This is a genomic window from Cryobacterium sp. TMB3-10, assembly GCF_004402305.1.
Classification (GTDB): Bacteria; Actinomycetota; Actinomycetes; order Actinomycetales; family Microbacteriaceae; genus Cryobacterium; species Cryobacterium zongtaii.
Map to the genome: position 1 here is coordinate 285,363 of NZ_SOGH01000020.1, position 227,674 is coordinate 513,036.

A 227,674-nucleotide genomic window follows, 5' to 3' on the forward strand; every position below is an offset into this window, starting at 1 on the left:
GCTGACCCGCGTGTTCTCGACGTCGCCCGACGAACTGGACGCCCTCAAGAACGAGTCGCTGAAGCTGATCGAGGCACACGACATCAAGCGCACCCTGACGACATTCGAACGCCTCTACCGCGGCGTATCCACGGCGGACACGAACTCCAGCGTCCAGCCGGATCCGGCCGCGGCCCACCCTCCGGTCCTGGACGTCACGCCTCGGCGCGACTGAAGGGCGGGGCCTGGCCGATACTATGGTCAGGCACGGGGTGGTAGCTCAGCTGGTTAGAGCACGCGGCTCATAACCGCACGGTCACGGGTTCAAGTCCCGTCCACCCTACGAGAAAGCACGGTTTGTGTACATCCTGGTGACCCGATCGATTTCGGAACGGCTCCGGGTCAGGGAGCTCGACGCCGCCGGCGTTCCCGAGGGTGCCGACACAACGCTCACGACCGACGAGTTCCGTGCGGTGGTGCGGGAACGCGATCAAGACGCGGTGCGCTGGGTCTGGGAGGACACCGCGCGGAGCTATCCCGTCCTGCTGCGGGGGAGTGTCACTGTCCAGCGCTGCCACGATCTACGGCTGTGTCACGCCATCCTGCGCAACTCGGCGCTGACCGGCGGAAGCGCGCTGGCGAACGCCCCGGCAAGCCGGTGGGATGCGCCTGCTGCGACCGTCCCCGTCGAATCCCCGGGGACGACCCTGTTCGAGATGGATCTGGGTCTGGCCGACGACGCCGGACCGGAGCCGGCCGACGACGACGTCCTGGCGGAGTTCCAGGCCCAGCTTCAGGCGGTCCACGCCTCGGCCGACCCCGGCCGGTTGCGTCTGCTCCTGGCGGCAGAATCCGTTGGCGCCCTCATCGCGGCCGAAATGCAGTTCGCCGGACTGCCGTGGCGGAGCGCGATCCATGACAGCCTGCTCACCGCAGAACTGGGCCCGCGGGCAGCCTCGGGCATCCGGCCGGCACGGTTGGAAGAACTCGCGGGGCGTATCCGCACCGAACTCGGCGACCTGGAGGTCAACCCGGATTCCCCGCCAGACCTGCTCCGGGCGCTCAACCGGGCTGGGCTGGCCGTGGCGACCACGCGGGCATGGGAGTTGGAGAAGCTCGAACACCCCGTCATCGAGCCCCTCCTGCGCTACAAGAAGCTGTCCAGGCTGCTCGCCGCCAACGGATGGTTCTGGATGGAGAGTTGGATCATCAACGACCGCTTCCACCCTGAGTACCTGCCGGGCGGGGTGGTGACCGGTCGATGGGCGACCCGCGGCGGCGGTGCCCTGCAGCTGCCCAAGCAGATTCGCGGCGCGGTCGTGGCCGACCCCGGCTGGAGCTTCGTGGTGGCGGACGCAGCCCAATTGGAGCCTCGCATCCTGGCCGCATTGTCCACCGACACCGCCATGGCCGCCGCCGGACGGGGCACTGACCTCTATGCCGGAATCGTCGCGAGCGGAGTGGTGGACACCCGCGCTCACGCCAAGGTCGCCATGCTCGGCGCCATGTACGGCGCCACATCCGGGGAAAGCGGGCGCCTGCTGCCTCGACTGGCGCGCGCATATCCGCGGGCGATCGCCCTGACCGAGGCGGCGGCGAGGGCGGGGGAGCGCGGCGACGTGGTCAGCACCCGGCTGGGCCGGTCCTCGCCGCGGCCAGGGGGCGGCTGGCAGGACGACCAGGCCCGCGGGTCAGAGGCCGGGGCGACACCGGCCGACGAACGCCGGGCCAGGAGCCAGGCCAGGGACTGGGGCCGGTTCACCCGCAATTTCATCGTGCAGGGAAGCGCCGCGGAGTGGGCGCTGTGCTGGATGGCCGAGATCAGGAAAGGGCTTCGGGCCCTGCCGGTCCCGCCACAGCCGCCCACCGTGTTCGCGCGCGGTCAGGTGCCGGCCCGGACGCCCCCCAGCCCGTTCGCGGACATCCCTCATCTGGTCTTCTTCCTGCACGATGAGGTCATCGTGCACACCCCTGCGGCACTGGCCGGCGAGGTGTCGCGAATCGTCACCGAGGCGGCCTCGACGGCGGGCCGACTGCTGTTCGGCGATTTCCCGGTGGACTTCCCGTTGACCTGCGTTGTAGTGGACAGTTACGCGGACGCAAAATAGGTCACGACGATGTGCCGGGCCGACGGCCCCGTTTGGGTCGCTGCAGGCTCAGCTCGCGGTGCAGTCGAGGTTCCTCCTCCGCTGGAGGACGATCGGCGACAGCGGCCACGGTATCGAGCCAGGCAAGCGCGGCCCGGGCCTGGACGAGCTGGGCCTCGGTGGCCAACCGTTCCTGACCGGACTCCCAGGGACGCCCGCTCCCGTCTCCGCCGCGGTTCAGCCTCAGCTGCCAGGCGGATCGGTAGCCGGCCAGCAGCGGCGCAAGATCGACGTGCGGCAGGGACGAGGCGATCAGCACCCTGTCCAGCATGTCGGTCCAGTCGGCTCCGGAGTCGCTGTCGGTCTCCCGCAGCCAGGCCAAAGCCTCGGCGTGGCCGCCCCCGGTCAGCCTGTACAGCGGGAGACCGTCCTCGGTGCTGCCCGCCGCCTCGACGGAGCCCTGGCGGACCAGTCGCTCCAGGGTGCTGTAGATCTGTCCGACGTTCACCGTGCGCCGGCCGGCGGTGCGGGTCGCCAACTCGCCGTGCAGCTGGAAGCCGTATGCCGGGCCCATGGTGAGGATGGCGAGAAGCGAATTGCGTACCGACACGATGTCTCCAGCCTGCGGCTGCGACGGTCGCGGTCGACCTCTAAAGCCATACCGAATATACATTAGAGAACGACCGGCTGTTGGGATTTCCCGGCCGGGTGGGGCATAATTCAGCTAGCCGCCGAAATGTGTTCCGCGGGTCCTGGTTGAAAGTCGTTTGAGATCGTTGGGGAAGACGCACCTCGAACACCATCCAGGGAACGGAGAACACTATGACGGCACCCCGCACTCGTCAGTCACCGGCTGCACGGGGAGTTTTGTATGTGCACTCGTCGCCGCGCGCCCTGTGCCCCCACGTGGAGTGGGCCGCCGGCAGCGCGCTAGATGAGGCGGTCAGCTTCGACTGGAGCGAACAGCCTGCCCTCCCGGGCGCCCAGCGTGCGGAGTTCTTCTGGGAGGGCGCTGCGGGCGGCGGCGCGGCCATAGCGTCCGCCCTGCTCGGCTGGGATCAGCTGCGCTTCGAGGTGACCGAGGACCCGGGGCCCGGCCGCGATGGTGGCCGCTGGCTGCACACGCCGGCTCTGGGCATCCACTTCGCCCAGACCGACACGGCCGGGAACGTCGTCCTGCCGGAGGACCGTCTGCGTGCGGCCATCCACGCGGCGGGTACCGACTCCGTGCACCTGCACCGTGAGCTGCGGCGCGCCTTGGGCCAGGCCTGGGATGACGAACTGGAGCCGTACCGGCACGCCAGCGACTTCTCCAGCGTGGTCTGGCTGCACAATGTCGGCTGAGTGCGGGCGAGGCCGGGGCCCCGCCCGCGACGGCTAGACCGAGCGGAACGCGACGACGGCGTTGTGGCCGCCGAAACCGAACGAGTTGCTGATGGCCAGGAGATCGCCGGTGCCCAGGGCACGCGGCGAGGTGACCACGTCGAGCGGGATGGCGGGGTCCTGCTGGGTCAGGTTGATGGTCGGCGGAAGGATCCGTTCGGCCAGGGCCTTCACCGTGAACAGCGCCTCGATCGCGCCGGCTCCGCCGAGCAGGTGCCCGGTGGACGCCTTGGTTGCCGAGACCGGGATTCCGTCGAGGAGGTCCCCGAACACGCGGCGGAGCGCGTTGTACTCAGCGATGTCGCCCACCGGGGTACTCGTGGCGTGGGCATTGATGTGCATCACGTCGGACAGGTCGGCCCCGGCGTTGTGGATCGTCGCGATCATGGCCCGCGCGGCGGCCGATCCCTCGGGATCCGGCGCGGTGATGTGGTAGGCGTCGCTCGTGATGGAGCCGCCGAGCAGTTCGGCGTAGATGTGCGCACCACGGGCGAGGGCGTGCTCTTCGGTTTCGATCACGAGGGCCGCAGCGCCTTCGCCGAGCACGAAGCCGTCGCGGCTGACGTCATACGGGCGGGACGCGGTGGCGGGGGAGTCGTTCCGCTTGGAGAGCGCCTGCATCGCCGCGAAGGATGCGATCGGCAGCGGGTGGATGGCCGCCTCCGAGCCACCGGCGATGACGACGTCGGCCAGTCCGGCCTGCAGACGGTTGTACGCGTTGACGAGAGATTCGGTGCTGGACGCACACGCCGACACGACCGTCGTGATGCCGGCGCGGGCGTGCAGGTCCATGCCGATCGCTGCTCCGGGACCGTTGGGCATCAGCATGGGCACGGTCATCGGCAGGACCCGACGGGGTCCACGCTCGCGCAGGGTGTCCCAGGCGTCGAGCAGGGTCCACACTCCGCCGATGCCGGTGGCCCAGTCGACGGCGAGACGTTCGGGGTCGACCTCAGGCATCCCGGCATCGGCCCAGGCCTCGCGGCCGGCGATCAGGGCGAACTGGCTGGACGGGTCGAGGCGTTTGGTTTCCTGACGGGCCAGAACGTCGACGGGGCGCACCCTGGCCTGGGCGGCGAAGGTGATGGGGAGCGCGGTGCGCTCAACCCACTCGTAGTCCAGAGTGGATGCGCCGGACTCGCCGGCGAGGAGGGCGTTCCAGGTGTCGGTGGCGTTCCCGCCGAGGGGCGAGGTGGCACCGAGGCCGGTGACAACGATTTTTTTGGTCATAACAACGACTCTCCGTCAGAACGTGCTCGAGTGAGAACGTGTGCGAAACGAGGTGGAAACCCCGGTTGGAGCGTCCCTGGAGAACGGACCGGCTGGCAGAGCCAACCGGCCCGTTCGGGCGTGGACCTAGTCCTGGGCCTTGACGATGAACTCGACGGCGTCGCCGACGGTCTTGAGGTTCTTGACCTCTTCGTCGGGGATCTTGACGTCGAACTTTTCTTCAGCGTTGACGACGATGGTCATCATCGAGATGGAATCGATGTCCAGGTCGTCGGTGAACGACTTGTCCAGCTCAACCGTGTCGGTTGCGATGCCCGTCTCGTCGTTGATGAGCTCGGCCAGGCCGGCAAGAACTTCTTCGGTGGACAATGCCATGTTGTTTCTCCTTGGGGGTGTCTCGTTTGACCGAGATTCAGTTTAGTTGGACAGAGGGGAGCTACGGCAGCACAACCACCTGCGCGCCGTAAACCAGGCCGGCTCCGAAGCCGATCTGGAGGGCAAGACCTCCGCTGAGTTCGGGGTGTTCCTCGAGCAAGCGGTGGGTGGCTAGGGGGATCGACGCGGCCGAGGTGTTCCCGGTCGTGGCGATGTCGCGGGCGATGACGACGGACTCCGGCAGCTTGAGCTGCTTGGCGAACTCGTCGACGATGCGCATGTTCGCCTGGTGCGGGATGAAGGCGGCGAGTTGGTCGGCGGTGATGCCGGCGGCGGCCAGGGTCTGCTTGGCGATCTTCGCCATGTCCCAGACGGCCCAGCGGAAGACGGTCTGGCCCTCCTGGCGCAGGGTCGGCCATTCCTTCTCGCCCCGTCGGTATTCCTGCAGGGTGCCGTTCATCCCCACGGCGTCAGCGCGCCCGTCCGAGCCCCACACTGAGGCGGAGATGCCGGGGTAGTCGCTCGGGCCGATGACAACGGCGCCTGCACCGTCACCGAGCAGGAACGAGATGCTCCGGTCGGTGGGGTCGACCATGTCGGAGAGTTTCTCCGCACCGATGACCAGGGCATAGTGGGCGGCGCCGGACCGGATGAGGGCATCCGCCTGGGCGACACCGTAGGCGTAGCCGGCGCAGGCGGCGTTGAGGTCGAAGGCGGCGGCGGGAACCGCACCGATACGCTCGGCGACGACGGCGGCCATCGACGGCGTCTGGCGGCCGTTGCTGATGGTGGCGATGATGATGGCGTCGATGAGCTCAGGGGCGATGCCGGAGCGTTCGATGGCCTCGAGTGCGGCGGTCGTTGCGAGGTCGACGGCCAGCACATCCTGGCTGGCCCTGGTGCGGGTGATGATTCCGGTGCGCTGCTGAATCCACTCGTCGGACGAGTCGATCGGGCCGACGATGTCGTCGTTGGGAACAATGAGGTCGCCGCGGGCGGCGCCGACGGCGAGGATGCGGGTGTACTGGGCGCCCTGCGACTGCAGGAGTTGTGGCTGGGTCATTCGTCTCTTCCGGTGGCGACTCTGGCTGATTCAGGCCTGGCGGTCGATCAGGTCGTACGCAGCGGGCAGGTCGTCGGGGGTCTTGATGGCCACGCTCGGGATGCCCCGCAGGGCGCGCTTGGCCAGTCCGACGAGTGCGCCGGCCGGTGCGACCTCGATGATTCCGGTCACTCCAGCGTCGGCAAACGACTGCATACACAGGTCCCACCGTACCGGCGACGACACCTGACCGACGAGCAGGTCGACGAAACGCGACCCGTCGGCCACGGTGCTGCCGTCATGATTCGTCCACAGCGGCAGGGTCGGGGTCTGCGGGTTCAGGCCTGTCGCCACGTCGGCGAGGTGCGCGACGGCGGGACGCATGTGGCGGGTGTGGAAGGCGCCGGCGACCTGGAGCGGGATGACGCGGCTCTTGGCGGGCGGATCAGCGGCGAGGGCGGCGAGGGCGTCGAGGTCACCGGCGACCACGATCTGGCCGCCGCCGTTGAAATTGGCCGGTTCCAGGCCGAGGTCTGCGAGTCGGGCCAGGAGTTCGGCCTCGTCCCCGCCGAGGACGGCGCTCATGCCGGTGGGCGTGACGGCGGCTGCGGCCTTCATGGCACGCCCGCGCTCCCCGACGAAGGTGAGAGCGTCCGAGGAGCTGAGGACTCCGGCGCCGGCCGCGGCGGTGATCTCCCCGACGGAGTGCCCGGCGATACCGCCGATGGCGTCGCGCCGGCCGTCGGCGAACAGGGCGGTGAGGGCGAGGAGCCCGGCGGCCACGATGAGCGGCTGGGCGATCGCGGTGTCGCGGATCGTGTCGGCATCAGCGACAGTTCCCGCCGTCACGAGGTCGGTCGAGGACTGCTCCGACATGGCGCGGAGCTGTTCGGCATAGGCCGGATCCTGCAGCCAGGGTTCGAGGAATCCGGGCGTTTGCGAGCCCTGACCGGGACAGACGACAACAATCATTTCCTTAGTCTCCCAATTCGAAACGGACGGAGGGTGTGGGCAATCTACCGACTATCCGCGGAACGTTTGTCAGATACCGCAAACGGGGGTTCAGCGGCGCCGAGTCGAGCCGTCGTGGTCACTGATCGAACCGATGATCAGCGCCGACTGCAGGATGAGCGCCTCTCTGGCCCCCGTCGCGTCATAGCCGATCACGTCGGACACCCGCTTGAGGCGGTAACGCACGGTGTTGGGATGCACGAACAGTTCACGCGCCGTCGCCTCGAGCGAGCGGCCGTTGTCCAGGTAGCACCACAGCGTGGTGAGGAGTTCGGTGGAGTGCGCCTGCAACGGGCGATAGATCCGGTGGATGAGCGTGGCGCGCGCGAGCGGATCACCGGCCAGGGCCCGCTCGGGAAGCAGGTCGTCGGCCTGCACCGGCCTGGGAGCGTTCCGCCAGGAGCGGGCGACGGCGAACCCGGCCAGGGCCGCCTTGGCGCTTTTGGAGGCATCGACGAGGTTGGGCACCTCGTGACCGAGGACGAGGTGGCCGGGGCCGAAGCTGGGCTCGAGCTGCATGGCGATCTCCATGAAACTGAGTGAGGACGGTCCTCCGGCGGCTTCGTCGGCCTCGGGGTTGGCCGGGTGGGCCCGGCCGATGACCAGCACCAGCCGGTTGCCCTGCACGCCGATCAGCACGTCGGCGGTCATGTGCCGCGCCGCCCGGCGTAGCTGGTCGACGTCGAGCATCTTCGGTGTGGTGCCCACGAGCACACAGACCTCGCCGTGGCCGTGCCAGCCGAGGGCCGCGATCCTGCTGGGCAGTTCGTCGTCGTACTCGCCGCTGAGGATGGAGTCGACGACCAAGGCCTCGAGCCTGGCGTCCCAGAGCCCACGGGCCTCCGCGGCGCGGGCGTAGACATCCGCGGCACCGAAGGCGATTTCGCGGGAGTACAGCAGGATCGCCTCGCGGAGGGTCTCCGAGCCGTCCTTGACCCGCTCTTCGACGACCTCGACGGTCACCCTGATCAGCTGCAGGGTCTGCTGCAGGCTCACCGAGCGGAGCAGTTCCCGGGGAGCGGCGCCGAAGACATCCGCCGCGATCCACGGTGTGGACCGTGGGTCGTCGTACCAGGAGATGAAGGAGGTGATGCCGGCCTGGGCCACCAGGCCGACGGCGGACCGCCGCCCTGGTGGCATGTCGCCATACCAGGGCAGCGTGTCCTCGAGTCGTTTCAGAGTCGCCGTAGACAACTCACCCGAAATTGTGCGCAACCAGGTGAGGGTCTGTTCCTTTGTCTTCGGCGCCGGTGACACGGTCCGGGTTAGCTCTCGCCACCGGCCGAGCCGGTGTTGCCGGCCAGGACATCGTGAAGGCGGTACTTGTCGATCGCCTGCTGGATGAGGCTGCGGTCGATTTCACCGCTGTTGGCGAGCTGCTGCAGCGTGCGGACCACCATGGACGGGCCGTCGATCTTGAAGAACCGGCGAGCCGCGGGGCGGGTGTCGGAGAACCCGAAGTCGTCGGCACCCAGGGTGGCGAAGTCGCCGGGGATGAACTGGCGGATCTGATCCGGAACGGCGTGCATGAAGTCGGACACCGCCACGAACGGACCGGCCGTGTTGGCGAGCTTGTCCGTCACATACGCGGTACGCGGCTCCTCGTTCGGGAAGAGGAAGTTGTGCTCCTCCGCCGCGAGGCCGTCCCGGCGCAGTTCCGACCAGGACGTGACCGACCAGACATCGGCGGACACCCCCCAGTCCTCGGCGAGCAGGGTCTGCGCTTCGAGTGCCCACGGCACCGCAACGCCGGAGGCCAGCAGCTGGGCCTTCGGGCCGGCCACGGTGGACTCCGACACGCGGTGGATGCCGCGGATGATGCCGTCGACGTCGACATCGGCCGGCTCGACGGGCTGCACCTGCGGCTCGTTGTACACGGTGATGTAGTACATGACGTTCGGGTCGGTGTGGGTGCCGCCGTACATCCGCTCGAGGCCGGACCGGACGATGTGCCCGATCTCGTACCCGAAGGCGGGGTCGTACGACACGACGGCCGGGTTGGTCGACGCGAGCAACGGCGAGTGGCCGTCGGCGTGCTGCAGGCCTTCACCGGTGAGGGTGGTCCGGCCGGCGGTGGCGCCGATCATGAAGCCGCGGGCCATCTGGTCGCCGGCGGCCCACATGGCGTCGCCGGTGCGCTGGAAGCCGAACATCGAGTAGAACACGTACACCGGGATGAGCGGCTCACCCTGGGTGGCGTACGACGTTCCGACGTTCGTGAAGGCGGCGAGGGCGCCGGCCTCGTTGATGCCGACGTGGATGATCTGGCCCTGCGGGCTTTCCTTGTAGGCCAGCAGCTGCGCGTGGTCCACCGACGTGTAGTGCTGACCGTTGGGGTTGTAGATCTTCGCGTTCGGGAAGAACGCGTCGATGCCGAAGGTGCGAGCCTCGTCGGGGATGATCGGCACGATGCGGTGGCCGAAGTCCTTCGAGCGCAGCAGCTCCTTGAGCAGCCGGACGAACGCCATGGTGGTGGCGATCTCCTGGGTGCCGGAGCCCTTCTTGGTCACGGCGTAGGTCGAGTCGTCCGGCAGGTTCACCTGGGTGTACTTGCTGCGACGCTCGGGCAGGTAGCCGCCGAGCGCGCGGCGGCGCTCGTGCATGTACTGGATCGCCTCGTCGTTCTCACCGGGGGTGTAGTACGGCGGCTGGTACGGGTTGGCCTCGAGCTGCGCATCCGTGATCGGCACGTGCATGCTGTCGCGGAAGGTCTTGAGGTTGTCCAGCGTCATTTTCTTCATCTGGTGGGTCGCGTTGCGCCCCTCGAAGCTCGGGCCCAGGCCGTAGCCCTTGACCGTCTTCGCCAGGATGACCGTCGGTTGGCCCTTGTGCTCCGATGCGGCCTTGAACGCGGCGTAGACCTTGCGGTAGTCGTGGCCACCACGCTTGAGGTTCCAGACCTCGTCGTCGGTGTAACCCTCGACGAGCTTGAGCGCGCGCGGGTCGCGACCGAAGAAGTTCTCGCGCACGTAGGCGCCACTCTCGGCCTTGTAGGTCTGGTAGTCACCGTCGGTGGTGACGTTCATCAGGTTCAGCAGGGCACCGTCGGTGTCACGGGAGAGCAGGTCGTCCCACTCGCGGCCCCACACCACCTTGATGACGTTCCAGCCGGCGCCGCGGAAGAAGCTCTCCAGCTCCTGGATGATCTTGCCGTTACCGCGCACCGGACCGTCGAGTCGCTGCAGGTTGCAGTTGACGATGAAGTTGAGGTTGTCGAGACCCTCATTGGCGGCGACCTGGAGCTGTCCGCGGCTTTCGACCTCGTCCATCTCGCCGTCGCCGAGGAAGGCCCAGACCTGCTGGTCGCTGGCGTCCTTGATGCCCCGGTTGGTCAGGTACCGGTTCAACTGCGCCTGGTAGATCGCGTTGATCGGGCCCAGGCCCATCGAGACCGTCGGGAACTGCCAGAAGTCCGGCATCAACCGGGGGTGCGGGTACGACGAGATGCCGTCGGGCGCGTGCGACTTCTCCTGACGGAAACCGTCGAGCTGGTTGGCACTCAGACGGCCCTCCAGGAAGGCGCGGGCGTAGGTGCCGGGGGAGGCGTGGCCCTGGATGAAGATCTGGTCTCCACCGCCCGGGTGGTCCTGGCCGCGGAAGAAGTGGTTGAAGCCGGTCTCGTAGAGAGCAGCTGAGGAGGCGTACGTCGAGATGTGGCCGCCGACCGCGATGCCGGGGCGCTGGGCGCGGTGCACGAGCACGGCGGCGTTCCAACGGATCCAGGCGCGGTAGCGGCGCTCGATGTCTTCATCGCCGGGGAAGTCAGGCTCGTTCGACGAGGCGATGGTGTTGATGTAGTCCGTGGTGGGCACCATCGGAACGTTCAGGTGCAATTCCTTGGACCGCTTGAGCAGGCTGAGCATGATCTCGCGGGCCCGGCCGGGGCCGTTGGCCGCGACCAGCGCGTCGAGGGATTGCGACCATTCGGACGTCTCATCCGGATCGGCGTCCGAGTTGTCCATTGAATACGGGTCTTGGTCGTTGACAGTCACACTCGACCTCTTTCTGTAGGGCAGATCGTGTGGGGGAAGATCATGCCTGGTTAGGCGTGCCGGACAGAACTAGGTCGGGTCACGACCGAAAGGCACCCCGTCAGCCTAGTGATTCTTACTGGGAAGCGCGTACGGCGGCGCCGCAGTATGCCGGGTCAGTGTTGGTGAAGCCTCCTGGGGCGGCTAGGCTTGCCCCCCGTATTCAGCCATCGTCCCCCGATGGCCGGAAAGGACACGCACCATGGCGCTGGAGAATGACACCCAGGCACCCGACTTCGAGCTCGTCAGCCAGTACGGCGAGCGAATCCAGCTCAGCCGGTACCGGGGTGAGAAGTCCGTGGCGCTGGTGTTCTTCCCCCTGGCCTTCTCCGGAATCTGCAGCGGCGAACTCTGCGAGCTGCGCGACAACCTCGCGCTCTTCGCCGACAACAGTGTCGAGCTGATCGGTATCTCCGTGGACTCCCGGCACACCCTGCGGGCCTGGGGAGACCAGGAGGGCTACGGGTTCACCCTGCTCGCCGACTTCTGGCCGCACGGCGCCGTCGCCAAGGAGTACGGGGTCTTCCTCGAAGACAAGGGCTTCGCCAACCGGGCGACCTTCCTGATCGATCCGGACGGCATCATCCGGGCGAGTTTCATCACCGCTCCGGGGGAGGCCCGCTCGCTCGCGGCGTATCGGGCAGCCCTCGACGAGCTGCAGCCGGCCTAGTTTTCCTCCCGGCCGGAATGTCGCTAAGCTCGTGCCATCCTGTTATCCGAAAATCTTCGGTCGGGGCCTTTAGCTCAGTTGGTAGAGCGCCACGTTTACACCGTGGATGTCATCGGTTCGAGCCCGGTAGGGCCCACACACTTCTGATCGTCGGTAGCCACGCGTGATTTATGATGGGGTGATGGCGACACAGACACGCGAGGGCCAACTCGTCGAGGCCTTCGTGACTCTCGCCGACACTCTGGTGGTCGGCTACGATCTCGTCGATCTCTTGCACACCCTCGTCACCCAGTGCGTGCCGCTCTTCGACGCCTCGGCCGCGGGCATCATCCTCACCGACGATGAGGAGTTCGAGGTCGTCGCTTCCACCAACGAGCGCAGCCGCCTCATCGAGATCCTCCAGCTGCGCAGCGGTTCCGGTCCGTGCGTGGAAAGTGTCATCACCGGGCACGCCGTCTCCGTTCCCGACATCGAGGGCTCCGGTCCGAAGTGGCCCCGATTCCGTGCCGGCGCCGTCGAGCAAGGCTTCAGGTCGATGTTCTCGGTGCCGATGCGCCTGCGGACGACCACGATCGGGTCGCTGAACCTGTTCTGGGACCGCACCGGTGGGCTGCCGGGTTCCGACGCGCCGACGGTGCAGGCCCTCGCCGACGTGGCCACGATCGGGATCCTCCAGGAACGGGCGTTGCGGGAAAGTGACGTCGCCCGGCAGCAGTTGCAGTACGCGTTGAGCAGCCGAGTCGTGATCGAACAGGCCAAGGGCGTCGTGGCCTACACCCGGAGCGCCACCATGGACGAGGCCTTCGCTCTGATGCGCCAGCACGCGCGGTCGAACGGGCTGCCGCTGGCCGAGGTGGCCGCGCAGATTGTCAGCGGAGACCTCGCGCTTTAGTCCGCACGGACGTAGTATTTGCCTATAGCCCCAGACCCTGGCTGCACGTGTCTTTTTCCGTGACAAGCAGGGAAGCATCATGAAACGCATTTTTCATCCGGGTGGCTCGATAGTCACCGGTACCGCACTGGCTGACGCTGTGATGCTCTATGCCGAAGCGCTGAGCAACCGTCGGGAAACCGATGTCGTCGACATCCCGGTGATAACCGCTGACGGCAGTCACGGTCGGGCGCAGTTCCTGATCGGGTCGTCCAGCCAACTGGTCTGCGTGACCAGCACCGAAAGCGACTGGGAACTGACCGAGATCGCGACGACCCAAGCGCTGCAGGACAAGGTGCGGGTGGGTACGATGGCCGCGTCGCTGGCGTGGGCGGGTGCGCCGCAGGGGTCGCCACAGTTCGACGAATTCGACTACTGACCGCGCCCGGCAGCATCACCGTGCGGGAAAGCAGCGGGTTCGGATGCCCTCAGGCGCTGGCCGACGATGCGAGCGACGTCGTGTCGCTCGTGGTGGGGAGCCCGCGTGCGATGAGAACGGGGACGTTGATGTTCATTAGGACGTCGTGGGTGACCGAACCGATCAGCGTGTTCTCGCCGTGCCGGGTCGATACTCCCAGGATCAACAGGGCGGCGTCGAAACTGGCGTCGAGGAGGGCCTCGGCCGGGTCCCGGTGCGCGACACGGCGTCGCACCGTGATCCGGGACGCCATGGTGGCGGCCTCGGTGGCGGCGTCCTGCAGCATACGCGCGGCCTGCGGGCTACGGTCCTCAACAGGGTCCGAGCGCGACGACTCGGATCGAGGCGAGCCCGGAGGAGCGTAAACCAGGAGCAGATCCTGGTCGAGTCTGGCCGCCTCCTGCGCGCCCAGCCGCACCGCGGACAGGGCGCCGTCGGTGCCGTCAACGCCGACGACGACGTCGTGGCGGGAATCGAGAGTCGTGTCTGGCACGATGGCCACCGAGCAGCGCGCCGCAGAGGCGATCTGCACGCTCCGCGAGCCGAGCACCCGGCCGCGCAGGAAGCCGGTCTTGTGGGTGCCGACGATCAGAAGGTCCTCGGGGCTGGGCAGTGTGGCGAGCGCCCACGCCGTGCCGCCGTGCACGATCCGCGTTGTCAGGGTCACCCCGGAGTGCAGCGCTGTGACCCGGGCGGACTCCTCGATCAGAAGTTCTTTGGCCTGACGTTCCGCATCGGCGGCAGCGTCCCGGCCGACCAGACCCCATTCGTCGTCGACCGTGTTGACGAGTACCACGTCGGCGTTCCGCTCTGCGGCGCGGCGGACCCCCCAGCGCAACGCGGCTCGGCTCGGGCCGGAACCGTCGACACCGATGTAGTAGGTGGCGCTCATTCTGACGCCCCCGATCGCTGCGGCTCGGCGGCGGGCCGGCTGCGCGGCACGACGACGACCGGGCAGGGCATGTTCAGGAGCACGTCGTGACTGACGGAGCCGAGAATCAGTCCGGCCACGGCACCGCGGCCGTGTGTTCCCACGACGAGAAGCGCCGCGTGCCCGGCTGCTTCGACCAGGGCAGGCGCCGCGGCGCCCTGTACCAGGGTCCCGGATGCGTCGACCGCCGGGTGTTGGGCCCTGACCCGTTCGAGGGCACGGGCCAGGATGTCCTCGTGCGCCTCGATCAGGGCGTCGAACGGCACAGCGGCGCCGTAGTCCACACCGAGAGTCGCCGGGATCGACCAGGCATGCACGAGTACGAGCGGTACGGCGCGGCGGGCGGCCTCGGCCGCCGCGACGTCGAGGGGGGCATCCATGGTGCCGTCATCCTCGATGCCGACCACGACCCTGTCGCCGCCGGCGACCCAGCCGGCCGGAACGACCACGACGGCCGAGTGCGCGTGAGCGGCGAGCCGAAGCGGCAACGTGCCGTGCACGGCGCCGGCCAGCGCGCTGGTCTTGTTGGTCCCGATCACGAGCAGGTCGGCCGCGGACGAAGCCCGCACCAACTCGTCGACGGGAACACCACGGCGCACGACACCTGTCGCCTTGACCGCGGGGACGTTCTGCGCCACAAAACGGGTGGCCTCGGCCAGGGCACGTTCGTAGACGGGCTGAAAATCATCCTCGGGGCCGCCGACCGGCGACCAGCCGAGTTCAACGACGGTGGTCAGCTCCAGACTCAGCGGCACGTCCTCGGCCCTGGCCAACGCCCAGTCCAGGGCGGCCCGGCTCGCCGGCCCCCCGTCAACGGCTACGATCACTCTCTCAACCATGAGCTGATCTCCAGTTCTTCCCGGGGTGCTTCGGGAGATGACACATCTCCAGAATGGGCCGGAGTGCGAATCCGGGGAAGGGCCGAAGGTCCCAGTCAGGTACACTTTGGGCTAGCTCCGACCGAAAGGGGACGCATTCCGTGACCGTTCCTGAGACCAGGCTTTCGTTTCCCGACGGACCGCGGTCCGCTCTTGACCAGGCGCTGTCCGAACTCGTCCTGAACGCCCAGAAGGTGCTCGCCACCCAGGGGCGGCTGCGCAGCCTGCTTCAGGCGAGCCAGGCCGTCGTCGAAGAACTCGACCTCGCGGCCGTGCTCCGCCGCATCGTGGACGTCGCCGTCGACCTCGTCGGAGCCCGGTACGGCGCGCTGGGTGTCATCGCACCCAACGGCAATCTGGAGCAATTCATCCACGTCGGCATCCCGGACGAGCTGGCCACGTCGATCGGCCACTTACCGGCCGGGCACGGTCTACTGGGCGCCCTCATCGACGACCCGCACGCCATCCGCCTGACGCACCTGGGCGAGGATCCCCGATCTTCGGGCTTTCCGGCGCACCACCCGCCGATGGACAGCTTCCTCGGCGTGCCCGTGCGGGTGCGCGGCGAGGTGTACGGCAACCTCTACCTGTCCAATCAGGTGTCCGGCGCGTTCAGCGAAGAAGACGAGGAACTGCTGACCGCCCTGGCCGCCACGGCGGGCATCGCGATCGACAACGCCCGTCTCTTCGACGAGACCCGCCGCCGGCAGCGCTGGTCGGCGGCATCGGCCGAGATCAGCGCCGCGCTGCTCTCCGACCGGGCGGATGCCTCCCTCGAACTCCTCGCCGATCGTTTCGCGTCACTGGCCGACGCCGATCTGGTCTGTGTGGTCCTCGCCGCAGGCGAAAGCACGCTCATCGTCGACACCGCCAGGGGAAAACTCGCCAAGCAAGTGAAGGGACTCGTCATCCCGTCCGCCGGAACCACCGTCGGGCGGGCCTTCGAAAGCGGTCAGCCGATCCTCACGGCCGACGGCGGTGCCAGCCTCGACCAGCCGGACGCCCAGCTGGTGCTCGGCCCGACAATGGTGATCCCGCTTCTGGCCTCCGGCCGCACCCACGGTGTCATGACGGTGTCCCGCTCCTCCGGCCGACCCCGTTTCACCACCTCCGACCTCGAGATGGCAGCGGACTTCGCCGGCCAGGCCAGTGTTGCGCTCGAACTTGCCCGCGGTCGGTCCGCCGGCCAGAAACTGGCGCTGCTGGAAGACCGAAGCCGGATCGCCCGCGATCTGCACGACAACGTCATCCAGCGGGTGTTCGCGGCCGGCATCGGGCTGCAGGCCATCAGCGGGTCGGTTGACGACCCCAACGTCCGGGAGCGCATCATCGAGGAGGTCGTGGCGCTCGACGTGGCGATCGTCGAGATCCGCACGGCCATCTTCGCCCTGACCGCCGAGACCAGCCGCGACCGCGGCTCGATCCGTCACCGTGTGATCGACCTGCTCAGTGAGCTCGCGTCGCTCTTCGACCAGACCCCCCGCCTGGTCTTCACCGGCCCGATCGACCTGCTGACCCCGCCGGAGATGTCCGATGACATCGCCGCGGTCATCCGGGAGGGGCTGATGAACGTGATCCGTCATGCCGACGCCACCGAAACCGTCGTCAACCTCAGTGTCGCGGACGACCTGGTGGTGATCGAGGTGGTCGACAACGGCATCGGCGTCGTGGAATCCGACCGGCGCAGCGGACTGGCCAACCTCTCCGCCAGGGCGCAGCAGTGGGGCGGCGACCTCGTCCTCGAGAACCGTGCCAGGGGCGGCAGCCGACTGCGCTGGACCGCCCTCATCGAACCTGAACCTGTACGAAAGGAATCGTGATGATCCGAGTCTTCCTGGTGGATGACCACGAAGTGGTGCGCCGCGGAATCGCGGACATGATCAACGCAGAGCCCGACCTCGAGGTCGTCGGTGAAGCGTCGACGGCTCGGCAGGCGGTCGCCAGGGTCGCGGCAACGGTACCCGACGTGGCGGTCCTCGACGTGCGGCTGCCCGACGGCAGCGGTATCGACGTGTGCCGCACCATCCGCTCGGCCAACCCCGGGGTGCAGTGCCTCATGCTCACCGCATACGACGACGACGAGGCCAGCTACTCGGCTGTCCTCGCCGGCGCATCCGGCTACGTCCTCAAGGACATCCGCGGGCAGCACCTGGTCGAGTCCATCCGTCGGGTCGCCCGCGGCGAGTCCCTCGTGCAGAAGGCCGTGACCCGCAAGGTGGTCACCGAGCTCACCGGCACCGCCGCGGATTCGCCGGCCTCCAATCTCACGACGAGGGAGCGCCAGGTGCTCGAGCTGATCGCGGAGGGACTGACGAACCGGCAGATCGGTGACCAGCTCGACCTGGCCGAGAAGACCGTGAAGAACTATGTGTCGGGCCTGCTCGCCAAGCTCGGCATGGCCAGGCGCACCCAGGCAGCCGTGTACGGCGCCGGGTTGCGCCCGCGGTAGTCAGCCGATGAGCGCCACGAACCGGCACCCGGCGATACCGGGTCCCGGCCAGGAGTCGGTCTGGGACTACCCGCGCCCGCCGCGGGTGGAACCGAGTCTGGAGCATGTTGTGCTCCGGTTCAACGGCACAGTGATCGCCGATACCAGGGACAGCGTTCGCGTGCTGGAGACCAGCCATCCGCCCACCTACTACCTGCCGAGGGACGCGTTCTCGGCCGGTGTGCTCGCCCCGGTCAACGGGCACAGTTTCTGCGAGTACAAAGGGCTGGCGTCCTACCTCAGCATCGTCGTCGGCGACCGACGGGCCGATGCGGTTGCCTGGCACTATCCCCATCCGGAGGCCGGCTTCGAATCGCTGGCCGGCCGGGTGGCCGTCTACCCCGGCCGGCTCGACGAGTGCACGGTGGACGGCGAACTCGTGCGCGCTCAGCCGGGCGACTTCTACGGCGGGTGGATCACCGACCGGATCGTCGGCCCGTTCAAGGGTGCGCCGGGCACACTGGGCTGGTGAGCGTCGGCACGTCGCCGGTTGTGGCGGCCGCCGGATAGTAGGCTGACAGGGTGTCATTCTCGCTCGCTGAAGTCGCCCGGGTCTCCCATGAACTGTGGCCCCTGTCCGGCGCCGAGGAATGGGATGCGCCGGGTCTGATCAGTGGCGACCCCGCGCGTCGGGTCGATTCCATTCTGCTGGCCGTCGATGTCGTCTCCGAGACCGTCGCGGAAGCGATCACCTCCGGGGCCGACCTGTTGCTGGCCCATCACCCGCTGCTGCTGCGCGGGGTCACCAGCGTCGCCGAAGACCGCTACAAGGGTGCCCTGCTCGCTCGGCTGATCCGTGCCGATTGCGGCCTGCTGGCCGCCCACACCAATGCCGACGTCGTCGAAGACGGGGTCTCCGATGTCATCGCCTCCAGTCTGGGCCTGGTCGACACGCGCCCGATCACGGGTGGACTGGTCCCTGGCACGGGTATCGGTCGGGTCGGCCGGCTCCCGGAGCCCACGACGCTCGGTCTTCTCGCCCGCCGCCTGGCGGCGCTGATCCCCCCGACGGCGACGGGTGTGCGTGTGGCCGGCGGCTATGCCGACACGATCCAGACCGTCGCCCTGTGCGGGGGAGCCGGTGACTCGCTGCTGCGCGAACCTGCCGTGCGCTCCGCCGACGTGTTCATCACCTCCGACCTCCGGCATCACCCGGCGTCGGAGTCCAGGGAACAGTCGATCCTGGCGGGGGTTGGCCCCGCCCTCATCGACGTGTCACACTGGGCCAGCGAATGGCTCTGGCTGGACGTCGCCGCCTCGGCGCTGCGGCAGAGGCTGCCCGGCATCCGCATCGAGGTCAGCGACGTGCGGACCGACCCCTGGGACTTCGCCGTCACCCAGTGAGCCTGGCTCACCCCCGTTCATTTCAACTCCATAATCATGAAGGTCAGGACATTGTGAAGGCATCTCCCACCGAGCAGAAGGAGCTTCTGCGGCTCCAGGCCCTCGATATCAAATTGCAGCAGGTCGAGTATCAGGCCAAGGCGTTGCCGCAACACGCCGAGCTTGCAGAGCTGGGCCGCGGACTCGATGCGTCCAAGACGGTCCTGACCGGTCAGGTCGGCGAGGTCGAGGACGCCCAGATCGAATTGCGCCGCATCGAGTCTGATGTCGAGGTGGTCGAGAAGCGCATCGCCCGCGATACCGAGCGCGCCCAGCACACCTCCTCGATGAAGGATGTTCACGCACTGGAGAGCGAACTCACCGCCCTGGGCGCGCGTCTGGCCGCGCTCGAGGAGATCGAACTCGCGGTGATGGAACGTCTCGAGGACAAGGAAGCGGCCGTCGCTGAGACCGAATCCGAACGCGCCGACGTCGCGGGCCGGGTCGCCGGAATTGAAGCCGACCGCGACGCGCTTCTGGTCGATCTGAACCGCCAGCTGGGCGAGTTGGCCCGGGACCGGGTCGCGATCGTCTCCGCCATCGGCGAGGACCTGTCGGGGCTGTACGAGAAGCGGCGCGTGGCCGGGCGGGGCAACGCGGCGTCCCTGCTCCGCGCCCGCACCTGCAGCGGATGCACCATGACCCTGACGGGCAACGACCTCGAAGAGGTGCGGGCAGCGCCCGCCGACGACATCGTCTTCTGCCCGGACTGCGGCGCCATCCTCGTCCGCACCGAGGAATCCGGCATCTAGAGCAGGCCGCCGCCAGGGCCCGGTTCGGCAACAGGGCCGGGGCGCTGTAGGCTCGACGACGGAATGGGTCGACAAGACGGTCGCGTCATCCGGGCTTTTCACAGCTCGTGATGCCGAGGAACGTCCGGGCTCCACAGAGCAGGACGGTGGGTAACACCCACCCGGGGCAACCCGCGAGACAGTGCCACAGAAAGTAGACCGCCACCGGCGCAAGCCGGGGGTAAGGGTGAAACGGTGGTGTAAGAGACCACCAGGGGCCAGGGTGACCTGGCCGGCTAGGTAAACCTCGTCCGGAGCAAGGTCGAACAGGAAACGCCAAGGCGGCTCGCCGAGTTTCCGGGTAGACCGCTAGAGGGCTGCGGCAACGTAGTCCCGAGATAGATGGCCGTCCATGGTGAAAACCGGGACAAAACCCGGCGTAATAGTCGGCCCATTCCCCTCTCGAACCTGTGAGTTGCGCGGGACCGTGCCGCGGGGGTGGTGCATTCCCAGCCGGTGCTCCTACGCTGGGGCCATGAGCACCCCCGGGTCCACGTCCGATGCCGTCACCACGCACCGCCCGGCCACGGCCTCGTCCGGGGTCTGGTTGCGGTTCAGGGCGCTGCTCGGCCGGTCCCGGACCTGGATCCACGCTCACCCGCGCCTGCGGGCGCCGTATCGGCTGCTCGTCGCCCTCGCCGGGCTGACGGTCATGGTCGTCGGTCTCATCCTGGTTCCCCTGCCGGGACCGGGCTGGCTGATCGTCTTCGTGGGCGTCGCCGTGCTCGGCACGGAGTTCCCCGCTGCCCACCGGGTCACCACGGTCGTCCGACGGCTCGCGCACCGGGTGCGACTCTGGTGGCGGGCGCGTCAGCAGCGCCAGAGCACCCGGGCGTACAGCTAAGCGGAGTCGGCGAGGCCGGAGTCCGCTATGCGGAAACTGGCGCGTGCTTGACGGCCAGGGCGGCTGCGCCCAGGATGCCGGCATTGTTGCGGTGGACGGCCGGGATGATCCGGGTGTTCAGGTCCAGCAGGGGAAGGAAGTTCTCGTGGTGTTTCGATACGCCGCCGCCGACGATGAACAGGTCGGGAGTAAACAGGGACTCCAGCTTGGAGTAATACTTCTGCAGGCGTGACGCCCACTTCTCCCAGCTGAGGTTGTCCCGTTCCTTGGCCGAGAAGGCCGCGCGGGTCTCGTAGTCCACGCCGTCGATCTCCAGATGACCGAACTCGGTGTTGGGCACCAGGGCCCCGTCGTTGATCAGGGCCGTGCCGATGCCGGTGCCCAGCGTGGTGAGCAGCACGACACCGTCGACGCCCCTGGCCGCGCCGAACGTCGACTCCGCGTATCCGGCCGCGTCAGCGTCGTTGACGAAGTGGATGGGCACGCCCAGGCCCTTCTCGAAAAGTTTTTCCGCGGCGAGGCCGATCCACTTGTCGGACACATTGGCCGCCGACATCGTGTGACCGTGCTTGACGACGGCGGGGAAACACACGCCGATGGGCATCTCGCCCGTTCCGGCGGACACCGTTGCCAGGAGCTGGCGGGTGGTCTCGATGATGTCCTGGGGCCGGCCGCCCTTGGGAGTGGGCAGCTTGACGCGGTCGGAGAGCAGGGCCCCGGTGGACAGGTCCACCACAGCCCCCTTGATGCCGGTTCCGCCGATATCGATGCCGATGGCAGTGGTTGAACTCATGATGTCAATCTACCGGCTGCGGCAGCGTCAGGATTTCGGCGCCACGTTCGGTGACCACCAGGGTGTGCTCGAACTGCGCGGTGATGCTGCGATCACGGGTCAGAACCGTCCAGTCATCCGCCCACATGTCCCAGTCACTGGTGCCGAGGGTCAGCATGGGCTCGATGGTGAACACCATGCCTACCTCCATGACGGTGTCGTATTGCGGTGCGGAGTCATAGTGCGGAATGATCAGGCCCGAGTGGAACGCGTCCCCCACCCCGTGACCGGTGAAGTCGCGAACGACCCCGTAGCCGAACCGCTTGGCGTACGACTCGATGGTGCGGCCGATCACGTTCACCTGCCGTCCGGGTGCCACGGCCTTGATTCCGCGCGCCAGGGCCTCCCGGGTGCGGTCGACGAGCAGGGTGACCTCCTCGGTGGCCTCGCCGACGATGAAGGTGACGTTGGAATCACCGTGCACCCCGTTCTTGTACGCGGTGATGTCGATATTGACGATGTCACCGTTTTCGAGCACGGTGTCGTCAGGAATTCCGTGGCAGATGACCTCGTTGACCGAGGAGCACAGCGACTTCGGGTAGCCGCGGTAGCCGAGCGTGGACGGGTAGGCGTCGTTCCGGATCAGGAACTCGTGGCCGACCCTGTCCAGTTCCTCGGTCGTGACCCCGGGGCGCACCGCACGCCCGACCGCCTGGATCGCGTTCGCGGCGATGCGGCCGGACTCCCGGATCAGTGCGATGCGTTCGGGGGAGTAGACATCGGATCCGGTGAACCGGGCCGGCGCGGTGTGCCCGACATACTCGGGCCGAACGATGTGGGAGGGAACGGAGCGGTGGCTGGACACGGCTCCCGGAACGAGGTGACCGATTGAATCCTTAGGCATAGGATCAACCTTATGGCCGAAGATGCTGATCACCAGTTCTGGTACAACATGCGCACTGGCGCCGTCGAGAAGGGCATGCTGTCGCCGTCCGTCGACAGGGTAGGCCCGTTCTCGACATTCGACGAGGCGACGAACGCCCTCGACAAGCTCCGCGCCAACAGCGCCAAATGGGCCGAAGACGACGAGGCCGAGGACCGCTGAGGCGCACCCGCTCCGGCAGTGTTTACTCGTAGCTGTGCTCGGGGCCCGGATAGGCGCCGGAATCGACGTCGTTCTTGAACGAGTGCACCGCATCGGTGAGGACCGAACGCAGGTTCGCGTACTGCCGCACGAACCGGGGCACGCGTCCCCCGGTCAGGCCGGCGAAATCTGTCCAGACCATCAGCTGACCGTCGACGCCGGGCCCGGCCCCGACGCCGATGGTGGGGATCTCCAGGCGTTCGGTGACCTCTGCGGCGACGCCTGACGGCACCATCTCCAGAACGACCGCGAAAGCGCCGGCGTCCTGCACGGCGAGAGCATCCGTGATCAGCTGTTCGGCGCCCGCGCCGCGTCCCTGTATCATGTGCCCGCCCAAACCGTGTTCGCTCTGGGGGGTGAAGCCGATGTGCCCCATGACCGGGATGCCGGCAGACACGATCCGCGAGATCTGCTTGCGACTGCGCACCCCGCCCTCCAGCTTCACGGCGTGAGCCTGGGCTTCCTTCATGAAACGCACCGCGGTGTGCAGGGCCTCAGACGGGCCGGTCTCGTAGCTGCCGAACGGCATGTCGGCAACGACCAGCGCCCGGGTCACGGCCCTGGCCACGGCGCGGGTCAGTGGGATCAACTCGTCGACGGTGACGGGGAGGGTGGTCTCGTAACCGAAGACGTTGTTCCCGGCGGAATCTCCCACCAGTAGGAAGTCGATGCCGGCCTGGTCGAAAATCTGGGCGGTGAGCATGTCGTAGCTGGTCAGGCCCGTGATCGGGATACCCTGCTGCTTCGCGTTCTGAAAATGCCTGGTGCGCACGCGCTTGGGCCCTGCGGTGGCACTGACGTATGGATTCTGCACCTCGACGGCGTTGGCGGCGTCTGGCGTGGGGATCTCTGGCATGTGCCCAAGTGTACTCAGCGGTCGATTCTGAGAGTCATTCGCAGGTGCGATCAGCCGGTTTTCGCCCGCGCGCCGTCGGCAGCCGGTAGCCTAGGGGCAACAAGAAAGGGCGTGGATGGACAAGCAGCGCGACTTCGTTCTTCGGACCATCGAGGAACGGGGCATCAAGTTCATTCGACTATGGTTCACCGATGTGGTCGGCACCCTCAAGTCGGTTGCCATCGCGCCGGCCGAGGTGGAGGGTGCGTTCGCCGAGGGACTGGGCTTCGACGGGTCAGCGATCGAGGGCCTGACGCGCTCGTTCGAGGCGGACGTGCTGGCCCACCCGGACCCCACCACGTTCCAGATCCTGCCCTGGCGGGGCGAGGTCGACCCCACCGCCCGCATGTTCTGCGACATCACCACTCCGGATGGACAGCCCGCCGTCGCCGACCCCCGGAACGTGCTCAAGCGCACCCTGGCGAAGGCCGCCGAGCGAGGCTTCACGTTCTACACGCACCCGGAGATCGAGTTCTATCTCCTGAAATCGTCCAAGTTCGGCAAGAACGGACCGGTCCCGGTCGATTCTGCCGGGTACTTCGACAACGTTCCCGGCGGCACGGCGCACGACTTCCGGCGCCGGTCGGTGCGGATGCTCGAGGATCTCGGCATCTCGGTGGAGTTCAGTCACCACGAGGCCGGCCCCGGCCAGAACGAGATCGACCTGCGTTACGCGGATGCTCTCACCACCGCCGACAACATCATGACCTTCCGCACCGTCATCAAGGAGGTGGCGATCGAGCAGGGCGTCTACGCGACGTTCATGCCCAAGCCGCTCTCCGACCAGCCCGGCTCCGGAATGCACACCCACCTCTCCCTCTTCGAGGGCGACACCAACGCGTTCTACGAAGCCGGCGCGCAGTACCAGCTGTCGACGACCGGGCGTCAGTTCATTGCCGGTCTGCTGCGGCACGCGCCGGAGATCACGGCGGTGACCAACCAGTTCGTGAACTCGTACAAGCGCCTGTGGGGTGGCGACGAGGCCCCCAGCTTCGTGTGCTGGGGTCACAACAACCGGTCCGCGCTGATTCGCGTTCCGCTCTACAAGCCCAACAAGGGCCAGAGCTCGCGCATCGAGTACCGGGCGATCGACTCGGCAGCCAACCCGTACCTCGCGTACTCGCTGATGCTCGCCGCCGGGCTCAAGGGCATCGAGGAGGGCTACGAGCTTCCGCCGGAGGCCGAGGACAACGTGTGGGGACTCAGCGACACCGAGCGTCGCGCGCTGGGCTACCACCAGCTGCCCGCCAGCCTCGACCATGCCATCCAGTACATGGAGGAGTCCGAGCTGGTCGCCGAGACGCTGGGGGAGCACGTGTTCAACTATGTGCTGCTGAACAAGCGTCAGGAATGGCGAGAGTACCGCTCGCAGGTCACCCCATTCGAACTCAATAAGAACCTCGAGATGCTCTAGGGACTCACCTCAGACAGGTACAGGACATGGCGAGAGAACAGTTGACTCTGACGGACCTCGCTCGGGTGGGCTTCGCCGATCTCGGCGAGGCCCGCGCGCGTCTCGACGAGGTCGGTGAACTCGGCGGGCCTGACCCGTCGGATCTGTTCCCGCTGCTCACCCGGGCTGCGAATCCCGATGCGGCCCTCTTCGCCGTGCTGTCGTTGGTGCGCCAGGCCCCGACCGAGTTCGTGGCGCTCCGGCGGCATCCCGGCGCCCTGCAGCGCCTGGTGCTCGTGTCCGGGGCTTCGACCGGGTTGACCGATTTTTTCCTCCGGCATCCGGCAGAACTCGCGGTGTTGCACGAGAAGACCACCGCCGTGGCCGGGCTCCGTGAGCTGACAGACGACCTGCTCGACGCCGTCCAGTCGAAGGATGGCTTCGCCGAACTCATCGACGACGACGGGTGGGTGGCCCTGCGGGTGCGGTACCGCCGCCGGCTCGCCGAACTGGCAGCCTTCGACCTCGAACAGGCCGACCCCGTGGCCGGACTCGACCGGATCGCCAGGACCCTGGCGCACCTGGCCGCGGCGGCGCTGGAAGCCTCCCTCGCGGTCGCGAGGGGGATGTGCAGCGGCACCGTGGCCGCGCACGGCGTCTATCCCGTTGACGAGGTGCGGCTGACCAAGCTCGCCGTGATCGGAATGGGTAAGGCGGGGGCGGGGGAGCTGAACTACGTCAGTGACGTTGACGTCATCTTCGTCGCAGAGGGCAACGACGACGCCGGGCTCAGCGCCGCCAGGGCGGTGGACATCGCCACCCGGCTCGCGGTCCTGATGATGCGTGGGCTCAACCAGCCCAGCATGGAGCCCGAGCTGTGGGAGGTCGATCCCAACCTGCGCCCCGAGGGCAAGTCCGGCGCCCTGGTGCGTTCCCTCGACTCCCACATCGCGTACTACGACCGCTGGGCCAAGAGCTGGGAGTTCCAGGCGCTGCTGAAGGCACACCCCCTGGCCGGCGACCTGGAGCTCGGCTCCCGCTACGTCGCCGCGGTGGCCCCCAAGGTATGGACCAGCGCCAGCCGGGAGAACTTCGTCGACTCCGTGCAGCGGATGCGCGAACGGGTGACCAGTAACATCCCCGCCGACGAGGTCGCCGTGCAACTCAAGCTGGGCCCCGGCGGTCTGCGGGACATTGAATTCACCGTGCAACTGCTTCAGCTCGTGCACGGCCAGACCGATCCCGACATCCGTCAGCCCGGCACCCTGCCGGCCCTGGCCGCCCTGGCCGATGCCGGCTACGTCGGTCGCGCCGAGGCCGCCGAGTTCGCCCAGGACTACCGGATGCTGCGCCTGATGGAACACCGGCTGCAACTGGACCGGCTGCGCCGAACACACCTGCTGCCCCGGGACGAGTCCGGGCTGCGGGTCCTGGCACGGGCGACGGGCCTGGCCACGAGCGCGGCGGCGCTGACAACCCGGTGGGAGGCCACCAAACACCGGGTGCGCGGCCTGCACGAACGGCTGTTCTATCGGCCGTTGCTCTCCGCGGTCGCCGCCCTGCCCGCTGAGGGCCTGAACCTCACCAGCGCGCAGGCCGAGGCCCGGCTGGCGGCGATCGGCTTCCGCAACACCACGGGCGCCCTGGCCCACATCGCCGCGCTGACCAGCGGTGTGTCCCGGCGGGCGACCATTCAGCAACACCTGTTGCCGGTGCTGCTGCAGTGGCTGTCCGATGGCGCCGACCCCGACTACGGGCTGCTGGCCTTCCGGCGGCTGAGCGACAGCCTCGGTTCCACCTACTGGTTCCTGCGGATGCTCCGGGACTCGTCGGGGGCCGCCGAACGTCTCACCCGGGTGCTCTCGGCGTCGCGGTACGTCGGCGAACTCCTGGAGACCATTCCCGAGGCCGTCGCCTGGCTGGAACACGACAATGACCTGCGCCCCCGCCCGCTCAGCGTGTTGCAGGACGAGGCGCGTGCCGTGCTGGCCAGGCACGGCAGTCCCGACGCCGCCGCGTCCGTGCTCCGCACCAGCCGGCGACGCGAGATGCTTCGCCTGGCGCTGTCGGCCATCCTCGGTCGCATCAGCATTGACGAGCTCGCCGCGGGCCTGACGGATATCTCCACCGTCATCATCCAGGGAATCCTCGGCGCCATCCGTGGTGCCGGTCTCACCGGGGACGACGGTCCGTTCGCTCCGGATGGCATCGAGTTCGCTGTGATCGCCATGGGCCGGTTCGGGGGAGCCGAACTCGGTTTCGGTTCCGACGCTGACGTCATGTACGTCTTCAGGCCCGCTGCCCTCGAGGGCGGTGCGGCCCACGACCGGGCCACCTTCATCGTCCGGGAGCTGAACCGACTCACCGAGGACAACCGGCTGCCGTTCGACCTGGATATCGGCCTGCGCCCCGAGGGCAAGAACGGTGCGGTGGTGCGGTCCATCGATTCCTACCAGGCCTACTACCGCCGGTGGTCGCTCACCTGGGAGGCCCAGGCGCTGTTGCGCGCCCGCGGTGTCGCGGGCGATCCCGCGCTCCTGGAGTCCTTCCACGCCGTGATGGACACTGTGCGGTACCCGGAACAGATCAGTGACCAGGACGTCCGTGAGATCAAGCGCATCAAGGCCCGCGTCGAGAACGAACGTCTCCCGCAGGGAGCCGACCCGAACCGGCACCTCAAGCTGGGCCGCGGCTCGCTGAGCGATGTGGAGTGGTTCGTCCAGTTGCTGCAGCTCCAGCACGCCGCGAGCGTCCCCGCCCTGCGCACGACGTCAACCCTCGAAGCACTCGAGGAGGCCACTCGCGCCGGTTTGGTCACCGAACCGGATGCCGCCGTCCTCCGCGCCGCGTGGCTGTTCGCGTCACGGTGCCGCTCGGCGATCACCCTGTGGACGAACAAGACCGCGGATGTGCTGCCCACTGACAGGATGCAGCTCGACGGCGTCGCCCGCATGATGGAGTACCCGCCGGGTTCGGCGAATCAGCTCGAGGAAGACTACCTCGCGGTGACCCGGCGCGCCCGTGCGGTCTTCGAACGCCGGTTCTATGGACCGGTCGAACGGCCGGGGCCGTTCTCCGGCTGACCTCGACACCGTCGACGACGAAGGGGCCGCAACCTGACGGTTGCGGCCCCTTCGTCGTGCGTTGGGGAGATTAGACCCCGTAGTACAGTTCGAACTCGAACGGGTGCGGGCGCTGCGCGAGGGGCTTGATTTCCTTCTCGCGCTTGTAGTCGATCCAGGTCTCGATCAGCTCGGGGGTGAAGACGTTGCCGGCGAGCAGGAAGTCATGGTCGGCCTCCAGCGCCTGCAGGGCCTCTTCCAGCGATGCGGGAACCTGCGGGATGTTCTTCGCTTCTTCCGGCGGCAGCTCGTAGAGGTCCTTGTCGACGGGCTCGTGCGGCTCGATGCGGTTCTTGATCCCGTCGAGGCCGGCCATCAGCTGGGCGGCGAAGGCGAGGTACGGGTTGCCGGAGGCATCGGGGGCGCGGAACTCGAGGCGCTTGGCCTTGGGGTTGGTGCCGGTGATCGGGATACGGATCGAGGCCGAGCGGTTACCGGCCGAGTAGACCAGGTTGACCGGAGCTTCGAAGCCCGGAACCAGGCGGTGGTACGAGTTGACCGTCGGGTTGGTGAAGGCGAGCACAGCCGGGGCGTGCTTGAGCAGGCCACCGATGTACCAGCGTGCAACGTCGGACAGGCCGCCGTAGCCGGCCTCGTCGTAGAACAGCGGCTTGCCGTCGGCCCAGAGGGACTGGTGGGTGTGCATGCCGGAGCCGTTGTCGCCGAACAGCGGCTTGGGCATGAACGTGGCGGTCTTGCCCCACTCGTGCGCGGTGTTCTTGACGATGTACTTGAACTTCAGCAGGTCGTCGGCCGCGTGCACCATGGTGTCGAACTTGTAGTTGATCTCGCCCTGGCCGCCGGTGCCCACCTCGTGGTGGCTGCGCTCGAGGATGAGGCCGGCGTCCATCAGCTTGAGGCAGATGTCGTCGCGCATGTCGGCGTGCTGGTCGACCGGGCTGACCGGGAAGTAGCCGCCCTTGAACGGGGTCTTGTTGGCGAGGTTGCCGCCCTCTTCCTTGCGGCCGGAGTTCCAGGCACCCTCGCTGGAGTCGACGGAGTAGAAGCTGGTGTGCTGGTTGACCTCGTAGCGCACGTCGTCGAAGATGTAGAACTCGGCCTCTGAGCCGAAGTACGCGGTGTCGCCGATGCCGGTGGAGGCGAGGTACTTCTCGGCCTTCTTGGCCACCTGGCGGGGGTCCTTGGAGTAGATCTCGCCGTTGCGGGGGTTGTAGATGTCGAAGAGCATGATCAGGGTGCGTTCGGCGCGGAACGCGTCGATGTACGCGCTGGTGACGTCGGGGATGAGCTGCATGTCGGATTCGTGGATCGACGCGAAACCGCGGATCGACGAGCCGTCGAACATCTGGCCGACGGTGAAGAAGTCCTCGTCAACGGTCGACGCGGGGATGTTGAAGTGCTGCTGCACACCCGGCAGGTCGGTAAAACGGAGGTCAAGGAACTTGACATCGGTGTCCTTGATGAACGAGAGGACTTCGGACGAATCGCGGAACATGCGGGTTGACTCCAAACGACGTAGGCGTGGGTGACTAGAAATGTCGCACACTGCGGCTTCCCCGACACTATTACGGACGGGTTACTTAAGAATGACGCTTATGTTTCCTCCATGTTACAGAGGGCTCGGTCGGTACACTGATCGGGTGAATTCGACGCCGTCAAGACCCACCACCTTCGGGCAGTTACCGCCCAGCACCTGGCCGGGGGAGCGACTCGGCCTGCCTCGGACCGGACCGCATTCCGTGGGGCGGGTCGGCAGGCGCATCGCGGCGCTGGCCATCGACTGGGCCGTCGCCGTGGCCCTGACCTGCCTGATCTGGGGGTACACCTGGCTCAACTATGACGGCTTCGTGGTCCTGATGGTCTTCGTGGGCCTCCAAGCCCTGCAAGTCGCCGTGTTCGGGGGGAGCGTCGGCCACCGCCTGCTCGGCCTGCGTGTGATCGCCCTCACCGGAGGCCGTGCGGGCCTGTGGCGCCCGATCGTCCGGTCGGTGCTGCTGGGTCTGGCCGTTCCCGCCCTGGTCTGGGACTCGGACCAGCGGGGCTTCCACGACAAGATCGCCGGCACCGTCCTGATCAGGCGCTAGTCTCCGGCACGCAGAGAAGGGCACGGGGTTGACCCCGTGCCCTTCGGTGTTCTGGTGGATGCGTGTGGCTAGTTGCCGCGCTGCGGACGGGCCTTGGTGGGGTCGACACCCTTGGGAATCGGCAGTTTCTTGGTCATGGAGTTGAGGCGGTTGTTGACCGCCAGCACTTCGGCCTTGGTCAGGGTCGGCTTGATCTTGGTCAGCCGCCGGGCGAGCTTGTGCAGCGGAACGGCGTCGGCGTCTGGGCCCACGGTGATGACGGTGACCGCGACGTTGCCGCCGACCTTGGCCACCGAACGCTTTTCCTCGTCCAACATGCGGGCGGTGCGGGTGCGCGGTCCCTCGCTGATGAGCACAACTCCACCGCGGCCGACGGCGCGATAGATGGCGTCCTGGGTCTTACCGTTGACGGCGACGGGCATTTCGCTCCCCACCCAGCCGCGCTTCAACGAACTGCGCAGAACCGCGCCGACGGCGCCGGGCTGGCCCTCGATCTGCGAGTACGCGGCCTTCTCTGCACGCCGACCCAGGATGATCAGCATCGCCAGGACGCCGGCGAGCACGCCGGCGACGATCCAGAGGGCGATGGTGAAACCGTTGTCGGGGGTCAGCAGCAGCGCAAGGGCCAAGCCGACAACAACAGGGATCAGGAAACCCAAGATCATGAACAGAACGATGTTCGAGTCGTAGCGCCGGGTCATCTGGAAGACCTGCCACATTTGCTTCAAGCGGCCAGGTTCTTTGGGGGTGCGGGGACTCTTGTCCTTGCTTCGTGCCATGGTTCTAAGACTACCCAGTCGGTCGATATCCGCGGAACGGATTTAGGGTCAAACGGCCTGGCTGAAGGCCACGGTCGCGTCGGCGAGGTGCTGCAGGTGGGCGGGCACCGGGCGTCCGGTGGCCGTCATCGACTGTGCCCAGAGCCGACCGGCCCGGTAGGAGGAACGCACCAACGGTCCGGCGAGCACGCCGAGGAAACCGATCTGCTCCGCTTCGGCCTTGAGGTCAACGAACTCCTCCGGTCGCACCCACCTGGCCACCGGCAGGTGCCGGGGGCTCGGCCGCAGGTACTGCGTGATGGTGATGATGTCGGTCCCGGCATCGTGCAGGTCCTGCAGCGCTTGGGACACCTCGGCGCGTTCCTCGCCCATGCCGAGAATCAGGTTCGACTTGGTGATCAGTCCCGCGGCCCGCCCCTGGCTGAGCACGTCGAGGGACCTGTCATAACGGAAGGCGGGACGAATGCGTTTGAAGATCCGCGGGACCGTCTCGACGTTGTGCGCGAAGACCTCAGGGCTGGCAGAGAACACCTCGGCCAGGTGGATTGGGTTGCCCGTGAAATCGGGGACGAGGATCTCGACCCCGGTCCCCGGGCTTTGGAGGTGGATCTGCCGGATCGTCTCGGCGTAGAGCCAGGCGCCCTCATCGGGCAGGTCGTCGCGGGCGACCCCGGTCACCGTCGCGTAACGCAGGTTCATCGCCACCACCGACTCGGCGACTCGGCGCGGCTCGTCGGTGTCGTAGTCTGCGGGCTTGCCCGTGTCGATCTGACAGAAGTCGCAGCGCCTGGTGCACTGGGAGCCGCCGATCAGGAAGGTGGCCTCGCGGTCTTCCCAGCACTCGTAGATGTTCGGGCAGGCGGCCTCCTGGCACACCGTGTGCAGGTTCTCGCTCTTCACCAGATCCTGCAGGTGGCGGTATTCGGGGCCCATCCTGGCGCGAGTCTTGATCCAGTCGGGCTTCCGCTCGATGGGCGTCTCGGCGTTGCGGATTTCCAGTCGCAGCATCCGGCGTCCGTCGGGCGCGGCGGTCATACGGACACCGCCAGCCGGCTGCGGAAACGGGTTGTGATGGAGTCGACGACGTCCTCGGTGCTGACGTCTCGGCCGAGTACCTTAGACATGGTGGTGACGCCCGCATCGACGATGCCGCAGGCGACAATACGGTCGTACGGTTCGAGCGAGTTGTTGCAGTTGAGGGCGAACCCGTGCATGGTCACACCGTCGGCGACCCGGATGCCGATGGCGGCGATCTTGTCCTCGGCCCCGGCGGGCCCGACCCAGACACCGCTGCGTCCGGGAACCCGTCTGCCGTCGATCCCGAAATCGGCCAGCGCGTCGATGAGGATGTCCTCGAGCAGACGCACGTAGCCGACCACGTCGAGAGGTTCGGGCAGGCGCAGGATCGGGTAGCCGATCAGCTGACCGGGCCCGTGCCAGGTGATCCGGCCGCCGCGGTCGACGTCCACGACCGGCGTGCCGTCGGTGGGACGGTCCTCCGGCTGGGTGCGTTTGCCGGCCGTGTACACGGCGGGGTGTTCGAGGAGCAGGACGGTGTTCGGTCGTTGACCGGATACCACCGTGCGATGGACGGCGCGCTGGAGCTCAAGGCCCTCGAAATACGGCACGGAGTTGGCGCTTAGCCCCGCGACGACAAAGTCGAGCATGCGGTAAGTCTAGGGGGTCTCCTCCCCAGCCTGAGCACCGCTCGAGTTTCCGCCAGATTCCCACCGAGGGGAGGGGGCCGCCGGTCCGAACGGCACGGTGGAGTGATGGAGCACAGGCAGATTCCCGCCCGAGAGGAGACCCTGGCCGGGTTCCGGCTGATACGCCGGATCGGCACGGGGAGCCGTTCGATCATCTACCTCGGCCGGGCGCCCGGAGAGCAGGGCCAGGCCCTGAATGTGGCACTGAAGGTGTTCGGGCCGGAGGCTGACAGGCCGGCGCTCGACCGGCAGGTGCGAGCCATGCTCACAGTGCCGCCGGCGATGCTCGCGCCGTTGCGGGACGTGGCGACGGCACCCGACGGCCGGCTCTGCCTCGTGCTGGACCGCCTGACCGGTTCGTCGTTGGACCGGCTGCTGGCCGAGCGGGGCACCCTCGGTGCCGGTGAGGTCGTGACCATTGCCGCGACGATCACGGCAGCACTGCAGGCGCTGCACGACGCCGGATTCAGCCACTCCATGATCGGACCTGCCTGCGTACGGTTCGACGGCTGTGGCCGACCGGTGCTTCTCGGGCTGGGCGCGCTGGAGGATCTGCCCGCCGGGGGAGCCGGTGTCGCGCGGCGGCGGGACGACCTCGTGCGCCTGGCGGGCTGTGTGAGATCCATCCGGGACCACCTGGACCCTCAGGCTCCGGAGGCGGCGACGGCGGAGTCGGTCGTGGCCGAGTTCGAAGCCGCGGCCACGGCGCGACCCGTCCCGCCGGATTTGTCCGGCGTGGAATCCGTTCTGTTCGACTGGGCGGCAGCGACAGCCGTCCGGGGTGCGGTACCGGGCACCGTGCCGGCAGATCCCGAGGGACCGGAGGATACCCACGGCCTGGCCGCACCGTCGAGCCGACTGACCAGACCGGCCCGCCCGGCCGGGGCGCGTGAGCCGGCCATCCGAGCCGGCGGGCGACTGGCGGGTGCAGAGCGTGGAAGCGCGGCGAAGCCGACAGGACGGTTGGAGCGGCAGGTGCGGCGTGGGCTGGCCGGATGCCGGTCAGGGCTGCGAATCGTGAATGCTCGGTCGCGGGTGGGCGCTCGGTGGCTGCAGGCGCTGCGGCGGAACCGGAGTCGAGCACGGCCGGTCATCGTCGGTGTCTGCCTCGCGGTGGCGCTGGCCGCCGGAGGCCTTGCGGCGCTGTCCCCAGCCGAGTCCCCGGTGGTCGCCGGGGACGCCGGCGACCTGTCGGCGCCCGCGACGCGGTCCTCGTCACCGGGTGCCGAAGCGACCGCGGGGCCGGGAGACGACGGGCCGGCAGGCGCCGACGGATCCGCAGCGACTCTCGTGTCCGACGATCCGGCGGCGGCGACCCTGGTCCTGCTCGAGCTGCGCGAGGGGTGTTTGGCGGAGGCGTCGGTGCTGTGTCTGGAAAGTGTCGACCAGGCCGGTTCCGTGGCCATGGCCGCCGACTCGTATCGGGCACTTCAGATGGAACCGAGCGCCGACCGCACTGCTGCGGGTTTCACGGCCACCGTGCAGGAGCGCCGCGGCAACGCCGCGCTGATTGTTCTGACGCCGGCGGCCGGCGGTCCCGCGAACACACAACCGGCCTCAGCCCTGGTGATCAAGGGCGAGGCCGGCTGGCGGTTACGCGAACTCTTCGACTACTGACCCGTCTGGCGGGTCTGTGACACTAGATTCCGAGGTTGGCCTCGAATGCGCCGGCTTCCAGACGTGCCTTCATGGTGGTGAGGAAGCGCGAGGCGTCCGCTCCATCGATGATGCGGTGGTCGTAGGACAGCGCCAGGAACACCGTCGAACGAATCGCAATGGAGTCCAGACCCTTGTCGGTCACGACGACGGGCTTCTTGTAGACAACGCCGGTGCCGAGAATGGCGCTCTGCGGGAGGAAGACCACCGGGGTGTCGAACAAAGCGCCGCGTGAACCCGTGTTGGTGAGGGTGAACGTGCCACCGGACAGCTCGTCGGGCTTGAGCTTGTTGTCGCGGGTGCGGGCAGCCAGGTCAGCGATCTGGGCGGCGAAACCGGCCAGATCGAGGTCACCGGCGTCGCGGATGACGGGAGTCAGCAGTCCGCGTTCGGTGTCCACGGCGATGCTCATGTTCTCCTGGCCCGGGTACACGATCGACGTGCCGTCGACGGTCGCGTTGATGATCGGGTTCGCCTTCAGTGCCTCGGCCGCGGCCAGGGCGAAGAACGGCAGGAAGGACAGCTTGTTGCCGGTCTTCTCGTGGAAGGAGACCTTGACCTTGTCGCGGAGCATGGCGACACGGGTGACGTCAACCTCCACGACAGTGGTGAGCTGGGCCGTCTGCTGCATCGACGCTACAGCGCGCTCGGCGACGACCTTGCGCAGGCGCGACATCGGCACGGTGGTTCCGCGCAGCGGAGACACCTCGACCTCGGCGGCGGCCGGAGTCGCGGGCGCAGCCGTGGCGGAGGCGGAGACGATGTCCTGCTTGCGGATGCGTCCGCCGACACCGGTGCCGGTGATGGTGGACAGGTCGACGCCGGCCTCGTTCGCGAGCTTGCGGACGATGGGCGTGACGTAACCGCTGGTGCCGGCGTGGGCGCCACGGGTCGGCTCGGCAGCGGATGCTGCCGGGGCGGCGGCGGGTGCTGCTGCTACCGGTGCCGGGGCCGCCGGTGCGGGGGCGGGTGCTGCCGCCACGGGTGCCGGGGCTGCGGGTGCAGCAGCGACCGGTGCGGGTGCGGCGGGCGGTGGCTCCACGGCGGCCGGGGCCGGCGGTGCAACGGCGGCAGGCGCCTCGGCGGGCGCCGGTGCCTCGGTCGAGGGAACCTCGGCGACGGGCGCCTCAGCGGCGGGCGCCTCTGCGGCGGGCGTCTCTGCGACCGGTGCTTCGGCCGCAGCAGAGCCGTCGCCGATGGTCACCAGCGGGGTGCCGACCTCGACGGTCTCGTCCTCCTGGACAAGGATGGCTTCGATGATGCCGGCAACGGGGGATGGGATCTCCGTGTCGACCTTGTCGGTCGATACTTCGAGCAGCGGTTCGTCGACTTCGACGCGGTCTCCCACGTTCTTGAGCCAGCGGGTGACCGTACCCTCTGTGACACTCTCACCGAGTGCCGGGAGGTTGACGGATTCGCTCATGCGTTTGTCTCCTTTGAAACCATTAATGTCTGACCAATGTTAGTGAGAATCTGTGTGCCGAAACGGGCTACATCGCGTGCAAAGGCTTGCCGGCCAGGGCCAGGAAGGCCTCGCCGAGTGCTTCGTTCTGGGTGGGGTGCGCGTGCAGCAGCGGCGCGAGGTCCTCAGGGTAGGCCTCCCAGTTGACGATGAGCTGACCTTCGCCGATCAGCTCGCCCACGCGGGCGCCGATCATGTGGATGCCGATGATGGGGCCATCAGCCTCACGGACGACCTTGATCGACCCGGTGGTGCCCAGGATCGAGCTCTTGCCGTTGCCGCCGAGGCTGTACTCGTAGCTGGTGACCTTGTCGGCGCCGAACTTGGCGACGGCCTTGGCCTCGGTGTAACCGACCGATGCGATCTCGGGGTCGCAGTAGGTGACCTTGGGGATGTTCAGGTCGTCGACGACGATCGGGGACAGGCCCGCGATCTCTTCGGCGACGAAGATGCCCTGCTGGAAACCGCGGTGCGCGAGCTGCAGGCCGGGGACGATGTCGCCGACCGCGTAGACGCCGGGGATGTTGGTGGCGAGGCGTTCGTCGGTGATGACGAAGCCGCGGTCCATGGTGATGCCGGCCTCTTCGAATCCGAGACCAGCGGTCGACGGGCCGCGACCGACGGCGACGAGCAGCAGCTCGGCCTCAATCGTGGTGCCGTTCTCCAGCGTGACGACGACGCCGGAGTCATCCTGCGTGACCGACTGGAAACGCACGCCGAGGGAGAATTCGATGCCGCGCTTGCGGAACGCCCGCTCGAGCTGCTTCGACACCGACTCCTCTTCGTTGGGAGCGAGGTGCGGAAGGGCCTCGATGATCGTGACGTCGGCGCCGAAGGACTTCCAGACGCTGGCGAACTCGACGCCGATCACGCCGCCGCCGAGCACGGCGACCTTCTTGGGAACGTAGTTGAGCTCGAGGGCCTGCTCGCTGGTGATGACGCGACCTTCGATGGCCAGGCCGGGCAGCGACCGGGAGTACGAGCCGGTGGCCAGCACAACGTTCTTGCCGACGATGGTGTCTTCGCCGACCTGAACGGTCGTGGGGGAGATGAGCTTGCCCTCGCCGGCGATGACGGTGATGCCGCGGGCCTTGATCAGTCCCTGCAGACCACGGAACTTGCTGGCGACGATGCCCTCGCGGAACTTGGTCACGGCGTCGATGTCGATGCCCTCGAAGGAGGTGTTCACCCCGTACTTGGCCGACTCGCGGCTCACGTCGGCAACCTCGGCCGAGTGCAGCAGTGCCTTGGTCGGGATACAACCGACGTGCAGGCAGGTGCCACCGAGCTTGTCCTTCTCAATCAGGCCGACGGTCAGGCCCAGCTGAACGGCACGCAAGGCGGCCGCGTAGCCGCCGCTGCCGCCACCGAGAACTACAAGGTCAAAATTCTGTTCAGACACCCAGATACTCCCTCGTGCATCACATACACTTTCACGGCCCGCCCGACGCACGTGTTGTGCGTGGGTAGGCGTTGAACGGCAAGGATTTTCCTGCCTATAAGACCTTACTACTTGCGCGAAAACTCCTCGGCCAGTCGCAACAGGGTCCGCACCGTCACACCGGTCGGACCGGGGGCGGTGAAGCCGAGCCCGCCGCCGACAAGCTGGGCGCTGCCAGCGATGTCCAGGTGCGCCCACGGAATGGTGGTGGTCTCGGCGCCCTCGCCTGTGCTGCCGATGAACTCGTTCAGGAAAACCGCGGCCAGGAGCATCCCGCCGCCGGTGTTGCCGATCTTGGCGTTCGCGATGTCTGCGACGTCGGAGTTGAGCAGGGCGCGCAGTTCTTCGGGCATCGGCATCGGCCAGGCGAGTTCACCCTCGGCCTTGCTCGCGGCGAGAACCTGGGCCACGAGGTCGTCGTTGCCCAGCACCGCGGAGTAGCGGGTGCCGAGGGCCACGATGGCGGCGCCGGTCAGGGTTGCGACGTCGATGATCGCGTCGGGGCGCTCTTCACCCGCAGCGACGAGTCCGTCCGCGAGGACCAGCCGGCCTTCAGCGTCGGTGTTGAGCACTTCGACGGTGCGGCCGCCGCGCATGGTCAGCACGTCGTTGGGGCGGATCGCGGACCCGGACGGCATGTTCTCGGCGATACACAGCCACGCCGTGAGTCGCACGGGCAAGCGCAGGCGGGCCGCGGCCAGCGTCACGGCCAGCACGGTGGCGGCGCCGGTCATGTCGTACTTCATGCCCACCATGGATGCCGGCGGCTTCAAGGACAGTCCGCCGGTGTCGAAGGTGATCCCCTTACCCACCAGCGCGAGGTGCTGGGTCGCCTCGATCGGGTCGTAACTGACCTTGACCAGTCGCGGAGGCCGGGTCGACCCCTGGCCCACTCCGGCGATACCGCCGAAGCCGTCGGCGACGAGCTGGTCTTCGTCCCACACCGTCAACGTCACGGGAAGGCCCTCAGCGGCCGCAGCGGCGAGGTCTGCGAGCGATTCGGGATAGAGGTCGAGCGGCGGCATGTTCACGAGGTCCTTCACCAGGCTCACGGCATCGGCCACGATTCCGGCACGGTCGGATGCGTCCTCATCGGCCTGATCCGTGTGCACGGTGATGTCGGTGGCCGGAAGCTTGGTGGCGGCCAAAGACGCCTTGCGATAGGTCGTGAAGGAGTAACCGCCGAGCGCTGCACCCTCCAGAACGGCTGCGGCCTGGTCAGCGTCGGCCAGCGGGAGGGCGAACGCCACCGTGGCGGCGCCGGTGAGCTGGCGCACCGCCGAGCCGGCCGCGTAACGCAGCGACTCCGGTGTGACAACGGAGCCGAGCCCGATCACGGCGATGGTCTTCGCGGCCCCGACGACTGGCGCGAGACGAATCAACTGATCCTTTGTTCCGGACACGGCGACAGCGGCGAATTGCGCGGCGATCTCCTCGAAGCCCGGGTCGGCGAACAGGGTAGGCCCGTCCTTTCCCTGCACGGCACCGATGACGATCACGTCGGCTGTGGATTCGATGGAGGGCTGTGCGGACACGGAAACGCGGGAAACGGTCATGCCTCGATGCTACGGGGCGGAGTGTTCGCTCTGGGCACCACGGTGTGAGGAGCGATTCTCCGACAGTGGGCGAATCGTCCGCTTAGAGTTAATGGATGCGCGATCCTGATGAAATCTATACGCTCACTTCGGACGCCGCAGGCGTTCCAGAAGGGTTGCATCTCGTCGCGGGCCTGACCGGATTCGCGGACGCCGGCGGCGCGGTCTCCCAGTTCACCGAATATCTGCTCGCGACCCTCGAGCATGAGGTCATCGCCGAGTTCGACGCGGACCTGCTGCTCGACTACCGGGCGCGGCGACCGATCATCTACTTCGATCAGGATCACCTGACCGACTACCAACCACCCCGGCTCCGGCTCTACCTGGCCCGGGATGAGATCGGCCAGCCGTTCCTGCTCCTGGCCGGCTTCGAACCTGACTTTCGGTGGGAGCAGTTCACGGCCGCGGTGCTCGATCTCGTGAGCCGCTTCAGGGTGTCCTCCACCACGTGGGTGCACGCCATCCCGATGCCGGTCCCGCACACTCGACCCATCGGTGTGACGGTCAGCGGCAATCGCACCGACCTGATCGAGAGCATGTCGGTGTGGCGTCCGCACACCCAGGTGCCGGCCAACGCGCTGCACCTGGTGGAATTCAGATTGCAGGAAATCGGGGCCTGGACCATCGGATACGTCCTGCTGATCCCGCACTACCTTGCCGACACCGAATACCCGTCCGCCGCCCTCTCTGCCCTGGAGAGCACGAGCGCGTCCACCGGGCTGATCTTCCCCACCGATCGGCTGCGGGAAAAGAACCGCGAGTTCATCGGCCGGATCGACGAGCAGGTGGGGGAGAACCCCGAACTCGCCAAGCTCGTCGGCACCCTCGAAGAGCGCTACGACGCCTACATGGAGGGCAACACTCTGCGGTCGCCGTTGACAGACGAGGACGGCGCGCTGCCGTCCGCGGATGAAATCGCGGCGGAGCTGGAGAAATTCCTCGCGACCCGGCGTGGGCGGGACGACGGCCAGCAGCCCTGACCCGATGCCCACCCGGTGGACGGCGATGGTCGGGAGGACCGGCTCGCCCGGCTAGATTGAGGCGAGTGAACTCTCGTCGATCCTGGTTGATCTTTTCCTTCGGATCGTTCGTCTACCTGTCCGCCGTGATGCAGCGCACCTCGCTCGGCATCGCGGGAGTGTCGGCAACCGAACGATTCGGCGGCTCGGCCGCCGTCCTGTCCAGCCTCGCCGTGGTGCAGCTGATCGTCTACGCCGCCGCGCAGATCCCGGTCGGCGTGCTGATCGATAGGTTCGGCCCCCGCGTCCTCATGCTCGCCGGGACCGTCCTGATGGTGGCGGGGCAGCTGACGCTTGCTTTCGCCCCGTCGATCACTCTCGCGGTGGCGGGGCGGATGCTGGTGGGGGCCGGCGACGCCGCAATCTTCATCTCGGTGATCAGGCTGATCACCTCCTGGTTCTCCGGGCGTATCGTGCCCCAATTGTCGCAATGGTTCGGCAACATCGGCCAGCTCGGCCAGGTGCTCTCCGCAGTGCCGCTGGCCTGGGTCTTGCACGAGTTCGGTTGGACGCCGGCGTTCCTGGGCGCCACCCTGGTCGCGTTCGTTGCCTTCGTGGTCGTCGTCGTGGGTGTCCGCGACCGGCCGGCCGGGTCGCCGGACCAACCGCGACCGCAGAGCTGGGGGAGCGCCCTGACCCAATTGCGGCACAGTCTCGGCCGACCGGGAACCCAACTCGGCTTCTGGTCCCATTTCGTCACCCAGTCCTCCGGGACGGTCTTCACCCTCCTGTGGGGCTTCCCGTTCATGGTCTACGGTCTCGGCTACGAGTCGAGCATGGCCGCCGCGATGCTCACCATCCCGGTCGCCGCCGGGATGATCTGCGGACCGATTCTCGGCGTGCTGACGGCCCGGCATCCGCTGCGTCGCAGCAATATAGTGCTGGGCATCGTGACCGTCATGGCAGCGACCTGGGCGGTCGTCCTGCTGTGGCCGGTGGCGCCGCCGTTCTGGCTCATCGTCCTCCTGCTGATCGTGTTGGGCGGCGGCGGCCCCGGCTCGCTGATCGGCTTCGACTTCGCGCGCACGTTCAATCCGCAACGCAGCCTCGGCTCCGCCAACGGGGTCGTCAACGTCGGCGGGTTCCTGGCCAGTTTCGTGATGATGTTCCTGATCGGGGTGCTGTTGGACCTGCAGGACGGGTGGCGTCAGGCCCAGGGTGGCGTCAGCGATCTCTACTCGCTGGACTCGTTCCGTTTCGCGTTCACCGTGCAGTTCCTGATCGTCGGCATCGGTGTGGTCATGCTCGTGAGGACCCGGAAACGCACCAGGCGACTGCTGTCCCGCGATGAGGGAATAGAAGTGGCGCCGCTCTGGGTTGAACTCTCTAGAAGAATGAGACGCCGCGGGCGCGGAGAGTGAGAGCGCGTGGCTCGGTTTATACACAATCCGTGCAATAATTGTCAATAGGACCCGTTCTGGTTCCTGGACGCGCCGATCAGTTGTCGGCTGCAATCCCGGGGACTTGACATGGGTCCTAGTACTGCCCAAAAACGTACGGCCCACAAACGTACTGCCCATAACCCCGCTCTCAGATGAACCCGGCCCGCGCCGAGTACCGCAACGAGCGAGGCCGCGCCGCACGCGCACGAATCACGGCATGAGAGGTGTTCGAATGGCAACCCCAACGAAGACAGAGCCCGAATTGAAGACCACCGAGACCCAGCCGGCCGACGACGCAACCGTCACCGCGGCCAAGACGCCCGCACAGAAGGCCGCTGCGACGCGCGCAGCCACGGCCGCCGCCAAGGCCGCCGCCGCCGCCGCGGCCGGTGCCGACGCCCCCGAGAAGGCCGCACCACGCAAGCGCGCCGCGAGCACGAAGACCAAGGCGCCAGTGGGGAAGAAGAAGGCCGGCGATGCCGAAGCCGGCGACGACGAGGCCGTCGCTCCCGGTGACGAGCACGACACCGATGATGACGACACCACCGACGGCGCTGCCAAGCGCGTCGCCCCTGCCGAGCCGCTGCCCAGCGGTGCGCTCGTGCTGTCCCTCGTCGACGACGAGGATGAGGTACCGGTCTACTCGAGCGCCATCACCGGCGCGACGGCGGACCCGGTCAAGGACTACCTGAAGCAGATCGGCAAGGTCGCGCTGCTCAACGCCGCCGAAGAAGTCGAACTGGCCATGCGCATCGAGGCGGGCCTGTTCGCCGAAGACAAACTTTCCCAGATGACCGACGCCGAGAAGAAGAGCGCGCTCGGACGCGAATTGCAGTGGGTCGCCAAGGACGGCGCCCGCGCGAAGAGTCACCTGCTCGGCGCCAACCTGCGTCTGGTCGTCTCCCTGGCCAAGCGGTACACCGGTCGTGGAATGCAGTTCCTGGACCTGATCCAGGAGGGCAACCTGGGCCTCATCCGTGCGGTCGAGAAGTTCGACTACACCAAGGGCTTCAAGTTCTCCACCTATGCGACCTGGTGGATCCGCCAGGCCATCACGCGCGCCATGGCCGACCAGGCCCGCACCATCCGTATCCCGGTGCACATGGTCGAGGTCATCAACAAGCTCGCCCGTGTGCAGCGCCAGATGCTGCAGGACCTCGGTCGCGAACCCACGCCGGAGGAACTGAGCCGCGAGCTCGACATGACCCCGGAAAAGGTCGTCGAGGTGCAGAAGTACGGCCGCGAGCCGATCTCCCTGCACACCCCGCTCGGCGAGGACGGCGACAGCGAGTTCGGCGACCTGATCGAGGACACTGAAGCGGTGGTTCCCGCCGATGCCGTGGGCTTCACGATGCTGCAGAAGCAGCTGGAAAGCCTGCTCGACTCCCTCTCCGAACGCGAAGCCGGCGTCATCCGGATGCGCTTCGGCCTGGGCGACGGCATGCCGAAGACCCTCGACCAGATCGGCGACACCTTCGGCGTCACGCGTGAGCGGATTCGTCAGATCGAGTCCAAGACCATGGCCAAGCTGCGCCACCCGTCCCGGTCGCAGTCGCTGCGCGACTACCTCGAGTAAAGAGTTGGCTGTACGGTACGCGCCGGCGATCCTGCTCGGCAGAGTCGCGCGCACCCTCGCGCGCTGGCGCAAGCCCGGTGGCGGCTCTGCCGTCCCCGGCCTGGTCGTCAACACCATCGCGCCCGGGTTCCTGCCGCGCACCCTGAACGGTTTTCCGGGCGGGCTCGTCATCGTGACGGGCTCGGCCGGCAAGTCCACGACCACCAAGATGCTTGTTGCGGCGCTGCGCGCCCACGGCCTCTCTGTCTTCACCAACCAGTCGACGGCGAACATCAGCCAGGGTCTCACCTCGGCACTGTTGGAACGGGTCAGCCTGACCGGCCGCATTGAGGGCGACATCGCGGTCCTCGAAATGGACGAGGGCCACGGCGCCCTGATCTCGGGCTCCCTGAACCCCCGCGTCGTCGTGCTGACCAACGTGATGGTCGATCAGATCGACCGTTTCCACGACTCCGACATGGTCGCCGCGATGCTGGCCAAGATCGCCGCACGGGCCACCGGCTCCGTCGTGCTGAACGCCGACGACCTCCACCTGTCCCGGCTGGGCGATGGTATTGCCCCCGGCGTCGCCGTGGCCCGCTACGGCGTGGCCGACGAGGTGCTTGCGGCGAACCCGCGGGGTTTGGGCTATACCCTCACCGCACCGACCCGGCTTGACGCCGCCGACGGCATGGTTCTGACCGCGGTCTCCGGACTCGACGCGACGGTGCTGGTCGACGGACGGGTGCACACGCTGCGGTTGCCGGCCAGAGGCACCCACTACGCGGTGGACGCGCTCACGGCCCTTGCCGCCGCCCGGTCGGCCCTGCTCGACAGGTTCGATGCCGCTGTGGCGGTCGCCGCGATTTCCAGCATCCCCCCGGTGTTCGGCCGCGGCGAGATCGTATCGGTGCGCGGCACCACTGTGGAATTCGTGCTGGTGCAGAACCCCGCCAGCCTGCAGCTCAACGTGGACAGCCTGGACCCCGACACCGAACAGATCCTCGTCGCCGTCGGCTCCGACGTGCGCGACCCGTCCTACCTCTGGCCGGCCGACACCTCCGCCCTCGGCCACGTGCTTATCGCCTCGGGGTCGAAGGCCTACGACATCGGCCTGCAATTGGCCTATGACGGCGTGCTCGTCGACCGCATCGAACCCGACCTCGGCCGGGCCCTCGACGACTTCCTGGCGCTACCGGAACCCGCCCACGGTGTCAAGACGATCATCTTCTCGGCCGATTCGATGCGGCGCACCCGGGCGCACCTCGGCCTGGAAACCAACGAAGCGGACCCGTCATGACAGTTGACCACCCGGCCGATCTCACCATCGTGAGCCTGCTCCCGCGGCTTCTGGACACCAACGGCGACGCCGCGAACGCGCGGGTTCTCGCGCAGCGCGCCCGCTGGGCCGGACTGTCGGCCCGGATAGTGCCCGTGCACGCCGTCGCCGACCTTCCCGAGACCGTCGACCTCGTCGTCATCGGATCGGGAACCGACACCGACCTCGTCGCCGCTCGCGACGCCCTCAGTACCCTGGCAGAGCCACTGCGTGCCTGGCTGACCGGGGGAGTGCCCGTGCTGGCCGTCGGTACCGGCTGGGAGCTGCTCAGCGCCGGGCTCAACCTGGCGGACGGCTCGTCGGTCGACGGTCTCGGCCTGGTGCCGGGGCGCGCGGGCGCCCTGCCGGCCCGCGTCACCGACGACCTCGTCGTCGACGCCGACGGTCTGCGCCTCCTCGGCTTCGAAAACCATCTGCGCGGGTACGCCGGAGCCGCGGCCCCGCTGGGCACCTTGGACTACGGCACCGGCAACGGCGACGGCACGGAGGGCGCCGTCGACGGCAGCTTCATCGGCACTCACCTGCACGGCCCGGTCCTGGCCCGCAATCCGCAGCTCGCCGACCGGATGCTCGGAACTGCCGCCGCTGCCAGAGGCCTCACCCTGACCCCGACCGCTCAGACCGAATCGGTCGACGGCATAGCAAAAGCCGCACGCAACCAGGTTGCAGTGCGGCTCAGCCTCACCTCGGAGTAACTCCGGTCAAGCGCCGTCGGCGCCGCAGTTGCCTGCGGCGCCGACCGGTGATTAGGACTTCTGGTCCTCGAAGAGTCGGCTCGACTCGTCGTGCCAGCTTTCGGCGATTGCGGCGAGCTTCTCCTGGTGCTTGCGTCCGTGGTGGGCGCAGAAGAGCAACTCGCTGTTATTCACGACTACACGGATGTAGGCCTGAGCGCCACAAGCGTCGCAGCGGTCGGCCGCGGTGAGCTGGTGGGGGGCGCCCTGTTGGTCGACGGCACCATTTTCGGTGGCGATCTGGGACATATTCTCCTCCTCCAGACTGATACCAGGTGATACCAATTGAATCCTTACTCACCATGTAAACACGGCCGGGCGTGGATTGGGCCACAGTTGGGTGACATTTCGCTCACCGCGTAGCCTTCCGCGCGGTGGACCCGGCTCGGGGGAGCCCCGCTCGAGTGTCGAACGAGGCTGCACGCATCCGGGTCGCTATTCTTAACAGTTGTGAGTTCTGACTATTCCGCCCGCCACCTCTCGGTCCTCGAAGGCCTGGACGCGGTGCGCAAACGCCCCGGCATGTACATCGGATCGACCGACTCCCGTGGGCTCATGCACTGCCTCTGGGAAATCATCGACAACTCGGTCGACGAGGCGCTCAGCGGGCACGGGTCATCGATCGGCATCGTGCTGCATCCCGATGAAAGCGTCGAGGTCAGCGACACGGCGCGCGGAATCCCGGTCGACATCGAACCGAAGACCGGACTCTCCGGGGTTGAGGTCGTCTTCACCAAGCTGCACGCCGGCGGCAAGTTCGGCAGCGGTTCCTACGCGGCGTCCGGCGGCCTGCACGGTGTCGGCGCATCGGTCGTGAACGCCCTGTCCGAGCGCCTCGACGTCGAGGTTGACCGCGACGGCAAGACCTGGGCGATGTCCTTTCACCGCGGCGAGCCCGGTGTCTTCGCCGACACCGGTGAGAAGAGCCCGGATGCGCCGTTCACGCCGTTCGAGAACAAGAGCGAACTGCGCGTGGTCGGCAAGGTTCGCAAGGGTGTCACCGGCACCCGCATTCGCTATTGGGCCGACCGGCAGATCTTCACCAAGGGCGCCACCTTCCAGACCGAGGACCTGATGGGCCGGGCCCGCCAGACGGCGTTCCTGATCCCGGGCCTGACCATCAACATCGACGACCGGCGGAGCGCCGTGCCCATCGCGGAGTCGTTCACCTTCGCCGGCGGTATCTCCGAGTTCGTGGACCACCTCGCCGTCGACACGCCGATCACCGACACCTGGCGGCTGACCGGCGCCGGGAGCTTCACCGAAACCGTGCCGGTCCTCACCGACACGGGCGCGATGATCCCCACTGAGCTCGTCCGGGAGTGCCAGGTCGACATTGCCCTGCGTTGGGGCACGGGTTACGACACCGTCATCAAGAGCTTCGTCAACATCATCTCCACGCCCAAGGGCGGCACCCACCAGGCGGGTTTCGACGCGGGCATGCTCAAGTTCCTGCGGGCGCAGGTCGAGCAGAACGCCCGGCGGCTCAAGGTCGGCTCCGACAAGCTCGAGAAGGACGACATCCTCGCCGGGCTCACCGCGGTGCTCACCGTACGGCTGCCAGAGCCGCAGTTCGAGGGCCAGACCAAGGAGGTGCTCGGCACCCCCGCGGTGCGCGCCATCGTGGCCGCGGTGATCAACAAGACCATGACCGAACGGTTCACCTCGACCAAGCGCGACGACAAGACCCAATCGGCAGTGGTGCTCGACAAGATCGTGGCCGAGATGAAATCCCGCATCTCCGCCCGCGCCCACAAGGAGACCCAGCGGCGCAAGAACGCCCTGGAAAGCTCCTCGTTGCCGGCGAAGCTGGTGGACTGCCGCAGTAACGATGTGGCCCTGAGTGAGCTGTTCATCGTCGAGGGTGACTCGGCACTCGGCACCGCGAAGTTGGCCAGAGACAGCGAACATCAGGCGCTGCTGCCTATCAGGGGCAAGATCCTCAATGTGCAGAAGGCGTCGGTCTCCGACATGCTCTCCAACCTGGAGTGCGCCTCGATCATCCAGGTCATCGGCGCCGGGTCCGGCCGCAGCTTCGACCTGTCCGCCGCCCGCTACGGCAAGGTCATCATCATGGCGGATGCCGACGTCGACGGTGCGCACATCCGTACGTTGCTGCTCACCCTGTTCTTCAGGTACATGCGCCCGATGATCGAAGCCGGCCGGATCTTCGCGGCGGTGCCCCCGTTGCACAGGGTCGTGGTGATGAACCCGGGTAGCAAACCCAACGAGACCATCTACACCTATTCCGAAGCAGAGCTGCAGGGTGTCCTCGCCGCGCTCAAGAAGAGCGGCAAACGCTTTCAGGATCCCATCCAGCGGTACAAGGGGCTGGGCGAAATGGATGCCGACCAGTTGGCCACCACCACGATGGAACGGGCCCACCGCACTCTGCGCCGGGTCAGGGTCGCCGACGCCGAAATGGCCGGAAAGGTGTTCGAACTGCTGATGGGCAACGACGTCGCCCCGCGCAAGGAGTTCATCATCGAAAGCTCCGACAAGCTCAGCCGCGACCGCATCGACGTCTGACCGGGCCCGACTGTTCCCGAAGCGGACTTCTGCGTCCGGTGTGCCGGACGCAGAAGTCCGAATGGGCAACAGTTGCGGGCGTGAGACTGGTCGCGTCGCGGGCGGCGGTCAGCGTGGCGCGGCGGCGGCGAAGACGGTGCTGGGCAGATCCCGGTCGCCGTCCGCGAGGCCCCGAACGATTCGGGCGCACACGGCCACGGGGTCAAGGCCGACGGGCAAGGGCGGCGCCGTGCCGCTGATCGGGTGGCTGGACAGCGCCGTCTCGGTGTGCCCGGGCCGCGCGTCGATGACCCGGATGCCCGCCCCCCGCAGTTCCCGGCCGGCCGCGGTGCCGAAGGCGGCCAGGGCGGCCTTGGACGCCGAGTATGCCGCGAGATTGGCGGTCGGGCTCTCACTGACCACCCCGCTGAGGGTGAGGAAGAACGGTGTGCGGCCGGCGGCGGCCGAGGCCGAGAGCGGCCCGTGGGCGGCCTGCAGCAGCAGCATGGGCGCGGTGGTGTTCACGGCGAAGAGCCGGGCGATGGTGTCTCCGGTCAACTCAGCAGCGGGGCCGAAGGCGACGACACCCGCGGCGACCACGATCCCGTCGAGGTGGCCGGTCACCGAGACCGCCACGTCGACGAGGCGCCGGACGGCGGCGGGATCGGTGAGGTCTGCGGGGATGACAGTGCCGGGCAGTCCGAGTTCGGCGATGGCGGCGGGGTCACGGGCGCTGAGCACAAGGTTTGCTCCGGCGTCGGACAGTTGCCGGGCGATCTCCCGGCCGAGTCCGCCCGTGGCGCCGACGACGAGGATTGTGGAACCGTGGAGTTCGGGCATGTTTCACCCTACTGCGGGCGCCCCGACCGTGGCTGAAACGCGGTCAGGAAACGAACGGCGGTCGGACAGCCCGTCAGCCGATACCCGAACCGATCGAGCCGACGACGGCATCCAACATGGTTCCGGAAGCATCGCGTCGCGCCCCGGTGTCCGGCAGGGTCCGGGGAGAGCCCTCGACGCCCAGCGCGCGGGCGGGTGCCGCGCCCACCCAGGCCACAGCCAGGGCGTCTTCGCCCTTGAGGAAGCGGTGCGAGCGCACCCCACCGGTGGCTCGGCCCTTGGCGGGGAATTCGGTGAAGGCCGACACCTTGGCGCTACCTGGATCCGTTCCCGGCAAGGTCTGGCTTCCGGAGGCGATCGTCGCCACCACGGCGTCCTCGGCGGCGTCGCCCGCCAGGCTCGTGAAGAACACCACCCGGGCGTCCGGGCCCAGCTTGATGCCCGCCATCCCGCCGGCCGTCCGGCCCTGCGGGCGCACCGTCGATGCGGGGAACCGCAACAGCTGGGCATCGGAGGCGACGAAGACCAGCTCGTCGTCCTCCGCACCCTGGACGGCGCCGACGACCTCGTCTCCGGGCTTGAGCGCGATGATCTCGAAGTCGGGCTTGTTCGCCCAGTCGTTCGGGGTGACCCGCTTGACGATGCCCTGCCGGGTGCCGAGCGCGATGGCACGTTCGCTGTCCAGAGAGACCAGGGCACGGACCACCTCACCGCCGCTGCCCAGCGAGAGGTAGTCGCGCACCCGCACACCGGCCGCCAACTGGATCGAGGTGGGTGGCAGAACGGGCAGGTCGACGGGGGAGAAGCGGATGAGTCGGCCGCGATTGGTCACGGCACCGATCTCCGAACGGCTGGTGGTGTCCAGCGCCGAGAGGACAGCGTCGTGCTTGCTGCGGCGGTGCGCCGGAGTGATGCGTTCGATCTGGTCGTCGCCGGGCTGCGGCAGGTCCACCCTGGCGATGCGGCCCGTGCTGCTCAGATAGACGCGGGTGGGGGAGTCTGAAACCTCGAGCACGGCCGTCTTCCGCGCTGAGGCTCCGGCGATGCTCGGACGCGCCTCGGTGAGGAGCGTGCGTCGCGGGGTGCCGAACCTGTCGGAGATGGTGGCCAGCTCGTCGGAGACCAGCGTGCGGATGGCCTGCTTGCTGGCGAGCAGGGCTTCCAACTCCTTGATCTCGGCGAGCAGCTGGTCTCGCTCTGTTTCCAGTTCGATGCGGGAGAACCTGGTGAGCCGGCGCAGCCGCAACTCGAGGATGTACTCCGCCTGCAGCTGGCTGAGGTCGAACACGTCGATGAGCCGGGTACGGGCCTGCTCGGTGTCGTCGCTGGCGCGAATCACCTGGATGACCTCGTCGATGTCGAGGATCGCGATGAGCAGTCCCTCGACCAGGTGCAGGCGTTCGCGGCGTCGGGCCAGCCTGTACGCGGAACGCCGGGTGACGACCTCGACGCGGTGGTTGACGTACACCTGCAGCAGTTCGACCAGGCCCAGCGTCTGCGGACCGCCGTCGACGAGAGCGACGGCGTTGATGTTGAAGGAGTCCTCCAGCGGGGTCACCCTGTACAACTGCTCGAGCACGGCCTCCGGGCTGAAACCGGTCTTGATCCCGATCACCAGGCGCAGACCCTTGGTGCGGTCGGTGAGGTCGGTGACGTCGGAGATGCCGCTGAGCTTCTTGGAGTTGACGCCGTCCTTGATCTTCTCGATCACCCGTTCGGGTCCGACCAGGTAGGGCAGCTCACTGACGACGAGCCCGGCCTTGCGGGCGGTGATCGCCTCAACCGACACCTTGGCCCTGGTCTTGAAGCTGCCACGCCCGGTCAGGTAGGCATCCCTGATGCCGGCCAGGCCAACGATGGTGCCGCCGGTGGGCAGGTCAGGGCCCGGCACGAACTCCATGAGCTCGTCGAGGGTCGCACGCGGGTGGGCGAGCAGGTGCCGGGCGGCACCGATGACCTCGACGAGGTTGTGCGGGGCCATATTGGTGGCCATGCCCACCGCGATGCCGCTGGCCCCGTTCACGAGCAGGTTGGGGTACGCCGCCGGCAGCACGTCGGGCTGGGTGAGCTGATTGTCGTAGTTGGGCACAAAGTCGACGACATCTTCATCGAGGTGTTCGGTCATGGCCAGTGCCGGTGCCGCCAGGCGCGCCTCGGTGTACCGGGGCGCAGCGGGCCCGTCGTCGAGCGAACCGAAGTTGCCGTGCCCGTCGATGAGCGGCACCCGCAGGGTGAAGGCCTGGGCCATCCGCACCATGGCGTCGTAAATGGCGGTGTCGCCGTGCGGGTGCAGCTTGCCCATCACCTCGCCGACGACGCGCGCCGACTTCACGTGCCCGCGGTCGGGCCGCAGGCCCATCTCGCTCATCTGGTACAGGATGCGGCGCTGCACAGGCTTGAGGCCGTCCCTGGCGTCCGGGAGAGCTCGGGAGTAGATCACCGAATAGGCGTACTCGAGGAACGACCCCTGCATCTCCGTCGACACATCGACGTCTTCGATGCGCTCGGTGGATGCGGCGGGCCCCTGGTGGGCTGACACTGTCTTGTCTGAGCGGCTCATTCGTAGATTCTGCTGTGTGGTGCATGTCGGCGGAACCGGGAGCACCAGGCTGATGCGCACGGACCTGCGCTGAGGAAACCTGCGGCCGGGTCTATGTCAGACTGGGCCAGATGCCCCCTATGTTACCGGTCCGGCCCTTCAGCGCCGTTCGCCTTGCCGACGTTTTGACAAGTTCGCTGGCCTCGCTCCGGTCCCAGCCGAACCCGCTCGGGCTCCCGCCCGCTGGCAAGGCCCTCGTGCTCCTCGCGGACGGTCTCGGGATGAGCAACCTGCGAGCTCGCGCCGGGCATGCCCGGTTCCTCACCTCGCATCTGGCCAAGACCGACGTCGTCGACGGGGTGTTCCCGGCCACGACCGCCGCGGGCATCGCCTCACTGACCACCGGGGTCGCGCCAGGCACCCACGGGCTGGTCGGCTACAAGGTGCTCGACGCGGCCAACGATAGGGTCGTCAACCAGCTCACGGGCTGGGACGAGCGGATGGAGCCGCACAGCTGGCAGAACCAGCCGACGGTCTTCGACACGGCCGCGGAGACCGGGATCCCCAGCTTCGCCGTCGGCCCCAAGAGGTTCACGGATTCCGGCTTCAGCCGGGCCGTGCTTCGCGGTGCCGGCTACGTGCCGGCCGAGACCATCGGCGCGCGGTTCGACGCGGCGCGGGCGATTCTCGACGCCGAGCCCACGGCCCTGATCTACCTGTACGTGCCCGAATTGGACATCAACGCGCACGCCCACGGCTGGGAATCCGCCAGGTGGTTGGCGCAGCTGGAAAACCTCGACGCCGAAACGGCCAGGTTCGCCGCCACCCTGCGCCCGGACGAGGGCATGATCGTCACGGCAGACCACGGGGTCGTGGATGTTCCGGCGGCCAAGCAGGTGCTTTTCGACACCGTGCCGGCCCTCGTCGCCGGGGTGCGCCACATCGGCGGTGACCCGCGCTGCCTGCAGCTCTACACCGAGGCCGGTGTCGACGCCGACGTGCTGGCCGAAACCTGGCGTGCGGTCGAGGGCGAGCGCGCCTGGATCTTCACCCGGAGCGAGGCCGTGGCCGCGGGACTGTTCGGTGCTGTGCGAGACGACGCCGCGGCACGGATCGGCGACGTCATCGTGGCCGCCCGGAAGCTGATCGCGTACTACGACTCCCGGGAACCCAACCAGTCGGCGCGCAGCATGGTCGGCCAGCACGGCTCCTTGACCGATGAGGAACTGCGTGTTCCGGTCATCAGGTTGGGCGCATACCGGCGTTGACCCGATGCACGCAAGAACCCCTCGGAGCCGGCTCCGAGGGGTTCTTCGTGTTTTCGTGGATCAGGCCGGGTACTGGCCCCGCTTCACCTGGGGCTTCGGCAGGCGCATGACCCGCAACTGCAGGGCTCGCATGGCCGCATACCAACGGACCTTCTCGGCCCGGTCGGCGCCGAACTTGGCCTCGATTTTCTTGGTGAGGATGAAACCGAGCACTACGCAGTCCGCGATCGCGACCAGGAAGAAGGCCCAGAGAGCGAGGATGCCATACGTCTGGACGGACGGATCCGGGAAGAAGGTGAGCAGGATGACCAGGAACATCACCGGGATCATGAACTCGCCCACGTTGAATCTGGCGTCGATGTAGTCACGGGCGAAACGCTTCTGCGGTCCACGCTCGCGCACCGGGAGGTACTTGTCGTCACCGGCGGCCATGCCGAGACGCGCCCTCTCACGGGCCTCGGCCGACTTCGCCCGCGCCTGCTTGGCGGCCAGTTTGCGGTCGTCCGGAACCAGTGGGCGTTTGTTCGCGGCCTCCTGTACACGGCGGCTCGGCGTGGGCTGGCCCTTGCGCGTCGACTGACCGGCCAGACGGGACTTCGTCTCATCGGCGGATTCGATCGACGGTTCTGCGCCGGGATTTACAGGTTGCTTAGCCACATCAGTTCCTTGCAGTTAGGTTGCCTTAAGATTACTCGCATGACGGATACCGCGGACACAGCAGCAGCAACCACCCAGCAAGTCGCAGCACACCCCCGTGAATCGGCGCTGCGGAACGCCGTCGAACGGGAGCTCCCGCGGACGGTCGCCGACCTGTGCGCCCTCGTGCGGATCCCCTCGGTGTCCTGGGCCGCATTCGATCGCGATCACGTGCGCGCCAGCGCCGACGCCGTCGCCGATCTGGTGCGGGAGATCGGGATCTTCGACACCGTCACGGTCACGCAGGCGGGCATCCCCGGTACCGACGAACTCGGACAGCCCGCCATCCTCGCGACCCGCCCGGCCAAGAACGGCCGCCCCACGGTTCTGCTTTACGCCCACCACGACGTGCAGCCTCCCGGGCTCGACCACGCGTGGGACTCGCCGCCCTTCGAACCGACCCTGCGCGGGGACCGCCTGTACGGTCGCGGCGCCGCGGACGACAAGGCCGGCGTCATGGCGCACGTCGCCGCATTGCGCGCGCTCCTCGCGGCCACCGACGGGGACCTCGACCTCGGCCTGGCCCTCTTCATCGAGGGCGAGGAAGAATTCGGCAGCCGCTCCTTCGCCACCTTCCTCACCGAGAACCGGGAGGCGCTCCGCGCCGACGCGATCGTCGTCGCCGACTCGAACAACTGGGACGTCGACACTCCGGCCATCACTATCGGGCTGCGCGGCAACGTCACCTTCAGGCTCACCGTGAGCACGTTGGCGCACGCCTCGCACTCCGGAATGTTCGGCGGCGCCGTCCCGGACGCCATGATGGCGACCATCAAGCTGCTGGGCACCCTGTACGCCGCAGACGGGTCCGTCGCGATCAGCGGTCTGACCAGTCACGACGCGCCGACACCGCCGTACGATGAGTCCGCGCTGCGAGCGGAGACCGGCCTGCTCGACGGAGTCTCCCCGATCGGGCACGGATCCATCCTCAGCCGCATCTGGTCCCAGCCCGCGCTGACGGTGACCGGAATCGATGCTCCCACCGTCGCCAACGCGTCCAACACCCTGACGCCCGCGGTCAGCGTGCAGATCAGCGTGCGCATCGCGCCCGGCCAGTCCGCCAAGGAAGCTGCCGGCGTGATCGAGGCCCACCTGCGTGCACACGCACCGTTCGGCGCCCACCTCGCCATCGACGACCTGGACACCGGAGAACCGTTCCTGGTCGACACCGGCGGGTGGGCCGTTGCGGAGACCCGCCTGGCCATGACGGCAGGCTGGGGCGTGGAGCCCGTCGACATCGGTGTGGGCGGGTCGATCCCGTTCATCGCGGACCTGGTCCGGGAGTTTCCCGAAGCGCAGATCCTGGTGACCGGGGTCGAAGACCCGGATTCCCGGGCGCACAGCCCCAACGAGTCGCTGCACCTGGGCGTCTTCAAGCGAGCCGTGCTCAGTGAGGCCTTCCTTCTGGGCCGCCTCAACGACCGCACCGGCCACTGACCCCACCGCAGGGCCTGAGAAGGCGTCCGCGTCATCCAGCCCGCTCACGGCCCGGGCGGATACACTAGGAACAGATTCGCCGGCGGACCCCATGCGCGTGGGATGCTCACCGACGCGAAACCGGATAATACCGAGGAGCACCATGACCGACACGATCGAAACCAGCACCATCGCCCACGGCGTCGGTCTCACCGACGTCGCCGCCGCGAAGGTGCGCAGCCTGCTCGCCCAGGAAGGCCGCGAAGACCTGCGACTGCGCGTCGCCGTGCAGCCCGGCGGCTGTTCAGGCCTGATCTACCAGTTGTACTTTGACGAGCGCACCCTCGAGGGTGACGCCGTCATGGACTATGACGGTGTCGAGGTCGTCGTCGACAAGATGAGCGTCCCGTACCTCGAGGGTGCGTCCATCGACTTCGAGGACACCATCCAGAAGCAGGGCTTCACCATCGACAACCCGAACGCCGGCGGCAGCTGCGCCTGTGGGGACTCCTTCAACTAGCGTGTGATCATAAAAAAAAGGAGACCGTCCACTGGACGGTCTCCTTTTTGCACATCCGGTTCGGGTCCCGTCGTCGTCGGCGCTTCTGGCTCAAAACGGCTCAGGACGGGCCCTTCGACCCTGTTGTCACTCCCCAATCGGAGCGGAGAATTGCGACGGGTCCGTCGCTCGTGCACTCGGGTGCGACCGGCGCGGAGTAAGCTAAAGATGATAAATGCACTTCCTGTGTAGTGCCTTCACGTCTTTCCGAAAGGTCACCGGTGCTCAAAAACCGCCGTCTCCGATGGGCCGTCATACCGGTCGCAGCAACGCTAGCCATTGTCCTCGCCGGATGCACCCAGGCTCAGCTCAACGGGTACCTGCCCGGTTTCGAGGAGGGCGAGTCCCCGGTAACCAACAACACCGAGCGCGTGTCCGGTCTGTGGACCACCTCGTGGATCGTGCTGCTCATTGTCGGCCTGATCACCTGGGGCCTCACGATCTGGTCCGTCGTCGTCTACCGTCGGCGCAAGGGCCAGACCGGACTCCCGGTGCAGCTGCGGTACAACATGCCGATCGAGATCTTCTACACGATCGTCCCGCTCATCCTGGTGCTGGGCTTCTTCGCCTTCACCGCGCGGGACCAGAACGCCATCGAGGCTCGGTTCGACGAGCCTGACCTGCAGATCGAAGCGATCGGCAAGCAGTGGGCCTGGGACTTCAACTACGTCACCGACGATGTCTTCACTCAGGGTATTCAGGGCCAGCCTGACCTCGAGGGTGAGAAGGGCGCGCTGGTCGAGTCCGAGATCCCCACGCTCGTCCTGCCCGTCGGCAAGAAGATCGAGATCGCGCTGGAAGCGCGCGACGTCATTCACTCCTTCTGGGTCATCGACTTCCTCTACAAGAAGGACATGATCCCGGGCAAGACCAACTACATGTCGGTCATCCCCGAACGCGTAGGCACCTACGCCGGCAAATGCGCCGAGCTCTGCGGCGAGTACCACTCGTTGATGCTCTTCAACGTGGAGGTCGTCTCTGAGGCCGACTACGAAGCCTATGTCGACTCCCTGCGCGCCGCCGGCAACGACGGCCAGGTCGACAGCGAATACGACCGCAACTTGAACCAACCAGGCACCGACGCCCCGACGGCTGAGGAAGGCAACTAGACCATGAGCACCACAACAGCTCCCGCCGGCGCTCCGGCAGCGTCCTCGGCCGCCCGGCCGACCGGCGTTGACCGCAAGGGCAACATCGTCGTTCGGTGGATCACCTCCACCGACCACAAGGTCATCGGGTACATGTACCTGATCACCTCGTTCATCTACTTCTGCCTCGGCGGGGTGATGGCGCTCGTGATGCGCGCCCAGCTCTTCGAACCCGGACTGCAGATCGTGCAGACCAAGGAGCAGTACAACCAGCTCTTCACGATGCACGGCACCATCATGCTGCTGATGTTCGCGACACCACTGTTCTTCGGCTTCGCGAACGCGCTGATGCCGCTCCAGATCGGTGCACCCGACGTCGCGTTCCCGCGACTCAACGCGTTCTCCTTCTGGCTGTTCTTCTTCGGCAGCCTGATAGCGGTCGGCGGCTTCCTCACCCCGCAGGGAGCGGCGTCGTTCGGCTGGTTCGCCTACCAACCGCTGGCGAGCACGACCTTCTCGCCAGGGGTCGGCGGTAATCTGTGGATGGTCGGCCTGGGGCTCTCGGGCTTCGGCACGATCCTCGGTGGCGTGAACTTCATCACCACCATCATCACCATGCGTGCCCCCGGCATGACGATGTTCCGGATGCCGATCTTCACCTGGAACACTCTCGTCACCTCGCTGCTGATCCTGATGGCGTTCCCGGTGCTCGCCGCCGCCATGCTCGCCGCCGCCAGCGACCGGATCTTCCTCTCGCACATCTACGACCCGGCCAATGGCGGTGCCATCCTCTGGCAGCACCTGTTCTGGTTCTTCGGTCACCCCGAGGTGTACATCATCGCCCTGCCGTTCTTCGGCATCGTGTCCGAGGTGTTCCCGGTCTTCAGCCGCAAGCCGATCTTCGGGTACAAGACCCTGATCTACGCGACCATCTCCATCGCGGCGCTGTCCGTGACGGTGTGGGCGCACCACATGTACGTGACCGGCTCGGTCCTGTTGCCGTTCTTCTCCCTGATGACGATGCTCATCGCGGTTCCGACCGGCGTGAAGATCTTCAACTGGATCGGAACGATGTGGCGGGGTTCGCTGACCTTCGAGACCCCCATGCTCTGGGCCATCGGCTTCCTGATCACCTTCACCTTCGGTGGGCTGACCGGCGTCATCCTGGCCTCACCGCCGCTGGACTTCCACGTGTCAGACACCTACTTCGTGGTTGCCCACTTCCACTACGTGGTCTTCGGCACGGTCGTCTTCGCCATGTTCAGCGGGTTCTACTTCTGGTGGCCCAAGTGGACCGGCAAGATGCTCAACGAACGCCTGGGCAAGTGGCACTTCTGGCTCCTGTTCATCGGCTTCCACACAACCTTCCTCGTGCAGCACTGGCTCGGTGTGGTGGGCATGCCCCGCCGTTACGCGTCCTACCTGCCCGACGACGGGTTCACCTGGATGAACCAGCTCTCGACCGTCGGCTCGATGATCCTCGCGATCTCGATGATCCCGTTCTTCCTGAACGTGTACGTCACCGCCCGAACGGCTCCGAGGGTCACGGTGAACGACCCGTGGGGCTACGGCGCCTCCCTGGAGTGGGCTACATCCTGCCCGCCGCCGCGCCACAACTTCACGTCGATCCCGCGTATCCGCTCCGAGCGTCCCGCATTCGACCTGAATCACCCGGAGGTCGGTATGCCCGTCGGCATCGGTCCGGCAAAAGACGCCCCGGATGCTCCCACCTATGACGCAGGATCGGAAAAGGTTAAGTAGATGAAAGCCAATGTCAACCTCTACTGGATCCTGACCGGATTCCTCGCGCTGGTAGCAGTCGCGTACGTCGTGTGGGGCCTCGTCGACCCGAGCCAGGGTCGCATCGAGTGGGTCGGAGCCTTCGCGATCTCCCTCTGCGCACTGCTCGTGGCGTTCATCGCGTTCTACCTGTCTCGCGTCTACAAGGCGCAGGGCGGCGAACTTCCCGAGGACATGCTCGACGCCAACATCGATGACGGCGACCCCGAGCTGGGCTTCTTCAGCCCGTGGAGCTGGTGGCCGATCATGCTCGCGGCCAGCGCGGCACTGTTGTTCCTGGGACTGGCCGTCGGCTTCTGGATCTCCTTCATCGCCGTCGGCATCGGCGTGATCAGCCTCGTCGGCTGGGTCTACGAGTACTACCGCGGACTCTTCGCCCGCTAGGCCCCACCACCGCACGACAAAGCGCCAGTGACCTTCGGGTCACTGGCGCTTTGTCGTGCACCGATGCTCAGTGCAGGGAGCGGCGGAAGCCGAGGAGTCGGAACGCCACGGTCACCTCGGTCGACCCTGGCGGCCCGGTAGGGTCTGCGGGGTCTGTGGAGGATGTGTGGTGCGAGGAGGGGCCCATGCCGATGAGGGCGGCAACGTCGTCGGGGGAGAGTACCAGGACCCTGGAGAGGTCCGCCGTGGACTCCAGGTGAAAGCCCGGCGCCAGGCTGGCGACCAGGTCGTCGGTCTTGTTCCCGTGCACCTCCAGGGCCAGGCCGGCGGCGCGCAGTTCCTGGAGATGGCTGGCGTGCGGCACCACGACGGCGAGAAGTGCTCCGGGAGCCAGGATGCGATGGAACTCGGCCGGATTCCGGGGAGCGAACACGTTGATGGCGACGTCAGCGGCCCCGTCCCGGATCGGCAGCGGCGACCAGACATCCGCGACGAGCCCGTCCGTGGTCGAGTGAGGTTCGGTGAGACCGGCCCGGACCGTTCGTGCGACCGCGGCCGCTGACAGGTCCATGGCCAGTGCCGCGACGCCAGGGGTACGGGACAGCGGGGAACCGGGGGAATGGCCGCCGGAGGCGGCGTGCAGGGCCCCCCGCAGGTAATAGCCGGTGCCGCAGCCGATGTCGATGATTCGGTGCGGGGATTCGGCGGCCACGAGAGCGCTGAGGGCCTCGCGGAGTTCGGTATACCACCCGCGTTCCAAGAAGATGTCGCGGGCGTCCAGCATGGCGGCGGAATCGCCGATGAGTTTGCGTGAACCGACCATGAGGGACGCGAAGCCCCGCCGGTTCGTGTCGAAACGGTGGCCGGTGCTGCAGGCGAGAACTCGGTCGCCGGCCGGGACCAGGTCGCCCAAACAGTTCGGGCACCGCAGCCACTCAGACAGAGTCTGGAGTGGGTGGGGTGCCCGAACCGATTCGGCTGAGGAACTAGTGGTGATCGCCGTGGCTTTCTTCGAGTTCCTTGGTCCCGACCGGGGCAATCCGATCTTCGAAGAACCAGCGGGACAGGCCGGCACGAACCCGCTGAACCGGGGACACCTTGCCCTGGGCGTTCGGAGTCAACTCGAGCGGCTTGTAGTTGGTGTAGCTGACCAACTTCCAACGCTCGTACTCGTCGACGGGCTGGTGCACCTCGATGTACTCGCCGCCGGGCAGACGGACGATGCGACCGGACTCGTAGCCGTGCAGGACAATCTCCCGGTCCTTCTTCTGCAGCGCCAGGCACACTCGCTTGGTGATGAAGTAGGCGACGAACGGGCCGAGGATCACGACGGCCTGAAGGGTGTGGATGACACCCTCCATGGTCACCGAGAAGTGCGTGGCGATGATGTCCGAGGACGCCGCCGCCCACAGGCCGGCGTAGAACGTGACACCCGCGGCGCCGATGGCCGTGCGGGTCGGCGCGTTGCGCGGACGGTCCAGGATGTGGTGCTCGCGCTTGTCACCGGTGATCCACGCTTCGAGGAACGGGTACAGCAGGACAACGCCGATGAACACGCCGAGGCCCACGAGGGGGATCAGGATGTTGAACGACCAGGTGCCGCCCAGACCAACCCACTCCAGTCCCGGCGGAATCAACCGGAGGGCGCCGTCGGCAAAGCCGATGTACCAGTCCGGCTGGGTCCCGGCGGAGACCGGTGAGGGGTCGTACGGTCCGTAGTTCCAGATCGGGTTGATCGTGAAGAACGAGGCCATCAGCATCACGACGCCGAAGACGATGAAGAAGAATCCACCGGCCTTGGCGGCGTAGACCGGGAGCACCGGGTAGCCGACGACGTTCGTGTCCGTGCGGCCCGCTCCGGGGTACTGGGTGTGCTTGTGCACCACGACGAAGAGCAGGTGCAGCGCGATCAAGGCGACGATGATCGCCGGAAGCAGCAGGATGTGAAGCGAATACAGACGACCGACGATGTCGGTGCCCGGGAACTCGCCGCCGAAGAGCAGGAACGAGATCCAGGTTCCGACGACGGGGATGCCCTTGACCATGCCGTCGATGATCCGCAGGCCGTTTCCGGAGAGCAGGTCGTCGGGCAGCGAGTAGCCGGTGAAGCCCTCAGCCATGGCCAGGATGAACAGGACGAAGCCGATCACCCAGTTCAGCTCGCGAGGCTTGCGGAAGGCTCCGGTGAAGTAGATGCGCAGCATGTGCAGTCCGATGGATGCCACGAACAGCAGCGCAGCCCAGTGGTGTACCTGACGCATCAGCAGTCCGCCGCGCACGTCGAAGGAGATGTCCAGCGAGGATGCCATGGCCACCGACATCTCCACGCCCTTGAGAGGCACGTAGGAGCCTTCGTAGTGCACTTCGGCCATCGAGGCCTGGAAGAAGAAGGTCAGGAACGATCCGGACAGCAGGATGATGACGAAGCTGTAGAGCGCCACCTCACCGAGCAGGAAAGACCAGTGGTCGGGGAAGATCTTGCGACCCAGTTCCTTGACCGCGGTGGAGATGCTGGTGCGCTCGTCGATGTAGTTCGCCGCGGCGCCGGTGAAGCCACCGGACTTCTTCGACTCGGCGGGTTTCATATCGGTTGTGGTACTCACTGTCGCTCCCAAAAGCTCGGTCCGACCGGTTCAAGGAAATCGCTCTGCGCGATGAGGTACCCCTCGGAGTCCACGGCGATGGGCAGCTGCGGAAGGGCGCGTTTGGCGGGTCCGAAGATGACTTTCGCCTGGTCGGCCACATTGAACTGTGACTGGTGGCAGGGGCAGAGGAGGTGGTGCGTCTGCTGTTCGTACAGGCCGACGGGGCAGCCTACGTGTGTGCAGATCTTGGAGTACGCGACGATCCCGTCGTAGGACCAGCTAGCCCGCTCGGGCGTTTCGATGAGGTCCTCGGGCTTCATGCGCACGAGGATCACCACAGCCTTGGCCTTCTCTTCAAGCCGGCCGTGCTCAAGATCCATCAGGCCCTCCGGGATCACCGCGAAGGACGAACCCAGGGTGACGTCCGAGGCCTTGATCGGCGCACCGGACGGGTCCAGGGCCAGCCTGGTGCCCTTCTCCCACATGGTCTGCTTCAGGAGGGCGACGGGATCCTGGTCCATCGGGGCGAGCCCGCGGAACAGGACGACGGCGGGGAGCGGGAAGACCACGAGGGCCCCGATGAGGCTGTTGCGGATCACGGCGCGTCGGCCGATGCCGGACTCCGTGTTGGCTTCCTGGAAGATTTCGACCGCGCGGGCGCGGGTCTCGTCGCTGCCCCGGACCGGGTGACGCTCGTCCACGCCCTCCTCGTCGTGCATCAGCGCCTTGCCCCAGTGCACCGCACCGATGCCCAGCGCCAGCAGCGCCAACGCGAGCCCGATCCCGATGAACAGGTTGTTCAGCCGCACGGAGCCCGGGTCTTCGGGGACGATCGGGAAGATGATGTACGCCGCGATGGCGAAAATGCTGCCGACGATCGACAGGTAGAACAGGGTGTACACCGTGCGCTCGGCGCGCTTCTCGGCGCGCGGGTCGAGGTCGGTGATCCGGGGGCGGTGCGGAGGGAAGCCGGGATTGGCCACGGCGTCGCGGGCGACGACGGCGGTGCCGACGGCGGCCGTGACGTGCTCGACACTCGAGGAGTCGGCAGCGGTCAGATCCTTTCCGCTGGTCTCATCGCTGGCCATTGTTCTCCTTCGTGGGCGCTGTCTGTGCTGGGTGTGTCATTGCCGGGTGCCGATCAATTCGATTTCGCCGTGATCCACACGGTCAGGGCCACGATGGCACCCAGACCGAAGATCCAGAGGAAGAGGCCTTCGGACACCGGTCCGAGGGATCCGAGGGCGAATCCACCCGGCGACGGGTTGTTCTCGATGTACTTGAGGTAAGTGATGATGTCGCGCTTGTCTTCCGGCGAGACGTTCATGTCGTTGAACACCGGCATGTTCTGCGGGCCGGTGATCATGGCCTCGTAGATGTGCTGCGGGGTGACGCCGTCCAGCGCGGGAGCGTACTTGCCCTCGGTGAGCGCGCCGCCTGCTCCGGCGACGTTGTGGCACATGGCGCAGTTGATCCGGAACAGCTCGGCGCCGGCGGCGGCGTCGCCCTCGGCATCCAGGTATTCGGCTTCGGGGATGGCAGGGCCGGGCGCGAGGGATGCGACATAGGCGACGAGAGCCGCGGTCTGCTCCTCGGTGAACTGCACAGGCTTGACGATGGCCTGCGGGCCGTTGGCCTGCATGGGCATGCGCCCGGTGCCGACCTGGAAGTCAACGGACGCGGCGCCCACGCCGATCAGGCTGGGACCGGTGCCGGTTCCGTCGGCGCTGAGGCCGTGGCAGGTCGCGCAGTTCGCGGCGAAAAGCTTCTCGCCCTCGCTGACGGTCTGCTGCGATGCCGTTTCGGTCTGTGCGGTTGCCGTGCTGGTGCTGATCATCGCGTACGCGCCGCCGGTGAAGAGCAGGCCGATCGCGATCAGGGCGACGCTGGCCAGCGGGCTGCGCCGACCGCTGCGACGTGTGCGGCCGTTGGTAGGTTTCTGAGTCCTGGGCATACTGAGTGTGTCCGCTCCTGCTTGTTATTTAAGAACGTAGATGACCAGGAAGAGCCCGATCCACACGACGTCGACGAAATGCCAGTAGTACGAGACCACGATGGCGCTGGTGGCTTCCTTGTGACCGAAGTTCTTGACCGCGAAACCGCGACCGATCACGAGGAGGAAGGCAATGAGTCCGGCGGTCACGTGGATGCCGTGGAATCCGGTGGTGAGGTAGAACGCTGAGCCGTAGGCGTTGGAGGCGAGGGTGACGCCCTCCGACACGAGGGTCGCGTACTCGAGGACCTGGCCGGAGACGAAGACGGCGCCGAGGGCATAGGTGAGGAAGAACCACTCGACCATGCCCCACTGGCTGGGCTTCCACCCGGTGGACCTGGCCTGCAGGCGCTCGGCAGCGAAGACGCCGAACTGGCAGGTGATCGAGGAGGAGACCAGGATCAGGGTGTTCACCAGGGCGAAGACGAAGTTGTGCTTTTCCGTCTCGAACTGCCACAGCTCCGGGGAGGTGGACCGCAACGTGAAGTAGATGGCGAAGAGGCCAGCGAAGAACATGACCTCACTGCCCAGCCAGACAATGGTGCCAACCGCCACGCTGTTGGGCCTGTTAACTACGGGAATGGTCGCCCGGGGAGTAATTGAGGTCGTCGTCACTATTCCATTATGACCGATTCCTCCACAGGTTTTTCTCAAGGTGAAGTGCCATAAGACCCTAATGTGAAAATTGGTATCCCCAACCGAGGCCTGACGGCGCCGAAATACCGGTCGGGGGAGCGCCGGCGCTTAAGATTGGGCCATGCTCGAATCCCAGTCATGGCCCGCCGTTCTTGATGCCCTCCTGCGTAGAGAGGACCTGAGCGTCGCCGATGCGGCGTGGAGTATGGAACGCATCATGCTCGGCGAGGCCACCCCGGCTCAGTTGGCCGGATTCCTGGTGGCTCTGCGCGCCAAGGGTGAGACCGTCGATGAAATCGTCGGTTTCCGCGACGCGATCCTGGACCACGCCGTTCCGCTGAACGTCAACTCGATGGGGCTGGACATCGTCGGCACCGGGGGAGACCGGTTCGGGACCGTGAACGTCTCGACCATGGCGTCGATAGTGTGTGCGGCAACCGGTGTGCCGGTGATCAAACACGGCAATCGGGCGGCCAGTTCGGCATCCGGTTCGTCGGACGTGCTTGCCGCGCTGGGCATCGACCTGACCCTGTCGGCCGACGCAGTGGCCTCGATCCTGGCTGCCACGGGCATCACCTTCGCCTATGCTGCCGCGTTCCACCCCGGTTTTCGGCATGCCGCTGCCGTTCGGTCCGAGCTGGGTATCCCCACGGTGTTCAACTTCCTCGGCCCCCTCGTCAACCCGGCCCGGCCGGAAGCTTCCGCCGTCGGTGTGGCCAACCTCGACAGGGTCCCTCTGTTCGTCGGGGTGTTCCAGACCCGCGGAGCATCGGCGTTGGTGTTCCGTGGCGACGATGGCCTCGACGAACTCACCACGACGGGGCACAGCCACGTGTGGGAGGTCTCCAGGGGTCTGGTCACCGAGCACGACATCGACCCACGCGATCTCGGCATCCCGCGGGCGACCATGAGCCAGCTGATCGGCGGTTCGCCGGAACACAACGCGGCAGTGGTGCACTCGGTCCTCGCCGGAGAGCAGGGACCGGTGCGGGACATCGTGCTGCTGAACGCGGCAGCGGGCCTGGTCGCCTACGACCTCGCCCACGATCCCGCTCAGTCCCAGGTCAGCATCCTGGACCGGTTCCGGGCGAAACTCGCCGTGGCCGCGCAGGCCATCGACTCCGGCGCCGGAACCGCGAAACTCGCCGACTGGGTGCAGGCCAGCCGCGCCTGACCTGCACCACACGGCGGTTTGACGGTTAGAGCACGTCCTCGTCGACCCAGTCGAAGGTCTTGGTGACGGCCTTCTTCCAGTTCCGCAACTGCCGGGCGCTCTCGTCTGCGCTCAACTTCGGTGTCCAGCGGCTGTCTTCCTGCCAGTTCGACCGCAGCTCGTCCAGGGTGCTCCAGAAGCCCACCGCCAGGCCTGCCGCGTACGCGGCGCCGAGCGCGGTGGTCTCCGCCACAACCGGGCGGATCACCGGCACACCGATGATGTCGGCCTGGAACTGCATCAGCAGGTTGTTCTTGATCATTCCGCCGTCGACCTTGAGCTCGGTCAGCGGCACCCCGGAGTCCGCGTTGACCGCGTCGAGGACCTCGCGGGTCTGGAAGGCAGTGGCCTCCAGCGCCGCCCGGGCGATGTGGCCCTTGTTCACGAACCGGGTCAGTCCCACCAGGGCGCCGCGGGCATCCGCGCGCCAGTACGGCGCGAACAGGCCGCTGAACGCCGGCACGAAGTAGGCGCCGCCGTTGTCATCGACCGTGGCGGCCAGCGTCTCGATCTCCTCAGACGACGTGATCATGCCCAGGTTGTCGCGCAGCCACTGCACCAGGGCGCCGGTGACGGCTATCGACCCCTCCAGCGCGTAGTGCGGTTCGGCGTCGCCGAGCTTGTAGCCCAGGGTGGTGAGCAGGCCGTTCTTGGAGTGGATGATGTCGGTGCCGGTGTTGAAGATCAGGAAGTTACCGGTGCCGTAGGTGTTCTTCGCCTCACCCTGGTCGAAGGCGGCCTGGCCGAACGTGGCGGCCTGCTGGTCACCGAGGATGCCCGCGATGGGCACCTCGCGCAGCAGGCTGTGCTCGTTGACGGTGCCGTAGACCTCGCTGGAGGACTTGATTTCCGGCATCATCGACTTCGGTACGTTGAAGATGCTCAGGATCTCGTCATCCCACTGCAGCGTCTCCAAGTCCATGAACAGGGTGCGACTGGCGTTGGTGACGTCGGTGGCGTGCACGCCGCCCTCCAGGCCGCCGGTGAGGTTCCAGAGCACCCAGGAGTCGGTGGTGCCGAACATCAGGTCGCCGGCGTCCGCCTTCGCCCGCGCTCCCTCGACGTTTTCGAGGATCCAGACGATCTTGGTGCCGGAGAAGTAGGTCGCCAGTGGCAGGCCCACCTTCTGCTTGAACCGTTCCACGCCGCCGTCGGCGGCGAGACGGTCGACGATGGGCTGAGTGCGGGTGTCCTGCCAGACGATGGCGTTGTAGACGGGCTTGCCGGTGGTGCGGTCCCAGACCACGGCGGTTTCCCGCTGGTTGGTGATGCCGACAGCGGAGATGTCGTGCCGGGTGAGGTTGGCCTTGGAGAGCGCCTGGCCGATCACCTCACGGGTGTTGTCCCAGATTTCCATCGGGTTGTGCTCGACCCAGCCGGCGCGGGGGAAGATCTGCTCGTGTTCGAGTTGTCCGGTCGAGACGATGGACCCCGAGTGGTCGAAGATGATGGCGCGTGAACTCGTGGTGCCTTGGTCGATGGCGAGTACGTACTTAGCCATGGTGTACCTCCTTGTACGTTGCATGATGGCTTGAACAGACTATAAAACCGTGTGGCGGTTTTCAGGTGGACTGATGCACAGCGAAGCAGGCCAGTCCGGGGAGGGACCGGCCTGCCACGGTCATACCATGGGCAGCCAGACCAGCGATGCCCAGCCCGCGAGGACTCCGCCGATGACGGGACCGACCACGGGGACCCAGGAATAGGCCCAGTCCGAGGACCCCTTGCCCTTGATCGGCAGGATGAAGTGCGCGATCCGGGGGCCCAGGTCACGGGCGGGGTTGATGGCGTATCCGGTCGGGCCACCGAGTGAGACGCCGATGACCAGAACGAGGAGGGCGACGGGTAAGGCGGCTACGGCCCCCACGTCACCGGACTGGCCCCAACCACCGAAGGCGAACACGACGAAGACCAGGACGAAGGTGCCGATGATCTCGGTGACGAGGTTCCAGCCGTAGGAACGGATGGCCGGCCCGGTCGAGAAGGTACCGAGCTTGTTCGCCGGTTCCGGTTCCTCGTCGTAGTGCTGCTTGTACACCAGCCAGACCACCACGGCGCCGAGGAAGGCGCCGAGGAACTCGCCGGCCAGATACACGAGCGTCGAAAGGAAGTTCACCGGGACGTCCGCAGCACCGCCGAAGGTGTCGGAGCCCGATGCGACGATGCCGAGGGTGACGGCCGGGTTGAGGTGGCCACCGGAGTTGTACGCGACGACCACACCGACGAAGACCGCGAAGGCCCAGCCGATGGTCACCATCAGGAAGCCGCCGCCGAAGCCCTTGTTCTTCGTCAGGGCCACGTTCGCCACGACACCACAACCGAGGAGGGTGAGCATCCCTGTGCCCAGCACCTCCGACAAAAACACTAGACCGATATTGTCCACGATGACCTTTCTCGTAGTAGCGAGATGCCGGCAGTACCGGAGCAATCCCTTCGCGGTGAGCGATTTCGCAGTCACCATAGCGCGGGCGGGGCGTGAGCGAAATAGTCCCGATGGGCTGCATCATCTGCCTCTTACCGAGACCGTTGGCAGCGCGTAGGTTGGGCACGGAGCACAGTTGCGTGCCCGGCGCTCTAGCGTGCGCCGATCGATCCCGACGAAATGAAGGAATGGTCATGAAAAAGCTTGTCAACGACCCGAAGAACGTTGTCGACGAAGCCGTCGCAGGTTTCGGTGCCGCGCACGCGGATATCGTGCGAGTCTCGCTGGATCCGGTGTTCATCGTGCGGGCCGACGCGCCGGTGGCCGGCAAGGTCGGTATCGTCAGCGGCGGCGGCAGCGGGCACGAGCCTCTGCACGGCGGATTCGTCGGGTCGGGCATGCTGGACGCCGCCGTGCCCGGCGCCGTGTTCACCTCGCCGACACCCGACCCGATCCTGGCCGCGACGAAGGCCGTCGACGGGGGAGCCGGGGTGCTGCATATCGTGAAGAACTACACGGGCGACGTGCTGAACTTCGAGACCGCGGCGGATCTGGCCGAGGCCGATGAGATCGAGGTGCGCACGGTGATCGTCAACGATGATGTCGCCGTGAAGGACTCGCTGTACACCGCGGGGCGAAGGGGAGTGGCGGGCACCGTGCTCGTGGAGAAGATCGCCGGTGCGGCCGCCGAACGCGGTGATGACCTGACGAACGTGGCGACCGTCGCCGAAAAGGTGATCGGCCAGGTGCGCTCTATGGGCGTGGCCCTGACCCCCTGCGTCGTGCCGCACGCCGGCGAGCCGAGTTTCACCCTGGCCGACGACGAGATCGAGATCGGCATCGGCATCCACGGCGAGCCCGGGCGCGAGCGGATCAAGCTCGAACCGGCCGACGCCATCGTCGACCGGATCCTCGGTCCGATCCTGGACGACATCCCCTACGCATCCGGAGACAAGGTTCTGCTCTTCGTCAACGGAATGGGCGGGACGCCGCAGGTTGAGCTGTACATTGTATTTCGACGGGCCGCCGAAGTTCTCGCCGAACGAGGCATCGAGGTGACTCGCACGCTCGTCGGCAATTTCACAACATCACTGGAGATGCAGGGCATGTCGATCACGATTCTCAAGCTCGACGATGAGTTGACCGCCCTGTGGGATGCTCCGGTGCACACAGCCGCACTGCGGTGGGGAAAGTAGGGAAGACCGAATGAGCGTAGACGTCGCATGGGCCCAGGCCTGGATCAGGAGCAGCGCGAAGGTTCTCTCCGAGCACCGCGCCGAGCTGAACACACTCGACCGCGAGATCGGCGACGGTGATCACGGCGAGAACATGGACAGGGGCTTCCAGGCCGTGCTGCCCAAGCTCGATGCGCTGGCCGACGCTGCCACGCCCGGCGAACTGCTCAAGACTCTCGCGGCGACGCTCATTTCCACCGTCGGCGGTGCGGCCGGTCCGCTCTACGGCACGGCGTACCTCAAGGCCGCCGGCGCCGTGAGCGGGGCCGCCGAACTGGACGGCCCGGCCGTCGTCGCCCTGCTCACGGCCGGACGGGACGGCATCGTGCTGCGCGGCAAGGCCGAATCCGGTGACAAGACGATGGTGGATGCCTGGACCCCGGCAGTGGAGGCGGCCGTCGAGGCCGAAGCCGCCGGGGCCAGCCCCAGCCTGATCCTGGCCGCCGCCGCTGACGCCGCCGAGGCCGGCGCCGTCGCGACCGAACCCTGGGTCGCCCGCAAGGGGCGGGCGAGTTACCTGGGGGAGCGGGCCATCGGCCATCGCGACCCCGGCGCCCAGTCGACGGCGCTCATCCTGCGCTGCGGCGCCGATGCGGCCGCACAGTCCTGATCGTGGCTGACCTCAACGACGCTGACCAGAGCGTGGCAGCGTCCCGCGTCGGCGTGGTGTTCGTCTCACACAGCGTCGAGATAGCATCCGGTCTGGTGACACTGGCCCGTCAGATGGCCCCTAACGTCGCCCTGGTGGCCGCGGGCGGAATGGACGACGGCGGCATCGGCACCAGCTTCGACATAATCGTGGCAGGCATCGAGGAAGCCGACCACGGCAGCGGCGTCGTGCTGCTCTGCGACCTGGGCTCGGCCATCCTGACCGCGGAAACCGCGGTGGACTTCCTCGACGACGAGGTGCGGGCACGGGTGCGCATCGCCGACGCACCGCTCGTGGAGGGCGGCGTGTCTGCCGCCGTGGCCGCCGAGATCGGGGGAGACGTCGCGGCGGTGCTGGCGGCGGCCGAGTCGGCCAGTGGCGCCGGGTCGGCACCGGCAGACGCCGCGCCGCCCGCACCGGGCACAGCCGGTACCGAGGAGCTGCCGCAACCGGTCAGCCGCACGGTGACCTTGCGGAACCGGGACGGGCTGCACGCCAGGCCGGCGGCCGACTTCGTGAAGCTCGCCAGCCAATTCGACGCTGAAGTGTCCGTGAACGGCAAGGACGCGCACAGCCTGCTGGGCATCATGTCGCTCGGACTGACCCGGGGGATGAGCGTGGAGATCTCCGGACCCGACGAACGATCGCGGGCGGCGGTAGACGCCCTGGCCGAGTTGATCGAGACCGGCTTCGGCGAAGAATAGTTCCCGCGCAGCCGCTGGTTGGCTGGGCGCGCTTCAGGGGCGTACGCTGTGGCCATGGTCCAGAATGATAAATCCTCGGCCCAGGCTCACCGCAAGGGCGCGAACCGCTTGTTCGACTGGGTAGAAGACCGACTCCGGCCCGCCTTCGACTCGCCGCCCGTCGGCACCTACGACGCGGCCGAGACGACCGGGCTGGCCCAGTGCCCGGTGTGCGGCCGGCCGATGACCGAGCACACCATCGAGCACTCGGCACATGACACCGTGTTGAACTGCCCGGTCCCGCACCCCGGGGCCTGGGACCGGGATGCTTTCGAGCCGGTGAATGAATACGGCATGGTGATCCGTCGTCGCCCGGACGAGGGCTTGCCGGAGTGAGTCTGCGCGGAGTGCGACCGCAGGTGGCGGTCGTCACGCGGATCGCCGACGAGCTGTGAAACCCTCAACCCGAGATTGATTCTCGGTCCAATCTCCGCTTGTTGACATAATGTGCATTATCGGTCATATTTCCATCCCGGGAAAACAGGGTCGGTCCTCGTCCGTCCGGCGTTGGAAACTCTCCGGCTAGATCCCCATCACTGCCCGCCTGGGTCGGCTCGGCAGGGTTTTCGATCGCACTCCGGTCACGGAACGAGAGCGTGCGGAAACCCGAAGGCGCCGCAGGAACGACTCCGGTTGCACCAGTCGTCGCACCCCTTCCGGCTGAAACGGTGCGGCCCGAGCTCAACGCATATTATGTCAAGAAACTCGGCTCAGGCGCCGACGTACGCCGCCAGATGCTGGCCGGTGAGGGTGGACCGTGCGGCGACGAGGTCGGCCGGAGTTCCCTCGAAAACGATCCGGCCGCCGTCGCGACCGGCGCCGGGACCCAGGTCGATGATCCAGTCAGCGTGGGCCATCACCGCCTGGTGGTGTTCAACGACGATGACCGTTTTGCCGGCATCGACCAGCCGGTCCAGCAGGCCGAGAAGCTGTTCGACGTCAGCGAGGTGCAGGCCCGTCGTCGGCTCGTCGAGAACGTACACGCCGCCCTTTTCCGACAGGTGCATGGCCAGCTTCAGCCGCTGCCGCTCTCCCCCGGACAGCGTCGAGAGCGTCTGGCCCAGGCTGAGGTAGCCGAGCCCCACGTCGGCCAAGCCGACGACAATGGCGTGCGCGGCCGGGATCCGGGCCTCACCGGCGCCGAAGAACGCCACGGCCTCGGTGACCGACATTGCGAGAACCTCGCTGATATCGCGGCCACCGAGCCGGTATTCCAGCACGGATGCGTCGAACCGCTTGCCCTCACACACCTCGCAGGTGGTTGAGACCGTCGCCATCGGGCCCAGGTCGGTGAAGATCACGCCGGCGCCGTTGCAATTCGGGCAGGCGCCCTCGGAGTTGGAGCTGAACAGGGCCGGTTTGACACCGTTGGCCTTTGCGAAGGCCTTGCGAATCGGCTCGAGCATTCCCGTGTAGGTGGCCGGGTTGCTCCGGCGTGAGCCGCGGATCGCGCCCTGGTCGATCGATACCACGCCGGCGCCGGCGGGGATCGATCCGTGCACCAGCGAGCTCTTGCCCGAGCCGGCCACGCCGGTGATGACTACGAGCACCCCGAGTGGGATGTCGACGTCGACGTCCTCAAGGTTGTGCTCCGTCGCGCCACGGATCTCCAGGGCACCGGTGGGCGTGCGCACGGCCTTCTTCACTCTCGCGCGGTAGTCGAGGTGGCGGCCGGTGAGGGTGTCGCTGGCCCGGAGGCCCTCGAGGGTGCCCTCGAAGCAGACCGATCCGCCCGCCGTGCCGGCGCCGGGGCCGAGGTCGATGATGTGGTCGGCGATGGCGATCATCTCCGGCTTGTGCTCCACCACGAGCACGGTGTTGCCCTTGTCCCGCAGGCGCAGCAGCAGCTCGTTCATCCGCTGGATGTCATGCGGGTGCAGGCCGATGGTGGGTTCGTCGAAGACATAGGTGACGTCCGTGAGCGACGAGCCGAGGTGCCGGATCAGCTTGGTACGCTGCGCCTCTCCCCCGGACAGGGTGCCGGCCGGCCGGTCGAGCGACAGATAGCCCAGGCCGATCTCGGTGAAGGAATCGAACAGGTGCTGCAAAGCCGCCAGCAGCGGGGCCACCGACGGGTCGTGAATGGTGCGCACCCACGCGGCGAGGTCACTGATCTGCATGGCGCAGGCATCCGCGATGTTGACGCCGTCGATGCGGGACGACCTGGCGCCCTCGCTGAGACGGGTGCCACCGCAGTCCGGGCAGGTCGCGAAGGTGACGGCGCGGTCCACGAAGGCGCGAATGTGCGGCTGCATGGCCTCACGGTCCTTGGCCAGGAACGATTTCTGCACCTTGGGGATCAGGCCCTCGTAGGTCATGTTGATGTCACCGACCTTCACCTTGACCGGCTCCTTGTAGAGGAAGTCGTGCCGTTCCTTCGTGGTGTAGTCACGGATCGGCTTGTCGGCGTTGAGGAAGCCGGAGCCCGTGAAGATCTTGACGCCCCAGCCTTCGGCGGTGTAACCGGGGATGGTGAGCGCACCCTCGTTCAGCGACTTGGAGTCGTCGTACAGCTGAGTCAGGTCGATGTCGTTCACGGTGCCCATACCCTCGCAGCGCGGGCACATTCCGCCAGTGATGCTGAAGCTGCGCCGTTCCTTGGTCGTGGTGCCGCCTCGCTCGATGGTGACGGCGCCGGCGCCGGAGATGGAGGCGACGTTGAAGGAGAACGCCTGCGGCGAGCCGAGGTGCGGCTGGCCGAGCCGGCTGAACAGGATGCGCAGCAGCGCGTTGGCGTCGGTGGCTGTGCCGACCGTCGACCGGGCGTTGGCGCCCATCCGTTCCTGGTCGACGATGATCGCGGTGGTCAATCCGCTGAGCAGGTCGACATCCGGCCGGGCCAGCGATGGCATGAAGCCCTGCAGGAAGGTGCTGTAGGTCTCGTTGATCATCCGCTGGGACTCCGCGGCGATGGTGCTGAACACCAGTGAGCTCTTGCCGGAGCCGGACACGCCGGTGAACACGGTCAGGCGGCGTTTGGGGATCTCGACGCTGATGTCCTTGAGGTTGTTCTCCCGGGCGCCCTGCACCCGGATCAGGTCGTGGCTGTCGGCAACCTGGTTGGACGACGGCGGGGCCGTGGGGGCTGAAGCGTTCATCGTGTCTCCAAGAATGGGTGCCGGGGCTCTGCAGTCGACCAGCTTCGAGCATACGTGAGGATCGCCATGGTCACCGGGCAGTTTGATTGTCGGGTCGACGGCGCGTAGCCGTGGGAGCGGCATCGGATTAGGTTGGCGCCATGCCCAACACCGTCGGACCCACCAGCGCAGTCTTCGCCATCGCCATCGACCCTCGGCAGCTGAGCGCCAGAGAGATAAGCGGCATCCGGGTGGCCTTCGCGGTCAGCGCCGTGGTGGCCATCGCCATCGGGGCGATCCTGCTGGTCTGGACCGAGGCCACCCTCACGGTCATCGCGGTGTTGTTCGGGCTCTATTTCGTGATCAGCGGGGTCGTCAGGATCGCGCGCGGGGTTGCCAGCACCGGGTCGGCCGCCGGCGGCCGGGTGCTCAATATAGTTCTCGGCGTGCTGGTGCTGATCCTGGGCATCCTGGCGCTCCGGAACCCCGAGGGGTCGTTGGCCGTTCTCGGACTGGTCGTCGGCATCGTCTGGATCGTCGAGGGCGTGGCGGCGCTGGTGGAGTACACCACGGACTCCAGCCGCTGGCCCGGAATCCTGCTCGGCGTTGTCGGCGTCCTGGCGGGCCTGATCGTGCTGTTCGCGCCGGTGCAGACCATCGGCGTCCTCGTCACGATCGGCGGCATCATGCTGATCATCTCGGGACTCGTCCAGCTGGTGCGCGCGTTCACCTTCGGGCGGGGCGTCAGTGCCGGGTGACTGACGGTACTAGCTGGTGAAGTCGGAGGTGTCGCCGACGTAGCGGGTGTTGTTCGCCGGGACCGGCTCGACGGCGGCCAGTACGATCTCCGCGGCGAACTCGCTGACGTTGTACAGCTTGCCGGCAGAATCCTGGCGGGCGCTGATGGCACCGGGATTCGCACGCTCGAGCAGGACCGCCGTGATGGTGCCCTGGATCATGTCACCGGAGACGACGACAAAACCGATGCCGGCCTCGGCAAGTTCGGGGATGACGGCGCGGAGCGCGTCCTCGCCGGCCCGCTTGCTGCGGGCCACCGGCTCGTAGACGGCCACGTTCGACGCGGTGTCGACGAAATGCGCCTGGTGGCTCGTGATGAAGACCACGCGGGCGCCGTCGCTGAGCAGCGGCACGGCCGCGGTGAGCAGGTTGACCTGGGCGTCGCGGTTCAACTGCATGGCATAGTCCTCGGCCATGCCGGACTCCATGCCGCCGGAGGCATTCATCACGAGGATGTCGAGTCCGCCGTACTCGGCGCGGATGGTGTCGAACATGGCCGAGACGGATTCCGCGTCGGTGAGGTCGGCGGCCACGGTGATCGCGGTTCCGCCGGCGGCGCGGATGGCGTCGGCCAGCTTGGTGGCGCGCGCTTCCTTGTTGCGGTAGTTGATGACGACCTTCGCGCCGGCTTCGGCGAAGTAGGCGACGGTGTCGGCTCCGATCCCCCGGGACGAGCCCGTGACGAGGATGCGCTTTCCCGAGAGACTGCCGGGCTGGAGGGGATTCATCGTAGGTGTGCTCACGGTGATAAACACTACCAACATGCCCAACACCTCCAAGTGCTAGCGTCATCTGCAAGCGACGCTAAGAGGGGCGACGACATGGTGGATGTGACGGACTACCTGTGGATCGTATGGCTGGTCTTCATCCTGGTCTGCGTCATCATCGAGCTGCTGACCCTGGATTTCACCTTCCTGATGATCGCCGTCGGCAGTCTCGCCGGGCTGGGAGCGAACCTGCTCGGCTGGGAATGGTGGGTGCAGATCCTCGTCGCCGGCGCCGTCTCGGTGCTGCTGTTGCTGCTCATCCGCCCGGTGCTCTTACGCCTGATGGCCAAGAGCGCGGCGGCAGTGCCACCGAGCAACGTGGCCGCGCTGATCGGCATGGGAGGGCGGGTGTCCTCCACCATCGCCGAACTGGGCGGCCTGGTCAGGCTCGACAACGGCGAGACCTGGACGGCCCGCCTCTCCCCCGACCGGACCCCGACCCGCATCGATCCCGGCGAGCGGGTCCTGGTGTCGGCCATCGAAGGCTCCACAGCTGTTGTCGTCCCCGAGGAAAGGACCGATTAACGTGCCAAATCTCGATCAACTCCTGCTCCAGATCTTCATTGTGGTCCTCATCATCGTCGTTCTGGTCTTTGTCGTGGTGGTGCTTGTGCGCACCATCCGCATCATTCCGCAAGCCAGTGCCGGTGTCGTCGAACGCCTCGGCAAGTACCACAAGACCCTGATGCCCGGCCTCAACATCCTGGTGCCGTTCATCGACCGGGTGCGGCCGCTCATCGACATGCGCGAACAGGTGGTGTCTTTTCCCCCGCAGCCGGTGATCACCGAGGACAATCTGGTGGTGTCGATCGACACCGTCGTCTACTTCCAGGTGACGGATGCCCGCGCCGCGACCTATGAGATCGCCAACTACCTCGGCGCGGTCGAGCAGCTGACCACGACCACCCTGCGCAACGTGGTCGGCGGGCTCAACCTTGAAGAGGCTCTGACCAGCCGCGACAACATCAACGGGCAACTGCGGATCGTGCTGGACGAGGCCACCGGGAAGTGGGGCATCAGGGTCGGCCGGGTGGAGCTGAAGGCCATCGACCCGCCGCACTCGATCCAGGACTCGATGGAGAAGCAGATGCGCGCCGAACGAGACCGCCGAGCTCTGATCCTCACGGCCGAGGGCACCAAGCAGTCCGCCATCCTCACTGCGGAGGGCGCGCGTCAGGCCTCGATCCTGCAGGCGGAAGGCCAGGCAAAGGCTGCCGTGCTGCGGGCCCAGGGAGAGGCGGAGGCCATCACCACGGTCTTCAAGGCCATCCACGACGGCGACCCCGACCCGAAGCTCCTCGCCTACCAGTATCTGCAGACCCTGCCCAAGCTGGCGGACGGCACGGCGAACAAGCTCTGGATCGTGCCCAGCGAGCTGACCGAGGCGATGAAGGGGATCGGTCGGGCCTTCGGCCCGACTCCGGTTGCCGGCTCCCACCCGGCTCCCGCCGACGCAGCCGGGATCGGCCCAGAGGCCCCGGGACCCGATCGTGAACGCTGACCTGACGACCTTCCTGTCCCCGCCAGTGCCGCGGATCCTCGCGCACCGGGGCCTGAGCACGCAGGCGCCGGAAAACACCCTGCTCGCCTTTCTACAGGCCATCGTCGGCGGGGCTACGCACCTCGAAACCGATGTGCACGCCAGCAGCGACGGCGTCGCCGTGATCAGCCACGACCCGGTCCTGCCGAATGACGGCCCGGCCGTGAACGCTCTCACGATGGCCCAGCTCAGCCGGGTCGACCTCGGCGCGGGCCAGACCTATTGCTCGCTCGCGGAGGCCTTGGCCGCCTTCCCGGACGCCAGGTTCAACATCGACGTCAAGTCCGCCGACGCCGTGCTGCCCGCCGCGCGCGCCATCCGGGCCGCCGCCGCATCCCGCCGGGTGCTCCTCACCTCGTTTTCTGAGAGCCGGCGACGTCGGGTGCTCCGGGCCGTCCCCGGAGCGGCGACGTCGGCGTCTGCCCAGGGAATCGCCCTGATGCTGGCCGCGGTCGGCCTCCGGCAGCACTGGGCGCTCCCCCGCATCCTGCGCGGGGTCCACGCCATCCAGGTTCCGGTTCGGGCCGGACGGCTGCGTATCGTCACCCCGCGGGTGATCAACCGGATGCATGCCATCGGCGTGGAGGTGCACGTGTGGACCGTCAACGACCCGGCCGTGATGGCCCGGCTGTTGGCGCTCGGCGTGGATGGTCTCGTCACCGACCGATGCGACCTCGCTGCCCATGTGGTCGCCCGGCGGTGAAACCGTCTGCGACAGGCGGCGGTTTCTGAGAGATCCCCGCGAGATCGGCGGTAACGGAAAGATAACGCACAGCTTGATGGTTTAGAACTGAGAATGCATCGCGAGAGGAGACCACACGATGGCAGATCGTAGTTTGCGTGGCATGAGGTTGGGTTCACAGAGCCTGCAGAGCGAAGAGGGCGTGACCTTTTCCCCACGCGTGAGTCACACGTACTTGTGTGCAACGTGCGAACGCGAGACGGTGATGATTTTCTCCGCCGAAGCCGAGGCACCAGATGAGTGGGAGTGCCGTTTCTGCTCCCAGACCGCAACCCGGTTGGTTGATTCGAAGCCCGTGGTCGTCGACCACTCCGACGAAAAGATCGCCCGCACCCACTGGGACATGCTCCTGGAGCGTCGCACCCGGGCCGAGCTCGAAGAGCTGCTGGAGGAACGCCTCGCGGTCCTGCGTCAGCGTCGGGGCCAAAAAGTCGGCGCGTAACCGGCTCAGCGGGCAGCCTGGCTCCCGCGCACACACCTGACGGCGTCGGCTAACCCCGGCGCCGTTTGCGTATCTTCGCGCGGTCGGCGACAACCGGCGCCGGCGCCAACCGGGGGCCGGCGTCGGAGAGCCGTAGGGCTCTGGCCGACACGACGCAGAACAGCAGCCCCGCCAGGCCGAGGCCGGACACGAACCATTCCAGGGGCCGGCCGGCCGTCATCGCCGGTGTGGTCGACACGCTCAGCGGAACGGTCTGGATCATGGCACCGGGCACCCAGGTGGGCAGGCTGTCGAGCGTCTCACCGTCCGGCGTGATGATAGCGCTCGTTCCGACGGTCGAGATGTTCACCACCGTGCGTCCGGCCTCGATGGCTCGGAGCCTCGCGATCGCCAGCTGCTGCACCGACTCATCCGTGCGACCGAAGTCTGCGTTGTTGGTCTGGGCCAGGATGATCTCGGCGTCGTCGTCGATCATCTCGTGCACGAGCTGGTCGTCGGCGATGTCGAAGCAGATGGCGATGCCCGCGATGATGCCATCGATGTCGAAGACATTGTCCCGGGTGCCGATCTCGTAGTCCCGGGAAACCAGGTCGATCAGATCGGGCGCGAACGGTCGCCAGAAGGCCCGGTCCGGCATGTACTCCGCGAACGGGACCGGGTGCACCTTGTCGTAGAGGTCGACGGCGCCGTCGTCGGCCGTCCAGAGCAACGAGGTGTTGTAGAACTTGCCGTCCCGCTCGGTGATGGTTCCGGCGATCAGCGGAGCATCCATGGCCCGGCTGATGTAATCCGCAACGCGGGCCGATTCCGTCGAGCGGAGCGGGTCGACGTCGATGCCGTTCTCCGGCCAGACGACGAAGTCGACAGGGTCACCCACCAGTGGCAGGGTCGCCGAGACGTGGTCGTTCAGGATCTGGCCGGGCTCATTCTGCGCGAACAGGCCGGCGTCGGAGGCGCCCTGCACGGCCGCGATACGGGCGGTCCCGCTTTGCAGGGTCGGCCAGGCGGGGAACGCCAACAGCACCGCCACCGCGGCCACCGCGATCGCAGACCTGGCGCCGACGCGCACCCCGGGCTCGCGGCACAGTTGCACAGCCAGGGCGCTGAGCCAGACCATCACAAAACTGAGACCGGACATGCCCACCCAGGCGATGAGCCCGTTGAACGGGCTCTCGGATTGGGAGATGGCGATGCGGCCCCAGGCGAAACCACCGTATGGCCACACCGCGGAAATCGCTTCCCGAGCCGTCCACAACCCGGCGACGACGACCGGCAGGACACCGATCCGGCCGGCGACGGACGGCCAGAGGCGTGGGCCGACGTTCAGCACCACTGCGGTGAGCGCCAGGCCGACCGCGAAGAAGAGCGCCTCGAGCCCGGCCAGGGCCAGCCAGGGCACCGGGCCGAGGTACAGGGTGAGCCAGCTGATGTGGATGAGCCAGAACGACAGGCCGGCCACCAGGCCGACCAGCAGGCCCGTCCAGGGCCCGCGTCCGAGTAGGGCCAGGAACATCAGCGCCGCACCGACGGGGGCCAGGATCCACCAGGACCGATCCGGGAACCCGGCGTCCATGATCGCGCCGGCGCCGGCGGCCAGCAGAATCGCCGCCCACAGGGGCAGGCCGGTGCGTCGGAGTATGCCGGTGTTCACTTCAATAGCCTAAGCGACCGAGGAATACGCCACGATGCCGCGCCGAATGGAGTCCATCGCCACCCGCGCCGTCCGACCGACGGGGCCGTCCGCGACGAGCGAGAGCTGGTCGAGGAGGTCGATGGTCTGCTTGGTCCAACGCACGAAGTCACCCGCAGCCATCTCGGCCTCCTCCAGCACCAGGCCGAGCGAGTCGCCACGCGCCCATTTCCACATCGCCAGGCTCAGACCACCCGCGAGGGGGTTGCTGCCGGGCAGCTTGTGGTCCCGTTCGAGGTCGTCGAGCTGGCTCCACAGGATCGAGGTGGCGTCCAGCGCGGGCCGGAACGGGCCTTTGGGCAGGAACCTCTCGTCGGTCTCGCCCTCGTCCCGGCGCGGTTCGAAGACCAGGGCGCACGCCATAGCGGCGAGGCTGGGCGCATCGAGGGAGTTCCAGAGGCCACGGCGCAGCGATTCGGCGACGAGCAGGTCGCGGTCGGCGTAGATGCGGCGCAAGATGCGGCCGCTCTCGCTCAGCGTTACGGCGCGGCCCTCGCCGGGCACAAGGTAGCCGAAGCCGAGCAAGACATCGGTGACCCTGTCGAACACCCGGGCGACGGCCCCGGTGCGGGCCGTGATCTGGCTGGTCAGCGCCTCGGTCTCCCGGGTCAGTTTCCACCACCTCTGTGCCCAGCGGGCGTGGGCTTCGCGGTCCGGGCAGCTGTGGCAGGGGTGCGCGCGCATGCGCTTCCGCAGAGCGGCCAATTCCTTCTGGCGCCGGTCCCGGCCCCGCGCATTCGAATCGGCGGCGGCATTCTCACGTTCGAGGTCGGACAGACGTCGCCGGATGCCCGAATACTCGGTGAAGTCGCCCAGGTGGCAGGCCATCGAGGTGGCGTACCCGTCCAGCGAACTCTGCTGCTGCCGCACCCGGCGGGCCAGGTCGACCACGGCGCGGTCGGCCTGGAACTGTGCGAACGAGGACTCCAGAACCTCCCGGGTGTGTTCCCGGCCGAACTGGTCGATGAGGTTGACGGCCATGTTGTAGGTGGGTTTGAAGCTGGAGTTCAGCGGGTAGGTGCGCCGGGACGCCAGCGAGGCGACGGCCTGCGGGTCCAGGCCCTGCTGCCACTGGATGACGGCGTGCCCCTCAACGTCGATGCCGCGGCGGCCGGCGCGACCGGTGAGCTGGGTGTACTCCCCCGGCGTGATCGGAACCCGCGCTTCACCGTTGAACTTCTCGAGCTTGTCGAGCACCACGGTGCGGGCCGGCATGTTGATACCCAACGCCAGCGTCTCCGTGGCAAAAACGGCTTTGACCAGTTTCTTCTGGAAGAGCTCTTCGACGACTTCCTTAAAGGCGGGCAGCATGCCGGCGTGGTGGGCTGCCACGCCCCGTTCAAGACCGTCGAGCCACTCCCAGTAGCCCAGAACGGCAAGGTCCTCGTCGAGCAGGGTGCGGCAGCGTTCGTCGACGATCTGCCGGATCTGATCGCGCTCGGCGGTGTCGGTGAGGCGCACGCCGGCGCGGAGGACCTGGCGCACGGCCTGATCGCAGCCGACCCGGCTGAAGATGAAGAAGATGGCGGGCAGCAGGTGCTTGCCCTCGAGCATCCGCACGATCTCGGCTCGGTCCATGCGACCGGACTCCGCTTGCGCGCGCTGCTGGTGGTACCTGCTCTGGTTCGAGCCGCGGCGGCCACGGCCTGACCTGTCGGAGAGCGGCCGACCTCCGGCCTGATTCAGTCGCACCAGCTCCGGGTTCACCCGGTGGGTGGCGGCCAGCCCCGACGAATCGAACAGGTCCAGCATCTTGCTCTTGACCAGCACGTGCTGGTCCAGTGGGACCGGCCGTTCCTCCGAAACAATGACGTCGGTGTCGCCGCGGACGGCCTGCAGCCAGTCACCGAATTCCTCAGCGTTGGACACCGTCGCGCTCAGCGACACCATCCGCACCGACTGGGGCAGGTGGATGATGACCTCTTCCCAGACCGCCCCGCGGAAGCGGTCGGCCAGGTAATGAACCTCGTCCATGATGACGAACGCGAGATTGCCGAGCAGGTCGGAATCGGCGTAGAGCATGTTGCGGAGCACTTCGGTCGTCATCACGACGATCCGGGCGCCGGCGTTGACGTTGGTGTCCCCCGTGAGCAGGCCCACCTGGTCTGCGCCGTATTCGGCGACGAGCTCCTGGAATTTCTGGTTGCTCAGCGCCTTCATCGGCGCGGTGTAGAAGACCTTGGCGGTCTTCTGCTGCATGGCCAGGAAAATGGCGAACTCGGCGACGACGGTCTTGCCGGCGCCGGTGGGCGCGGCGACGAGCACGCTGTTCCCGGCCTCGAGCGACGCCCCCGCGGCGAGCTGGAAGGAATCCAGGTCGAAGCGCAAGCCCCGACGGAATGTCTCGAGTTTGGGGGTCTGCGCCCGCAGGCGTGCTGCTGTGTACCGGTCCGCCGGTGACTGGAGGTCTGTCATCTGGTGCGCTAGAGCGCCAACTCCCGTTCGAGGGCACGGGCGCGCCGGGCGGCGCGCTTGTCGTGCAGGTACGCGATTCCGTATGCGGCGAAGTACAGCAGGATCATCGGGACCGCGAGCATGAACATCGAGATCACGTCGGCGGCCGGGGTGGCGATGGCGGTGAAGAGGATGATCACCAGAACGGCGATGCGCCAGGACTTGATGATCGAGGCGGCGCTGATCACCCCGGCAAAATTGAGCAGGACCACAAAGACGGGCAACACAAAGGCGATGCCGATGGCGACGAGTAGTTTGAGGGTGAAATCCAGGTAGTTCTGGGCGTTGATGAAGGCCGCGTCCTCCGGCGGCGCGAAGCTCGTCATGAGGCCGACGACCTGCGGCAGCACATACCAGCCGGCCGCACAGCCGGCGAGGAACAGGGGCACCGCCGTCAGCACGAAGCCGTAGACGTACTTCTTCTCGCCGCGGGTGAGGCCCGGCATCAGGAACGCGAAGATCTGGTACAGCCAGATCGGGCTGGACACCACCAGGCCCACGTAGAACGCGATCTTCAGCTTGAGGTCGAAGGCAGAGGTGATGTCGGGGTAATTGATCTGTGCGTTCCGGTCCTGCGCCTCGATGATGGCGTAGATCGGTTCGCGCAGCGCGGACCAGACTCCCTCGGAGAGCATCCAACCTATGATGGCTCCGACGAGGATACCCGCGGCGGCACGGAACAGGCGCTTGCGCAGCTCGACCAGATGCTGGCCCAGCGACATCGTGCCCGCACGGTTCGCACGCTTGGTGGTGCGCACGGCCACGGGAGTTAGGACTTCGTCTGGTCGCCCGGGCCGACGGTCCGCGTCGTACCGTCAGCGGCGTCCGGGTGCGCCGGCGTGCCGGTCTTGTCTGCAGGCTCGTCAACGGTGTCGCTCTTGATCTCGTTCTTGAAGATCTTCATTGACTGGCCGAGGCTGCGGGCCAGGCCGGGCAGCTTGGGCGCACCGAACAACAGCAGGATGACGACGAGGATGATCAGAAAGTGCCATCCGGTCAGATTGCTCAACATGAGGGTCGATCCTCTGGCTTGTAGGGAGTGTGTTGGATTAGTTTACCCCGGTTGATCCTGAGATCCCGCCGGTGCGCTCGTCGGTGCGCACGCTCGATGCGAGCCTGGTCGATCGCGGCGGCCAGGTCCCGTCGCTTCTGGAACACCGCCGGTGAGAATGGTTTCCTCGGCAGCGCGGTGTCGAGGTCGAGTTCGGCCAGCTGGTCGCCAAGGTCTTCGAGGGCGCCGAAGGTGACCATCAGCTTGCGAAACAGGCGCACCGCGAACCAGGCCAGCATCGCGAGGAGCCCGGCGACCAGCAGCGCCCAGATCAGGATCCAGGACCAGACCGGCATCAGGTCGTCGCCCCGGCGGTGGGCTCGCTCTGCGCGGTAGCCGGCGACTCGTACCGGGCGGCGCCGGCGGCCGCCCACTCGGCGACGGTCTGTCTGGCCAGGCCCGGATCCACCACGGTGACGACGCCGGACAGGCCGGCAACGAGCCGTTTGAGACCGTGGAAGTGCGACACCCGCACCTGCGCCCTGGAGCGTCCCTCGTCGTCGGCCGGTCCGTGCGGAACCGGCCCATAGTCGGCGAGGAGTTCCAGGGCCGCAGCCGGCAGTTCGATCGTGACGGTGAGGTCGTCGGCCGTGCCCTGGAACAGGGTGTCCGGCAGGAGGACGCCGTCATCGTGGGCGTCAGCGGGCACATCCGTCGAACGCAGGTTGCTCATCCGGTCGAGTCGGAATGTGCGCATGGCCTCGCGCAGATGGCACCAGCCGCGCAGGTACCAATCGCTGTCGACCGATTCGATCCGCAACGGGTCGACACAGCGATGCTCATCGGTCCCCCGGGCATTGAGGTAGTCGAATTCCACCTGGGTACCCGCCCGCACGGCGGCTTGGATGACCGAAATGGCCACGTCGGCGTCGGTGCGGGACACCGCGAGCTGGCTGGGAGCGCCCGTGGAGCTGCGGGTGAGCTTGGCCATCAGCGTGGCGATGGCGTCCCGGTCGCCGTTCTCGGGGAGGGCGGAGAGATACTGCAGCCCGGCGATGAGCGCGGCTGCCTCTCGGGCCGAGAACCGCGGCGAATCGTCGATGGCTACCAGGTGGGTGAGGACGATGTTGTCGTTGGTTTCGAATTCGTCCCACTGGATGTCGAAGAGGTCGCCGTGCAGGTACTGCCGGGTCTCCCCAGGCACCCCCGACATGGCGATGAGGTTCACCGCATCCCGCACCCGCTCGGGAGTGACCCCGAAGTGGTCGGCCACCGCGGTGACGCTCACTTTGTCGTGGTCCATCAGATACGGCACGAGGGACAGCAGGAAGGTGAGCTTGTCCGATGCTCCGAACGCGACGGGCTTGGCGGCGGTCATCGTGCGGCCTCCGGCCGGGGCAGTGGCGTCTCGATCAGTGGGGCGTGGCTGTCCCGCACCCGGCGGAGCCGTTCCAGGACGGCGTCGATCAGGGTGGGCGGGGACAGCACGTAGACCTCCGGTCCGTAGCCGGCCAGCTCGTCGGCGAGGATGTTGACGTCGGTGTAGTGCAGTTCGACGCTGTCCGCGGCGCTTCCGGGCTCGCCGCGCTTGCTCAGCCGCACCGCGGCATCCGAGCCGGGTTCGACGGTGATCAGTGCGACCTGGGCCTGCCATAACGCGTCGAGTTCGGCGAGGGCCCGTTCGCCCTGACCGTCCTCGGCCGGCGCGATGGTGCGACCGGGCACGGTCACCACGGGGCCGACGATCCTGGCGAGCAGGAAGGTGCGGGTGGCTCCGGCATCCTGATCGGCGGCGTACAGGTGCCACCGGCCCTCGTGCAGCACCACGGCCAGCGGGGCGATGACCCGGCGGCGCGGCGCGCTCTCGCCCGGTTTGAGGTAGAGGAATGCGACGACCTGGCCGCGGTCCATGGCCTTGCCGAGGGGTTCGAAGGACGCCTCGCGGGCGCGCAGCGACGGTGCGTAACCGATCACAGGGTCGCTCGAGTCGATGCCGAGAGAGTTGAGCTTGGTGAGTGCGCGGCGGGATTCGGCGGAGAGGGACCCCTCCCGCCACACCGCGGCGGCGAGTTTGAGCAGCATGATCTCGTCGGGCGAGAAGACGATGTCTGCCGGCAGGTCGTAGAGTCCCTTGGGGATGCGGTAGCGCAGATGGTGGTTGCTGCCCGGGTCGTCGGGCGACTCGATGGTCTCGAGCGGGATGCCCAGTTCCCGGATGTCGTCCTTGTCGCGTTCGAACTGCCGCTCGAGGCTGGCGTTGTCACCGCCGACCCGGAACCGTTGCCGGTAGCCCTGGACGGTCGAGAGGATGTCGGCCTTGGTCAGGCCGATCTGGGTGGCAATGAGCGCAAGGACCAGGCTGAAGAGGCGTTCTTCGACAGTGACCGGGTGCGGCTGTTCTGGGGTGGGCGACACGTACGCGATTCTATCGGTGGTGCACTCAATGGTCGGCCCATCCCGTTGGGGACCGCGGGATGGGCCGGGAAGCCGGTTAGTCGACGCCGAGGATGTCTACGACGAAGACCAGCGTGGAGCCGGCCGGGATGGTGTCGGTCGCCTGGTCGCCGTAAGCCTGGTCGGGCGGGAGGACGGCAACGATCTGGGATCCGACGGTCTGGCCGATGAGAGCGTTGGCGAAGCCGGGGATCACGCCGCCCTCGGTGGTGGAACCGTCCGCGGCCACGAAAGCGGCCGGGGTTCCGGCGGCCCAGCTGGAGTCGAAGACCTCTTTGGAGTCCCAGACGACACCGGTGTAGTGCACGGTGACCGTGGACCCGTCGGTGACGGTCTCGCCGTCGCCCTTCTTGAGCACGCCGACCTTCAGCTCGGTGGGCGGCTCGGCCGAGGGAATCGTGATGCCGGGGGTGCCGTCATCCGCGAGGACCACGGCGGGCAGTCCGGCCACGGGCAGCTGGTCGGCGCCGTCGGCGCGGGTGAGGTACGCCTTGACGACGTCGAGCACGAACACGAGCGAATCGTCCGCGGCGACGCCGATGTCTTCGTTGCCGCCGGCCGGACCGAAGGTGTCGGCCGCCGACGCGACAACGGCGACCCTGGAGCCCACCTGGGCACAGAGCAGACCGTCGGTCAGGCCGGTGAGGGTCTGGTCGTTGAGGACAAAGCTGGCCATGGTGGTGCCGTCGTACGAGCTCTGCTCAATGGCCTCACCCGTGGTGGCGTTGAAGACGCTGAGGTCGACCTGCACCTTTTGGCCTTCGGTGAGGCCGGGGCCGGTGCCGTCGATGATCTCGCTGCGCTGAGTGGTCTCGGTCTTCAGCGGGGTCGGGAAGTCGACGGTGGGGGACGAACCGAACTTGCCGGTCACCTCCACCAGCTTGGACGCGTCGCCGGAGGACACCGGAGCCGTGCAGCCGGCATTGTCGGGGCCGGCGCTGCAGGCGGTCAGGGTCGCGAGCACCAGGCCGGCGGTTGCGATAAGTGCGGGAACTTTACGCACGGGTCCTCATTTCGATACGGGGAGGCGGCAGCGTGATGCCGTCGAGTGACTTTCGGGGTGAATGCTGGCCGAAACCGCTGGTGCGGGCGGCAGGCCGAAGCCCATCCTATCCGGCGTCGAGGTCCCGAGCCTTGGAGAGCGCCGCGCCGTTCTCGGCGGTGCGGTTGCGCTTGCGCATCACCTTGGCGCTGACGGACCTCTCGCCCAGGGCGCCCGGGGTCCACAGCTCGACGTCGGCGTCGCTGAAGTCAGTTTTTGAAGGGCGACGCTTGAGCTCGGGCAGGATCGTGTCCGGTGCGAGACGGCGGGCGGTGATGAGGAAACCGGTGTGACCGATCATCCGGTGGTCGGGGCGAACCGCGAGGCCTTCCACGTGCCAGCCACGCACCATCGTCTCGTGTGAATCGGGGTTGGTGTAGTTGCCGGTGGCGCGGATGGCCTCCGCGACGCGGGACAGCTGGGTGACGGTGGCCACGTAGCAGAGCAGCACTCCCCCGGGCTTGAGCGCGTCGGAGACGACAGCGATGCACTCCCACGGGGCGAGCATGTCGAGCACGACCCTGTCGACCGACTGGGCCGGCATGGTCTCCGGCAGCGTGTCGGCGAGGTCGCCGAGCGTGATGGACCAGTTCTGCGGGTCGCTGCCGAGGAAGGTGGCGACGTTGGCGCGGGCCACGTCGGAGAATTCCTCCCGGCGTTCGAAGGAGGCCAGGGTGCCGGCCGGGCCGATGGCGCGGAGCAGCCAGAGGGACAGCGCCCCGGAGCCGACGCCGGCCTCGACCACCGTGGCGCCGGGGAAGATGTCGGCCTGGGCGAGGATCTGGGCGGCATCCTTGGGGTAGATGATGGCCGCGCCGCGGGGCATGCTCATGACGAAATCGATGAGCAGCGGACGCAACGCGAGGTGTTCGACGCCCACGTTGTTGGTGACGACGGACGCGTCGGGCAGGCCGATGATGTCGTTGTGCTCGAGGATGCCCCGGTGGGTGTGGAAAGTCTTGCCCGGTTCGAGGGTGATGGTGTTCAGCTTGCCCTTGGGGCCGGTGAGCTGCACTCTGTCGCCGGCGCGGAACGGACCGCTGTTCTGGATGACCTGGTTGTCGCTCATGCGCGTGTTGCGTCCTCGGTGTGGGTAACGGTGCGGGTGGATGGGGAAGGTCGTCGGGTCAGGTAGAGCTCCGTCAGGGTGGCCAGCGAGCTGCCGGTCAGGCTCTGCACCAGCGTGTAGTGCTCACTCTCCTCGAGGGGAACCATGTGCGGAACCGCGACGACGACGGCGCCGGAGGCGACGGCCGCTGCGACGCCGGGCAGGGAGTCCTCGATCGCGACGGAGTGCCTGGGGTCGACGCCGAGGATGCCCGCAGCGGTGAGGTAGGCCTCGGGGTGCGGCTTGCTCTGCTGCACCATGTCGCCGGAGACGATGGTGGCGAAGGCGTCGAAGCCAACGAGGTCGGCGATCTGGCGGGCCATCCTGTGTTCGGACATCGTCACCAGGGCCATCGGCATCCCGGCGCCGTGCAGTTCGGTGAGCAACTCGTGGGCCCCGGGGCGCCACGGGATGCCGGCCGAACCGAGCTGCTCCTGAACCCGGGTGGTCAGCACCTCGACGATGGCCTCAGCGGCGAGGTTCACCCCGCGGTTCTGCAGGATGGCGGCGGAGCCGAGCAGGCCGGAGCCCACCAAGAGCATGGCGTCTGCGTGCGTCCAGACGCCGCCGAAGGACTCCACGAGCTCGTGTTCGGCTCGCATCCAGTACGGTTCGGTGTCGACCAGGGTGCCGTCCATGTCCCAGAGAACGGCGGCGGGTGGGGACGAGAATGCGGGGATCAGTGTCACGGGGTTCAAGTTTAGGGGGCACGGCCTATCCTTGAAGGAGGCAACCCAGTCGTGGTGGCCGGAATACACGAGGTTTCACTCAAGTGACAGACGGCAATGGGTTCCTCAGCGGACGTCTCCTGGTGGTCGCCTTCGAAGGATGGAACGATGCGGGTGAAGCCGCAACGGGCGCCGTCAGCACGCTGAAAGAGCTCCTCGATGTCGAAGAGGTCAAGCGGATCGACCCCGAACTCTACTTCGACTACCAGTTCAACCGCCCCAGCATCTCCACCGATGAGGACGGCCACCGGGTCATCGAGTGGCCGAGCGCGGTCATGTACGGTCCCGTCGTTCCCGGGGCCAGCGGGGTTCCGTTGGCCGAAGACGCCCAGCTCAAGGTCAGCGGCACCAACGCCGGAAACATCTACCTGCTGGTCGGAACGGAGCCCTCGCGCAGCTGGAAGAGCTTCACTGCCGAGATCCTGGACTCCGTGCTCGCCGCGGATGTGAGCGGGATCGTCTTCCTCGGCGCGATGCTGGCGGACGTGCCGCACACCCGGCCGATCTCGATCTTCGTCTCGAGCGACAATCCCGAGGTGCGTGCCGAGTTGCAGATCGAGCGCAGCAGCTACGAGGGGCCCGTGGGCATCCTCAGCGTGCTGGCCTCGGCGGCCGAGACCGTGGGTATCCCGAGCCTGTCGATCTGGGCATCCGTGCCGCACTACGTGCACAACGCTCCGTCGCCCAAGGCCATGCTCGCCCTGATCGACAAGCTCGAGGAGATCATCGACGTTGTGATCCCCCGCGGCGACCTGGTTACCGACGCCTCCGAGTGGGAGACGGGCATCGACGCCCTCGCCGCCGAGGACGAGGAGATGGCAGCGTACATCGGTCAGCTCGAGCAGGCCAGGGACACCGTCGACTCACCGGAGGCCAGCGGAGAGGCGATCGCCCAGGAGTTCGAGAAGTACCTGCGGAAACGCGGCGACGGCGGCCGGGACGGCTGGGCCGACGGCCGTCAGGGCCCGGAGCCCCGCCAGCCCTAAGGCGGACCAGCCAGGGTGGGCTAGAGCTTGACGCCCAGGAGCGCGTCGATCGCCGCGGCGACGAGGGCACGGTCGTCCACGCCGGCCGCCACAGCAGCGTCCACAGCGTCCAGGGCACCCCGGGTGTCGAGATCGTCGACCAGCGCGGCGCGCATCCGCTCGACAACCGCCGCAGCGCTCTCGAACGCCGAGACTGCAGCGCCGGCCGCGGAGTCAACGGGGTCGACGGGGCCGAAGGCCGACGTCCACGCCGCCAGGCGAGCCTCGGCATCAACCAACTGCTGCGCGGTCCACTCCCAGTCGGTGCGGTAGTGCTGAGCGAGCAGGGCCAGGCGGATGGCGCGTGGGTCGGTGCCGCCGGCCCGAAGGCGGGAGACGAGAACCAGGTTGCCCAGCGACTTGCTCATCTTCTCGCCCTGGTAGGCGACCATGCCGGTGTGGCTGTACACCTGGGCCAGCGGATGCCCGGACAGCGCGGCGGCGTGGCCGGCGCTCATGTCGTGGTGCGGGAAAATCAGGTCGCTCCCGCCGCCCTGCACGGTGAAGTCGGTGCCGAGCTCGGCGAGGGCGATGACCGAACACTCGATGTGCCAGCCGGGGCGGCCGGCCCCCACGGGTGACTCCCAGGAGGGCTCTCCCGCGCGGGCGGCACGCCAGAGCAGCGGGTCGAGCCTGTCGCGCTTTCCGGCCCGGTCGGGGTCTCCCCCGCGCTCGGCGAACAGGGTGAGCATGGTGCTCTGATCGAGGTTGCTCTCCTCGCCGAGGGCCCACGGCGCCTGGCGCTCGGCCGCCCGGATGTCGAAGTACAGGTCGGCGCCGGGTCCGTCGGGCGTGGGCAGCGCATCCGGTGTCGGCACCTTGTAGGCCAGCGCGGACTGGCGCAGTGCCAGCACCGCGGCGCTGATGTCGTCGATGACGTCGGTCACGGCCACAAAATCGTCGGGCGGGATGATGCCCAGGGACTCCATATCGGCCCGGAACAGGTCGGTCTGCTCCACGGCGAGGTCACGCCAGTCGACGCCGGTCGCGGTGGCACGTTCCAGCAGCGGGTCGTCGACGTCGGTCACGTTCTGGGCGTAGTGCACCCGGTAACCGCCGTCACGCCACACGCGCTGCAGCGTGTCGAAGGCGAGGTAGGTGGCCGCGTGGCCGAGGTGGGTGGCGTCGTACGGCGTGATGCCGCAGACGTACAGCCTGGCCACGTCGGTCGGTTTGGCTTCGACGATCGAGTCCGTCGCGGTGTCGTGCAGGCGCGGGGCCTGTGAGAGTCCCGGAATCGACGGGATGACGGGGTGTGACCAGGCGCGCATACTTCCAGCCTAACTACGCCGTGATGGTGCTCGTGCCCAGCAGGATCATCACGACGATGCCCAGCGCAATGCGGTAGACCACGAACGGCATGAAACTGCGCTTGGAGATGTAGTTCATGAAGAAGCCGATGACGAACAGCGCCACGACGAACGCCACGACGGTGGCGACGAGGGTTTCCAGCGGGCCGAACAGTTCGGGCGTGCAGTTCGCGGCGGCCACGACGCAGGGTTCCTTGATGGACTTGTAGACCTGGTAGAAGCCACTGCCGAGAACGGCGGGGATCGCGAGCAGGAACGCGTATCGGGCGGCGGCGGCCCGCTCGTAGCCGAGGAACAGGCCGGCCGTGATGGTGCCGCCGGAACGCGAGACCCCGGGGATGAGCGCCAGCGCCTGGGCGAAACCGAAGATGACGCCGTGCCCGACGGTGAGGTCGTCCAGTTTGCGGCGCTTGGCACCGACATAGTCGGCGACACCCAGGAGCACGCCGAACGCGATGAGCATGATCGCGGTGACCCATAGGTTGCGCAGGCTGGTTTCGATCTGGTCCTGGAAGAGCAGGCCCAGGATGACGATGGGCAGGGTGCCGAGGATGATCAGCCATCCCATCCGGGCATCCGCGTCGCTGCGCGGTACCTTGCCGACCAGGGACTTCGCCCATTGGCCGATGATGCGCACGATGTCGCGCCAGAAGAAGATCACCACGGCCGCCTCGGTGCCGATCTGGGTGATCGCCGTGAACCGGGCGCCGGGGTCCTCACCGGTGCCGAGGAACTGACCCACGATGCTGATGTGGGCGCTGGAGGAGACCGGCAGGAATTCGGTCAAGCCCTGGACCAGGCCCAGGATGACCGCGTTGAGGAAGTCCACGTGATACTCGTTTCGCTTGTGCGGTGTGCTGGCCGTTAGCGCTTCAGTGGGCTAGTACGTCGTCAGCAGATCGGTCAAAACCGTCCTGCCAAACACTAATGCGTCCAGTGGCACACGCTCATCAACGCCGTGGAACAGCGCCGGAAAATCCAAATCGGCTGGGAGTTTCAGCGGGGCGAAGCCGTATCCTTTGATGCCCAGTTTGCTCAACGCCTTGTTGTCGGTGCCGGCAGGCATGAGGTACGGGAGCACCGGAGCGCCCGGGTCGTGGGTGCCGAGGGTCTGGACGATCCGGTCGATCAGCGGGCCGGCGAACTCGGTCTCCAGCCCCACGTCCTGGTGCATCACCACGATTTCGATATCCGGGCCGACCAGCTCGGCCAGTTCGGCCAGCACGGCGTCTTCCTCGCCGGGCAGGGAACGCACGTCGATGAGGGCCTCGGCGCGATCGGGGATGACATTGTGCTTGTAGCCGGCTTGCAACACCGTCGGGTTCATGGTGGTGCGCAGGCTCGCCTGGATGAATCCGGATGCTGTGCCCGTCGCCAGGGCCAGCTCGTCCGGACCCATGGACTGCGGCTCCACACCGAGGATCCGGGCGATCTCCGAAAGCAACTGCCGGGTGGTGTTCGTCAGGCGGATCGGCCACTGCCGCCGACCCACCTTGGCGACGGCCTCGGCGAGCCGGGTGATGGCGTTGTCCGTGACCAGCCGGGAACCGTGGCCGGCCGGGCCGTGCGCCACGAGCTTGAGCCAGATGAGAGCCTTCTCACCGGTTTGGAGCAGGTAGGCCCGCTGGCCGCCGATGCTGATCGAGTAGCCGCCGACCTCGCTGATGGCCTCGGTCGCTCCCGCGAACAGGTCCGGGCGGGTGTCGACGAGGTGGTGCGAGCCGTACACTCCCCCGGCCTCCTCATCGGCGAAGAACGCGATGACGAGGTCCCGCTCTGGCTGGCCACCCTGGTCGAGCACATCCGTGAGGGACGCCAGGATCATCGCGTCCATGTTCTTCATGTCGACGGCGCCGCGCCCCCACAGCATGCCGTCCTTGATCTCGCCGCCGAACGGATCCACCGACCAGTTCGCCGGGTCGGCGGGCACCACATCGAGGTGGCCGTGCACGACCAGTGCGCCCTTGCTGCGGTCGCGGCCGGGTACCCGGGCGACCACGCTGGTGCGACCCGGCTCCGAATCGAACAGCTCCGGCGCCAGGCCCAGGGCGCGCAGCTTCTCGGCGACGTACTCCGCCGCATCCGTCTCGCCGTTGGAGCGCCCCTCGCCATAGTTCGTCGTGTCGAACCTGATGAGGTCGCGGGCGATCTCGGTGGTGAGGTCGAGAGCATTGGCCGAAACGGGGCCGGTGGCGGGGGCTGTCATGCAGTTCACGCTACCGGGCATGGAACCCACCGGTGTCCGGAAGTGGTTTGGATCCGTGCTAAGTTATTCCCCGGCAGCAAAACATAACTGCGGCCAAAACATCCAGTCCGGGTGGCGGAAATGGCAGACGCGCTAGCTTGAGGTGCTAGTGCCCGTATAGGGCGTGGGGGTTCAAGTCCCCCCTCGGACACGGAGATTGTTGGTAAGACAACGATCAACGAGAACTGGTTGAGACAGTTCACGGGCCGGATCTCAGGATCCGGCCCTGTCTCGTTTAACGAGACTTCTGGCGACTCGGTATTGCTCGTCGTCAGCGCGCACCGACGGTGCGCCGCGCTCTGCGCCCGGTGAAGATTCCCGGAACGCGACAGGTCACGTGCCGTCGCCACAATCCTGATGCTAGAGTCATCCCAGGCGCTCGTGAGAGCGCTCTCACAGAGACCAGGCCCGGCTGCGCCGGCGGATTCAGAACAATGGATCCCCGCGACACCCGGTCCCTTGAAACCGAAAAGGTGCACGCATGAAGTTCGGCCACTTCGACGATGAAGCCAGGGAATATGTCATCGAGACCCCGTTGACTCCCTACCCGTGGATCAACTATCTCGGCAGCGAGGACTTCTTCTCGCTGGTCTCGCACACGGCGGGCGGGTACACCTTCTACAAGGACGCCAAGATGCGCCGCCTGACTCGCTACCGCTACAACGACGTCCCCACAGACTCCGGTGGACGCTACTTCTTCATCAAGGACGGCGACGACGTCTGGACGTCCAGCTGGCTGCCGATGAAGAAGGACCTCGATTTCTTCGAAACCCGGCACGGCATGGGTTACACCCGCATCACCGGCGAACGCGGCGGCCTGCGGGTCTCCACGCTGTACTTCGTTCCACTCGGTGAGACGGCGGAGGTGCAGAAGGTCACGATCACCAACACGTCGGATGCGGTCAAGACCTTCTCCCTGTTCTCCTACCTGGAGTTCTGCCTGTGGAACGCCCAGGACGACCAGACCAACTACCAGCGCAACCTTTCCATCGGCGAGGTCGAGGTCGACGGCAGCGCGATCTACCACAAGACCGAATACCGGGAGCGCCGCGACCACTACGCCGTGTACGGCGTGAACGCCGAGATCGCCGGCTTCGACACCGACCGCGAAACCTTCGTCGGACTCTACGAAACCCTCGCGGAGGCCAAGGTCCCGCACGCCGGCGCCGCGGCGAATTCGATGGCCTCCGGCTGGTACCCGATCGGCTCCCACCAGGTCGACTCGACCCTGCAGCCCGGGGAAAGCCGTGACCTGGTCTTCGTTCTCGGCTACGTCGAGAACAACGCCGAGACCGGCGAGGAGAAGTGGGCCGACGACGCCAAGCAGGTCATCAATAAGACCCGGGCCCAGGCCCTCCTCGCGCGTCTGTCCACCACCGAGGCCGCGGATGCCGCCTTCGACGCCCTCGGGGTCTACTGGACGGACCTGCTTTCCGCGTACACGGTGACCTCGCCCGACGACAAGCTCAACCGGATGGTAAACATCTGGAACCAGTACCAGTGCATGGTGACCTTCAACATGAGCCGCTCGGCGTCGTACTTCGAGACCGGCATCGGTCGCGGCATGGGCTTCCGGGACTCGACCCAGGACCTGCTCGGTTTTGTGCACCTGATCCCGGACCGCGCTCGCGAACGCATCCTGGACATCGCCGCGACCCAGCTGCCGGACGGGTCGGCGTACCACCAGTACCAGCCCCTCACCAAGCGGGGCAACAACGAACTCGGGTCCGGCTTCAACGACGACCCGGCCTGGCTGATCATCGGGGTGGATGGTTACCTCAAGGAGACCGGCGACTACACGATCCTCGACGAGGTGGTGCCGTTCGACAACAACGACGCACTCGCCGAGACCCTGTACACCCACCTGACCCGGTCGTTTGAGTTCACCCTGAACAACCTCGGTCCGCACGGGCTGCCGCTGATCGGGCGCGCCGACTGGAACGACTGCCTGAACCTGAACTGCTTCTCGACAACGCCGGGCGAGTCGTTCCAGACCACCGAGAACCAGGCCGGCGGGGTCGCGGAGTCCACCTTCATCGCCGCGCAGTTCGTGCTCGCCGCGGGCCAGTACGCCACCATCGCCGAACGCGGTGGGGACACCGTGCAGGCGAACAAGGCCCGCAAGGCCGCCGCCGACATGAGCCAGGCGCTGTTGACGCACGGCTGGGACGGCGACTGGTTCCTGCGTGCCTACGACTTCTACGGCAACAAGGTCGGCACGGCCGAGGATACCGAGGGTCAGATCTGGATCGAGCCGCAGGGCTTCGCGGTCCTCGCCGGCGTCGGCGTCGAGCACAACAGCGACGGCACCCCGGTCAAGACCAGTCCCGCGTTCCGTGCCCTCGATTCCGTGGACCGGCTGCTCGGCTCCGAGCACGGCCTGGTGCTGCAGTACCCGGCGTACAAGAGCTACCGCATCGAATTGGGCGAGGTCTCGACGTATCCCCCGGGCTACAAGGAGAACGGTGGCATCTTCTGCCACAACAACCCGTGGGTGATCATCGGCGAGACCGTGATCGGCCGCGGCGCGAAGGCGTTCGACCACTACCGGAAGATCACCCCCGCGTACCGGGAAGACATCTCCGAGGTGCACCGCACCGAGCCCTACGTGTACGCCCAGATGATCGCCGGCAAGGAGGCCTCCAGGCACGGCGAGGCCAAGAACTCCTGGCTGACCGGCACGGCGGCGTGGAACTTCGTGACCGTATCCCAGTACCTCCTGGGCGTGCGCACCGACTACGACGGTCTCGTGGTCGACCCGCAGATCGGACCGGACGTCGCGGAGTTCACCGTGACCCGGCAGGCCCGCGGTGCGACGTACGTCATCACCGTGGCCAACTCGGGCCGTGAAGGCTCCCGCGCCAGCCTCGAGGTCGACGGTGTTGCCATCGAGGGGCGCACGGTTCCGTACGCGCCCGCCGGCGCGACAGTGCAGGTGCGCGCGACCCTGTAGGGGAACCAGTTGCGGCCGGCCGGATACTAGTGAGTATGGACGTCTACCGAACAGCCCGCGCACGGGCCTGGCCGCTGTGCGTCGCCGTTGCGTGCGTCGGTGTGCTGATCACCGGATGCGGCCACGGCGACGCCACGGCTCCGTCCGCCGCCGGCCCGACCATGGGGTCGGCGCCGGCCGGGCCCAGCGCTGACGAGGTCTTCACCGCGTGCGGCTCACCGGGGATCGTGGACTACGACCCGATCGAGTCACTGGCGGTGCTGGCCCGGGACAGCACCGTGGTGATCATGGGCGAGATCGCTCGGATCCAGGCGGGCCGCGACAGCACCTACACCGCATCGAACAAGACGTCGACGACGCGAAGCGCGGTGATCGTCGTGTCGAACGTCACGGTTGTGCACGGGAAACTGGACCCGGCCGTCAACGGCAGCGTGTACATCGAATTCGCTTCGGGCGGCCCGGACGAGTGCTCGCGGATTGTGCCGGCCGGAACGGCCATCGTCGCTTATCTGGAGCCGGCCTGGGATGGCGCCCGCAGCTACGTCGACGAGGACCCGACCTCCGAGTACGCGGAAATCCAGGAGCCCGGCGCCGGGCGGCCCGCCGGCCAGCCGCTGTACCAGGCATCCGCGCTCGAGGGTCTGGTCTGGCAACTACCGGGCAGCGCCGAGGTGATCTGGCCGCTCTACCTGGGCACCGGTCCCGGGTCGATACGTGAGGCCCTCCCGGACGGCACCCTCGCCGGCCCCTAGCGATCCTGAGGGGTCGCAAGAGCAGCCCCACACCCGCGGGCCGCGCCGGCAGGCGGTCAGGCGGTCAGGCGACGGCGACCTCGACCTCGCCGGGGTCGGCACCGAGCTGTCCGAAGATCAGCCGACGGTTGGCGATCTTGTCGGTGAAGAACCTGTCGTGGCTGACCACGACCACGGCGCCGGGGAAGTGCAACAGGGCCCGCTCCATCACCTGGGTGCTGGACATATCCAGGTGGTTGGTTGGCTCGTCCAGGAGCAGCACCGACGCACCGGAGAGCAGGCACTGGGCCATGGCCACCCGGGCTTTCTGGCCGCCGGAGAGGTTGCCGATCTTCTGCTTGAGGTCGGCCTCGGAGAACTGGAACATGGTCAGGAACCGGTTCACCGACTTGCGGGTCGCCGTGAACGCCAGGCTGCCTTCGAGCGCGTTGACCGCGTGGCTGACGGTGTCGGTGTCGTCCAGTTCGGCGAGTACCTGGTTGTACGACACCATCCCGGCGCCCTTCGCCCAGTCGACCTCGCCGTGATCCGCGGATTCCTCACCCGTGAGCACCCGGAGCAGGGTGGTCTTGCCGCTGCCGTTGGCACCGAGCACCACGATGCGGTTGCCGCGGCGGATTTCGAAGCTCAGGTCGTTGAAGAGCACCTTCTCGCCGTAGGCCTTGCTGAGCATCTCCACCCGGCAGAGCACATCCTTCACGTGCAGACCGCCGTAGATTTCGGTGATGATCTTGTCGACCGGCCGCGGCGTGCGGGACTTCTTGATGGTGGCCAGCTGGCTGCCGAGCTTGCGGCTGGCGTTCTTCTGGGCCTCGCGCCGGTCGGCGATGCCTTCGGATTCGAAAGCGAGCAGTTCGGACTCGTGCACAAACTGCTGCTCGAGGGTCTTCAGCCGGAACTGCTTCTGAACCACGTACTCGCCGAAGTTGCCCGGGTACTCGTGTAGGTGGAAGTTCTCCAACTCGATGATGCGGGTGACGACGGCGTCGAGGAAGGTGCGGTCGTGCGACACGATCACGGCGGCGCCCTTGAAGTCGCGGAACCAGCCCTCCAGCCACTCCACACCGGCCACGTCGAGGTAATTGGTGGGCTCGTCGAGCAGAAGCACGTCCGGTGCCTCGAGCAGGATCTTCGCCAGGGCCGCGCGGTTGCGCCAGCCGCCGGAGAGTTCGTCGATCGCACAGCTGCGGTGCGCTTCGTCGAAGCCGAGGATGGTCAGGGCAGCGTCGATCCGGCGCGGGTAGTCCCAGCCGTCCAGCCGGTCCATGTCCTCGAACAGTTCGGACTGGCGGTGGATCAGCCTGTCGAGCTCGGCGCTGGCCGAGGAGTCGGCGGCGATGGCAACGTCGATGGAGGCGAGTTCGGCCTCGACGGCCTTGATCTCCACGAACAGGGCGTCGAGGACCTCGGTGATGGTGGACTCGCCGTTCAGCTCGGAGAACTGGGAGAAGTAGCCGATCCTCACGCCGTCGTCGACGGTGACGGTACCGGTGTCCGGCGTCACCTGACCGAGGATCAGCTTGATGAGGGTGGTCTTGCCCGACCCGTTCCTGCCGATCATGCCGACCCTGTCGCCCGGCTCAAGCCTGAAGAAGGTCTCGCGGAGCACCTGGGTGTTTTCGAAACGCACGGTGACGTCGTTCAGCCGGATCAGGCTCATGAGTCCTGCTCCCCCTGCTCGGATGCGTCGACGATGCCGATGAACCGGCTGCCGATGCCGTCGACTTCGCGGCGGCTGAGGCCGGCCGCGGCGGCCGGGAGCTCGTCGTAACCGTGGTGGTCGCAGCTGAGGTAGGTGAACGTCGGCCACCATTTCTTCGGCCGCGCCGCCTCGGTGAACCCGCACACGCTGCAGGTGAGTTCGATCCAGACGGGCTTCTTGCCGGTGCGGTTCGCACGGGACTGCACGAGCCAGGCCGGCGGGTTGTTCTCGATCTCGGCGAGCTGGGCTTCGGTCATGCGGCTGGGAAGGTCGTGGCGCTGCGCCATCTCGAGGGGAATGTCGAGGCGGAGCGCTGCTTCTCGTCTGGTAATCATCAGGTTCAACGATAGGTGCTGCGACGGGCGCCAACGCCCCGGGGCGGGAACTGGTTCAATGAAGCATGCCTGAAACTGTTTCCCCGCTCGGCCTGCTGCTCGATGTCGATGGTCCGATCGCCAGCCCGGACACCCGCACCATCGCCACACCGAGCATCATCACCGACCTCATCACCCTGGCCGGCGCGAACGTACCCATCGGTTTCATCACCGGTCGGTCGGCGCAGTTCATCAGTGAGCAGGTGGTGGCCCCGCTGGTCGCCGCGGGCCTGCCGCGCGAGATGCGCATGTACGGGGTCTGCGAGAAGGGCGCCGTGTGGTTCCCGATCACCCAGACCGGCATGGGCGAGGTCGTCGTCGACGCCAGCGTCGCCCTGCCTGACCCCGTCGTGAGCCGCATCCGCGAGCTGGTCGCCACCGACTACGCCGACACCATGTTCTTCGACGAGACCAAGCTCGCCATGGTCTCCGTTGAACAACGCACGGATGTCGACCGGGCTGCCTACCACGCCGCTCAAGCGTCGTTCGAGGACGCCGCGTACACGATCATGATCGACCACGGACTGGGCGTGCGCTTCGGCGACAGGGTTTCCCCCGACGCCGAGGGAACAGTCCCGTTCCGTATCGACACCACCATCATTTCCACCGACATCGAATCGGTCGACCTTGACAAGGACCACGCCGCCAAGCGAGCCCTGGCCTTCTTCGCCGAGGGCGGACCGCTCCCCAGGCTGTGGCGCTCGGTGGGCGATTCCCGCAGCGACTACCTCATGGCCGACCACCTGCACGCCGCCGGCTACGAGGTGGCACACGTGGACGTGCGCCCGGCCGACGGCATCCTGGAGCGGCCGTACCCGGTGATCGTGGAGGGCGACCTCATCCACGATGAGGCCGGCGCCGCATTTCTGGGCTACTGGGTGCAGAAGCTCGGTCTCGGCGCGGCCGCGCCCGCCTAGTCTTCGACGAAGCGGATGCCGTTCTGCAGGGTGCTGCGCAGCTCGAACACCTTCTCGAAGCTGCCCCGTTCCATCCCGGCGATGCCGTCACGCAGCACCCCGACCAGGCGGGACCGTGGGATCACGACCACCATTGGCCGCCTGCCTCGGCTCGGCAGCGACACGGGTTCTGCCACGAGCTGATCAGGCACCACCACGACGAGCGCGGTGAAGCGCACCCGCAGGGACTTGGCGAGGATGCGTGCCGCGGACGCGAACTCGTCCAGCGGCTCCTCGCCTGGCGCAAGGCCATCGCCGACGAGTTCGCCGCGCTTGAGTTGAACGGGCGACCCCCAGTCCTCCGAGAGGATAGCGAACAGTCCGGCCGGGCCGAGAACGACGTGGTCGATCTTCTCGAGGTCCTCGCGGGTGGCGATGTCGTGCCAGGCGGTGTAGCCGATGCCCAGGCCCGAGATCAGCTGGGCTGTGCTTTCCTCGGCGAGGGCCTTGGCCAGCCGGTGTCGGATCTCCCGTGGCGCGGACCGCACCAGATCGGGGGCGTACGGGTCAGCGATGACGGTGCCGCGACCGGCCCATTCCCGCAGCATCGCGAGATAACGCTGGCGGGAGTGGCCGCCGGGATGCCCGTGCATCCTGGCCTTCATCCCGGTCGAGGTGGGCCTGCTTGTCGGGCGTGACGCGGTGCTGGCGCCAGAGTATGCGGTCTCCGGGTAGCGGGCCCCGTCGTAGGCGGCCCGGGACTCCGGGCTTCCGATGCGTTCCCAGGCGATCTGCACGGCGTGGAAGGAGGCCGCACTGCCGCCGACATCTGGGTGGGATTGCCGCAGCTTGAGGCGGTAGGCGCGTCGCAGCTCCTCGTCGGTCACCGACGGGCTCACGCCCAGCACCTCGTAGGGGCTGGCTGCGGCCGGACTCTCTGACATTCGTGCGGTCTCTTTCGGCCTGAAACGGGTTGGGTCGTACGTCTCCCAGCCTAGCCAGCGTTGCTGGTATCTCCCCGACACCGGGTGGCGCCCGCGCAGCGATTGATTTGTGCAACGATCAGCGAGTGAAGACCTCAACTCCGGTTCCCCGGGTGCACCGATCGAGCACCCGGTTCATCGTCATGGTGACCGTCGGCATCCTCGCGGGTCTGGCGTCTGGCCTGCTGGGCAACTGGTTGCTGGCGCCGGCGATCGGCTGGGCGGTCGCGGCTGTGCTTTACATCGGCTGGGTCTGGGTCAGCGTCGCTCCGCTGGACGCCGCCACCACGGCCGCGCACGCCACCAGGGAAGACCCGTCACGGGGCATCACCGACCTGTTGCTGATCCTGGCGAGCCTGGCCAGCCTCGGCAGCATCCTCATCGTGCTGGTGCAGGCACGCGCCGCTGAGGGGGCGGGCCAGGGCCTGCTCGCCGCGCTGGCGCTGGTCGTCGTCGCGCTGTCCTGGGTGCTCGTGCACACCCTGTTCGCCTTGCGGTACGCCTCGCTCTACTACGCGGATGATGACGGTGGCGTCGATTTCAACCAGCTGGAGCCGCCCAGGTACGCGGACTTTGCGTACCTGTCCTTCACAGTGGGGATGACCTTCCAGGTGTCGGACACATCACTGACGTCGTCGACCATTCGTGCGGTGGCCCTGCGGCACGCGCTGATGTCATTCCTGTTCGGCTCGATCATCCTGGCAACACTGATCAACCTCGTGGCCGGCCTCTGAGCCGTGGCCGCGGCGCCGTGCCGGGCCGCTAACCGGCGAAGGGCGCTTCCGCCAGTCCGGCCACCCCGGGGGTCACCGTGAAGACCGAGCCGGCCAGCGGGTCCTCGCCGGGGGCGAGACCTTCGCGGGACGTGGTGATGTACAGCCGGCGAAGGTCGTCGCCGCCGAAGGTGCACGCCGTGACCCGCTGCGCGGCCACCTCGATGACCTCGTCCAGGGTGCCCTCCGGCGAGTAGCGGCGCACCGCCCCACCGGCGTACAGCGCGACCCAGACGCCGCCCTCGCTGTCCACGGTGAGGCCGTCGGGGTAGCCGTCGGCGGAGGGGATGTCGACGAAGGGGCGCAACCCGGTCAGTCCGGTCTCCGGGGCCCAATCGAAGACCCCGATCCGGCCGGTCGGGGTGTCGTTGTAGTAGGCCAACGAGCCGTCCGGGCTCCAGGCGAGACCATTCGAGATGGTCACGCCCGCCAGGGCCAGCTCCACGGATCCGTCCGGTGCGAGCCTGTAGAGCGATCCGGCGCCGGTGCGCTGGTCATACGCCATCGAACCGCAGAAGAACGAGCCGTCCGGAGCGCCGCCCCCGTCGTTCATCCGCACGCTCGGATCCGCCCAGACCTCCGGCAGTCGGGTCAGGGTGCCGTCGGCGTCCTCGAGGGCGAAACCGCGTTCGAGGGCGATGACCGCACCGCCGCCCACGCGCGGTCGCAGGGCCGCGGCGATGCTGTCCACGTGCCGCCGGGTGACCGTGCCGTCGGCGGCCAGGGACAGAACGTCACCGGCGAACAGGTCGACGAGGCGCAGACCGCCCCAGGACTGTGCGAAGACCGGACCCTCACCGTGAAAGGTGATCGGGTCGGTGAGCTGTTCGGCGCGCATGGGTTCCTCGTGGCTGGGCTGGTCGGGCTGGGTGCCGGCCCGGCATCATCGGGCGGGCTAGTTGCGCAGTGCCCGCATCGGGATGGCGACGGCCGCGCTGACGGCCAGGATGCCGGCGAAGAAGATCGCGCCCTGCCAGGCGGTCACGGTGAAGGCCAAGCCGAACAGCCACAGGCCCAGGACGAAGATGGCCATCGCGACGACGAAGGTAAGAATGGGCATGGAATGTTCCTCTCAACGGTGCCGCGAAAGCTTATCCGGGCTCGTTTCGAGAGTACTAGTTCGCCGGGCACGGCGTGGAGCTGCGCGCCGGTCAGGCGCTGTACCCGACCTCACGCTCCGGGCCGAGCGGGTCGATGAGGTCCGGCGCATCACCGGAGACCGGCGCCACCTGATAAAAGGCCAACCCGGCCGCCGCCTCCGAGGAGGCCTCGACCGCCGCGTCGACGAGGGCCTGATCGCCATCGGCGTGCGGGTCCAACCAGCGGTCCCAGCACTCTTCAGGCAGCACAACGGGCATCCGGTCGTGGATCTCGGCGAGGGCGCCCTGGGCGGCTGTCGTGAGGATGGTGGCCGTCAGCACCCATCGGGCCGGGTCGTCGGGACCGAGAGTGGGATTGCGCCACCACGAGTAGAGTCCGGCCAGTGCCAGCGGCAGGCCGTCTTCGGAGTGTACGAAGTACGGCGTTTTCGTGGTTCCCACGGTGTGCCATTCGTAGTAGCCGGTGACCGGCACGATGGCCCGGGTTTTGGCCAGGGCGGTGCGGAATGTCGGCTTCTCGGCGACGGTCTCGGCCCGTGCGTTGAAGGTGGCGAAGGCGGCGGTCAGCTCCGGAGAGAAGGTCGGCACCAGCGACCAGCGCGCCGGTTCCAGCCGGCGAACGACCGGATCTGATTTCATCGATTCGAGCACAATGGCGATCTGCTCGGTCGGTTTCACGTTCCAGGACGCCGCCGGCAGCTCTCCGGCCTCGTGCTCGATGTCGAACATGGCGGCGAGGTCAGGCGCCGAATCGGTAATGATGAATCGCCCACACATAGGCTCAGGTTACCGTGCCTCCGAGGAGGACCCGGTTATCCACACGGGTTGACGAAATCGAATCTGTGTTCGAAAATTAGAGGGTGTCCATTCCGCTGACCTCCGTAGCGCACGCAGCCGGCTCTCCCGCCGGCTCCGCGGCCGAGCGGGTCAGCGAGCTCCAGGCGCGCATCCACGGAATGCAGCGCGACCGCTGGGATGCCGGTGGGCGGCCCGTCTCCGGGGTCCTCGCCGGGCTCCTTCCCGACGGGATCCTGCGCACGGGTGTGGTCTACACGGTCAACAACTCGACGTCGCTGATCATGGCCGTGCTCGCCGCGGCGACAGTGGACGGCGGATGGGGCGCCGTGGTGGGTCTACCCGATTTCGGCGCGGAGGCGGCGATCGGGTTCGGAATCGACCTCGAGCGAATAGTGCTTGTTCCCTCCCCCGCCGATCAGTGGTTGGCCGTGACGGCGGCGCTGGTGGATGTGCTGCCCATCGTTGTAGTGCATCCCGAGCGTGCGGTCGGCGACGCGGAGGCGGCCAGGCTCGCCGCGCGGCTGCGGCAGAGCGGCTGCACCCTGATCGTCGCCGGGACCTGGCCCCAGGGTGAGGCCGCACTTCGGGTCACCGACACCCGCTGGGACGGCCTGGGCGCCGGACACGGCTACCTGGCAGGTCGAGATGTGACCGTCCACGTCTCCGGGCGGAACGGCTCCGGACGACGGCGCTCCACGCTTGTGCACCTTCCGGAGGTCGCCACCCCGGGCGAAGCCGAACCTGCCCCGCGTCTGGACAGCGGCCGAGGCGGCCGAGCGCGGGCCGGCAGCCGGCAGCGGGCTGAGTCATGAACCGCGAACGCACCATCGTCTTGTGGTGCCCGGACTGGCCGGTGCTCGCCGCTCGGTCGGCCACCGGCCTGCCCGCGGATGCGCCGCTGGCTCTCATCGACCACGGGCTGGTGTTCGCCTGTTCGCCCGAGGCGCGCCGTCTGGGCGTCCGGCGCGGACTGACCGTGCGGGAGGCCCAGTTCCGGTGCACAGACCTCGTCGTGCTGCCCTATGACCCCGCGCTGGACCGGCGGGCCTTCGACCCGATTCTCGATGGCCTCGAGGACATCACGCCCGGTGTGGCCGTGCTCCGGCCCGGCACCTGCGCGATCCGCGCCCGCGGCCCGGTGCGGTACTACGGCAGTGAGGCCGCCGCGGCGCGAGCCATGCTCGGCTACCTGCACGGCGCCGGACTTCCCGAGGCCAGGGTCGGAATCGCCGACGGCCCCTTTGCCGCCGAGCAGGCGGCGCGGGCGGTCGGTCCCGCTGGTGTCGGGCCTGAACCTCGGGTTCACGTCGTCCCGCCCGGCGAATCCGCCGCGTTCCTGGCACCGCTGCCCGTGTCGGCAGTGGCTGAGGCGGGGCTCGGCACCCTGCTGGCCCGGCTCGGGGTGCACACCCTCGGCCAGCTCGCCGCCCTGCCCGCCCTGGACGTGCATCGTCGTTTCGGTGCTGCTGCGGCGCAGGCGCACGCCAGGGCGGCCGGGCGCGAGCACGAGGAGGTCGTGCCCCGCACCCCCACCCCGGTGTTCGACCGCGGCCAGGAATTCGAACCGGCGCTGGATCGCATCGACCAACTCGCCTTCGCGCTGCGCAGCACCGCGGACGCCTTCGTGCAGGGTCTGCGGGAGCAGACCCTGGTCTGCACGGCCGTCTCGATCCTGGTCAGCACCGAAGACGGTCTGTTGACCGAACGGACCTGGCGGCATCCCCGGTGGTTCTCGGCCTCCGAGCTGATCGACAGGGTGCGCTGGCAGTTACAGGGCGAGGGGCGGGCCGACTCCGGCCTGGCCGCCGGCGTCGTCCGGGTGGTCTTCTCCCCCGATCGGGTCGACGCCGTCGCGAACCACGAGGACGGCCTGTGGGGAACGGGGCCCGACGAGCGGATCCACCATGCCCTCACCCGGGTGCAGGGCCTGGTCGGCCACGCGGGCGTCGTCACGGCGGCCATCGGCGGTGGGCGGATGCTTGCCGACCGACAACTTTCCGTGCCCTGGGGCGATGACGGTGCCGCTTCGTCGGGCCGTGGTCTGAGCAGCAGTCCAGGCGGGGGTCCGGCCGGTGCCGCCAGGCCCTGGTCGGGGAGCCTCGACGGGCTGCTCCCCGCCACGGTGTACCGGGAACGCCATCCGGTCGCTCTCGTCGCCGACGACGGCCGGTCCCTGCGCGTCGATGACCGCGGCGCGTTCGATGGTGAGCCGGCACGGTTCTCGGCACCTCGGTTCCTCGAGGGCGCCGGCGGGGCCCAGCCGAGTCGGGTGCTGGCCTGGGCCGGTCCGTGGCCGGTGCGAGAACGATGGTGGGACTCGGCGGCCGCGCGCACCGTGCACCGGGCGCAGATCGTCGACGAGCGCGACGGCGCGTGGCTGCTGGCACTGGACGACGACGGCTGGCGCGCCGAGGCCCGGTATGACTAGGCCCGGTATGACGAGGCCCGGCATGACCGGGCCGGGGCCGACCAGCAGAGCAGAGAGGACGGGCCACCCCGATGGGATTCAATAACCCGCCCATTCCCTGGTCGGAACTGGAGCGCCGGCTCTCCGACCGGCGCCCCGGCGGCCCGCCCCCCGAGGCCGACGGCGGCGACAGCCCGGCCTGGTCCAGACACCGCCAGCCCTACGCGGCCCCGACCCCGCAGCGTCCGCCGGCCGAGACTGTCGTCGGCTACGCGGAGCTGCACGCCCACTCCAACTTCAGCTTCCTCGACGGCGGCAGTTCTCCGGAAGACCTCCTCGAGGAAGCCGGTGCGTTGGGCCTGCACGGCCTGGCCCTCACGGACCACGACGGGTTGTACGGGGCGGTCCGGCTGGCCGAAACCGCGGAGAGCTACCCGGACGTCCGCACCGTCTTCGGGGCAGAACTGTCCCTCGGGCTGACCCGTCGGCAAAACGGGGTGCCAGACCCAGAGGGAAGCCACCTCGTGGTCCTGGCCAGGGGCCAGGACGGCTATCACCGGCTGGCGGCGGCGCTCACCCACGGTCAGCTCGCCGGCGGCGAGAAGGGGCGACCCGTCTACGACCTCGAGGAGCTCGCCGAGGCATCCGGCGGGCACTGGAGCATCCTGACCGGGTCTCGGTCCGGCGCGGTGCGCCAAGCCATGCAGCAGGATGGTGACCTGGCGGCGGCCCGGGAGCTCGACCGCCTGATCGCCCTGTTCGGCCGTGACAGTGTGAACGTCGAACTGGTCGACCACGGCCGACCGCAGGACTCTGTGACCAACGACAGGCTGGCCGCACTGGCCGAACGGGCAGGCCTGCCCGTGCTCGCCACCAACAACGTGCACTACGCCCAGCCGGCCGACTTCAGGCTGTTCTCCGCGCTGGCCGCCGTGCGCGCCCAACGCAGCCTGGACGACATGGACGGCTGGCTGCCCGCGGCGCCCACCCAGCACCTGCGGAGCGGCGCCGAGATGGCCGCCCGATTCAGCCGGTATCCGGGGGCTGTCGCCCGAACGGTGCCCCTCGCTGACGAGCTCGCCTTCTCGTTGCGCCGGGCCAGGCCCCGGCTCCCCCGTCAGCACGTTCCGGACGGGCACACGCCCATGAGCTGGCTGCGTCAGTTGGTCTGGGACGGTGCGGAACGCGCGTACCCCGGCTACAACGCGAATGTGCGTGAGCGCCTCGAGAAGGAGCTCGCCGTAATCGAGGCAAAGGACTTCCCGGGCTATTTCCTGATCGTGCACGACATCGTGCAGTTCGCCCGGCGTTCGGGCATCCTCTGCCAGGGCCGGGGGTCCGCAGCGAATTCGGCGGTCTGCTTCGTGATCGGCATCACCGCTGTGGACTCGATCTTCTATCGCCTGCCCTTCGAGAGGTTCCTCTCCAGCCTGCGGGAAGAAGAACCCGACATCGACGTGGACTTCGACTCGGACCGGCGGGAGGAGGTGATCCAGTATGTCTACGAACGCTACGGTCGCCTCAACGCAGCCCAGGTGGCCAACGTGATCACCTATCGGCCGAAGTTCGCGGTTCGGGACATGGCCAAGGCCCTCGGCTACAGCACCGGACAGCAGGATGCCTGGTCCAAACAGGTGGAACGCTGGGGTTCAGCGGTGTCGAGCCCCGATCACGACATCCCCGACCAGGTCGCCGACCTCGCGTCTCAGGTACTCGGATTCCCTCGCCACCTCGGCATCCACTCCGGCGGCATGGTGCTCACCGACCGACCCGTCGGCGAGGTCTGCCCCATCGAACACGCCCGCAAGGAGAACCGGACGGTTCTGCAGTGGGACAAAGACGACTGCGCCTGGATGGGCCTGGTCAAGTTCGACCTGCTCGGCCTCGGCATGCTCGCCGCCCTGCAGTACACCTTCGACCTGGTCAAGGACGCTCTCGGCGAGGAGTGGAGCCTGGGGAGCATCCCTCGGGAGGAAGCCGGGGTGTACGACATGCTCTGCCGCGCCGATTCCATCGGTGTCTTCCAGGTGGAGAGCCGCGCCCAGATGGGGACCCTGCCGCGCCTGCAACCGCGCCGCTTCTACGACCTTGTGGTCGAGATCGCGCTCATCCGTCCCGGCCCGATCCAGGGCGGTGCCGTGCACCCGTACATCCGACGCAAGCTCGGCCAGGAACCGGTCAGCTACCTGCACCCCAAGCTCGAGCCGGTGCTCGAACGCACCCTGGGTATCCCCCTGTTCCAGGAGCAACTCATGCAGATGGCCATGGCCGTGGGCGGCTGCAGCGGCGAGGACGCCGATCTGCTCCGCCGGGCGATGGGCTCCAAGCGCGGGGTCGAGAAGATCTCCTCCCTGCGCGCCACCCTGTACGAGGGCATGGCCGGAAACGGCATCACCGGCGACCTGGCCGACGAGATCTACGAAAAGATCGAGGCCTTCGCCAACTTCGGCTTCGCCGAGAGCCACTCGATCAGCTTCGCCCTGCTCGTCTACGCCAGCGCCTGGCTGAAGCTGCACTACCCCGGCGCCTTCCTCGCCGCGTTGTTGCGCGCCCAGCCGATGGGCTTCTACTCGCCGCAATCCCTGGTCGCGGACGCCCGCAGGCACGGCGTGCAGGTTTTGCGCCCCGATGTGCAGCTCTCCGGCACCGCCGCGTTGCTCGAGGCGCTGGCCGACGGGTCGGGCGAGCCTGGGGGCCGCCCGGACTGTCTGGATCACGAGCAACCCGCGGTGCCGGACTACGACAGGACCCTGCCCGTGGATGATCGGGGCCACCGCAGGGACGGCGCCCTCGCCGTGCGGCTCGGTCTCGCCGATGTGCGCTCCATCGGCCAGGCGGTGGCTGAGCGGATCGTCGCCGACCGGGACAGATTCGGGCCGTTCCGGTCCATGAACGACCTGGCCCGGCGGGCTCGGCTGAACACCGAACAGCTCGAATCCCTGGCCACCGCCGGAGCCTTCGACGGGCTGGGCCTCGAACGCCGACAGGCCCTGTGGTCGGCCGGGGAAGCCGCCCAGGAGACCGACGCCCACCTGCGCGGCTCCTTCGAGACCGTGCAACCACCCCTCCTGGCCTTGATGACGCCTGTCGAGCAGGTGGCCTACGACCTCTGGGCCACCGGGGTTTCCACCGACGACCATCCGATCCGACACGCCAGGCCGGTCCTCGCCGCCAGGGGCGCACTGGCCGCGAACCAGCTGGCCACCAGCGAGAACGGTCGCCGGATCGAGGTCGGTGGTGTTGTCACCCACCGCCAGCGACCGGCCACGGCGAACGGTGTCACCTTCATCAACCTGGAGGACGAGACCGGCAACGTCAACGTCGTGGTGAGCGTCGGGGTCTGGACCCACTTCCGCCGGATCGCCCGGGAATCCCCCGCCCTGATGATCCGCGGCATCCTCGAACGTTCGCCGGAAGGCGTCGTCAACCTCATCGCCGACCGATTCGAACCCCTCACCGTGGCGGCCCACACGTCGTCGCGGGACTTCCGCTAGCGTCGATCCAGTGAATGAAGACCGATACTCCAATGACGTGCTCGCCGCCGGATGGCGGGAGGCCGGCCGCCGTGTCGTCCCCCAGCAGGAAGCCGTGCGGGACCTGGTTGTCGAGGAGGTCGCCACCGGGTTCTGCGGTGCGGTGATCAGGGTCGAGAAGAAGGTCGTCACCCTGGAGGACCGGCACGGGAAGCTCCGGCTATTCCCGCTCGGCGGTGGATTCCTGGTCGACGGCGAGCCCGTCGTCCTGGTGCCGCCCCGGGCAGCCGCCCCGGCCAGCCGGGGACGCACGGCGTCCGGGTCTCTGGCGGTGGCGGATGCGCCGGCGCGGGTGGCCAGGGCCAGCCGTATCTTCGTGGAAGGCCGCCACGACGCCGAGCTCGTCGAAAAGGTCTGGGGCGCCGACCTCCGCATCGAGGGCGTCGTCGTGGAGTACATCGAGGGTGTGGACAACCTCGCCGAACTGCTGGCGGAGTTCAAGCCGGGTCCGACACGCCGCGTCGGTGTTCTCGTCGACCACCTGGTACCCGGATCCAAGGAGAGCCGCATCGCCGAGGCCGTCGCCCGCGGTCCGAACGGCCGGCACGTCCTGGTGGTCGGGCATCCCTACGTGGATGTCTGGCAGTCGGTGAAGCCGGCCCGACTGAATCTGCCGGTCTGGCCTCAGATTCCGCGCAACATCGAGTGGAAGCACGGCATCTGCGCTGCCCTCGGCTGGCCGCACGACGACCAGGCCGACATCGCCAGGGCCTGGCAGCGGATCCTGGGCCAGGTCCGCACCTACGCCGATCTTGAGCCGGCATTGCTGGGCCGGGTCGAACAGCTGATTGATTTCGTCACCGTCGATTAGCGCCGTCACCGGCACACTTTGAGCATTTCTGTCAGAATTCGTAACACTTTGATCGTTTTTTCGCACAGATCTTCACGCAGACCGAGCGATGTGGGCTAGTGTTGTCGAAGTAGTTGTAGTGCTTGCACGTCTAAAAAACGTATCGACCCCGGTCGGTGCGGGCTTATTCCTTTCGGAAGCGGACGACGAATACCGCGACGAACGGCCTCGAAAGTCGGGGCCTTTCTAACACTCCTGGAGGAGTTTCATAATGGCAACAGGTACCGTGAAATGGTTCAACGCTGAAAAGGGCTTCGGATTCATCGCTCCCGACGACGGAAGCGCCGATGTCTTCGCGCACTACTCCGCGATCGCTTCGAACGGCTACAAGTCGCTCGACGAGAACCAGAAGGTCGAGTTCGAGGTAACCCAGGGCCCCAAGGGTCCCCAGGCCGAGAACATCCGCGCCCTCTAAATAGAGCTGCGGCAGCTCTCTAAAGCTGCTAACAACGCCCCCGCTTCGGCGGGGGCGTTGTGTTTTTAAGCCGCACACCCAACACAACTGTTCCCCATCCGGACACGTGCGCCCGGCGTGCCGGGTGCAGTTGTCCGCACGGGGAACAGTTGGTGCGGTTGGGCGGCGAAGCGGGCCGTCGTGCTACTTGACCAGGTCCTGCCAGCCGTCACCGTCGACGTACTCGAAGATCAGGTTGGTCTCGGTGTGCGCCACCGCCGGATGCTCCGCCAGGTGCTCGAGGACGAAGTCGCGCAGGTCGGAAGCATCCGCCGCGGCCACGTGCAACAGGTAGTCGTCGGCGCCGGCGGTGTGGAACAAACCGATCACGCCCGGCCAGTGTGGCGCTGCGCTGCGGAAGTCATCGATCTGCTCCCGAGCGTGCTTCGCCAGCCGCACCGAAATCAGGGCCTGCAGCGAAGCCCCCAGGGCGGCGAGGTCGATATTGGCCCGGTAGCCGCGGATGTGGCCGAGCTGCTGGAGCCGGCGCAGCCGGAGGGACACCGTGGACTCGGCAACGCCGATCTCGGCGGCCAACGCGGCGCCGGACGCGCGAGCGTTGACCGAGAGCGCGCGGAGCAGCGCCCGGTCGACGCGGTCCAGGTCGGCTTTCTTGGAATCCATACACGCTCTCTTTCGTTTGAGCGCAAGTTTATCGACCGATCTTCGACGGCGACACCCGCCCCTGCATCAACTGCGTCACAGTGGGGTTTCCGGCGGATGACGCCGGTGAAGCTGCGGCCGGGTCAGCTGCGGCCGGGTCAGCTGCGGCCGAGGCGGCGGCGGAGCAGGTCGATGCGCTTCTGGATCTGGGTGACGCTGGCCTGAGCGACCGCGGGCCCCCCGCACAGGCGGCGCAGCTCGGCGTGCACCATCGCGTGCGGCTCCCCCGCCAGCTTCGACCACATGCCCACGAGGCTGCCCAGCAGCGCCCGCTGCTCCTTGAGCGTGCGATACAGGGGCATCGGCTCCTCCGGTGCACCCTCGACCGCGGCGGCCGCTGTGCGCCGCTCAGAGCCGCGCTTGGCCTGGCGTTGCTGCCGCTGGCGCAGCAGTTCGGAGACCTGCTCGGGCTCGAGCAGCCCGGGGATGCCGATGAAGTCGAACTCCTCGTCCGTTCCGGGTTCGGCCAGTTCACCGAACTCGTCACCGTTGAACATCACCATGTCGAAGGTGGCCTGGGAGTCCAGCGCCTGCCAGGTGAATTCCTCTTGGCCGAGGTCGTCCGAGGCCTTGTCGGACTTATTGGCGGCCGCCACCATGGCGTCCTCGGGGTTGTACATACCGTCGTCGCCGTCGTCACGGTTGCTGCGATCCAGCGCGTGGTCGCGTTCGAGTTCCATCGCATTGGCGAGGCTCAGCAGTCCGGGAACGTTGGGCAGGAAGATCGAGGCGGTCTCACCGCGACGTCGGGCGCGCACGAACCGGCCGATGGCCTGCGCGAAGAACAGCGGCGTTGAGGCGCTGGTCGCATAGACGCCGACGGCCAGGCGGGGAACGTCGACGCCCTCAGACACCATCCGCACCGCAACCATCCAGCGCCGGGTGTTGTGCGAGAACTCGTCGATCCGGTCGCTGGATTCCTTCTCGTCGGAGAGCACCACGGTGGCCGGTTCGCCGGAAATCTCCTCGAGGATCGCTGCGTAGGCCCGTGCCGTGGTCTGGTCCGTGGCGATGACCAGGCCGCCGGCATCCGGGATGCCGTGCCGCACCTCGGTGAGGCGAGCGTCAGCGGCCCGCAGGACCGCGGGAATCCACTGACCGCTGGGTTCCAGCGCGGTCCGCCAGGCCTGTGAGGTGATGTCCTTGGTATTGCCCTCGCCGAGCTTGGCTTCCATCTCGTCGCCGGTGCGGGTGCGCCACTTCATGTGCCCGGCGTAGACCATGAACATCACCGGGCGCACGACGCCGTCTTCCAGCGCCCTGCCGTAGCCGTAGTTGTAGTCGCTCTGGGACAGCCGGATGCCCTGCTTGTCAGGCAGGTAGGTCACGAACGGGATGGGTGAGGTGTCCGAGCGGAACGGGGTGCCGGTGAGCGAGAGCCGCCGGGTGGCCGGGTCGAAGGCCTCGCGGATGGCGTCGCCCCAACTCAGCGCGTCACCGCCGTGGTGCACCTCGTCGAGGATCACCAGGGTGCGGCTGGCCTGGGTGAGTTCACGGTGCAGCGCCGCGCGGGTGGCCACCTGTGCGTAGGTCACGGCGATGCCGTGGAAATGGCTGCCGTAACGGCCGTGGGCGTTCTTGAAACCGGGGTCCAGGCGGATACCGGCGCGGGCGGCCGCGTCCGCCCACTGGCGTTTGAGGTGCTCGGTCGGCGCGACCACGGTGATGCGGTCGATCACCCGACGGGCCCGAAGCTCGGCGGCCAGGCGCAGCGCGAAGGTGGTCTTGCCGGCGCCCGGGGTGGCCGCGGCGAGGAAGTCGCGGGGCTGGTGCTGGAAGTACGCCTCGAGGGCCTCGGCCTGCCAGGCGCGGAGCTTGCTCGCGGTGCCCCAGGCGGCCCGTTCGGGGAAAGCCGGGGAGAGGTGCTCCGCGGCGCTGGTGCCTGCAGGCCCTCGAGCCGGCCCGAACACGGGCGGGGTATCGACGGTGTCGGCGAGAACGCTGTCACGGTCAGGCAGGGCGAACAATCCGGGTTCAGTGGTCTCCCGGTGCGAGGGTTCCCGGAAAGCGGATCCGAAGTCAGGTGGAGTAGTCACTTCATAAGAGATTACCAACTCGCGCCGACATCTGCCCGACGGTGCAGACTGACAGCATGTCGAAACAGCAGCATCCGTGGTCTCGCTACGTCGCTCTCGGCGACTCCTTCACCGAGGGTGTCGGTGACCCGGAACCGGCCAGCCCGGGCGGAAACCGCGGCTGGGCGGATCGTGTCGCCGAGATGCTCAGTCTGGGCTCAGACGAATTCGCGTATGGCAATCTTGCGGTCCGCGGCAAGCTGATGAACCAGGTCCTGGCCGAGCAGGTGGGTCCCGCGTTGTCCCTGCACCCTGATCTGGTCACGATCTCTGCCGGCGGCAACGACGTGCTGCGGCCGGGCAGCGACCCGGATGCCATCGCGGCGCGGCTCGACGACGCGGTCAGCGTGCTCGGGTCCGAGGGCGCCACGGTGGTGGTCTTCACCGGAACCGATGTGCGCTTCTCCCCCGTGCTGCGGGGTCTGCGAGGCAAGGTGGCCATCTACAACGAGAACATCCGCGCCATCGCCACCGCCCGAGACGCCATCGTGGCGGACATGTGGTCCCTGACCGAGATCCAGGACGCCCGGATGTGGGCCCCCGACCGTCTGCACCTCAACCCGCTCGGCCATCACACGGTGGCCAGGATGGTGCTGGACGCGCTCAACGTGGTCAATCCGCTCGAGCCGCAGCTGCCGGAGCCGATGCCCGGTATCACCTGGCGCCAGGCGCGCACCGAAGACCTCGCCTGGGCGAGGGAGTTTCTGGTGCCCTGGGTGCTGCGCCGGGTGCGTCACCAGTCCTCGGGAGACAACATCCTGCCCAAACGTCCGGACGCGGACCCGGTGACCAGACTCGACCAGGCGGCGGAAACCGAACCCGTACCCGTACCCGTACCCGAACGCGGAATCGGTTAGATCTCGCCGGGGTTCGTCCAACGCCAGAACGGCCCCGGATCGGTGATGGTCTGATCGAGGACGAGCGGAACCGAGACGGTGTTCGTCCCGACGGTCACGTCGACGCTGCCGACGGAATCGCCCTTCTCACCCAGGGTCACCGGTGCGACATCGACGGTGCTCTCGATCGGGGTGTCCGACCACACCACGGCGGACTCGGACGTCTCGGCCACAGCCTGCGCCGACTGGCCCCAGGGGGTCGTGTAGGTACCGAAGGGGGTGCCGGCCTCGACCAGCGTCACCGTGCGAAATCCGGGGCTCACGCTCTCGATGAGGCTCAGGATGCTCTCGTTGAGTTCGCTGTGAGTGTCCCCGCCGAGCACGACGCCCACGAGGGTGACCGAGGTGTCGCCGACCGGCACGTCGACCGCGAAGAGCAGGCAGGCTCCGGCCTCGTCCGTGGTGCCGGTCTTGATGCCGTCGACGCCGTCGACGCCGAGCAGCTTGTTCGTATTGGTCACGGTGCCCACGGTCGGGATCACGGCGCTGGGCATGGCCACGATGCTCGCCAGAGCGGGATCGGCCATCACGAGCTTGCCGATGGCCACCAGATCGGCCGGACTGCTCACGCTCTGGGCGGAGATCCCGCTGGTGTCTGCGACGACGGTGCCGGTCAGGCCGTTCGCGGCCAGATAGTCCGCCGCGGCGACCAGGTACGCGTCAACGGAACCGAACGCCCACACGGCCAGGGAGACGCTGTAGTTGTTCGCGGATGGGATCAGCATCGTTTCGAAGGCTTCGCGCTGGCTGAGCACCTGACCGGCTGAGACGGGCGCCACCGAGCCGTTCTCCGCGATGGCGTCGTAGTAGATGTCGACGTCATCGTCGGTGAAGGTGATGTCGGGACCTGGCTCGTCGCCGGTCAGCGGCTTGGCCTGGAGGATCACCAGTGCGGTGACCATCTTGGTGATGCTGGCGATGGGCATCGAGGCCTGGTCACCGGTGGAGCCCAGAACCCCGTCAAAGCCGACGGCGCCGATGGCGCCGGCCCCCTGGCCGGGCCAGGTGGGCTCGACGGCCGCCTGGCTGAGCGCGGGCGGCTCGGTGAGGGTCGCGGCCGTACTGGAGACGGGGGCGAGGCCCGTGCTGGTGAGGTAGGCGCCGAATGCGAGGATGACGGCGAGCACGCCGAAGAAGGCGAAACGCCGACGGCGGTAGACCTGGCGACGGGAGTTAGACATTCGATGATTCTAACCACGGCTGCCGTGCCGGGTTGGCAGGGTCGCCGCGCGCCAGTGAAACGTCTAGGCGCGGAGCGCCCACAGGGCCACGGCGCTGGCCGAGGCCACGTTCAGCGAATCCACTCCGTGCAGCATCGGGATCGTGACCACGGTGTCTGCCGCGGCCAGCGCGGTGTGGCTCAGCCCGTCGCCCTCGGTACCGAGAATCAGAGCCACCCGATCCGGCGGGTCGTTCGCGAAGACGTCCAGGGAGACGGCATCGTCGGCCAGGGCCAGCGCGGCCAGGTGGAAGCCGTGCTCGTGCAGAACCGTCGCGGCCTCGTCCCATTCGGGCAGGCGGGTCCAGGGCACCTGCAGCACGGTCCCCATGCTCACCCTGACGCTGCGCCGGTACAACGGGTCGGCACAACGTGGGGTGATCAGCACGGCGTCGGCGCCGAGCCCCGCGACCGACCTGAAGATCGCGCCGACATTGGTGTGGTCGACGATGTCCTCGAGTATCACGATGCGCCGGGCACCGCGGATGATGTCGGCCACCGACGCCAGGTCGGGGCGGTGCATGGCCGCCAGGGCGCCACGGTGCAGGTTGTAGCCGGTGAGCTGCTCCAGGAGTGCCGCCGAGCCCACATAGATGGGGACATCCGGCCAGTCCGCCAGCAGACGCTGGGCATCCGGCAGCCACTGCTCCTGCACGAGAACCGAACGCGGCCGATGCCCGGCGGCGAGGGCCCGGCCGATGACCTTGGCCGATTCGGCGATGTACAGGCCGTTCGCCGGTTCGGACACGCGGCGCAGGGCCACGTCGGTCAGGCGCGAGTAGTCGGCGAGGCCGGGCGCATCGAGGTCGGTAATCGGGACGATCTGCACGAAAGTCGCCGCCTTTCTGGGTGGTGTCTGATGCCGGCTGCCGGCGTCGGAACCTCGAACCGTAACACAGCCGAAAACTGACCAGTTTAGACTCAGAGGACATCGGCGCCACGCCAGCTCCCCCGGGGCCCGGCCGGCGGCGACGGACGAGGATGGAGCATCATGACGGCCGAGACTGTCCTGACGACGTCGGCGGCGGCCGGAGAAGACCTCGACGCCGTGGCCGCGATCCTGCGCGGCCGGCGCACGGCGGTCCTCACCGGAGCCGGGGTGAGCACCGATTCCGGAATCCCCGACTACCGCGGGGCGGGCGCCCCGGTGCGAGTGCCGATGACGTTCCAGACCTTCCTCGCCGACGAACGGGCGCGCAAGCGGTACTGGGCCGGCAGCCACCTGGGCTGGCACCGGTTCCGGGCGGCCGAACCCAATCTGGGGCACCGGTCCCTCGTCGCCCTCGAAACGGCCGGCCTGGTCAGCGGCATCATCACCCAGAACGTCGACGGCCTGCACACCCGAGCCGGGTCCCGGCACGTCGTCGATCTGCACGGATCCATGGACCTGGTCGTCTGCCTCTCCTGCGGGCAGGCCTTCGGCCGGGACAGCATCGCCGCCCGCCTGGAGACCCACAACCCGGTGCTGGCGGACCCTGACCAGGTCGAGATCGCACCGGACGGCGACGCCATCGTGGTTGACATCGACAATTTCATCGTGCCGGACTGCTCGGTGTGCGGCGGACTGCTCAAACCCAATGTGGTGTTCTTCGGTGAGCTGGTCCCGACCGGGAAGTTCACCGCGGCGGCCGCGTTGGTGCGGGCGGCGGACGCCCTGATCGTGGCGGGCTCCTCACTCGCGGTGAATTCGGGGATCCGGCTGCTCGAGCAGGCCAGGCGCCGCAAGCTGCCCATCGTGGTGATCAACCGCGGGCCGACCAAGGGCGACGGGCGCGCCCTGGTTAAACTGGAGGCAGGCACGTCGGAGACGTTCGCCGGGTTGGTGAGCAGACTCACCGACCTCTAGCCGGCCAGCCGCCGAGCAGCACCCGTCCAGCAGAAGGCAGCGTTGTGATCACCAAGTTCGCGATTGTCAGGCACGGCCAGACCGACTGGAATCTCGAAAGACGGATTCAGGGCAGCACCGACATCCCGCTGAATTCCACGGGCCGGGCTCAGGCGGCGGAAACCGGTCTGCGACTGAGCCGTCGCCACTGGGACGCGGTCGTGACCAGTCCTCTGCTGCGTGCGCACGAAAGCGCCAGGATCATCGCCGGTGAGCTGGACCTCCCGGCGCCGCTCGTTGTTCCCGAGCTGACCGAGCGTCACCACGGCCAGATCGAGGGGCTGACCTTTGCCCAACGCCAGGCGCGGTTCCCGGACGGTTCCTCGGTGCCGGGACTCGAAACCCGCCAGGCCGTGCTCGACCGGGTGCTGCCGGCGTTGGAAGACATCGCCCTGACCTACGCTGGGCGGGAGATGGTCGTGGTCTGCCATGGCGGTGTGATCGGCACGCTTCTCCGCTACGCCACGGACGGCACCAGGCCGGCCGCGGGTGAGCTCATCCCGAACGGTTCGATTCACGAGTTCCGGTGGGAGAACGGCCGGCTCCAGCTGGAGGACGTCGTTTCGGCGCGCTGAGAGACCGCGCTGGCAGACCGCGCTGGGAGACCGCGCTGTACCGCGCCGTAAACCGCGGTCAGCGTCGGCGGGAGGCCGCCTGGGTGCTCTGCAGCACCCGGAGCAGCCGTTCGGCGGACTCGGCCCAGGTGAAACGCCCGGCCTGAATCACGGAGAGCCGTGAACGGCTCAGCCACTCCCCCGGCGCCTCGAGTCCGCGCACCGCGGCCGCCAGCGCATCCGGGTCCAGCGGCGGGACATAGCCGGCCGCATCGCCGCCGATCTCCCGGAAGATGGGGATATCGCTCACCAGCACCGGAATGCCCAGGCTCATCGCCTCGACCAGGGGGATGCCGAAGCCCTCGTCGAGGGACGTCGTCACCAGGGCCGTGGCGCTGGACAGCAGGGAGACGTATTCCTCGTCACTGACTCCGTTGTGGAAGACCAACGTCGCCTGAGGGGCGAGGGCGGTCAGCCGGGCGCGTTCGGCGTCACCGACGCGGCTGAGCAGGTGCAGCTCATACCCGGGCAGGGCCGCGGCTGCTCGCACCAGGGTGTCCACGTTCTTGTAGGGCATGAACGAACCCATGTAGATCAGGCGTGTGGTCTCCGGTCCGGATCGCTCACTCGGCGCCGCCGCCGCGGCGACGGAATCGGCCGCGTTGGGCACCACGGAGACCGGCCGGCGGGTGAGCCGGTGGCGGTTGATCAGCGCGCCGGTGGTTTCCGACACCGTCACGACGCCGTCGGACCGGTTCAGCAGCATCCGTTGGGGCACCCAGGACAGGTGGTACAGCCGCCAGAGCAGGCGGATACCGATGGAGAAGTCTCGCGGCGGGGTGCGATTGCGGTAATAGATCAGGTCGTGCACGGTCAGCACCAGCTTGTAGCGCCTGCCCCACGAACCCATTGTCTGCATCGGGCTGAACACGATGTCGGGGGCCAGCCTGTTCACGGTCAGGGCCACCAGCGGTTCCAGCAGGCTGGTGGGCGAACGCACGAGTTGCCACGGCAGCGCCGGCAACATTGCCAGCTGCCGGTGGTCGCTGATCAGCATCGTCACCGGATGCAGTCGGCCCAGTTCGGTGACCAGACCGGCGGTGTACCGGCTGATGCCGTCGTGCCGGTCGATCCGGGTGTAGCGGCAGTCGAAGACTATCCGCAGGGGGCCAGAGGCCGAGGCCGTCACGACGCGGCTGCTTCGGGTGCGCCGGCCGGGCTGACCGGATCGAGGAAGGCACGCAGGGCTTGCGCCGCGTCCTCCGGAACCTCGTAGTGGATGAGGTGGCCTACCCCGGGCAGGACGTGCAGCCGGGCATCCGGGAACTGGGCGCGCAGCCGAACCTGGGCGGGCACCGGGGTGATGTCATCCTTCTCGGCGGCGATCAGCAGGGTGTGGGTATCGATGGCGGCGGCGTATTCGCTGACGTCGTGGCTGACGGATGCCGTGAACGCCTCCAGCACCACCGTCCGGTCCGCGAAAGCGGAGAAGTACCTGTCGTGCTGGTTGTGAATCCAGCGTCGCCGTTGCCGACTCCGGGTTTTGGCCATGGTGATGCTCATCACCCGCACGATCACCCGGTTGCGCAGGAGCGCGAACCCGAGCCGTTCGGGAAGCTTGGACGCCAGCCAGTAGTAGAAGACGGCAAGCCGGGTCAGGATGCCCCGGGGCCCGGACAGGGCGGGGGCGGCGATCGGGTTGACCAGTACCAGTTCCTGGGCGGGCAGGCCGCCTGGTGCCGCGGCGGCCGCGGCGACGACGATCGACCCGAACGAGTGGCCGAGGACCACGACCCGGCCGGGCAGCGCCAGGAGGCGCAGGAACTCGGCCAGCCAGGCGGCATAGGAGTCGATGGAGTGCGGTGCCGTGTCGAATGCCGCCGATTCGCCGAAACCGGGTAGGTCCGGCGAGATGATGCGCAGACCCTGGAGCTGGGCGACGACGGCTTCAAGGCCGTGGTGGTCGCCGCGGAACCCGTGCACCATCACGATTGTCGTCGGGCTTCTGGGGTCTCCGTACTCCCAGTAGCGGGTGTCGCTGCCCAGCACGGCGAGGGTGTGGGCGCGCGCGTCCATGAGGGTGAGCAGGTCGGCGTAGGGCGAAGGAACGATCATCGCTCCCAGTTTAGGCTGGCGGCGAGCGAGTGGCCCGACCGAAGTTGCACCGATCGACCTAGAATCGGTCGTATCTGCACCATCCACATCCGCGTCGGGTGGTGGCCGCCCCCGGCCACGGCCGCGTCAGGGACGGAAGGAACGCCGTGAGCTTCACCGCACCCATCCAGCTGCCCGGGTTGACCCTCGATCCAAGGTGGTACCGTCGCGCGGTGTTCTATGAGGTGATGGTCCGGTCATTCCTCGACAGCAACGCGGATGGCACCGGGGACCTGTCCGGGCTGATATCGAAGCTGGACTACCTGCAGTGGCTGGGTGTCGACGCGCTGTGGATCCCACCGTTCTTCACGTCCCCGCTGCGTGACGGCGGCTACGACGTGGCCGACTACCGCACGATCCTGCCTGAGTTCGGCACCCTCGACGAGTTCAAGGAACTCGTCACGAAGGCGCACGAGCGCAACATGCGCATCGTCATCGACCTGCCGCTCAACCACACCTCCGACCAGCACCCGTGGTTCCAACAATCCAGGCAGCAGCCCGACGGAGAGTTCGGTGACTTCTATGTGTGGAGCGACGACGACGGCAAGTACCCGGACATCCGGATCATCTTCACGGACACCGAGGACTCGAACTGGGCTTTCGACTCCGTCCGGCGCCAGTTCTACTTCCACAGGTTCTTCTCCCACCAGCCCGACCTGAACTACGACAACCCGGCCGTGCACGACGCAATCCTCGGCGTGGTCCGGTACTGGCTGGACCTGGGCGTTGACGGGTTCAGGTTGGACGCGATCCCCTATCTGTACGAGTCGGACGAGGGTAACGGCGAGGGCGAGCCGCTGACGCACGAGTTCATCAGACGGCTGCGGGCCATTGTGGACCGGGACTATCCGGGGCGCATCATGATCGCCGAAGCCAACCAGTGGCCGCGGGAGGTGGCCGCCTTCTTCGGTACCGAGGATGAGCCGGAGTGCCACATGGCCTTCGACTTCCCGGTGATGCCCAGGATCTTCTATTCGCTGCGCTCCCAGCGCGCCGATGAGCTCGTGCGGGTGCTCTCCGAAACGACCGACATCCCCGAGGGCGCCGGATGGGCGGTATTCCTGCGCAACCACGACGAACTCACCCTGGAGATGGTCAGCGAGCAGTACCGGCAGGCGATGTACGGCTGGTACGCCTACGACCCACGCATGCGCGCCAATATCGGTATCCGCCGTCGCCTGGCACCGCTGCTGGACAACAGCCGCTCGGAACTCGAACTGGCCCACGCCCTGCTGTTCTCCCTGCCGGGGAGCCCGTTTTTGTACTACGGCGATGAGATCGGGATGGGCGACAACATCTGGCTGCCCGACCGGGACAGCTCCCGCACGCCGATGCAGTGGACACCGGACCGCAACGGCGGGTTCTCGGCGGCGGACCCCGGCAAGTTGTACCTGCCGGTTGTGCAGTCACTGGTCTACAACTTCGGCCAGACCAACGTCGAATCCCACCTCGCGCAGTCCGGTTCGCTGCTGCACTGGATCCGCAACGTCATCCACGTACGCACCAACCATCCAGCGTTCGGGTTGGGGTCGCTCACCGTGCTGTCCACCGATCACGAGTCCATCCTGGCCTTCACCAGGGTGTACGCCGGTTCGGGGTCGAGCTTCGGCGACCAGCCGGAGACCCTGCTCTGCGTGTTCAGTTTCGCGCACAACCCCGTCGCGTTCCGGATCCAGGAACCCGACCTGGCGGGCACCCGGCTCTACGACATCTTCGGCGGGGCCGTGTTCCCCTCCTTCGACGAGGAGGGCGGGCTCACCCTCACCCTGGGTGCGCAGAGCTTTTACTGGTTGCACTGCGGCTGACCGGAGGGCGCAAAAAAAGGGCGACCTGCCTCAGCAGGTCGCCCTTCAGGCGTAATGCGGCGTGGTTACTTGCCGAAGCCCTTGTAGCGCGAGTTGAACTTCTCCACGCGTCCGGCGGAGTCCATGATGCGCTGCTTGCCCGTGTAGAACGGGTGCGACTCGGAGGAGATTTCCACGTCGATGACCGGGTACGTGGTGCCGTCTTCCCACTCGATGGTCTTCGAGCTGGAGACCGTCGAACGGGTAAGGAACGTCGCACCCGACGCGAGGTCGCGGAAGACCACGGGAGCGTATGTGGGGTGAATGTCAGACTTCATGGAGACTTCCTTGTTGCGTTTCGATGGGTGGGATCTGGCTCGCCGGTTGCGGCAGAAAAGTGTATCGGTCACGAGGACCAGCTATCGAGTTTAGCAGAATCTTGAGGCCGGGAGTGGCCAGACGCTGGAAAGCTCAGATTGCGCGTGCCGAGTAGCGTCCGTCGGTCTCGGTGAGTTCGATCGGGAGACCGAACGCCTCGGTGAGAGTGTCGGAGGTCAGCGCCTCGGCCAGGGGGCCCGCGCTGACGACCTTGCCGCCGGCAAGCAGCAGCACGTGGGTGAATCCACGCGGGATTTCCTCCACGTGGTGGGTGACCATGATGATGGCCGGGGAGTTGGGCTCGCTCGCGTATCCGCTGAGCAGGCGCAGCAGTTCTTCCCTGGCACCGAGGTCGAGGCTGGCGGCCGGTTCGTCCAGAAGCAGGATCTCCGGGTCGGTCATGATGGACCTGGCGATCTGCACCCGCTTCTGCTCGCCGTCGCTGAGGGTGCCGAACTTACGGTCGGCGAGGTGATCCAGCTTCCATTCGCCGAGGACGCGCTGGGCGCGACGCTCGTCGATCTCCTCGTATTCCTCGTTCCAGCGGCCGGTGACCGAGTATGCGGCGGTCATCACCACGTTCAGAACGGTCTCACCGGCGGGCACCCGGCGGGCCATGGCGGTGGACGCGAAGCCGATCCGCGGACGCAGTTCGAACAGGTCGCTACCGCCGAGCGGCTCTTCGAGGACCTCGGCCGTTCCCTGGGAGGGATGGATGAGCGCGGCCGCGATCTGCAGCGTGGTGGTCTTACCGGCACCGTTGGGGCCCAGGATCACCCAGCGCTGATCGCCGTCGACGCTCCAATCCACTGAGTCCAGGATGGTTGTGCCACCCCGGACGACGGAAACTCCGGTGAAGTGAAGAACGTTGACCATACAGCCATGTTATCGGGCGCCGCCCGGGCCCCCGGTCACGCTAGAGCAGCGCGGCGTAAATCTCCCGAGTGCTCGCGGCGATCTGACCCCAACTGAACATTTCCTCAGCACGCACTCGGCCGGCGCGGCCCATCTGCGCCGCCAGGGCGGGGTCGGCCAACACCTCGGTGAGGGTCCGGGCCAGATCGGACACGAAGATGTCAGGGTCGGTCGGGGTGCCGGTGCCGTCGGTGAGCTGGTTGATCGGTACCAGACGTCCCGTCACGCCATCCGCCACGACCTCGGGGATGCCGCCGGTTGCGGTGCCGACGACGGGCAGACCGCAGGCCATGGCTTCAAGGTTGACGATGCCCAGCGGCTCGTACACCGACGGGCAGACGAAAACGGTTCCGGCGGTGAGCACGGCCGACAGTTCGTGCTGCGGAAGCAGCCTGTCGATCCACACCACACCGGAACGTTCGCGTTGCAGAGCCTCGACCAGCTCGGTCACCTCGGCGAGGATGCCGGGGGTGTCGGGGGCGCCGGCACACAGCACGAGCTGCACCTCCGGCGGCAGCAGGGCGGCCGCACGCAACAGGTACGGCAGACCCTTCTGGCGGGTGATCCGGCCGACGAACACGACGGAAGGCCGGTCGGGATCGATCCCCAGGGCGCGAACGACGTCATCGTCGGTGGTCGGCTTCCACCGGTCGAGGTCGATGCCGTTGTAGACAACGTGCACCCGCGACTCATCCAGCGCCGGGTAGCTGCGGAGGATGTCGGCGCGCATTCCGCCGCTGACAGCGATGACGGCATCCGCCGCCTCGAAGGCGGTCTTCTCGATCCAGCTCGACACGCGGTAGCCGCCGCCGAGCTGCTCGGCCTTCCACGGGCGCAGCGGTTCGAGGCTGTGCGCCGTGACGACGTGGGGCACGCCGTGCAGCAGCTTGGCGATGTGGCCGGCACCGTTGGCGTACCAGGTGTGCGAGTGCACCACATCGGCGCCCTGCACGTCCTGGGCCATCTGCAGGTCCACGCCGAGCGTGGTCAGCGTGGCATTGGCGTCGGCGAGTTCGGCCGGGACGCCGTAGGCGACGGTGTCGGCTTCGGCCCGCTGGGCACCGAAACACCGCACGGTGACATCGATGTCGGTACGGAGGGCCTTGACCAGCTCGGCGACGTGGACGCCGGCTCCTCCGTAGATCTCGGGCGGGTATTCCTTGGTAAGCAGATCGACGCGCATGCAGTAAAACTAGCGCAGGCTGAACGACGGACACACCCCCACACGCTGGTCGTTCCCCCCGTATGGCCCTACTGTGAAGGTATGAAGGCCAAGAAGATCTTTGGAATCGTTCTCGCAGGCGGCGAGGGGAAACGGCTGATGCCGTTGACCGAAGACCGCGCTAAGCCAGCTGTACCGTTTGGAGGGCATTACCGTCTGATCGACTTCGCGCTGTCGAACCTGATCAACTCCGGTGTCACCCAGATCGTCGTGCTCACCCAGTACAAGTCGCACAGCCTCGACCGCCACGTCTCGCAGACCTGGCACGTGTCCGGGGGCCTGTTCAACTCCTACATCGCCTCGGTCCCGGCCCAGCAGCGGCTCGGTAAGCGCTGGTTCAGCGGCTCGGCCGACGCCATCCTGCAGAGCCTGAACCTCATCCACGATGAGAAGCCTGACATCGTCGTCGTGGTCGGTGCCGACCACGTCTACCGGATGGACTTCTCACAGATGATCGAGGCGCACATCGCGTCCGGTGCGCAGGCGACCGTCGCCGCCATCCGCCAGCCGATCGGCCTGGCCGACCAGTTCGGCGTCATCGAAGTGGATGCCGCCACCCCGGACCGGATCAAGGACTTCCTGGAGAAGCCCAAGGACGCCGTCGGGCTCGCCGACGCGCCGCACGAGGTCTTCGCCTCGATGGGCAACTACGTCTTCAACGCCGATGCCCTGATCGAGGCCGTGCGCCGCGACGGCGAACGCACCGATTCCAGCCATGACATGGGTGGCGACATCGTTCCCGACTTCGTCTCACGTGGTGAGGCCGGTGTATACGACCTGCAGCGCAACGACGTGCCGGGGTCGACCGACCGCGACCGCTATTACTGGCGCGACGTGGGCACCATCGACTCGTTCTTCGAGGCCCACCAGGACCTGATCTCCGCCCTGCCGGTGTTCAACCTGTACAACCAGAGCTGGCCGATCTTCAGCCAGCAGCTGAACTCTCCGCCGGCCAAGTTCGTGCGCGACAGCAAGGGCTCCCTCGGTACCGCCATCGACTCCATAGTGTCGCTGGGCTGCGTCATCTCCGGCGCGCACCTGGAACGCAGCGTCGTCGGCCCGTGGGCCGTCATCGACTCCGGCGCCCACGTGGTGGACTCGATCGTGTTCGACAGGGTGCAGATTCGTCCGGGCGCCGTCGTGCACCGCGCCATCCTCGACAAGGACGTCATCGTTGCGGAGGGCGCCGCCATCGGCGTCGACCGGGACCGTGACCTCGCGCGGGGCTTCAGCGTCACCGAATCCGGGATCACCGTGGTCGGCAAGGGCGTGCACGTCCACCCGTGATCCCTGCAGCCCGATTCCTGGTCGTCCTTGATGCCGATTCGACCCTCATCGAGAACGAAGTCATCGAGCTTCTCGCCGACGCGGCCGGTTCCCTCGCCCTGGTGGCCGAGGTGACCGACCGCGCTATGCGCGGCGAGCTTGATTTCGCGGCGAGCCTGCGGCAGCGGGTGGCCACCCTGGCCGGCCTGTCGACCGATGTCTTCGCCGAGGTGGGCGCACTCATCCGCCCCACCACCGGGGTGCACGCGCTCATCGACGGTTTACACGCCGGCGGTAGCCGGGTCGGGGTCGTCTCGGGCGGCTTCCACGAACTGCTGGACCCGCTGGCCGAGACCCTGGGCCTCGACCACTGGCGGGCCAACCGTCTCGAGGTGCGGGACGGCCGGTTGACCGGCGGTCTGATCGGTCCGATCATCGATGCCACGGCCAAGGCGCACGCGCTCACCGAATGGGCGGCCCTGGACGGCATCGACCTGTGCGGGACCGTCGCCGTCGGGGACGGTGCCAACGATCTCACCATGATGCGGGTGGCCGGCTTGGGAGTCGCTTTCAACGCCAAACCCGTGGTCCGCCGCTCGGCTGACCTGGTCATCGACACCGCCGACCTCAGCCAGATACTGCCGCTGCTGGGTCTGCGCGGCTGACCCGACCCGGGGATGCCCGGGTCGGTCCAGTCGTCTGTGGTCCGCGGCTACGGCCTAGTGGCCCATGCCCAGTCCACCGTCGACGGGGATCACGGCGCCGGAGATGTACGCCGCGTCGTCGCCGGCGATCCAACTGACCACCCGGGCGACCTCGCTCGGGGACGCGAACCTGCCGGCCGGGATGTTGCGCTTGTACTCGGCCTGCTGTGCCTCGGGCAGTGCGGCCGTCATATCGGTCTCGATAAAACCGGGGGCGACGACGTTCGCGGTGATGCCGCGGCCACCGAGTTCGCGGGTGACGGACCGGGCCAGGCCGACCAGGCCGCTCTTGGACGACGAGTAGTTGACCTGTCCGGCGGAACCGTAGAGGCCCACGACGCTGGAAATCAGCACGATCCGGCCGAACCTCGCCTTGAGCATGCCCTTCGAGGCCCGCTTCACCACCCGGAACGCTCCGCTGAGGTTGGTGTCGATGACCGAGGTGAAGTCCTCCTCCGACATACGCATCAGCAGGGTGTCCTTGGTGATTCCGGCGTTGGCCACGACGACCTCCACGGGGCCGTAGGCGGCCTCGATTTCGGTGAAGGCGGCGTCGATGGAGGCGTAGTCGGTGACGTCTGCACGCACGGTGAGGCTTCCGGCCGGGCCTTCGCCCGAGCGGGCGGTGATGGCGACCCTGTGGCCCTTGGCGAGGAATTCCTCGGCGATGGCGTAGCCGATGCCGCGGTTGCCTCCCGTTACCAGAACTGTTCGTGCGGTCGCCATGGCGCGGTCCTTTCAGTGGGAACGCCCGCCGATCGGCGGGCACAGATTCATTTAGCTTAGAGCGTCCCGTGATCGGACCCGGGGAACGGACAGTGGACGTAGTCTTGAATCAGCGCGCAGACAGGCGTAATGGGACCCCGGACGGTTGAGATCGTCACCGTCAGTTGAGCGATGGGCATGATGAAGCAGCAGCAGCAGTCGATTACGACGCTCCCTCTGTCGCCGGAGGAGGAGAGGCGACGCCGCATGATCCGGTACACCGTGACCATGGGTATCCGCATGGTGTGTATCGTGATGATGCTCTTCGTTCAGGGCTGGTGGTTGGTGGTCTGCGCGCTCGGGGCCATCCTGCTGCCGTACTTCGCGGTCATCGCCGCGAACGTGCATGGCGACCAACGGTCCCAGACCGTGCTGCGTCCCGGCGCGGTGGCCGTGCTCCCCCGCCCCGGCGCGACTGGTCCGGATGACAGCAGCACAGACGACAGCAGCGCAGACGACAGCAGCGCAGACGACAGCGCTCCACACGACAGCAAGGACCCCCGGTGATTGGATTCGGCGCAGCACCGGAAACGACCAGTTGTTCCCGCGCCGGCTGCCGGGACACCGCGCTCTGGCGCCTGGACTGGCGCAATCCCCGCATCCACGCGGAGGACCGGGTCAAGACCTGGCTGGCCTGCGACGAGCACCTCGAGTTCCTGCGCGACTTTCTCTTGACCCGCGATTTCCCGCTCCGGGTGAGCGCTCTCACTCTCGATGAAGCGGAACCGGCGTGAACGGCTGGCGATTCCTGCTCTCCAGGCAATGGGCCGGCTACCTCGCGCTCACGATCGTGTTCGCCGTCGTGTGTTCGGGGCTGGGCACCTGGCAGCTCGCCCGCCGTGCGGAGGCGCAGGCCGAGATCAGCCGGGTGGATGCGAACTTCGACGCCGAGGGGGTGCCCATCACCGAGGCCCTGCCCATGGTGGACTCCTTCGAGGAATCCCAGAAGTGGTTGCCCGTCACACTGACCGGAACCTATCTCACCGACGAGGAACTCCTCGTGCGCAACCGGCCGCTGAACATCAACCCGGGATTCGAGGTGCTCACTCCCCTGCTCCTGACCAACGGCGATGTCTTCATCGTCAACCGCGGCTGGATTCCCACCGGCGAAAACCAGAACGCACCGGACGCCGTGCCCCAGGCCCCCTCCGGTGAGGTCACCGTGATCGCCCGCCTCAAGCAGGGCGAGCCGTCATTGGCGGGGCGCAGCGCCAGCGGAAACCAGATCGCCACGATTAACCTGACCGAGATCGCCGACCGCCTCGGCACCGAGACCTACACCGGCGCGTACGGCCTGATGAAATCGGAGGACCCGGCTCCAGCCGACCGGCCGACGGCCGTCACTCGCCCGGTCCGCGATGAGGGCCCGCACCTCTCCTACGCCTTCCAGTGGTTCGTCTTCGCCCTGATGGCCTTCATCGGTCTCGGCTGGGCCGCCCGGCAGGAGTATCGCACCGTCAACGCCGACGTCCCGGAGGAGCAGGACCGGGCCGCTGAGCGTGCCCGTCGCCAGGCGGCCAGGCCGCGCAGCGATGCCGAGATCGAGGACGAGCTGATCGATCAGCGCCCTTAGCCTGGTCAGCTCGCCGGGAAACGAAAAAACCCGCCACCCCGTGAGGGACGGCGGGTTTTCTCGTGCTGCATCAGGCCAGCGTGATCAGGTCCAGGTAGTCCTTGTTCCAGTGGTCCTCCGTGCCGTCGGGCATGATGAGCACCCGCTCGGGGTTCAGCGCCTCAACAGCACCCTCATCGTGGCTGACCAACACCACAGCGCCGGTGAAGTGCGCCAGGGCATCAAGGATCTCTTCACGGCTGGCCGGGTCCAGGTTGTTGGTGGGTTCGTCGAGCAGCAGCACGTTGGCGCCGGAGACCACGATCATGGCCAGGGCCAGACGGGTCTTCTCTCCACCGGAGAGAACCCCGGCAGGCTTGTGCGAGTCGTCGCCGGTGAACAGGAACGAACCGAGCACCCGCCGGGCTTCCATCTCGGTGATGTTCGGGGAGGAGGAGATCATGTTCTGAAGCACGCTGCGCTTCACGTCGATGGTCTCGTGTTCCTGGGCGAAGTAACCGATCCGCAGCCCGTGACCTGGCACGATTTCGCCGGTGTCGGGCTTGTCCACACCGGCGAGCATCCGGAGCAGGGTCGTCTTGCCGGCACCGTTGAGGCCCAGGATGACAACTTTGGAACCACGGTCGATGGCGAGGTCGACGGCCGCGAAGATCTCCAGCGAGCCGTAGCTCTTCGAGAGGTCGGTAGCCATCAGCGGGGTACGACCGCACGGGGCAGGCTCGGGGAAGCGCAGCTTGGCGACCCGGTCGACTGCGCGCACGGCGTCAAGGCCGGAGAGAAGCTTCTCGGCGCGGGCAACCATCTGGTGGGCGGCGGCGGCCTTGCTGGCCTTGGCGCCGAACTTGGCGGCCTGCAGCTGCAGGGTCGACGCCTTCTTTTCGGCGTTGGCGCGTTCCTTTTTACGACGGTCGGCGTCGGCGACGCGCTGGCGCTGGTAGTTCTTCCAGTTCATGTTGTAGATGTCGATGACCATGCGGTTGGCATCGAGGTAGAACACCCGGTTGACGGTGTCGCCGACGAGTTCGATGTCGTGGCTGATGATGATGCAGCCGCCACGGTAGTTCTTCACGAACTCGCGCAGCCACACCACTGAATCGGCGTCCAGGTGGTTAGTGGGCTCGTCGAGGATCATGGTCTCGGCAGCGGAGAAGAGGATGCGGGCCAGTTCGATACGACGGCGCTGGCCACCGGAGAGGGTGCGCAGTGGCTGGTCGAGGATCCGGTCGGGCAGGTTCAGGTTGCTGGCGATCGACGCCGCTTCGGCCTCGGCCGCGTAGCCGCCGAGCGCGTTGAACTCGTCCGTGAGGGTGCCGTAGCGCTTCATCGCCCGTTCGCTGGTCTTGCTGTCGGTCGAGCCCATCTCGATGCCGGCCTGGGTGAGACCGAGCGAGATGGTGCCGAGCCCACGGGCATCGAGGATGCGGGTGCGCGCGAGCATGTCGGGGTCGCCGGAGCGGGGGTCCTGCGGCAGGTACCCGATCTCACCTGACCGCTCGATCTTGCCCTTGGTCGGCATGGTCTCCCCCGCCAGGGTCTTCGTCAGCGTGGTCTTGCCTGCGCCGTTCCGGCCGACCAGGCCGATCTTGTCGCCGGCGGACACCCGGAAGCTCACGTCCTCCATGAGGACGCGCGCCCCAACTCGGATTTCGAGATCTTGCACACTGAGCACAGCAATAGTCCATTCAGAGGGGAGTCGTGGGAGACGGCCGAACGTGGCCAATTCACCAGTATATTTGCTCGCGCGCCGTTTCTGAGCCGAAGTGGCGGAACCGATACTGCCGAGGCGGGTTTACCGGGCCGGCAACCGCCCGCTCGGCAGCACTCCGGGCAGCGCGGATCGCAGCCAGGCCGTGTAGGTTTCCCGCGACCAGCCCAGCCCGACAACCAGGGTGTGAAACACCTGAGGGTGACCGAGCGCCCAGATCGACGTCGCCGCCTCGTGGTCGCTCAGGCCGGACCGCAGGCCCAACTGCGCGCGGAGGGCACCGACGGCTTCGGCGTAGGCGTGCAGACTCCGGGCGGCCATGGTGACTTCGAGTTCGTGGATTTCAGGGTCGGTTCCGGCGGCCTCGTTCACCACCCGGTAGAGGGGCGCCGCCCGTTCGTTGTCGGCCGCGATCCAGCCCGCCAAGGCCCCGACGGCCGCGGCCGGTGTTGCGGCCCCGCTGATGCCGGCGGCGAGCTCGGCCACGGAACGTCCGGCGGCTCTTGATGCGGTATTGGCCGCGGCGAGAACCGCGGCAAGCACATCCACCTTTGAGCCGACGGTGTTGTAGATGGTTTGGACGGCCACGCCACCGCGTTCGGCGATGGCAGCGATCGACGTGCCCGCATAGCCGTGTTTCCGCATCAGGTCGGCCGCGGCCGTGACGATATCCCCCCGGGTGCCCGCCGTCTGAAGGTCTCGGCGGATCTGGCTGCGTGTTCGTGGGGTTTCCATCAGAATAGAATACCCCTCCATCCTTTGGCATGATGTTCCAAAGACCGATTCGGCGCGGTACCAGCCCCCTGGATTGCGCGGCGACGCTGGTTAACGCACGAACCGCGCCGGGTTACGGATGCGGTGGCATCCGTCCCGGCGCGGGACAGGTAGTGGGGGTGCTGAGGTCGGTCAGATCGCGAAGCCCAGGGCTCGCATCATGTCGCGGCCGTCGTCGGTGATCTTCTCCGGACCCCACGGCGGCATCCACACCCAGTTGATACGGAACTGCTCCACGACGCCGTCCAGCGCCTCTGCGGTCTGTTCCTCGAGCACATCGGTGAGCGGGCAACCGGCCGAGGTGAGAGTCATGTGGATGATGAGCGCATCATTCTCGTCGTCCCAACCGAGGTCGTAGATGAGCCCGAGGTCCACGACATTGATGCCGAGTTCCGGGTCCATGACGTCCTTGAGGGCCTCTTCGATCTCGTCGAAGCGCGCCGGGGTGAGTGTCGAAACCATGGCTCTAGCCTACGGGCGTCTCGGCGAGGAAGCGATCGTAGCCTTCGTCTTCCAAACGGTCGGCAAGCTCCGGGCCACCCTGCTCGGCGATCCGTCCGTCAACGAACACGTGCACAAAATCAGGCTTGATGTACCGCAGGATGCGCGTGTAGTGCGTGATCAGGAGCAGACCGAGGCCGGTGTTCTCCTTGGCGCGGTTCACGCCCTCCGACACGATCTTCAGGGCGTCGACGTCGAGGCCCGAGTCGGTCTCGTCGAGGACGGCGAACTTGGGCTTGAGCAGTTCGAGCTGCAGGATCTCGTTGCGCTTCTTCTCGCCGCCGGAGAAGCCCTCGTTGACGTTGCGCTCGGCGAAGCTCTTGTCCATGCGCAGCTTGGCCATCGACTCGCGGACATCCTTGATCCAGGTGCGGATCGCCGGCGCCTCGCCGTCGATGGCGGTCTTGGCCGTGCGGAGGAAGTTGGTCACCGTGACGCCGGGAATCTCGACGGGGTACTGCATGGCCAGGAAGAGGCCAGCGCGGGCGCGTTCGTCGACCGTCATGGTGAGCACCTCGGCGCCGTCGAGCAGGATCGACCCGCTGTCGACGTGGTACTTCGGGTGACCGGCGATCGTGTACGCCAGGGTGGACTTGCCGGAACCGTTCGGTCCCATGATCGCGTGGATCTCGCCCTCGTTGATGGTGAGGTTGACGCCGCGCAGGATCTGCTTGGTGCCCTGGTCGGTCTCGACGCTGACGTGCAGGTCTTTGATCTCAAGAACAGACATTTTTCAGTATCTCTTTCGTTGTCCGCGTGGTGCGGGCTTCAGTGTGTGGGGCCGGGTGCGGCTGTGCCTATTCGGCGGGGCGCATCAAACGGCGATGGTGACCAGAGGATCGATGAAGACGTCGCCGTCGATCAGGTCGACCTTGTAGACGGGAACGGGCTCGTAGGCCGGCAGGGTCAGGGGACGCCCGGTCTGCAGGGAGAACTTCGAGCCGTGCGCCCAGCATTCCAGGGTGTCGCCCTCGACGAAACCCTCCGACAGCGAGATGTCGCCGTGGGTGCAGGTGTCGCCGATGGCGAAGACGGCGCCGTGGGAGTCACGGACGACGGCGATGTTCACGCCGCCGATCTCAACCTTGATGGCCTCGTTGGGTTCGAGTTCGTCGAGTGCACAAATCTTGGTGGACGCCATGTTCAGTTGCCTTCTGTTCCGCGGAGCTCGTCTTCGATGGCGCCCTGCAGGCGCTCCTCGAGCGGCTTCGATCCGATGTGCTGCACGATTTCGCTGAGGAAGCCGCGGACGACGAGGCGTCGTGCCTCGATTTCGCCGATGCCCCGGGACTGCAGGTAGAAGAGCTGCTCGTCGTCGAAGCGACCCGTCGCGCTGGCGTGACCGGCACCGAGGATGTCGCCGGTCTCGATCTCCAGGTTGGGGATGGAGTCCGCCCTGGTGCCTTCGGTGAGGACCAGGTTGCGGTTCTGCTCGTAGCTGTCGGTGCCCGGCGCGGTGCGGCCGATCAGCACGTCGCCGATCCACACGGTTCGGGCGCCGGCGCCCTGCAGGGCGCCCTTGTAGGTGACCCGGCTGCGGCTGTTCGGTGCGTCGTGGTTGACGTACACCTGCTGCTCGAGGTGCTGGCCTGCGTCGGCGAAGTAGAGTCCGAACAGCTCGGTGTCGCTGCCCTGACCGGCGAGGTGGACCGACGGGTTGACCCGCACGATGCCGCCGCCGAGGGAGACGACGACGTGCTTGAGGCGGGCGTCGCGGCCGATGGTGGCGAAGTGGTTGGCCAGCTGTACGGCGTCGGCGTTCCACTCCTGCACGGTGACGACCGTGAGGTTCGCGGATTCGCCCACGATGATCTCGACGTTCTCGGAAATGCGGGCGTCGCCGGTGTTCTGCAGGATCACGACGGCCTGGCTGAACGGCCGGGCCTCGATGATGGTGTGCGCGGCACGGGGCGCGGAGCCGAGGTTCGCCCGGGTGAGCGTGATCTCCTTGGCTTCCTCGCCGCTGACGGTGATGGCCAGGGCCTTCTCGAAGGTGCTCCAGGCGTTGGCGGCGGCGCGTTCTTCCGGCGCGCCGGCGGTGCCGATGCGGGAATCCGTGCGGTCGACCCAGGAGACGTCGACGTCGGCGTGCGAAGCCGTGTCGATGTCATAGGCCGAGCCGTCCAGAACCCCGCCGGTCAGGTCGGTGAACTTGGCGACCGGAGAAAGTTTCCAGACCGCTTCCCTGCCGGTGACGGCGGGGAAGTCGGCGACGTCGAAGCTCTTGAACCTGGCGGATCTGGTCTGCACGGGGACGAAGCCGAAGCGGCCGTCCGAGTGCTCCTTGATGCCGTGCTGTTCCGCGGTGGGCAGAGCCTCTGACGAGGTAGGTGAGGACGTGGGGGCTGTTGAAGTCGAGGCGGCGGACATTTAGCCGACGGATCCTTCCATGCCCATTTCAATGAGCTTGTTGAGTTCGAGGGCGTACTCCATCGGGAGCTCCCTGGCGATTGGTTCGATGAAACCGCGCACGATCATGGCCATGGCTTCGTCTTCGGGCATGCCGCGGCTCATCAGGTAGAAAAGCTGTTCTTCGCTGACTCGCGAGACCGTGGCCTCGTGGCCGAGCTGAACGTCGTCGACCCGGATATCGATGGCCGGGTAGGTGTCCGAGCGGGACTGGGTGTCGACCAGCAGGGCATCGCACCGCACGGTGTTGGCGGAGTGGTGCGCCGTGGCATCCACGCGCACCTCTCCGCGGTATCCGGCGCGGCCGCCGCCGCGGGCGATCGACTTGGAGACGATCGAGGACTGGGTGTACGGGGCCATGTGGATCATCTTGGCGCCGGCGTCCTGGTGCTGGCCGGGTCCGGCGAAGGCGACGGACAGGGTCTCGCCCTTGGCGTGCTCCCCCATCAGGTAGATCGACGGGTACTTCATGGTGACCTTGGAGCCGATGTTGCCGTCGATCCACTCCATGGTGGCGCCCTCGGCGGCTGTGGCGCGCTTGGTGACCAGGTTGTAGACGTTGTTCGACCAGTTCTGGATCGTCGTGTAGCGAACGCGGGCGTTCTTCTTGACGATGATCTCCACCACGGCGGAGTGCAGCGAGTCCGACTTGTAGATCGGGGCGGTGCAGCCTTCGATGTAGTGCACGTAGCTGCCCTCGTCGGCAATGATCAGCGTGCGCTCGAACTGGCCCATGTTCTCGGTGTTGATCCGGAAGTAGGCCTGCAGCGGGATCTCAACGTGCACGCCGGGCGGCACGTAGACGAAGGAGCCGCCGGACCACACGGAGGTGTTCAGCGCGGCGAACTTGTTGTCACCGGACGGGATGACACTGCCGAAGTACTCCTCGAAGAACTCCGGGTGTTCCTTGAGCGCGGTGTCGGTGTCCATGAAGATGACGCCCTGGGCTTCGAGTTCCTCGTTGATCTGGTGGTAGACCACTTCGGACTCGTACTGGGCGGCGACGCCGGAGACCAGGCGCATGCGTTCGGCTTCGGGGATGCCGAGCTTCTCGTAGGTGTTCTTGATGTCGTCGGGCAGGTCTTCCCACGTCTGGGCCTGCTTCTCGGTCGACCGCACGAAGTACTTGATGTTGTCGAAGTCGATCTCGGAGAGGTCTGCTCCCCAGGTCGGCATGGGCTTGCGCTCGAAGAGGGCCAGGGCCTTCAGCCGGCGTTCCAGCATCCAGGCCGGTTCCTGCTTGAGGTTCGAGATGTCGGTGACAACCTCGGGCGAGATACCGCGGCGGGCGGAGGCGCCGGCAGCGTCGGAATCGGACCAGCCGAATTCGTAGACCCCCAGCCCGTCAAGCTCGGGTCGGTTCAGCAATACGTCAGACATCTTTACCTCTTCTCCTACCCACATCAACCCGGATATCAGTCCGGTCATTCCCGTACCGAGCGCATCGGCCGACCGTTTGGTCGGACGTGCACGGCGGTCCGCGCGTGAGTTGTGTGGATGGCTATGTTGCGTACCTAAGATGAACAGGGCCGGTCGTGCGGCGTTGGACGAGTGAACGTCGCGCACACGGAGCCCGTGAAACACCTAATTCTACAGGCTAGTGATCGTATTAGTAGTGCGACCCGGCGTATTCACATACGCGCGCACCAGCAGGGAGCAGAACCCGTGAACCGGATTATCGAGTGGTTGCCCACCCAAGTGGACCGTCGCCTGAGGGTGCTCGGCTGGGTGTACCTCGCCGCGCAGATCTTCCTGGTCGGTACCGGTGGGCTCGTCCGCCTCACCAGCTCCGGCCTCGGCTGCCCCACCTGGCCCAAGTGCACCGCCGACTCGATCGTGAACACGCCCGAGATGGGCATTCACGGTGTGATCGAGTTCGGCAACCGACTGCTGGGTGTTCTGCTCGGCCTCGTGGCGATCGCCGCGTTCGTTGCCGTGCTGAGGATGCGACGCAGCCGCCCGGATCTGTTCCGGCTCACCCTGCTGGCCGGTCTGGGCATCCCGGCCCAGGCCGTCATCGGCGGAATCAGCGTGCTCACCCAGCTGAACCCGTACGTGGTCGGGTTGCACTTCGTGATCTCCGTCGGCCTGGTCGGCCTCTGCACGGCATTCGTCTACAGGCTGTACACCACACCGGGGCCGCGCGAGCGGGTGATCCCGCTCGGATTCCTGATCGTGACGCACCTCACCAGCTTCGCCGTGGCGGTCACCATTGCCGTCGGCATCCTCACCACCGGCTCCGGGCCGCACGCGGGCGACGCCGACGCGCCCCGCAACGGCCTGGACTCGGAGCTGCTGCAGCACGTGCACAGCTGGCCCGCTTACGTCACCGTTGCCCTGACCGTCGTCCTCGTCGTCTGGGCCGTCACCCGCCGCCTTCCGGTGCGCCGCTGGGTCGTGCTGCTCCTGGCGGTCGAGATCGCCCAGACCGCCGTCGGCCTGATCCAGGCGAACCTCGGCCTGCCCGCCATCCTCGTCGGCATCCACATGGTGCTGGCCTGCGTGCTCGCGTCGGCGATGACCGCCGTGGTGCTGAACCTCAAGCAGCCCGTGGTGTCGGACGCTCCCCCGGCGCCGAAGGCTCCCGCGGAGTCCCTCGCTCGCTGACCAGCGCCGCTCACGCGCTCGCCTGCGCTCCAGGACCCTCTCGAGAGCGGTGACACGGTCACCTCGGCGTGCTCGAAGCAGCCACATCCCCGCTTTCGCGGCCGGCGTGCCCCAAGAGAGCGCGTGGCCCGGCTCGGAGCTGGGCCCGCTTAGAAGGGCAGCAGCGGGTCGACGCCCACGGCGACGAAGACCAGGGTGAGGTACGCGATCGAACCGTGGAACACCCGCATCGGCGACACGTGCTCGTGGCGGATGGCGAGGTTGTAAAGGCGGTGGGTCTCGTAGATGAACCAGGCACCCGAACCGACCGCTACCAGGGTGTAGAGCAGTCCCATTCCGGCGATGGGCACCAGCAGCAGCGAACACGCCACGGTGGCCCAGGCGTACAGGATGACCTGCAGGCCAACCTGCGCGCGTCCGCGCACCACTGACAGCATGGGCACTCCGGCGGCCTGGTAGTCGTCGCGGTACTTCATTGACAGCGGCCAGTAGTGCGGCGGTGTCCAGAGGAAGATGATCATGAACAGGATGAACGGCGGCCAGGACAGGTCGCCGGTCACGGCGGCCCAGCCGATCAGCACGGGCATGCAGCCGGCGACACCGCCCCAGACGATGTTCTGCGCGGTGCGGCGCTTGAGGATCATCGTGTAGAAGACCACGTACAGCAGGATGGCGCCCAGCGACAGTGCCGCGGCGACCCAGTTGGTGAACAGGGCCAGCCAGGCGATCGAGATGCCGCCGAGCACCCAGGCGAACACCAGGGCCTGCCGGTCGGTGAGTTCGCCGGTGACCAGCGGACGGCCCTTGGTGCGGTTCATCAGGCGGTCGATGTCACGGTCGAGGTAACAGTTGAACGCACCGGCCGAGCCCGCGCTGAGCGCACCGCCGATGAGGGTGGCGAGCACCAGCCACAGGTCCGGGATGCCCCCGGTTGCCAGGATCATCGTCGGGGCCGTCACGACGAGTAATAATTCGACGACGCGAGGCTTGGTCAACGAAATGTACGCACGGATGGTGTTCCGGATCCGTTCGTTACGATCCGTCACCCCGTGTTCGCGGGGGTTCTCGGCCATCTCGGGTGCTTCTCGTGCGCTTCGCATATTGCCGCAATTCTAGATCATCCTGCCGTCTCTCACGCCCGGGTCTTCAGTGCGACATCGCCGCAATGCTCGCGAAACAACGTCACCAAGCCGGGGTCCGTATACTTGAATGGCTCGCCAATCTAAGGTGCATGCATCCGTGAGCCACCTGAAACGGGCACTCTCTTGCGCACCTCGATGCCGATAACGACGTCGGCGGGCAATTACTCTCCAGCGGCGCGGGAAAATGAGCGTGCCGCCTTGACGGATTCAGAAGGGTCAGTTCACGTGGCAGCATTGCAGTGGGATTCCATCGACAACAGGGCAGTTGACACCGCCCGCATCCTCGCGGCCGACGCCGTGGAAAAGGTCGGGAACGGCCACCCGGGTACCGCCATGAGCCTCGCCCCGGCCGCGTACCTGCTGTTCCAGAAGGTCATGCGTCGCGATCCCGCTGACAACGAGTGGATCGGCCGCGACCGGTTCGTCCTCTCGGTCGGCCACAGCTCACTCACCCAGTACGTGCAGTTGTACCTCGGCGGCTATGGCCTCGAGCTCGACGACCTCAAGGCCCTGCGCACCTGGGGCTCCAAGACCCCCGGCCACCCCGAGTACGGCCACACCGACGGCGTCGAGATCACCACGGGTCCGCTCGGCCAGGGGCTCGCCTCCGCTGTGGGCTTCGCCTACGCCTCGCGTTTTGAACGCGGCCTGTTCGACCCCGAGGCCGCGGCCGGCACCAGCCCGTTCGACCAGTTCGTCTATGTCATCGCCGGCGACGGCGACCTGCAGGAGGGCATCACCGCCGAAGCGTCCTCGCTCGCCGGTCACCAGCAGCTCGGCAACCTCATCGCGATCTACGACTCCAACCAGATCTCGATCGAAGACGACACCAACATCGCCTTCACCGAGGATGTCGCGGCCCGCTACGACGCCTACCACTGGCACGTGCAGACGGTGGACTGGAAGAAGACCGGCGAATACGTCGAAGACGTCGCCGCTCTCAACGACGCCATCGAGGCGGCCAAGGCCGTCACCGACAAGCCGTCGCTGATCATCCTCAAGACCATCATCGGCTGGCCGAGCCCGAAGAAGCAGAACACCGGCAAGATCCACGGCTCCGCCCTCGGCGCCGAGGAACTCGCCGGCGTGAAGGAAATCCTCGGCTTCGACCCCGAGAAGACCTTCGAGGTGTCCGACGAGGTCATCGCACACACCCGCAAGGCCCTCGACCGTGGTGCAGAGCAGCACGCCGAGTGGACCGTGCGCTTCGACGCGTGGGCCGCAGCGAACCCGGAGCGCAAGATCCTGCTCGACCGCATCCTCTCCGGCGACCTGCCCGACGGTGTCGAGGCGGCCCTGCCCGTCTTCGAGGCCGGCACCGAGGTCTCCACCCGCGCGTCGTCCGGCAAGGTGCTCAACGCACTCGGCCCGGTCATCCCCGAGCTGTGGGGCGGCTCGGCCGACCTCGCCGAGTCGAACAACACCACCATCAGCAACTCCGCCTCGTTCATTCCGAGCGAGCACTCCACGGGTGAGTGGACGGGCAACCCGTACGGCCGCGTCCTGCACTTCGGCATCCGTGAGCACGCGATGGCCGCGATCCTCAACGGCATCGTGCTGCACGGAAACACCCGCCCGTTCGGTGGCACGTTCCTGATCTTCAGCGACTACATGCGCCCCGCCGTGCGTCTGGCCGCACTCATGAAGGCGCCGTCGATCTTCGTCTGGACCCACGACTCCGTCGCCCTCGGCGAGGACGGCCCCACCCACCAGCCGATCGAACAGCTCGCATCACTTCGCGCCATCCCCGGACTCGACGTGGTGCGCCCCGGCGACGCCAACGAGGTGTCCTGGGCCTGGAAGACGATCCTCGAGCGTCGCAACGGCCCGGCCGGCATCGTCCTGACCCGCCAGAACATCCCGGTGTTCGAGCGCGGAGACGGTGACGCAACCGGCGACACCTTCGCCTCGGCCAAGAACGTCGCCAAGGGCGCTTACGTGCTCGCCGAAGCACCGAACGGCACCCCCGATGTCATCCTGATCGCCACCGGTTCCGAGGTACAGCTCGCCGTCGCTGCCCGCGAAGCGCTGAAGGCTGACGGCATCAACGCACGGGTCGTGTCGGTACCGAGCCTGGAATGGTTCGAGGAGCAGTCCGCCGAATACCGCGAATCCGTTCTGCCCAAGGCGATCACCGCCCGGGTTTCGGTTGAGGCCGGAATCGCGTTGACCTGGCACAAGTACGTCGGTGACCGCGGCCGCAGCGTCTCGATCGAGCACTTCGGTGCCTCGGCCGACTACAAGACCCTGTTCCGCGAATTCGGCATCACCACCGAAGCCGTCGTCGCCGCCGCCAAAGAATCCCTCGCCGCGCTCTGAGCGCGACACCCATTAGCGCAGCATTCAAGGAGATTTGATTTTCATGACTGAAACCACCCCCACCGCCGCACTCTCGGCCGCCGGCGTCAGCATCTGGCTGGACGACCTGTCCCGCCAGCGCATCCAGTCCGGCGGACTGAAGACGCTCATCGCCGAAAAGAACGTCGTCGGCGTCACCACCAACCCGACGATCTTCGCCGGCGCGCTGAGCAAGGGCGAGGCGTACGCGTCCCAGGTGGCCACGCTGGCCGCCGCCGGCACCACCGTCACCGACGCCGTGTTCGAGATCACCACGGATGACGTCGCCGCAGCCTGCGACATCTTCCGACCGATCTACGACGCCACCAAGGGCTTCGACGGCCGCGTCTCGATCGAGGTCGAGCCCGGCTTCGCCCACGACGCCGAGAAGACCCTCGCCCAGGCTCAGCAGCTCTGGAACAAGGTCAATCGTCCGAACGCGATGATCAAGATCCCCGCGACCGTCGAGGGCCTCGAGGCGATCACCGAGACCATTGCCCTGGGCATCAGCGTCAACGTCACCCTGATCTTCAGCCTCGAGCGGTACCGCGCTGTCATCAACGCGTACCTCAGCGGCCTGGAGAAGGCCAAGGCTGCCGGCATCGACCTGTCGACGATCCACTCCGTGGCGTCCTTCTTCGTGTCGCGTGTCGACACCGAGATCGACAAGCGCCTCGCGGCCGTCGGCACCGATGAGGCCCTCGCCCTGCAGAGCAAGGCCGGCGTCGCCAACGCCCAGCTGGCCTACCAGGTCTTCGAGCAGTCCTTCACGACCGAGCGTGCCTCCGGGCTCCTCGCGGCCGGCGCCAACAAGCAGCGTCCGCTCTGGGCATCCACCGGCGTCAAGTCGGCCGACCTGCCCGACACCCTCTACGTGACCGAACTGGTCGCCCCCGAGGTCGTCAACACCATGCCGGAGAAGACCCTCGAGGCCACCTTCGACCACGGTGTCATCGTCGAAGGCGCCGTCACCGGCGCCTACGAGGCAGCCAACGCCGTCCTGGACGCCATCGCCGCGCAGGGTGTCTCCTACGACGACGTGACCCGCGTCCTCGAAGAGGAAGGCGTCTCGAAGTTCATCATCTCCTGGAACGAACTGCTGGACACCGTCACTGCAGCACTCGAGGCCGCCAAGTGAGCTTCCACATCTCGGTGAGCGGCGCGGCCGCTGAGGCCGTGCGCACCGTGGTGCCGACCCTCGTGGCCGACCTCGTCGCCTCCGGCATCACGTCGCTGGACCCCGCCCTGTGGGGCCCGGAGGCCGAAGAAGAAGCCGGCAAGCGGCTCGGTTGGACCGAGTCCGTCGTGACCTCGCGTCCCCTCGTCGCCGAGATCCTCGCTCTGCGCGAGGAACTGCACGCCAAGGGTGTCAGCCACATCGCGCTGGCCGGCATGGGCGGTTCGTCGCTCGCACCAGAGGTCATCACGCTCACCACCGGCGTGGACCTGACCGTGCTCGACGCCACCGACCCCGGCCAGGTGCTCGCGGCCCTCAACGACCGACTGGAGTCGACCGCCCTCGTGGTGTCATCCAAGTCGGGCGGGACCGTCGAGACCGACAGCCAGCGCCGTGTCTTCGAAGGCGCATTCCGGGACCTCGGTATCGACCCCGTTGACCGCATCATCGTGGTCACCGATCCCGGCTCGCCTCTCGAGGCGTCCGCGACCGAGGCCGGCTACCGCGTTTTCAACGCCGACCCGACGGTCGGCGGTCGTTTCTCGGCGCTGACCGCGTTCGGCCTGGTGCCGTCCGGTCTGGCCGGCGTCGACATCGGACAGCTGCTCGACGAGGCCGAAGCGGTCTCGTTGGCGCTGGCGGTCGACTCCGTGGACAACCCCGGGCTGATCCTCGGTGCGGCCATCGCCTCGACCAGTCCCCGCCGGGACAAGCTGGCCATCGTTGCCGACGGCACCCACATCGTGGGTTTCGCCGACTGGGCCGAACAGCTCATCGCCGAGTCGACCGGCAAGATCGGTACCGGCATCCTGCCCGTCGTGCTCGATCTTGACGCACCGGAGCTCACCGCGGCGCTGCCCGACGTGCAGATCGTGCGCGTTGTGGCGGATGCCGGTGACGAGGTCTTCGTCGACCACGACGGTGCAGACGAGATCCGCGTCAGCGGAACCCTCGGCGCGCAGTTCCTGGTCTGGGAATACGCGACGGTCATCGCCGGCCGGTTGCTCGGGATCAACCCGTTCGACCAGCCGGACGTCGAATCCGCCAAGATTGCGACCCGGGGCCTTCTGGACTCGCGTCCGGAGCCCGAACCCGCGGCGTTCATCTCCGACGGCATCGAGGTTCGCGGCACGCCCCACGTGATCGGTGCCGCGAGCGACTTGGCCAGCGCCATCGACGCGCTGCTCGAGGAACTCGGCCCCGACGGGTACGTCGCCGTGCAGGCCTACGTGGACCGTCTGGCGCTCCCCCAGCTCGCCGAGCTGCGTGGTCTGCTCGCGACGTTGTCCAAGCGCCCGGTCACGTTCGGCTGGGGACCCCGGTTCCTGCACTCCACCGGTCAGTTCCACAAGGGTGGCACCCCCACCGGTGTGTTCCTGCAGATCCTCAGCACCCCCGCTGAGGACCTCGACATCCCTGACCGTCCGTTCACGTTCGGTGAGCTCATCCAGGCTCAGGCCGGTGGCGACGCCAGCGTCCTCGCCGACAAGGGCCGCCCCGTGCTCACCCTGACGTTGACCGACCCGGCCGCGAACATCAGCACGCTGTTCAACGCGCTCCGCTAAGTCACGTCTTCGCGCCGTACCGCATAAATCCTCGAAGGAGCTGCATGTCCCCGGTGGAAATCACCCCGGAGTTCAATCCGTTGCGTTCGCCCTCCGACTATCGCCTGAACCGGATCGCGGGGCCCTCCAGCCTCGTCATCTTCGGCGTTACCGGAGACCTGTCGCGGAAGAAACTCATGCCCGCCGTCTATGACCTGGCCAACCGGGGGCTTTTGCCGCCGGGGTTCGCCCTCGTCGGGTTCGCCCGCCGGGATTGGGACAACCAGGACTTCATGCAGGTGGTGCACGACTCTGTCAAGGAGTACGCACGCACCGAGTTCCACGAGGATGTCTGGGCCCAGTTGGCCGAGGGCATCCGCTTCGTGCCGGGCACCTTCGACGACGACGCCGCGTTCGAGCTCCTCAAGGAAACCATTGAGGAGCTCGACCGCGAGCGGGGAACCATGGGCAACCATGCGTTCTACCTGTCGATCCCCCCGAAGGCGTTCCCCCAGGTGACCGAGCAGCTGCGCAGGTCCGGCTTGGCGGAGCAGAAGAACGGTCAATGGCGACGTGTCGTCATCGAGAAGCCGTTCGGTAGCGACCTCAAAACGGCTCGCGAGCTCAACGACGTCGTCGAGTCGGTCTTCCCGGCCGATTCGGTGTTCCGCATCGACCACTACCTGGGCAAGGAGACGGTGCAGAACATTCTGGCGCTGCGCTTCGCGAACCAGTTGTACGAACCGATCTGGAACGCCAACTACGTCGACCACGTGCAGATCACCATGGCCGAAGACATCGGCGTCGGCGGACGTGCCGGCTACTACGACGGAATCGGCGCCGCCCGCGACGTCATCCAGAACCACCTCCTGCAGCTGTTGGCCCTCACCGCGATGGAGGAGCCCATCTCCTTCGACGCCGCCGACCTGCGCACCGAGAAAGAAAAAGTCCTCGCCTCCGTGCGCCTGCCGGAAGACCTGGCAACGGGGACCGCCCGTGGCCAGTACGCCGGCGGCTGGCAGGGTGGCGAGAAGATCCTCGGGTTCCTCGAGGAAGACGGCATGAACCCCGAGTCGCTGACCGAAACCTACGCCGCTCTGCGCCTCGAGATCGACACCCGGCGTTGGTCGGGTGTGCCGTTCTATCTCCGCGCCGGCAAGCGCCTCGGCCGCCGGGTCACCGAGATCGCCGTTGTCTTCAAGCGGGCACCGCAGTACCTCTTCGAGAAGAGCCAGACGGCCGCACTGGGCGAGAACGCCCTGGTCATCAGGGTCCAGCCCGATGAGGGCGTCACGATCCGGTTCGGCTCTAAGGTTCCCGGTGTCGGCATGCAGGTGCGCGACGTGACCATGGACTTCGGCTACGGTCACGCGTTCACCGAAGCCAGCCCCGAGGCTTACGAACGTCTGATCCTGGACGTGTTGCTGGGCGACCCGCCGCTCTTCCCCCGCCACGAGGAAGTCGAGTTGTCCTGGAAGATTCTCGACCCGATCGAAGAATTCTGGACCACCCAGGGCCAGCCGGAACAATACCGACCCGGAACCTGGGGGCCCGCATCAGCCGACGAACTGCTGTCACGAGACGGCCGGAACTGGAGACGCCCATGATCGTCGATCTGCCGGACACCACCACGGCCAAGATCTCCAAGGCACTGGTGCGCATCAGGGAAGAGGGCGGCGCTGTCGCCCTCGGCCGGGTGCTCACCCTCATCATCGCGGCCGAGCTCGGCCACGAGGAAGATGCCATCGAGGCCGCGAACGATGCGTCACGTGAGCACCCGATGCGGGTCATCGTGCTCTCCACCCAGGCAGAGGGCACCGCAGCGCACGAACCCAGGGTGGACGCCGAGATCCGGGTCGGCGGAGACGCCGGCGCGAGCGAGGTCATCGTGCTGCGCGCCTACGGTGACGCCGCCAGCGACCCGGAGAGCCTCGTCACCGGACTCCTGCTGCCCGACGCCCCCGTCGTGGCGTGGTGGCCCGGCGAGGCCCCTGCGGTGCCCGCCGAGTCGCCGTTGGGACGCATCGCCTACCGGCGAATCACCGACGCGTCCGCTCAGCCCGACCCGCAGGCCGCTCTCACGCGCATCTGTTCCACCTACCGGCCGGGTGACACCGACTTCGCCTGGACGCGGTTGACCCTGTGGCGTGCTCAGCTCGCCGCGGTGTTGGACCAGCCGCCGTACGAGTCCATCACCGCCGTGTCCGTCAGCGGTGCGCTGGACTCCCCCTCCACCACCCTTCTCGCGGCCTGGTTGCAGCTGCAGCTGCAGGTGCCGGTCGACTACGAACTCACGTCGGGCCAGCACGCGAACGGCATCCACGGCGTGCACCTCACCCGGGCGTCCGGGGTGATCTCGCTCGAGCGCGAGGTCCCCGGCATCGCCACCCTCACGCAGTCCGGCCAGCCCGTGCAGGACCTGACCCTCAAGCGCCGCAGCCTGCGCGACTGCCTGAGCGACGAGCTGCGCCGCCTCGACCCCGACGAACTGTACGGCGAGGTCATCACCCGCGGCCTGCCCCAACTGGCGGGTCCCACCACATCGACCGGAGACCACTCATGACACACGACAGGCGCGTGCTCGTACACGCCGACAAGTCGGCCCTGATCGACTCGGTCGCCGCCCGATTCATCACCAAGATGGCCGACATCCTGCACGAGCAGGGACACGCCCACGTGGTCCTGACCGGCGGAACCGTCGGAACCGGTGTGCTCGAAGCCATCAACGCCTCCCCCGACCGCGACAGCGTGGACTGGGCCAAGATCGACTTCTGGTGGGGCGACGAGCGCTGGGTTCCGCGCACGCACGCCGACCGCAACGAGGTACAGGCGCGTGCGGCATTGCTGGACCATATCGACATCCCCGCAGCGAACGTGCACTCGTTCCCGGCGTCGGATGAGGGCCTGGACCTGGATGCCGCCGCCGATCGTTACGCGGCCGAGCTCAAGACCCAGGCGGCACCGGATTCTTTGGTGCCCCAGTTCGACGTCACTTTCCTCGGGGTCGGGCCTGACGGCCACATCGCGTCGCTTTTCCCGCACATGCAGGGTATCCGGGAGAACGACCGCACGGTCATCGCGGTGCTGAACTCCCCCAAGCCCCCTTCGGAGCGGCTCAGCCTCACCCGATGGGTGATCAACTCGTCCGAGCGCATCTGGCTCGTTGTGTCCGGCACCGACAAGGCGTCGGCGCTCGGCCTGGCGCTGGCCGGCGCGAGTCGTGACGAGGTGCCCGTCGCCGGCATCCGCGGTCGCCACTACACCGATTTCTTCGTCGACGGCGAGGCCGCCGCGGAGGTTCCGGAGAACCTGATCGCTCAGCCGCACTGAGCCCGTCAGACACTGAAAAAGCGCATCGGTTCCTCGGAACCGATGCGCTTTTTCTTGTGTCAGCTAGTTGGTGGCGCTGAGCTTCCCGCGACGCACCCGAAGCTGCTGGAGAGCCTCCTCCAGGAGGGATTCCGCTTCCTCTTCGGTGCGGCGTTCCTTCACGTAGGCCAGGTGCGTCTTGTACGGTTCCAGCTTGACCACCGACGGCGGGTTCTCTTTGTCGCGACCGGCGGGGAGTCCCGACGACGGGCAATCGATGGTGTCGGGGATCTCTTCGTCAGGCAGGTTGGCGGCGAAGTACCGAACGGTCTCGTTGCCGAGTGCGTCCCAGTAGGAGACGCGGATGCGATCAGCGTGAAAACCACGGTCCTGCTCGCCCATGGGGCCGGCTCCGACTCGCGAGCCGCGAATTGCGCTTCCACCAGATGCCATTGTGTTCCTCCGCTATAAAAACTGTTCGGCGTGTTCGGGTTGTACTGCTGCGTTCCGGTCCCGCCGTGGGTGACCGGATACGGTTGGCGTCGCGGGTGGGGTCCCGCGACGCTACGACGTCGTTAGGCGCCGGTATCGAATTTGGTGATCAAGCCCAGCACGACGATGCAGGAAATCCACAGTACGGCCAGGATGATGGTGATGCGGTTGAGGTTACGTTCCGCAACGCCGGAGGCCCCGAGGTTCGAGGTGACCCCACCGCCGAACATGTCGGATAGACCCCCACCGCGCCCCTTGTGGAGCAAAATGAGCATGGTGAGCAGGAGGCTCGTGATGCCGAGCAAAACCTGCAATACAACCTGGAGAATCTCCACGCGAAACCTTTCACAAAACGATGGGCGCTAGAGCTCCACCAAGACCACTGGCAATTATAGCCTGACGGCAAACAAAACCCGCCGCACCCCCCGGAGGGGGTACGACGGGCCCACTTTACAGTCCGACGTGCTTCTGGAAGCGAACGATGCTGGAGAACTCGGTGATGTCCAGGCTCGCGCCTCCCACCAGTGCTCCGTCAACGTTCGGTTCCTTCATGAAGCCGGCGATGTTGACGCCCTTGACGGAACCCCCGTAGAGGATCCGGGTCTTGTCGGCGACGTCCTGGCCGAGCACCTCGGCCAGAGTCAGCCGCAGCGCGGCCGCAACCTGTTCTGCCTGGTCGGGCGTTGCCGCCTGGCCGGAGCCGATGGCCCAGACCGGTTCGTACGCCACGACGATGTCTGCGGCGTTGTCGACTCCGGCAAGCGCAGCCTTGAGCTGTGCGACCGGAACGGCGCTGGGACCGTGCAGTTCCAGGTCTGCGGCGGTTTCGCCGACGCAGATGATGGGAACCAGGTTGTGCTTCAACGCGGCGGTCACCTTGGCGGCGACGACCTCGTCGGTCTCGTTGTGCAGGGTGCGTCGCTCAGAGTGGCCGATCAGCACGTACTGGCATTCAAGCGCGGCCAGGAAGGCCGCCGAGATCTCGCCGGTGTACGCACCGGACTCCTGAGTGGAGACGTCCTGTCCGCCGTAGGCCAGGGGCAGCTTGTCCGCTGCGACCAGCGTCTGCACGCTGCGCAGGTCGGTGAACGGCGGGAACACGGCGACCTCGGTGGAGGTGAAGTCGTGTCCGGCGTCCTTGAGGCTCCACGCCAGCTTCTGCACGAAGGCGATGGCCTGGAGGTGGTCCAGGTTCATCTTCCAGTTTCCTGCAATCAGGGGAACACGCGTGTTTACTGCCATCCGAGGACCTCCAGTCCTGGCAGTCGCTTACCCTCGAGGAACTCGAGGCTGGCGCCACCGCCGGTAGAAATATGACCGAACTGGTCATCGTTGAAACCGAGGATGCGCACGGCAGCGGCGGAGTCTCCTCCGCCGACAACGCTGAGCCCATTGACCTCGGTGAGTGCGGCGGCAACCGTGCGGGTGCCGTCCGCGAAGGGTGCCAGTTCGAAAACGCCCATCGGGCCGTTCCAGAACACGGTCTTCGACACCCGGATGATTGCAGCGAATGCGGCCGCGGTGTCGGGTCCGATGTCCAGGCCCAGTCCGGCAGCGCCGAACGGGGTGTCCTCGATCTGATCGGCCGGCGTGGTGACGTACTCGGCGTCTGCCCCGAACTTGGAGGCGACGACGACGTCGGTCGGCAGGACGATCTTCACACCGAGACGGTCGGCCTCGGCGAGGTATCCGCGAACGGTCTCGATCTGGTCGACCTCGAGCAGGCTGGCGCCGACCTTGTGGCCTTGGGCCGCGAGGAAGGTGAACAGCATGCCGCCGCCGATCAGGAGCGAGTTCACCCGCGGCAGCAGGTGGCCGATGACCCCGAGCTTGTCCGACACCTTCGAGCCGCCGAGGATCACCGTGTACGGCGCCTCGGGCTTCTCGGTGAGGCGGTCGAGTACGTCGAGCTCTGCTGCGATGAGCAGGCCGGCCGCGCTCGGCAGGATCTGGGCCAGGTCGAAGACGCTGGCCTGCTTGCGGTGGACGACGCCGAAGCCGTCGGAGACCAGGGCATCGCCGAGCGCCGAGAGCTCGGTGGCGAAGGCCACCCGCTCGGTTTCGACCTTGCTGGTTTCGCCCGCGTTGAAGCGCAGGTTCTCCAGTACGACGATGTCACCGTCTGTCAGAGCCGCGACCGCGGCCTGGGCAGATTCTCCGACGGTGTCGGTGGCGAACGCCACCGGGGAACCGATCAGTTCGGCCAGACGCGCCGCAACGGGCGCCAGGCTGTACTTGGGGTTGACCTGGCCGTCAGGGCGCCCGAGGTGAGAAACGATCACCAGACGGGCACCCTGCTCGACCAGAGCCTTGAGGGTGGGCAGGGACGCCCGCACGCGGCCATCGTCGGTGATCTGACCGTCCTTCAACGGAACGTTCAGATCACACCGAACGATGACGCGCTTGCCGTGGAGCGATCCCAGCGATTCGATAGTGCGAAGCGTCACTGCGTGTCCCTTAGTTAGATGCGCTCGGCGACGAACTCGGTGAGGTCAACCATGCGGTTGGAGTAGCCCCACTCGTTGTCGTACCAGGAGGACAGCTTGACCTGGTCGCCCAGGACGCGCAGCAGGCCGGCGTCGAAGATCGAGGAGTGCGGGTCGGTCACGATGTCGCTGGAGACGATCTCGTCCTCGGTGTACATCAGGATGCCCTTGAGGGGGCCCTCTGCTGCTGCCTTGTACGCGGCCTTGATGGCTTCGACGGTGACCGGCTTCTCGGCGATGACGGTCAGGTCGGTGATGGAACCGGTGGGCACGGGTACGCGCAGGGCGAAGCCGTCAAGCTTGCCGGCGAGCTCCGGGAGGACGATGCCCAGGGCCTTGGCGGCGCCGGTCGAGGTCGGGATGATGTTGACGGCGGCGGCGCGGGCGCGACGCAGGTCGCTGTGCGGGCCATCCTGCAGGTTCTGGTCTGCGGTGTACGCGTGGATGGTGGTCATCAGGCCACTCTTGATGCCGAAGTTGTCGTTGAAGACCTTGGCCAGCGGTGCGAGGCAGTTCGTGGTGCAGGACGCGTTGGAGATGATGTCGAACTTCGCGGAGTCGTAGGTCTCCTCGTTGACGCCCATGACGATCGTCGCAACGTCGCCGGTGGCGGGAGCGGAGACGATGACCTTCTTGGCACCGGCGGTGATGTGCTTGCGCGCATCGTCGGCCTTGGTGAAGCGACCGGTCGACTCGATCACGATGTCGACGCCCAGGGCGCCCCAGGGGAGGTTGGCCGGGTCGCGCTCGGCGAGAACCTTGATCGGCTTGCCGTTGACGAGGATGGAGTCGCCCTCGACGGAGACGGTGGCGTCCAGACGGCCCGTGATGGAGTCGTATTTGAGGAGGTGCGCCAGGGTCTTGGTGTCGGTGAGGTCGTTGACGGCGACAATTTCGATGTCGCTGCCCTGGGCCAGTGCGGCGCGCAGGTAGTTGCGGCCAATGCGGCCAAATCCGTTAATGCCAATCTTTACAGACAAAATAGCTCCTGTTATTGATGACGCGTGTGGCGCCGGGTGGTGGGAAGGAAAAGAACTGAAGGTGTGAGTGGGGAGACTCTAGGAGAGCAGCAGGAGTCCGCTGGTCTTCTCGCGAGCGGCGACGAATCGCGCCTGGACGTTCTCCCAGTCGACGATGTTCCAGAACGCCTTGACGTAGTCGGCGCGCACGTTCTGGTAGTCGAGGTAGTAGGCGTGCTCCCAGACATCGAGCATGAGGATCGGTACCGTGCCGGCCGCGAAGTTGGCCTGCTGGTCGAAGAACTGCTGGATGATCAGGCGCTGACCGACGGAGTCCCAGGCCAGCACTGACCAGCCGGAACCCTGCACGCCCATCGCGGTGGCCGCGAAGTGCGCCTGGAACTTATCAAAGGAACCGAAGAAGTCATCGATTGCGCTGGCGAGTTCACCGACCGGCTTGTCGCCACCGTTCGGGGACATGTTGGTCCAGAAGATCGAGTGGTTGACGTGGCCGCCGAGGTTGAACGCGAGGTCCTTCTCGAGCTTGTTGACGTACACGAGACTGCCTGAGTCGCGAGCCTCCGCCAGCTGGGCGAGGGCGGTGTTGGCGCCGGTCACGTAGGCCTGGTGGTGCTTGCTGTGGTGGAGTTCCATAATGGTGCCGCTGATACTCGGCGCGAGCGCAGAGTAGTCGTAAGCCAGTTCAGGCAGGGTGTATTCGGCCATAGCTCGTATCTCCTCATTGTGTGGCAGCGACGCGATTTCTCTCGTCATCTGCACTGTAAGTGACCTTTTTAGTCTACTCAGGTGAATAGGGGACGTTAGTCCCCTCTTACCGGTGTGCAGGCCGTCAGCAGAGGGGTGATCAGACGTCGTCGAGATCGGCCGGCAGGTTGGCGTCGGTGCCGGGGATGCCCAGGTCGACGGCCTTCTTGTCTGCCATCGCCAGGAGGCGCCGGATCCGGCCGGCCACCGCGTCCTTGGTCATGGGCGGGTCGGCGTGGTGGCCGAGTTCGTCGAGGCTGGAGTCCCGGAAGGACAGGCGCAGCTCCCCCGCATATCGCAGGTGTTCCGGGATGTCGTCGCCGAGGATCTCCATCGCCCTGTCGACCCGGGCGCACGCCGCGACCGCGGCCTGGGCGGAGCGGCGCAGGTTGGCGTCGTCGAAGTTCACCAGGCGGTTGGCCGTGGCACGCACCTCGCGGCGTTGGCGCAGCGCTTCCCAGTTGAGCACGGTTTCCGCGGCGCCCATCTGCACGAGCATCGCGCCGATGGCGTCACCGTCACGGATGACGACGCGGTGGACGCCGCGTACCTCGCGGGCCTTCGCGACGATGCCGAGGCGCCCGGCGGCACCCACGATGGCCATGGCGGCCTCGTTGCCCGGGCAGACGACTTCGAGGGCGGCGGAGCGACCGGGGTCGGTCAGCGAGCCGGCCGCGAGGAACGCACCACGCCAGACCGCGGCGATCTCTTCCTTCGAACCCGTCGTCAGACGGTTGGGCAGTCCACGGATGGGGCGGCGGCGGGCGTCGAGCAGTCCCGTCTGCCTGGCCAGTGTTTCGCCGCCGTCGAGCACCCGCACGAGGTAGTGGTTGGTGCGGCGGAGCCCGGACGCCGTGATCACAGACACGTCGCTGCGCACGCCGTACAGTTCGGCGAGGTCCTTCCGCACCCGGCGGGCCAACAGCGGGGTATCGAGTTCCGACTCGATGGCGATTCGACCGGAGATCATGTGCAGACCGCCGGAGAAACGCAGGATCGTCGCCAGTTCGGCCGCGCGAACCGTGGTCTTCGAAACCTCGACGCGGGATAGTTCATCTTTGACGTCGATGGTGAGTGCCAATCGTCATTTCCATTCTGTTGTTCGGGCCGGCCGTCACGTTGGACGGCAGACCGTGTCGTTATTCTCGTCCGAGGTCGCGGTGCTTGAGGCTTACCGCGACGCCGGGAAATTCTTGGAGCAGGCCGGCGAGTTCCCTCGCCATGGCCACCGAGCGGTGCTTGCCTCCGGTGCAGCCGATGGCGATGGTGGCGTGACGCTTGTTCTCGCGCTGGTAGCCGGCGAGCACCGGTCGGACGGCGGCCGCGTAGCTGGTGATGAACTCACGCGCACCGTCCTGGCCGAGCACGTATTCGCTGACCTCGGGGTCGAGGCCGGTGTGCGAGCGAAGTTCGGGGATCCAAAACGGATTCGGCAGGAACCGGGCGTCGGCGACCATGTCGACATCGGTGGGTAACCCGTACTTGAACCCGAAACTCATCACGGTGAGGTGCAGCCCGGCCGCGTTCTCCGCAGCGAAGCGCTCGGTGATCGTGGTGGCGAGCTGGTGGATGTTGAGATCCGACGTGTCGATGACGATGTCGCAGGATTCCCGCACGACGGCCAGCCGGGTGCGCTCGGCGGAGATGCCGTCCAGGATCGTCCCCTCACCCTGTAGAGGGTGGGGGCGCCGAACCGCTTCGAATCGGCGGACGAGCACATCGTCACGCGCTTCGAGGAAGATCACCCGGACCTGGGTGCCGCTGCGGAGCGCCTGGACGAGTTCCTGGAAATCGCCGAAGAAGTCCCGGCCACGGATGTCGACGACGGCCGCGATCTTGGGCAGGCTGGTGCCCGCCCGTCCGACGAGCTCGACCAGTGGGCGCAGCATTTGCGGCGGCAGGTTGTCGACCACGTACCAGCCGAGGTCCTCCAGCGCGTTGGCGACGGTCGATCGACCGGCGCCGGACATGCCGGTAACGATCAGCATTTCCTGCTTTTCGGTGTCCGTGCTCATGCTGGATTACGCCTTCGGTCGAAGTTAGTGAATGTCCAGCCTACCGACCGGGGGGCGTCTCTAGGCGCGCAGGTGCCGGTGAATGCCCTCGGCGAGGGCAGGTCCGATCCCCCGGATCTCGGCGATCGAGTCGACCGACGCCTCTCTGAGGCGGGCGACCGACCCGAAGTGCACCAACAGCACTTTGATGCGGGCGGGGCCCAAGCCGGGAATTTCGCCGAGGATGGTGTTGATGTCCCGCTTGCGTCTGGCGCGCTGATGAGTGATGGCGAAGCGGTGCGCTTCGTCGCGGATGCGTTGGATGAGGAACAAGGCGTCGCTGTTGCGCGGCAGGATCACCGGGTACTCGGAATCCGGCAGCCAGATTTCCTCCAGCCGTTTCGCGATGCCGCACAGGGTGATGCCCTGGACTCCGGACTCCCGCAGGGCGCGTGCCGCTGCCGCGACCTGCGGTTGCCCGCCGTCGACGATGAGCAGGTTCGGTTGGTAGCGGAATTTCGCTCGTTTCGCTGTTGGGTCCGCCTCGTCCGCGGCGGGCTCGTCCGCGCCGGAGGCCTCCGCGACGATCATGCCGTCAAGCGGGTTGGCCGGCACCGCGATGACGCCGCCCTTCGGTAGAGCCTCCGGGGTGGCGTCGTCGGGAACCAGGTAGGCCAGCCGCCGGGTGAGGACCCGATACAGGGAATCGGTGTCGTCGGTGGACTCCGGGACACCGAACCGGCGGTACTCGTCCTTCCGCGGCAGCCCGTCCTCGAAGACCACCATGGAGGCCACGATGTTGGTCCCGCCGAGATGCGACACGTCGTAGCACTCCATCCGGAGCGGGGCGGATTCCATGCCCAGTGCCTCCTGGAGGTCCTCGAGGGCCTTCGATCTGGCGACGAAGTCGGAGCTGCGCCGGGTCTTGTAGAGCATCAGCGCCTGCTTGGCGTTCTGGGTGGCCGTGACCAGCAGGGCGGCCTTCTCGCCGCGCTGGGCCGCGACGAGCCGCACCTTGCGGTGCGCGATCTCGCCGAGCCAGCCTTCGAGGGCGTCGGCGTCGTCCGGCAGCTCCGGCAGCACGATTTCCCGGGGCGGCACGGCGTCGCCGGTGTACGCGGTCTGCATGATCGAGTCGATCAGTTCACTGATGCTCAGGTCGAGTTCCTTGTCGACGACCCAGCCGCGCACACCGCGGATGCGCCCGCCGCGGACGATGAACAGCTGAACGGCCGCGGCGAGCTCGTCCTGTTCGATCGCGAACAGGTCGATGTCGACGTTGTCGCGCAGCACGACGGCGCTCTTCTCCAGCACGGCGTTGAGCGCCTTCACCTGGTCGCGCCGCCTGGCGGCGGTTTCGTAGTCCTGCGCCAGAGCGGCGTCCTTCATCTGGGCCGTGAGGCTGTTGATGAGCTTGCGATCCTGGCTGCCCATGAAACTGACGAATTCGTTGACGATCTTGCGATGTTCCTCGATGCCCACCTTGCCGGAGCAGGGCCCGAAGCAGCGACCGATCTGGCCGGCGAAGCAGGGCTTGCCCGACTGCATGGCACGCTTGTAGTTGGCGTTGTTGCAGGTGCGGATCGGGAAGGCCTTGAGCATCAGGTCGATGGTCTCGTGCACGGCCCACACCTTGGGGTACGGCCCGAAGTAGCGGGCGCCCTTGATGCCGGACGTGCGGGTCACGAGCGCCCGCGGTGCCTCGTCCGCCAGGGTCACCGCGAGGTACGGGTACGACTTGTCGTCCTTGAACTGCACGTTGAACGGCGGGTCGAATTCGTTGATCCAGGTCCACTCGAGCTGCAGCGCCTCGATCTCTGTGCCCACGGTCGTCCATTCGACGCTGGTCGCCGTCGTCACCATCCGCCGGGTGCGTTCGTGCAGGCTGCTCAGCGGCGCGAAGTAGTTACTCAGCCGGGCACGCAGGTTCTTGGCCTTGCCGACGTACAGCACCCGCCGGGAGGCGTCGCGAAACCGGTAGACACCGGGTTGGGTGGGGATCTCCCCGGGCTTGGGGCGATAGCTCAGAGCGTCAGACATGTTCTCCTGCGCCTACCGTGTGGCGAGGACCTCCTTCAGGAATGTTCCGGTGTGGCTCTTCTTCACTGTCGCGACGTGCTCAGGCGTTCCGGTGGCGAGCACCTTGCCCCCGCCGGAACCGCCCTCCGGACCCAGGTCGATGACCCAGTCGGCCGACTTGATCACGTCGAGGTTGTGCTCGATGACGATGACGGTGTTGCCCTTGTCGACGAGGCTGTTCAGCACCAGCAGGAGCTTCCGCACGTCCTCGAAGTGCAGGCCGGTGGTCGGCTCGTCGAGAACGTACACGCTGCGCCCGTTGGAACGGCGCTGCAGTTCGGTGGCCAGCTTGACCCGCTGCGCCTCACCTCCGGAGAGGGTCGTGGCGCTCTGCCCCAGGCGCACATACCCGAGCCCCACCTCGACGAGGGTTTTGAGGAACCGGTGGATCGCCGAGATCGGTTCGAAGAACTCGGCGGCCTCGCTGATCGGCATGTCGAGGACCTCGGCGATGTTCTTGCCCTTGTAGTGCACGGTGAGGGTGTCGCGGTTGTACCGCGCTCCCCCGCAGACCTCACAGGCCACGTACACGTCGGGCAGGAAGTTCATCTCGATCTTGATGGTGCCGTCGCCGGAGCATGCCTCACAGCGGCCGCCCTTGACGTTGAAGCTGAACCTGCCGGGCAGGTAGCCGCGGGCCTTGGCCTCCATGGTCTCGGCGAACAGGTTGCGGATTTTGTCGAACACGCCGGTGTAGGTGGCCGGGTTCGAGCGCGGGGTGCGTCCGATGGGGGCCTGGTCCACGTGGATCACCTTGTCGAGCTGGTCGAGGCCGGTGACCTTCGTGTGCCGGCCGGGCAGCTTCCGGGCGCCGTTGAGCCGGTTGGCGAGGACCCTGTACAGCACGTCGTTGACGAGGGATGATTTGCCGGACCCGCTGACGCCGGTGACGGCGGTGAAGACCCCCAGCGGGAACTTGACCGTGACTTTCCGCAGGTTGTTCGCCTCGGCACCCACCACGGTGATCTCACGGTCGGGGTCCAGCGGCCGACGTGTCGTCGGGGTGGCGATCGACTTCCGGCCGGAGAGGTAGTCCGCGGTGAGGGACTTCGTGTTGGTGAGCAGGTCAGCGTACGACCCCGAGTGCACGACGTGTCCGCCGTTGACGCCGGCGCCCGGTCCGATGTCGACCACCCAGTCAGCGGTCTTGATGGTGTCCTCGTCGTGTTCCACGACGATGAGGGTGTTGCCCAGGTCGCGGAGCGCGACCAGCGTCTCGATGAGGCGCCGGTTGTCGCGCTGGTGCAGCCCGATGCTGGGCTCGTCGAGGACGTAGAGCACCCCGGTCAGTCCCGAACCGATCTGGGTGGCCAGCCGGATGCGTTGGGCCTCGCCGCCGGACAGGGTCGCGGCCGCGCGGGCCAGGCTGAGGTAGTTCAGGCCCACCCGAAGCAGGAAGTCCAGTCGCACCTTGATCTCGCGCAGAACCTGGGCGGCAATGGTCTTCTCGCGTTCGGTGAGTTCGAGCTTGTCCATGAAGTCCCGGGCATCGGCGAGGCTGAGCCGGCAGATATCGGCGATGCTCATCTCGTGCACGAGAACGGCGAGTACCTCAGGCTTGAGCCGGGTGCCGTCGCAAACCGGGCAGTCCACCTCGCGCAGGTATTCCCCCCAGCGCTGGCGCTGGGTGTCGGTTTCGGCCTGCAGGAACTGGCGCTCGATGTAGGGCACAACACCTTCGAAACCGGAGGTGTAGCTCATCTCCCGGCCGTAACGGTTCTTCCACTTGACCTTGACCTCGAAGTTGTCGCCGCGCATGACAGCGGTGCGCACCTCGGCCGGGAGCTTCTTCCACGGAGTGTCGAGCGAGAACTTGAGGTCGCGGGCAAGCCCGTCCAGGAGCTTCTCGTAGTACTGGAAGAGTCCCTTGCCCTGGGTGGTCCAGGGCAGGACGACACCCTCAGCGATGCTCAGGTCCGGGTCGCCGAGAAGTAGGTCCTCGTCGACGGACATACGGGTTCCCAGGCCGGAGCATTCGGGGCAGGCACCGAACGGTGCGTTGAACGAGAAGGTGCGCGGTTCGATCTCGGTGAGTTGCACGGGGTGGTTGTTCGGGCAGGAGAGCTTTTCTGAATAGCTCTGCCAGGCCTCGTCGCCGGTGAGGTCGACGAAGTTGACCTGCACGAGGCCGTCGGTGAGCTTGAGCGCCGTCTCCAGGGAGTCGGTGAGCCGGCTGAGCAGGTCGGGCCCGGCCACGAGACGGTCGACGACCACGGAGATGTCGTGCTTGAGCTGCTTCTTCAGCGTGGGTGGTTCGTTCAACTGGATCTGAACGCCGTCGACCATTGCGCGGGAGTACCCGCCGGCGGCGAGCTCCTTGAACAGGTCGACGAACTCGCCCTTTTTCTGCGACACGATCGGGCTCAGGATCTGGTACCGCACGCCGGTTTCCATTTCCATGAGCTGGTCGGCGATCTGCTGCACGGTCTGCGACTGGATGATCTCCCCGCAGACGGCACAGTGCGGCACCCCGATACGTGCCCAGAGCAGGCGCATGTAGTCGTAGATCTCGGTGATGGTGCCCACGGTGGACCGCGGGTTGCGGTTGGTGGATTTCTGGTCGATGGACACGGCGGGGCTGAGCCCCTCGATGAAGTCGACGTCGGGCCTGTCGACCTGCCCGAGGAACTGGCGCGCATAGGCCGACAGGGATTCGACGTACCGCCGTTGGCCCTCCGCGAAAATCGTATCGAAGGCGAGCGATGATTTGCCCGACCCGGAGAGACCTGTGAACACCACGAGCGAATCGCGGGGGATGTCGAGGTTGACGTTGTGCAAGTTGTGCACGCGTGCACCACGGACGCTGAGTTGAGAGCCCTGCTCTACCTTGGAAATTGACACCATTCGAGTCTATGCAGTACCACCGACACCGCAGTGCCACCGACAGCGCAGTGCCGCCCGACCCGCTAGCTCAGGTGGCCGGCCTTCTCCATCTGACGCAGCTCCCGCTTGAGCTCGGACACTTCGTCGCGCAGCCTGCCGGCCAATTCGAACTTGAGTTCGCCGGCGGCCTCGAGCATCTGGGCGTTGAGGTCGGCGATGATCGATTCGAGGTCGTTGGCGCCGTTGGCCGCGAGGCCCTTGCGCACCGACGGTGTGGGGCTGCGGCGGCGGGCGTCACGGCCGGCCAGCAGCTCGGCGGTGTCAGCCTCCTCGCGGGAGAGCGCGTCGGTGATGTCGGCGATGCGCTTGCGGAGCGGGGTGGGATCGATGCCGTGCAGGGTGTTGTACTCCACCTGCTTCTCCCGGCGCCGGTCGGTCTCGTCGATGGCCCTGGCCATCGAGTCGGTCATCCTGTCGGCATACATATGCACCTCGCCGGAGACGTTGCGCGCGGCGCGACCGATGGTCTGGATCAGCGAGGTGGACGAGCGCAGGAACCCTTCCTTGTCGGCGTCGAGGATGGCCACCAGGGACACCTCGGGCAGGTCGAGGCCCTCCCGGAGCAGGTTGATGCCCACCAGCACGTCGTACAGGCCCTGGCGCAGCTCGGTGAGCAGCTCCACCCGGCGCAGGGTGTCGACGTCTGAGTGCAGGTACCGCACCCGAACGCCGGCCTCGGTGAGGAAGTCGGTGAGTTCCTCGGCCATCTTCTTGGTCAGGGTGGTCACCAGCACCCGCTCGTTGAGTTCGACGCGCAGACGGATCTGCTCGAGCAGGTCATCGATCTGACCGGCGGACGGCTTGACGATGATCTGCGGGTCGATCAGACCGGTCGGGCGGATGATCTGCTCGACGATGCCGTCGGCGATGCCCATCTCGTACTTGCCGGGGGTGGCGGAGAGGTACACGGTCTGGCCGACCCGGCCCTTGAACTCGTTCCACTTGAGCGGGCGGTTGTCCAGCGCGCTGGGCAACCGGAACCCGTGCTCGACCAGGGTGCGCTTGCGTGACGAGTCGCCCTCGAACATGGCGCCGATCTGCGGCACCGTCACATGGGACTCGTCGATGACCACAAGGAAGTCGTCGGGGAAGTAATCGAGCAGGCAGTGCCCGGGCTCCCCCGCGCTTCTCCCGTCGATGTGCCGGGAGTAGTTCTCGATGCCGGAGCAGAATCCGATCTGTTCCATCATCTCCAGGTCGAAGGTGGTCCGCATCCGCAGGCGTTGTGCTTCCAGCAGCTTGCCCTCGCGTTCCAACTGGCCCAGCCGTTCCTCCAGTTCTTCCTTGATCGTCACCATCGCCCGCTGCATGACGTCGGTGCTGGCCACGTAGTGGGAACCGGGGAACACCGACACGGCATCGAGCTTTCGCACGACATCGCCGGTGAGCGGATGCAGGCTGTAGAGCGCCTCGATTTCGTCACCGAACATCTCGATGCGGATGGCGAGTTCTTCGTACATCGGGATGATCTCGATGGTGTCGCCGCGCACCCTGAAGTGGCCGCGGGAGAAGTCGACGTCGTTGCGCTGGTACTGCATGGCCACGAACTTGCGGATCAGCCAGTCCCGGTCAACCTTTTGGCCGACCTGCAGCGCCACCATGGCTTCCAGGTAACCCTCGGGGGTGCCCAGGCCGTAGATGCAGGACACCGTGGAGACGACGATGACGTCGCGTCGGCTGAGTAGCGAGTTGGTGGTGGAGTGCCGGAGCCGTTCGACTTCCTCGTTGATCGAGGAGTCCTTCTCGATGAACGTGTCGGTCTGCGGCACGTACGCCTCCGGCTGGTAGTAGTCGTAGTACGACACGAAGTACTCGACGGCGTTGTTGGGCATCAGTTCGCGGAACTCGTTCACAAGCTGCGCGGCCAGGGTCTTGTTGTGGGCGAGGACCAGGGTGGGGCGTTGTACCTGCTCGATCAGCCAGGCTGTCGTCGCGGACTTGCCGGTTCCGGTGGCGCCGAGCAGCACGATGTCGGTTTCACCGGCGTTGATCCGGCCGGTGAGTTCGGCGATGGCGCCGGGCTGGTCGCCGCTGGGCGTGTACTCGCTCACGACCTCGAAGGGATGAACGGCGCGGGTGGGTTCCATGCTTCCAGTCTAAGGAGCGCCACCGACACTGGAGTCGGAGTGGGCGGGCCGGTGGTTTGCGCGAAGCTTCGAATCCCACAGCCGGTCGACCTGGGCCAGGGTCTCGTCGAGGGAGCCCATCGAGTCGATCACGACGTCGGCGACGGCGAGGCGGTCGGCGTCGCCGGCCTGGGCGCTGATCCGGCGGCGGGCGTCGTCTTCCGGCATGCCGCGCAGCTCGACCATGCGGCGCACCCGAGTCTCGGCTTCGGCGTGGACGACCACGATCAGGTCGAAGGGGTGGCCGACGGACGCCTCAACCAACAGGGGAACGTCGTAGACGACGACGGCCTCAGGGTCGGCGCGCTCGGCGGCGGCGATGGCCGCGCTGGAGAGCGCACGCACGGCGGGGTGGACCACGTTGTTGAGGACGCTGAGGGCGGTGGGGTTGCCGAATACTATCGAGCCCAGGCGGGCGCGGTTGAGGCTGCCGTCCTCGGCGATGACTTCGGGGCCGAAGATGTCGGCGATATGGGCCAGCGCATCGGTGCCCGGCGCCACGGCGGCCCGGGCGAGCTGATCGGCGTCGATCACCGCGGCTCCGTGCTCGGCGAATCGCTTCGCCACGGTGCTCTTGCCCGATGCGATCCCGCCGGTCAACCCAATCAAGTACACCGCCCCATGCTAACGGAGGGGCGCTGCTTAACCGGAACAGGCCGGACCCCGAAGGGCCCGGCCTGTGCTGGTCCCGGCATGCGCCGGGCAGGTGATGCTAGTTGCTAGTTGTTGCCAGCTTCTAGTTGTTGCTGGACAGCTTCTCGCGCAGTGCGGCAAGCGCCTCGTCGTCGGCGAGGGTGCCGGCTCCGGCAGCCTCACTGGTGAACGAGTTACCGGCTGCGGACGCGACATCGCCGGGGGCGATGATCTCGTCGTTCGCGGATGCGACCTGCTTCTTGTGTGCTTCCCAGCGAGCCTGGGCTGCAGCATAGTCCTGCTCCCACTTCTCGCGCTGGGAGTCGAAGCCTTCGCGCCACTCGTTGGTCTCCGGGTCGAAGCCCTCGGGGTACTTGTAGTTGCCCTGGTCGTCGTACTCGGTGAGCATTCCGTAGAGTGCCGGGTCGAACTCGGTGCCCTCGGGGTCGACACCATCGTTGGCCTGCTTGAGGCTCAGCGAGATGCGGCGACGCTCCAGGTCGATGTCGATGACCTTGACGAACACCTCGTCGCCGACAGAGACAACCTGCTCGGCGAGTTCGACGTGCTTGCCGGACAGCTCGGAGATGTGGACCAGGCCCTCGATGCCCTCTGCAACGCGAACGAACGCGCCGAAGGGGACGAGCTTGGTGACCTTACCCGGTGCAACCTGGCCGATGGCGTGGGTGCGGGCGAAGACCTGCCACGGGTCTTCCTGCGTGGCCTTGAGCGACAGAGAAACGCGCTCGCGGTCCAGGTCGACCTCGAGGATCTCGACGGTGACTTCCTGACCGACCTCGACGACCTCGCTGGCGTGCTCAATGTGCTTCCAGCTGAGCTCGGAGACGTGTACCAGACCGTCAACGCCACCCAGGTCGACGAACGCACCGAAGTTGACGATCGACGAGACGACGCCCTTGCGGACCTGTCCCTTCTGGAGGTTGTTGAGGAACGTGGTGCGGCTCTCGGACTGCGTCTGCTCGAGCAGGGCGCGGCGCGACAGGACGACGTTGTTGCGGTTCTTGTCGAGTTCGAGGATCTTGGCCTCGATCTCCTGGCCCAGGTACGGGGTCAGGTCGCGAACACGGCGAAGCTCGATGAGCGATGCCGGCAGGAAGCCGCGCAGGCCGATGTCGACGATGAGCCCGCCCTTGACGACCTCAATGACCGAACCGGTGACGACTCCGTCGGATTCCTTGATCTTCTCGACGTCGCCCCATGCACGCTCGTACTGAGCGCGCTTCTTCGACAGGATGAGACGGCCTTCTTTGTCTTCCTTCTGAAGAACGAGTGCCTCGACCAGGTCGCCGACCTTGACGACCTCAGAGGGGTCGACGTCGTGCTTGATGGAGAGCTCGCGGGAGGGGATGACACCCTCGGTCTTGTAGCCGACGTCGAGGAGGACCTCGTCGCGGTCGATCTTCACAACGGTGCCCTCGATGAGGTCGCCGTCGTTGAAGAATTTCAGAGTCTTTTCGACCGCGGCAAGGAAGTCTTCAGCAGATCCGATGTCGTTGATGGCGACCTGCTTGGGTGCCCGTTCGGTCGTTGCGATTGTCATGTAGTAGTTGCTCCAGGATGGACATATTCGGGCCAGAAGGGAAGGTCGTGCGATACGTGTTCAAGATCCGCGACTGGCAGCGGCTAATTCGTCACAAGCGTGACAGTAAAGCTTAGCTGTTTCGGGAGCGCCCCGGCAACCCGTTCTCGGCGGCGGCGGCAACGCATCTCACGCGTCTTCGATCGAGTACCGAAAGGACCCCGAGTATTCGTATACCCGCCCGACGAACGGCAGGCTCACGGTGACCTGCACGTGCTGCCGCTGGTCACCGTCGTCGAAGCGTTCCGTCAGGTGAACCAGGGGCGCGCACAGCCGTGGGACCGGAACCCGGCGACCGGCGAGGTGCACGTAGACACCTGCGGAATCCAGGTGCAGGGCACCGTCGACAATGCGGGCGTCAAGGCGGGTTTCCAGGCGTCCGCTCCGGCCGAGGCGGTCGGCGAGGCCGCCGGCATCCGCGCCGATGACATCGATCATGTCGCGGGACCCGGCCGGAAATTCAAAGCGGCGCACAGCATGCACCCGATCGGGTCCCGGCCGGTTCACGACCAGGAAGGGCACGTCGTGTTCCCAAACCGGGAACAGCACAGCGTCGCGGGCCAGCAGCGCCAGAACCGGCCACAGCCAGCGCCGCGGGGTGCCGACCCTGTCGAAGGTCCCCCGGCCGAGGCCGTGCCGACCGGCCGGGATAGCCGTGAAGTAGGCGCGCAGCTGTGGGTGCAGTCCCGTCAGGTCACCGCCGAGGGCGGCCTCGTACGGCGACGGCATCGGCACCGGGTCAGTTCTGCAAAGCCGACCGGAGGGTGTCGAGGCCGACCCCGCCGAGGTCGAGGGCGCGGCGGTGGAACTCCTTGATGTCGAAGCCGGTTCCCTCGCGGGCCTTGGCGTCATCGCGCAGTTGCTCCCAGATGCGTTGGCCCACCTTGTACGACGGTGCCTGGCCGGGCCAGCCGAGGTACCGGTTCACCTCGAACTTCACGAAGCCGTCGTTCATGTTCACGTTTCCGGCCAGGAAGTCGAAGGCGTAGTCGGCGGTCCAGGTCTGCGACCCGTCCGGCACCTTCTTGCCCAGGTGCACTCCGATGTCGAGCACGACCCTGGCAGCGCGCATCCGCTGCCCGTCGAGCATGCCGAGCCTGTCGGCGGGATCGTCCAGGTAGCCCAACTGCTCCATCAGCCGCTCGGCGTAGAGCGCCCAGCCCTCCGCGTGGCCAGACGTGCCGGCCAGCTGGCGGCGCCAGGTGTTCAGGGACGCCCGGTTGTAAACCGCCTGGCCGATCTGCAGGTGATGGCCGGGGATTCCCTCGTGATAGACCGTGGTGAGTTCGCGCCAGGTGTCGAATTCGGTGACGCCGACGGGCACCGACCACCACATCCGGCCGGGGCGGGAGAAATCATCGGTGGGTCCGGTGTAGTAGATGCCGCCCTCCTGGGTGGGGGCGATCAGGCACTCCAGACGGCGGATCTCCTCGGGAATGTCGAACTGGGTGGCGCCGAGTTCGGCGACGGCCCGGTCGCTGGTCTCCTGCATCCAGCGTTGCAGGGCGTCGGTGCCGTGCAACTTCCGGGCCGGGTCGGTGTCCAGGAACGCGATCGCCTCGAGAACGGTGGCGCCGGGCTTGATCTGCCTGGCCACGCTCTCCTGTTCCTCTGTCATGCGGGCGAGTTCCTGGATGCCCCACTCGTACGTTTCGTCGAGGTCGATGGTGGCGCCGAGGAAGTGCCGCGACCTCAACGCGTAGAGGTCCCGGCCGACGGCATCCTGCTCGGTGGCACGGGGCTCGAGCTCGTCGGCGAGGAACGTCGCCAGCCGCTCGTAGGCGGTGGCCGCCGCGTGGGCTCCGGCACCGAGGTCGGTGGCCAGGGAGGCCGGCAGCGAACCGTGCTCGAGGCCGGCGTCGGCGACGAAGTGGTTGAAGAACCCGTCGTTGGCGGCGTTGCGTCTGGCCTGGTCGAGCACCTCGCGCACCTGCCGCCGGGCCGGCGTGGTGCCCTGCTCGATGCCGAGGCGCAGGGTTTCGATGTAGCCCGTGATGGCCGCAGGCACGGCGCCCAGGCGCGCGGAGATGTTGCGCCAATCCTCGACCGTGGCGGTGGGCATGAGGTCGAAGACCTCGCGGATGCCCTGCGCGGGTGACGCGATGACGTTGAGGTCGCGCAGCTGCAGGCCGGCGGCGGAGCTCTCCAGGTCCAGCGCGAGGCTGCTGCGCAGATCGGTGCGGGTGACCCTGTCAACGTCGTCGACCGGGACGCTGTCGTCCAGCAGCCGGATGGTGGCGGCCGCGGCCTGCACGTAGGCGGCGTGGCCGTCCGGCGAATAGTCCGCAAAGCCCGAACCGTCCGCCGACCGGCCGATATAGGTGCCCACAGTGGGATCGAGCGACACCAGGGTGTCGACCCACCCCTCGGCGATCTGGTCGACGGGGGTGGGTGTCCGGCCTTCGTTCAGAGTCATCCCCCGAGCCTAGGACATGGCCCAGGTCAGTGCGCTGCGGCGTCCCAGTTGGCCCCGCGGCCCACCTGCACGTCCAGCGGCACCAGCAGGTCGGCCGCGGACTCCATCCGCTGGGTGACGACGTGCTGCAGAGCGTCCCACTCCCCCGGGGCGACCTCGAAGATCAGTTCGTCGTGAACCTGAAGCATCATGCGGCTCTGCAGGTCCTGTTCGCGCAGGTCGAGCGCGATGTTGTTCATCGCGATCTTCATCAGGTCGGCGGCAGAACCCTGGATGGGTGCGTTCAGAGCGGCCCGTTCGGCGTTGTCCCGCAGCACCCGGTTGGGGCTGTTCAACTCGGGGAACGGCCGGCGGCGGCCGAAGATCGTCGTGGTGTAGCCGTCGACCTTGGCCTGCTCGACCACCCGGCGCAGGTAGTCGCGTACGGCGCCGAACCTGGCGAAGTAGTCGGCGATGAGCTGCTTGGCCTCGCGCGATTCGATGCGCAGCTGCTTGGACAGGCCGAAGGCGCTGAGCCCGTAGGCAAGCCCGTACGACATGGCCTTGACCTTGTTGCGCATCTCCCCGGTCACGTCCTCAGGTGCGACACCGAAGACCCTGGCGCCGACGAACCTGTGCAGGTCTTCGCCGGCGTTGAACGCCTCGATGAGGCCGGCGTCCTCGGAGAGGTGCGCCATGATGCGCATCTCGATCTGCGAGTAGTCGGCGGTGAGGAGGCTTTCGGAGCCGGACCCGGCATGGAACGCGGCCCGGATGCGGCGGCCTTCCTCGGTGCGGACGGGGATGTTCTGCAGGTTCGGGTCGGTGGAGGAGATCCGGCCGGTGGCGGTGCCGATCTGCACGTAGGTGGTGTGGATGCGGCCGGTGTCGTCGATGGCCCGGTCCAGGGTTTCCACGATCTGGCGCAGCTTCGTGGCGTCCCGGTGCTTCAGGAGCAGGTCGAGGAACGGGTGCGGGTTGCTGGCCTGCAGATCGGCGAGGGCGCCGGCATCCGTGGTGAAGCCGGTCTTGTTGGCCCGGGTGCGCGGCATGCCCAGCTGATCGAAGAGCACCTCCTGCAGCTGCTTGGGAGAACCGAGATTGACCTCGCGGCCGATCTGGGCGTAGGCGCCGGCCGCGAGCTCCGCTGCGGTGTCGCCCAGCTGTACGGACAGGGCCGCGAGTTCGGTGTGATTGACCGCGACGCCGGTCAGTTCCATGGCTGCCAGTGTCATCAGGGTGGGCATCTCGATGTCGGTCAGAACGGTTCGCGAACCCGAGTCGAGCAACGCGGTCACGGCGGCGGCGAGGCGCACCGTGTACCAGGAGTCCACGGCGACGCCGCCGGCGACGCTCTCATCCGGCACCAGCTGGTTGGGGTCGACGACGGGCACGGTCTCGTCGAGGTAGCGCTTGACGAGGTCGGCGAGAGTCTTGTCAGGGCCGCCCGGGCGCAGCAGCCAACCGGCCACCAGGGTGTCGATGGCCAATCCGTTCAGCACCAGGCCGGCGCGGGTGAGGGCCTTCACCTGCGGCTTGGCGTCGTGCATGACCTTGGGGCTCGGGCCCGCGAGCCATTCCTCGAGCGGCCGGTAATCGGCCCGACCGGGCTGCCAGGCCACCGTCGCGGTCTCGGTGGCCGTGGCCAGGCCGAAGCCGATCGGCAGGCCGTTGAGGAGCTCAACGGTGACGGAAAGGGCGGTTCCGGTCGTGGTCACCCGGTCCAGCCAGGTGGCGAGTTCCTCGTCGAGCAGTTCGCGCTGCACCGGTGCCTTCGCCGCCGCGGGGACCTCGGTGACCGGAGCCGCGCCGGCGGCGTCACCGGTGGCGGTCCCGTTGCCATTGCCGTTGGCGTTGGCCTCGAGCTTGATCACCCTGTCCAGCAGGGTGCGGAACTCCAGGCGCCCGAAGACCTCACGCACGGCGTCCTCGTCGATCGGTCCGCGCACCAGGTCGCGCAGCTCGACGGGCAGGTCGAGGTCGGTGACCAGCCGGTTGAGGCGGCGGTTGCGGATCGCATTGTCCTTCTGCTCGCGCAAGTTGGCGCCGACAACGCCGGTGATCTCGTCGGCGTGCTCGAGGATCGCGTCGAGGCTGCCGAACCTCTCAAGCCACTTCACGGCCGTCTTCTCGCCGACCTTGCTGATGCCGATCAGGTTGTCGCTGGTCTCGCCGACCAACGCGGCGATGTCCGGGTACTGTTCGGGGGCGATGCCGTACTTCTCGCGCACCTTGGCCGGGTCATACCTGGTCAGCGCCGAAACGCCCTGGCTGGCCGGGTAGAGCAGGGTGACGGTGTCGTTGACCAACTGGATCGTGTCCCGGTCGCCGGACACCACGAAGACGTCGTAGCCCTCGGCGGTGCCGCGGACCGACAGCGTCGCGAGGATATCGTCTGCCTCGTAGTCGTCCTTGGTCAGGGTGGTGATATTCAGGGCCTTGAGGGCTTCCTGGAGCAGGGGCACCTGGCCCTTGAACTCCGACGGAGTGATCGCCCTGGTGCCCTTGTATTCGGGGTAGTCGCGGGTGCGGAAGGAATACCGGGAGATATCGAATGCCACGGCGATGTGGCTCGGATTCTCGGTGCGGAGCAGGCTCAGCAGCATCGACAGGAACCCGTGGATGGCGTTGGTGTGCTGCCCGTCCTGGGTTTGGAAGCTGTCGATGGGCAGGGCGTGGAACGCCCGGTACGCCAGCGAGTGGCCATCGATGATCATCAGGGTAGGCTTTTTTGATTCCGACACAGTCCCAGCCTACAAGCCGCCTCCGGTGGGGCTGAGCCGAGCCACGAGGTGACCATGACCGAGCAGAACCCGCCCGAGAGCACCACCGACTTCCTCGCCTGGACGAAGGCACGCGGCGCCGGCGACCTGGCCGACAAGATGGGCATCGAGTTCACCGAGTTCTCACTCGAGAGGGCCGTGGCGCGGATGCCCGTCGAGGGCAACACCCAGCCGGCCATGCTGCTGCACGGCGGCGCCTACGTGGTGATGGGCGAGTCGCTCGGGTCGATGTCGGCCAATCTGCACGCCGGCCCCGGCAAGCTCGCCGTGGGCATCGAGATCAACGCCAGCCATACCGGCTCGGCCACCTCCGGGTATGTCACCGCCGTGTGCACCCCGATCCACCTGGGGCGCACGCTCACCACCCACGAGATCGTGGTGACCGACGATGCGGGCCATCGCTGTTCGACGATCCGCATCACCAACCTGATCCTGGACCAGCCGGCAGCACGCTGATCCGCTCTGCGAGCACGAAAAAGCGGGCCCCTCACCGGAGGGACCCGCTTTTTTCGTGACGGTGGTGCCGGCTGCTTTGTGGCTGGCCGACTATTTCTTGGCGGAGAGCTGTTCGATGATCGCCTGTGCGACATCGTGCATGGTCAGACGGCGGTCCATGGACGCCTTCTGGATCCATCGGAACGCCTCCGGCTCGGTCAGGCCCATCTTCTCGTTGAGCAGGCCCTTGGCCCGGTCGACGAGCTTGCGGGTCTCGAAACGTTCGACCAGGTCGGCGACCTCGGCCTCGAGGGTGATGATCTGGCTGTACCGCGAGAGGGCGATCTCGATCGCGGGCAGCAGGTCGTTCGGGGTGAACGGCTTCACGACGTACGCCAGGGCGCCGGCCTCGCTCGCGCGCTCGACCAGTTCCTTCTGGCTGAACGCAGTGAGCAGTACGACCGGGGCGATGTGGGCCTTGGTGATGCGTTCCGCGGCGGAGATCCCGTCGAGGTGCGGCATCTTGACGTCCATGATCACCAGGTCGGGGCGGAGCTCGGTGGCCAGGGCCACAGCGGTCTCACCGTCGCCGGCTTCGCCCACCACTTCGAATCCGTTGTCTCGGAGGATCTCGACGATGTCGAGCCTGATGAGGGATTCATCCTCCGCTACAACGACGCGGCGGGGGGGTACTGGAGTTGTCTCTTGGTCGGTCACAGCCAAAAGCCTACGGTATTCTGGTGCAGGTGTTGTGAGCCGGTGTGGCGGAATGGCAGACGCGGAGCACTCAAAATGCTTTGTTCGCAAGGACGTGTGGGTTCGAGTCCCACCACCGGTACCACTTCACCGCATGCCCGTTGCCCGGTTCCACCGGCGGCGGGCATGCGGTGTTTCTGTCCCTGATCGGCGTCCCCCTCCCCCGCAGCCGGGCCTCCAGCGCCCGCACACGCCCGTCTCAGCGATCGGTCGCCGCATCCGTCCATTGTGTCCGTCAGTCGACCGCACAGTCGTCCATCGACCGTGCACGGCCGCCCAGAGGGTCTTCGCCACGGATACGACAACAGCCCCGCGGATTTCTCCGCGGGGCTGTTGTCGTACTGCTGGTTACTGCTGGGCGTACGCCGGAGCGACACCGTTGTGGGCGTCACCGATGCGGTGAACCCGGATGTCGTTCGTCGAACCCGCGATTCCGGGAGGGGATCCGGAGATCACCACGACCTTGTCGCCGATCTCAGCCAGGCCCTGGCCGAGCAGGATGTCGTCGACCTGACCGAACATCGAGTCGGTGTGGGTCACCCGGTCGACCAGGTACGTCTGCACGCCCCAGGTCAACGCGAGGCGACGACGGATGCTCGCCTCGGGGGTGAAGGCCAGCATCGGGATCGAGGAGCGCAGGCGCGACATACGACGCGCGGAGTCTCCTGACTCGGTGAAGATGCAGAGGTACTTGGCCTCGACGAATTCAGCGACCTCGATGGCGGCCAGCGTGATGGCGCCGCCCTGGGTGCGCGGCTTGTTGGTGAGCGGTGCGATCCGCTCCAGGCCGTGCTCCTCGGTGGAGGCCACGATGCGCGCCATCGTCTGAACGGTGACCACCGGGTATTCGCCGACGCTGGTCTCGCCGCTGAGCATGACCGCGTCAGCACCGTCGAGCACGGCGTTGGCGACGTCGGACGTCTCCGCGCGCGTCGGAACGGGGCTGTGGATCATCGATTCGAGCATCTGCGTTGCGACGATGACCGGCTTCGCCATGCGGCGGGCCAGTTCGACGGCGTGCTTCTGCACGATCGGGACGGCCTCGAGCGGAAGCTCGACACCCAGGTCGCCACGGGCCACCATGATCGCGTCGAACGCGTCGACGATGCCCTCGAGGGCCTCGACGGCCTGCGGCTTCTCGATCTTGGCGATGACGGGAACCTTGCGGCCCTCTTCGGCCATGATCTCGTGCACCCGGTCGATGTCGGCCGCGTTGCGCACGAAGGACAGCGCGATGAGGTCGGTGCCGAGGCGCAGGCCCCAACGCAGGTCGGCCTCGTCCTTGACGGACAGGGCAGGCACGTTGACGGCAACACCGGGCAGGTTGATGCCCTTGTTGTTCGACACCGGGCCGGCGACGATGACCTTCGTGGTCACGACGGTGCCGTCGGTCTCGACGACCTCGACCTTGACCTTGCCGTCGTCGATCAGGAGGAAGTCCCCCTGCTTGACGTCGTTCGGCAGGCCCTTGTAGGTCGTGCCGGACAGTTCCTTGGTGCCGAGGATGTCCTCGGTGGTGATCTTGAAGATGTCGCCGACGGCGAGGTCGTACGGTCCGCCCTCGAACTTGCCCAGACGGATCTTCGGGCCCTGCAGGTCGACCATCACGGCGACGGCACGGCCGGAGTCGTTGGCTGCCTTCCGGATGTTGGCGTAAACGCCTTCGTGCACGGTGTAGTCACCGTGGCTCAGGTTCATACGGCAGACGTCAACGCCGGCGTCGATAATGGCGCGGATCTGTTCGTAGCTGGATGCTGCCGGCCCGAGGGTGGCGACGATTTTCGCGCGTCTCATACTGGTGGATCTCCGGTTTCCGCGCCGGTGTGGCGCATTGGTGCGTTCGGTTGGTTGGAGAGAATGGGCAGCGGAATCAGTTCGTACGCTCAGATGGCAAACGAATGATCCGTCGGCTTCACCGGGGCGGGCAGTTGAGTCTCGCCTTCGAGATACCGATCGACGGCTGCCGCAGCAGCGCGTCCTTCGGCGATCGCCCATACGATGAGCGACTGACCTCGGCCTGCATCTCCGGCAACGAATACACCCTCGTGGCTGGTCTGGTAATCACTATCACGGACGACATTACTCCGGTCGTCGAGCGGCAGATGCAGATCATGGGTCAGTTCGGCGCTGTCCGGACCGGTGAAGCCCAGTGCCAGCAACACCAGATCAGCGGGAATCTCCCGTTCGGTTCCGGCTTTGGGCACCCGTCGGCCATCGAGATATTCGGTTTCGGCGACCCGGATGGCACGCACCTCACCGGCGTCGTTGGCCAGGAACTCGATGGTGGACGCGAGGTATTCCCGCGTGCCGCCCTCTTCGTGGGCACTGGATACCTCGAACAGGGTCGGCGACATCGGCCAGGGCTGGTGTTCCGGGCGGCTGTCACCGGGCTGCTTGCCGATGGCCAGGTTGGTCACCGAGGCGGCCAGCTGACGGTTCGCGGTGCCGATGCAGTCCGCACCGGTGTCACCGCCGCCGAGCACGACGACATGCTTGCCTTCGGCGAGGATCTGGTTGTCGACGGTGTCGCCGGCGCCAACCTTGTTTTGCTGCACGAGGTATTCCATCGCGAAATGCACCCCGGGCAAGTCGCGCCCCGGAATCGGCAGGTCGCGGGGCACCATGGCGCCGGTCGCGATGACGACAGCGTCGTACCTGGCCCGCAGATCGGTCCAGGTGATGTCCACCCCGATGTTGACGCCGGCGCGGAAGCGGGTGCCCTCTGCGGTCATCTGGGACAGACGCAGGTCGAGGTGCTTCTTCTCCATTTTGAAGTCCGGGATGCCGTAGCGCAGCAGGCCGCCGATGCGGTCGTCGCGTTCGAACACGGCCACGGTGTGCCCGGCCCTGGTCAGCTGCTGGGCGGCGGCGAGTCCGGCCGGTCCGGAGCCGACGACGGCGATGGTCTTGCCGGTGAGTCGGCCGGGCGGCTGGGGGGTGACCCAGCCCTCGGCGAAGGCCTGGTCGATGATCGAGACCTCGACCTGCTTGATGGTCACCGCCGGCTGGTTGATGCCGAGGACGCAGGCGGACTCGCACGGTGCCGGGCAGAGCCGGCCGGTGAACTCGGGGAAGTTGTTCGTCGCGTGCAGACGCTCGATGGCCTGTCGGCCCTCGTCACGCCAGGTGAGGTCGTTCCACTCCGGGATCAGGTTGCCCAGCGGGCAGCCCTGGTGGCAGAACGGAACACCGCAGTCCATGCAGCGGCCGGCCTGGCGCTTGAGCACGGCGGAGTCGCCGGCCTCGTAGACCTCTTTCCAGTCCATCAGACGGATGGAGACCGGACGACGGGCGGGAAGTTCCCGGTCCGTGGTCTTCAGGAATCCCTTCGGGTCAGCCATTGGTTACCTCCAAGATGCGGTTCCAGACCACGTCGCCGTCGGGGTCGAGCCCCTCGGCCACGGCGCTCTGCCTCGTCGCCAGGACGGCTGCGTAGTCACGCGGCAGCACCTTGACGAAGTTCTTCATTGTCGTGTCGCGGTCGGCGAGGAGCCGCGCGGCCAGAACAGAATCGGTCTGTTCCAGGTGCTGTTCCAGCAGGTCCCCGACGATTTCGATGTCGGCGCTGCCGAGCGGCAGCAGGGTGAGTTCGCCGGAGTCCAGCGAGTCACGGTTGACGAGCTCCGAGCGCAGCCGGTAGATGTATGCGGTTCCGCCGGACATGCCCGCGCCGAGGTTACGGCCGGTCTCGCCGAGAATCACGGCGAGTCCACCGGTCATGTACTCGAGGGCGTGGTCGCCCACCCCCTCGACGACGGCGGTCGCACCGGAGTTGCGCACCAGGAATCGTTCACCGACGATGCCGCGGATGAACATGCTGCCCAGGGTCGCGCCGTAGCCGATCACGTTTCCGGCGATCACGTTCTCCTCGGCAGCGAAGACGCTGCCGCGGTCGGGGCGCACGATGATCTGCCCGCCGGAGAGGCCCTTGCCGACGTAGTCGTTGGAATCCCCCTCGAGGCGCAGGGTGATGCCGCTGGGCAGGAAAGCGCCGAGGGACTGCCCCGCCGACCCGGTCAGGGTGACGTCGATGGAGCCGGCCGGCAGGCCGTTCTCGCCGTGCCGCAGGGTCACCTGGTGGCCCAGCATGGTGCCGACGGCGCGTTCGGTGTTCCGGATCGGCAGCGCGATCGTGACCTGGCCGCCGTGCTCGAGCACATTGGCGCTCTGCCTGATCAGCTCGACGTCGAAGTGCTCGTCGAGTTCGTGCTCCTGCTCCCGGCTGGAACGTCGCGGTTCGCCGGCGGAGAAGTCGGGGCCGACCAGGATCGGCGCCAGGTTGAGCCCGGATGCCTTCCAGTGGTTGAGGGCGCCGTTCACGTTCAACAGTTCCTTGCGGCCGGTGGCCTCGTCGAGGCTCCGGAAGCCGAGCTCGGCGAGGTACTCGCGCACCTCCTGCGCGATGAACTCGAAGAAGTTCACCACGTAGTCGGCCTTGCCGCTGAACCGCTTGCGGAGCTCGGGGTTCTGGGTTGCGACGCCGACCGGGCAGGTGTCCAGGTGGCAGACCCGCATCATGATGCAGCCCTCGACGATTAGAGGGGCGGTGGCGAAACCGAACTCCTCAGCTCCGAGCAGGGCGCCGATGACGACGTCACGGCCGGTCTTGAGCTGGCCGTCGACCTGGAGCACGACCCTGTCGCGCATCCCGTTCAGCATCAGGGTCTGCTGGGTCTCGGCCAGGCCGAGCTCCCAGGGGGTGCCGGCGTGCTTGAGCGAGTTGAGCGGACTCGCGCCGGTGCCGCCGTCGTGTCCTGATACCAGGATCACGTCGGAGAGCGCCTTGGCGACGCCGGCCGCGACGGCACCGATACCGGACTGGCTGACCAGTTTGGTGTGGATGCGCGCGGTCGGGTTGGCTCGCTTGAGGTCGAAGATCAGCTGCTTGAGGTCTTCGATCGAGTAGATGTCGTGGTGCGGGGGTGGCGAGATCAGGCCGACGCCCGCGGTGGCGTGCCGGGTGCGGGCGACCCACGGGTAAACCTTGGTGGGCGGCAACTGGCCGCCCTCCCCCGGCTTGGCACCCTGGGCGAGCTTGATCTGGATGTCGTCGGCGTGGGTGAGGTACATGCTCGTGACGCCGAACCGGCCGGACGCGACCTGCTTGACCGCGCTCCGCCGTGTCGGGTCGAGCAGACGGTCGAGGTCCTCGCCGCCCTCACCGGTGTTGGACTTGCCGCCGAGCCGGTTCATCGCGATGGCGAGGGTCTCGTGAGCCTCCTGCGAGATGGAGCCGTAACTCATCGCGCCGGTGGAGAACTTCTTCACGATCGATGCGACCGACTCGACCTCGTCGATCGGGATGGGCTTTCGCTGCCCGATGTTGAAGGCGAACATGCCACGCAGCGTCATCAGGCTCTCCGACTGGTCGTCGACGAGCTTGGTGTACTCCTTGAAGATGTCGTAGCGGCGGGTGCGGGTGGAGTGCTGCAACCTGAAGATGGTCTCGGGGTTGAACAGGTGCGGGGAACCGTCGCGACGCCACTGGTATTCGCCGCCGGTGGCGAGACGCTCGTGCACGGTGACGGCGGCATCCGGCGGGTAGGCGCCGGTGTGGCGTTCGAGGTTCTCGGCCGCGATCACGTCGATTCCGACACCGCCGAGCTTGCTCGTGGTGCCGGTGAAGTACTGGTCGATGAAGACCTGGCTCAGGCCGACGGCCTCGAAGGTCTGCGCGCCGGCGTAGGACGACACCGTGGAGATGCCCATCTTGGACATGATCTTGAGTACGCCCTTGCCGAGCGCCTTGATCACGTTCTTCACGGCCTTCTCGGGCGTGACGGTGGTGATGAAGCCGCTGCGCACGAGGTCCTCGCAGGTCTCCATGGCCAGGTACGGGTTGACGGCGCTGGCGCCGTACCCGATGAGGAGCGCCACGTGGTGCACCTCGCGCACGTCACCGGCTTCCACGACGATGCCGACCTTGAGCCGGTTCTCGGTGCGGATGAGGTGGTGGTGCACGGCCGCGATCATCAGCAGCGACGGGATGGGCGCGAGGTCCTTGGTGCTGTCCCGGTCGGACAGCACGATGAAGAGAGCGCCGTCCTCGATGGCCGCGTCGACCTCGTGGCACATTTCCTCGATCCGGTTGGAGAGTGCGCTGGGACCCTCGTCGAATCTGTAGAGGCCACGGATGGTGGTGGTGGTGCGGCTGCCGGGGGACGTGTCGATGTGCTGGATCTTGGCCAGCTCGTCGTTGTCGATGACCGGGAAGTCGAGCACCACCTGGCGAGCGTGCTCCGGGCCCGCCGCGAGCAGGTTGAGCTCGGGGCCGAGGCCCAGCTTGAGGCTGGTGACGACCTCTTCCCGGATCGAGTCCAGCGGCGGGTTCGTCACCTGCGCGAACTGCTGGGTGAAGTAGTCGAAGAGCAGCCGGGGGCGCTCGCTGAGCACCGCGATGGGCGTGTCGCTGCCCATCGCACCGAGGGGCTCCGCGCCGTTGCGGGCCATCGGGGCCAGCAGAATGCGTACCTCTTCTTCGGTGTAGCCGAAGGTGCGCTGGCGACGGACCACGGATGCCGGCGGGTGCACGATGTGCTCCCGTTCCGGCAGGTCCTTGAGGTTGATCCGGCCGGCGTCGAGCCAGGAGCCCCAGGGCTCGCTGGCGGCGAGGTCGCCCTTGATCTCCTCATCTTCGATGATGCGGCCGGCCTCGGTGTCGACGAGGAACATCTTGCCGGGCTGCAGGCGCCCCTTGCGGACAACCCGGGCGGGGTCGACGTCGATGACGCCGATCTCGCTGGCGAGCACGACGAGTCCGTCGTCGGTGATCACGTAGCGGCCGGGCCGCAGACCGTTGCGGTCCAGGGTGGCGCCGACGAGGGTGCCGTCGGTGAAGACGATGGCGGCGGGGCCGTCCCATGGTTCCATCAACATGGAGTGGTACTCGTAGAACGCTCGGCGGTCACGGTCCAGGTCGGGCTGGTTCTCCCAGGCCTCCGGCACCATCATCATCACGGCGTGCGGCAGCGACCGGCCGGACAGGCTCAGCAGTTCGACGACCTCATCGAAGGACGCCGAGTCGCTGGCGCCGGGGGTGACGATCGGGAACAACGGGTTCAGGTCGCCGAGCAACTCCGATTCGAGCTGCGACTGGCGGGCGCGCATCCAGTTGCGGTTGCCCTGCACCGTGTTGATCTCGCCGTTGTGCGCGATCATCCGGAACGGCTGCGCGAGAGGCCAGGACGGGAAGGTGTTGGTGGAGTACCGCGAGTGCACCAGCGCCAGCTTCGAGGTGAAGCGCTCGTCGGACAGGTCGGGGTAGAACGGCTCCAGCTGAAGGGTCGTGACCATGCCCTTGTACACGATGGTGCGACAGGACAACGACGCGAAGTAGGTCTCCACCTCGCGTTCGGAGCGTTTCCGCAACCGGACGGCCTGGCGGTCCAGGTTGATGCCGGCCAGGGGCAGGCCGTCCTCGGTGGTGCGGCTGCTGGAGACGTACAGCTGCTGGATGGCGGGCATCGCGGCCCGCGCCAGGTTGCCGACCTCGTCGGGGCGAACCGGGACCTCGCGCCAGCCGAGAACGTGGAGGTTCTCCTCCTTGGCGATGGCCTCGATGGCGCTCTTGACCGCGCTGCGGGCGGTCGGTTCTGTGGGCAGGAAGACGTTGCCGACGGCGTACCGTCCGGCGTCGGGCAGGTCGAACGTGGACACCGCACGGAAGAACTCATCCGGGATCTGGGTGACGATACCGGCGCCGTCGCCCGTTCCGGCGTCGGAACCGACCGCACCGCGATGTTCGAGGTTGCGCAGTGCGTCGAGCGCTCGCGTGATGATGTCGTGTCCGGCCGTTCCCCGCAGGGTGGCGACCATGGCGAGACCGCAGGCATCACGTTCGTCGTGCGGGTTGTAGAGCCCCTGGGCTGAGGGAACACTACTGAACCTGGAGAAGAGGGGTTGCTGCGTCATTAGACCGTCCTCACAAAATGACTGGCAGGTGGGGACGACGTTGGCCCGCGGGAAGAAGAGAAGCCACTCCGCCCGAAATGGAGGGCGAAAACCGTGGACCGGGTGGGATGACCGCGGTTAGGGGCGGGAGTCGGTTGTGCTTGTGGCGTCGACGTCGCGTGATTCAACGGGTTCATCAGCCTCATTGCCGTGATCCTCGAAAACGGAATCGGTTTCACCAGATTGTACCTCAGGGTCGACCGGCTTCCACTCGCGCCCGGGCAGGTACGGGCTCAGTTCGATTCCGGTGTGCCGTCTGCTCTGCACAATGATGATGATCAGGCCGACCAGGATGGCGAACAGGGCGGCCCACACGTTGGTGCGGAGGCCGAAGAAGATCTCGCTCGGGTCGACGCGGATCGATTCGAACACGCTGCGTCCCGCGCCGTACCAGATCAGGTAGACACCGAACGCGGTGCCCCAGCGCAGCCGGAACTTGCGTTCGAGGATGAGGATCACGGCGACACCGACCAGATTCCAGACGATCTCGTACAGGAAGGTGGGGTGGAAGAGGGTGCCGACGGGCAGGCCGACGGGGTACGCGGGGTTGTCGGTGGAGATCTCCAGGCCCCACGGGAGCGTGGTGGGCAGGCCGAACAGCTCGTGGTTGAACCAGTTGCCGAGTCGCCCCATGGCCTGGGCGAGGAGCATTCCCGGGGCCAGGGCGTCGGCGAACGACCAGAACCGGATGCCGGCGCGTCGGGTGCCGATGTACGCGCCGACGGCGCCGCCGAGCAGGGCGCCGAAGATGGCGATGCCGCCCTTCCACACCGCGAAGACGTCCCAGAGGTTCGCTCCGTCGTAGAAGTAGTCGTTGGGGTGGGTGAGCACGTGGAAGATCCGGGCTCCGACGATGCCCAGCGGCACAGCCCAGAGGATGATATCCAGCACCACGCCCGGCTCGCCGCCGCGCTTCGTCAGCCGCCGCGAGGTCATCGCGGTGGCCAGGAAGATACCGATCAGGATGCAGATCGCATACGCGTGGATGCGGAACGGCCCCAGGTCGAAGAAGCTCCACTCAGGGCTCGGAATGCTCAAGGGCAACGACACCACAACAACCTTTCATCGTGACACTCTGGTCACTGGGAGCCGGTCGATCGACCGCCTCGGACAATTTACCCTAAACGGGATGGCATAAACGCAGGGACCTGACGGCGAGAACGGCCGACGGGGTCAGGAAACAGGGTTGGATGGCAAGGCTAGACGGCGGCGCGGATGTCGCGGGCGCCGGCGGCCAGTTCCGCCGCGAGGGTTGCGACGGCGTCGATTCCCCCGCCGGACAGTGCCTTCACCAGCGCGGACCCGACGATGGCGCCGTCGGCGTACTCCAGCACCTCGCGCACCTGGGCGGGGGTGGAGATTCCCAGGCCGACACAGGCGTTGACGGAGCCGGCTTCCCGCAGGCGGGTGACGAGTACCCGGGCCGCCGAGTCCACATCGGACCGGGCTCCGGTGATACCCATGGTGGAGACCGCGTAGACGAATCCGCGGCTTCGGGTGACGGCCTGCAGCAGTCGCTCGTCCGAGGACGACGGGGCGGCCAGGAAGACCCTGTCGAGGCCGGCGCGCTCACTGGCATCCAGCCAGGTCTGAGCATCGTCGGGAATCAGGTCCGGCGTGATCAGCCCGGCTCCCCCGGCGGCGGCCAGATCGTCGGCGAACCTGTCGACGCCGTACTGCAGCACGGGGTTCCAGTAGGTCATCATCAGCACCGGGGTGTCGACCTGGCCCGTGATCGCAGCGACGGCCTCGAAGCCGTGCCGCAGACGGAAACCGTTGGCCAGGGCCTGCTGGGTGGCCGCCTGGATGACCGGGCCGTCCATGACGGGGTCGGAATACGGCAGACCGAGTTCGAGGATATCGACCCCGCTGGTGGCGATCGCGACGGCGGCGTCGATGCTCTCGGTCAGGGTGGGGAAGCCGACCGGCAGGTAGCCGATCAGGGCGCCGCCCCCGGCGGCCCGACGCGCGGCGATTGTGGTCTCGACGGTGCTTGTGTAACCGGTGCTTGCGTTCGTCACAGTTGCTGCGCTCCAGCGTCGAGAAGGTCGAAGTAGCGGCCGGCGGTTTCCATGTCCTTGTCGCCGCGACCCGAAAGGTTGACCAGGATGATCGAATCCGGCCCGAGCTGTTTGCCCAGCTCCAGGGTCCCTGCCAGGGCGTGCGCCGATTCGATGGCGGGAATGATGCCCTCGGTGCGGCTGAGCAGGCGCAGTGAGTCCATAGCTTCGGCGTCGGTGACGGGCAGGTAGCTGGCCCGGCCGATGCTGGCCAACCAGGCGTGCTCGGGACCGACGCCCGGGTAGTCGAGTCCAGCGGAGATCGAGTGGGACTCGACGGTCTGACCGTCTTCGTCCTGCAGCATCATGCTGCGCGCGCCGTGCAACACGCCGGGGCGGCCTTTGGTGAGTGTCGCGGCGTGCCGCAGGCCCTCGATGCCTTCGCCGCCGGCCTCGTAGCCGTACAGTGCCACCTCGGGGTCGTCGAGGAACGCGTGGAAGATGCCCATGGCGTTGGAACCGCCCCCGACGCAGGCGGTGACGGCGTCGGGCAGCCGCCCGGTGAGGTCGAGCACCTGCTGCCTGGCCTCTTCACCGATGATCTTCTGGAAGTCCCGCACCATGGCGGGGAACGGGTGCGGGCCGGCAACGGTGCCGAAGACGTAGTTGGTGGTCTCCACGTTGGTGACCCAGTCACGCATCGCGTCGTTGATGGCATCCTTGAGGGTGCGGGAGCCTGTCTTCACCGAGACGACCTCGGCGCCGAGCAGACGCATCCGGGCGACGTTGAGCGCCTGGCGCTCCGTGTCGACCTCACCCATGTAGACCACGCAGTCCAACCCGAAGAGGGCGGCGGCGGTCGCCGTGGCGACGCCGTGCTGACCGGCGCCGGTCTCGGCGATCACCCGCTTCTTGCCGATGCGCTTGGTGAGCAGCACCTGGCCGAGAACGTTGTTGATCTTGTGGGAGCCGGTGTGGTTGAGGTCTTCGCGCTTGAGGATGATGCGGGCACCGCCGCCGTGTGCGGCGAATCGGGGCACCTCGGTGATCAGCGACGGCCGGCCGGTGTAGCTGCGGTGCAGCTCGGACAACTCGGCGGCGAAGGCCGGGTCGGCCTTGGCGAGGGCGTACTCGGCCGAGAGCTCATCGAGGGCGGCCACCAGGGACTCCGGAACGAACCTGCCGCCGAAATCGCCGAAGTAGGGGCCGGACTGGGCGCGGAGGGAAGGATTTGCGCTGGACATCTATACCGCCAGGAATTCGTTGAGGGTGAGAATGGGATCGCTGGTGACGAGGGCTTCACCGACCAGCACGACGTCGGCGCCCGCGGCGCGGTAGTGCGCCACGTCGGCGGCGGTCTTGACCGCGGACTCCGCCACGCGGACGACGCCGGCGGGGATGCGGTCGGCCAGGCTCGCGAAGAGGTTCTGGTCGAGTTCGAAGGTGCTGAGGTTTCTGGCGTTCACGCCGACGAGGTTGGCGCCGACATCCAACGCCCGCTCGACCTCGTCCGCGCTGTGCGTCTCGACCAGCGGGGTCATGCCCAGTTCGAGTACCAGGCTGTGCAGGGCGCCCAGGGTGGTCTGGTCCAGGGCTGCGACGATGAGCAGCACGAGGTCAGCTCCCGCCGCGCGCGCTTCGAGAACCTGGTACGCGGTGCCGATGAAGTCCTTGCGCAGCACGGGAATCGACACGGACGCCTTGACCTGTTCCAGGTCGGCCAACGAGCCGAGGAACCGGCGACCCTCGGTGAGCACGCTGATGGCGCTGGCGCCACCGAACTCATAGGACACGGCCAGTGCGGCCGGGTCGGTGATCTCGGCCAGGGGGCCGCGGGACGGGCTGGCGCGCTTGACCTCGGCGATGATCTTCACCCGGTCGGACGGTGCGAGAGCGTGTAACGCGTCGAGGGCCGGGGCCTGGGCGAGCGCCTCGGCCTCTACGGTCGCCAGAGGGCGGTCCAGCCTGCGGGTCTCGGCGTCGGCGAGCGAACCGGTGAGAAGTTCTGCGAGGAGGTCGGAGGGCACTGTGTCAGTGGCTTCCGTCGACCGACGCCGCGCCGTAGCCCGCCTTGGCCATGATCCAGCCGGCGACGAGGCCGAGGAGTAGGAGGACGGCCGATGCCCAGACGAGCCAGACGACCTCGAAGAAGAACGCGACGGTGCCGATGGCGAACGCGATCAGCATGATGGTGACTGCGGTCCAGGCCGCCGTCGAATGGCCGTGGCCGGGGTCTGCCGACTCGAAGCTCATGGTTCTCCTAAAGGTCAGTGGGCGTGCGGGACAATTCTAGCTTGCCGGGTTAGTCAGGTCAGACGGTGGGGTCGTCGCCCCTGGTGAGGCCGTCCCAGTCGTCGACGGCGTCACGGGGGCGCCCCTGGCCGGTCGTGGCATCCGTCGCCGGTTCCAGGCGGGTGCTCTCGTAGCGCGTGGTCGGGCCGGGCCAACGCCGGGCGGTGGCGCACACGACGAGGCCGACGATGAGCATCAGGATGCCGGCGGCGAGGGCCAGGAACGGCCAGAAGGTCAGCTCGGCGCTGCTCACCGCCGAGCGGGTGGAGTCGACGCCGGCGAGGCCCGTGGCGGTGGTGACAGCGGCGGCGCTCGCGCCGATCGGGTCGGCCAGGGCCAGCGCGGCGGAGAGGATGACGCTGACTCCGAGGAGCGCTTCGAGCAGGCCCAGGATGGTGCGGATGACCACGCCGGCGATGGTGAGCGCCCCGGCCAGGGCGAGCCCGGCCAGGGCAAGGGCGGTCAGGCCCGGCGCCGCGATGTTGCCGGTGACGTCGAGGACCTGCTGAGCGGTGCCGTCCGCGGCGAGCCGCACGGTCACCCAGACCTGGGTCCAGGCCAGCAGGGCGAGCCCGCTCGCGGCTATCACGGCCAGGATCAGGGTCGGCTTGATGCGGCGCGGTGTGATCATTCAGTACACCCGGGTCATCGCGTTGGCCACGGCGACGGCGCGGAGCGGGGCCGCGGCCTTGTTCTGGGACTCCTGGAACTCCGACGCCGGATCGGAGTCGGCGACGAGCCCACCACCGGCCTGCACGTACGCGACACCGTTCATGATCGTCGCGGTGCGGATGGCGATGGCCAGGTCGGCGTCGCCGGCGAAACCGAAGTAGCCCACCACCCCGCCGTACACGCCGCGCTGGGCCGGTTCGAGGGAGTCGATGATCTCCAGCGCCCGTGGCTTCGGCGCACCGGAGAGGGTGCCGGCCGGGAAGGTGGCCCTGAAGACGTCGATCGCGGTCATCTCCGGCAGCAGGTCCCCCTCGACCGAGGAGACCAGGTGCATGATGTGGCTGAACCGTTCGATGCGCATGAACTCCGTCACCTCCACCGATCCGGCGCGGCAGACCTTGAGCAGGTCGTTGCGCGCCAGATCGACGAGCATGAGGTGCTCGGCGCGCTCCTTGGGGTCGCCGGCGAGCTCGGTTTCGAAGTCGGCGTCGGCCTCCGGTGTCGCGCCGCGGGGCTTGGACCCGGCGATGGGATGGGTGAAGACCCGGGTGTTCGCGACCTTCACCAGCGCCTCGGGTGAGGACCCGACGATCGAATACGGTTGGCCGCTGGTGGACTCGAGGCTGAGCAGGTACATGTACGGGCTGGGGTTGAGGCTGCGGAGCACCCTGTAGACGTCGATCGGGTCGGCGGTGCATTCCTGATCGAAGCGCTGCGAGATGACGACCTGGAACACGTCGCCGTCGACGATGTGCTGTTTGGACGTGCCGACAGCGGCGAGGAAATCTGCTCGCTCGGTGCGGTGCTGCGGGGCCGCCGGGGTGGACAGGTCGACCTCGGACACGAAGACCTCGGCCGGTTGGGTGAGCCGGGTCTGCAGGGCGTCCAGGCGCGCCTGGGCGGCCGGCCACAGGGTGTCCGTGGGGTCGGTGCCGTCGTTGAGCACGTTGGCGATGAGCTGCACGGTTCCGTACTTGTGGTCGATCACGACGAGGTCGGCCACGAAGCTGAACGCCTGGCCGGGCACGTCGTAGTCCGCGGGCGGACGGTTGGGCAGTCGCTCGATCTGGCGGATGGCCTCCCAGCCGATGAAGCCGACCAGGCCGCCGGTCAGCGGCGGGTGCTCGGGCAGCCGCGGCGTCTGCCAGCGCTCGTAGAGGTAGGCGAGCGCGTTGAGCGGCGCCAGGTCGGTGGCGCCACCGAAGGCCCGCTCGGCGGAGACACCGTAGTCGAGCCAGGCGGTGTCGTCGCCGGACTGGGTGAGCACACCGAAGGAGGACACCCCGACGAACGAGAACCGCGACCAGATGCCGCCCTGTTCGGCGGATTCGAGCAGGAAACTGCCCGCGGTGCCGTTGGCGAGTTTGCGGTAGATGCCCACCGGCGTCTCGCCGTCGGCGAAGAGCTCCCGGATCACCGGGATCACCCGGTGCTCGCCGAGCAGGCCGGCGAAGGTCTCCAGCGTGGTCGAGCCGGCGCTCATCGCTGAGCCTCGGGGAGGATCCCGGTCACGTCGATGCCACGACCGTCGAAGCAGGTGTGCGTGCCGGTGTGGCAGGCCGCGCCGATCTGCTCGACCTGCACGACGAGGGTGTCGGCGTCGCAGTCCAGGGCCGCTGAACGCACGAACTGGGCGTGGCCGGAGGTGTCGCCCTTGCGCCAGTACTCCTGCCGGCTGCGGGACCAGAAGGTGACGCGTCCCTCGGTGAGGGTGCGTCGGAGGGCCTCACGGTCCATCCAGCCCAGCATCAGCACCTCGGCGCTGTCCCACTGCTGGATCACGGCGGGCAGCAGCCCGGTGGCGTCGAAGCGGGCGGAGTCCAGAGCGGCGTCGACGTTCATCGGCGCACCACCATTCCGGCGTCGGCAAGCTCACGCTTGACGTCGCCAATCGTCAGGTCTCCGCTGTGGAAGACGGAGGCGGCCAGCACGGCGTCGGCTCCCGCCGTGATCGCCGGCGGGAAGTGCTCGAGAAGGCCCGCTCCCCCGGACGCGATCACCGGGACGGTGCTGAGCTCGCGCATGATCGTGATCAGTTCGAGGTCGAAGCCGGCCTTGGTGCCGTCGGCGTCGATGCTGTTCACCAGCAGTTCGCCGGCTCCCAGTTCGATCGCCTGGCGGGCCCAGGCGAGGGCGTCCAGGTCGGTTTCGGTGCGGCCGCCGTGCGTGGTGACCACAAAACCGGAGGGCATGCGCTGGCTGCGTTTGACGTCGAGGGAGAGCACCAGCACCTGGGCGCCGTACCTGTCGGCGATCTCGGAGATCAGCGCCGGTCGCAGGATGGCGGCGCTGTTCACGCCCACCTTGTCTGCGCCGCTGGCCTGCAGCCTGGACACGTCGTCGACGCTGCGGATGCCGCCGCCCACGGTGAGCGGGATGAAGACCTGCTCGGCGGTGGCCCGCACCACGTCATAGGTCGTCGAGCGGTCGTCGACGGTGGCTGTCACGTCGAGGAAGGTGAGTTCGTCCGCGCCCTGCTCGTAGTACCGCTTGGCGAGTTCGACGGGGTCACCGGCATCGCGCAGGTTCTGGAAGTTGACACCCTTGACGACGCGGCCGTTGGCCACGTCGAGGCACGGGATCACTCGAACGGCGAGGCCCATGGTTACAACCGGGCGTTGTGGATCGAGGTGACGAGGATGGCGCGGGCGCCGAGCTCGTAGAGCCGGTCCATCACGCTGTTGGTGTCCAGCCGCGGGATCATCACCCGTACGGCCACCCAGTTCGGGTCGCGCAGTGACGAGATCGTGGGCGACTCGATTCCGGACGCGGCCTGGCAGGCGGCGTCGAGGTTGTCCACGTGCACGTCGTAGTCCACGAGCACGTACTGGCGGGCCACGAGCACGCCCTGCAGGCGACGCAGCAGGGTGTTGATGCCCGCGTGCTCGTTCTCGGAGGTGATGAGCACCGCGGTCGACTCGAGGATGACCGGGCCGAAGATCTGCAGGCCGGCTTTCCGCAGGGTGGAGCCGGTGGAGACGACGTCGGCGACGGCATCCGCCACGCCGAGCTGGACGGCGGATTCGACGGCGCCGTCGAGGGTGACCAGGTCGACGGTGACGCCGTGACCGGCCAGGAAGGTGCCGACCAGGCCGGGGTAACTCGTCGCTACCCTGAGGCCCTCGAGGTCGGTGAGCTCGCTGAAGCGGCCGGCAGGCCCGGCGAAGCGGAAGGTGGAATCACCGAAGTCGAGGCTGGCGATTTCGCCGGCGGTCGAACGGGAGTCCAGCAGCAGGTCACGGCCGGTGATGCCGACGTCCAGCGCGCCGCTGCCGACGTAGGTGGCGATGTCCCGGGGACGCAGGTAGAAGAACTCCACGTCGTTGTGCGGGTCGGCCACGACCAGGTCGCGCGGGTCGCGGCGGCCGTTGTAGCCGGCCTCCGACAGCATCTGGGCGGCGGTCTCGGCGAGCGAGCCCTTGTTGGGCACAGCGATTCTCAACATGTCAATCTTTCCAAAGGTGGGTCTTGCCAAAGGCGGGTGGGTTTCGCGAGGTGACGACATCACAGATGTCGGTAGACGTCCTCGGGGGAAAGCCCCTTCGCCACCATCAGGACCTGCAGGTGGTAGATCAGCTGCGATATCTCTTCAGCGGTTTCGGTGTCGCTCTGGTACTCGGCGGCCATCCAGACTTCTGCGGCCTCTTCGACGATCTTCTTGCCGATGGCATGCACCCCGGCGTCGAGTTCACGGACGGTACCGGACCCAATCGGGCGGTCAAGAGCCTTCTGGCTTAGCTCAGCGAACAGGTCGTCGAATGTTTTCACCTCTACAGGTTACCGGTCCGGCACGCTAGTGCGCGTGCGCGTGCAGCTCGGCGGCCGAGCGGAGCCGGGCGATCTGCCCGGCCGGGTCGCCGTTGAAGACGCTGGATCCGGCCACGAAGGTGTTGGCGCCGGCCGCGGCGGCCTGTGCGATGGTGTCCTCGGTGATGCCACCGTCGACCTGCAGCCAGACGTCGAGGCCCCGCTGCCGCACGGCGTCGGCCAGGAGGCTGACCTTGGGCATCGTCGAGGCCATGAAGCTCTGCCCGCCGAAGCCCGGCTCGACCGTCATGACCAGGACCTGGTCGAACTCGTCGAGCAGGTCGAGGTAGGGCTCGACCGGGGTGCCGGGCTTGAGGGCGATGCCGGCCCTGGCGCCGATCGCGCGCAGGCGCCGGGCCAGGGCGACGGCATCCGTGGCCGCTTCGGCGTGGAAGGTCACCGAGTAGGCGCCGGCCTCTGCGTATGCGGGCGCCCAGCGGTCGGGGTCGTCGATCATCAGGTGGATGTCCAACGGGATCGGGGACACCTGCAGGAGGCGTTCCACGACGGGCAGGCCGAGGGTGAGGTTCGGCACGAAGTGGTTGTCCATGACGTCGACGTGGGCGAGGTCGGCGGTGCTGATGCGGCCGAATTCCCTTTCCAGGTTGGCGAAGTCTGCAGCGAGAATGCTCGGGTTGATCCGGGTAACCATGGTTTCACCCTACCGAATCGTCGCCGGCGGGCCGCTCAATGCCGCTGCGCAGTCCGGCTGCTCAGTCCGGCTGCCGCTGCAGCAGGGTGATGAACATCGCGTCGGTGCCGTGCCGGTGCGGCCAGAGCTGCACGCTGCCGGGGTCGCCGGCCAGGTCCAGCGGCTGCACGGCCAGGCCCTGCAACACCGCGGCCGTGTCCATCGGCGCGATCTTGTCGCCCCAGGCCTTGCGGGCGGTCGCCACGATCCCCCGGGTCTCGGCGATGTGCGGCGAGCAGGTGACGTAGGCCAGGATGCCGCCGGGCTTGAGGGCGCCGAGCGCCGCGTGGATCAGGGCGGACTGCAGGTCGGAGAGCTCCGCGACGTCCTTGGGCTGCTTCCGCCAGCGCGCCTCGGGGCGCCGGCGCAGGGCGCCGAGCCCGGTGCAGGGGGCGTCGAGCAGGATCCGGTCGAAGACCTGCGGCTGGTCCTCGCCGACCCAGGTGCCGTCCATCTCCCACACGGGCACGTCGGCGGGAACAGCGGCCAGCGCCGCCCGCACCAACTGTGCCCTGGCCGGGACGACCTCGTTGGCGACGAGGCTGGCGCCGCCGTTCAGGGCCTCCGCGGCGAGCAGGGCAGCCTTGCCGCCGGGTCCGGCGCACAGGTCGAGCCAGCGCTCGCCCTCCACAACCGGGCGGGCGCGGCTGAGGGCGAGGGCGGCGAGCTGGGAGCCCTCGTCCTGCACCCGCAGGCGACCGTTGCTGTCCTTCATCAGGTGGTGCGGGTCTCCCCCGGCGAGCACGAAGCCCGTGGGCGAGAAGGCGTTGGGGTCACCCAGCTCGGCGGTGTCCCCGGCGAGGCCGGGTAGCGCCACCATGTTGACCCGCGGTGCGGCGTTGTCGGCGGCGAGGAGCTCTTCGAGTTCTGCTTCGCGACCCTCTTGGCGCAGGGACTGCCGGAACGCCCGCACCACCCAGACCGGGTGCGAATACAGGGCCGCGAGGGTGTCGTCCGGCGACGTGGTGTCGGCGAGGATGCGTTCGCGCCACTCGTCGGCGCTGACCCGGGCGATCGCGCGCAGCACACCGTTGGTGAAGCCCGTCGCGGAGCGTGAGCCCACCTGGCGGGCAAGTTCGACGGATTCGTTGACGGCGGCGTGGGTGGCGACGCGGGTGGCCAGCAGTTGGTGCGCGCCGAGCCTGAGCACGTCGAGGATGGCCGGGTCGATGGCCGTGACGGGCCGGCCGGCGGCCTCGGCGATGACCCTGTCGTAGAAGCCCTGCATGCGCAGGGTGCCGTAGGTGAGCTCGGTGGCCAGCGCGGCGTCCGCCGTGTTGAGCGCCGCCCGCTGGATGCGGGTGGGCAGCAACAGGTTCGCGTACGCGTCGGATTCGCGGACGGCCGCGATCACCTCGTAGGCGACCCGGCGGGCGGGCTGCACGACGTAACTTGGACGTGCAGCGCTCGTGCGGGCAGCGTTCGTGTGGGCGGCGTTCGGGCGGGAGTCGCCCCGGCGGTCGCTCATGAGGCGATCACCTCGGATGCTGCCACTCCGCGCCACCAGTCAAGTGCTTTCATTGGGGTTTTTCCTGCCGGTTGTACGGTGATGAGTTCGAGCGGCTCCGTGCCGGTGCCGATCAGAACGCGTTTGTCGTGGAGGGTGATGTGTCCGGGGCTGAGGCCGGGTTGGCCGTGTGCCGGGGCCACGTCGTGGAGTTTGAGTCTGGCGCCGTCGATCTCGGTGAATGCGCCGGGTTCGGGGGTGACGCCGCGGATGATGGCGTGGACCGTCTCACCGGGCAGCGTCCAGTCCACCCGCGCGTCGGCGAGGCTGAGCTTGGGGGCGAGGGTGACCTCGCCGCTCTGTTCGACGGCCCGGATGCTGTCGGCTGCGAGGTCGTCGACGACGCGTCGGAGCAGTTCGGCACCGCTGTGGCTGAGGCTCTCCAGCAGGGTGCCCGCGGTGGCGTGCCGGCCGATGGGGACCCTGAGCTCGGCGAAGACGGCTCCGGCGTCGAGGTCGGCGACGAGCTGGAACACGGCGGCGCCGGTCTCGGCGTCTCCGGCCATGATCGCGCGTTGCACGGGCGCCGCACCGCGCCAGCGGGGCAACAGGGAGAAGTGCAGGTTGATCCAGCCCAGGCGGGGCGCGGAGAGCAGGGGCTCGCGCACCAGGCCGCCGTAGGCCACGATGACGCCGAGGTCGGCGTTCAGGGCGGTGATGGCCGCGGTCGCGTCGGCGTCGAGCCGGTTGGCCTTGATGACGGTCAGGCCGAGGCTTTCAGCGGCAGCGGCCACCGGTGACGGTGTGAGCACGCGTTTGCGACCGAGGGCGGCATCCGGGCGGGTCACCACGGCGGCGATCTCATGGTCGGAGGAGGCCAGGAGGGTCAGGCTGGGCACGGCAACCTGTGGGGTCCCGGCGAAGACGAGTTTCATTTACAGCAGCTCCGGGTCGTCGAATCGTACTTTGAGTGTAGGTGCAGGACGGAACGCGGCGCCCTTGGGCTTGCGTCGGCCGGCCGCGTTGCGCACGATGGCGGCTTTGAGGGTGCGGGCGACCTCGTCGCCGAGCGGGTAGCCGAACCGCACGATGGCGCGCACGAGCGCGGGCCCGCCGGTCTTCTGGGCGGGGCCGGCGGGGTCGTGGCTGACCGGGCCGAGCACGTCGAGACCGGGCAGCTCGGCCAGCGACTCGATGGCCGTCTCGACCTCCGCGGTGGTTCCGGTGACGGAGGCCACCCGCACCGCCGGCGGGAAGCGTAGCTGGCGGCGGTCGGCGAGTTCGGCGGCGGCGTAGGGACCTGGCTGCCAGGTGTTCAGGGCGTGGGCGAGGGCCCCGCCCACTCCGGCGAGCATCACTGAGGCGCCGGGAGCGGCCAGCGCTGCGGCGTTGGCCCACCAGCGCAGGCAGTCCTCCCCCACCCGCAGCGACTCGCGGGCGAGCATCCGTTCGCCGTCGAGTAGCAGGATGGCGCTGTAGCCGTTGCGGGGTATCGGCTCGGCGCCGCGGGTGGCGATCACCAGGGCGGGCTCGGGCCCGATGGTCTGCACGGTGTGCTCGCCGTCGGCGACGATAACCCGGGAGCCCGGGAAGGCCCGGCCGAGCTCCTCGGCGGTGCGGCCGGTGCCGACGGTGACCACGCGCAGGGTGGTGGCCTCGCAGTGCGAGCAGTGCCAGCCGGCGGCGAGGTGGCCGCACCAGCGGCAGGCGGGTGTGGCGTTGGCATTGGCGAGGGCCAGCGGTCCCTGGCACTGAGTGCATCGGGCGGCTTTTCCGCAGGAGCGGCAGGCCAGCATCGGTGCGTAGCCGGGACTGGCGACCTGCACCAGCACGGGTCCGTTCCGCACGGCCTCCTTCGCGGCGAGCCACGCCGCTGACGGGATGCGGGCGGCCCTGGCCTGTGCGTCGGGTTCGGACTGGAAGGTGGTGGGGATCACCCTGGGGTGGCTGTCACGGGTGGGGTGCACGGCGCGCAACCAACCGATCTCGACCAGTCGTTCGGTCTCCACGCTGCGCGAGTGGCCGATGAAGACCAGCGCGCAGTCGGCGGCCTCCCGGCGGATCAGGGCGGCGTCGCGGGCGTGCACGTAGGGACTGAGCTGTTCGCCGTAGAGCGGGTCGCCGTCGTCCCACAGCACGATCAGCCCGAGGTCGTGCGCGGGGGCATACACCGCGGACCGGTTGCCGAGGATGATCCGCGGCCGGCCCTCGAGGAGGGTGAGGAAACCGCGGTAGCGGTCCGGATTGCTCTGCCTGGCGTCGACGCGGACGACGTCGTCCGCGGGCGCCAGCGTCGTCAGGGCGGCCTGAAGCTGGTCCTGGTCGCGGTAGTCCGGCACCACCAGGATGCTGCTCTTGCCCTGGCGCAGCGCCGATACGGCGAGTTCGGCCATGGTGATCGCCCAGGCACCCACGGTGCTGCCGCCGTCGTCCGGGCCGGGCAGACGCACCAGGCTGGGCACCGCGGCGACGCAGACGCGCAGCCGGTCGGCCACGATGGTGCCGAGTGTTTCCGGCGGGTATTCGGCGAAACCGGGTTCGGCCAGCGGGTCGGCCGGATTCGTGGCCGGCGCATCGGGTGTGGCGTCCCGTGCGGCGAGCCAGGCCTTTTCCACCCGCACGGCGCGGGGCGGCACGGCCAGGCGCACGATGTCGCTCGCGTTGCCGGCCGCCCGGTCGGCCAGGCGCCGGGCGAGCTGCCAGACGGGCTCGGTGAGCACGGGTACGGCGGACACTATCGAGTCGACCGGGCTGAGCTTGCCGCTGTAGCCGGTGTCGGCGCCGCCGATGCCGTCCAGGGTCGCCCCCTCGGTCGGAGCGACCGTCGCCGCGGCCTGCTTAGGGTCGATCAGCTCGATCAGGTAGCCGTCGGCCACTCGGTTCGCCGAGCGCAACGGAACCCGCACCCGCACCCCGGGCTGGGCGAGGTGCGCCAGCTCGTCGGGAATGGCGTAATCAAAGAGATGGTCCAGCTGCGGCAGGGGCGAGTCGATCAGCACCCTCGCGATGAGGCCGGTGCGGGTCATCTGCGGCCTCCAGGCTTCAGAGTCCGGCTGCGCTTCTCAGGTCATCAACCCTGTCGAGTCGTTCCCAGGTGAAGTCGGGCAGTTCGCGGCCGAAGTGGCCGTAGGTCGCGGTCTGGGCGTAGATCGGCCGCAGCAGGTCCAGGTCGTGGATGATCGCGGCGGGTCGAAGGTCGAAGACCTCGCGGATGGCGGCGGTGATGTCCTTGTCCGGCAGGGCGCCGGTGCCGAAGGTTTCCACGTAGAGGCCCACCGGGGAGGCGGTGCCGATGGCGTATGCCACCTGGATCTCGAGTCGCTCGGCCAGTCCGGCGGCGACGGCGTTCTTGGCGACCCAGCGCATGGCGTATGCGGCCGAGCGGTCGACCTTGGACGGGTCCTTACCGCTGAACGCACCGCCACCGTGCCGGCTGGATCCGCCGTAGGTGTCGATGATGATCTTGCGTCCCGTGAGTCCGGCGTCGCCCTGGGGGCCGCCGATCTCGAACCGGCCGGTGGGGTTCACCAGGGTGCGCAGATTGCTCGCGTCGAGGTCGACGCGCTCGAGCACGGGCTTGATGACGAGTTCGGCGATCTCGGCGCGCAGCTGCTCGGTGCGCACTGACGGGGAGTGCTGGGTGGAGAGCACGACGGTTTCGACGGTGCGGGGAACGATACCGTCGTAGCCGATGGTGACCTGGGTCTTGCCGTCGGGCCGGAGGTAACTCAGTTCTCCGGACTTGCGGACCTCGGCGAGGCGTTCGGCCATGCGGTGCGCGATCCAGATCGGGATCGGCATCAGCTCGGGGGTCTCGCGGGTGGCATAACCGAACATGATGCCCTGGTCGCCGGCGCCCTGGCGGTCGTAGTCGTCCAGGCTGTCCTGCTCCCGGCTTTCGTAGGCGTCGTCGACACCCTGGGCGATGTCGGGAGACTGCCCGCCGATGGAGATCTCGACACCGCAGGAGCGGCCGTCGAACCAGACGTCGGAGGAGTCGTAGCCGATGTCGGTGATGCACTTGCGCACGATCGACGGGATCTCGACGTAGCCCGCCGTGGTGACCTCACCGGCCACGTGAACGAGGCCGGTGGTGACGAGAGTCTCCACCGCGACCCGGCTGTGCGGGTCTTCGGTGAGGAGGGCGTCGAGGATGCTGTCGGAGATCTGGTCGCAGATCTTGTCCGGGTGGCCTTCGGTGACCGACTCCGAGGTGAAGAGGCGAAGATCGCTCATCGGGGCTCGTCTCAATTCTTGGATAAATGTGCTGCGGTTGATTGGTGTGCGGGTGCGAGCATGCCTGAACGCTCAGGGCCCGGGTGATGTCGGCCCAGGCGACACCGACTCAAGAGACGGGTGCGTCCGCTCGAATGGCGTCGATGCTGCTGCCCAGGATGCTGTCGAGAATACGGTGGGCCACCGACAATTTCGTTCCGTCGGCCTCCATCACTATATCTCCGGCGCCGTCCAGGACCTCGATTTGATTACGTTCGGTGGCGAACCCCTGCGTCCAACCGACCCTGTTGAGTACCAGGAGGTCGCAGCCCTTGCGGAGGATCTTGGTGCGGCCGAGTTCGCGGCGCGCCGTGTCGTCGGCTTCGGTTTCGGCGGCGAACCCCACGATGACCTGACCGGGGCGCCGGTCCTGCACGAGGCCGACGAGCACGTCGGGGTTGCGCACCAGGTCGAGGGTGACCCGGTCTCCCGCCACATCCTTCTTGATCTTGCCGTCCTGCACCTCCGCGGGCCGGTAGTCCGCGACGGCGGCGGCCATGATGACGATGTCGGCGGCTGCGGCGGCGTCCCGCATCGCCTGCTGCAGTTCCAGGGTGGTGCTGACGCTGTGCACGGAAGCGCCGGTCGGTGCAGCGACCTCTAGGTGCGCGGCGACCAGGGTCACGACGGCTCCCCTGGCCAGGGCCGCTTCGGCCAATGCGACGCCCTGGCGCCCGCTGGACCGGTTGCCGAGGAAGCGTACGGGGTCGAGGGGTTCTCGGGTGCCGCCGGCGCTGATCAGCACGTGCCGGCCGGCCAGGTCCGGAACCTGAACACTCGCGGGCGTGGCCGCGCGGTGGGCGGCGAGGGCGGCGAGGGCGGCGTCCACGATGGCGTCGGGTTCTTCCATCCGGCCCTGCCCGGAATCGGAGCCGGTCAACCGGCCGATGCCCGGCCCGACGATGGTGACGCCCCGACGGCGGAGCGTGGCGATGTTGGCCACCGTGGCGGGGTTGTTCCACATCTCGGTGTGCATCGCGGGGGCGATCACGAGCGGGGCGGTGCTGGCGAGGATGGTGTTGCCCAGCAGGTCGTCGGCCAGGCCGAGGGCAATCTTGGCGATGCTGTTGGCGGTGGCAGGGGCGATCACGATGAGGTCGGCGGACTGGCCGATGGCCACGTGACGCACCTCGGCAACGCCCTCGTAGAGGTCGGTGTGCACGGGGTTGCGGGAGATCGCCTCGAGCGTCGGCTTGCCGACGAACCGCAGTGCAGCCTCCGTGGCGACGACGTGGACGTCGTCCCCGAGCAGCACAAAAGCGCGCACGACGTTGACGGCCTTATAGGCAGCGATGCCGCCGGTTACCCCGACGACTATCGTGCGACCAGTCGACATCCTGCGCGCTTACGTGAGAGCTGCGTCGAGTTATTCGACGATGGGCTTCGAGGTGAGCTTGTCCTCGTTGATTTCGCGCAGTGCCACGGAGAGCGGCTTGTCGTCGACGGTGGAGTCGACGAGCGGTCCGACGTTGTCGAACAGGCTGCCTTCGTGAAGGTCTGCGTAGTAGTCGTTGATCTGGCGGGCGCGCTTGGAGGCGAAGATCACCAGGGCGTACTTGGAATCGACCTTGGTGAGCAGGTCGTCGATGGGCGGGTCAATGATGCCAGTGGGCTTGTTGGGCACGCTGTCACACTCCTTCATGCTGTTCAAGCAAAATGTACGGGCTGCGCGGTCATTTCATTGGTTTCCGTGGTCGGAAACCGGACATTGACCACGTTGATGCGCCTGGTCGACGCGAGGAATTCAAGTACAGCGGGCGCTACGACGGCGCCGATGCCTTGCGAATCTGCATCAAGTCTACGACTTCTTCGGCCGCTTCGGCCACGTCGCTGTTTACGACGCGGTAATCGAACTCGCCCTGGGCGGCCAATTCGAGCTTCGCGGTCTCCAGCCGGCGGGCCTGTTCGGCCGAATCCTCGGTGCCGCGCCCGATCAGGCGGCGCACCAGTTCGTCCCAGGTGGGTGGCAGCAGAAAGACCAGACGGGCCTCCGGCATCGCCCGGCGCACCGAGCGGGCACCCTGGATGTCGATCTCGAGCAGAACGCTGTTGCCGTCGGCGATGGCCGCCTCGACGGGGCCGCGCGGGGTGCCGTAGCGGTAGGCATTGTGCACGGTGGCATATTCCAGGAGTTCGCCGGCCTCGATCATCCGGTCGAACTTGGCGTCGTCGACGAAGAAGTAGCTGACGCCCTCGACCTCGCCGGCACGCGGGGCCCTGGTGGTCGCGGATACCGACAGGTGTACCTCGGGGTGGTGCTCACGAATGTGCGCGGCAACGGTTCCTTTGCCGACCGCGGTCGGTCCGGCGAGGACCACGAGCCTGGAGTCCGGCGCACCCCTGCGGGCGGTGGGCCGGGCGGCGAGGAAGTCGCGCAGCCGGTCGCGCTGGTGCTTGCCGAGGCCGCCCAGGCGCTTGGACGGCGAGATCTCCAGCCGGGTCATGATGCGCTGCATCTTGGTCACCCCGATGGCGGGGATGCTAACGAGAAGCTCGGTCACCCTCAGCCGGCCCTCCACGCCGTTCGGTTCCTTGACGGCGGCGGCGAGCACGTCGAGGGAGGTACGTTCACCGGCCGCGACCTGTGCTTTCACGGCTGCGCGGGCTCGTCGGGCTGCGACGGCGGCGCGGGAGGCCGCGACGCGGTCGACGTCGGGTGGGGTAGGGCGATTATCAGCCACGGGTCGCTCCAGCTTCGGTTGATCGGCGGGTTATCTCATCGGCCACACGGGCGGGACCGGCGGATAAAACGCTGCGCGATTCACTCACGATAACGCCTTGAGCGTATCCGCCAAACAAACCGGCCAGATCGGTGGGATTCGCACCCTGGTGGCCGAAGCCCGGGGCGAGCACCGGGGTGACGACCGGGGCGGCCGGGGCGTGGGTGTCGATGCCGAAGTCGGCCAGCGAAACCGTGGCCCCGAGGACCACGCCGATCGACCCGAACGAACCCGCCGGCACGCGGTCGGCGTTGATGGCGGCAACCTGGTCGAGCACCGACGCCGCCACGGAACGGCCCGCGTGGGCTCCGTCCGCGAGCACGGCCTGCTGCAGGTGGGCGGCCTCCGGATTGGAGGTCGCGGCGAGCAGGAACAGTCCCTTGTGATTGTCCGCGGCGAGGTCAACGGTGCTGTTCAGCGAGCCGACCCCCATGTACGGGTTCACGGTGATGGCGTCGACCTCGAGCGGCGAGCCCTGGCTCAGCCAGGCCTGGCCGTAGGCTTCGACACTGGTGCCCAGGTCGCCGCGTTTGACGTCGGCGATGACCAGGAGGCCCGCCGCTCGCGCGTCGGCGAGCACTCGTTCCAGTGCCAGGTAGCCGGCGGAGCCGAACCGCTCGTAGAACGCCACCTGGGGCTTGACGATGCCCACCCGTCCCGCGGCGGCGGCCACGACAGCCCGGCCGAAGCTTTCGGCCCCTGCGGCGGTGTCCGGCAGGCCCCAGTCGGTCAGCAACCAGGAGTGCGGGTCGATGCCGACGCAGAGCCGGCCGAATCGGGCGAAGGCACCGTGCAGACGTGCACCGAAGGCTTCGGCGCTGGCTACGGGTTCGGCTGGGATCTCTGCGCCGGCTGGAGTCACAGTGCCGCCGCCCGTTTCGCCGCGTACTCCTGCAGGCTGGTGACCTCGAAGCCGGTACGGATCGAGTCGATCGACGCGACGGCGGCGCTCAGCTCCGCGATGGTGGTGAACAGGGGCAGGTCGCCGGCGACGGCGGCGGCGCGGATCTCGTAGCCGTCGGCGCGTGCGGTGCGACCGTTCGGTGTGTTGATCACGATCTGCACCTCCTCGCGCCGGATCAGGTCGACGACGGTGTCCACGGACTCATCGGCCTTTTCGCTGAACTTTGCCACCACTGTGGCCCCGATTCCGTTCCGCTGCAAAACTTCGGCGGTTCCCTCGGTGGCCATGATCGTGTAGCCCAGCTGCGAGAGGCGCAGCATCGGCAGGATCACAGCGCGCTTGTCCCGGTCGGAGACCGACACGAAGACCGTTCCGGTGAGCGGGATTCCGCCGTAGGCGGCGAGCTGGCTTTTGGCGAACGCCCGCGGGAAGTCGCGGTCGATACCCATGACCTCTCCGGTGGAACGCATCTCCGGGCCGAGCACCGAGTCGACGATGAGGCCTTCCTTGGTGCGGAACCTGTTGAATGGCAGCACCGCTTCCTTCACGGCGACCGGCGAGTCCATCGGCACTCGGGAACCGTCGATCAGCGGCAGTTGGCCGTTGGCCTTGAGCTCGGCGATGGTGGTGCCGACCATGATCAGCGAGGCGGCCTTGGCCAGCGTGATACCGAGCGCCTTGGCGACGAACGGGACGGTGCGGGACGCGCGCGGGTTGGCTTCGAGCACGTAGAGCACCCCGGCGCCGATGGCGAACTGCACGTTCAGCAGTCCGCGCACGCCGATGCCCTGGGCGATGGCCAGGGTCGCGTCGCGGACCCTGTCGATCTCGGCGCGGCCGAGGGTGACCGGCGGCAGGGTGCAGCTGGAGTCACCGGAGTGCACGCCGGCCTCTTCGATGTGTTCCATCACGCCGCCGATGTAGAGCTCGTGGCCGTCGTAGATGGCGTCGACGTCGATCTCGATGGCGTCGTCGAGGAAGCGGTCCACCAGCAACGGGTGCGACGGGCCGATGATGCCCTGGCCTTGCATGCGTGTGAAGTAGTCGGCCAGGGAGGCACTGTCGTAGATGATCTCCATGCCGCGGCCGCCGAGCACGTAGCTGGGGCGCACGAGCACCGGGTAGCCGATCTCCTCGGCCACGACGACGGCGCCGCTGTAGTCGGTGGCCACCCCGTTGCGGGGCGCGAGCAGGCCGGCGTCGGCGAGGATGCCGCTGAACAGGCCACGTTCCTCGGCCAGGTCGATCGCCGTCGGGGAGGTGCCCAGGATCGGGATGCCTGCGGCTTCCAGTCCCTTGGCCAGGCCCAGCGCGGTCTGGCCGCCGAGCTGCACGACCACGCCGACGAGTTCGCCGCTCTGGCTTTCGGCGTGGATGATCTCCAGCACGTCTTCCAGGGTGAGCGGCTCGAAGTAGAGCCTGTCGCTGGTGTCGTAGTCGGTGGAGACCGTCTCCGGGTTGCAGTTGATCATGATGGTTTCGTAACCGGCCTCGGAGAGCGCGAACGAGGCGTGCACGCAGGAGTAGTCGAACTCGACGCCCTGGCCGATCCGGTTCGGGCCGGACCCGAGGATGACGACCTTCCTGCGGTCGGACGGGACGACCTCGGTCTCCTGGTCGTAGCTCGAGTAGTGGTACGGGGTGAGGGCGGGGAACTCGCCGGCGCAGGTGTCGACGGTCTTGAACACCGGGCGTACGCCGAGGATGTGCCGGACCTTGCGCACATCCGCTTCGCCGAAGCCGCGGAGCTCGCCGATCTGGGCGTCGGAGAAGCCGTGGTCCTTGGCGGTGCGCAAGATCTCGGTGTCGAGGGTGTCCGAGGCGGCGACGGCATCGGCGATCTCGTTGATGAGCACGATCTGGTCGAGGAACCACGGGTCGATCTTGGTGGCTGCGAAGAGCTGCTCGATGGTGGCGCCCTTGCGCAGCGCCTGCTGCACGGTGACGATGCGGCCGTCGGTGGGAACCTCGGCGATTTCGAGGAGCTCCTCGACCGTGCGGGTCTCCGCACCCCAGTGGAAGGAGGAGCCGCGCTTTTCGAGCGAGCGGAGCGCCTTCTGCAGGGCTGAGGCGTAGTTGCGGCCGATGGCCATGGCCTCACCGACCGACTTCATGGTGGTGGTCAGGCGCTGGTCGGCCTTGGGGAATTTCTCGAACGCGAACCTGGGCACCTTGACGACGACGTAGTCCAGGGTGGGTTCGAAGCTGGCCGGGGTCACCTTGGTGATGTCGTTGGGGATCTCGTCGAGGCGGTAGCCGAGGGCCAGCTTCGCGGCGATCTTGGCGATCGGGAATCCGGTGGCCTTGCTGGCCAGTGCCGAGGAGCGGGACACCCGCGGGTTCATCTCGATCACGATGATGCGGCCGTTGGCCGGGTCGATGGCGAACTGGATGTTGCAGCCGCCGGTGTCGACGCCGACGGCGCGGATGATGTCGATGCCGATGTCGCGCAGCTTCTGGTACTCGCGGTCGGTGAGGGTGAGCGCCGGCGCGACGGTGATGGAGTCGCCGGTGTGCACGCCGACGGGGTCGACGTTTTCGATCGAGCAGACGACCACCGTGTTGTCGGCGGTGTCGCGCATCATCTCGAGCTCGTATTCCTTCCAGCCGAGGATGGACTCCTCCAGGAGCACCTCGGTGGTCGGGCTCTGGTGCAGGCCGTCGCCGACGATGCGGCGGAGCTGGGCTTCGGTGTACGCGAAGCCGGAGCCCAGGCCGCCCATGGTGAAGGACGGGCGCACCACGAGTGGGTAGCCGAGGTCCTCTGCGAAGCCGACGGCCTCTTCCACGGTGTGCGCGATGTAGGACTTGGCTACGTCAGCGCCGGCGTCGAGCACCAGCTGCTTGAAGATCTGGCGGTCTTCACCCTTGTTGATCGCTTCGAAGCTGGCGCCGATGAGCTCGACGTTGTACTTGGTGAGGATCCCGCGCTCGTGCAGGGCGATGGCCGCGTTGAGGGCCGTCTGGCCGCCCAGGGTCGGCAGGATCGCATCCGGACGCTCCTTGGCGATGATGGTCTCGAGGATCTCCGGGGTGATCGGCTCGATGTACGTCGCGTCGGCGAAGTCGGGGTCGGTCATGATGGTGGCCGGGTTGGAGTTGACCAGGATGACCCGGACGCCCTCCTCGCGGAGGACCCGGCAGGCCTGGGTACCCGAGTAGTCGAACTCGCAGGCCTGACCGATGACGATCGGGCCGCTTCCGATGACGAGGACGCTGTTGATATCGTCGCGCTTGGGCATTACTTGGCGTCTCCTGCTCCGGCGGCCGCGTGCGCGACCACCACATCCCTGAACCTGTCGAAAAGATAGTTGGCGTCGTGCGGGCCGGCCGCGGACTCCGGGTGGTACTGCACCGAGAAGGCCGGGATGTCCAGGCACCTGATGCCCTCGACGACCTGGTCGTTGAGGCTGTAGTGGCTGACCTCCACGCGGCCGAATCCGGTCGAGGATTCGCTGATGCCCTCGATGGGCATGTCCACGGCGAAGCCGTGGTTCTGCGAGGTGATCTCGACCCGGCCGGTGGCCTTGTCGAGCACCGGCTGGTTGATGCCGCGGTGGCCGAACGGCAGCTTGTAGGTGCCGAAGCCGAGGGCACGGCCCAGCAGCTGGTTGCCGAAGCAGATGCCGAAGTACGGCACGCCGGCGCGCATCACTTCCTGCAGCAGGGTCACGTGGGCGTCGCTGGCGGCGGGGTCACCGGGGCCGTTCGAGAAGAACAGGGCGGTCGGGTTCAGCGAGAGCACGTGCTCCGCGGTGATCGACTGCGGGAGCACCAGGACCTCGAAGCCGCGCTCGGCGAGGTAGTTGAGAGTAGAGGTCTTGACGCCGAGGTCGAGCACGGCGACAGAGCCGATGCGTTCGCCCTGCGCCGGAATCGAGTACGGCTCGACGGTGGAGACAGCGTCGGACAGGTTTCGGCCGCGCATGCTGGCCCCGCCGCGGACGAGTTCGAGCTGTTCGCCCTCGGAGAGCTCATAGCCGTCGCCGGAGAAGATGCCGCTGCGCATGGAACCCAGCGAGCGGATGTGCCGGGTGACGGCGCGGGTGTCGATGCCGCTGATGCCCACGACCCCGTTCGACTCGAGGTCGGCGTCGAGGGTGCGCTGGGAGCGGAAGTTCGACGGTATTCTGGCGGGCTCGCGCACCACAAAACCGGAGACCCAGATGCGGGAGGATTCCATGTCGTCGTCGTTGGCGCCGGTGTTACCGATGTGCGGCGCGGTCATCAGCACGATCTGGCCGGCGTAGGAGGGGTCGGTGAGAGTCTCCTGGTAGCCGGTCATGCCGGTGGCGAAGACGATCTCGCCGAGGGTCTGGCCGAGGCTGCCGTAGGCGCGTCCCACGTATCGGCTGCCGTCTTCGAGGACGAGTACGGCCGGGGCCGGTGTGGTTGTTGGGTAGCTCACGGGCTACACCTCACTTTCTTCGGTGCCGAATTCTGTATTGCCAGGTTCTGTCGTGCCGGGTTCTGTCGTGCCGGGTTCTGCAGTGATAGATCTGATCGCTTCGGTGATGGCCCGCCGGTCGACGGGGTCGCTGAAACGGAAGTAGCTGTCGACACCGGTGGGGGTGTCGGGGTCCGTGGTGTCGACGCCAACAGAGTTCAGCCGCCAGCCGAGCAGCAGCAGGCCGCCGGGCTCGACCACCCGGTCGATGGCGACGGTGGCGTCGGCGACGAGCTGCACGGCATCCGCCGGGATGAACAGTGCGGGCGAGCCGGCGAGTTCGAGCAGCGCGCCCTGCTCGGTGACCGTCACGCCGCCGCGGGCACGGAAGCCGAGTCCGGGGATGTTCAGGCGTTCCAACGGTGTGTCGCGGGGGGTGGTGGCGACGTACAGGGCTGCGGCGGAGGCCAGTTCACGGCCACGATCGGCGGGCTGCGGGTAGCCGGCGGGCAGCGCGGCATCCCGCTTGGTGCGCCGACGCCAGGAGCGCAGCATCAGGGCGAGGACGGCGAGGAGGACCAGCGCCGTGATGATCGTCGCGATCGTGCGGCTACTCATGGGCGCCCCGTACCAACGGACCCCGGGCGGCTTCGATCTGGGCCGTACTCTGCAGCACGCCGTCGAGCACGGTGGCATAACCGCGGTGAAAGGTGGCCAGCACCTGGCCGGGCAGCGTCATCTGAAGGTAGGGAGAGTTGACGCCCTTGCCGATCAGATTCTCACGGCCGAACACCCGGCGGGCGCTCGGGTCGTAGAGGGTGAGTTCGGCGGGGGCGCCGACAGTGAGCTGTTGGCCCTGGCCCTGGATGCGCCCGATCCGGGCCGGGGTCGTCGACATCACCCTGACGAGGTCGCTCCAGCCGAGGAACCCGGTCTCCACCACGGCGGCGTGGGCCACCGACAGGGCGGATTCGAGGCCGACCATGCCGTTTGCGGCGGCGTCCCATTCACAGTCCTTGGACTCGACGGGGTGCGGGGCGTGGTCGGTGGCGATGATGTCGATGGTGCCGTCGGCCAGACCCTGGCGCAGGGCTTCGACGTCTTCGCGGCGGCGGAGCGGCGGGTTCACCTTGTAGCGGGCGTCGTAGCCGGCCACGAGTTCCTCGGTGAGCAGCAGGTGGTGCGGGGTGACCTCCGCGGTCACATTGATGCCGCGGGCCTTGGCCCAACGCACCACGTCGACGGCACCGGCGGTGGAAAGGTGGCAGACGTGCAGGCGCGAACCCACGTGTTCGGCCAGCAGTACGTCGCGGGCGATGATCGATTCCTCGGCGACGGCGGGCCAGCCGGTGAGGCCGAGCTCGCTGGAGAGGGCGCCCTCGTTCATTTGTGCGCCAACCGTGAGGCGCGGTTCCTGGGAGTGCTGGGCGACGACACCGTCGAAGGCCTTGACGTACTCGAGGGCCCGGCGCATCAGGAGCGGGTCGGAGACGCAGAAGCCGTCGTCGGAGAACACTCGCACATTGGCGCGGCTTGTGGCCATGGCGCCGAGTTCGGCGAGGCGTTCACCGGCCAGGCCGACGGTGACGGCACCGATCGGCTGCACGGTCACGTAGCCGGCGCTCTCCCCCAGCGCGAGCACCTGCTCGACGACGCCGGCGGTGTCCTGAACGGGTGAGGTGTTCGCCATGGCGAATACCGTGGTGAACCCTCCGATGGCTGCCGCCTGGCTGCCGGTGAGCACGGTTTCGCTCTGCTCGTAGCCGGGTTCGCGGAGGTGCGTGTGCAGGTCGACCAGGCCGGGCAGTGCGAGGAGCCCGTCGGCGTCGATCACGGTCGCGCCGGCATCCGACAGCTGGGTGCCGGTCGCGGTGATGACACCGTCGGCCAGCAGCAGGTCGGTGGTGGTTCCGTCGCTCAGCTGTGCTCCACGCACAAGGTAGCGTTCGCTCGACATTTCAGTGATCCTCTCGGTCGCCCGATAACAACAGGTACAGCGCGGCCATGCGCACTGATACCCCGTTTGCGACCTGTTCGCGCACGGTGGACCGGTCGGAGTCGGCCGCGGCGGAGGAGATCTCCAGGCCGCGATTCATCGGTCCGGGGTGCATGACAATGCTATGCGACGACAGCCGGGCGAATCGCTCGTCGTCCAGGCCCCAGCGGCGGGAGTACTCGCGGCTGTTCGGGAAGAACGCGGCGTTCATCCGCTCGGCCTGGATGCGCAGCATCATCACCACATCGGGACCGGCGTCGATGGCCGCGTCGAGGTCGTAGCCGATAGCGGCCGGCCAGGCCGACGTGTCGGCGGGCACCAGGGTGGGCGGTGCGATGAAGGTGACGTGTGCGCCGAGGGTGTTCAGCAGCCACAGGTTGGAGCGGGCGACCCTGGAGTGCAGGATGTCGCCGACGATGGTGACGGTGACGCCGTCGAGCCCGCGGCCTCGGGAGGCCCCATCGTGGAGGCGGCGGCGGATGGTGAATGCGTCGAGCAAGGCCTGGGTGGGATGTTCGTGGGTACCGTCGCCGGCGTTGATGATGCCGGCGTCGATCCAGCCGCTGCCGGCCAGCACCTGCGGGGCTCCTGACGCGGGGTGCCGGATGACGACGCCGTCAGCGCCCATGGCGGCGAGGGTCTGGGCGGTGTCCTTGAGGCTTTCGCCCTTGGAGACGCTGGAGCCCTTGGCGCTGAAGTTGATCACGTCGGCGCTGAGTCGCTTGGCGGCGGCCTCGAAGGAGATGCGGGTGCGGGTGGAGTCCTCGAAGAAGAGGTTCACCACGGTCTTGCCGCGCAGGGTCGGGAGTTTCTTGACCTCCCGGTTGGCCACATCGGCCATGTCTTCGGCGATGTCGAGCAGGCTGATGGCCTCGTCGCGGCTGAGCGCCTTGGTAGAGAGCAGGTGTCTCATGACTCCATTCCTCCCTCAATGCTGACGAACTCATCGCCGTCGACCTCGGTGACGTGCACGTTGATGCGTTCGTGCGTGGCGCTGGGCAGGTTCTTGCCCACGAAGTCGGCGCGGATCGGCAGCTCGCGGTGGCCGCGGTCCACCAGGACGGCCAGCCGCACGACGCTGGGGCGGCCGTGGTCGCCGAGGGCGTCCAGGGCGGCGCGGATGGTGCGGCCGGAGTAGAGCACGTCGTCGACCAGGACCACGGTGGCACCGTCGATGCTGCCCGGCACCTGGGTGGGCGCGGGGGTACGGGTGCGGGTGTGCGCGAGGTCGTCACGGTACATGGTCACGTCGAGAGAGCCGACGCGCACGGCGGCGGATGCCGGTTCGATGCGCTGGATGATCTCGGCTATCCGCTGGGCGAGGGCTACTCCCCTGGTGGGGATGCCCAGAATGACCAGGTTCTCGCTTCCACGATTGGACTCCAGGATCTCGTGCGAGATCCGAGTCAACGCTCGGGTGATGTCAGCCTGGGTGAGCACGGTGCGCTCCGTCAAACCGACCTCCTTTCCCGTCTCACAGGACGGCTCTTAAAGTAGGTCATTAGTACCTTTAGACCCTAGCATCCCCGTCCCGGAACCTTCTGCAGTGTCGGTGGTAGGTGAGACGATCTCATCATGAGTAACCCCGACCAGGCAGTACCGCCCGCTCCGGATGCTGACCACCGCTCTCCGGAGTCCGCGCCACCTGGCTCCACCCCCTCCCCTGTCGACCCGACCGCTTTCGGGCCGCACGTCCCCAACCCGGCCCTGGACGAGTTGGTCTGCTCGGAGCTGGCCCGCCGCACTGAGCTGATCGCGGTCGAGGCCCGCGCCATTGCGCAGGCGCAGGCCCGGCAGGCCGAGTTCTTCGTCGCCCTGCAGGGCTGGAGTGAGGACCCGCTCGTTTCCTCGCGCCTGCACGGCAACCCGGAGAGCATCCGGCTGGCCGACGTGAACGCGGCCACCCTGACCGAGGACCAAGCCCGCGCGGCCGCCCATAGCCGGTGGGAGGACCGGGACGTGGCCCGCCGCACGATTGTCAGTGAGACCGCCTGCCTGCTGCGCCTGTCCGAACGCACCGTGGAGCACCTGATGGACCAGTCCCTCTGGCTCCTGGCCACCCCGGCGACCTTCGAGGCCCTCTCGACCGGAGAGATCAGTTACCAGCACGCCACCGCGCTCGTCGACCAGATGCGCACCCTGCCGATGGAGGACCAGGCGGCGTTCGAAGAGAAGGTGCTGCCCGAGGCCAAGCGCCTGCCGGTGGGCCGATTCATCGACAAGGCCCGCCGGCTACGGGAGCGGCTGCACCCGGAGTCGATCGTGACCCGCAGCACGAACGCCCTGACCGAACGGCACAGCCGCTGGGAGGCCGCCCCGGACGGGATGGGCTGGTTGCACTGGTACGGCACCGCCCACGACACCAAGGCCGCCCACGACCGGATCAACACGATGGCCGTGAAGCTCAAGCACCTCGGCGACCCGAGCCCGGCCGACCAAACGGATGACGCCAGCAGCAACGGTGCCGCCTTCGGCATCGCGCAGGACCCGGCCGACGACTCCCCGACCCGCACCCTCGACCAACTCCGCGCCGACATCACCGCCGCCCTGCTGCTGGACGGAATCACGCCCGACGGGATGGGTGGTGGCATCCGCGGCACGGTCATGGTCACCGTGCCCGTGCTCACCCTGCTGAGCTTGGACGAGGAACCCGCCACCCTCGAAGGCTACGGGCCCATCTCCCCCGAGGCCGCGCGGGAGATCGCCGGGCACGCACCGAGCTTCACCCGGCTACTGACCCACCCGGAGACCGGGGTGGTGCTCTCGCTGGGCAAAACCCAGCACAAGAACACCAAGGCCATGAAGAAGTACCTGCGGGTGCGCGACGAAACCTGCCGGTTCCCGGGCTGCTCCCGACCCGCGGTGACCAGCGACGTCGACCACACCGACCCCTGGGCCGGCGGCGGCAACACCGACAGTGACAACCTCGCCCACCTCTGCGAACCCCACCACCGACTCAAACACCTCAGCCAGTGGCGAGTCACGCAGGAACCAGGTGGGATCCTGCACTGGACCTCACCGGGCAAACGCAGCTACCGCACCGACCCTGCCAATCCATTCGGACCACCCCGACCCCGACCACCGGTCGTGGGGCCGAAGACCCGGAGGCGGCCCGCCGACGAGACCTACCTGATGCCCCGGCAGCGGCCGACCCTGAAGCCGACCCCACCGGCACCCGAGAACCCACCGTTCTAAGGCCCACAAGCCCGCGCTCGTTGAAGCGGATGTCTCGATGCGTCGCAGACCTCGCGCAACCACCTCGGGGTGACTACCCTGCCTTGCGACACAACTCCGCGATCTGCGATGCAGCGCGCCCGTGGCGCCAGGAGGTGATCTGATGAGCCCCGCTGACAACGACCGTCCTCAGGACCGGCACGGTGACCCACCCGACGACCAGCGTCCGGTTCCGGCTGACGACCCGGCGAACGATGTACCCGTCGACCCGATGGTGGACGCAGCCGCTGACGTCCCAACCGCCGAGCCTGAACCTGCCGGCACCCACCGTCAGAACCGGCGCGAAGCCACCGGGCATGCATCGACGGCCAGGTCCGAGTCGCGGGAACCCTCGAACGTCGACTCGGAGGTCGGCGCGCCGGCCGGACCCATCAGCTTCGTGCGGCGACGCGAGATCGAGGCCGTGCACGATGAGATCGAGCTCACCACGGGCGACGCGGTCCGCACCCTCGTCGGCGTGAAGAAATATCGTGAGGCCCTGTTCGCGAACTATTTCCGTGCGCGTGCGCCCTTCGTCGTCACCTGGCCGGATAACCTCTACATCCCTGCCGACGCCGACTATCGCACCTATTGGAGTTCACCGGCCCCCGACGATCATCGCTTTCGGTATCGGTGGGCGAACGGCCGCGACGGGCAGCCGGATGGCAGCGACGCGTCGGAGAAGACCGGACGACTGTTCAGCTGGGTGAACGTCTCCGCGATGGACTCCGGTGACATCGGATTCGCCGGAACCGGGGTGACGCTCGTGCCCCGGGCCAGCCTCTCGTCGGTGACGGTCACGGCCTCGGTAGACCTGGTCGCCGAGAGCCGGTGGTGGTTCCTGCCGGCCGGACCGATCGGGTTCGCGGCCTTCTCGTACCGGGGCACCGCGTATGTCGCCGGTTGGGAGATCGACCCGATCACCGGGGCCTGGGAGCTGCTGAGCCCGTTCGGCTCTCGGACCCTCTTTGCTTTCGACGAGAGCGGCAAGGGTGGTTCGGCGATCAGTTCACAACGGCATGCTTTCACCGACCTCTCGGTGACCCTCCAGCTGCGCGGGTCCCGGACCTACGCGATCGGCGTGGCCCTGGAGGCGCAGATCTCGTTGGAGTGCCGCGACAAATCGGGGACGCCCTATCGGCCCCAGCCCGCCGACGACGTGAAGCTCTGGGCGTCGATCGCCGGTATGGTTCCGAGCATAACCCTGGCCACCTGAACGGCAGGCTAGCTGGTGACGCCCAGGATGGCGTCGGCGAGAGCCTGCGGGTCGCCGATCGGGCCGTCGTACTGAACTCCGTCGATCAGGACGGTGGGCGTGCCCTGGATCGACGCGATCTCAGCGCCGGGGATCGGGCCGGTCAGCGCGGCATCCGTGTTCTGCTGCGACCAGGCGTGATACTGCTCGCCCGTGACGCACTCGGCGATGGACGAGGCGCCGTCGGACAACGCCACGAGTTCATCGTCGCTGAGGCCGGTGGTGCCCTCGGTCGGCTGATTCGCGAACAGCGCGGCCAGGTAGTCGAGGGTGGACTCGGGGTTGATCGAGGCTTCGCAGGTCAGCGCGGCGGACGCCCGCGTGGAGTACTCGCTGCCCTGCGAGGCTTCGTCGAGGAAGGTCAGCGAGTGCAGTCGCAGGGTGATGCTGCCGTCCTCGACCAGGGCAGCCAGGGTGTCACCGTTGGCGATGTCGAACTGGCCGCAGTACGGGCACATCGGATCGATGTACAGGTCGACCACAGTGCTTCCGGTGCCGACGAGGAGGTAACCCTCGTCGAAATAGGCGGCACCGATCTGACCGGTCGGCCCCGAGGTCGACTCGGATGTCACCGACGAGGTGGCGCCGGCGACAGCGGTGACGAACGCACCCATCGCCGCCGTGAAGAACACGAGCACCACGAGCAGGACCGCCGTGAGGCCGATGCTCGCGTAACCGAGTACGAGCCCGGCGATGGCGAGACCCTTGCCGGCCTCGCCGGTGCGCTTGATCTGGCTGAGCGCGATGTGCCCGGTGATCACGGCTGCGATGTTGCAGCAGAATCCGGTCACCAACGCCACGATCGCGAGGGTGTTCGTGCGCGGCGCAACGGGTCCGGCGTACGGGGTGGTGGGCGCGATGGAGGGCGGAGCCTTGTACGGCGCAGGCGCCGCCGGCTGGTCTCCCGGGTTACCGGCGGGGTACTCGCCAGTGTTTGCGTCGGTGGTCCCGTCGGTGCGTTCCGTCATGTTCTCCCCCTCGTGAATCCGGTCCCGAGCGATGCGCCCGGGACCGGTACTACGTGCTGCTCAAGCCGACGATGCGGTCGGCTTAGGCGGATGGCGCCGTCTGGGCGATGCGCCCGAGAAGTCCATTGACGAACCCGGCCGAGTCATCGGTCGAGAGCACCTTGGCGGCCTCGACGGCCTCGTCGATCGCGACGGCGTGCGGCACGGCGTCGTTGTACAGGATCTCCCAAATGCCGATGCGCAGGATGGCCCGGTCGATCGTGGGCATCCGCGAGAGCGTCCAGCCCTGCGAGTACGTCTCGATCAATTCGTCGATCTCCTCGCGGTGGTCGACGACGCCGTCCACGATGTCCCGGGCGTAGAGCCAGGACACCATGCGGGCCGGTTCGTTGGCGGCGCGCTCGGCCTCCATGGCCAGCGACTGCGGGATCGTGGTCTGACGGATGTCGGCGGCGTACAGGATATCGATGGCGCGCTTGCGCGCCTTGGTGCGGGCGCTCACTAGTTGACGCGGCCGAGGTAGTCACCGTTGCGGGTGTCAACCTTGACCTTGGTGCCCTGCTCGAGGAACAGCGGCACCTGGATCTGGTAGCCGGTCTCGACGGTCGCGGGCTTGGTGCCGCCGGTGGAGCGGTCGCCCTGCAGGCCCGGCTCGGTGTAGGTGATTTCAAGCACGACGGATGCCGGCAGTTCGACGTAGAGCGGGTTGCCGTCGTGCAGAGCGACGGTCACGGCCTGGTTCTCGAGCATGAAGTTGGCGGCATCGCCCACGACGGCGGCGGATACCGTGAGCTGGTCGTAGTCCGAGACGTCCATGAAGACGTACGATTCGCCATCCGCGTAAAGGTACTGGAAGTCGCGACGGTCGACGTTCTCGGTCTCGATCTTGGCGCCGGCGTTGAAGGTGCGGTCGACGGTCTTGCCCGTGACGACGTTCTTCAGCTTGGTGCGCACGAACGCGCCACCCTTGCCGGGCTTGACGTGCTGAAATTCGATGACGGCCCACAGCTGCTTGTCGATGTTGAGGACGACGCCATTTCTAATGTCGGCGGTAGATGCCATGAAGAGGTGTTCCGTTCGATTCAATTGGGAAGGTGCGCGACCAAAGGTCTCAGACGAGTGTAGCCGACACGCCGCGGCGGATCGATTCCGTGCGCCCAGGCGCTCGGGAGGAGGTCAGCCCAGGCGCACGATGTGGTCGAGGGCCAGGCGGTAGGAGTCGAAGCCGAATCCGGCGATGACTCCGGTGGCCACGGCGCTGACCACACTGGTGTGGCGGAAGGTCTCGCGGGCGTGCGGGTTGGAGATGTGGACCTCGACGAGCGGGATACCGGCCTTGGTGACGAGGGCCGCGGCGTCGCGCAGCGCGTAGCTGTAGTGCGTGAACGCGGCCGGGTTGAGCACCACCGGTGTTGTCGTGTCCACGGCTTCGTAGAGCCAGTGGATGAGCTCGGCCTCGTCGTCGGTCTGACGCACATCAACGGTGACGTCCTCCGGTGCGGAATCGGTGAGAAGCGTCCATAGGTCGTCGAGGTCGGCTGAGCCGTAGACGTCAGGCTCCCGGCTGCCGAGGCGTCCGAGATTCGGGCCGTTCAAAACGAGGACTGTGCGCATGGACCCAGCCTAGGCCCGGCCGGGTCGAGAGCTAGGACAGCTGTTTGGCCATCCGGTAGTTGGTCATCCGCACACCTCGGCTGACTGGATGCTGCTTCGCCTCGACGACGAATCCGTGCTGCTCGAAAAAGGGACGGGCGGTGATGCTCGCGTTAGTCCACAACGTGGCCGCGTTCAGCGATTTCGCTCTGCGTTCGATCGCACCCAGCAGGGCACTCGCAACGCCTCGTCGGCCGAACCGAGGTGACACGAACATCATGTCGATGTATCCGTCAGCGTTGACGTCGGAGAACCCGGCCACGTCTCCTTCGACTACCGCAACCACCGTTCCTCGCCCGGCCCTGGCAAGGTTCCATTTTTCGACATCGCGCTCCCCGGGCGCAGACCATGCGGCAATCTGTTCGGGCGAGTAGTGCTGGGACGCCGTTGTTGTCACGGCGTCCAGAAAGACGGCGAGAGTGCTCGGCGCGTCTTCAGGGGCGTAAGCGCGAACCGTCACGGATTCACCGGGGATAGTCATCGACCCATCCGCCCGGACGGGCGACGCAGTTCGCTCACGGTTCGATCGCCAAAAACGTAACCGACCACGATGAACACCCCCAGAGATGCCGCTCCGGCGGCGCCCAGGAGGAGGACTTTGCCACCGAAATCAGACGGAATCCCGATGAATGCCACCGCCGTCCACCCGACCATGAAACTCGCGAGCCCCGCGCCGAGCAGCCGGACGTAGCCGAGAGACGCGCGGTGTCCCCGCACGGGTACGTGGCCGAGACGCCGAAAGGTTCGTTGTAGCGCCCGATATGCAGTGAACCAGCCGGCAAAGTTGGCGAGAGTGACGCCCGCCGCGATACCGATCACGGTGAGAGCCGGCGGCAGCATCAGCGCGGATGCGGCGGCCCCCGCCGCAGAGAGCACCGCGATGACGAGCTGAGTGAGGAACGGGCCGCGGGCGTCCTGGAGAGCGAAGGAGGTTCGGTTGAGCACGTAGGCCTGGCTGAAGCCGACGAGCCCGATCGAGAGGACCTGCAGCACCTGTCCGATGCTCGGGTTGCCGAACAGCACCGTGGTGATGAGCGGTCCCAGCGCGGCGAACGCGGCGCTCGCGGCGATCGCGACATAGGCGACAGGCTTCGTGGCCAGGCTCGAGAGTGACTCGGTCGCAGTGAAGTCGTGGCGGGCGGCATACCCGCTCATCCGGGTGTACAGAGCGGTGGTCAGGGACACCGTGACGATTCCATGCGGCAGCAGCATCAGGAGGTATGCGAGTGACAGCGAGTTCAGGCTCGGCCCATCGATGCCCAGTCGATGCAGCGTCTCGCCGGCGTTGTTGGCGACGTTGGCGGTGACCAGGTAGGTGACCTGGCCGGCAACCACGCCCAGGAGCGTCCAGCCGGCCACGGCCGACATCTGCCCCAGACCGCTGACACCCCAGCGCAGGCGCAGCCGAAACCCCATGGTGCGAAGGGGGACCGCGAGAAGGAGGCTTTGGACGGCGATGGCGAGGGTGGCGGAACCGCTGAGGACCGCGATCATCGATGGACTCCACGTGCCGACGTCCCCCAATCCGGACGGCAGAACGAGGAGGAACACCAGGATCCCCCCGATCCCCACTAGGTTCGAGATCGCGGGCGCCCAGGCCGGGGCACCGAATACTCCCCGCGCGTTGAGGACCTGCGACACAACGGCGAAGGCGATAAGGAAGAAGATCTGAGGCAGGCACCAGTACGCCATCGACGTTGCCAGTCCTCGCCATTCCGGCGACCAGGTCGTCGCGTAGAGCCAGACGATGCCCGGGGCGCACAGGGTAAGGACGACCGTGGCCACGGCTGAACCGACCAGAACAATGGTCAGGAGCCGGTCGGTATTGTCCTGCCCGACCGAGCCGGCGTTCAGGTTCCGGACGATCTGCGGAACGAGCACGGCGCCGAGCACTCCCCCGGCGATCAGGGCGAACAGATAGGTGGGAGCCGAGTTGGCGATCTCGAAGGTCTGCCCGCCGACGCCGGCGCTGGTTCCGCCGATGGCAGCCACCAGGAGAATTGCCTTCACAAAACCCAGCGCTCGCGACACCAGCGTGGCGGTCATCATCGATCCGACCGAGCCCCGCACGCTCACACGCACGCACCGCGCAGTGCGAACTGACACCCAGCCGATCCAGAATCCCGCATTTGCCAAGACTCCCACAGGTCAGGCAACATTTCCCCGCTGTCTGGGGCACCTGACCAGGTTGGGCTCATGCACGGCGCAGACGTGGACCCGATGGCTGTTCCCCCGCCACCGGGCCCACGTCTATTCGGTTGGCGCGGACCTCGGCGATCGCATCCTGACTGCCGTGCTGGCACGCGAGCACCTTCCGTATTCGGAAATCTCCTTCGAGACCCGCACCGGACGTCCTAGTCCGCCACAGCCTTCCGCGCCGCGGCCACCTCGGAGCCCTGGCGCTCGATGAAGACGATGAAGACGCGGTACAGCACGAGGCCGAGGGCAGCGACTCCCGTGAGGATCAACAACACCGATCCGTAGGAGGAGGCCTGGGCGCCGTCGGTGATGCCGCCCAACAGGTTGGGCTGCAGCTTCATCAGCGTTGCGGTGTAGGCGATGCCGACCGGAACGGCAATGTTGATGGTGAGGTTGTAGAAGCCAATGGCGATACCGGAGTTTGCGACCGGCACACGCTCAATGGCAGTCGACACGAGCGGGCCGTACATCAGCGCAAAGGCCATCGGGAACAGGCTCATCGAGATCACGAAGATCCAGACTCCCTTATCCACCAGCAGGGCCGGGATCAGCAGTGACACGACGATCGCGACGAGCGCGATGGTGATGGCTTGCTTTGAGGAGAGGTACTTGGCGATCTTGCCGGTAAGAGTGCCCACAATCACGGCGGCGACGTAGCCGGGGATCAGCAGCAGGGCGACTTCGCCGAGGTTGTAGCCGTAGACGTCGGAGATCAGGAACGAGAACAGGAAGGTGTAGCCCAGCTGTACGGAGTAGGTGATGAACACCACGATGATCATGAGTGAGTACTGGGCGTTGGCGAAGAATGCGCTGGTGATCACGGCGTTGTCGTGGGTACGGATGTGCCAGATGAAGAGAGCCAGCCCGGCAACAACCGGCAACAGGTACCACAGGTTGAAGTTCTGCATGAACATGATCAGGCCGGTGGCGAAGACCGCGATCAGGAACAGGCCGAATACGTCCACATGGCCGCCGCCCGTCGCCTCCTTGGGCACCGTGCGCAACACGACAGGGATGGCAAGCAGCGAAAGCAGTGCGACCAGGAAGAAGGCAGCCCAGCCGATGTAGGTGGCGATGAAGCCACTTCCAACGGTGCCGATCAGCAGCGACAACTGGAAGGCCGCGGTGCTGAAGCCCAGATACTTCTTCTGCTCGTCGCCCCTGAAGTGCTTGGTCACGTAGATCACGTAGAGCGTCTCGGCGGCCGCCAGGCCGGCGCTCTGAATCAGCCGACCGACCAGGATCATCGAGAAGTTGCCCTGGAAGACGAAGCCGACGAGCGACCCGACGGTCATCAAGATGATCGCGAAGATGATGAGTTTGCGGATGCTGATCGAGTCGGCCAGCGCGGCGTAGACCACGGCGCCGATACCGATCAGGATGCCGGCCAGAGTGGCCTGCAGGCTGACGGTGGTGACCGGAAGGTTGAGACTATCCGCCAACGCCGGCGACATGAATTTGAAGCCGTTGTCCAGCACCAGCGAGAACACGAAGAGGATCAGCAGGATGGGGATGGCCCGGCTCGGCTTGATGGCCTGGGTGAGAACGGAGGGGCGGGTTGCGGTGCTCATCAGGCGAGTTCCAGCGCGATCTCGATCATGGAGGTGAAGGCGGTCTGCCGTTCCTCCGGGGTGGTCTTGGCGTGAGTGAGGATGTGGTCGCTGACGGTGAAGATGCCCAACGCATCGACGCCCGCGGCCGCGGCGTTGGCGAACAGACCCGCCGACTCCATCTCAACGGCCAGAATGCCCATCTTCATCCACTTGCCCATGGCGTCGGAGTCCGCGCCGTAGAACACGTCGGATGAAAGAACGTTGCCAACGTGGGTGCGTTGGCCGCGCTCGTCGGCGGCCCGCTTGGCCTGCTCCAGCAGCCTGTACGACGACAGTGGTGCCCACTGACCGGGCAGGTTGAACTGGTGCAGGTAGTTGGAGTCGGTCGAGGCGCCCTGCGCGATGACCACGTCGTAGAGCTCCATGCCTTCCTGCATGGCGCCGCAGCTACCCACCCGGATCAGGTTCTTGACGCCGAAGTGGTGGATCAGCTCGTAGCTGTAGAGCGAGATTGAGGGAATGCCCATTCCCGTGCCCATGACGGACACGGGGCGCCCGCGGTAGGTGCCGGTGAAACCCAGCATGTTGCGAACCTCGTTGAAACAACGGATGTCGTCGAGGTAGGTCTCGGCGATGAACTTGGCTCGCAGCGGGTCGCCGGGAAGCAGGATCGTCTCGGCAATGTCCACCCCCTTCGGATCGATGTGGGGCGTGCTGGTCGTGGTGGGTGTACTCATGGGGACTCCATTGTCTAGATTGCAGTGCTTGCAGTATGAGGTTATACCTCTGCGGGCACATGTCGAACGTGATAGCGTCGGGCACACAAGGAGGTCTCGTGACGACCAGTCTGGAATCCCACACGTTCCTGCAGCAGCAGCTCCAGCTCGCCGTCGGCCAGCCCATTCGAGTTGCGGTCTACACGCGGCTGGCTGAAGGCATCCGCTCTGGCGTGTTCAGGCTCGGCGAGATGCTGCCACGGGAAATCGAACTCTCGGCAACGCTCGGGGTGAGCCGCACTCCGGTGCGCGAGGCGCTGATGCTCCTCGAGGAAGACGGGTTGCTGGTCACCCGGCGCGGTGTCGGGCGGTTCGTCACCGAGTCCATCCCGCACGGCGGACTCGAGCAGCTACGGCCGTTCGAGATCGCCCTCGCCGACCCGAACATGACGATTACCGTGCAGCCGGTGCGCTTCGAGCTCGAAGGGGCTACCGACTTCGTGTCCCACCGGCTCGCGCTCGACCCGGCTGCGAACGCCTGGATCCGCGAGAGCGTCTTGCTGCACGATGGGCGTCCCGTTGCAACGGTTCAGGAACATCTCCCCGCTGGGCGCTACCTCAGTGATGTGAGCGCGCGGATCGCCTCCGAACTCGCGGAGCTCGCCGCTCAACCACGAACCCTTCTCGCCTCCATGCAGGCCAACGGTCACGTCTTCACCAACGGTGTGTGCCAGATCGTCGCCACCGACGCCGGCCCCACGCGGGCGAAGCTGCTGAACATCGATCCGTCAGCGGCGGTCCTCATCCTCACCCAGACTGCCGACCACAGCGGAGTGCCGCTGTACGCCGCCAAGTGTGTCATCGCGCCTGGCCACGGGTCGCTGTCGGTCATGCAGCACAACCCGAACTGACCCGTCAACCACGTCCAGGATCCGAGGGCACGCATGCGATCAAGCGAACCGATACCGGGCGAGCCGTGGCCACACGACATGGTCATCACCGTCGACGATCAACCTGGTTCGCTTCTGGAACTGCTCTGGGTCAGAGAGGCACACCAGCTGCAGCCTGGCGGGGATGATCTCCCGCCGCTGCTGTCGGAAACGCCCCCGGTGGTTCGCGATTCCGCGGTCGATGCCGAAACTCGCGCGGCCTGGGCGGAGGCCTGGCCACGCGTCTGGGACGCCGCCGCAGCGCATGCGGGTGAGGAAAGGGACCCGGGGGTGTTCGAGGAGATTCAGCGCACCGTCGTCGGATCGACCGAGCGGGCCGACCTTCTCCACCGCATCGTCGGCCCGAACTGGCGCGACCTTTTTGGCGATACGGCATTCAACAGCGCGTCGTACCGAACGTGGTCGGACGCGGCCGCACACACCCAGCTAATGGCATTGCCGGCCAAACTTGAGGACAGCCCCGAGCGGCGCAGCCTCCCCGGGCTCATCCGCGCCTGGCAGGCGGGCCTGACGAAGATCGTCAGCATCCCCTGCCGGGGCGAGTTCACGCGAACAGTCGGCCGGACCGGCCTTCTCCTGACCAACACGACCAGAGAGGACAGTGACGGTTACCAGCGGGCACTGCGCACCTTCGTCTGACCCCCGGCACTCCGACGTCGCCGACTTTGATCCCTACCCGGTGAACGAATCCATCAACTCCGAGCGGATGATGAAGCGCACGCCGCGTGGAGCCTCGGCCGAGAAGCCACCGCCGCGACCCTTGACGGTGTCGATGAGCAGGGCGGTGTGACTCCAGTACTCGAACTGTTCGGCGGAGATCCAGAAGTCGATCACCTGTTCGGGCTCTCCCGCCGGCGCGATGTCGAGCCGGCCGAGCAGCACGTCTTGGTCGGAGGTGATGAACTCCCCCGCCGGAAAGCACATCGGCGAACTGCCGTCGCAGCAGCCGCCGGACTGATGGAACATCAGCGGCCCGTGCTCCTCCCAGAGGCTTCGCAACAGGTCGACGGTGGCCTGCGCCAGCGCCACCCTGGACCGGGTCTCCCCCGGGATGGTGATGGACGCTTCGACCGCGGGCGCGACGGGCGCATCCGGGACTGGCGTGATGAGGTCGGTCATGGGTTCCTCCAACTGCGGGTGGAGCGCTACGGGCGTTTGTGGGGGGCGGTGCCGGCCGGGGCAGTTTTCGGGTAACCGCCCCGACCGGCACCTCCTGTTCGCGGTTAGAAGAAGCCCAACGCGTCTTCGGAGTACGACACCAGCAGGTTCTTGGTCTGCTGGTAGTGGCCGAGCGCCAGCTTGTTGTTCTCCCGGCCGATACCCGAGCTCTTGTAGCCGCCGAAAGCGGCTCCAGCCGGGTAGTTGTGGTAGTTGTTCACCCACACGCGCCCGGCGTGCAGGTCCCGCCCCGCGCGGTAGGCCGTGGTGCCGTTCCGCGACCACACCCCGGCCCCGAGGCCGTACAGGGTGTCGTTGGCGATCGAGATGGCGTCGTCGTAGTCGTCGAAGCTGGTCACCGCCACGACGGGTCCGAAGATCTCCTCCTGGAAGATGCGCATCTTGTTCTGGCCCTCGAAGATGGTCGGCTGCACGTAGTAGCCGCCGCTGAGGTCCCCGCCGAGGTCGGCCTGCTCGCCGCCGAGCAGGAGCTTGGCGCCCTCCTTCTTCCCGATATCGATGTACGAGAGGATCTTCTCGAGCTGGTCATTGCTGGCCTGGGCGCCCACCTGGGTGTCGGTGTCGAGCGGGTTGCCCTGCTTGGCCAGCTTGGTGCGCTCGATGGCGCCGCCGAGGAAGCTGTCGTAGATGGGCTTGTGCAACAGCGCGCGGCTGGGGCAGGTGCACACCTCGCCCTGGTTGAAGGCGAACAGCACAAAACCTTCCTGTGCCTTGTCGTAGTAGCTGTCGTCCTTCTGCGCCACATCGTCAAAGAAGATGTTGGCGCTCTTGCCGCCCAGCTCAACGGTGGACGGGATGATGTTGGCGCTGGCGTACTGCAGGATCAGCCGTCCCGTCGTGGTCTCGCCGGTGAACGCGATCTTGCGGATACGGTTCGAGGATGCGAGCGGCTTGCCCGCTTCGATGCCGAAGCCGTTGACGATGTTGAGCACCCCAGGAGGCAGGATGTCGCCGATCAGTTCGATCAGCACCAGGATCGATGCGGGGGTCTGCTCCGCGGGCTTGAGCACGACCGCGTTCCCAGCAGCGAGAGCCGGTGCCAGCTTCCACACCGCCATCAGGATCGGGAAGTTCCACGGGATGATCTGGCCGACCACGCCCAGCGGTTCGTGGAACTGGTACGACATGGTGTCGTTGTCGAGCTCGGCGTGGTCGCCGTCCTGGGCGCGGATGGCGGAGGCGAAGTACCTGAAGTGGTCGGCAGCCAGTGGCAGGTCGGCGTTCAGCGGCTCCCGGATGGGCTTGCCGTTGTCCCAAGTCTCGGCAACCGCGAGCAGTTCGCGGTTCGCGTCGATGACATCCGCGATCTTGTTGAGCACGGCGGCGCGGTGCGTGGCCGTGGTCTTGCCCCAGGCCGGTGCGGCCTTGTGGGCGGCGTCGAGGGCCAGGTCGATGTCTTCGTGGGTACTGCGGGCGACCTCGGTGAACGGTTTGCCGTTGACCGGGGAGATGTCTTCGAAGTATTGGCCCTTCACCGGCGGCACCCATTCGCCTCCGATCCAGTTCTCGTAGCGGGGCTTGAAGGTGACTTTCGCATCCGGTGTGCCTGGGGCGGCGTAAACGGTCATTTCACTCCTTGTTCGACGGCTCTGTCGATGGAGTCCGCGTTCTCGCGGTCCATGGGGTGAGCCTAGGAACACGGAGGTTGCGAAACATTGCGGTGGCCTCCCGGCCCGGTGGCCCGACCGAGGTCATCCTCCGGTATTCCCCGGTCAGTCTCTGGGTGGATGCCCGGCCGGACCGGCTTGCCTAGCGTGGACGACATGGAAACCCTGGAAAGTACTCGCGTCGTCGAGCCGCCGCCCGCGCGCAGCGGCTGGTGGCACGCCGATACCCGGTCGTCGGCGGTGCGGGCGACGGTCGTGGCGGTCGGCGGAGCGGTGCTGATCGGCGGGCTGACCAGTGTCGCCCAGCAGTACCTGCCGCCCTGGGTCAATTCGCTGGGCAACTCCGCCGGCGGCTGGACGATGTTCGCCTTCCTGATCGTCTGGCTCGGCCGTGCCCGGCCGTTGCTTGCGGGAGTCCTCGGCATCGTGGTCTTCCAGCTTCTCGTCGAGTCCTACAGCGTCGTATCCGAGTGGCGAGGGTTCGATGACGGCGATCCGTTCACCTCGATCTGGACCTTGGTGGGCGTCGTCACCGGACCGCTGCTGGGCGTTGCCGCCGGCCTCGCACGCTACGCCCCTCCACTGTGGGGTGCGCTGGCGGTCACGCCGCTGAGCGCTGTTCTGCTGGGCGAGGGCATCTGGGCACTCAACACCATCACAGACACCACCAGCCCGGTCTATTGGACGCTCGAGATCGTGCTGTCAGCAATCTTTCTGCTCGCGGCCGTCCTGCACCGCCGGCTCGCGCCTCGCTCCATCTCGTTGGTGGTCAGCGTGTGGCTGGTGGGGACTCTCGCCTTCGTGTATGTACTCGTCTTCGTCCTGAATTGAACCCGGGCTCGTCGGCTACGCGCTGAGCTCGGCCTCGATGCGGGCGAGGCTCGCCACCACTGCGGCTCGCTGTGGTGACCGGGCGGGCAGCAGCTGAAGGCAGGCCCGCCATACCTCGGAGTCCCAGGCGGCCTCCTCGGTGCGGGCGTAGTCGAGCAGCACCTCCACCGAGGCATCGCTGAGCAGCGTCTGGCGCAGGCGCTGGCTCACCTCTGCGCGGATCTCTGTGACGCCGGGCGCTGCGGAGCCAGGCAGCACGGTGCCGCGATAGGCGGCGAGGGCCATTCGGTGGGCACCGCGGCCGAGGAGGCGCAGGACCCGGCCCGCATCCGTGTCGACGCCGGTCTCCAGACGGTATGGGCGGGAGCCGATCCGCAGCTGCGGATGGCTGACCGCCAGCGCCCGGCGCAGCCGCACCATCTCGGCTCGGAGGTTCTCGACGGCGTGCGGTTGCTCGTCGCTGAGGAGGCTTGCGAGCCTGTCGGCGGACAGGCCCTGCCGGTGCCAGGCGAGCAGGAGCAGGATCTCGGCGTGCCGGGGACTGAGGCCGACGCTGTGCCGATCAGTGCTGTGCCGATCAGTACTGTGCCGATCAGTGCTGGGAGCCCCGTGCAGGGCGCCGTGTTCGGTACCCAGAACGGTCAGCAGAATGCCGGGGGCGGTAAAGCCCGAAGGCCGCGCCGGTGCCGGCCGTGGGGCGCTGAGGCTCTGGATGCGCAACTCCGCCTCGAGCGCCGCGACGGCGGCCTCCACAAGCGGCAGGGTCTGCGGGGCAACGGCGGCGTCTCCCCCAGTGATATCGATGACGCCGAGCACCGCACCGGTGACCGGGTCGTGGATGGGCACGGCGGTGCAGCTGAACGGGTGGGCGAGCTGACTGAAGTGTTCGGCGCGCTGGATCTGGATGCCGTGGTTCAGAGCCAGGGCGGTGCCGGGTGCGCTGGTGCCGACCCGGGCCTCAGACCAGTCGGCGCCGACGACGAAGTGCATGTCCTCGGCACGGGTGCGCACCGAGCTGTCACCGTCGATCCAGAGCAGCCGGCCGGTCTCATCGGCCACCGCCACGATCAGCCCGAATTCGGCGGCGTGCCGCACCAACAGGGTGTTGATCACCGGCAGCACCCCGGCCAGCGGATTGCGGGCCCTCAGCCGGTTGAGCTCGTCGGCGGCGAGAGTTGGTGCCGCCTGCGCCGTCAGCGGGTCCAGGCGGAGTGACAGAGACCGTTGCCAGGATTCCCGCACGAGTCGGCGCACGCCGGCCTGCACGGCACCGGAGCGCAGATCGGTACGGTCCCCGATGGCGGCCTCATGCAGTCTTTCCTGCCGGGAAAACGTCCCCACAGGTGAATCGGTAGGAGTTATCGTCCACGGACTGCTCACAACACCTCCGATCAACGCTGGTCGTAGGCGACCTGCGCAGAGCGGCCGGTCGGGTGCTTCATTCTAGGCACAGACCGCGAAAAAGGGGTGTCAGGAGCCGATCTCCTGGTACGCCGCGAAGAGCAGCGACGCATCCGGGCCCTCGAGCACCGTGGGCTTGCCGATGTCGTCGAGCACGATGAAGCGCAACATTCCGCTGCGGGTCTTCTTGTCCCGCTGCATGGTGGCCAGCAGGGTGGACCAGCGGCCTACCGGGTAGGTCGTCGGCAGGGTGAGCGACTCCAGGATCCGGCGGTGCCGGTCGACGGCCTCGTCGGAGAGCCGCCCGCTGAGCCTGGCAAGTTCGGCGGCGAACATCATGCCGACGGCGACAGCTGCGCCGTGGCGCCAGCCGTAGCGTTCGGCGTGCTCGACGGCGTGGCCGAGAGTGTGCCCGTAGTTGAGGATTTCGCGGAGGCCCGCCTCCTTGAAATCCGCGCCGACGACGCGGGCCTTCATGGCGATGGAGAGCTCGAGCACCCGGCGGAACTCTGGCGTGATCGGGTCGGTGACCCGGGTGACATCCGCTTCGACGATGTCGAGGATCTCCGGGATCTGGATGAACCCGGCCTTCACGATCTCGGCGAAGCCGGCCAGGATCTCGTTGCGGGGCAGGTCGGCGAGGATGTCGAGGTCGCAGACCACGGCGGCCGGCGCGTAGAAGGTGCCGACGAGGTTCTTGCCCTCCGCGGTGTTGATGCCATTCTTACCGCCGACGGCGGCGTCGACCATACCGAGCACGCTGGTGGGAATCTGCACCAGCTTGACGCCGCGCAGCCAGGTGGCGGCCACGAAGCCGGCCAGGTCGGTCACGGCGCCGCCGCCGAATCCGATCACGGCGTCGGTGCGGGTGAAGTCGGCCTGACCCATCACCTGCCAGCAGAACGCGGCGACCTCAACCCGTTTGGCGGGCTCGGCGTCGGGGACCTCGGCGATGAGGACCTCGTACCGGTCCAGCAGGCTCTCCCGCAGCGCCACGGCGCGGGCGCCGAGGTGCGAGGTGTGCACAATGAGTACCTTCTTCACGGTGTCGCCGAGCTGCTCGGCAACATCGGCCACGATGCCCCGCCCGATGAGGACCGGGTAGCTGTCGACACCGCTGACGGTGATGGTGGTGGTGCCGGTCTCTTCGGGCTGCATGTCGGTCACGATTGTTCTCTTACCCATTTCACGATGTCGGCGGCGATGGCGTCGACCGGCCTGGTCGACGTGTCGAAGTGGATGCTGGCCAGCGCGTCGTACAGCGGGCGGCGCTCGTCGTAGATGCGCTGCCAGGCGTCCGGCCCGTCGGCCAAAAGCGGACGTTTGGCGTTCCTGGTGCGGTTGCGCACAGCCTCGGCGGTAGTGCTCAGGGAGATCACCGTGGCGCGCCGCAGGTCCGCCCGGGTGGCCGGGTCGAGCACCGCTCCCCCACCGAGCGACACGACGGCCCGCTTCTGACGTAGCGCGTCGGCGACGGCCGCGCGTTCGAGGTCCCGGAAGTGGCTCTCGCCGTGAGTGGCGAAGATCTCGGTGATCGGGCCGTGTTCGGTGACGATGAGTTTGTCGGTGTCCAGGAACGGCACCCGCAGGGTGCGCGCGACCCGGCGACCGATCTTGGACTTGCCCGACGCCATCGGCCCGATGAACACCAACGGGTACAGCGGCACATCCGCGTCGCGGTGCGGCTCCGCGCCCTCCGGCGACGCCTCGTCGCGCCGGTCGGGCGCCGGTCCGGGTGCGGCCGGCCAGCCGTCGGCGGGACGAGAGGCGTCCGGGCTCAGGAACAGCACGCTAGAGCGTGGCGTCGCTGGACGCCCCGGTGCGCAGGTTGGCCGGAATGTTGGCGAGGTAGGAGTCCAGGTTGCGCTTGGTTTCGCCCAACGAGTCACCGCCGAACTTCTCCAGCACCGAGTTGGCCAGGACCAGGGCCACCATGGCTTCGGCGACGACGCCGGCGGCCGGCACCGCACAGACATCGGAGCGCTGGTGGTGAGCGGGTGCGGCTTCGCTCGTGGTGATGTCAACGGTGCGGAGCGCGCGCGGGATCGTGGCGATGGGCTTCATACCGGCCCGTACGCGCAGCACGGTTCCGGTGCTCATGCCGCCCTCGGTGCCGCCGGCCTTGTCGCTGGCGCGCAGGATCTGGTCATCGACCTGAACCAGTTCGTCGTGTGCGTCCGAACCGCGGCGGGTGGTGGTGAGGAAGCCGTCACCGACCTCGACGCCCTTGATCGCCTGGATGCCCATCAGCGCGGCGGCGAGCTGGGAGTCCAGCCGGCGGTCCCAATGCACGAACGAACCCAGACCGGGTGGCAGGTTGTAGGCGAGGACCTCGACGATGCCGCCGAGAGTGTCGCCGTCCTTGTGCGCAGCATCCACCTCGGCGACCATGAGCGCGCTGGTGGCGGTGTCGAAGCAGCGCAGCGGGTCGGCGTCGAGGGTGTCGACATCACCGGGACGGGGCAGCGCGGATCCCTCGGGCACCCGAACCGGGCCGATGGACAGGGTGTGGCTGACCAACTCGATACCGAGGCCGGCGAGGAAGGCACGGGCGACGGCACCGAGGGCCACGCGGGCGGCCGTCTCCCGGGCGCTGGCGCGCTCGAGCACCGGACGGGCCTCGTCGAAGTCGTATTTCTGCATCCCAACCAGGTCGGCGTGGCCGGGCCGGGGGCGCACCAGAGGGGCGCCTCGGCCGCGGGCGAGCAGGGCGGGGTCAACGGGTTCCGGGCTCATCACGTCGGCCCACTTGGGCCATTCGGTGTTCCCGATCCGCAGCGCCACCGGGCCGCCGAGTGTGAGACCGTGGCGGACGCCACCGGAGATGTTCAGTTCGTCCTGTTCGAACTTCATGCGGGCACCCCGGCCATAGCCGAGTTTGCGGCGCGCAAGGTCGAGACGGATCGCATCTAGTGTGACCGGGATCCCAGCGGGCAAACCCTCGACAATGGCGAGGAGTTCGGGGCCGTGAGACTCTCCGGCGGTGAGCCAACGAAGCATGCTCCCTATCCTTCCACAGCGCGGCCGGGCGCCGTCCCGTCGGCGGCGTCCAGTGCGGCACGCATGGCCTCCAGCACGGCCTCTTCGTCGGGGAGGGGCAGGAAAGGGTCGTTGGCCAGGAAGATCCGGATCTGCACGACGGCCTGGTGCAGCAGCATCGTGCGGCCGGACAGGGCCCGGCCGCCGGCAGCCGCCCAGGACCGGGCCAGGGCTGTGGGCCAGGGCGCGTAGCCCACGTCGAAGAGCAGGGTGTTGGCCCGCAACGCCGCCGGGAACTCGTACTGCAGTGCGGCATCGCCGGGCATGGTGCTGATCACCAGGTCACTGACGCGGTCGGCGGCGGCCATGGCCGGAAGGCCCGCTACCGCGACGACGAGCCCGAGCTTGCGGCCGAGGTCCAGGAGCGGGTCGGCTCGGCCCGGCGTGCGGGCGATGATCTGCACGGTTTCGGCGCCGAGTTCGGCGGCGGTGACGAGGGCGGATGCTGCGGTCGCGCCGGCACCGAGCAGGGTGACGTGGGTGGTCCGGTCCATGCCGGCCTCGGCCAGGGCACGCACCAGCCCGGCTACGTCGGTGTTGTAGCCGAAGAACGGCCGTGGCGCGGTCACCGTCGTGCTGTCGTCGCCCTCCCCCACCGGTGCGTCGCCGAACCGCACAGTGTTCACGGCTCCGGTGAGGATCGCGACACGGTCCAGGGTGTCCAGGCGCGGCTGGATCTCGTGCTTGAGCGGCATGGTCAAGGACAGCCCCAGCCACTCCGGGGTGAGGCCGTCCACGAAGCCGTCGAGCTCACCCTCGCCGATCTGCACCGCCGTGTATTCCCAGTTCAGGCCGAGCACCCGATAGGCGGCAGCGTGCAGGGCCGGCGACAGTGAGTGCGCGATGGGCGAACCGAGCACCGCCAACCGGCGCCGCGGCGGCGTGCTGACTGAGGCTTGCGTCGGATCAACCATATTCGGGGTGCTCATCCATCCAGTCCAGCCACTTGGCGACGCCGGCGTCGTGTTCGTCCACGGTCGTTGAGAAGATGGTCTCTCCGGTATCCAGGTTCCACGTCACGAAGAATAGCCAGGTTCCGTCTGCGGGGTGCAGGGCCGCATCAATGGCCAGGTCGCCGGGATTGCTGATCGGTCCGACCGGCAGACCGGGATGCACGTAGGTGTTGTAGGCGTTGTCTACGTCCGCCCGCTCGGCGTCGGTCGTCGTGACCAGGTGCGTCTTTCCGGTGCCGTAGGCGACGGTGGCATCGGACTGCAGCAGCCCGGTGTCCCACTGCGCAGGGTCGAGCCGGTTGTAGAACACCCGGGCGACCTTGTAGTAGTCGTCCTTCAGACCGGCCTCACGCTGGATCAGCGACGCCATCACGATGGTCTTCCACCGATCGGCCGGGGCGACTCCGGCAGTGTCGAGGGCCTCGAACTGGCGGTCGACGAGGGTCTTGAGTGCGTCGTGGGCGCTCGTCGCCGGCTGGAATGTGTACGTGGCCGGAAAGAGGAAGCCCTCGAGGCTGGTGGCCTCGGCGGGGAGCCCGAACCCGGACAGGTCGGCGGCCGCTGCCTGCAGGTCCTCGAGGGGGATGTCGGTACCCTCTGACATCGAGGTGAGCACGTCGACGGCAGCGGTTCCCTCGGGGATCACCACGGTGAGATCCTGGCGGCTGTCCGGGTCCTGCAGGGCCTCGAGTGCGGCCTGGGCGCTCATCTGCGAGGCCAGCTGGTAGGCGCCGGGCTGGAAGACCGGGTCGGTCGACTGGGCGAGCAACAGGTCGTAGAAGGCGTCATAGCTCTTCACCACATCCTGGTCCACCAGGGTGTTGGCGATATCGGAACCGGTGTCGCCGTCGTGGATCATGACGAGCACCTCACCGCTGCCGGAGCCCTCATAGTCCTCGGGAGCCTGCGTGGCGGCGACGAGCTGGCTGATGGGCCCCTGCAGGGCCAGGGCAGCGGCGCCCATCAGAGCGAGGAGGACGAGGATGACGACCAGGCAGCCCCAGCCGCCCTTGCGCGACTTCTTCTCCACCAGGGTCGGGTGGTCGGCAAGCCGGGCGCGTCGATTCGCGCGGGAGCCGGGGCGTCCGGCCTGCGCCGGGACATCCGGGGCACCCGTCAGCTGACCGTCGGATGCGGGGGCCGGGTCGGGCGCAGTGCCGAACCCGAGCCCCGCGAAGGGATTGTGGTCGCTGGTGCTCACCGCGGCGGGCTCCTCTGGGGCAGGCTGCTCGTCCGGGTCGGGCTGTACGGGTGCGGTCCAATACGACAGAGGTGCGGGCGGCGCTGCCGGTTCAGAAGCAGCCGGGCCCGCATCCTTCTGCGCCGCCTGGGCCTCGCGGGCCGCCTGGGCTTCCCGCAGGGCCCGGCGGGAGGGCAGCGGCGTGTCGCCAGTGCCGCCCGAAGGGTTCGGGTCGGGGTTTTCCGGCGGACTTTTCGCCACGGTTACGGCCTTCCGGTCAGGTCAACGGACGTGCCGGCTGGTTTGCCCGAGGCACGTTCGGTATCGAGCGCATGCTGCAGAATAATAGTCGCGGCCACCTGATCGACCACTGGACGCTGCGTGCGGGTGCTGCGGCCGACGGTTCGCAGGGCGGCCTGAGCCGACACCGTCGACAGTCGCTCGTCGACGAGCCGAACCGGCACCGACACCGTCGCGGCGAGGGTTTCGGCGAAGGAGACGGCATCGTCGGTCGACGCGGTGTGCCGCCCGGACAGCGCCAGGGGCAACCCGACGATCACTTCGACGGCATCCAGCTCGGTGACGATCCCGGCGATCCTGCCGAGGTCGGCCGCGTTCTTGTCCCGTGGCACGGTCTCCACCGGGGTGGCGAGCATGCCGTGGAAGTCGCTGCGGGCAACGCCGATCCGCACAGTGCCGACATCGATTCCCACCCGCACGCCCGATCGCATGGGTTAGCGGGCCACCAGCGTGCGCAGCGTGCTGAGTGCCTCGGGGATCAGCTCCACATTCGTGCCGCCGCCCTGGGCCAGGTCGTCCTTGCCGCCGCCGCCGCCGCCGAGAATACCGGCGAGCTGCTTGGCCAGCGCACCGGCCTTCTGGCCGGCGTCACGAGCCGCGGCGTTGGTCGCCACGATCACGACGGGCTTGTCGGCCACGGTCGCCGCGAGGGCGACGACGGCGGGGTCATTGCCCAGCCGTTCGCGGGTGCCGGTGACGAGCATCCGCACGTCGTCGGCGGAGTTCAGGGTGCCGAGGTCTTCGGCCACCACGGTGAGGTCGCCGATCCTGGTGGCCTGGGCCACGAGGGCGGGCACCCGGTCGCTGAGTGCACGGGCTTCGAACGAGGCGATCTTCTTCTCGGCCGCCTTCAGGCTCTGCATGAGATCCATGATCTTGGCGGGAAGCTGCTCACGCGGCGTCTTGAGGTTGCTGGTGAGCTGGGACACGATGGCCCGCTCGGCGGCGAGGTCGCGGAACGCCTCGAGCCCGACGAGCGACTCGACACGGCGGTTGGTTGAGCCGACCGACGCCTCGCTGACGAGGTTGATCATGCCGATCTCAGAGCTGGAGGCCACGTGGGTGCCCGCGCAGAGTTCGCGCGACCACGGGCCGCCGATGTCGACCACCCGCACGGTCTCGCCGTACTTCTCGCCGAACAGCGCCATCGCGCCGAGCGCCTTGGCCTCGGCCAGCGGCAGTTCGCGGGTGCTCACCTCGAGGTTGTCGCGGATGGCGTTGTTGGAGATCTCCTCGATCTCGCTGCGTGTCGCCGGCGACAGGGCCTGGTTCCAGGAGAAGTCCAGGCGGAAGAAGCCGGCCTTGTTGTACGAACCCGACTGGTGTGCGTTCGGGCCGAGCACCTGGCGCAGCGCCGCGTGCAGAATGTGGGTGCCGGAGTGCGCCTGGCGGGCGCCGCGACGCCAGTCGGGATCGACGACGCTGGTCGCGGGGTCGCCCACACCGACCTCGCCGCTGGTGACCTGCACCTTGTGGCTGATCAGGCCCTTGACGGGCTTCTGCACGTCGAGAACCTCGAGTTCGTAGCCGGGGCCCACGATGAGGCCGGCGTCGGCCTCCTGGCCGCCGGATTCGGCGTAGAGGGCGGTCTCGGCGAGGATGACCTCGGCGATGTCGCCGGCGACCGCACGGTTCACTGATGCGCCGTCGACGATCAGGCCCAGAATGCTGGATTCGGTCTGCAGCATGTCGTAGCCGGTGAACACGGTCTCGCCGTGTGCGCGGAAGGCGCTGTAGACCGACAGGTCGGCCAGGTGGGTCTTCTTGGCCTTGGCGTCGGCCTTGGCCATGGCGCGCTGCTTCGCCATCAGGGTGTCGAAAGCCTCACGGTTGACGCTGAGGCCGGCCTCTTCGGCCATTTCCAGGGTGATCTCGATCGGGAAGCCGTAGGTGTCGTGCAGCAGGAACGCGGTGTCGCCGGGCAGTTCCGCCTTCTGGGCGCTCTTGGTCTTGGCCACGGCGAGGTCGAGCACGCTCGACCCGCTGGCGAGGGTGCGCAGGAAGGTCTCTTCCTCGGCGTATGCGGCCTGGCTGATCCGGTCGTAGTCGGTGGCGACCTCGGGATACGCGGCGCTCATGGCGTCGCGGGAGGCCGGGAACAGCTCGGTGAACGAGGCGGCGTCCACCCCGAGCAGGCGCATGGCACGAACGCTGCGGCGCATCAGGCGGCGCAGGATGTAGCCGCGGCCCTCATTGGACGGCATGACACCGTCGCTCATCAACATCAGGGAGGACCGCACGTGGTCGGCGACGATGCGCATCCGCACGTCGTCCTCGTGGTCGGCGCCGTAGCGGCGGCCGGAGAGGGCCGCGGCACGGTCGAGAACCGGGCGCACCTGGTCGATCTCGTACATGTTCTGCACGCCCTGCTTGAGGAACGCGACGCGCTCCAGGCCCATGCCGGTGTCGATGTTCTTCTTGGGCAGGTCGCCGAGGATCTGGAAGTCGTTCTTGCCGGTGCCCTCACCGCGGAGGAACTGCATGAAGACCAGGTTCCAGATCTCCACGTAGCGGTCGTCGTCGGTGGCGGGACCGCCGTCGATGCCGAAGGCGGGGCCACGGTCGAAGAAGATCTCACTGCACGGGCCGGCGGGGCCGGGCTGGCCGGTGGACCAGTAGTTGGTGTCCATTCCGAGGCGCTGGATCCGGTGTTCAGGCAGGCCGAGCGCGCGCCAGTAGCCGAAGGCCTCGTCGTCGTTCTCGTAGACCGTGACCCAGAGGTCCTTCTCGGCGAAGCCGTAGCCGCCGTCGGCCTCGCTCGAGGTGAGCAGCTCCCAGGCGTAGCTGATCGCCTGCTCCTTGAAGTAGTCGCCGAAAGAGAAGTTGCCGCTCATTTGGAAGAAGGTGCCGTGCCGCGGCGTCTTGCCGACCTCTTCGATGTCGTTGGTGCGGATGCACTTCTGCACGCTGGTGGCCCTGGGGAACGGGGCGGGTACCAGACCGGTGAGGTAGGGCACGAACGGCACCATGCCGGCCACGGTGAAGAGGAGGGAGGGGTCATCGCTCACGAGCGACGCCGACGGGACAACGGTGTGTCCACGGTCGGCGAAGAAGTCGAGCCAGCGCCCGCGAATGTCGGCAGTCTGCATGGGGTCCGTACTGTTACTGGATCGGTAATCCGACCGGGGGAATTGCGGTGGGAAGGGAAGTGGTTAGGGCTTTGACAGCTCTTCGATGGTCTCTTCTGCCTCGCCGAGTGCGGCGTGCAGTTCGGCTTCGCGTTTGCGGTAGCCCTCGGAGATGGCCTCGCCGAATTCGCGGGTCTTGGCGTCAAGATCGGTGAAGAACCGCTTGCCCTGCTGGGTCTTGTTCACCTCGTGGGCGGCAACAAATCCGATTCCGACGCCGACGACTAACCAGATGAAATTCTTCATGGCATGTGCTCCCTGAGTTTGAGGAATGGGTGGCTGTGGGCCGGGGCACCCGCTGGTCCAGCGGGCCGAGGTCCTGACAGGCTGCTTTCCAGCGTAGTGGACTTACTTCGTGCCTCGACGGGGCTTGGAGGCCCTGAAGGCCGCCCGGACACCGGCGGAGAATCCGGCGAGCTTGATCAGGGGGCCGCCGACGGTGGCCGCGAACAGCGCGACCATTGCGGACACGTTTCCGGTGACCTCGGCGACATTCGTGGTGATTGTGTCGATCGTGGCCAGCTGGTGGTTGGTCTGGGCGACGGTGCTCGTCGTCTCCTCGAGCAGCGGGGTCACGTTATGGCTGAGGTCGCGGATGGCGAGAGTGGTCTCGTCGAACACCCGGCCGAGCTTGATCAACGGGATGGCGAGGAACGCCACCAGAACTGCGAAAACGCCAGCGGCAATCAGGCCGGCGATATCTCCACCAGTCATTCGGCACCATCCATTTCGATTAGGCACAGCACGCAAAAGGGCGGATCACCTAGGTGATCCGCCCTCAAGCGTAGTTCAGTTCCGGCGAATCGAGACGCGCCGTGAGTGACTAGCGTGCTGCGTAGTACTCAACGACGAGCTGGACTTCACAGGTCACGGGGATCTCGATGCGCTTCGGGGCGCGAACGAGGCGGGCCTGCAGCTTGTCGAGTTCAACCTCGAGGTACGGCGGGAGCTTGGGCAGCAGGTCGACGTGACCGCCGGCCGCGGCAACCTGGAAAGGCTCGGTGCCCTCGCTCTTGGCCTTGACGTGGATGAGCTGACCCGGCTTCACGCGGAAGGAGGGACGGTCGACCAGCTGGCCGTCGACGAGGATGTGGCGGTGCACAACCATCTGACGGGCCTGGGCGGTGGTGCGGGCGATGGCCGAACGCACGAGGAGGGCGTCGAGACGGGTCTCGAGGATCTCGACGAGGTTTTCACCGGTCAGGCCCTGGCGGCGACGCGCTTCTTCGAAGGCGATCTTGAGCTGGGCTTCGCGGATGCCGTACTGGGCACGTAAGCGCTGCTTTTCGCGCAGACGCACGGCGTAGTCCGAATCGGTCTTGCGCTTGGTGCGGCCGTGCTCGCCCGGAGCGTAGGGACGCTTCTCGAGGTACTTGGCGGCCTTCGGGGTC

At 67.3% G+C, this 227,674-nt stretch carries 207 protein-coding genes, 4 tRNA genes and 1 other RNA gene (2 of these 212 only partly in view); 76 read left to right on the forward strand and 136 right to left on the reverse strand.

The window, feature by feature from the left end; genetic code table 11:
- The 3 genes from E3T22_RS09430 to E3T22_RS09440 all read left to right on the forward strand — a co-directional run.
- Positions 1–214, forward strand: partial view of a glycosyltransferase gene (locus E3T22_RS09430; RefSeq protein ID WP_134479989.1) — the final stretch only. The gene continues 1,037 nt to the left of window position 1, outside the view; the window shows 214 of its 1,251 coding nt (coding positions 1,038–1,251); its start codon lies beyond the left edge, outside the window; its stop codon occupies positions 212–214.
- A 34-nt stretch (positions 215–248) separates the two neighbouring features.
- A tRNA-Ile gene (locus E3T22_RS09435) sits at positions 249–322 on the forward strand.
- A gap of 16 nt (positions 323–338) precedes the next feature.
- Complete coding sequence (locus E3T22_RS09440) at positions 339–2,087, forward strand: bifunctional 3'-5' exonuclease/DNA polymerase (protein ID WP_134479991.1); 1,749 nt, start codon at positions 339–341, stop codon at positions 2,085–2,087.
- Position 2,088: 1 nt separating this feature from the next.
- Here the strand turns inward: E3T22_RS09440 and E3T22_RS09445 are convergent, their stop codons facing one another.
- On the reverse strand, positions 2,089–2,676 hold the full coding sequence (locus E3T22_RS09445; RefSeq protein ID WP_166788912.1) for a PadR family transcriptional regulator: 588 nt from the start codon (positions 2,674–2,676) through the stop codon (positions 2,089–2,091).
- A gap of 212 nt (positions 2,677–2,888) precedes the next feature.
- Here E3T22_RS09445 and E3T22_RS09450 point away from each other — a divergent pair, with 212 nt between their 5' ends.
- Positions 2,889–3,410 carry a DUF3145 domain-containing protein gene (locus tag E3T22_RS09450; RefSeq protein ID WP_088456135.1) on the forward strand — a complete coding sequence of 174 codons (522 nt, stop codon included), beginning with the start codon at positions 2,889–2,891 and terminating at the stop codon, positions 3,408–3,410.
- A 33-nt stretch (positions 3,411–3,443) separates the two neighbouring features.
- Here the strand turns inward: E3T22_RS09450 and E3T22_RS09455 are convergent, their stop codons facing one another.
- From E3T22_RS09455 to aceE, 6 genes are all read right to left on the reverse strand, one after another.
- The gene (locus E3T22_RS09455; RefSeq protein ID WP_103459755.1) at positions 3,444–4,679 is read right to left on the reverse strand and encodes a beta-ketoacyl synthase; all 1,236 of its coding nucleotides are present in this window, start codon (positions 4,677–4,679) and stop codon (positions 3,444–3,446) included.
- A gap of 126 nt (positions 4,680–4,805) precedes the next feature.
- Positions 4,806–5,054 (reverse strand): acyl carrier protein, encoded by a 249-nt coding sequence (locus tag E3T22_RS09460; RefSeq protein WP_022883990.1) that lies wholly within the window; start codon positions 5,052–5,054, stop codon positions 4,806–4,808.
- Positions 5,055–5,115: 61 nt separating this feature from the next.
- Positions 5,116–6,117: a beta-ketoacyl-ACP synthase III gene (locus E3T22_RS09465; RefSeq protein WP_088456137.1), complete on the reverse strand. Its 1,002-nt coding sequence runs from the start codon at positions 6,115–6,117 to the stop codon at positions 5,116–5,118.
- A gap of 30 nt (positions 6,118–6,147) precedes the next feature.
- Positions 6,148–7,068, reverse strand: a complete 921-nt coding sequence (locus E3T22_RS09470; RefSeq protein ID WP_088456138.1) for an ACP S-malonyltransferase — start codon at positions 7,066–7,068, stop codon at positions 6,148–6,150.
- Between the two features lie 90 nt (positions 7,069–7,158).
- On the reverse strand, positions 7,159–8,301 hold the full coding sequence (locus tag E3T22_RS09475) for a PucR family transcriptional regulator (RefSeq protein ID WP_370289680.1): 1,143 nt from the start codon (positions 8,299–8,301) through the stop codon (positions 7,159–7,161).
- 71 nt (positions 8,302–8,372) lie between these two features.
- A complete protein-coding gene (gene aceE / locus E3T22_RS09480) occupies positions 8,373–11,099 on the reverse strand; it encodes a pyruvate dehydrogenase (acetyl-transferring), homodimeric type (protein ID WP_088456140.1) in 2,727 nt (908 codons plus the stop codon).
- A 241-nt stretch (positions 11,100–11,340) separates the two neighbouring features.
- On the opposite strand from aceE, the gene E3T22_RS09485 reads away from it, so the two are divergent.
- The 4 genes from E3T22_RS09485 (at position 11,341) to E3T22_RS09500 (ending at position 13,118) form a co-directional block, all read left to right on the forward strand.
- Entirely contained in the window at positions 11,341–11,808 is a 468-nt protein-coding gene (locus E3T22_RS09485; protein WP_088456141.1) for a peroxiredoxin, read from the forward strand.
- A 63-nt stretch (positions 11,809–11,871) separates the two neighbouring features.
- Positions 11,872–11,944, forward strand: a tRNA-Val gene (locus E3T22_RS09490).
- Positions 11,945–11,989: 45 nt separating this feature from the next.
- Positions 11,990–12,700, forward strand: coding sequence for a GAF and ANTAR domain-containing protein (locus E3T22_RS09495; protein ID WP_134479993.1), 711 nt, complete (start codon positions 11,990–11,992; stop codon positions 12,698–12,700).
- Between the two features lie 79 nt (positions 12,701–12,779).
- Positions 12,780–13,118 (forward strand): hypothetical protein, encoded by a 339-nt coding sequence (locus tag E3T22_RS09500; RefSeq protein WP_133159863.1) that lies wholly within the window; start codon positions 12,780–12,782, stop codon positions 13,116–13,118.
- 49 nt (positions 13,119–13,167) lie between these two features.
- On the opposite strand, the gene E3T22_RS09505 is transcribed toward E3T22_RS09500, so the two are convergent.
- Together E3T22_RS09505 and E3T22_RS09510 are read right to left on the reverse strand one after the other, a co-directional pair.
- Positions 13,168–14,049, reverse strand: a complete 882-nt coding sequence (locus E3T22_RS09505) for a universal stress protein (RefSeq protein ID WP_088456144.1) — start codon at positions 14,047–14,049, stop codon at positions 13,168–13,170.
- Entirely contained in the window at positions 14,046–14,927 is an 882-nt protein-coding gene (locus E3T22_RS09510; protein ID WP_103459760.1) for a universal stress protein, read from the reverse strand. The genes E3T22_RS09505 and E3T22_RS09510 overlap by 4 nt, the downstream gene beginning before the upstream one ends.
- Positions 14,928–15,067: 140 nt before the next feature.
- Here E3T22_RS09510 and E3T22_RS09515 point away from each other — a divergent pair, with 140 nt between their 5' ends.
- The 7 genes from E3T22_RS09515 (at position 15,068) to E3T22_RS09545 (ending at position 20,472) form a co-directional block, all read left to right on the forward strand.
- Positions 15,068–16,786 carry a GAF domain-containing protein gene (locus E3T22_RS09515; RefSeq protein ID WP_240632454.1) on the forward strand — a complete coding sequence of 573 codons (1,719 nt, stop codon included), beginning with the start codon at positions 15,068–15,070 and terminating at the stop codon, positions 16,784–16,786.
- The gene (locus tag E3T22_RS09520) at positions 16,786–17,415 is read left to right on the forward strand and encodes a response regulator transcription factor (RefSeq protein WP_088456147.1); all 630 of its coding nucleotides are present in this window, start codon (positions 16,786–16,788) and stop codon (positions 17,413–17,415) included. Before E3T22_RS09515 ends, E3T22_RS09520 begins: the two co-directional genes overlap by 1 nt.
- A gap of 7 nt (positions 17,416–17,422) precedes the next feature.
- Positions 17,423–17,926, forward strand: a complete 504-nt coding sequence (locus E3T22_RS09525) for a DUF427 domain-containing protein (RefSeq protein WP_088456148.1) — start codon at positions 17,423–17,425, stop codon at positions 17,924–17,926.
- 50 nt (positions 17,927–17,976) lie between these two features.
- Positions 17,977–18,798, forward strand: coding sequence for a Nif3-like dinuclear metal center hexameric protein (locus tag E3T22_RS09530; protein WP_088456149.1), 822 nt, complete (start codon positions 17,977–17,979; stop codon positions 18,796–18,798).
- Positions 18,795–19,589 carry a zinc ribbon domain-containing protein gene (locus E3T22_RS09535; RefSeq protein ID WP_241983653.1) on the forward strand — a complete coding sequence of 265 codons (795 nt, stop codon included), beginning with the start codon at positions 18,795–18,797 and terminating at the stop codon, positions 19,587–19,589. The genes E3T22_RS09530 and E3T22_RS09535 overlap by 4 nt, the downstream gene beginning before the upstream one ends.
- A gap of 64 nt (positions 19,590–19,653) precedes the next feature.
- Positions 19,654–20,026: RNase P RNA component class A (gene rnpB / locus E3T22_RS09540), an RNA gene on the forward strand.
- Positions 20,027–20,103: 77 nt separating this feature from the next.
- Complete coding sequence (locus E3T22_RS09545; protein ID WP_088456151.1) at positions 20,104–20,472, forward strand: TIGR02611 family protein; 369 nt, start codon at positions 20,104–20,106, stop codon at positions 20,470–20,472.
- 25 nt (positions 20,473–20,497) lie between these two features.
- Here the strand turns inward: E3T22_RS09545 and ppgK are convergent, their stop codons facing one another.
- On the reverse strand, positions 20,498–21,265 hold the full coding sequence (gene ppgK, locus E3T22_RS09550; protein ID WP_088456152.1) for a polyphosphate--glucose phosphotransferase: 768 nt from the start codon (positions 21,263–21,265) through the stop codon (positions 20,498–20,500).
- 4 nt (positions 21,266–21,269) lie between these two features.
- Complete coding sequence (gene map, locus E3T22_RS09555; protein WP_088456153.1) at positions 21,270–22,148, reverse strand: type I methionyl aminopeptidase; 879 nt, start codon at positions 22,146–22,148, stop codon at positions 21,270–21,272.
- Between the two features lie 12 nt (positions 22,149–22,160).
- On the opposite strand from map, the gene E3T22_RS09560 reads away from it, so the two are divergent.
- Positions 22,161–22,349, forward strand: a complete 189-nt coding sequence (locus tag E3T22_RS09560; RefSeq protein WP_088456154.1) for an SPOR domain-containing protein — start codon at positions 22,161–22,163, stop codon at positions 22,347–22,349.
- Positions 22,350–22,371: 22 nt separating this feature from the next.
- On the opposite strand, the gene panB is transcribed toward E3T22_RS09560, so the two are convergent.
- Positions 22,372–23,244 (reverse strand): 3-methyl-2-oxobutanoate hydroxymethyltransferase, encoded by an 873-nt coding sequence (gene panB / locus E3T22_RS09565; RefSeq protein ID WP_134409393.1) that lies wholly within the window; start codon positions 23,242–23,244, stop codon positions 22,372–22,374.
- Between the two features lie 115 nt (positions 23,245–23,359).
- Between panB and glnA (E3T22_RS09570) the strand changes: the two genes are divergently transcribed.
- A complete protein-coding gene (gene glnA / locus E3T22_RS09570; RefSeq protein WP_066595282.1) occupies positions 23,360–24,697 on the forward strand; it encodes a type I glutamate--ammonia ligase in 1,338 nt (445 codons plus the stop codon).
- A gap of 26 nt (positions 24,698–24,723) precedes the next feature.
- Positions 24,724–27,759, forward strand: a complete 3,036-nt coding sequence (locus tag E3T22_RS09575) for a bifunctional [glutamine synthetase] adenylyltransferase/[glutamine synthetase]-adenylyl-L-tyrosine phosphorylase (protein WP_134409392.1) — start codon at positions 24,724–24,726, stop codon at positions 27,757–27,759.
- A 70-nt stretch (positions 27,760–27,829) separates the two neighbouring features.
- On the opposite strand, the gene glnA (E3T22_RS09580) is transcribed toward E3T22_RS09575, so the two are convergent.
- Entirely contained in the window at positions 27,830–29,254 is a 1,425-nt protein-coding gene (glnA, locus tag E3T22_RS09580) for a type I glutamate--ammonia ligase (RefSeq protein WP_088456157.1), read from the reverse strand.
- Between the two features lie 145 nt (positions 29,255–29,399).
- On the opposite strand from glnA (E3T22_RS09580), the gene E3T22_RS09585 reads away from it, so the two are divergent.
- Complete coding sequence (locus E3T22_RS09585; protein WP_240632456.1) at positions 29,400–29,843, forward strand: RDD family protein; 444 nt, start codon at positions 29,400–29,402, stop codon at positions 29,841–29,843.
- 68 nt (positions 29,844–29,911) lie between these two features.
- Here E3T22_RS09585 and E3T22_RS09590 read toward each other — a convergent pair whose 3' ends face one another.
- Genes E3T22_RS09590 through lipB form a run of 3 tightly spaced genes read right to left on the reverse strand, consistent with a single transcriptional unit; the run spans position 29,912 to position 32,289 of the window.
- Positions 29,912–30,622, reverse strand: coding sequence for a DUF4191 domain-containing protein (locus tag E3T22_RS09590; RefSeq protein ID WP_088456159.1), 711 nt, complete (start codon positions 30,620–30,622; stop codon positions 29,912–29,914).
- 48 nt (positions 30,623–30,670) lie between these two features.
- Positions 30,671–31,657, reverse strand: a complete 987-nt coding sequence (gene lipA / locus E3T22_RS09595) for a lipoyl synthase (protein WP_088456160.1) — start codon at positions 31,655–31,657, stop codon at positions 30,671–30,673.
- Positions 31,654–32,289: a lipoyl(octanoyl) transferase LipB gene (gene lipB / locus E3T22_RS09600; RefSeq protein ID WP_134479995.1), complete on the reverse strand. Its 636-nt coding sequence runs from the start codon at positions 32,287–32,289 to the stop codon at positions 31,654–31,656. Before lipB ends, lipA begins: the two co-directional genes overlap by 4 nt.
- 105 nt (positions 32,290–32,394) lie before the next feature.
- Here lipB and E3T22_RS09605 point away from each other — a divergent pair, with 105 nt between their 5' ends.
- Positions 32,395–33,945, forward strand: a complete 1,551-nt coding sequence (locus tag E3T22_RS09605; protein WP_134479997.1) for a hypothetical protein — start codon at positions 32,395–32,397, stop codon at positions 33,943–33,945.
- A gap of 22 nt (positions 33,946–33,967) precedes the next feature.
- On the opposite strand, the gene sucB is transcribed toward E3T22_RS09605, so the two are convergent.
- The 3 genes from sucB to E3T22_RS09620 form a co-directional block, all read right to left on the reverse strand.
- On the reverse strand, positions 33,968–35,407 hold the full coding sequence (gene sucB / locus E3T22_RS09610; protein WP_134479998.1) for a 2-oxoglutarate dehydrogenase, E2 component, dihydrolipoamide succinyltransferase: 1,440 nt from the start codon (positions 35,405–35,407) through the stop codon (positions 33,968–33,970).
- A 67-nt stretch (positions 35,408–35,474) separates the two neighbouring features.
- Positions 35,475–36,848, reverse strand: a complete 1,374-nt coding sequence (gene lpdA, locus E3T22_RS09615; RefSeq protein ID WP_103459770.1) for a dihydrolipoyl dehydrogenase — start codon at positions 36,846–36,848, stop codon at positions 35,475–35,477.
- Positions 36,849–36,955: 107 nt separating this feature from the next.
- The gene (locus E3T22_RS09620; RefSeq protein WP_088456165.1) at positions 36,956–38,443 is read right to left on the reverse strand and encodes a leucyl aminopeptidase; all 1,488 of its coding nucleotides are present in this window, start codon (positions 38,441–38,443) and stop codon (positions 36,956–36,958) included.
- Positions 38,444–38,538: 95 nt separating this feature from the next.
- Between E3T22_RS09620 and E3T22_RS09625 the strand changes: the two genes are divergently transcribed.
- From E3T22_RS09625 to E3T22_RS09645, 5 genes are all read left to right on the forward strand, one after another.
- Positions 38,539–39,462 carry a proteasome assembly chaperone family protein gene (locus E3T22_RS09625; protein ID WP_134409007.1) on the forward strand — a complete coding sequence of 308 codons (924 nt, stop codon included), beginning with the start codon at positions 38,539–38,541 and terminating at the stop codon, positions 39,460–39,462.
- A 65-nt stretch (positions 39,463–39,527) separates the two neighbouring features.
- Positions 39,528–40,862: a nitrate/nitrite transporter gene (locus tag E3T22_RS09630; RefSeq protein WP_088456167.1), complete on the forward strand. Its 1,335-nt coding sequence runs from the start codon at positions 39,528–39,530 to the stop codon at positions 40,860–40,862.
- A gap of 253 nt (positions 40,863–41,115) precedes the next feature.
- Positions 41,116–42,459 carry an RNA polymerase sigma factor gene (locus tag E3T22_RS09635; RefSeq protein ID WP_134409008.1) on the forward strand — a complete coding sequence of 448 codons (1,344 nt, stop codon included), beginning with the start codon at positions 41,116–41,118 and terminating at the stop codon, positions 42,457–42,459.
- A 4-nt stretch (positions 42,460–42,463) separates the two neighbouring features.
- Positions 42,464–43,738: a MurT ligase domain-containing protein gene (locus E3T22_RS09640; protein ID WP_134409009.1), complete on the forward strand. Its 1,275-nt coding sequence runs from the start codon at positions 42,464–42,466 to the stop codon at positions 43,736–43,738.
- The gene (locus E3T22_RS09645; protein ID WP_134409010.1) at positions 43,735–44,472 is read left to right on the forward strand and encodes a type 1 glutamine amidotransferase; all 738 of its coding nucleotides are present in this window, start codon (positions 43,735–43,737) and stop codon (positions 44,470–44,472) included. The genes E3T22_RS09640 and E3T22_RS09645 overlap by 4 nt, the downstream gene beginning before the upstream one ends.
- 51 nt (positions 44,473–44,523) lie before the next feature.
- Here the strand turns inward: E3T22_RS09645 and E3T22_RS09650 are convergent, their stop codons facing one another.
- Positions 44,524–44,760, reverse strand: coding sequence for a hypothetical protein (locus E3T22_RS09650; RefSeq protein ID WP_066595309.1), 237 nt, complete (start codon positions 44,758–44,760; stop codon positions 44,524–44,526).
- A 201-nt stretch (positions 44,761–44,961) separates the two neighbouring features.
- On the opposite strand from E3T22_RS09650, the gene E3T22_RS09655 reads away from it, so the two are divergent.
- The gene (locus E3T22_RS09655; RefSeq protein WP_174776228.1) at positions 44,962–47,040 is read left to right on the forward strand and encodes a type IIA DNA topoisomerase subunit B; all 2,079 of its coding nucleotides are present in this window, start codon (positions 44,962–44,964) and stop codon (positions 47,038–47,040) included.
- A gap of 108 nt (positions 47,041–47,148) precedes the next feature.
- Here E3T22_RS09655 and E3T22_RS09660 read toward each other — a convergent pair whose 3' ends face one another.
- Both E3T22_RS09660 and E3T22_RS09665 read right to left on the reverse strand, forming a co-directional pair.
- Complete coding sequence (locus tag E3T22_RS09660; protein WP_134480000.1) at positions 47,149–47,859, reverse strand: SDR family oxidoreductase; 711 nt, start codon at positions 47,857–47,859, stop codon at positions 47,149–47,151.
- Positions 47,860–47,932: 73 nt separating this feature from the next.
- On the reverse strand, positions 47,933–50,419 hold the full coding sequence (locus tag E3T22_RS09665) for a DNA topoisomerase (ATP-hydrolyzing) subunit A (RefSeq protein WP_088456173.1): 2,487 nt from the start codon (positions 50,417–50,419) through the stop codon (positions 47,933–47,935).
- A 119-nt stretch (positions 50,420–50,538) separates the two neighbouring features.
- Between E3T22_RS09665 and E3T22_RS09670 the strand changes: the two genes are divergently transcribed.
- Positions 50,539–51,666: an alkaline phosphatase family protein gene (locus tag E3T22_RS09670; protein ID WP_255454554.1), complete on the forward strand. Its 1,128-nt coding sequence runs from the start codon at positions 50,539–50,541 to the stop codon at positions 51,664–51,666.
- A gap of 60 nt (positions 51,667–51,726) precedes the next feature.
- Here the strand turns inward: E3T22_RS09670 and E3T22_RS09675 are convergent, their stop codons facing one another.
- Positions 51,727–52,323, reverse strand: coding sequence for a DUF3043 domain-containing protein (locus tag E3T22_RS09675; RefSeq protein WP_134409014.1), 597 nt, complete (start codon positions 52,321–52,323; stop codon positions 51,727–51,729).
- A gap of 39 nt (positions 52,324–52,362) precedes the next feature.
- On the opposite strand from E3T22_RS09675, the gene E3T22_RS09680 reads away from it, so the two are divergent.
- The 5 genes from E3T22_RS09680 (at position 52,363) to E3T22_RS09700 (ending at position 57,609) form a co-directional block, all read left to right on the forward strand.
- Positions 52,363–53,799 carry a dipeptidase gene (locus E3T22_RS09680; RefSeq protein WP_088456176.1) on the forward strand — a complete coding sequence of 479 codons (1,437 nt, stop codon included), beginning with the start codon at positions 52,363–52,365 and terminating at the stop codon, positions 53,797–53,799.
- Between the two features lie 142 nt (positions 53,800–53,941).
- Positions 53,942–54,298, forward strand: coding sequence for an iron-sulfur cluster insertion protein ErpA (erpA, locus tag E3T22_RS09685; RefSeq protein ID WP_088456177.1), 357 nt, complete (start codon positions 53,942–53,944; stop codon positions 54,296–54,298).
- A 260-nt stretch (positions 54,299–54,558) separates the two neighbouring features.
- Positions 54,559–55,446, forward strand: coding sequence for a cytochrome c oxidase subunit II (coxB, locus tag E3T22_RS09690; RefSeq protein ID WP_088456178.1), 888 nt, complete (start codon positions 54,559–54,561; stop codon positions 55,444–55,446).
- Between the two features lie 3 nt (positions 55,447–55,449).
- Positions 55,450–57,186: a cytochrome c oxidase subunit I gene (gene ctaD, locus E3T22_RS09695; RefSeq protein WP_088456179.1), complete on the forward strand. Its 1,737-nt coding sequence runs from the start codon at positions 55,450–55,452 to the stop codon at positions 57,184–57,186.
- A complete protein-coding gene (locus E3T22_RS09700) occupies positions 57,187–57,609 on the forward strand; it encodes a cytochrome c oxidase subunit 4 (protein WP_088456180.1) in 423 nt (140 codons plus the stop codon).
- Positions 57,610–57,676: 67 nt separating this feature from the next.
- Here E3T22_RS09700 and E3T22_RS09705 read toward each other — a convergent pair whose 3' ends face one another.
- From E3T22_RS09705 to E3T22_RS09725, 5 genes are all read right to left on the reverse strand, one after another.
- Positions 57,677–58,432, reverse strand: coding sequence for a hypothetical protein (locus E3T22_RS09705; protein ID WP_134480002.1), 756 nt, complete (start codon positions 58,430–58,432; stop codon positions 57,677–57,679).
- A gap of 163 nt (positions 58,433–58,595) precedes the next feature.
- Positions 58,596–60,194, reverse strand: coding sequence for a ubiquinol-cytochrome c reductase cytochrome b subunit (locus E3T22_RS09710; RefSeq protein WP_174776237.1), 1,599 nt, complete (start codon positions 60,192–60,194; stop codon positions 58,596–58,598).
- Between the two features lie 14 nt (positions 60,195–60,208).
- Positions 60,209–61,282, reverse strand: a complete 1,074-nt coding sequence (locus E3T22_RS09715; RefSeq protein WP_088456183.1) for a ubiquinol-cytochrome c reductase iron-sulfur subunit — start codon at positions 61,280–61,282, stop codon at positions 60,209–60,211.
- Positions 61,283–61,335: 53 nt separating this feature from the next.
- The gene (locus tag E3T22_RS09720; RefSeq protein WP_088456184.1) at positions 61,336–62,148 is read right to left on the reverse strand and encodes a cytochrome c; all 813 of its coding nucleotides are present in this window, start codon (positions 62,146–62,148) and stop codon (positions 61,336–61,338) included.
- A gap of 24 nt (positions 62,149–62,172) precedes the next feature.
- The gene (locus tag E3T22_RS09725) at positions 62,173–62,802 is read right to left on the reverse strand and encodes a heme-copper oxidase subunit III (RefSeq protein WP_241980214.1); all 630 of its coding nucleotides are present in this window, start codon (positions 62,800–62,802) and stop codon (positions 62,173–62,175) included.
- Between the two features lie 142 nt (positions 62,803–62,944).
- On the opposite strand from E3T22_RS09725, the gene trpD reads away from it, so the two are divergent.
- Entirely contained in the window at positions 62,945–63,997 is a 1,053-nt protein-coding gene (trpD, locus tag E3T22_RS09730; RefSeq protein ID WP_134409019.1) for an anthranilate phosphoribosyltransferase, read from the forward strand.
- Between the two features lie 25 nt (positions 63,998–64,022).
- Here trpD and glpK read toward each other — a convergent pair whose 3' ends face one another.
- Together glpK and E3T22_RS09740 are read right to left on the reverse strand one after the other, a co-directional pair.
- Positions 64,023–65,537, reverse strand: coding sequence for a glycerol kinase GlpK (gene glpK / locus E3T22_RS09735; protein ID WP_134480004.1), 1,515 nt, complete (start codon positions 65,535–65,537; stop codon positions 64,023–64,025).
- 120 nt (positions 65,538–65,657) lie between these two features.
- Positions 65,658–66,371 (reverse strand): MIP/aquaporin family protein, encoded by a 714-nt coding sequence (locus E3T22_RS09740; protein ID WP_240632492.1) that lies wholly within the window; start codon positions 66,369–66,371, stop codon positions 65,658–65,660.
- A gap of 281 nt (positions 66,372–66,652) precedes the next feature.
- Here E3T22_RS09740 and dhaK point away from each other — a divergent pair, with 281 nt between their 5' ends.
- Genes dhaK through E3T22_RS09760 form a run of 4 tightly spaced genes read left to right on the forward strand, consistent with a single transcriptional unit; the run spans position 66,653 to position 69,421 of the window.
- The gene (dhaK, locus tag E3T22_RS09745; RefSeq protein WP_103460016.1) at positions 66,653–67,654 is read left to right on the forward strand and encodes a dihydroxyacetone kinase subunit DhaK; all 1,002 of its coding nucleotides are present in this window, start codon (positions 66,653–66,655) and stop codon (positions 67,652–67,654) included.
- Between the two features lie 10 nt (positions 67,655–67,664).
- A complete protein-coding gene (dhaL, locus tag E3T22_RS09750; protein WP_088456190.1) occupies positions 67,665–68,303 on the forward strand; it encodes a dihydroxyacetone kinase subunit DhaL in 639 nt (212 codons plus the stop codon).
- Positions 68,304–68,305: 2 nt separating this feature from the next.
- Entirely contained in the window at positions 68,306–69,046 is a 741-nt protein-coding gene (gene dhaM, locus E3T22_RS09755) for a dihydroxyacetone kinase phosphoryl donor subunit DhaM (protein WP_241983654.1), read from the forward strand.
- 54 nt (positions 69,047–69,100) lie between these two features.
- Positions 69,101–69,421, forward strand: a complete 321-nt coding sequence (locus tag E3T22_RS09760) for a hypothetical protein (RefSeq protein ID WP_134409020.1) — start codon at positions 69,101–69,103, stop codon at positions 69,419–69,421.
- Positions 69,422–69,795: 374 nt separating this feature from the next.
- On the opposite strand, the gene E3T22_RS09765 is transcribed toward E3T22_RS09760, so the two are convergent.
- Positions 69,796–72,183, reverse strand: coding sequence for an excinuclease ABC subunit UvrA (locus tag E3T22_RS09765; RefSeq protein ID WP_088456192.1), 2,388 nt, complete (start codon positions 72,181–72,183; stop codon positions 69,796–69,798).
- A gap of 140 nt (positions 72,184–72,323) precedes the next feature.
- Here E3T22_RS09765 and E3T22_RS09770 point away from each other — a divergent pair, with 140 nt between their 5' ends.
- Entirely contained in the window at positions 72,324–72,920 is a 597-nt protein-coding gene (locus tag E3T22_RS09770; protein WP_088456193.1) for an HdeD family acid-resistance protein, read from the forward strand.
- A gap of 9 nt (positions 72,921–72,929) precedes the next feature.
- Here the strand turns inward: E3T22_RS09770 and E3T22_RS09775 are convergent, their stop codons facing one another.
- Complete coding sequence (locus E3T22_RS09775; RefSeq protein ID WP_088456194.1) at positions 72,930–73,688, reverse strand: SDR family oxidoreductase; 759 nt, start codon at positions 73,686–73,688, stop codon at positions 72,930–72,932.
- 93 nt (positions 73,689–73,781) lie between these two features.
- Between E3T22_RS09775 and E3T22_RS09780 the strand changes: the two genes are divergently transcribed.
- From E3T22_RS09780 to E3T22_RS09795, 4 genes are all read left to right on the forward strand, one after another.
- Positions 73,782–74,252: an NfeD family protein gene (locus tag E3T22_RS09780; protein ID WP_134480006.1), complete on the forward strand. Its 471-nt coding sequence runs from the start codon at positions 73,782–73,784 to the stop codon at positions 74,250–74,252.
- 1 nt (position 74,253) lies between these two features.
- Positions 74,254–75,228: an SPFH domain-containing protein gene (locus E3T22_RS09785; RefSeq protein ID WP_370291343.1), complete on the forward strand. Its 975-nt coding sequence runs from the start codon at positions 74,254–74,256 to the stop codon at positions 75,226–75,228.
- On the forward strand, positions 75,218–75,970 hold the full coding sequence (locus E3T22_RS09790; RefSeq protein WP_241983655.1) for a glycerophosphodiester phosphodiesterase family protein: 753 nt from the start codon (positions 75,218–75,220) through the stop codon (positions 75,968–75,970). Before E3T22_RS09785 ends, E3T22_RS09790 begins: the two co-directional genes overlap by 11 nt.
- Positions 75,971–76,088: 118 nt before the next feature.
- Positions 76,089–76,451: an RNA polymerase-binding protein RbpA gene (locus E3T22_RS09795; protein ID WP_088456196.1), complete on the forward strand. Its 363-nt coding sequence runs from the start codon at positions 76,089–76,091 to the stop codon at positions 76,449–76,451.
- Positions 76,452–76,500: 49 nt separating this feature from the next.
- Here E3T22_RS09795 and lnt read toward each other — a convergent pair whose 3' ends face one another.
- The 10 genes from lnt to E3T22_RS09845 all read right to left on the reverse strand — a co-directional run bounded on the left by lnt (position 76,501) and on the right by E3T22_RS09845 (position 86,879).
- Complete coding sequence (gene lnt, locus E3T22_RS09800; RefSeq protein WP_241983656.1) at positions 76,501–78,102, reverse strand: apolipoprotein N-acyltransferase; 1,602 nt, start codon at positions 78,100–78,102, stop codon at positions 76,501–76,503.
- 9 nt (positions 78,103–78,111) lie between these two features.
- On the reverse strand, positions 78,112–80,556 hold the full coding sequence (locus tag E3T22_RS09805; RefSeq protein WP_088456197.1) for an RNA helicase: 2,445 nt from the start codon (positions 80,554–80,556) through the stop codon (positions 78,112–78,114).
- Positions 80,557–80,564: 8 nt separating this feature from the next.
- The gene (gene tatC / locus E3T22_RS09810) at positions 80,565–81,353 is read right to left on the reverse strand and encodes a twin-arginine translocase subunit TatC (protein WP_327015742.1); all 789 of its coding nucleotides are present in this window, start codon (positions 81,351–81,353) and stop codon (positions 80,565–80,567) included.
- A gap of 11 nt (positions 81,354–81,364) precedes the next feature.
- A complete protein-coding gene (tatA, locus tag E3T22_RS09815) occupies positions 81,365–81,607 on the reverse strand; it encodes a twin-arginine translocase TatA/TatE family subunit (RefSeq protein WP_088456198.1) in 243 nt (80 codons plus the stop codon).
- Positions 81,601–81,942 (reverse strand): hypothetical protein, encoded by a 342-nt coding sequence (locus E3T22_RS09820; RefSeq protein WP_103459785.1) that lies wholly within the window; start codon positions 81,940–81,942, stop codon positions 81,601–81,603. The genes tatA and E3T22_RS09820 overlap by 7 nt, the downstream gene beginning before the upstream one ends.
- Entirely contained in the window at positions 81,942–82,964 is a 1,023-nt protein-coding gene (locus E3T22_RS09825; RefSeq protein ID WP_088456200.1) for a YafY family protein, read from the reverse strand. The genes E3T22_RS09820 and E3T22_RS09825 overlap by 1 nt, the downstream gene beginning before the upstream one ends.
- Positions 82,961–84,001, reverse strand: coding sequence for a YafY family protein (locus tag E3T22_RS09830; protein WP_103459786.1), 1,041 nt, complete (start codon positions 83,999–84,001; stop codon positions 82,961–82,963). The genes E3T22_RS09825 and E3T22_RS09830 overlap by 4 nt, the downstream gene beginning before the upstream one ends.
- A 76-nt stretch (positions 84,002–84,077) precedes the next feature.
- The gene (locus tag E3T22_RS09835) at positions 84,078–85,043 is read right to left on the reverse strand and encodes an FKBP-type peptidyl-prolyl cis-trans isomerase (RefSeq protein ID WP_134409024.1); all 966 of its coding nucleotides are present in this window, start codon (positions 85,041–85,043) and stop codon (positions 84,078–84,080) included.
- Between the two features lie 106 nt (positions 85,044–85,149).
- Positions 85,150–86,151, reverse strand: coding sequence for a tRNA (adenine-N1)-methyltransferase (locus E3T22_RS09840; protein ID WP_088456203.1), 1,002 nt, complete (start codon positions 86,149–86,151; stop codon positions 85,150–85,152).
- Positions 86,148–86,879 carry an HAD family phosphatase gene (locus E3T22_RS09845; RefSeq protein WP_255416804.1) on the reverse strand — a complete coding sequence of 244 codons (732 nt, stop codon included), beginning with the start codon at positions 86,877–86,879 and terminating at the stop codon, positions 86,148–86,150. The genes E3T22_RS09840 and E3T22_RS09845 overlap by 4 nt, the downstream gene beginning before the upstream one ends.
- 83 nt (positions 86,880–86,962) lie before the next feature.
- Between E3T22_RS09845 and E3T22_RS09850 the strand changes: the two genes are divergently transcribed.
- Complete coding sequence (locus tag E3T22_RS09850) at positions 86,963–87,904, forward strand: PAC2 family protein (RefSeq protein ID WP_088456204.1); 942 nt, start codon at positions 86,963–86,965, stop codon at positions 87,902–87,904.
- 20 nt (positions 87,905–87,924) lie between these two features.
- Here the strand turns inward: E3T22_RS09850 and mshC are convergent, their stop codons facing one another.
- The 3 genes from mshC to E3T22_RS09865 are packed head-to-tail and all read right to left on the reverse strand — an operon-like array spanning position 87,925 to position 91,459.
- Positions 87,925–89,214 (reverse strand): cysteine--1-D-myo-inosityl 2-amino-2-deoxy-alpha-D-glucopyranoside ligase, encoded by a 1,290-nt coding sequence (gene mshC / locus E3T22_RS09855; protein WP_088456205.1) that lies wholly within the window; start codon positions 89,212–89,214, stop codon positions 87,925–87,927.
- Between the two features lie 13 nt (positions 89,215–89,227).
- Positions 89,228–90,082: an undecaprenyl-diphosphate phosphatase gene (locus E3T22_RS09860; protein ID WP_134480008.1), complete on the reverse strand. Its 855-nt coding sequence runs from the start codon at positions 90,080–90,082 to the stop codon at positions 89,228–89,230.
- Between the two features lie 51 nt (positions 90,083–90,133).
- The gene (locus E3T22_RS09865; protein WP_088457993.1) at positions 90,134–91,459 is read right to left on the reverse strand and encodes a M20/M25/M40 family metallo-hydrolase; all 1,326 of its coding nucleotides are present in this window, start codon (positions 91,457–91,459) and stop codon (positions 90,134–90,136) included.
- 105 nt (positions 91,460–91,564) lie between these two features.
- On the opposite strand from E3T22_RS09865, the gene E3T22_RS09870 reads away from it, so the two are divergent.
- The 3 genes from E3T22_RS09870 to E3T22_RS09880 all read left to right on the forward strand — a co-directional run bounded on the left by E3T22_RS09870 (position 91,565) and on the right by E3T22_RS09880 (position 95,203).
- Positions 91,565–91,649: transfer RNA gene (locus tag E3T22_RS09870), tRNA-Leu, on the forward strand.
- A 330-nt stretch (positions 91,650–91,979) separates the two neighbouring features.
- Positions 91,980–94,451: a GH36-type glycosyl hydrolase domain-containing protein gene (locus E3T22_RS09875; RefSeq protein WP_088456207.1), complete on the forward strand. Its 2,472-nt coding sequence runs from the start codon at positions 91,980–91,982 to the stop codon at positions 94,449–94,451.
- 35 nt (positions 94,452–94,486) lie between these two features.
- Positions 94,487–95,203, forward strand: coding sequence for a hypothetical protein (locus tag E3T22_RS09880; protein WP_134480010.1), 717 nt, complete (start codon positions 94,487–94,489; stop codon positions 95,201–95,203).
- Between the two features lie 64 nt (positions 95,204–95,267).
- Here the strand turns inward: E3T22_RS09880 and E3T22_RS09885 are convergent, their stop codons facing one another.
- Entirely contained in the window at positions 95,268–96,863 is a 1,596-nt protein-coding gene (locus E3T22_RS09885) for an ABC-F family ATP-binding cassette domain-containing protein (RefSeq protein ID WP_134480012.1), read from the reverse strand.
- Positions 96,860–97,240 carry a hypothetical protein gene (locus E3T22_RS09890; RefSeq protein ID WP_088456210.1) on the reverse strand — a complete coding sequence of 127 codons (381 nt, stop codon included), beginning with the start codon at positions 97,238–97,240 and terminating at the stop codon, positions 96,860–96,862. The genes E3T22_RS09885 and E3T22_RS09890 overlap by 4 nt, the downstream gene beginning before the upstream one ends.
- A gap of 65 nt (positions 97,241–97,305) precedes the next feature.
- On the opposite strand from E3T22_RS09890, the gene E3T22_RS09895 reads away from it, so the two are divergent.
- Positions 97,306–98,196, forward strand: coding sequence for a hypothetical protein (locus E3T22_RS09895; protein WP_134480014.1), 891 nt, complete (start codon positions 97,306–97,308; stop codon positions 98,194–98,196).
- On the opposite strand, the gene E3T22_RS09900 is transcribed toward E3T22_RS09895, so the two are convergent.
- Complete coding sequence (locus E3T22_RS09900) at positions 98,193–99,119, reverse strand: DnaJ domain-containing protein (protein WP_088456212.1); 927 nt, start codon at positions 99,117–99,119, stop codon at positions 98,193–98,195. The genes E3T22_RS09895 and E3T22_RS09900 overlap by 4 nt on opposite strands.
- Before the next feature lie 125 nt (positions 99,120–99,244).
- Between E3T22_RS09900 and E3T22_RS09905 the strand changes: the two genes are divergently transcribed.
- The gene (locus E3T22_RS09905; protein ID WP_240632461.1) at positions 99,245–99,892 is read left to right on the forward strand and encodes a DUF1345 domain-containing protein; all 648 of its coding nucleotides are present in this window, start codon (positions 99,245–99,247) and stop codon (positions 99,890–99,892) included.
- A 28-nt stretch (positions 99,893–99,920) separates the two neighbouring features.
- Here the strand turns inward: E3T22_RS09905 and E3T22_RS09910 are convergent, their stop codons facing one another.
- The 3 genes from E3T22_RS09910 to E3T22_RS09915 form a co-directional block, all read right to left on the reverse strand.
- Positions 99,921–100,769, reverse strand: a complete 849-nt coding sequence (locus E3T22_RS09910) for an SMP-30/gluconolactonase/LRE family protein (RefSeq protein ID WP_088456213.1) — start codon at positions 100,767–100,769, stop codon at positions 99,921–99,923.
- A gap of 57 nt (positions 100,770–100,826) precedes the next feature.
- Positions 100,827–100,991, reverse strand: a complete 165-nt coding sequence (locus E3T22_RS19035) for a hypothetical protein (protein ID WP_165787951.1) — start codon at positions 100,989–100,991, stop codon at positions 100,827–100,829.
- Between the two features lie 91 nt (positions 100,992–101,082).
- Positions 101,083–101,808 (reverse strand): SOS response-associated peptidase, encoded by a 726-nt coding sequence (locus E3T22_RS09915; RefSeq protein ID WP_088456214.1) that lies wholly within the window; start codon positions 101,806–101,808, stop codon positions 101,083–101,085.
- Between the two features lie 83 nt (positions 101,809–101,891).
- Between E3T22_RS09915 and E3T22_RS09920 the strand changes: the two genes are divergently transcribed.
- The 5 genes from E3T22_RS09920 (at position 101,892) to E3T22_RS09940 (ending at position 109,034) form a co-directional block, all read left to right on the forward strand.
- Positions 101,892–102,641 (forward strand): hypothetical protein, encoded by a 750-nt coding sequence (locus E3T22_RS09920; protein WP_174776230.1) that lies wholly within the window; start codon positions 101,892–101,894, stop codon positions 102,639–102,641.
- Positions 102,638–104,257, forward strand: a complete 1,620-nt coding sequence (locus tag E3T22_RS09925; protein WP_134480016.1) for a DNA polymerase Y family protein — start codon at positions 102,638–102,640, stop codon at positions 104,255–104,257. The genes E3T22_RS09920 and E3T22_RS09925 overlap by 4 nt, the downstream gene beginning before the upstream one ends.
- Positions 104,258–104,328: 71 nt before the next feature.
- Positions 104,329–107,730: an error-prone DNA polymerase gene (locus E3T22_RS09930; protein WP_134480018.1), complete on the forward strand. Its 3,402-nt coding sequence runs from the start codon at positions 104,329–104,331 to the stop codon at positions 107,728–107,730.
- A 10-nt stretch (positions 107,731–107,740) separates the two neighbouring features.
- Positions 107,741–108,580: a DUF3097 domain-containing protein gene (locus E3T22_RS09935; RefSeq protein ID WP_194087749.1), complete on the forward strand. Its 840-nt coding sequence runs from the start codon at positions 107,741–107,743 to the stop codon at positions 108,578–108,580.
- A 250-nt stretch (positions 108,581–108,830) separates the two neighbouring features.
- Positions 108,831–109,034, forward strand: coding sequence for a cold-shock protein (locus E3T22_RS09940; protein ID WP_035840308.1), 204 nt, complete (start codon positions 108,831–108,833; stop codon positions 109,032–109,034).
- Positions 109,035–109,217: 183 nt separating this feature from the next.
- On the opposite strand, the gene E3T22_RS09945 is transcribed toward E3T22_RS09940, so the two are convergent.
- The gene (locus E3T22_RS09945) at positions 109,218–109,697 is read right to left on the reverse strand and encodes an Lrp/AsnC family transcriptional regulator (RefSeq protein WP_066595420.1); all 480 of its coding nucleotides are present in this window, start codon (positions 109,695–109,697) and stop codon (positions 109,218–109,220) included.
- Positions 109,698–109,834: 137 nt separating this feature from the next.
- Positions 109,835–111,646: a DEAD/DEAH box helicase gene (locus tag E3T22_RS09950; RefSeq protein ID WP_088457996.1), complete on the reverse strand. Its 1,812-nt coding sequence runs from the start codon at positions 111,644–111,646 to the stop codon at positions 109,835–109,837.
- 182 nt (positions 111,647–111,828) lie between these two features.
- Here E3T22_RS09950 and E3T22_RS09955 point away from each other — a divergent pair, with 182 nt between their 5' ends.
- A complete protein-coding gene (locus E3T22_RS09955; protein ID WP_134409034.1) occupies positions 111,829–112,668 on the forward strand; it encodes an SGNH/GDSL hydrolase family protein in 840 nt (279 codons plus the stop codon).
- Here E3T22_RS09955 and E3T22_RS09960 read toward each other — a convergent pair.
- Both E3T22_RS09960 and E3T22_RS09965 read right to left on the reverse strand, forming a co-directional pair.
- A complete protein-coding gene (locus E3T22_RS09960; protein WP_134409035.1) occupies positions 112,665–113,888 on the reverse strand; it encodes a D-alanyl-D-alanine carboxypeptidase family protein in 1,224 nt (407 codons plus the stop codon). The genes E3T22_RS09955 and E3T22_RS09960 overlap by 4 nt on opposite strands.
- A 63-nt stretch (positions 113,889–113,951) precedes the next feature.
- Entirely contained in the window at positions 113,952–114,755 is an 804-nt protein-coding gene (locus E3T22_RS09965; protein WP_088456219.1) for an RNA methyltransferase, read from the reverse strand.
- Positions 114,756–114,917: 162 nt separating this feature from the next.
- Here E3T22_RS09965 and E3T22_RS09970 point away from each other — a divergent pair, with 162 nt between their 5' ends.
- Positions 114,918–115,772: a Sir2 family NAD-dependent protein deacetylase gene (locus E3T22_RS09970; protein ID WP_088456220.1), complete on the forward strand. Its 855-nt coding sequence runs from the start codon at positions 114,918–114,920 to the stop codon at positions 115,770–115,772.
- 44 nt (positions 115,773–115,816) lie between these two features.
- Positions 115,817–116,386: a histidine phosphatase family protein gene (locus E3T22_RS09975; RefSeq protein ID WP_241983657.1), complete on the forward strand. Its 570-nt coding sequence runs from the start codon at positions 115,817–115,819 to the stop codon at positions 116,384–116,386.
- Between the two features lie 58 nt (positions 116,387–116,444).
- Here E3T22_RS09975 and E3T22_RS09980 read toward each other — a convergent pair whose 3' ends face one another.
- Both E3T22_RS09980 and E3T22_RS09985 read right to left on the reverse strand, forming a co-directional pair.
- Positions 116,445–117,530, reverse strand: coding sequence for a glycosyltransferase family 1 protein (locus E3T22_RS09980; protein ID WP_088457998.1), 1,086 nt, complete (start codon positions 117,528–117,530; stop codon positions 116,445–116,447).
- 20 nt (positions 117,531–117,550) lie between these two features.
- Positions 117,551–118,480: an alpha/beta fold hydrolase gene (locus tag E3T22_RS09985; RefSeq protein WP_088456222.1), complete on the reverse strand. Its 930-nt coding sequence runs from the start codon at positions 118,478–118,480 to the stop codon at positions 117,551–117,553.
- Positions 118,481–118,626: 146 nt separating this feature from the next.
- Here E3T22_RS09985 and treS point away from each other — a divergent pair, with 146 nt between their 5' ends.
- On the forward strand, positions 118,627–120,324 hold the full coding sequence (gene treS, locus E3T22_RS09990; RefSeq protein ID WP_134480020.1) for a maltose alpha-D-glucosyltransferase: 1,698 nt from the start codon (positions 118,627–118,629) through the stop codon (positions 120,322–120,324).
- A gap of 65 nt (positions 120,325–120,389) precedes the next feature.
- On the opposite strand, the gene E3T22_RS09995 is transcribed toward treS, so the two are convergent.
- The 3 genes from E3T22_RS09995 to glgA all read right to left on the reverse strand — a co-directional run bounded on the left by E3T22_RS09995 (position 120,390) and on the right by glgA (position 122,779).
- Positions 120,390–120,641 (reverse strand): type B 50S ribosomal protein L31, encoded by a 252-nt coding sequence (locus E3T22_RS09995; RefSeq protein ID WP_066595443.1) that lies wholly within the window; start codon positions 120,639–120,641, stop codon positions 120,390–120,392.
- A 133-nt stretch (positions 120,642–120,774) separates the two neighbouring features.
- Positions 120,775–121,557 carry an ABC transporter ATP-binding protein gene (locus E3T22_RS10000; protein ID WP_088456224.1) on the reverse strand — a complete coding sequence of 261 codons (783 nt, stop codon included), beginning with the start codon at positions 121,555–121,557 and terminating at the stop codon, positions 120,775–120,777.
- A gap of 40 nt (positions 121,558–121,597) precedes the next feature.
- Positions 121,598–122,779, reverse strand: a complete 1,182-nt coding sequence (gene glgA, locus E3T22_RS10005) for a glycogen synthase (protein WP_088456225.1) — start codon at positions 122,777–122,779, stop codon at positions 121,598–121,600.
- Between the two features lie 81 nt (positions 122,780–122,860).
- Here glgA and E3T22_RS10010 point away from each other — a divergent pair, with 81 nt between their 5' ends.
- Together E3T22_RS10010 and serB are read left to right on the forward strand one after the other, a co-directional pair.
- Positions 122,861–124,105 (forward strand): glucose-1-phosphate adenylyltransferase, encoded by a 1,245-nt coding sequence (locus tag E3T22_RS10010; protein WP_088456226.1) that lies wholly within the window; start codon positions 122,861–122,863, stop codon positions 124,103–124,105.
- On the forward strand, positions 124,102–124,749 hold the full coding sequence (serB, locus tag E3T22_RS10015) for a phosphoserine phosphatase SerB (protein WP_103479485.1): 648 nt from the start codon (positions 124,102–124,104) through the stop codon (positions 124,747–124,749). The genes E3T22_RS10010 and serB overlap by 4 nt, the downstream gene beginning before the upstream one ends.
- A 54-nt stretch (positions 124,750–124,803) precedes the next feature.
- On the opposite strand, the gene fabG is transcribed toward serB, so the two are convergent.
- Positions 124,804–125,514 carry a 3-oxoacyl-ACP reductase FabG gene (fabG, locus tag E3T22_RS10020; RefSeq protein WP_134480021.1) on the reverse strand — a complete coding sequence of 237 codons (711 nt, stop codon included), beginning with the start codon at positions 125,512–125,514 and terminating at the stop codon, positions 124,804–124,806.
- Positions 125,515–125,691: 177 nt separating this feature from the next.
- On the opposite strand from fabG, the gene E3T22_RS10025 reads away from it, so the two are divergent.
- The 3 genes from E3T22_RS10025 to E3T22_RS10035 are packed head-to-tail and all read left to right on the forward strand — an operon-like array spanning position 125,692 to position 127,126.
- Positions 125,692–126,060 (forward strand): DUF3099 domain-containing protein, encoded by a 369-nt coding sequence (locus E3T22_RS10025; protein WP_241983658.1) that lies wholly within the window; start codon positions 125,692–125,694, stop codon positions 126,058–126,060.
- Entirely contained in the window at positions 126,057–126,287 is a 231-nt protein-coding gene (locus E3T22_RS10030; RefSeq protein ID WP_088456229.1) for a hypothetical protein, read from the forward strand. Before E3T22_RS10025 ends, E3T22_RS10030 begins: the two co-directional genes overlap by 4 nt.
- Positions 126,284–127,126: an SURF1 family protein gene (locus E3T22_RS10035; protein ID WP_134480023.1), complete on the forward strand. Its 843-nt coding sequence runs from the start codon at positions 126,284–126,286 to the stop codon at positions 127,124–127,126. Before E3T22_RS10030 ends, E3T22_RS10035 begins: the two co-directional genes overlap by 4 nt.
- A gap of 70 nt (positions 127,127–127,196) precedes the next feature.
- Here E3T22_RS10035 and E3T22_RS10040 read toward each other — a convergent pair whose 3' ends face one another.
- The 7 genes from E3T22_RS10040 to sufB form a co-directional block, all read right to left on the reverse strand.
- Positions 127,197–128,795: an ABC-F family ATP-binding cassette domain-containing protein gene (locus tag E3T22_RS10040; protein WP_088456231.1), complete on the reverse strand. Its 1,599-nt coding sequence runs from the start codon at positions 128,793–128,795 to the stop codon at positions 127,197–127,199.
- Positions 128,796–128,915: 120 nt separating this feature from the next.
- A complete protein-coding gene (locus E3T22_RS10045; RefSeq protein WP_166789293.1) occupies positions 128,916–129,566 on the reverse strand; it encodes a TetR/AcrR family transcriptional regulator in 651 nt (216 codons plus the stop codon).
- A 171-nt stretch (positions 129,567–129,737) separates the two neighbouring features.
- Positions 129,738–130,067, reverse strand: coding sequence for a metal-sulfur cluster assembly factor (locus E3T22_RS10050; RefSeq protein WP_088456233.1), 330 nt, complete (start codon positions 130,065–130,067; stop codon positions 129,738–129,740).
- Between the two features lie 4 nt (positions 130,068–130,071).
- Complete coding sequence (gene sufC, locus E3T22_RS10055) at positions 130,072–130,836, reverse strand: Fe-S cluster assembly ATPase SufC (protein WP_088456234.1); 765 nt, start codon at positions 130,834–130,836, stop codon at positions 130,072–130,074.
- 84 nt (positions 130,837–130,920) lie between these two features.
- Positions 130,921–131,247, reverse strand: coding sequence for a non-heme iron oxygenase ferredoxin subunit (locus E3T22_RS10060; protein WP_088456235.1), 327 nt, complete (start codon positions 131,245–131,247; stop codon positions 130,921–130,923).
- Positions 131,248–131,249: 2 nt separating this feature from the next.
- Complete coding sequence (gene sufD, locus E3T22_RS10065) at positions 131,250–132,476, reverse strand: Fe-S cluster assembly protein SufD (protein WP_134480027.1); 1,227 nt, start codon at positions 132,474–132,476, stop codon at positions 131,250–131,252.
- Positions 132,477–133,895 (reverse strand): Fe-S cluster assembly protein SufB, encoded by a 1,419-nt coding sequence (sufB, locus tag E3T22_RS10070; RefSeq protein WP_088456237.1) that lies wholly within the window; start codon positions 133,893–133,895, stop codon positions 132,477–132,479.
- A gap of 285 nt (positions 133,896–134,180) precedes the next feature.
- Between sufB and E3T22_RS10075 the strand changes: the two genes are divergently transcribed.
- On the forward strand, positions 134,181–135,122 hold the full coding sequence (locus E3T22_RS10075; RefSeq protein ID WP_088456238.1) for a heme A synthase: 942 nt from the start codon (positions 134,181–134,183) through the stop codon (positions 135,120–135,122).
- A 149-nt stretch (positions 135,123–135,271) separates the two neighbouring features.
- On the opposite strand, the gene E3T22_RS10080 is transcribed toward E3T22_RS10075, so the two are convergent.
- Complete coding sequence (locus E3T22_RS10080; protein ID WP_088456239.1) at positions 135,272–136,195, reverse strand: heme o synthase; 924 nt, start codon at positions 136,193–136,195, stop codon at positions 135,272–135,274.
- Between the two features lie 294 nt (positions 136,196–136,489).
- On the opposite strand from E3T22_RS10080, the gene tkt reads away from it, so the two are divergent.
- The 6 genes from tkt to pgl are packed head-to-tail and all read left to right on the forward strand — an operon-like array spanning position 136,490 to position 144,652.
- Positions 136,490–138,583: a transketolase gene (gene tkt / locus E3T22_RS10085; RefSeq protein ID WP_088456240.1), complete on the forward strand. Its 2,094-nt coding sequence runs from the start codon at positions 136,490–136,492 to the stop codon at positions 138,581–138,583.
- A 43-nt stretch (positions 138,584–138,626) separates the two neighbouring features.
- Positions 138,627–139,739 (forward strand): transaldolase, encoded by a 1,113-nt coding sequence (gene tal / locus E3T22_RS10090; RefSeq protein ID WP_088456241.1) that lies wholly within the window; start codon positions 138,627–138,629, stop codon positions 139,737–139,739.
- Positions 139,736–141,343, forward strand: coding sequence for a glucose-6-phosphate isomerase (locus E3T22_RS10095; protein WP_134480028.1), 1,608 nt, complete (start codon positions 139,736–139,738; stop codon positions 141,341–141,343). The genes tal and E3T22_RS10095 overlap by 4 nt, the downstream gene beginning before the upstream one ends.
- Before the next feature lie 44 nt (positions 141,344–141,387).
- Positions 141,388–142,929: a glucose-6-phosphate dehydrogenase gene (gene zwf / locus E3T22_RS10100; protein WP_088456243.1), complete on the forward strand. Its 1,542-nt coding sequence runs from the start codon at positions 141,388–141,390 to the stop codon at positions 142,927–142,929.
- Positions 142,926–143,885, forward strand: a complete 960-nt coding sequence (locus tag E3T22_RS10105; protein WP_088456244.1) for a glucose-6-phosphate dehydrogenase assembly protein OpcA — start codon at positions 142,926–142,928, stop codon at positions 143,883–143,885. The genes zwf and E3T22_RS10105 overlap by 4 nt, the downstream gene beginning before the upstream one ends.
- Positions 143,882–144,652 (forward strand): 6-phosphogluconolactonase, encoded by a 771-nt coding sequence (gene pgl, locus E3T22_RS10110; RefSeq protein WP_134480030.1) that lies wholly within the window; start codon positions 143,882–143,884, stop codon positions 144,650–144,652. The genes E3T22_RS10105 and pgl overlap by 4 nt, the downstream gene beginning before the upstream one ends.
- Positions 144,653–144,715: 63 nt before the next feature.
- Here the strand turns inward: pgl and E3T22_RS10115 are convergent, their stop codons facing one another.
- From E3T22_RS10115 to polA, 16 genes are all read right to left on the reverse strand, one after another.
- Positions 144,716–145,084 (reverse strand): RNA polymerase-binding protein RbpA, encoded by a 369-nt coding sequence (locus tag E3T22_RS10115; RefSeq protein WP_066595496.1) that lies wholly within the window; start codon positions 145,082–145,084, stop codon positions 144,716–144,718.
- A 122-nt stretch (positions 145,085–145,206) separates the two neighbouring features.
- Positions 145,207–145,458 (reverse strand): preprotein translocase subunit SecG, encoded by a 252-nt coding sequence (gene secG / locus E3T22_RS10120; RefSeq protein WP_066595498.1) that lies wholly within the window; start codon positions 145,456–145,458, stop codon positions 145,207–145,209.
- 115 nt (positions 145,459–145,573) lie between these two features.
- Positions 145,574–146,365, reverse strand: a complete 792-nt coding sequence (gene tpiA, locus E3T22_RS10125) for a triose-phosphate isomerase (RefSeq protein WP_088456246.1) — start codon at positions 146,363–146,365, stop codon at positions 145,574–145,576.
- Complete coding sequence (gene pgk, locus E3T22_RS10130; protein WP_088456247.1) at positions 146,356–147,570, reverse strand: phosphoglycerate kinase; 1,215 nt, start codon at positions 147,568–147,570, stop codon at positions 146,356–146,358. Before pgk ends, tpiA begins: the two co-directional genes overlap by 10 nt.
- 14 nt (positions 147,571–147,584) lie before the next feature.
- The gene (gene gap, locus E3T22_RS10135; protein ID WP_088456248.1) at positions 147,585–148,589 is read right to left on the reverse strand and encodes a type I glyceraldehyde-3-phosphate dehydrogenase; all 1,005 of its coding nucleotides are present in this window, start codon (positions 148,587–148,589) and stop codon (positions 147,585–147,587) included.
- A gap of 78 nt (positions 148,590–148,667) precedes the next feature.
- Positions 148,668–149,294: a superoxide dismutase gene (locus E3T22_RS10140; protein WP_088456249.1), complete on the reverse strand. Its 627-nt coding sequence runs from the start codon at positions 149,292–149,294 to the stop codon at positions 148,668–148,670.
- Positions 149,295–149,433: 139 nt separating this feature from the next.
- Positions 149,434–150,414 (reverse strand): DNA-binding protein WhiA, encoded by a 981-nt coding sequence (gene whiA, locus E3T22_RS10145; protein ID WP_088456250.1) that lies wholly within the window; start codon positions 150,412–150,414, stop codon positions 149,434–149,436.
- Between the two features lie 58 nt (positions 150,415–150,472).
- Positions 150,473–151,348 carry an RNase adapter RapZ gene (gene rapZ / locus E3T22_RS10150; protein ID WP_088456251.1) on the reverse strand — a complete coding sequence of 292 codons (876 nt, stop codon included), beginning with the start codon at positions 151,346–151,348 and terminating at the stop codon, positions 150,473–150,475.
- Positions 151,349–151,408: 60 nt separating this feature from the next.
- Positions 151,409–153,367 carry an excinuclease ABC subunit UvrC gene (gene uvrC, locus E3T22_RS10155; RefSeq protein ID WP_103459818.1) on the reverse strand — a complete coding sequence of 653 codons (1,959 nt, stop codon included), beginning with the start codon at positions 153,365–153,367 and terminating at the stop codon, positions 151,409–151,411.
- A 12-nt stretch (positions 153,368–153,379) separates the two neighbouring features.
- Positions 153,380–156,247, reverse strand: a complete 2,868-nt coding sequence (gene uvrA / locus E3T22_RS10160) for an excinuclease ABC subunit UvrA (RefSeq protein WP_241983659.1) — start codon at positions 156,245–156,247, stop codon at positions 153,380–153,382.
- A 65-nt stretch (positions 156,248–156,312) separates the two neighbouring features.
- The gene (gene uvrB / locus E3T22_RS10165) at positions 156,313–158,376 is read right to left on the reverse strand and encodes an excinuclease ABC subunit UvrB (RefSeq protein WP_088456254.1); all 2,064 of its coding nucleotides are present in this window, start codon (positions 158,374–158,376) and stop codon (positions 156,313–156,315) included.
- A gap of 9 nt (positions 158,377–158,385) precedes the next feature.
- Positions 158,386–159,030 (reverse strand): dephospho-CoA kinase, encoded by a 645-nt coding sequence (gene coaE / locus E3T22_RS10170; RefSeq protein WP_088456255.1) that lies wholly within the window; start codon positions 159,028–159,030, stop codon positions 158,386–158,388.
- 121 nt (positions 159,031–159,151) lie between these two features.
- The gene (rpsA, locus tag E3T22_RS10175) at positions 159,152–160,609 is read right to left on the reverse strand and encodes a 30S ribosomal protein S1 (protein WP_088456256.1); all 1,458 of its coding nucleotides are present in this window, start codon (positions 160,607–160,609) and stop codon (positions 159,152–159,154) included.
- A gap of 168 nt (positions 160,610–160,777) precedes the next feature.
- Positions 160,778–161,377, reverse strand: coding sequence for a DUF4166 domain-containing protein (locus tag E3T22_RS10180; protein WP_103479493.1), 600 nt, complete (start codon positions 161,375–161,377; stop codon positions 160,778–160,780).
- 10 nt (positions 161,378–161,387) lie between these two features.
- A complete protein-coding gene (locus E3T22_RS10185; protein WP_088456258.1) occupies positions 161,388–163,064 on the reverse strand; it encodes a DUF885 domain-containing protein in 1,677 nt (558 codons plus the stop codon).
- Between the two features lie 26 nt (positions 163,065–163,090).
- On the reverse strand, positions 163,091–165,787 hold the full coding sequence (polA, locus tag E3T22_RS10190) for a DNA polymerase I (RefSeq protein ID WP_088456259.1): 2,697 nt from the start codon (positions 165,785–165,787) through the stop codon (positions 163,091–163,093).
- A 54-nt stretch (positions 165,788–165,841) separates the two neighbouring features.
- On the opposite strand from polA, the gene E3T22_RS10195 reads away from it, so the two are divergent.
- A complete protein-coding gene (locus E3T22_RS10195; RefSeq protein WP_134480034.1) occupies positions 165,842–166,282 on the forward strand; it encodes a PaaI family thioesterase in 441 nt (146 codons plus the stop codon).
- A gap of 90 nt (positions 166,283–166,372) precedes the next feature.
- Here the strand turns inward: E3T22_RS10195 and E3T22_RS10200 are convergent, their stop codons facing one another.
- Positions 166,373–166,978 carry an ANTAR domain-containing response regulator gene (locus E3T22_RS10200; protein ID WP_066595563.1) on the reverse strand — a complete coding sequence of 202 codons (606 nt, stop codon included), beginning with the start codon at positions 166,976–166,978 and terminating at the stop codon, positions 166,373–166,375.
- A gap of 38 nt (positions 166,979–167,016) precedes the next feature.
- On the opposite strand from E3T22_RS10200, the gene E3T22_RS10205 reads away from it, so the two are divergent.
- Positions 167,017–167,102, forward strand: a tRNA-Leu gene (locus tag E3T22_RS10205).
- 263 nt (positions 167,103–167,365) lie between these two features.
- Here E3T22_RS10205 and pyk read toward each other — a convergent pair.
- The 29 genes from pyk to pyrR form a co-directional block, all read right to left on the reverse strand.
- Positions 167,366–168,811, reverse strand: coding sequence for a pyruvate kinase (gene pyk / locus E3T22_RS10210; RefSeq protein ID WP_088456261.1), 1,446 nt, complete (start codon positions 168,809–168,811; stop codon positions 167,366–167,368).
- Between the two features lie 89 nt (positions 168,812–168,900).
- Positions 168,901–170,358, reverse strand: a complete 1,458-nt coding sequence (locus E3T22_RS10215; protein ID WP_088456262.1) for a glutamate synthase subunit beta — start codon at positions 170,356–170,358, stop codon at positions 168,901–168,903.
- A complete protein-coding gene (gene gltB, locus E3T22_RS10220) occupies positions 170,351–174,928 on the reverse strand; it encodes a glutamate synthase large subunit (RefSeq protein WP_088456263.1) in 4,578 nt (1,525 codons plus the stop codon). The genes E3T22_RS10215 and gltB overlap by 8 nt, the downstream gene beginning before the upstream one ends.
- A 117-nt stretch (positions 174,929–175,045) precedes the next feature.
- Positions 175,046–176,020, reverse strand: a complete 975-nt coding sequence (gene lgt / locus E3T22_RS10225; RefSeq protein ID WP_370028109.1) for a prolipoprotein diacylglyceryl transferase — start codon at positions 176,018–176,020, stop codon at positions 175,046–175,048.
- A gap of 146 nt (positions 176,021–176,166) precedes the next feature.
- On the reverse strand, positions 176,167–176,988 hold the full coding sequence (gene trpA / locus E3T22_RS10230; protein WP_134480036.1) for a tryptophan synthase subunit alpha: 822 nt from the start codon (positions 176,986–176,988) through the stop codon (positions 176,167–176,169).
- Positions 176,985–178,211: a tryptophan synthase subunit beta gene (trpB, locus tag E3T22_RS10235; RefSeq protein ID WP_088456265.1), complete on the reverse strand. Its 1,227-nt coding sequence runs from the start codon at positions 178,209–178,211 to the stop codon at positions 176,985–176,987. The genes trpA and trpB overlap by 4 nt, the downstream gene beginning before the upstream one ends.
- Positions 178,212–178,994: an indole-3-glycerol phosphate synthase TrpC gene (gene trpC, locus E3T22_RS10240; protein WP_088456266.1), complete on the reverse strand. Its 783-nt coding sequence runs from the start codon at positions 178,992–178,994 to the stop codon at positions 178,212–178,214.
- Positions 178,995–178,998: 4 nt separating this feature from the next.
- Complete coding sequence (locus E3T22_RS10245) at positions 178,999–179,220, reverse strand: DUF6704 family protein (protein ID WP_088456267.1); 222 nt, start codon at positions 179,218–179,220, stop codon at positions 178,999–179,001.
- Between the two features lie 58 nt (positions 179,221–179,278).
- Positions 179,279–179,890: a Trp biosynthesis-associated membrane protein gene (locus E3T22_RS10250; RefSeq protein ID WP_088456268.1), complete on the reverse strand. Its 612-nt coding sequence runs from the start codon at positions 179,888–179,890 to the stop codon at positions 179,279–179,281.
- A complete protein-coding gene (locus E3T22_RS10255) occupies positions 179,891–181,414 on the reverse strand; it encodes an anthranilate synthase component I (RefSeq protein WP_134480038.1) in 1,524 nt (507 codons plus the stop codon). It abuts the gene before it with no gap.
- Positions 181,411–181,773: a phosphoribosyl-AMP cyclohydrolase gene (gene hisI, locus E3T22_RS10260; protein ID WP_088456270.1), complete on the reverse strand. Its 363-nt coding sequence runs from the start codon at positions 181,771–181,773 to the stop codon at positions 181,411–181,413. Before hisI ends, E3T22_RS10255 begins: the two co-directional genes overlap by 4 nt.
- A complete protein-coding gene (gene hisF, locus E3T22_RS10265) occupies positions 181,770–182,534 on the reverse strand; it encodes an imidazole glycerol phosphate synthase subunit HisF (RefSeq protein WP_088456271.1) in 765 nt (254 codons plus the stop codon). Before hisF ends, hisI begins: the two co-directional genes overlap by 4 nt.
- A 2-nt stretch (positions 182,535–182,536) precedes the next feature.
- Positions 182,537–183,376, reverse strand: a complete 840-nt coding sequence (gene hisG / locus E3T22_RS10270) for an ATP phosphoribosyltransferase (RefSeq protein ID WP_088456272.1) — start codon at positions 183,374–183,376, stop codon at positions 182,537–182,539.
- A gap of 59 nt (positions 183,377–183,435) precedes the next feature.
- Entirely contained in the window at positions 183,436–183,699 is a 264-nt protein-coding gene (locus E3T22_RS10275; protein WP_088456273.1) for a phosphoribosyl-ATP diphosphatase, read from the reverse strand.
- Between the two features lie 25 nt (positions 183,700–183,724).
- Positions 183,725–184,390, reverse strand: coding sequence for a ribulose-phosphate 3-epimerase (gene rpe, locus E3T22_RS10280; RefSeq protein WP_088456274.1), 666 nt, complete (start codon positions 184,388–184,390; stop codon positions 183,725–183,727).
- Between the two features lie 61 nt (positions 184,391–184,451).
- A complete protein-coding gene (locus E3T22_RS10285; protein WP_134480040.1) occupies positions 184,452–185,897 on the reverse strand; it encodes an RsmB/NOP family class I SAM-dependent RNA methyltransferase in 1,446 nt (481 codons plus the stop codon).
- Entirely contained in the window at positions 185,894–186,811 is a 918-nt protein-coding gene (gene fmt / locus E3T22_RS10290) for a methionyl-tRNA formyltransferase (RefSeq protein ID WP_088456276.1), read from the reverse strand. Before fmt ends, E3T22_RS10285 begins: the two co-directional genes overlap by 4 nt.
- Complete coding sequence (locus E3T22_RS10295) at positions 186,812–188,902, reverse strand: primosomal protein N' (protein ID WP_134480042.1); 2,091 nt, start codon at positions 188,900–188,902, stop codon at positions 186,812–186,814.
- Between the two features lie 16 nt (positions 188,903–188,918).
- A complete protein-coding gene (gene metK, locus E3T22_RS10300; protein WP_088456278.1) occupies positions 188,919–190,112 on the reverse strand; it encodes a methionine adenosyltransferase in 1,194 nt (397 codons plus the stop codon).
- A 109-nt stretch (positions 190,113–190,221) separates the two neighbouring features.
- Positions 190,222–191,487 (reverse strand): bifunctional phosphopantothenoylcysteine decarboxylase/phosphopantothenate--cysteine ligase CoaBC, encoded by a 1,266-nt coding sequence (gene coaBC, locus E3T22_RS10305; protein WP_134480044.1) that lies wholly within the window; start codon positions 191,485–191,487, stop codon positions 190,222–190,224.
- Between the two features lie 30 nt (positions 191,488–191,517).
- On the reverse strand, positions 191,518–191,775 hold the full coding sequence (gene rpoZ / locus E3T22_RS10310; protein WP_066595628.1) for a DNA-directed RNA polymerase subunit omega: 258 nt from the start codon (positions 191,773–191,775) through the stop codon (positions 191,518–191,520).
- A 136-nt stretch (positions 191,776–191,911) separates the two neighbouring features.
- Positions 191,912–192,832 carry a guanylate kinase gene (gmk, locus tag E3T22_RS10315; protein ID WP_134480045.1) on the reverse strand — a complete coding sequence of 307 codons (921 nt, stop codon included), beginning with the start codon at positions 192,830–192,832 and terminating at the stop codon, positions 191,912–191,914.
- On the reverse strand, positions 192,825–193,733 hold the full coding sequence (gene pyrF, locus E3T22_RS10320; RefSeq protein WP_370291351.1) for an orotidine-5'-phosphate decarboxylase: 909 nt from the start codon (positions 193,731–193,733) through the stop codon (positions 192,825–192,827). The genes gmk and pyrF overlap by 8 nt, the downstream gene beginning before the upstream one ends.
- Positions 193,730–197,017 carry a carbamoyl-phosphate synthase large subunit gene (gene carB / locus E3T22_RS10325; RefSeq protein ID WP_134480046.1) on the reverse strand — a complete coding sequence of 1,096 codons (3,288 nt, stop codon included), beginning with the start codon at positions 197,015–197,017 and terminating at the stop codon, positions 193,730–193,732. The genes pyrF and carB overlap by 4 nt, the downstream gene beginning before the upstream one ends.
- Positions 197,017–198,183, reverse strand: coding sequence for a glutamine-hydrolyzing carbamoyl-phosphate synthase small subunit (carA, locus tag E3T22_RS10330; protein ID WP_088456282.1), 1,167 nt, complete (start codon positions 198,181–198,183; stop codon positions 197,017–197,019). Before carA ends, carB begins: the two co-directional genes overlap by 1 nt.
- A gap of 3 nt (positions 198,184–198,186) precedes the next feature.
- Complete coding sequence (locus tag E3T22_RS10335) at positions 198,187–198,780, reverse strand: hypothetical protein (RefSeq protein WP_134480048.1); 594 nt, start codon at positions 198,778–198,780, stop codon at positions 198,187–198,189.
- Positions 198,773–200,119, reverse strand: coding sequence for a dihydroorotase (locus tag E3T22_RS10340; protein ID WP_134480050.1), 1,347 nt, complete (start codon positions 200,117–200,119; stop codon positions 198,773–198,775). Before E3T22_RS10340 ends, E3T22_RS10335 begins: the two co-directional genes overlap by 8 nt.
- Before the next feature lies 1 nt (position 200,120).
- On the reverse strand, positions 200,121–201,071 hold the full coding sequence (locus E3T22_RS10345; protein ID WP_088456285.1) for an aspartate carbamoyltransferase catalytic subunit: 951 nt from the start codon (positions 201,069–201,071) through the stop codon (positions 200,121–200,123).
- Positions 201,068–201,613, reverse strand: a complete 546-nt coding sequence (gene pyrR / locus E3T22_RS10350; protein WP_088456286.1) for a bifunctional pyr operon transcriptional regulator/uracil phosphoribosyltransferase PyrR — start codon at positions 201,611–201,613, stop codon at positions 201,068–201,070. The genes E3T22_RS10345 and pyrR overlap by 4 nt, the downstream gene beginning before the upstream one ends.
- A gap of 120 nt (positions 201,614–201,733) precedes the next feature.
- Here pyrR and E3T22_RS10355 point away from each other — a divergent pair, with 120 nt between their 5' ends.
- Together E3T22_RS10355 and E3T22_RS10360 are read left to right on the forward strand one after the other, a co-directional pair.
- Positions 201,734–203,353, forward strand: a complete 1,620-nt coding sequence (locus E3T22_RS10355) for an HNH endonuclease signature motif containing protein (protein WP_134480052.1) — start codon at positions 201,734–201,736, stop codon at positions 203,351–203,353.
- A 142-nt stretch (positions 203,354–203,495) separates the two neighbouring features.
- Positions 203,496–204,587, forward strand: coding sequence for a hypothetical protein (locus E3T22_RS10360; protein ID WP_088456288.1), 1,092 nt, complete (start codon positions 203,496–203,498; stop codon positions 204,585–204,587).
- An 8-nt stretch (positions 204,588–204,595) separates the two neighbouring features.
- Here E3T22_RS10360 and E3T22_RS10365 read toward each other — a convergent pair whose 3' ends face one another.
- The 8 genes from E3T22_RS10365 to deoD form a co-directional block, all read right to left on the reverse strand.
- A complete protein-coding gene (locus tag E3T22_RS10365) occupies positions 204,596–205,594 on the reverse strand; it encodes a DUF4190 domain-containing protein (protein WP_134480053.1) in 999 nt (332 codons plus the stop codon).
- An 82-nt stretch (positions 205,595–205,676) separates the two neighbouring features.
- Positions 205,677–206,096: a transcription antitermination factor NusB gene (gene nusB / locus E3T22_RS10370; RefSeq protein WP_088456290.1), complete on the reverse strand. Its 420-nt coding sequence runs from the start codon at positions 206,094–206,096 to the stop codon at positions 205,677–205,679.
- Positions 206,096–206,656: an elongation factor P gene (gene efp / locus E3T22_RS10375; protein WP_088456291.1), complete on the reverse strand. Its 561-nt coding sequence runs from the start codon at positions 206,654–206,656 to the stop codon at positions 206,096–206,098. Before efp ends, nusB begins: the two co-directional genes overlap by 1 nt.
- Before the next feature lie 114 nt (positions 206,657–206,770).
- Entirely contained in the window at positions 206,771–207,208 is a 438-nt protein-coding gene (aroQ, locus tag E3T22_RS10380; protein ID WP_088456292.1) for a type II 3-dehydroquinate dehydratase, read from the reverse strand.
- Between the two features lie 31 nt (positions 207,209–207,239).
- Complete coding sequence (locus E3T22_RS10385) at positions 207,240–207,707, reverse strand: GNAT family N-acetyltransferase (RefSeq protein ID WP_241983660.1); 468 nt, start codon at positions 207,705–207,707, stop codon at positions 207,240–207,242.
- Positions 207,708–207,724: 17 nt separating this feature from the next.
- Entirely contained in the window at positions 207,725–209,293 is a 1,569-nt protein-coding gene (gene murJ / locus E3T22_RS10390; protein ID WP_166789294.1) for a murein biosynthesis integral membrane protein MurJ, read from the reverse strand.
- Between the two features lie 308 nt (positions 209,294–209,601).
- Positions 209,602–211,017, reverse strand: coding sequence for an MFS transporter (locus E3T22_RS10395; protein WP_088456295.1), 1,416 nt, complete (start codon positions 211,015–211,017; stop codon positions 209,602–209,604).
- Positions 211,017–211,736, reverse strand: a complete 720-nt coding sequence (deoD, locus tag E3T22_RS10400; RefSeq protein WP_103459844.1) for a purine-nucleoside phosphorylase — start codon at positions 211,734–211,736, stop codon at positions 211,017–211,019. Before deoD ends, E3T22_RS10395 begins: the two co-directional genes overlap by 1 nt.
- A gap of 98 nt (positions 211,737–211,834) precedes the next feature.
- Between deoD and E3T22_RS10405 the strand changes: the two genes are divergently transcribed.
- Together E3T22_RS10405 and E3T22_RS10410 are read left to right on the forward strand one after the other, a co-directional pair.
- Positions 211,835–212,626, forward strand: coding sequence for a GntR family transcriptional regulator (locus tag E3T22_RS10405; protein ID WP_194087750.1), 792 nt, complete (start codon positions 211,835–211,837; stop codon positions 212,624–212,626).
- Positions 212,627–212,704: 78 nt separating this feature from the next.
- Positions 212,705–213,304: a hypothetical protein gene (locus tag E3T22_RS10410; RefSeq protein ID WP_088456298.1), complete on the forward strand. Its 600-nt coding sequence runs from the start codon at positions 212,705–212,707 to the stop codon at positions 213,302–213,304.
- Between the two features lie 33 nt (positions 213,305–213,337).
- On the opposite strand, the gene E3T22_RS10415 is transcribed toward E3T22_RS10410, so the two are convergent.
- Complete coding sequence (locus E3T22_RS10415) at positions 213,338–213,784, reverse strand: DUF779 domain-containing protein (RefSeq protein WP_088456299.1); 447 nt, start codon at positions 213,782–213,784, stop codon at positions 213,338–213,340.
- A 104-nt stretch (positions 213,785–213,888) separates the two neighbouring features.
- A complete protein-coding gene (locus tag E3T22_RS10420) occupies positions 213,889–215,412 on the reverse strand; it encodes an aldehyde dehydrogenase family protein (protein ID WP_088456300.1) in 1,524 nt (507 codons plus the stop codon).
- Positions 215,413–215,607: 195 nt separating this feature from the next.
- Here E3T22_RS10420 and E3T22_RS10425 point away from each other — a divergent pair, with 195 nt between their 5' ends.
- Positions 215,608–216,282: a DUF6518 family protein gene (locus E3T22_RS10425; protein ID WP_088456301.1), complete on the forward strand. Its 675-nt coding sequence runs from the start codon at positions 215,608–215,610 to the stop codon at positions 216,280–216,282.
- Between the two features lie 15 nt (positions 216,283–216,297).
- Here E3T22_RS10425 and E3T22_RS10430 read toward each other — a convergent pair whose 3' ends face one another.
- From E3T22_RS10430 to rpsD, 11 genes are all read right to left on the reverse strand, one after another.
- Entirely contained in the window at positions 216,298–217,623 is a 1,326-nt protein-coding gene (locus E3T22_RS10430; protein ID WP_241983661.1) for a transcriptional regulator, read from the reverse strand.
- Positions 217,624–217,752: 129 nt separating this feature from the next.
- Complete coding sequence (gene aroB / locus E3T22_RS10435) at positions 217,753–218,841, reverse strand: 3-dehydroquinate synthase (protein ID WP_088458003.1); 1,089 nt, start codon at positions 218,839–218,841, stop codon at positions 217,753–217,755.
- Positions 218,842–218,846: 5 nt separating this feature from the next.
- Positions 218,847–219,473: a shikimate kinase gene (locus E3T22_RS10440; protein WP_240632178.1), complete on the reverse strand. Its 627-nt coding sequence runs from the start codon at positions 219,471–219,473 to the stop codon at positions 218,847–218,849.
- Position 219,474: 1 nt separating this feature from the next.
- Positions 219,475–220,683 carry a chorismate synthase gene (gene aroC / locus E3T22_RS10445; RefSeq protein ID WP_088456302.1) on the reverse strand — a complete coding sequence of 403 codons (1,209 nt, stop codon included), beginning with the start codon at positions 220,681–220,683 and terminating at the stop codon, positions 219,475–219,477.
- A 5-nt stretch (positions 220,684–220,688) separates the two neighbouring features.
- Entirely contained in the window at positions 220,689–221,651 is a 963-nt protein-coding gene (locus tag E3T22_RS10450) for a shikimate dehydrogenase (RefSeq protein ID WP_241983662.1), read from the reverse strand.
- A complete protein-coding gene (mltG, locus tag E3T22_RS10455) occupies positions 221,629–223,116 on the reverse strand; it encodes an endolytic transglycosylase MltG (protein ID WP_241983663.1) in 1,488 nt (495 codons plus the stop codon). Before mltG ends, E3T22_RS10450 begins: the two co-directional genes overlap by 23 nt.
- A 2-nt stretch (positions 223,117–223,118) precedes the next feature.
- On the reverse strand, positions 223,119–223,586 hold the full coding sequence (gene ruvX / locus E3T22_RS10460; protein ID WP_174776232.1) for a Holliday junction resolvase RuvX: 468 nt from the start codon (positions 223,584–223,586) through the stop codon (positions 223,119–223,121).
- 3 nt (positions 223,587–223,589) lie between these two features.
- Positions 223,590–226,244: an alanine--tRNA ligase gene (alaS, locus tag E3T22_RS10465; protein WP_134480057.1), complete on the reverse strand. Its 2,655-nt coding sequence runs from the start codon at positions 226,242–226,244 to the stop codon at positions 223,590–223,592.
- A 63-nt stretch (positions 226,245–226,307) separates the two neighbouring features.
- Positions 226,308–226,529: a hypothetical protein gene (locus tag E3T22_RS10470; protein ID WP_088456305.1), complete on the reverse strand. Its 222-nt coding sequence runs from the start codon at positions 226,527–226,529 to the stop codon at positions 226,308–226,310.
- A gap of 102 nt (positions 226,530–226,631) precedes the next feature.
- On the reverse strand, positions 226,632–226,997 hold the full coding sequence (locus E3T22_RS10475; protein WP_088456306.1) for a DUF948 domain-containing protein: 366 nt from the start codon (positions 226,995–226,997) through the stop codon (positions 226,632–226,634).
- A gap of 109 nt (positions 226,998–227,106) precedes the next feature.
- Positions 227,107–227,674, reverse strand: the 3' portion of a protein-coding gene (rpsD, locus tag E3T22_RS10480; RefSeq protein WP_088456307.1) for a 30S ribosomal protein S4. The gene runs 62 nt beyond the window's last position; the window shows 568 of its 630 coding nt (coding positions 63–630); its start codon lies beyond the right edge, outside the window; it ends in the stop codon at positions 227,107–227,109.

What these genes read in the sequence shown, in the direction of transcription:
- map (WP_088456153.1), bottom strand. Translation starts at nt 22,148, where the DNA reads ATGCCTAAGGATTCAATCGGTCACCTCGTTCCGGGAGCCGTGTCCAGC.
- E3T22_RS09560 (WP_088456154.1), top strand. Translation starts at nt 22,161, where the DNA reads ATGGCCGAAGATGCTGATCACCAGTTCTGGTACAACATGCGCACTGGC.
- E3T22_RS10470 (WP_088456305.1), bottom strand. Translation starts at nt 226,529, where the DNA reads ATGAAGAATTTCATCTGGTTAGTCGTCGGCGTCGGAATCGGATTTGTT.
- E3T22_RS09760 (WP_134409020.1), top strand. Translation starts at nt 69,101, where the DNA reads ATGGTCCAGAATGATAAATCCTCGGCCCAGGCTCACCGCAAGGGCGCG.
- E3T22_RS09900 (WP_088456212.1), bottom strand. Translation starts at nt 99,119, where the DNA reads ATGTCAGAGAGTCCGGCCGCAGCCAGCCCCTACGAGGTGCTGGGCGTG.
- E3T22_RS10115 (WP_066595496.1), bottom strand. Translation starts at nt 145,084, where the DNA reads ATGGCATCTGGTGGAAGCGCAATTCGCGGCTCGCGAGTCGGAGCCGGC.
- sucB (WP_134479998.1), bottom strand. Translation starts at nt 35,407, where the DNA reads ATGAGCGAATCCGTCAACCTCCCGGCACTCGGTGAGAGTGTCACAGAG.
- trpD (WP_134409019.1), top strand. Translation starts at nt 62,945, where the DNA reads ATGCTCGAATCCCAGTCATGGCCCGCCGTTCTTGATGCCCTCCTGCGT.
- E3T22_RS09720 (WP_088456184.1), bottom strand. Translation starts at nt 62,148, where the DNA reads ATGCCCAGGACTCAGAAACCTACCAACGGCCGCACACGTCGCAGCGGT.
- aroQ (WP_088456292.1), bottom strand. Translation starts at nt 207,208, where the DNA reads ATGCGCACAGTCCTCGTTTTGAACGGCCCGAATCTCGGACGCCTCGGC.
- ctaD (WP_088456179.1), top strand. Translation starts at nt 55,450, where the DNA reads ATGAGCACCACAACAGCTCCCGCCGGCGCTCCGGCAGCGTCCTCGGCC.
- E3T22_RS09825 (WP_088456200.1), bottom strand. Translation starts at nt 82,964, where the DNA reads ATGACCGCCGCCAAGCCCGTCGCGTTCGGAGCATCGGACAAGCTCACC.
- E3T22_RS09865 (WP_088457993.1), bottom strand. Translation starts at nt 91,459, where the DNA reads ATGACAGCCCCCGCCACCGGCCCCGTTTCGGCCAATGCTCTCGACCTC.
- rpe (WP_088456274.1), bottom strand. Translation starts at nt 184,390, where the DNA reads ATGGTTACCCGGATCAACCCGAGCATTCTCGCTGCAGACTTCGCCAAC.
- E3T22_RS10345 (WP_088456285.1), bottom strand. Translation starts at nt 201,071, where the DNA reads ATGAGACACCTGCTCTCTACCAAGGCGCTCAGCCGCGACGAGGCCATC.
- gltB (WP_088456263.1), bottom strand. Translation starts at nt 174,928, where the DNA reads ATGACGCAGCAACCCCTCTTCTCCAGGTTCAGTAGTGTTCCCTCAGCC.
- E3T22_RS10355 (WP_134480052.1), top strand. Translation starts at nt 201,734, where the DNA reads ATGAGTAACCCCGACCAGGCAGTACCGCCCGCTCCGGATGCTGACCAC.
- E3T22_RS09915 (WP_088456214.1), bottom strand. Translation starts at nt 101,808, where the DNA reads ATGTGTGGGCGATTCATCATTACCGATTCGGCGCCTGACCTCGCCGCC.
- carB (WP_134480046.1), bottom strand. Translation starts at nt 197,017, where the DNA reads ATGCCCAAGCGCGACGATATCAACAGCGTCCTCGTCATCGGAAGCGGC.
- E3T22_RS09450 (WP_088456135.1), top strand. Translation starts at nt 2,889, where the DNA reads ATGACGGCACCCCGCACTCGTCAGTCACCGGCTGCACGGGGAGTTTTG.
- lipA (WP_088456160.1), bottom strand. Translation starts at nt 31,657, where the DNA reads ATGACCGCCGCGCCCGACGGACGCCGGATGCTGCGACTGGAAATCCGC.
- E3T22_RS10360 (WP_088456288.1), top strand. Translation starts at nt 203,496, where the DNA reads ATGAGCCCCGCTGACAACGACCGTCCTCAGGACCGGCACGGTGACCCA.
- E3T22_RS09470 (WP_088456138.1), bottom strand. Translation starts at nt 7,068, where the DNA reads ATGATTGTTGTCGTCTGTCCCGGTCAGGGCTCGCAAACGCCCGGATTC.
- E3T22_RS09545 (WP_088456151.1), top strand. Translation starts at nt 20,104, where the DNA reads ATGAGCACCCCCGGGTCCACGTCCGATGCCGTCACCACGCACCGCCCG.
- E3T22_RS09880 (WP_134480010.1), top strand. Translation starts at nt 94,487, where the DNA reads ATGGACGTCTACCGAACAGCCCGCGCACGGGCCTGGCCGCTGTGCGTC.
- E3T22_RS09465 (WP_088456137.1), bottom strand. Translation starts at nt 6,117, where the DNA reads ATGACCCAGCCACAACTCCTGCAGTCGCAGGGCGCCCAGTACACCCGC.
- E3T22_RS10335 (WP_134480048.1), bottom strand. Translation starts at nt 198,780, where the DNA reads ATGAGTAGCCGCACGATCGCGACGATCATCACGGCGCTGGTCCTCCTC.
- E3T22_RS09925 (WP_134480016.1), top strand. Translation starts at nt 102,638, where the DNA reads ATGAACCGCGAACGCACCATCGTCTTGTGGTGCCCGGACTGGCCGGTG.
- glnA (WP_066595282.1), top strand. Translation starts at nt 23,360, where the DNA reads ATGGACAAGCAGCGCGACTTCGTTCTTCGGACCATCGAGGAACGGGGC.
- E3T22_RS09945 (WP_066595420.1), bottom strand. Translation starts at nt 109,697, where the DNA reads ATGGATTCCAAGAAAGCCGACCTGGACCGCGTCGACCGGGCGCTGCTC.
- E3T22_RS09590 (WP_088456159.1), bottom strand. Translation starts at nt 30,622, where the DNA reads ATGGCACGAAGCAAGGACAAGAGTCCCCGCACCCCCAAAGAACCTGGC.
- E3T22_RS09740 (WP_240632492.1), bottom strand. Translation starts at nt 66,371, where the DNA reads ATGCTCACCCTCCTCGGTTGTGGTGTCGTGGCGAACGTGGCCCTGACG.
- E3T22_RS10420 (WP_088456300.1), bottom strand. Translation starts at nt 215,412, where the DNA reads ATGACCGTTTACGCCGCCCCAGGCACACCGGATGCGAAAGTCACCTTC.
- ppgK (WP_088456152.1), bottom strand. Translation starts at nt 21,265, where the DNA reads ATGAGTTCAACCACTGCCATCGGCATCGATATCGGCGGAACCGGCATC.
- glpK (WP_134480004.1), bottom strand. Translation starts at nt 65,537, where the DNA reads ATGGCTAAGTACGTACTCGCCATCGACCAAGGCACCACGAGTTCACGC.
- E3T22_RS10105 (WP_088456244.1), top strand. Translation starts at nt 142,926, where the DNA reads ATGATCGTCGATCTGCCGGACACCACCACGGCCAAGATCTCCAAGGCA.
- E3T22_RS09885 (WP_134480012.1), bottom strand. Translation starts at nt 96,863, where the DNA reads ATGAGCCTGATCCGGCTGAACGACGTCACCGTGCGTTTCGAAAACACC.
- E3T22_RS10000 (WP_088456224.1), bottom strand. Translation starts at nt 121,557, where the DNA reads ATGGTCAACGTTCTTCACTTCACCGGAGTTTCCGTCGTCCGGGGTGGC.
- E3T22_RS09680 (WP_088456176.1), top strand. Translation starts at nt 52,363, where the DNA reads ATGACGGATACCGCGGACACAGCAGCAGCAACCACCCAGCAAGTCGCA.
- E3T22_RS09890 (WP_088456210.1), bottom strand. Translation starts at nt 97,240, where the DNA reads ATGATTACCAGACGAGAAGCAGCGCTCCGCCTCGACATTCCCCTCGAG.
- E3T22_RS09620 (WP_088456165.1), bottom strand. Translation starts at nt 38,443, where the DNA reads ATGACCGTTTCCCGCGTTTCCGTGTCCGCACAGCCCTCCATCGAATCC.
- E3T22_RS09995 (WP_066595443.1), bottom strand. Translation starts at nt 120,641, where the DNA reads ATGAAGTCTGACATTCACCCCACATACGCTCCCGTGGTCTTCCGCGAC.
- metK (WP_088456278.1), bottom strand. Translation starts at nt 190,112, where the DNA reads ATGAGCGATCTTCGCCTCTTCACCTCGGAGTCGGTCACCGAAGGCCAC.
- E3T22_RS10365 (WP_134480053.1), bottom strand. Translation starts at nt 205,594, where the DNA reads ATGACGGAACGCACCGACGGGACCACCGACGCAAACACTGGCGAGTAC.
- zwf (WP_088456243.1), top strand. Translation starts at nt 141,388, where the DNA reads ATGTCCCCGGTGGAAATCACCCCGGAGTTCAATCCGTTGCGTTCGCCC.
- tpiA (WP_088456246.1), bottom strand. Translation starts at nt 146,365, where the DNA reads ATGGCAGTAAACACGCGTGTTCCCCTGATTGCAGGAAACTGGAAGATG.
- E3T22_RS09455 (WP_103459755.1), bottom strand. Translation starts at nt 4,679, where the DNA reads ATGACCAAAAAAATCGTTGTCACCGGCCTCGGTGCCACCTCGCCCCTC.
- E3T22_RS09705 (WP_134480002.1), bottom strand. Translation starts at nt 58,432, where the DNA reads ATGGTCGGTTCACGCAAACTCATCGGCGATTCCGCCGCCATGCTGGAC.
- tal (WP_088456241.1), top strand. Translation starts at nt 138,627, where the DNA reads ATGACTGAAACCACCCCCACCGCCGCACTCTCGGCCGCCGGCGTCAGC.
- dhaK (WP_103460016.1), top strand. Translation starts at nt 66,653, where the DNA reads ATGAAAAAGCTTGTCAACGACCCGAAGAACGTTGTCGACGAAGCCGTC.
- trpB (WP_088456265.1), bottom strand. Translation starts at nt 178,211, where the DNA reads ATGTCCAGCGCAAATCCTTCCCTCCGCGCCCAGTCCGGCCCCTACTTC.
- E3T22_RS09710 (WP_174776237.1), bottom strand. Translation starts at nt 60,194, where the DNA reads ATGAAACCCGCCGAGTCGAAGAAGTCCGGTGGCTTCACCGGCGCCGCG.
- E3T22_RS09805 (WP_088456197.1), bottom strand. Translation starts at nt 80,556, where the DNA reads ATGACAGACCTCCAGTCACCGGCGGACCGGTACACAGCAGCACGCCTG.
- E3T22_RS09775 (WP_088456194.1), bottom strand. Translation starts at nt 73,688, where the DNA reads ATGAATCCCCTCCAGCCCGGCAGTCTCTCGGGAAAGCGCATCCTCGTC.
- E3T22_RS09930 (WP_134480018.1), top strand. Translation starts at nt 104,329, where the DNA reads ATGGGATTCAATAACCCGCCCATTCCCTGGTCGGAACTGGAGCGCCGG.
- E3T22_RS10180 (WP_103479493.1), bottom strand. Translation starts at nt 161,377, where the DNA reads ATGCCGTCGCCGTACGAGGCCGCCCTCGGCGGTGACCTGACGGGACTG.
- E3T22_RS09575 (WP_134409392.1), top strand. Translation starts at nt 24,724, where the DNA reads ATGGCGAGAGAACAGTTGACTCTGACGGACCTCGCTCGGGTGGGCTTC.
- E3T22_RS09505 (WP_088456144.1), bottom strand. Translation starts at nt 14,049, where the DNA reads ATGAGCGCCACCTACTACATCGGTGTCGACGGTTCCGGCCCGAGCCGA.
- E3T22_RS10425 (WP_088456301.1), top strand. Translation starts at nt 215,608, where the DNA reads ATGGAAACCCTGGAAAGTACTCGCGTCGTCGAGCCGCCGCCCGCGCGC.
- E3T22_RS09700 (WP_088456180.1), top strand. Translation starts at nt 57,187, where the DNA reads ATGAAAGCCAATGTCAACCTCTACTGGATCCTGACCGGATTCCTCGCG.
- aroC (WP_088456302.1), bottom strand. Translation starts at nt 220,683, where the DNA reads ATGCTTCGTTGGCTCACCGCCGGAGAGTCTCACGGCCCCGAACTCCTC.
- E3T22_RS09780 (WP_134480006.1), top strand. Translation starts at nt 73,782, where the DNA reads ATGGTGGATGTGACGGACTACCTGTGGATCGTATGGCTGGTCTTCATC.
- E3T22_RS09460 (WP_022883990.1), bottom strand. Translation starts at nt 5,054, where the DNA reads ATGGCATTGTCCACCGAAGAAGTTCTTGCCGGCCTGGCCGAGCTCATC.
- ruvX (WP_174776232.1), bottom strand. Translation starts at nt 223,586, where the DNA reads ATGCGATCGGGCGTGCGGGTGGGAATCGATGTCGGCACTGTGCGGATC.
- E3T22_RS10140 (WP_088456249.1), bottom strand. Translation starts at nt 149,294, where the DNA reads ATGGCCGAATACACCCTGCCTGAACTGGCTTACGACTACTCTGCGCTC.
- pyk (WP_088456261.1), bottom strand. Translation starts at nt 168,811, where the DNA reads ATGAGACGCGCGAAAATCGTCGCCACCCTCGGGCCGGCAGCATCCAGC.
- E3T22_RS09910 (WP_088456213.1), bottom strand. Translation starts at nt 100,769, where the DNA reads ATGCGCGCCGAACAGCTCACCGACCCGATCACCTTTCACGGTGAGGGT.
- E3T22_RS10415 (WP_088456299.1), bottom strand. Translation starts at nt 213,784, where the DNA reads ATGACCGACCTCATCACGCCAGTCCCGGATGCGCCCGTCGCGCCCGCG.
- E3T22_RS09500 (WP_133159863.1), top strand. Translation starts at nt 12,780, where the DNA reads ATGAAACGCATTTTTCATCCGGGTGGCTCGATAGTCACCGGTACCGCA.
- tatA (WP_088456198.1), bottom strand. Translation starts at nt 81,607, where the DNA reads ATGTTGAGCAATCTGACCGGATGGCACTTTCTGATCATCCTCGTCGTC.
- E3T22_RS09770 (WP_088456193.1), top strand. Translation starts at nt 72,324, where the DNA reads ATGCCCAACACCGTCGGACCCACCAGCGCAGTCTTCGCCATCGCCATC.
- E3T22_RS10395 (WP_088456295.1), bottom strand. Translation starts at nt 211,017, where the DNA reads ATGAGCACCGCAACCCGCCCCTCCGTTCTCACCCAGGCCATCAAGCCG.
- E3T22_RS09940 (WP_035840308.1), top strand. Translation starts at nt 108,831, where the DNA reads ATGGCAACAGGTACCGTGAAATGGTTCAACGCTGAAAAGGGCTTCGGA.
- E3T22_RS09820 (WP_103459785.1), bottom strand. Translation starts at nt 81,942, where the DNA reads ATGCCGGTCTGGTCCTGGATCCTGATCTGGGCGCTGCTGGTCGCCGGG.
- coaBC (WP_134480044.1), bottom strand. Translation starts at nt 191,487, where the DNA reads ATGTCGACTGGTCGCACGATAGTCGTCGGGGTAACCGGCGGCATCGCT.
- E3T22_RS09895 (WP_134480014.1), top strand. Translation starts at nt 97,306, where the DNA reads ATGCCTGAAACTGTTTCCCCGCTCGGCCTGCTGCTCGATGTCGATGGT.
- E3T22_RS09715 (WP_088456183.1), bottom strand. Translation starts at nt 61,282, where the DNA reads ATGGCCAGCGATGAGACCAGCGGAAAGGATCTGACCGCTGCCGACTCC.
- pgl (WP_134480030.1), top strand. Translation starts at nt 143,882, where the DNA reads ATGACACACGACAGGCGCGTGCTCGTACACGCCGACAAGTCGGCCCTG.
- E3T22_RS10245 (WP_088456267.1), bottom strand. Translation starts at nt 179,220, where the DNA reads ATGAGCTTCGAGTCGGCAGACCCCGGCCACGGCCATTCGACGGCGGCC.
- erpA (WP_088456177.1), top strand. Translation starts at nt 53,942, where the DNA reads ATGACCGACACGATCGAAACCAGCACCATCGCCCACGGCGTCGGTCTC.
- E3T22_RS09520 (WP_088456147.1), top strand. Translation starts at nt 16,786, where the DNA reads ATGATCCGAGTCTTCCTGGTGGATGACCACGAAGTGGTGCGCCGCGGA.
- E3T22_RS09650 (WP_066595309.1), bottom strand. Translation starts at nt 44,760, where the DNA reads ATGTCCCAGATCGCCACCGAAAATGGTGCCGTCGACCAACAGGGCGCC.
- E3T22_RS10285 (WP_134480040.1), bottom strand. Translation starts at nt 185,897, where the DNA reads ATGAGCGACCGCCGGGGCGACTCCCGCCCGAACGCCGCCCACACGAAC.
- E3T22_RS10045 (WP_166789293.1), bottom strand. Translation starts at nt 129,566, where the DNA reads ATGGAAACCCCACGAACACGCAGCCAGATCCGCCGAGACCTTCAGACG.
- murJ (WP_166789294.1), bottom strand. Translation starts at nt 209,293, where the DNA reads ATGACCGCCACGCTGGTGTCGCGAGCGCTGGGTTTTGTGAAGGCAATT.
- E3T22_RS19035 (WP_165787951.1), bottom strand. Translation starts at nt 100,991, where the DNA reads ATGCCCATTCTTACCTTCGTCGTCGCGATGGCCATCTTCGTCCTGGGC.
- E3T22_RS09955 (WP_134409034.1), top strand. Translation starts at nt 111,829, where the DNA reads ATGTCGAAACAGCAGCATCCGTGGTCTCGCTACGTCGCTCTCGGCGAC.
- E3T22_RS10475 (WP_088456306.1), bottom strand. Translation starts at nt 226,997, where the DNA reads ATGACTGGTGGAGATATCGCCGGCCTGATTGCCGCTGGCGTTTTCGCA.
- rapZ (WP_088456251.1), bottom strand. Translation starts at nt 151,348, where the DNA reads ATGAGCACGGACACCGAAAAGCAGGAAATGCTGATCGTTACCGGCATG.
- E3T22_RS10195 (WP_134480034.1), top strand. Translation starts at nt 165,842, where the DNA reads ATGACCGAGCAGAACCCGCCCGAGAGCACCACCGACTTCCTCGCCTGG.
- E3T22_RS10050 (WP_088456233.1), bottom strand. Translation starts at nt 130,067, where the DNA reads ATGGTTTCGACACTCACCCCGGCGCGCTTCGACGAGATCGAAGAGGCC.
- E3T22_RS10450 (WP_241983662.1), bottom strand. Translation starts at nt 221,651, where the DNA reads ATGAGCACCCCGAATATGGTTGATCCGACGCAAGCCTCAGTCAGCACG.
- E3T22_RS09645 (WP_134409010.1), top strand. Translation starts at nt 43,735, where the DNA reads ATGACAGTTGACCACCCGGCCGATCTCACCATCGTGAGCCTGCTCCCG.
- E3T22_RS10215 (WP_088456262.1), bottom strand. Translation starts at nt 170,358, where the DNA reads ATGGCTGACCCGAAGGGATTCCTGAAGACCACGGACCGGGAACTTCCC.
- fabG (WP_134480021.1), bottom strand. Translation starts at nt 125,514, where the DNA reads ATGGCGACCGCACGAACAGTTCTGGTAACGGGAGGCAACCGCGGCATC.
- E3T22_RS10340 (WP_134480050.1), bottom strand. Translation starts at nt 200,119, where the DNA reads ATGTCGAGCGAACGCTACCTTGTGCGTGGAGCACAGCTGAGCGACGGA.
- E3T22_RS09625 (WP_134409007.1), top strand. Translation starts at nt 38,539, where the DNA reads ATGCGCGATCCTGATGAAATCTATACGCTCACTTCGGACGCCGCAGGC.
- E3T22_RS09670 (WP_255454554.1), top strand. Translation starts at nt 50,539, where the DNA reads ATGTTACCGGTCCGGCCCTTCAGCGCCGTTCGCCTTGCCGACGTTTTG.
- E3T22_RS10080 (WP_088456239.1), bottom strand. Translation starts at nt 136,195, where the DNA reads ATGGCCGAGAACCCCCGCGAACACGGGGTGACGGATCGTAACGAACGG.
- E3T22_RS09985 (WP_088456222.1), bottom strand. Translation starts at nt 118,480, where the DNA reads ATGATCGTTCCTTCGCCCTACGCCGACCTGCTCACCCTCATGGACGCG.
- E3T22_RS09605 (WP_134479997.1), top strand. Translation starts at nt 32,395, where the DNA reads ATGGAGCACAGGCAGATTCCCGCCCGAGAGGAGACCCTGGCCGGGTTC.
- E3T22_RS10060 (WP_088456235.1), bottom strand. Translation starts at nt 131,247, where the DNA reads ATGGCGTCCACCAAGATTTGTGCACTCGACGAACTCGAACCCAACGAG.
- fmt (WP_088456276.1), bottom strand. Translation starts at nt 186,811, where the DNA reads ATGAAACTCGTCTTCGCCGGGACCCCACAGGTTGCCGTGCCCAGCCTG.
- E3T22_RS09765 (WP_088456192.1), bottom strand. Translation starts at nt 72,183, where the DNA reads ATGAACGCTTCAGCCCCCACGGCCCCGCCGTCGTCCAACCAGGTTGCC.
- E3T22_RS10010 (WP_088456226.1), top strand. Translation starts at nt 122,861, where the DNA reads ATGAAGGCCAAGAAGATCTTTGGAATCGTTCTCGCAGGCGGCGAGGGG.
- hisF (WP_088456271.1), bottom strand. Translation starts at nt 182,534, where the DNA reads ATGGGCCTCGCCGTTCGAGTGATCCCGTGCCTCGACGTGGCCAACGGC.
- E3T22_RS09485 (WP_088456141.1), top strand. Translation starts at nt 11,341, where the DNA reads ATGGCGCTGGAGAATGACACCCAGGCACCCGACTTCGAGCTCGTCAGC.
- rpsA (WP_088456256.1), bottom strand. Translation starts at nt 160,609, where the DNA reads ATGACAATCGCAACGACCGAACGGGCACCCAAGCAGGTCGCCATCAAC.
- E3T22_RS10295 (WP_134480042.1), bottom strand. Translation starts at nt 188,902, where the DNA reads ATGACCCGCACCGGCCTCATCGCGAGGGTGCTGATCGACTCGCCCCTG.
- E3T22_RS09660 (WP_134480000.1), bottom strand. Translation starts at nt 47,859, where the DNA reads ATGCCCGAACTCCACGGTTCCACAATCCTCGTCGTCGGCGCCACGGGC.
- sufD (WP_134480027.1), bottom strand. Translation starts at nt 132,476, where the DNA reads ATGTCCGCCGCCTCGACTTCAACAGCCCCCACGTCCTCACCTACCTCG.
- hisG (WP_088456272.1), bottom strand. Translation starts at nt 183,376, where the DNA reads ATGTTGAGAATCGCTGTGCCCAACAAGGGCTCGCTCGCCGAGACCGCC.
- E3T22_RS10255 (WP_134480038.1), bottom strand. Translation starts at nt 181,414, where the DNA reads ATGAGCGCCGGCTCGACCACGCTGGAGACCTTCGCCGGCCTGCTCGGC.
- panB (WP_134409393.1), bottom strand. Translation starts at nt 23,244, where the DNA reads ATGCCAGAGATCCCCACGCCAGACGCCGCCAACGCCGTCGAGGTGCAG.
- E3T22_RS09635 (WP_134409008.1), top strand. Translation starts at nt 41,116, where the DNA reads ATGGCAACCCCAACGAAGACAGAGCCCGAATTGAAGACCACCGAGACC.
- glgA (WP_088456225.1), bottom strand. Translation starts at nt 122,779, where the DNA reads ATGCGCGTCGATCTGCTTACCAAGGAATACCCGCCCGAGATCTACGGA.
- aroB (WP_088458003.1), bottom strand. Translation starts at nt 218,841, where the DNA reads ATGCAGCCCGAAGAGACCGGCACCACCACCATCACCGTCAGCGGTGTC.
- sufC (WP_088456234.1), bottom strand. Translation starts at nt 130,836, where the DNA reads ATGTCTGTTCTTGAGATCAAAGACCTGCACGTCAGCGTCGAGACCGAC.
- E3T22_RS09510 (WP_103459760.1), bottom strand. Translation starts at nt 14,927, where the DNA reads ATGGTTGAGAGAGTGATCGTAGCCGTTGACGGGGGGCCGGCGAGCCGG.
- E3T22_RS10410 (WP_088456298.1), top strand. Translation starts at nt 212,705, where the DNA reads ATGGTCATCACCGTCGACGATCAACCTGGTTCGCTTCTGGAACTGCTC.
- efp (WP_088456291.1), bottom strand. Translation starts at nt 206,656, where the DNA reads ATGGCATCTACCGCCGACATTAGAAATGGCGTCGTCCTCAACATCGAC.
- dhaL (WP_088456190.1), top strand. Translation starts at nt 67,665, where the DNA reads ATGAGCGTAGACGTCGCATGGGCCCAGGCCTGGATCAGGAGCAGCGCG.
- E3T22_RS09960 (WP_134409035.1), bottom strand. Translation starts at nt 113,888, where the DNA reads ATGTCTAACTCCCGTCGCCAGGTCTACCGCCGTCGGCGTTTCGCCTTC.
- E3T22_RS09840 (WP_088456203.1), bottom strand. Translation starts at nt 86,151, where the DNA reads ATGAGCGACAACCAGGTCATCCAGAACAGCGGTCCGTTCCGCGCCGGC.
- deoD (WP_103459844.1), bottom strand. Translation starts at nt 211,736, where the DNA reads ATGAGTACACCCACCACGACCAGCACGCCCCACATCGATCCGAAGGGG.
- mshC (WP_088456205.1), bottom strand. Translation starts at nt 89,214, where the DNA reads ATGCGCGCCTGGTCACACCCCGTCATCCCGTCGATTCCGGGACTCTCA.
- E3T22_RS09495 (WP_134479993.1), top strand. Translation starts at nt 11,990, where the DNA reads ATGGCGACACAGACACGCGAGGGCCAACTCGTCGAGGCCTTCGTGACT.
- glnA (WP_088456157.1), bottom strand. Translation starts at nt 29,254, where the DNA reads ATGTTCCGCGATTCGTCCGAAGTCCTCTCGTTCATCAAGGACACCGAT.
- E3T22_RS09795 (WP_088456196.1), top strand. Translation starts at nt 76,089, where the DNA reads ATGGCAGATCGTAGTTTGCGTGGCATGAGGTTGGGTTCACAGAGCCTG.
- E3T22_RS09525 (WP_088456148.1), top strand. Translation starts at nt 17,423, where the DNA reads ATGAGCGCCACGAACCGGCACCCGGCGATACCGGGTCCCGGCCAGGAG.
- sufB (WP_088456237.1), bottom strand. Translation starts at nt 133,895, where the DNA reads ATGTCTGACGTATTGCTGAACCGACCCGAGCTTGACGGGCTGGGGGTC.
- hisI (WP_088456270.1), bottom strand. Translation starts at nt 181,773, where the DNA reads ATGAACGTCGACGCCGCTCTGGACTCCGCCCGCTTCGACGCCACCGGG.
- alaS (WP_134480057.1), bottom strand. Translation starts at nt 226,244, where the DNA reads ATGCAGACTGCCGACATTCGCGGGCGCTGGCTCGACTTCTTCGCCGAC.
- E3T22_RS10025 (WP_241983658.1), top strand. Translation starts at nt 125,692, where the DNA reads ATGATGAAGCAGCAGCAGCAGTCGATTACGACGCTCCCTCTGTCGCCG.
- E3T22_RS10185 (WP_088456258.1), bottom strand. Translation starts at nt 163,064, where the DNA reads ATGACTCTGAACGAAGGCCGGACACCCACCCCCGTCGACCAGATCGCC.
- uvrC (WP_103459818.1), bottom strand. Translation starts at nt 153,367, where the DNA reads ATGTCTGACGCTCTGAGCTATCGCCCCAAGCCCGGGGAGATCCCCACC.
- E3T22_RS09875 (WP_088456207.1), top strand. Translation starts at nt 91,980, where the DNA reads ATGAAGTTCGGCCACTTCGACGATGAAGCCAGGGAATATGTCATCGAG.
- E3T22_RS09665 (WP_088456173.1), bottom strand. Translation starts at nt 50,419, where the DNA reads ATGAGCCGCTCAGACAAGACAGTGTCAGCCCACCAGGGGCCCGCCGCA.
- E3T22_RS09970 (WP_088456220.1), top strand. Translation starts at nt 114,918, where the DNA reads ATGACGGCCGAGACTGTCCTGACGACGTCGGCGGCGGCCGGAGAAGAC.
- uvrB (WP_088456254.1), bottom strand. Translation starts at nt 158,376, where the DNA reads ATGGAACCCACCCGCGCCGTTCATCCCTTCGAGGTCGTGAGCGAGTAC.
- E3T22_RS10250 (WP_088456268.1), bottom strand. Translation starts at nt 179,890, where the DNA reads ATGATCACACCGCGCCGCATCAAGCCGACCCTGATCCTGGCCGTGATA.
- lipB (WP_134479995.1), bottom strand. Translation starts at nt 32,289, where the DNA reads ATGCTCGACTTTGTCGTCGCGGGGCTAAGCGCCAACTCCGTGCCGTAT.